Here is a 230686-nt window from a genome sequence, read left to right as displayed (position 1 = left end):
CGAACTTGACGCCCTGCACGTTGATGCCCTGGCTCTGGTCGCCGTCAATGGCGGAGTTGGCCAGCAGGTTGATCGCAAACTTGGCGTGTTGGCCGACCTTGATTTTGCTCGCGTCCTCCAGGATGGGCTTGACCGCTTTCAGCACCGCGTCGCGATCCAGTTGCTGCTGCACCCCCATATAGGAATGGGTCAGTGGGATGTAGCAGGCTTCGTGGGTCTTGATCGCAAACGACAGACCGACGATCTGCGCGCGCTGGGCGTCGGTGCCGTTGCTCTGCACCACGAAGGCGAACAACTGCGCGGCGTTGAGCTTCTTCAGCCAGTCGTCGAATTGGGTTTGCTCAAGAATGAGCTCGTACGTGGCTTCGATGATCGGCGCCGGCTCGGCAGCGGGGACGACTTCCGCGCCTTCCTGGCGGGCATCACGCTGCAGATCGGTGATCCAGCTTTTGAATTCCAGCTCGGTGTACAGCGCCATCAGCGCTTCACGATCAGGCTCGCCGCAGTGCAGAGCGTCGAGCTCGATGTCCAGCGGCACGTCGATCTTGATGGTCGCCAGCTCGTAGGAAAGGAAGGCCATCTCCTTGTGTTCTTCGAGCTTGGCCGGCAGGGATTTGGCGCCCCGAAGCGGCAGCGCTGCCACTTTGTCGAGGTTCGCGTAAAGCTCTTTCAGGCCGCCGTTGATGCCCACCAGCAGGCCTGCTGCGGTTTTCTCACCGACACCGGGCACGCCGGGGATGTTGTCGACCTTGTCGCCCATCAGCGCCAGGTAATCGATGATGTGTTCCGGGCCGACGCCGAACTTCTCTTTCACGCCGGCAACATCCAGCACGCTGCCGGTCATGGTATTGACCAGCGTGATGTGGCCGTCAACCAGCTGCGCCATGTCCTTGTCACCGGTGGAGATCACCACCGGACGATCGGCGGCCGCGCTGCTGCGCGCCAATGTGCCGATCACGTCATCGGCCTCCACGCCTTCGACGCACAACAGCGGGTAGCCGAGGCCTCGCACGCAGTTGTGCAAGAAGTCGATCTGCACGCGCATGTCGTCCGGCATGCTGGGGCGGTTGGCTTTGTATTCGCCGTAGAGCGCGTCGCGAAACGTCCCGCCCTTGGCGTCGAACACCACGGCAAACGGGCTTTCAGGATATTGCCTGCGCAGGCTTTTGAGCATGTTCAGCACGCCCTTGACCGCACCGGTGGGCAGGCCTTTGGAGGTCATGAGCGGCGGCAGCGCATGGAACGCGCGGTAAAGATAAGAAGAACCGTCCACCAGGACGAGGGGCGCAAGACTCATGTGCAAGATCAACCTTTTCGGCGGGGTCGGCGCTAGAATGCGCGGACCGTTGACGACAAAGGCACAAGGTTATCATGCGCGCGCTGAATCGCCTGTTACTGCTCGGCGGGTTGCTGGCCTGTTCGTGGCTGGCGGTCGCGGCGGATGACGAAGCGCCATCGGCAGAGCCTGATGTGACCATCCGTCAGGACAGCGACGGCTTCATCAAGGAGTATCGTGCGAACGGATTCGTGTACGCCGTGAAGATCACGCCCAAACACGGCAAGCCTTATTATATGGTGCGCGCCGACGGCACAAGTGGTCAATTCATACGTTCGGATCAACCGGACATGCTGATACCCCAATGGGTACTATTCAGCTGGTAACGCCCTACATTCACTCTCTTGCTGGCAGTCTTCTATGTCCGTTTTTACTCCCCTGGCTCGGCCCGAGCTGGAAGCTTTTCTCGCCCCGTACGGGCTTGGCGCCCTGCGTGATTTTCAGGGCATTGCCGCTGGAAGTGAAAACACCAATTTCTTCATCAGCCTGGAGCAGGGCGAATTCGTGCTGACCCTGGTCGAGCGCGGCCCGGTTCAGGAAATGCCGTTTTTCATCGAGCTGCTGGACGTCCTCCACGATGCCAACCTGCCCGTGCCCTACGCACTGCGCACCACCGACGGCCAGGCCCTGCGCGAGCTGAAAGGCAAACCGGCGCTGCTGCAACCGCGTCTGTCCGGCAAGCACCCGGCCGAACCCAACACCCAGCACTGCGTGCAAATTGGCGAGTTCATGGCGCACATGCACATGGCCACACGCAGCGCGACTATCGAGCGTAAAACCGACCGTGGTCTGGACTGGATGCTGGAGGAGGGCGGTAATTTCATCTCTCACCTGGACGAGGCGCAGGGCGCGCTGCTGACCAAAGCCGTCGAGGAAATTCAGCGTCGCAAGGCGGCCATCATGGCGCTGCCGCGGGCCAATCTGCACGCCGACCTGTTCCGCGACAACACGCTGTTCGAAGGCACCCACCTGACGGGCGTGATCGATTTCTACAATGCCTGTTCCGGGCCGATGCTGTACGACGTGGCGATTGCGGTGAATGACTGGTGCTCGTTTGAGAACGGCACCATTGATGCGCCGCGCGCCCGGGCGTTTCTGGGTGCGTATGCCGCGCTGAGGCCGTTTACAGCCGCCGAAGCCGAGCTGTGGTCGACGATGCTGCGTGTGGGTTGCGTGCGCTTCTGGCTGTCACGCCTCATTGCCGCCGAAACCTTCGCCGGCCAGGACGTGCTGATCCATGATCCGGACGAATTCCGCAAACGCCTGGACCAGCGGCAGGAAACCCATATCCCGTTGGCGTTTGCGTTGTAGACATCAGAAAGCTTCGTGAGCAAGCTCACTCCCACAGGGACCGCGTTCAACTGTAGGAGTGAGCTTGCTCACGAAGGCGTCGGCCCAGCACTTACAAACCTTCCAGACACCCCGCCAGATCATCCGCCAGCTTGCTCAGCAATTGCTCGTAACCCTGGGCAGTGGCGGGTGTGTAGCCGCCCAATCCGTCCAGCTCGGCCAGTTTGACCGGCAGACCCGCACTCAACGTGTCGGCCAGACGCGGGCGAAGGGGCGGTTCGCTGAACACGCAGGTCTTGCCGAATTCGGTCAACCGCGCGCGCATGGCAGCGACATGCTGAGCACCCGGCTGAACCTCGCTGCTGACGGCAAAGACGCCCGCATGCTTCAACCCATACGCTTCTTCGAAATAATCAAACGCCTCGTGGAACACGAAATACTGCTTGCCCGAAATATCAGCGACCCGCTGTTTGATTTTGGCGTCCAGCGCGTCAAGGCGTGCGCTGAAGGCTTTGACGTTGCTCTCGTAACGCGCCGCATTGGCCGGATCGGCCTGGCTCAAGTCGACGGCCATCTTCGCCGCAATCACCCGCGCATTGACTGACGACAGCCACAAGTGCGCATCGACGCTGCCCGGGCGATGATCGTGGTCATGCTCGTCTTCGTCATCATCGTGATGCTCGGCGCTGGCGGTGAAATGACGCAGGTGCATGCCCGGCAACGACTCGACCGGGACCGAGGCTTTGCTGCGCCCGGACAGCACGCGAGGCAGGAACGTCTCCATGTCCGGGCCAATCCAGTAGAGCAAATTAGCTTCCTGCACGCGCCGTACGTCGGACGGGCGCAGCGCATAGTTATGAGGGGATGCGCCCGGCGGAAGCAGGACTTCCGGCACCGCGATTCCGTCCTGCACAGCCGCGGCGATCAGTTGCAGCGGCTTGATGCTGGTCAGGACGCGGACGTTTGCTTCAGCAGCAGTGATGGTTGAAAAACCGGTAATAAATACGACAAAAAGTAAAAAAAGTCGGGACACGATAACCACTCATGGGGGCAGGAACGGGTAACATAATAACGTCTCTCTCAAAGGCCGTCGCCGCTCATGTCTAAAACACCCCTGGCCAGTCGCCCCCACGATCACTCCCACTGCGTGCACAGTGCGCTCACTGAAGCCGACACGCTGTGCGCGGGCAAAGGCCTGCGCCTGACGGCCCTGCGTCGTCGCGTGCTGGAGCTGGTCTGGCAGAGCCACAAGCCGCTGGGCGCCTATGACATCCTCGCCGTGCTCAGCGAAGAAGATGGCCGCCGCGCCGCGCCGCCTACCGTGTACCGCGCGCTGGACTTCCTGCTGGAAAACGGTCTGGTTCACCGCATCGCGTCGCTGAACGCCTTCGCCGGTTGCAACCACCCCACCCACGCGCATCAGGGCCAGTTCCTTATCTGCCGCGAGTGCCACGCCGCCATCGAGTTGCAGCACGCCACCATCAGCGCCGCCATCGTCGACGCTGCCAACGAGGTGGGCTTTGACGTTGAAGCCCAGACCGTCGAAGTCGTTGGCGTGTGTGCCGGATGCAAGGCCGCCTGATGAGCGATGCACTGATCCGCCTGAAGGACGTCAGCGTGACCCGCGCCGGCCAGAGCGTGCTGGAAAACATTCAGCTGAGCGTCAGCTCGGGCGAAATCGTCACCCTGATCGGCCCCAACGGGGCGGGCAAGACCACGCTGGTGCGCGCCGTGCTCGGGCTGCTCAAGGCTGACTCGGGGGAGATCTGGCGCAAGACGAAACTGCGCGTCGGTTACATGCCGCAAAAGCTGCACATTGATGCCACGCTGCCGTTGTCGGTCCTGCGCTTCCTGCGGCTGGTGCCCGGCGTTGATCGCGACACCGCTCGGGCAGCGCTGGTCGAGGTCGGCGCCGAGAAAGTCATCGACAGCCCGCTGCAAGGGATCTCCGGTGGCGAGATGCAGCGCGTGCTGCTGGCGCGAGCGCTATTGCGCAAACCGGAGCTGCTGGTGCTCGACGAGCCGGTGCAGGGCGTGGATGTCGCCGGACAGGCCGAGCTGTACGCGCTGATCACTCAGCTGCGCAATCGGCACCAATGCGGTGTGCTGATGGTTTCCCATGACCTGCACCTTGTGATGAGCACCACCGATCAAGTGGTCTGCCTCAATCGCCACGTGTGCTGCTCCGGTCACCCCGAGCAGGTCAGTAACGATCCGGCTTTCGTTGAGCTGTTCGGCCTGAACGCGCCGAGCCTGGCGATCTATCACCACCATCACGATCATGCGCACGACCTGCATGGCGAAGTCTGCCAACCCGCTCAAGTCCACGATCACGTTCATACCCACACTCACGACCACGGGGACAGCTGCAAGCATGGCTGATTTTCTTCTTTACGCCTTGCTCGCAGGCCTCGCGTTAGCGGTAGTGGCAGGCCCTTTGGGGTCCTTCGTGGTCTGGCGGCGCATGGCTTATTTCGGCGACACGCTGTCCCATGCCGCGCTGCTTGGCGTGGCGCTGGGCTTTCTGCTGGACATCAGTCCGACGATCGCCGTCACCGTGGGTTGCCTGCTATTGGCGGTTTTGCTGGTGACCCTGCAGCAGCGTCAACCGCTGGCCTCCGACACGCTGCTGGGCATTCTGGCGCCAAGCACCTTGTCCCTCGGGCTGGTGGTGTTGAGCTTCATGCGTGACGTGCGCATTGACCTGATGGGCTATCTGTTCGGCGACCTGCTCGCCATCAGCCCGAACGATCTGGCGTGGATTCTGGCGGGCAGCGCGTTGGTGCTGGTGTTGATCTGTGCGCTGTGGCGACCGCTGCTGGCCATCACCGTGCATGAAGAACTCGCGACGGTTGAAGGTCTGCCAGTGGCGACACTGCGCATGACCTTGATGCTGCTGATTGCCGTGGTCATCGCGGTGGCCATGAAGATCGTCGGCGTGTTGCTGATTACCTCGCTGTTGATCATTCCCGCCGCTGCGGCACAACGTCACGCCCGCTCGCCGGAGCAAATGGCCCTGGGGGCAAGCATCATCGGCGTCATTGCGGTGTGCGCGGGTCTGGCGTTGTCATGGTTCAAGGACACCCCGGCAGGCCCGTCCATCGTGGTCTCGGCGGCGGCGCTGTTTCTGCTCAGCTTCCTTTTGCCCAAGCGGTAGAACCTTGGGTGGCGGGTAGAGTCATACTCCGCAATAATCCAACGGCGGCAATGTGCAATGACTCCTTGCGCGCCCACCGATAGTGATCAGTTATTTTCGGGGCAAGTCACTTATGTGTAGACTTGCTCGTTTTTTGCGCAAATAGAGAATCGCAGGAATGAAGCCGTTCGCATCCCGTTATCTGCTGCTTGCTGCATTTTCCGCTCTGTTGAGCGCTTGCCAGAGCAAGCCCGTCGAGCAGCCCGCGCCTGTGGCTGCGCCCGATGCCTATCAGCAGCTGGAACAGAATATCGCCAGCAGCGAGTTGGCGACTGCCGAAGATCAACTGGCCGCGCTGCAAAGCAAATCCCCGGACGATCCCCGACTCGAGCAGTACCAGCGTCAGTTGGCCGAGGCGTACCTGAGCCGTAGCCAGATCGTGCTGCAAAAGGGCGACATGAACGCTGCCGCCACCGCGCTCAGCCGCGCCCGTGCCTTGATGCCAAAAGCCCCGGCGCTGACCAGCGGCGTCAACGGTGCCATCGCCCACGCCCGTAAAGCCGAGCTGGAGAAGGCGGAAGCTGATCTGCGGGCTGCCGAAGCCAAGCGCAAGGCGAAAGTAATCGACCCGAGCGCCGAGAGCACGACCATCGAGCTGAAGCTCAGTGACATGAAACAGCTGCGCCGTCAGTTGAGTGACATCGCTGAGGACGTGACAGCCTTCAACTGCGACGTCACCGTGCAGGTGCCGCGCACCGACGACTACCCTTGGCTGGCGACGTTGCTGACAAAGCGTGTCACGAAGATCAACCCGGATTTCGAGTTGCAGATGCAGCGCGAAATCGAGCGGACCGAGCCTGCTAAGATTGTGCTGAAACCCGCTCAGCTCTGATTGTTTTTTGATCAAAAGAAAAGGCGTTGCCCTCGCGGGCAACGCCTTTTTTGTTGCAGCTAGTCCTGCAGATTACGCAGGAATTGCCTTCGCTTTTGGCTCACGAGCCCAGACGCGGTGCTGCTGGATCGCATCGAAAAACGCCTTGAACGAGGCGCTGTCCGAAACGGCCAGCAAGCCGGCATCGGCTTCCAGACGCAGCAGGTCGATCAGTTTCTGTGCATCACCCGCGTAAGCAATGGCTTTGAGGTGCTTGTACGCCTCAAGCACGTAATGCAGTGCCACGCCGTCGCCGCTCAGGGCTTTGATCGAAGCGTCGCCGCCCGGGATGAACACGGCATCGAACGCAACCGATGGCAAACCTTCCATCGAAGCGTCAACGGCCAGGGACGCGCCGCCTGCGGTCTTGACCGGCGCGGAGGTAGGACCCAGCACCTTGGCATGTGCGCCTTCGGCTTCCACCGCCGCTTTCATCGCCGCTACCGCTTTGTCGTCGACGCCATTGGCGACCAGGATGGCAACTTTGCGCGAAGCGATGTCGGCAGGCAGCAGGTTCGCCTGGCTCAGCAGCGGCGACTTGTCGACGCTCAGCTTGCCGTTGCTTTGCGCTTGAACGGTCGCTGCTTTAGGCGCCGGCAAGCCAAGGTTTTCAGCCACACGTTTAGCCAGGGTGAGGTCGATATTCGCGAGAATCTCGTTCACCTGACGTGCGCGGATGTGCTCACGCTCAACCTTGCCCAGCTCGAAGCTGTACGCCGCGATGATGTGCTCTTTCTCGTGCTCGCTCATGCTGTTGAAGAACAACGTGGCCTGGGAGAAGTGATCGCCAAACGAAGTGCTGCGCTCACGCACTTTTTCTGCCGAGACGCGCTCGTGATAAGTCTCGAAGCCACCATCCTGCGGACCCGCAGGGGTTTCTTTCGGCCAGCCGCCGTCGATCGAGTTAGGCTCGTAGGAAGCACGGCCCTTGTCGATGGTGGTGCGGTGTTGCGCATCACGCTGATTGTTGTGGTTCGGCGAGACCGGACGGTTGATCGGGATCTCGTGGAAGTTCGGCCCACCCAGTCGGCTGATCTGCGTATCGGTGTAGGAAAACAGACGACCCTGCAGCAGTGGATCGTTGGAGAAGTCGATACCCGGCACGACGTGGCCTGGGCAGAACGCAACCTGCTCGGTTTCGGCGAAGTAGTTGTCCGGGTTGCGGTTAAGCACCATTTTGCCCAGCGGCGTTACCGGCACCAACTCTTCCGGGATGATCTTGGTCGGGTCCAGAAGGTCGAAGTCGAACTTGTGCTCATCTTCCTCGGCGACAATCTGTACGCCCAGTTCCCATTCCGGGTAGTCGCCCATCTCGATGGACTCCCACAGGTCGCGGCGATGGAAGTCGGTGTCCTTGCCGGCAAGCTTCTGCGCTTCGTCCCACACCAGGGAGCAGGTGCCGTACTTGGGCTTCCAGTGGAATTTGACGAACGAGGACTTACCTTCGGTGTTGATCATGCGGAAGGTGTGGATGCCGAAACCCTGCATCGAGCGCAGGCTTTTCGGGATCGCACGGTCCGACATGGTCCACAGCACCATGTGCGCGGATTCCGGCACCAGGGAAACGAAGTCCCAGAAGGTGTCGTGGGCCGAGCCGCCGGTAGGGATTTCGTTGTGAGGCTCTGGCTTCACGGCATGTACGAAATCGGGAAACTTGATGGCGTCCTGGATGAAGAACACCGGCATGTTGTTGCCGACCAGGTCGTAGTTGCCTTCGCCGGTGTAAAACTTGACCGCGAAACCGCGTACGTCACGGACGGTGTCGCCGGAGCCACGTGGGCCTTGAACCGTGGAAAAGCGTACGAACACCGGAGTTTTCTTGCCCGGGTCACGCAGGAATTCGGCCTTGGACAGCGCCGAATGATTCTCGTAGGTCTGGAAGTAACCGTGGGCCGCCGTACCGCGCGCGTGGACGATGCGCTCCGGAATGCGTTCATGGTCGAAGTGGGTGATCTTCTCGCGCATGATGAAGTCTTCGAGCAGCGAAGGGCCGCGCGATCCGACTTTCAGCGTGTTCTGGTTGTCGGAGATCTTAACGCCCTGATTGGTGCGCAAAGCCTCGCCGGTAGCGTCGGAGCGGAACGTTTCAAGACTTTCGATCTTGGCGTTGGTGTTGCCACGGTCCAGCGTGTCAGTGCCAGCCAGTTCACTGTTGCCGTTGGGGCTAACAGGCGGATTGGTGTTCTTACTCATCAGGCAAAACTCCTCAGTTCGGACGGCTCCTTTTTTAGCCTCCAACGACGTGGAGGCAGCAGAAGCTCGTAGGCGGAAATGCCTGACATGCAGCCAGGCAATATTCAGGCGCTAAGTAAATGACTGACGATGAAATCAGCCGTTCCGTTTGTTTTTCCGATTCTTCGATTTCCATCGCCAGACTGACAGGCGGCCATCCATATGACCATTCGGCAGGTGCAGTGCGAAATAAATGCTAAGAAGGCTGGGCCCAACCCGGATTTCACAGGCTAAAATGCGCGCCCGGTTTACCCAGCCGAAGCCGAAATGGCATCGCTCAGCAGCGTGATGAAGGCCCGAGTCTCCACGCTGATTTTTCAACGCGCCCCACAAGGTTCGCTCCGTGATCGAGTTCCAAAACGTCCACAAAACCTATCGGGTCGCCGACAGGGAAATTCCCGCGCTGCACCCCACCAGCCTGCGCATCGAAAACGGCCAGGTCTTTGGCCTGATCGGCCACTCCGGCGCCGGCAAAAGCACGATGCTGCGCCTGATCAACCGCCTTGAAGCCCCTAGCGGCGGCAAGATTCTGGTCGATGACGTCGATGTCACCGCACTGGACGCCGACGGTCTGCGCGGCTTCCGCCGCCAGGTCGGCATGATCTTCCAGCACTTCAATCTGCTGTCGTCCAAGACGGTGGCCGATAACGTCGCCATGCCGCTGACGCTGGCCGGGGACATGTCCCGCGCGCAGATCGATCAGCGCGTGGCCGAATTGCTCGCCCGCGTGGGTCTTTCCGATCACGCCAAAAAATACCCGGCGCAGTTATCTGGCGGTCAGAAGCAGCGGGTCGGCATCGCCCGCGCGCTGGCGACCAAGCCAAAGATTCTGCTGTGCGACGAGGCCACCAGCGCCCTCGACCCACAAACCACGGCATCGGTGTTGCAGCTGCTGGCCGAGATCAATCGCGAACTGCAGCTGACCATCGTGCTCATCACCCACGAAATGGACGTGATCCGTCGCGTCTGCGATCAGGTAGCGGTCATGGATGCGGGCGTGATCGTCGAACAGGGCGCTGTGGCCGATGTATTTCTGCATCCCAAGCACCCGACCACTCGCCGCTTTGTGCAGGAAGAAGAAGAAGTCGACGAAAACCAGCTGAACAGCGATTTCGCCCATGTTCAGGGCCGTATCGTGCGCCTGACGTTTCAGGGCGACGCGACCTACGCGCCATTGCTGGGAACGGTCGCGCGGGAAACCGGCGTGGACTACAGCATTCTGGCCGGCCGTATCGACCGCATCAAAGACACGCCTTACGGGCAACTGACGCTGGCCATCACCGGTGGTGACATGGACGCCGCGTTCGCCCGCTTCACCGCAGCCGACGTTCACATGGAGGTCCTGCGCTGATGGACACTTTTCTCAACCTGTTTTCCAACGTCGACTGGTACGAAATCTGGCTGGCGACCGGCGACACCCTGATCATGCTTGGTGTCTCGCTTGCCTTCACCGTATTGCTGGGCTTGCCGCTCGGCGTGCTGATGTTCCTGACCTCGCCACGTCAGTTGCTTGAGAACAAGCCGGTCTACACCACCGTCGGCTTGATCGTGAACATGCTGCGAGCGCTGCCGTTCATCATCCTGCTGATCGTGATGATGCCCCTGACGGAAATCATCACCGGCACCTCTCTGGGCATTCTCGGCACGCTGCCGCCATTGATCGCAGGCGCTACGCCGTTCTTCGCGCGCTTGGTGGAAACCGCCCTGCGGGAAGTGGATCGCGGCATCATCGAGGCTACTCAGGCGATGGGCGCCACGACTCGACAGATCGTGATCAAGGCGCTGTTGCCTGAAGCACGCCCCGGCATCCTCGCGGCGATCACCGTGACTGCGATTGCGCTGGTGTCGTTCACGGCCATGGCCGGTGCGGTCGGCGCCGGTGGTCTGGGCGATCTGGCGATTCGCTACGGCTATCAACGCTTCCAGAACGATGTGATGTTTGTGACGGTCGTATTGCTGCTGGTGCTGGTGCAGATCCTGCAAACCGTTGGCGACAGACTGGTCGCGCACTTTTCACACCGTTAACCGAATTCGCCGGTCACTGACCGGCAGGTGCACGCCGCTGCGCGTGCATTTCAGGAGTAGTAGAAATGAAGAAGCTGTTGGCCGTATTCGCTGCTGTGGCGGCCCTGTCCGCCCATGCTGATGAGACCTTGACCGTCGCGGCCTCCGCCGTGCCACACGCCGAGATTCTCGAGTTCGTGAAGCCGATGCTGGCGAAGGAAGGCGTGACGCTGAACGTGAAGGTGTTCAACGATTACATTCAGCCGAACGTGCAGGTCGACCAGAACCGCATGGACGCCAACTTCTTCCAGCACCAGCCATATCTGGATGAGTTCAACAAGGGCAAGGGCACCCATCTGGTGAGCGTGGCCAAGGTTCACATCGAGCCGTTTGGCGCGTACTCGGACAAGCTCAAGAGCCTGGCCGAGCTGCCGGATGGCGCCAATGTCGCCATCCCGAATGACGCCACCAACGAGGGCCGCGCGCTGTTGCTGCTGGTCAAGGCCGGTCTGATTACCCTGAAGGATCCGACCAGCATCACCGCAAAGCCGAGCGACGTGCAGCAGAATCCGAAGAATTTGAAATTCCGCGAGCTCGAAGCCGCGACCCTGCCACGGGTACTGACGCAGGTGGACCTGGCGCTGATCAACACCAACTACGCCCTGACCGCCAAGCTTGATCCGACCAAGGATGCGCTGATCATCGAAGGGTCGGAGTCGCCATACGCGAACATCCTGGTGACCCGCGAAGACAACAAGGATGCCCCGGCCATCCAGAAACTGGTCGCCGCGCTGCACAGCCCGGAAACCAAGGCATTCATCGTTGATAAGTACAAAGGCGCCGTGGTTCCGGCGTTCTGATCGCCACACACCAATGATCTCGGCGCAACGCCGAGATCATCAGTCCTTACTTTCTCTCAACCAGCCCCGGCAACTGCGCCACCAGCTTCTGGCTGTTCAGCGGCGCGCGGATGAAGCCGCGCTGGGTGCCGTCGGGGCCCAGGAGGGCGAGGTTGCCGCTGTGGTCTACCGTATAGCCCGGCTTGCTGGTGTCCGCCGGGATGTACGGGATGCTCACGGCATTCGCCAGCTTCTGCAGCGTATCCACGGGCGCCCGCAGGCCGATGAACTGCTTGTCGAAATAACTCAGGTATTGCTTGAGCTGTTGCGGGGTGTCGCGATCGGGATCGACGCTGACCAGCACGATGCGCAGTTTGTCGACGGCCTCACTGGGCAGCTCGCTTTTGATCTGACGCAACTGGGCGAGGGTGGTCGGACAGATGTCCGGGCAGAAGGTGTAACCGAAGAACAGCACCGTCCATTTGCCCTTCAATTGGCTCAGTGAAAGGGGCTGGTCGTCCTGATCGGTGAGCGAGAGATCCGGCACAGTGCGGCTTTGCGGGAGAAGGATAATGCCTGCGTCGACGAGCGCGGTCTGGTCGCCCTGATCGGGACCGGACAGCACACGGTAGACGGTCAGGCCAAGCACCAGCGCCACGATGGCCACCAGGATGAAAACGGTTTTCTGGGTTCGGGTCATGACTTCAGCACAATGAGTGATCCACGGTCGCGCGATTATGCACATAACCATGAAACTGTTATGACAATTACGTCTTAGCGCCATTTGTGGGCAAGCTAAGGTATGGAATTCCCTATAATGACCGTCTGGTTTCACTGCCTATGGAGCATCCATGAACACCGCCGCATTGCGCGAGCAGATCACCCGAGCTCAGGAACACGAAAACCAATCCGGTCAGCTAGCGCGCCAGTTGGAGTCGCAACTTCCTCATCTGCATCCCTCCATTCACCTGCCTGACGTAGACGCGCGAGGCGTGCTGACGCGTTTCGTCATTGCCTACATCGGTCAGGTGCCGGACTTGCTTGACGCCGCCCATGACGTGGCGTTGCAGGCCGGCATTGAAAGCCAGATCAAGCCGGTCCTGAAAATCGCCGAGCAATTCTTCAGCGCGCCTCCCGCCATCATGGCGGGCCACGAAGGGCTGGACGGTCTGCTGGACGAAGCCTATCTGGCCCACCGGCTGGTGGAAGAAGTGAATGATCTGTACATCAAGCATTTCGGCCAGCCGCTGATCCCGATGAACACCACGGTGGCCAGCGTCATCGCCCACCAACTGATCGGCGAATCGTTTGCCAATCAGCTGGACGAAGTGGTGCATCACGCCATCGACGAAATGCTCAATGACGACAGCTTCTCGCTGGAATCGGTGGAAGCCTACCGCGAGCGCCTCGCCAGCCCGGACACCGATGCGGCGTGGAAACGCTGGCCCAGCCTGTCACGTCAGTTGGGCGTAGGGCTGGAACTGGAGCGCGGGAAAGACTGACCCCGCACCCCCCTTTACCCGCCTCAGTGCAACGCTGCCCCTCCGATCGACGTGCGGATCCGCCCTTCCACGCGACGTTTGAGCAGCCGTTGCTCCAGCAGCAAACGCGAGCCCTGCGCGGCATTGGCACGGCCCCATTCCTCCAGCAGCTCCAGGCAGGAATGGTCGATATACCTCAGGTTGCCCAGCGGCACATGCAGCGTAGTGCCAGGCGGCACGGTTTCCAGAGTCTGCGTCAGCGCCGGCACCTTGAGGAACGTGGCAGAACCATTGAGGCGCAGCTCCATCTCGCCCTCGGCCGGCAGGTCGACCAGATTGATCTTCAGGCGCGATGCGCTCAGCGCCAGCTTCACCAGGGTCAGGCCAAAGCCGATCAACACGCCCGTCAGCAAGTCGGTCAGGACAATCGCACTGGCGGTCGCGCCATAGATGAACATTGGCATGCGGCCATAACGCCCCAGCCCCTTGAGCGCCTGAATATTTACCAGCTTCACGCCGGTGTAGACCAGCACGCCGGCCAGGCTGGCCACAGGAATGCTCTGCAACACGCTGGACAGCAACAGTACGAACGCCAGCAGCCACAGACCGTGGAACATCGCCGACAGCCGCGTCTTCGCACCCGCCTGCACGTTGGCCGAACTGCGCACGATCACGCCCGTCATCGGCAGCGCGCCGACCAGACCGCACAACATGTTACCTACGCCTTGGGCGCTGAGCTCTTTGTCGAAGTCCGAACGCTGGCCGTCGTGCATGCGATCCACCGCCGCTGCTGACAATAGGGTTTCAGCGCTGGCAATGAAGGCCACGGCAATGGCCGCGATCAGGATGGCAGGGTCCGCCAGGTTCAGCAGGTCTGCAGGGCGCAGCCAGTCGATGGCCTCGGCAAGGTTCGCCGGGACCTCGACGCGCTTAACCTGCAAGCTCATCACCAGACTCACCACCGTTGCGATACCGACGCCAAGCAACGCGCCTGGCACGAACCGCAGTGCATGGGGCCGACGCTTTTCCCACAGCCACATGACGGCGATGGTGCCCAGCCCGAGAAGACCGGCCTGCATGGCACTGCCCATCCCCATCGCACCGATAACGGTCTGCGGGAACGCCACCAGATTGTCCAGCCCGGAAGGCTTGGGCCCGCTGTCGAACATGACGTGGACCTGGGAAAGCACGATCAGTACGCCGATGCCCGCCAGCATGCCGTACACCACCGCCGGCGCCGTGACGCGAAACCAGCAGCCGAGCTTCAAGCGACCGGCCAGCAACTGCAGCGCACCGGCGAGCAGCAAAATCGGCCCGAGCATGGCCATGCCGTGTTCACGGACCAGCTCGAACACCAGCACCGCCAGACCTGCCGCCGGGCCGCTGACCTGAAGCGGCGAACCTGCCAGCCAGCCCACCACCAGACCGCCGATGATGCCGGTGATCAAACCCTTGGACGGCGGCATGCCGGACGCAATGGCGATCCCCATGCACAGCGGCAGGGCCACCAGAAAAACCACCACGGAAGCCAGCAGCTCCCGTGGTAACAACGCTTTCAGATCAGTAGTAGCCATGACGACTCTCCGGAATTCAGACGTGACAACGCCCGGCGGCACGCGCTGAACGCGGCCGCTACGAGCTTGTATGAGGGTGGAAGCGTCAGGGCCGACGCCGCTGCACTCAGGCGCAGCGGGTCAGCCAGCGATCAATATCGACCGCGAGGGATCGACGCCATCGGCACCGGATGGTCGCCATCCAACGGCAGGAAGCAGTCCTGCTCGGCATCGTAGGCGCGGATTTCGCTGGTCTCGATGTCGTAGACCCAGCCATGGATGAACAACTGACCGCTGGCCAGTTTGGACGCCACGGAAGGGTGCGTACGCAGGTGTTGCAGCTGCGCAATGACGTTTTCTTCGGTGAGCACGTGCATGGTTTCGTGCTCGCCGGTGCAGTTGCAGTTGTCCTGCACAACGGTCTTGGCGACCTCGGCATGGCGCAGCCAGGCTTTGACCGTCGGCATCTTTTCCAGGGTGTCGGGGTTGAGAACGGCGCGCATCGCCCCGCAATCGGAGTGGCCGCAAACGATGATGTGCTGGACGCCAAGGGCCAGGACGGCATATTCAATAGCCGTTGAAACGCCGCCATTCATAGGCCCATAAGGCGGAACGACGTTGCCCACGTTACGGGTGACGAACAGGTCGCCCGGCGAGCTTTGCGTGATGAGTTCCGGGACGATGCGCGAGTCGGCGCAGGTGATGAACATGGCCCGGGGATGTTGGGCGGTGGCGAGTTTCTTGAACAGTTCTTCCTGCTGAGGGAAGACGTCATGGCGGAAATGCTTGAAGCCATCAACAATTTGCTTCAGCGCCATTTCGGCGGTTTCCACCTGAGGCGTTACGCCTGTCGTCGCAGCCTTGGGCTGCTTATCCTGGTCACTCATGTTTCATCCTCTCTGACGGATTTAAGTGGATTTTCCGGCGAATCCTGTGGATGACCCACTTTTTTCTGGTCTTCTTGCGTTAATTTTCCTACAAGACCAATCGGTCACTTCCGACTCACCTTAACGACGCAAACTTAATTGAAACTGAATGCGTGGCTCTAGATCGGGGCTCTTGCGTTAGAAAATCTAAAGCGCAAGCGTCTGTCGTGGCGCAACACCCTTAAGACGTCGCTCAAGTCACAACAGCGACATCTGACCGCCAGGCGGGCAAAACGCGGTGCAGTCCAGCTGAAAACTTTCCCGCCGGTTCAAGCCGTGCTTCTTGATCGCGAGGCTGTAACGCTGGGCCAGCAGTTCAGCGAATACCCCCTCACCGCGCATTCGCGAGCCAAAGCGGCTGTCGTACACCTCCCCGCCGCGGCTCTGCCGTACCAGACTCATTACATGCTCGGCCCTCTGCGGATAATGCGCCTGGAGCCACTCTTCGAACAACGGGGCGACCTCCAGCGGCAGACGCAGCATCACGTAGCTCGCACTCAACGCGCCGGCGGCCTTGGCCTCGGCCATCAGCTTCTCCAGCTCCATGTCATTGATCATTGGAATCATCGGCGCCAGCAAAACGCCCACCGGCACACCGGCATCACGCAGAACCTTGATCGCCCGCAGCCTGGCCTTGGGCGCGGCAGCCCTGGGTTCAAGGATGCGCTTGAGCTCATCGTCCAGCGTCGTCAGGCTGATGAACACCGACACCAGCCGCAGCTTCGCCAGCTCGGCCAGCAGGTCCAGATCTCGAAGAATGAGCGAGCCTTTGGTGATGATCGTCACCGGATGGCGATAGCGCAGCAGCACCTCAAGCGTCGCCCGGCTCAGTTTGTATTCGCGCTCGATGGGCTGATAGGGATCGGTGTTTGCCCCAAGGGTGATCGGCGCGACACTGTAGCCGGGCTTGGACAGTTGCTGTTCCAGAAGAGCGGCGGCGTTGGTTTTGGCGATTAATTTGGTCTCGAAGTCCAGCCCCGGCGACATGTCCCAATAGGCGTGGCTCGGCCGGGCGTAACAATAAATGCAGCCGTGCTCGCATCCCCGGTACGGATTGATCGAGCGGTCGAAGGGAATGTCGGGCGACGAGTTGCGCGCGATGATGCTCTTGGCGGTTTCCAGCGTGACGGTGGTGCCCTGGGTCAGCGGCACTTCCTGATACCAGCCGTCGTCTTCGGCCACGGATCGGCTGGGCGCAAAGCGGTTATGCGGATTGGTCGCGGTGCCGCGCCCGCGTGGGGGGAAATGAATGGACATGACGGCTCCTTGATAACTGGTTATGCATACAGTATCGCGAAACACTAACGTCCTTCACGCGCGGCCCCGGAAAAACACCCCGGCGCCGATCAATGGCTTTCACCAACTTTTGACACGCGCCTCACAGCGCCTTGACCCTGCGCAGCGAAAACTTGGCCATCGATAAATGGCTGGTTTCCACGGTACGTCTTCCATGCGCCTTCGCCCGCTCGCTGCTCAACTCCTCCTGCTGCTGGTCGTGTCATCTGCCTCTCTCGCTCAAGCCGAGGATGTTTCACCGGCGCAATCGTCACGCCCGGCGCAGTGGGCGCAACTCGTCGACCCGCACTACAACCTCTACCAGATCACGCCGACGCTTTACCGCAGTCGCCAGCCGGACGCCGCAGCACAGCCGCTGCTGAAGCGGCTTGGCGTGCACACGGTGATCAATTTCCTCAAGGAAAGTGACAGCAAATGGCTGTCTGACGCCTCCGTTGTGCAAGTGCAGATTCCGTTGCAGGTGGTGCACATTGACGATGCCGATGTTATCGAGAGTCTGCGCGCCATCCAGGCGGCCCAGCAAAACGGACCGGTGCTGATCCACTGCAAGCACGGCCTGGACCGGACCGGTCTGGTGGCGGCGATGTACCGCATCGTCGCTCAGGGCTGGAGCAAACAGGCGGCGCTGGATGAGATGGAGCATGGCGGTTACGGCGACGAAGACAGCCTCAAGCGCGGGATTGCCTACATCAACAACGTCGATGTGGCGGCGCTGAAGTCGGCGATGGACACGGGTGCATGCAGCACCAGCATGTTCGCCCGATGCTCGGTCAAGGGCTGGTTCGAGAAAACCGATGGGGTGGGAGTGCAGACGATCCTGTGGCGGTTGTGAAGCCGGACAGTTTCCACATTGTGTGGCTGGCGTTAGCAGGCATTTTGTAGGAACGGCTTTAGCCGGGGAGACGTCGCGCATCACACCGCAAAATTGAGGGTGTTCGCACCGGCCTCTTCCCAGCTAAAGCCGGTCCACTGAAATGCAGCGATATCAGCTTGGATCAACCGGCTTCTTCAGCTTCGGATTGGGGAAGAACTGCACGCCCTGCACCTTGGGATCGGCCGGCTTTACCACAGGCTTGTTCACCCGCGTGCCAAGTTCTGTCGGGATCGATTGCCCCTGCGCATTGAGGGTGTCGGAATAACCACAGTGCACGCACTCACGGTGCGGCACGTCGTCTTCGTTCCACATCATCAACTTGTCAGGCTCGCTGCACGCCGGGCAAACCGCCCCGGCGATGAAGCGCTTCTTGGTAATCACCCGTGGTGTCTGGGTCATGCTGCCGCTTCCTCACTCAAGCCCGAATGGCGCAAGAGTGCGTCAATCGAAGGCTCGCGTCCGCGGAAGTCGACGAACAGCACCATCGGCGCCTGTGACCCGCCCCGCGCCAGAATGGCTTCACGGAACGCCCGGCCGGTCTGCTCGTTGAACACGCCTTCTTCCTCGAACTTCGAGAATGCATCGGCAGACAGCACTTCGGCCCATTTGTAGCTGTAGTAGCCCGCCGCGTAACCGCCGGCAAAGATGTGGGCAAAGCTGTTCGGGAAGCGGTTGTACGCAGGCGGACGCATCACCGACACCTCGTCACGCACGCCTTCCAGCACTTGCAGCGTGGTGCGGCCGTCGCCGTGGGTGGCGTGCAGTTCGAAGTCGAACAGCGAGAATTCCAGCTGGCGGACCATCATCAGGCCGGACTGGAAGTTTTTCGCCGCGAGCATTTTCTCCAACAGGTCCTGAGGCAGCGGCTCACCGGTCTCGTAATGGCCGGAGATCAGCGCGAGGCCTTCCGGCTCCCAGCACCAGTTTTCCATGAACTGGCTCGGCAGCTCGACCGCATCCCACGCTACGCCATTGATGCCCGACGCGCCCGCGTGTTCGACGCGGGTCAGCAGGTGATGCAGGCCATGACCAAATTCGTGGAACAGGGTGGTGACTTCATCGTGGGTGAGCAGCGCCGGCTTGCCGCTGACCGCCGGGGTGAAGTTACAGACCAGATTGGCCACCGGGCTTTGCAACGTGCCTTCAGCGGTGCGACGACGATCGCGGGCGCCGTCCATCCACGCACCGCCACGCTTGTTGGCGCGGGCGTAGAGATCAAAGAAGAAGCGCCCGACGTGCTGGCCGTTTTCCTTGATTTCGAACAGGCGGACGTCCGGGTGCCAAGTGTCGAAGCCCTTCTGCTCGGCGATTTCGATGCCGTACAGTTTTTGTACGATCGCGAACAGGCCGGTCAGCACTTTGTCGACCGGGAAGTAGGCGCGCAGGGCTTCCTGGGAAACGCTGTAGCGCTGTTCGCGCAGCTTCTCGCCGTAGAAACCGCTGTCCCAGCTTTGCAGGTCCGGGCAGCCTTGTTCGGCAGCATAGGCTTTCAGCTGCTGCAGATCCTGAACAGCAAACGGCTTGCTGCGCTTGGCCAGATCACGCAGGAAGCTGAGGACCTGATCGCTGGACTCGGCCATTTTGGTGGCCAGGCTCAGCTCGGAGAAGCTGGCGAAACCCAGCAGCTTGGCCAGTTCCTGACGCAGATCGAGAATCTGCTCCATGATCGGGCCGTTGTCGTTTTTGCCAGCGTTCGGGCCCTGGTCAGACGCGCGGGTGCAGTACGCGGCGTAGACTTCTTCGCGCAGCGCGCGGTCTTCGGCGTAAGTCATGACGGCGTAGTAGCTCGGGAACTCGAGCGTGATCAGGTAGCCTTCGAGATCTTTCGCCTGGGCAGCGGCGGCCATTTGCGCCTTGGCCGAATCGGTCAGGCCGGTGAGGGCAGCTTCGTCAGTGACGTGCTTGCTCCAGGCTTGGGTCGCGTCGAGCAGTTGGTTAGAGAACTGGCTGCCCAGCTCGGACAGCTTGCTCTGCACCTCGGCATAGCGTTTTTGCTGTTCTGGCGGCAGGTCGATGCCCGACAGGCGGAAATCACGCAGCGATTGTTCAAGAATGGTCTTCTGGGCGACGTCGAAATTGGCCGCTTCCGGGCTGTTGGCCAAGGCTTCGAAGGCCTGGAACAGTTCGCGGTTCTGACCCATCTCGGTCGAATAGGCGCTCAGTGCCGGCAGGCAAGACTCATAGGCCTCGCGCAGTTCCGGGCTGTTGCACACGGCGTTCAGGTGGCTGACCGGGCTCCAGGCGGCGCCCAGGCGATCATTGAGTTCGTCCATCGCCAGCACAAGGCCAGCCCATGTAGGCTGCGAACCTTGCTTGGCGAGGATGTCGGCAATCGCGGCGCGGTTGTCGGCGAGAATCTGTTCGATGGCAGGTTTTACATGCTCGGCGCGAATCGCCGAGAAAGGTGGCAGGTCGTAGGATTGCAACAGAGGGTTGTTCGCGCTCACGGTTTGGCACCTTGGCTAAAAGAAACACCCACGCATCTTAATTACAATCGGCGTCGGCCGCAGCTATCGGCGCCAGAGAAGGAGCCTATCGTGGCCATTCGCACGTTCCAGCAGCACACCCCAACCCTTGGCGAGCGGGCGTTTGTCGACCATTCGGCGGTTGTGATCGGCGATGTCAAAATCGGCGTCGACAGTTCGGTCTGGCCGCTGACCGTCATCCGTGGCGACATGCACCGCATCCGCATCGGCGCGCGCACCAGCGTGCAGGACGGCAGCGTGCTGCACATCACCCACGCCGGGCCGTTCAACCCGGACGGTTTTCCGCTGTTGATCGGCGACGAAGTGACCATCGGCCATAAAGTCATGCTGCACGGCTGCACCGTCGGCAATCGCATCCTGATCGGCATGGGCACCACGATCATGGACGGTGCGGTGGTGGAGGACGAGGTGATCATTGGCGCGGGCAGTCTGGTCCCGCCCGGCAAACGCCTTGAGAGCGGGTTCCTCTACGTCGGGCGTCCAGTGAAACAGATGCGTCCGCTGACCGAGAAAGAGGTCGCCTTCTTCCCCTACAGCGCGACCAATTACGTAAAGCTGAAAGACCAGCATCTGGCCGAAGGCTTCGACAAACCCTGCTGAGAGCACCCATGCATTACCAAAATATTCTGTTCGACCTGGACGGCACCCTGACCGATCCGCGCGAAGGCATCACCCGGTCCATCCAGTTTGCCTTGAGCAAGCTGGGCATCGACGAACCCGACATCACCCGGCTTGAGCACTTCATTGGCCCGCCGCTGTTGCAGCAATTCATGCGCGCCTACGACTTCGACGAAGCGAAGGCCTGGGAGGCCGTGGGCTTTTACCGCGAGCGCTTCAAGGTGACGGGCCTTTACGAGAATCTGGTGTTTGATGGCGTGTTCGAATTGCTGGACATGCTCTCGGATCAGGGCCGGACGCTGTTCATCGCGACGTCAAAACCCTGGGTGTTCGCCCATGAAATAGCCCGGCATTTCGATTTCGCGCGCCATTTCAAGCTGATCTACGGCAGCGAGCTGGACGGTACCCGCACTGACAAGGTTGAGCTGATTCGGCATTTGCTGGATGAAGAGCAGCTCGACCCGAAACAGACGCTGATGATCGGCGACCGCAAACACGATTTGATTGGCGGCAAGCGCAACGGGTTGGATGTGGTAGCGGTGGGTTACGGGTTTGGCAGTCGCGAAGAGCTGGAGGCCGAGGCGCCGACCTATCATTTTGATTCGGTGAGCGCGCTGCATAAGGCGTTTCTCAAAAGCTGAGAGCACTCAATCAGGCAAGCGATGATCGTTCCCACGCAGAACGGGGGAACGATCATGCCGCTTAGGCTTTTTGGGCCAGCCGCTGCAGCGCCGCCTTGCGTTCATCCTTGGGCAGTCCGCCCAGCTTTTCCACCGCCGAATAGAATGCGGGCCAATCGCCGTTCACCTGCCTGAACAACGCTTCAAACGCCGGTACCCACTGATCGTACAGACCAATGGGCAGCAGGCGTGCGTTGTTCATCGGTGCATACACCCAGCCGTCAAAGCGCTTGTCGCCGCCCCACTGACTGTCGCGCAGCTGCCGATACTCGCTACGCAGACGCTCGAACTCAGCGGCCTTGCGTTCGCGCATCACCTGCGGACTCAGCGGCTCGGCGTACAGCGCCTTCAGCCGATCCCGGGTGTCGAGCGCCAACTGTGTGAGTTGATCGCGTCGCCGCGCTTCCGAAGACCCGCCGTCCGCAGGCAAACCCCGCGCCGCGCGCCACTGACGTGTGCCTTCCTGCTCCACGAAACTGGCGTAGGACTCGTTGAACTCGCTGTCGTCCTTCACGTAAAACCGCTGGTGCGCCAACTCATGAAAGATCAGCGTGGCCAGACGCTCATCGCCCCAGTTCATCATCGAGCTGATAATCGGATCATCGAACCAGCCGAGCGTTGAGTACGCTTCCACGCCGCTGACATACACGTCTTTACCCTCCAGCTTCTGAACAGCCGCATCCCCCCGCGCGGCGCCCTGGGTGTAGTAGCCGCGGTAGGCCACGCACCCGGCGATGGGGAAGCAATGGGTGACAGGATCAAGGGAAAATTCGCCGGTCGCGAATACGTTCCAGACGACATACGGGCGATGGATATCGGCGTAAAGGCGGTAGCTGCGGTTATCCGGCAGATGCAGATGCTCGGTCGCAAAGGCACGGGCCTGCTGAGATGTGCGCAGATGATCGCGCAGCGTAGGGTCGCGATTGGGGTCAGCGATGACGTCGGCAACCGGTTCGCGCGCTCGCAACAGGGCCATTTGGCCGCTGGCCAGTTGCGAGTAATAGGAAAGACTGGAGCAGCCGCCGAGGAGTAAAGTCGCCAGCACCGGCAGGCCGCGATGCAGCCAGGCCTTTTTTGATCGAATCATGCAGCAGCCTTAACGTCGATATTCATGAAGTGCAAACATCAGCGTTATGCCGGACAGCCTGCCTCTGACGCAACCATCATCGCCACTTGTCCTGCTGCGGAGTTCATCATGCGCTTGCCTCTGTCCCTCGTTGCCCTGAGTCTTCTGGCCGGATGCGCGGGGCCGCTGCCTGCGGTTGATCCCCAGCAGGCGTGGGTCGATCTGCATACCTTTACCGGCAAGACCCTGATGGCGGACAAGCTGGACGGCGTGCGCACCTACGACGGACGCTTCTTTCAGGTGACGCCCGGCAAGCACAAGCTCGAAGTACGTTACGACTATGACTACGCGCCCGGCGCCATGGGCCTGTCGATGGACATCTACAACGAGCGAACCTGCTACGTAACGATCAACTACGACCGCTTCGAAGCCGGCCACCGCTATCGTCTCGACGTGCGCAATATTACCAACAGCATCGACGCACAGTTGCGGGACGAGCAACGCAACGTGCTCGCGGAGGAGGGGGACATTTTCTGTATTCCGTGACGCGTTATCTCGGCCTCGCCACCCACACAAGATGGCTTACACACAGCCTACGAACTACTTCAGCTCACGCCCGGACTAGCGACCGTTATTCTGGTAGATGATTTTTTTCGTGTCGTTTTCGCAAGTACCGACGACCATGCTCTGGTCGGTGACATCTTTATTGGCCACGATCTCCAACGTGTATGAGCTGACGCTCTGAGCCTGGATCTTCGTTTCGATTTCGGCTTTAAGCTCTTCACACGGCTTGGGCGCAGCGAAGGCACTGGTGGTCAGAGCACCAAGAATCAGGATTGCGGCGATACGTTTCATATTCGACTCCTTCGGCACCGTGCGATACGCATCGGCCTAGCATGTGACCGTGGGGGCGCACGCCGGTTCTGGCGCGTCCATAACGAAGATGGCCCGCAATTGCGGGCCATCGAGTGCAACAGTAACGCGAATCAGCTCACCAGCGTGGCATCGAGCGTGATCTTGGCGTTGAGCACTTTCGAAACCGGGCAGCCTTCCTTCGCATCGTTGGTCAGTTTCTCGAACTGCTCCTGAGTTGCGCCAGGGATTTTGGCTTTCAGTGTCAGGTGCACGGCAGTGATCGCGAAGCCGCCATCAACTTGATCCAGGGTGACGTCAGCGGTGGTGTCGATGCTGTCAGCTTTCAGATTCGCATTGCCAAGGATCATCGACAGTGCCATCGAGAAGCAGCCAGCGTGGGCTGCGCCGATCAGTTCTTCCGGGTTGGTGCCCTTGCCGCCTTCGAAGCGGGCCTTGAAGCCGTACGGCGCTTCGCGCAGGACGCCGGTTTCAGTAGAGATGCTGCCGATACCCGACTTCAGGTCACCTTCCCAGTGGGCGGATGCTTTCTTGACGATGCTCATGGTGTCTCCTCATGAAAAGTGCGATTTCGCCCGCACGCGGACCAAAGTTCTGAGGAGTGTAGGCGGGACTTAGTTCAACGCTTATGCCCCATGTGCTTTTTTGCGGACGGGCGCAACGTTAAATCCGACCAAATTAGTAGGAAATTTCGCCTTACCCATTGCAACTCTGAAATCCGCCCTTATCCTATGGCTTAACGCAAATATTTAGTCTTAATGCCGGTTTGCTCGCGTGATGTCCCCGACGGATGCGCCGATTCAAGCCTCAAGAGGATCAACAACGGCCTATGAAACGATTAGCTGATGTGAAGATTTCGACGCTCGATCTGGTGCCCGTCCGCGAAGACAAAGGCCCGGCGGAATCGCTGCGTAATGCGCTGGACCTGGCGCAACACGTCGAGAAATGGGGCTACAACCGTTTCTGGGTGGCCGAGCACCACAACATGGACGGCATCGCCAGTTCGGCAACTTCTGTTCTGCTGGCCTATCTGGCCGGCGGCACGTCGACCATTCGGGTCGGGTCGGGCGGGATCATGCTGCCCAACCACGCGCCGCTGGTAATCGCCGAGCAGTTCGGCACGCTGGAAAGCTTGTTTCCGGGGCGGATCGACCTCGGTCTTGGCCGCGCGCCGGGTTCCGATCAGATGACGGCCCGCGCCCTGCGTCGCGAGCGCTCAGGCAGTGCCGATGATTTCCCGGATGACGTGACCGAACTGGTCAACTACCTCGGGCCGCGTCAGCCCCATCAGCGCGTTCTCGCTGTGCCCGGCACCAATACCAATGTGCCGATCTGGTTGCTGGGTTCGAGCCTGTTCAGTGCTCAACTGGCCGGTGAGCGGGGGCTGCCCTATGCATTCGCGTCGCACTTCGCGCCACGCTTCATGCACGAAGCGATTCGGGTCTACCGCAGTCACTTCAAACCTTCGGACGTCCTCGACAAGCCCTACGTGATGCTCGGCGTCCCGTTGGCCGCCGCAGAGACAGACGAGCGAGCTGAATACCTGGTGACGTCGGTGTACCAACGCATCCTGAGCCTGATGCGTGGGCAGAGTCTGATGCAGAAGCCGCCCGTCGAGAGCATGAATGGTTTGTGGCTGCCCCATGAACGTGATGCGGTGATGGATTTCCTGGGGCTGGCGGTCGTCGGCGGTCCGGAGAAGATTCGTGCGAAGCTGGATGTGCTGCTTGAGCAGACCGACGCAGATGAGCTGATCTTCACCTGTGACATGTACGAACATGCCGATCGCCTACGCTCTTACGAGATCTTGGCGCAAGCGGCGAGGGGCTGAGTCACGGCCTTTCGCTGAAACCTGTCCTGCCATAAACAAAAAAACCGACGCCATATGCGCCGGTTTTTTTGTATCAGCGGGCCGAGATCAGCCGCGCTTGTAAACGATTTCCTTGTTGCCGCCTTCGCAGGTGCCAACAACCTTACCGTCCGCCGAGCTGCCTTTTTCTACAGCTTCCAGCGTGTAGGAGGCGACGCCCTTGGCTTTGATCTTCGCGTCGATGTCGGATTTCACGTCATCGCACGATTTACCAGCGGCCATCGTAGTGCCCGCAATGCTCAACAAGCCTATGGCCAACAGAACTTTTTTCATCGGTACATCCCCTCGTCAGGCGCATTTTCGGATCAACAAGGCCGCTCCAATCGGGGCGGCCTGACTACATGAACCAGCGTCATGAACCTTGGAAAAAGTCACGACTGCGCGGTATGTATAGCGAAGGTTGTGGCACTCGGCCACTCTAAAAGTTCAGCGACTCAGCTGTTGTCGATGCGGAAGCCAACCTTGATGGTCACCTGGAAGTGACCGACTTTGCCGTCTTCGATGTGGCCGCGGGTTTCCAGCACTTCGAACCATTCCATGAGCTTCACGGACTTGGCAGCCTGGGCAATAGCGTTCTGGATCGCGTCGTCGGTGCTCACGGTCGATGACCCGACCAGCTCCAGCATTTTGTAGGTGTGATGATCAGACATGGCAGTTCTCCTGAAAGGTGTTGCGCGGTGGCAGCGCCGCAGTGATTGTGTTCACTATCTCTGTGCCGAAATGCGGCCTAAAAGTTCAGAAGAAACGGCACTTCGCATTACGCACTGCACTTTCTCGAAACCCTGTAGTCGGAAACAACACACGCCACTCATCACAGCAGGAGAGTCAAATCATGGCATTCACGTCATCCCGTAAAGCGTCGTTGCAAAGCATGGAAGCCGAGATCGAGAGTCTGCTCAAGTCGCTGGAAGGCTTGAAGTCCGACGCTTCCGACGAGTCGCGCAAGACTCTGAAAAACCTGAAAGCCAACGCTGAAAGCGCGCTGAGCCATTCGCGCAGCCTGTTGAGCGATGTCTACGAAGACGTCAAAGTCAAAACTCGCGAAACCAGCGTTGCGACCCGTGACTACGCCCAAGAGCACCCTTGGACTACCGCAGGCGTCGCCGTTGGCGCAATCGGCCTGCTGGCAGCTTACCTGCTGTGCAAGCGCGGCTGATCAAGCCTGCCCTGATCGCTCGAGTTCCTGCTTGAGCCATCGAGCCAGGTGCTGAGCGCGCCCATCCGCGGCGCGCTTTGGTACCCATAACGCCAGCTGCGCCGGGGTTTCACTGAAACCCCATGGCGCGGCCAGGCGTCCGGCTTTCAAGTCGTCAGCCACCAACGGCTCCGGCGCGATCGCCACGCCAAGCCCTGCAACAGCCGCCTCCAGTAAATAATACAAATGCTCGAAATCCTGTCCGTAGCTCAGCGCGTTGGGCTCGATGCCGTTTTGCGTCGCCCATGCCGGCCAGGCTTGCAGCCGCGATATGGTCTGCAGCAATGGCTCGCCCAACAGCGCATGGACCGGGGCGTGTCGCAGCTCGTCGAACCGCGCGAATCGTGGACTCATCACCGGCCCAATGCGCTCGCTGGCAAGCTCGAAGACCTGCATGTCCGTAGGCCATGGCGGTTCGGCGAATATCAGCAGTGCATCCAGCCCGGGACGTCGCGGGTCAAGATCGCCTTCTCCTGCGGAGAGGTGCAGGCGCAGGTCGGGGAGGTCAGCATTCAGGCGCCCCAGCCTTGGAATGAACCAGCGTGCCAATAGGCTTCCAGAGCAGCCCAATACGAACGGCGCATTCGCGCTGCCCTGGCTAAGCTCAGCACAGACACCGCGCAGACGATCAAATGCTTCGGCACTCGCATCCCGCAACCGAATGCCTGCATCTGTGAGTTTCAGGCCACGTCCATCTTTGCTGAACAGGCTCACACCCAAGTGTTCCTCCAGCACTTTCAGCTGGCGACTCACGGCACCATGGGTCACGTGCAATTGCTCAGCAGCCTGACTGACACTGTTCAGCCGGGCGGTGGCTTCAAAAGCACGCAATGCGTTGAGGGGCGGAAGGTCTCGGCTCATGGGATGTGTGAGTTTTCCTGACAGGTTGCCCCGATCTTATCGGTTTTCATCGTCGCTGGCGCTGGTTAGAGTGTGATCACTGCCTGACGGCTAACTCTATTCGTATCTCCGGAGGTCCACATGACCCAGACCCAAACTGCATACCGCCAAGGCCCGGACGACCGTGGCATGTTCGGTGCCTTCGGCGGCCGTTATGTCGCTGAAACCTTGATGCCGCTGATCCTTGATCTGAACCGCGAGTACGAAATCGCGAAGAATGATCCTTCGTTCCTGAAAGATCTGGAGTACTTCCAGCGCGATTACGTGGGTCGTCCAAACCCGCTGTATTTCGCCGAGCGCCTGACCGAGCATTGTGGCGGCGCCAAGATTTACCTGAAGCGCGAAGAGCTCAACCATACCGGCGCGCACAAAATCAATAACTGTATCGGCCAGATCCTGCTGGCGCGGCGCATGGGCAAAAAGCGCATCATCGCCGAGACCGGCGCCGGCATGCACGGCGTTGCCACCGCTACCGTGGCGGCACGCTTTGGCCTGGAGTGCGTCATCTACATGGGCACCACTGACATCGAGCGTCAGCAAGCCAACGTGTTCCGCATGAAGCTGTTGGGCGCCACGATCATTCCGGTGGTCGCTGGTACTGGCACGCTGAAGGACGCCATGAACGAGGCACTGCGTGACTGGGTTACCAACGTCGACAGCACCTTCTACCTGATCGGCACCGTCGCAGGTCCGCACCCTTACCCTGCAATGGTTCGTGACTTCCAGTCCGTGATCGGCAAGGAAACCCGCGTTCAGATGCAAGAGCACGAAGGCCGTCTGCCGGACAGTCTGGTGGCGTGCATCGGCGGTGGCTCGAACGCAATGGGACTGTTTCATCCGTTTCTGGATGACACGAGTGTGCGCATCATCGGTGTCGAAGCGGCCGGCCACGGCATCGAGACCGGCAAGCACGCCGCCAGCCTGAACGGCGGCGTTCCGGGCGTACTGCACGGCAACCGCACCTTCCTGTTGCAGGACAACGACGGTCAGATTATCGACGCCCACTCGATTTCAGCCGGCCTCGACTACCCAGGCATTGGCCCTGAGCACGCTTGGTTGCATGACATCGGTCGCGTCGAATACACCTCGGTCACCGACGATGAAGCACTGGCTGCGTTCCACCAGTGCTGCCGCCTCGAAGGCATCATCCCGGCGCTGGAAACCGCCCACGCCCTGGCTGAAGTGTTCAAACGCGCTCCAAACCTGCCGAAGGATCACCTGATGGTGGTCAACCTGTCCGGTCGTGGCGACAAGGACATGCAAACCGTAATGCACCACCTGGATCTGTCCCAGCAGGAGAAACACTGATGAGCCGCCTGCAAACGCGTTTTGCTGAACTGAAAGAACAAAACCGCGCAGCCCTGGTGACGTTCATCACGGCAGGCGACCCCGGCTACGACACCTCGCTGGCGATCCTCAAGGGATTGCCGAAGGCAGGTGCCGATGTAATCGAGCTGGGTATGCCGTTCACTGACCCGATGGCCGACGGCCCGGCAATTCAGCTGGCCAACATTCGCGCGCTTAACGCCAAGCAAAACTTGGCGAAGACGCTGCAGATGGTTCGCGAATTCCGTGAAGAAGACAGCGTCACGCCGCTGGTGCTGATGGGTTACTACAATCCCATCCACAACTACGGCATCGAGCGCTTCATCTCCGAAGCTCATTCGTCGGGCGTCGACGGACTGATCGTGGTGGACCTGCCGCCGGAGCACAACGCCGAGTTGTGCGACCCAGCGCAGGACGCAGGTCTGGACTTCATCCGCCTGACCACGCCGACCACTGATGACGTTCGTTTACCGACCGTGCTCAACGGCAGCTCCGGTTTCGTTTACTACGTGTCGGTGGCGGGCGTGACAGGCGCGGGCTCTGCAACGATTGATCACGTTAAGGACGCAGTGCAACGCCTTCGCCGCCATACCGATCTGCCAATCAGTGTCGGCTTCGGTATTCGCACAGCTGAACAAGCGGCCGCCATTGCGCGCGTGGCCGACGGTGTCGTCGTCGGTTCGGCACTGATCGATCAGATCGCCAACGCGTCTTCGCCGGAACATGCGGTCAGCGGCGTGCTGGGTTTGTGCGCGCAGTTGTCCCAAGGCGTGCGTAAAGCCCGCGTAGCCGAAGGTAAAGTTTCTGATACAGAGGAATCTCGGTCTCTGGCAGCACACTAAGCCGTACAGCGAAGGGGTTCAGGACCACGTCCTGAACCCCTTTTTGCTGCCCGTATTTGCTCAGGAGCGCGCTACATGAAAGTCTCGAATCGTTTGATCGCCGGGTTGGGCGTGTTGATGCTCAGCGCCAGCGCGCTGGTTCAGGCTGCACCACCGGATCAACGCGGGGGCGATGACAACGGCCCGGGCCAGCATCAGGATCACGGCCAACCCAATGGTCCGCAAGGCGGTCCGCAGGGCGATCGCGGCAACGGCAACGACCATCGCAACGAACCGCGTGCGGATAACCGTGGCAATAACCAGCGTGGCGGCCGTCCTCCTGCCGACTTCGGCGATGTGCGCCGGACCATCACCGAGCACCGGGAAGTCATCGGTCGCGGTCAGCCGCTGCCCCCTGGCGTCCACATCGTCAAAGGCCACCCGCTGCCACGCGGTTACGGCCGTCGACTGGACCAACGCTCGCTGCAATATCTGCCTCAATACGATGGCTACGAATGGCGCCGCCTGGGCCCGGACGTTGTGTTGATCGCCATTGGCAGCGGGATTGTTTATGAAATTCTGGATGGCGTGCTCAATTAAGGGCGTTTAGAAATGGCGTCCACTCGCGTGGTGTGGGACGGACGCTAATCCTGTAGGAGCGCGCTTGCCCGCGAAAGGGGCCTTCCAGCCGCTAATAACTAGCGGCTCTACCGACTATTCGCCAGCAAGCTCGCTCCCGCAATTATGGCTCGGCAGCTATAACTGCGGGAGCGTCATGACAAGCGCGCTTCAAGTCATTGCCAGCAGTTTGGCTGAGTCATTCCAGCCAGAAACTTGGCCCACGTCCCCCTCCACTGGTCTGTCCATACCCACTACCAGGGTGTCCCTTGTAAGTTGTCGGCGGGGGAAGCCGGGGCTTCTTACGAGGTTTACGTACCGGGTGGACGGGTACTCTCGGAGGCGCAGGTATTGGAGGTGGTGGCGTTGTAGCGGCATTCGGCACTGGTAATGGAGTTGCTGCGGGTGCGGGTGTCCAAGTAGGTATAATCGTACCCGCTGGCACGGGCCCCAGGACGGTGTTGGTTATATCTTTAAAAAGATTATCGACTCGATCAACGATCATTCCAGTGGCACTGCTCCCAACTCCCGCAAATGTTGATGGTGTGTCTACTCGCGAACGCCAGCTATTAGTAACAGCTTTCACATCCGCGTTACCAATCACTGAAGCAGTTGCCATAAAAGTCTCTGTCTTTATGAAGATCAGAACTTCTGCGACAGGATCACCTGCGGATTCAAGAATTTCAGTCCAATATCGCTCCCTCATTTCATCATTTCCCATGACGTTGAAAACTGAATTCAGCGTCCAAGCGTCCGGGACAAACCCGAGACTTGGGAAAACATTGTTGTGCACATCCCATGCCTCACGATGATTTATATCTCTGTTGACTACGCCTTGACTGTTGTACTGGGCGTAAAGCTTATCCAGGTAACCCTGAGCCATGCGATCATAAACCCAGCGGATTGTATGATCTGAAAATGGGCGGCCGTCGCGCTGCGCTGTAAGCTTCAGGAAGTTCACTGCCGCGGAGCCTGACAGCGAATTGGCATCCATGATCCCTCCAGCGAGTACTGCGTACTTATACCCGTATGATTGCAGGACATCATACATAGCACCCGGCGAGTCATATACCCGCAAGGTGTTCAACATATCAAGATCGCTTTTACTTAGATGTTCAGGCATCATTATTCCAGATTTTCAAAAAGGTGATGGTTATATAAACCAAAAGGCACTGTAGTACCCAAAGAAGATGAGTAATATGTAAGCAATCAAAACAAACCTGCAGACATTAAGAAAGAGAATAATGATTCTCCTGCTTACCCGTTCTGCCAGCCATCGCCAAGTCGTCACCAAATACACTCTTATATTTAACAGTGCCACTGTTAGTAAATTACGCATAGTGGAGTTCCGACAAAAATACCGACTTAGACAAAAGAACATGGATTCGCTTCGATTCTTCTACACAAGCTGCATAAGTGAATTAACCGTAAGCCGGTGGCCAAGTAAACTGCAATACATCTGATAAAGTTGTAGGAATCTTCTGGACTGCTAAGGTCCTAACGAGACAGCACAACATTTGATTGATTGGGCATACATCAATCGTTGGCGCATTTTTGATAGCTTACTTAAACCGCAATCGACGGCAGCGACTTGCCCTTCAAAAGATCTCCACTCAACGCCTGTTCACTTCTTAACCAGTCCACGAACCGCTGCACGATCTGCACGCGCCGTTTGCGTTGCGGCAGGACGATGTAATACCCGTATCCGGAGACGGCGCTTGCTTCGATAGGGCGGCATAGCAAACCCTGCTCCAGCAAATCATCCACCAGATGTCGCCAGCCGATGGCCACGCCCTGGCCGCCGATCGCCGCCTGAATCAGCAGCGTGTAGTTATCGAATCTCAGCTGCCCCGGCGCGGGTGCCTGAGGGATATTCAGGGCACGGAACACGCCACTCCAGTCGAACCAGTTGTTGCCGCCTTCGCCGCGCAAGTGCAGCAGCGCGAAGTCTTTCAGCGCCTTGGTGGGCAAGGGCAGGTCGCGCCCCTTCAGCAATCGCGGGCTGCAGACCGGGAACACTTCCTCGCTGAATAACCAGTGGCTTTCGCCCTGCTTGAATCGCCCGTCGCCGAACAACACGGCCACATCGATATCCGCGCGCAGCATGCTGTGACTGCGCTCGCTGGTGACCAGGCTGACGTCGACGTCGGGGTTGTCCTTGTGGAAGCGGTGCAGCCGCGGCATCAGCCAGTAGGCAGCGAAAGCGAAGTCGGTCGCCACCTGCAAAACCTCGTGCTGATGCTGCTCGGTGATTGCGCTGAGGCCCGCGTCCATCGACTCCAGCCCGGTCTGTACGTGATTGAAGAGAATCTGCCCGGCGTCCGTCAGCTCAATGCCGCGATAGATGCGATCAAACAGCCGCGTCCCCAGTTGCTCTTCCAGTCGCTTGATTTGCTGGCTGATGGCCGGCTGAGTAGTGCCGAGCTCGATAGCCGCAGCGGTAAAACTGCGCAACCGTGCGGCGGCCTCAAAGCCGCGTAGCAAATCCAGTGACATGGCACCAAGGGCTTCAAACATAAGCTGTACTTATCCTAAGCATTGCCGCACATGGGCTTTACCGCAGACGGCATGGGCACCATCCTTGGTCAAAGCACTTTCGCATAAATAATGACTATGGGACGCCGCGAAAACATGAAGCGCAAGAACATTCTTTTCATCATGGCCGATCAGATGGCCGCGCCCATGTTGCCGATGTACGCCTCTTCCCCCATCAAGATGCCCCACTTGAGTCGCCTCGCAGCTGAAGGCGTGGTGTTCGACGCCGCCTACTGCAACAGTCCGCTGTGCGCGCCGTCGCGTTTCACTCTGGTCAGCGGTCAGTTGCCGAGCAAGATCGGCGCTTACGATAATGCTGCTGATTTCCCCGCTGATGTGCCGACCTACGCCCACTACCTGCGTCGTCTTGGCTATCGCACGGCGCTGTCCGGCAAGATGCATTTCTGTGGCCCTGACCAATTGCACGGCTACGAAGAGCGCCTGACCAGCGACATCTATCCGGCCGATTACGGTTGGGCCGTGAACTGGGACGAGCCGGATGTGCGCCCGACCTGGTACCACAATATGTCTTCGGTGCTGCAGGCCGGTCCTTGCGTACGCACCAATCAGCTCGATTTCGACGAAGAAGTGGTGTTCAAGGCGCAGCAGTATCTGTTCGACCATGTGCGCGAAGACGGCGATCAGCCGTTTTGCCTGACGGTGTCGATGACCCATCCCCATGACCCTTACACCATCCCCAAGTCCTACTGGAATCTGTACAACGACGAAGACATCCCGATGCCCCACGCGCCGTTGGCCCAGTCCGAACTAGACCCGCATTCTCAACGCCTGCTGAAAGTCTATGACCTGTGGGACAAGCCCCTGCCCGAGCAAAAGATTCGCGATGCGCGCCGCGCCTATTTCGGCGCATGCAGCTACATTGATGACAACGTCGGCAAACTGCTGAAAACCCTGGAAGAAACAGGCTTGGCTGACGACACGATCATTGTGTTCTCGGGCGACCATGGCGACATGTTGGGTGAGCGCGGGCTCTGGTACAAAATGCACTGGTTCGAGATGTCGGCGCGGGTCCCGCTGCTGGTGTACGCTCCGGGGCAATTCAAGGCCGGCCGTGTGCAGGCCGCAGTGTCCACCGCTGACCTGTTGCCGACTTTTGTGGCATTGGCTGAGGGTCAACTGGACGCCGGTTTGCCGCTCGATGGCCGTTCACTGTTGCCGCACTTGGAAGGTGAGGGCGGTCACGACGAGGTGTTTGGCGAGTACATGGCCGAGGGCACCAACAGTCCGCTGATGATGATTCGTCGCGGCGCGTACAAATTCATTTATTCGGAACGGGACCCATGTCTGCTGTATGACGTGCGCAACGATCCGAAGGAGCAGGAAGAGCTGAGTCGATCCGAGGCTCATCGCGACCTGTTCGCTGCGTTCCTGGCCGAAGCACAGGCCAAGTGGGACATTCCGGCGATACACCACCAGGTGCTCGCCAGTCAGCGGCGCCGGCGCTTCGTCGCCGAGTCGCTGGCCATCGGCAAGCTGAAGAGTTGGGATCACCAGCCGCTGGTCGACGCCAGTCAGCAGTACATGCGCAACCATATTGATCTGGACGATCTGGAGCGCAAGGCCCGTTATCCGCAACCTTGAACCCTGCCAACACCTAGAAAATCAAAAAGGGGCACACCATGAATAAGCTGTTCACCACGCTGGCGGTTGGGGTCTTGGGATTGAGCAGCGTCGTGGCCTATGCCGCCGACGCGAGCTGCAGCACTGTGCGGATGGCCGATCCAGGCTGGAGCGATATCGCTGCGACCAACGCCACCGCAGGCTTTTTGCTCGACGGCATGGGCTACAAAACCAAGATCGACACCCTGGCGGTGCCCATCGCCTATGGCGGTCTGAAGGACGGGCAGCTCGACGTCTTTCTGGGCAACTGGATGCCGGCGCAGCAGGGCTTCTACGACAAATTCATCGCCACCGGTGACGTGACGCAATACGCGAAGAACCTGGAAGGCACCGAGTTCACCCTCGCGGTTCCCGATTACGTCTATGACGCGGGCGTTCACGACTTCGCCGACCTGAACAAATTTGCCGACAAGTTCCACAAGAAGATCTACGGCATCGGCTCGGGCGCTCCGGCCAACGCGTCGATTCAGGAAATCATCAAGAAGAACGAGTTCGAGCTGGGTGACTGGAAGTTGGTTGAGTCTAGCGAGCAGGCGATGCTGGCCGAAGTGCAGCGCAACGTGAAGAAGAAGGAATTCGTGGTGTTCCTCGGGTGGACGCCACACCCGATGAACGTGCAGATCAAAGGCATGCACTACCTGAAAGGCGGCGAGAAATACTTCGGTGATACCGGCAGCGTTTACACCGTGACGCGCAAAGGTTACGCCGACGCCTGCCCGAATGTGGCCAAGCTGCTTTCCAACCTGGTGTTCACCCAGGACATGGAAAACTCGATCATGCAGACCGTGGTGGACAAGAAGGTCAGCAACACCGAGGCGGTGAAAGCGTGGCTGAAAGCCAATCCGGCGGTGCTGGACAAATGGCTCGACGGCGTGAAAACCGTTGACGACAAAGACGCGCTGCCAGCGGTTAAGGCCAAGTTGTAAGCGCCGACAAGAAGCATCGCGAGCAAGCTCACTCCTACAGGACCAACATCAGTCTGTGGGAGCGCGCTTGCAGCGTGACAGTGCGGCGTCTGGACGACCAGGTATCCACCACAAAATAAGTGTCAGCCTGGAACGTGAGCGTTATCCGTTCTGCACCATCAACCGTCGCAGTTCCGCCAGAACCGGCGCTGACTCCGGTCGCACGCCGCGCCACAGGCAAAACGCCTCGGCGGCCTGCTCGACCAACATCCCCAAACCATCCACTGCCTGTCCGGCGCTGTGCTCCGTGGCCCAGCGGCAAAAGGCGGTCGGCTCCTTGGCGTACATCATGTCGTAGCAAATGGTCACGCCCGGCTGAATCAGACTGGGCGCAATGGGCGGTACTTCGCCCGACAGGCTCGCCGACGTGGCGTTGATGATGATGTCCACCGGCTCTTCCAGCCAGTCATAGCCGGCGGGCAGCACCGGGCCAATGTCGGCAAACTCCTCGGCCAATCGCTCGGCCTTTTCCACTGTGCGATTGGCGACCACCAGCACGTAGGGATCTTCCGCCAGCAAGGGTTCCAGCGCGCCACGCACCGCGCCGCCAGCTCCGAGCACAAGGATGCGTTTGTCCTTGAGCGTTACGCCATGATTGACCGTCAGGTCCCGAACCAGACCGGCTCCGTCCGTGTTGTCACCCAGCAGGCTGCCATCCGCCTGCAGCGCCAGCGTGTTGACCGCCCCGGCACGACGGCCGCGCTCGGTCAGCTGATCAGCTATCCGGTACGCTTCTTCCTTGAACGGGACGGTGACGTTGGCGCCACGGCCGGTCTGGAAGAATGCTTTGGCGAACGCGGTGAAGCCGTTCAGCGGGGCCAGTGAGGTCTGGTAGTCGAGCGCCTGACCGGTTTGCTCGGCGAACAGGCGATGGATCAGCGGCGACTTGCTGTGGGCGATGGGGTTACCGAAGACAACGTACTGATCAGTCATCACTGTGCCGCCTCAGCCAGCCAGTCGCGATCCTGCAGAAAATACTCCGTCAGGCGTGCTTCCTCGCTGCCCGGCTCGGCTTTCCAGTCATAGCCCCAGCGCACTTGTGGCGGCAGCGACATGAGGATCGATTCGGTCCGGCCACCCGATTGCAGCCCGAACAAGGTGCCACGGTCGTACACCAGATTGAATTCAACGTAACGCCCACGGCGGAACTCCTGAAACTCCCGTTGCTGCGGCGTGTACGGAGTGTCTCTACGGCGCTGAACGATGGGCAGATACGCCTCGACGAACGCATCACCGATGGCGCGAATGAAGGCGAAGCTGGTGTCGAAATCCCACTCGTTGAGGTCATCGAAAAACAGGCCGCCCACGCCGCGCGGTTCATTGCGGTGCTTGATATGGAAGTAGCGATCGCACCACGCCTTGTAACGGGGATAGACGTCAGCGCCGAACGGCGCGCAGGCCTGCTCGGCGACGCGGTGCCAATGAACGCAGTCTTCCTCGACGCCGTAATAGGGCGTCAGGTCAAAGCCGCCTCCGAACCACCACACTGGTTCTTCGCCTTCTTTCTCTGCGATGAAGAAACGCACATTGGCGTGGGCAGTCGGCACATGAGGATTGTGCGGGTGCATCACCAGCGACACGCCGAGTGCTTCGAAACCACGTCCTGCCAGCTCCGGTCGATGGGCGCTGGCCGATGGGGGGAGGCCGGCGCCGAAGACGTGGGAAAAATTGACCCCGCCCTTTTCGAGGATATGGCCATTCTCGATCACGCGGGTCCGTCCGCCACCCCCGGCAGGCCGCTCCCAGGCGTCCTCGACGAAACGGGCGCTGCCATCTTCGGTTTCCAGCGCGGCGCAAATGCGGTCCTGAAGATCGAGCAAGTAGGCTTTGACGGCATCGGTGCGAAAGGACATGGCGGTACCTGCATAAACTGAAACGTGCGTCGGGAGCGGGATTCGACCGGTCTTGGCGTTGGTAGCACGCCTCGCTCAGCAAACCCCGTCGGCGAAATTCGGCCCGTAGCATATCACCGGCATGGCGGCTGCCGCAGTTGACGAAGCGCCAACGAAGGAGTCCGATAGAGCCCTTTCGCATCGACAGTCATCCTCTGCAAGTCCGATCCATGACGGAGAAAGCAAATGGCAAAACGTATCCAGTTCAAGGCGTATGGCGGTCCCGAAGTGCTCGAGTACGTAGACTTCGAACCCCCGGCACCAGGGCCGAAAGACGTGCTTGTGCGTAACAAGGCGATTGGCGTCAATTTCATCGAGACCTACTTTCGCAGCGGCCTGTACCCGGCGCCTTCGTTCCCGTCGGGGTTGGGCAACGAAGGCGCGGGACTGGTTGAGGCGGTCGGCAGCGAAGTCACCCACGTCAAAGTCGGCGACCGGGTGGTGTACGGCACCGGTCCATTGGGTGCCTACGGGGACGTTCACTTAACGCCGGCCGCGAACATCGCCAAACTGCCTGACGGTATCAGCTTCGAGCAGGGCGCCGCCGTCATGCTCAAGGGCCTGACCGTGCAATACCTGTTTCGTCAGACCTACGAAATCCGCCCTGAAGAAACCATCCTGTTCCATGCCGCTGCCGGCGGCGTGGGGTCGATCGCCTGCCAGTGGGCCAGTGCCTTGGGCGTCAAGCTCATCGGCACGGTGAGCTCGGCAGAGAAGGCCGCGCACGCCAAAGCGCTCGGCGCTTGGGAAGTGATTGATTACAGCAAGGAAGACGTGGTCCAGCGTGTACTGGAATTGACCGACGGCAAGAAGGTCCCGGTGGTCTATGACGGCGTGGGCAAAGATACGTGGGAAACGTCGCTGAATTGCCTGGAATTGCGAGGCCTGCTGGTCAGCTTCGGCAATGCGTCAGGCGCAGTAACCGGGGTGAACCTCGGAGTCCTCGCTCAGAAAGGCTCGCTGTACGTCACCCGGCCGACGTTGGGCTCCTACGCGAACACCCCGGAAGCCTTGCAGGCGATGGCGGATGAGGTGTTTGAAATGGTCGCCAGCGGCAAGGTGAAGGTCGACGACATCCAGAAGTTTCCCCTCAAGGATGCCGCGAAGGCCCATACCGAACTGGCAGGGCGCAGAACGGTTGGGTCGATCATTCTGGTGCCTTGATCTCACCCTGCGAAACGGTGGAAGGGCATTAACCTGCCCTTACCACCTCAGCGGTGACCAGATCCCGTATCACACTCGGGTTGCGACGCCCGCCAAGGCTGCCGCTCAGCACCATGTCCAGTTGCTCGTGGAAATACTGCTCAACGCGCAGTCGTGAGCGGGCTGCGGGGCGGCCGGTCGGGTTGGCGGAGGTCGACACCAGTGGACCGGTCAAGGCGCACAGCTCGCGTACGGTCGGGTGATCGCTGACCCGGAGGGCGACGGTGTCGTGCTTTCCGGTGATCCAGTCCGGCAACAGGCCTTGATGTGGCACCAGCCAGGTGTTCGGTCCTGGCCAGGTGCTGGCCATGCGGTCGATCCACAGCTCAGGGAAGTCCTCGAAGAGGAAATCGAACTGACGGATGTTGTCTGCGATCAGGATCAAGCCCTTATCAACAGGCCGCGCCTTGATTGCCAGCAGGCGATACACCGCCTCTGCATCCCAGGGGTCACAACCCAACCCCCACACCGCTTCGGTTGGATAGGCAATCACCGCCCCGGCCCGAATTTCTCGTGCGGCTTGCTGCACTCGCCAACTGCTGACCATCGTCCGTTCTCCCAAATTACGCAGGCGGGCAGTTTAACCTCAGCGTGCCCGGGCAAACCATCGCCCGGCTTCACAGGCCACGCTGCTGTCGAGTTCAAGCTCGGTCAGCGCCGCCAGGACCTTTGGCAACGGCCAACCGCTGTTGTGGGCCAGCGCCTCGCCGGTTTGCGGCGCTGCGTGCAAGAGGGCGAGCAGCGGATGAAGCGGGGGCGACGGTTTATCAACGACGTCCGAACTCGGCGCGACGTTTTTCCAGCCCTGCAGCGCTTCAAGAATATGGTCGATGGTTTCCACCAGCACTGCCCCCTCACGGATCAGCTGGTGACAACCCCTCGCGCCCGGATGATGGATCGAGCCGGGGATGGCATAGACCTCACGGCCCTGCTCGGCGGCAAGCCGTGCCGTGATCAACGATCCGCTGGCAACGCTGGCCTCGACCACCAACACGCCCAGGGACAAACCGCTGATGATTCGATTGCGCCGGGGAAAGTTGCTGGCGTGGGGGCCTGCGTCCAGCGGCAGCTCGGAAATCACTGCGCCGCCCTCGGCCACCATACGCGCCGCAAGTTGACGATGCCGCTGTGGATAAAGTTTTTCGATGCCGGTGCCCAGCACGCCAATTGTCCCGCCTTTTACGTCCAGAGCACCTTGATGCGCGGCGCCGTCGATACCCAGCGCCAGCCCGCTGGTGATGACAAAACCGGCACCGGCCAGGCTTCGCGCGAACGCCGCTGCGGTGTCGAGTCCAGGCTTGGAAGCGCGTCGACTGCCCACCATTCCCAACTGCGGACGATCAAGCAATGCACGGTTTCCGGCGATGAAGAGCAGGGGCGGTGGATCCGGGATTTCTGCCAACAGCGCAGGGTAGTCAGGGTCGTCCCACATCAGCAAATGCTGGCCCGGACGCTCTAACCAGGCCAGTGCAGCACTGGCACCGTCGCGCACTTCGGCACTGCGACGGGCCTCGGCACTGGCCGCCGGCAGCCGCAGAGATCGCCATGCCGAAGCCGGCGCACTCAACGCGGCAGAGGCGCTGCCGAACGCATCGATGAGGGTGTGAAAACGTTTTGGACCGACTTCCGGCAGCCGATGCAGACGCAAACGGGCTTCCAGCTCAGCCGGCGACTGCTCGGCCTTTTCGAACAACGGCATGTCATCTTCCTTGATCCGAGACCCACCTTAATCAGTGGATCAAGCTGTGGATAAGTCTGTTAACAACAATTTGATAAGTGAAGCATGCCGGTGGAGAAAAGTGATTTGCAGCTGATACATAGCATTACGGATTGCGGACTTTGTCCTGAACCGCCAGAGATCGGGTTGCGTGCAGCACCATGCCGTAGCTCAGTCGCTCGTACGTGCGGAAGACCATCAGCAGCCCTGAGCGCTCGTCGGGAATTTTGACCTGATCACCGTTGACCCGGTCACGCACCGTCTCGCCGGTCTTGTAGATGGCCAGCACGTTGCCTTCGGCCAAGCCATCCAGTCGGCCACGGTCGATGGTCACCACGTCGAACTCGCCGATCTGGGTCACGCCCCGGGGCACATCGATGATAGTGCCGCTGATCGGTTGCTGGGGCTCATTAGGGACAAAGGTGGAATTGATTCCGCGTTCTTCACTGACGAAGAGCCGATCGCCGAGGCGTACTTCCTGGGTCGAGCGCTGCAGTTGCAACGTCGCCACGTCACCTTCGCTGGCAACGATTTGGCCGCTGCCGATGTCATCGGCATTGATGCCCAGCACCACGCCGCTCACCGGATCGACGTAGGTCTTGCCCTTGCGATAGATGCCGTACGACACATGGCTCGGCTCGAACTGGCCGCGGGCATAGATGCGATCACCCGCACCACTCAGCACCCGCTCGCCGGGGCCGGCCACGACATGAGGCGCGACTTCAAACTGGCTGGCGTTGTCGATGATTCGGTTGTTCAGCAGAAACGCATTGATCGCGCCCAGCGGGATGGTGGGAATCGCCTCGGCAATCGGCGTACTGCGCACACGCGGGGAGAGTTTGATGGTGCCGCGAGACTCACCGCGATTGACGACGATGCGTGGCTGACCATCGACGTAAATCAGGTTGAGCGTGTCGCCGGGGTAGATCAGATCAGGGTCGTGAACCTGCGGATTGGCGCGCCAGAGTTGGGGCCACTTCCACGGCTGGTTAAGAAATTTTCCGGAAATGTCCCAAAGTGTGTCACCGGCGACGACGGTGTAACTCTGTGGATGGCCATCCCTGAGCTGTACTTGCGCCTGGACAAGGCCTGTCGCGGCCAACAGCAGCAGGGCGAGTAGTGATTTCCTCATGCGGTGAATCCCTTTATCATGTTGGCTTCGCGTGAAACGCTGAGTCTTGCGAGACTTCCGGTTTTACTAGGGCTGCAGCTTGTGACGTCCCAAGCCTAGCAGCCGATTTTGACTTTACCCTACAGTGCATCCCTTACGTATATGGCCATTCTAAACATCCTCGAATTTCCCGATTCGCGCCTGCGCACCATCGCCAAGCCGGTGGCTGAAGTGGACGACGGCATTCGCCAGTTGGTCGACGACATGTTTGAAACCATGTACGAAGCGCCTGGCATCGGTCTGGCCGCGACGCAGGTTAACGTACACAAGCGCGTGGTGGTGATGGATCTCTCCGAAGATCGCAGCGAGCCGCGGGTGTTCATCAACCCCGAGATCGAGCCGCTCACCGACGAGATGGACCAGTACCAGGAAGGCTGCCTGTCTGTTCCAGGTTTCTACGAAAACGTGGATCGCCCGCAACGGGTCAAGGTCAAGGCGCTGGACCGTGACGGCCAGCCCTACGAGTTCATCGCCGAAGGCCTGCTCGCCGTGTGCATCCAGCACGAATGCGATCACCTGAACGGCAAGCTGTTCGTTGATTACCTGTCCAATCTCAAGCGCGACCGGATCAAGAAGAAGCTGGAAAAACTCCACAAGCAAAACGCCTGATCCCGCCATCCTCCTTTCTACCGTAGGAGCCCGTTTGCCCGCGATAGCGACCTGTCCTCTGCCGCATTTGTCGGCTGACACCACGCCATCGCGGGCAAGCGCGTTTCTACCGTCATACTCAAGAGAAGCCCATGACTGAGCCACTGCGCATCGTGTTCGCCGGCACCCCGGAATTCGCCGCCGAGCATTTGAAAGCCCTGCTCGACAGTCCCCACGACGTCATTGCGGTGTACACCCAGCCAGATCGCCCGGCCGGTCGTGGTCAGAAGCTGATGCCGAGCCCGGTCAAGCAGCTTGCCCTTCAGCACACTATTCCTGTCATGCAGCCGCCCACCTTGCGCGCACCCGAAGCCCAGGCCGAGCTGGCCGCGTTGCAACCGGACCTGCTGGTCGTGGTCGCCTATGGCCTGATCCTTCCGCAGGCCGTACTGGATATTCCGCGTCTGGGCTGCATCAACAGCCACGCCTCGTTGCTCCCACGCTGGCGCGGTGCTGCGCCGATCCAGCGCGCGGTGCAGGCCGGCGATGCCGAGAGCGGCGTGACGGTCATGCGTATGGAAGCGGGGCTGGACACCGGCCCGATGCTGCTCAAGGTGACGACCCCGATCACGGCCGACGACACCGGCGGTACGCTGCACGATCGTCTCGCTGAGCTCGGCCCGCCTGCGGTGATTCATGCCATTGCCGGCCTGGCAGACGGTACGCTTGTGGGCGAAGTACAGGACGACAGCCTCGCCACCTATGCGCACAAACTGAACAAAGATGAAGCACGTATCGACTGGACCCGCCCGGCCGTTGAGCTGGAGCGACTGGTACGCGCCTTCAACCCATGGCCGATCTGCCACACCACGCTCAACGGCGAAGCGCTGAAGGTTCTGGCCGCGCAGATCGCCGACGGGGAGGGCACGCCCGGCAGCATCATCGACGCAAGCAAAGACGGCCTGCTGGTCGCGTGCGGTGACGGCGCGCTGCGTCTGAAGCGTGTGCAACTCCCCGGCGGCAAACCGCTGGGCTTCGCTGACCTGTTCAACAGCCGCCGCGAGAAGTTCGCCGTCGGCACTGTCCTCGGCCAAGCGGTGGATGCTCAATGAACCCGCGTCTGGCCGCAGCCAAGGCCCTGGCTGCCGTACTGAGTGGCAAGGCATCGCTGAACAGCTCCTTGCCCACGCAACTGGACAAGGTTGAAGACCGCGACCGCGGCCTGACCCAGGATCTGGCATTTGGCACCGCGCGTTGGGAGCCAAGGCTCTCCGCGCTGGCGGCCAAGCTGCTGCAGAAACCCTTCAAAACCGCTGATAACGACGTGCAGGCTTTATTGCTGGTGGGCCTGTATCAGCTGTTCTATTCGCGGATTCCTGCCCACGCCGCTATCGGCGAAACCGTGGGCTGCGCCGACAAACTGAAAAAACCGTGGGCAAAAGCGTTGCTCAACGCCGTGCTGCGTCGAGCCCAACGGGAAGGTGAGGCACTGCTGACAGAACTGGAACACGATCCGGTGGTGCGCACTGCTCATCCACGCTGGCTGCAAAAAGCGTTGAAAGCCGCCTGGCCTGAGCATTGGGAAGCGATTTGTGCGGCAAACAACGCCCACCCGCCGATGATTTTACGGGTCAACCGCCGGCACAAAACCCGCGAGCAGTACCTTCAGCTGTTACTGGACGCAGGCATCGCAGCGGCGCCGAGCACGTTCAGCCAGGACGGCATCGTGCTTACCGAACCGGGCGATGTTCGCTCGCTGCCGGGTTTCGCCGAGGGCTGGATCAGCGTTCAGGATGAGGCAGCGCAACTGGCCGCCGACTTGTTGGAGCTGGCGCCGGGTCAACGTGTGCTGGACGCCTGTTGCGCACCGGGTGGCAAGACCTGCCATCTGCTGGAAGTCCAACCGGGCCTGGCAGGCGTCGTTGCGGTGGACCTTGAAGCCAAACGCATGGTGCGGGTCAAAGAGAACCTGGATCGCCTGGGCCTGAGTGCCGAACTCATCGCCGCCGACGCCCGCGCCACGGATCTATGGTGGGACGGCAAACCGTTCCAGCGCATTCTACTGGACGCGCCTTGCTCGGCGACTGGCGTGATTCGCCGCCACCCCGACATCAAGCTGACCCGTCAGGCCGATGACATTCCTGCCCTTGCTACGCTGCAGGGCGAACTGCTCGACGCGCTGTGGCCGACGCTGCAGGTCGGCGGGATCTTGCTGTACGCCACATGCTCGACCCTGCCGACTGAAAACACCGAAGTCATTGATGCATTCCTGGCGCGTACGTCGGGGGCTCGGGAGCTGGACATTGCCGGTCAGCAAGGCAATCCGCCTCCCGGTCTAAAGCAGCCCCACGGCCGTCAGTTGCTGGCCCAGGAAGGCGGGCATGACGGGTTTTACTACGCCAAACTGATCAAGATTGCGGCGGCGTGAAGACAAGTACCCGGTGTGACGGAATCATCATTTCAAGGAGAGACTGATTGAAGATCATCATTCTCGGCGCAGGGCAGGTCGGCGGTACGCTGGCCGAGCACCTGGCCAGCGAAGCCAACGACATCACCGTCGTGGACACCGATCAGGATCGTCTGCGAGCGTTGGGTGATCGCCTCGATATCCGCACCGTTCACGGTCGCGGCTCATTTCCAACCGTGCTGCGTCAGGCCGGCGCCGACGACGCCGACATGCTGGTGGCCGTGACCAGCAGCGACGAGACCAACATGGTCGCCTGCCAGGTCGCGTACACGCTGTTCCAGACCCCGACCAAGATTGCCCGGGTTCGCGAGTCGGCGTACCTGACCCGCTCAGGCCTGTTCGCCAACGGCGCCATTCCCGTGGACGTGCTTATCAGCCCTGAGCAAGTGGTCACCCATTACATCAAGCGGCTCATCGAATACCCCAGCGCGCTGCAAGTCATCGACTTCGCCGGCGGCAAGGTGCAGATGGTGGCGGTCAAGGCGTACTACGGCGGCCCTCTGGTGGGGCAGCAACTGCGTCAACTGCGCACGCACATGCCCAATGTCGAGACTCGCGTCGCGGCTATTTTCCGTCGTGACCGTCCGATCATTCCTCAGGGCGATACGGTTATCGAGGCTGACGACGAGGTCTTTTTCATCGCTGCCAAAGCGGATATTCGCGCCGTTATGGGCGAGATGCGTCGTCTGGATGTGAGCTACAAGCGCATCGTGATTGCTGGCGGCGGGCAGATCGGCGAGCGGCTGGCGGAGGCCATCGAGAACCGCTATCAGGTCAAGATCATCGAGATGAATCCCGCCCGATGCCGTCACCTGTCAGACACGCTCAACAACACGGTGATCCTGCAAGGCAGCTCTTCGGATCGCGACCTTCTTGTGGAAGAGAACATCGACAATGCCGACCTGTTTCTGGCGCTGACCAACGACGACGAGGCGAACATTATGTCGTCGTTACTGGCCAAACGTCTCGGCGCGAAGAAGGTGATGACGATCATCAACAACCCGGCCTATGTCGACCTGGTGCAAGGGGGAGAGATTGATGTCGCGGTCAGCCCTCAGCTCGCCACCATTGGTACGCTGCTGGCGCACGTGCGGCGCGGCGATATCGTCAGCGTGCATTCATTGCGTCGGGGCGCGGCGGAAGCCATCGAAATCGTCGCCCATGGCGATGCCAAATCCAGCAAGGTGATTGGCAAAGCCATCATGCACATCAACCTGCCGCCCGGCACGACCATTGGCGCCATCACCCGTGCCGATCAGGTGATCATTGCCCATGACAGCACGGTGATCGAATCGGGCGATCACGTGGTCATGTTCCTTGTGGATAAAAAGTACATCCGCGACGTGGAGCGGCTGTTTCAGGTGGGTTTGAGCTTTTTTTAAAAGCTCAATACCAGCGCTTCTCACCCTCGGGGCGTTTCTTGAAGCGCTTCATGGTCCACATGTATTGGCTTGGATAGGCCCGCACGTACTTCTCAACCACCTTGCTCATGGCAGCTGCCGACGTAGCGGTATCGGTGCTGTACATGTCGTCCGGCGCGGCTTCGAGTACGACTTTGTAACCAGAGCCATCCTCCAGACGCATCGCGTGAAGAAACACGCCCACCGCTTTGCCGCCCGCCAGCATGTTCGGGACGAACTTGCTGGTCAGCGCCATCGTCCCGCAGAAGGGTACGAAGATGCCTGCTGACTCAGCGGGTTCCGGGTCCGCCGGAATGCCGACCGAGCCACCTTTGCGCACTTCCTTGATGACGCTGAGAATGCCTTCCTTGGTGGACGCTGCGACGCGGTTCCCCAACTGTACGCGCTGCTTGCGCAGCAGATCGTCCACGGCCTTGAGCTTGGGTGGCCGGTAGAAAATGATCGGTTTGCACTGGCTGCAGTAGAAGTGGTTGAGCACTTCCCAGTTGCCGAGATGGCTGGTGATACCGACGACGCCCTTGCCCGACGCCAAAGCGTCTTTCAACACCTGAAGCCCTTCGACTTCGCGAACCAGATTGATCGACTTCTGCGCCGGCCAGATCCACGCGCAGGCGCTTTCGGTCAGGGTCTTGCCGATGTCCATCAGACTGCGGCCGACCAGTGCTTCGAGTTCTTCAGGGCTAAGTTCAGGGAAGCACTTGGACAGGTTGATGCGCGCGACGTCGCGAGACCGGTTAGGCAACTTCCACATCAGCCAGCCAATGCAGGTGCCGACCCATTGCACTGCGCGCCACGGCAACAGGGCAAACAGGCGCAGTGCCCCAACCATCAAGGCGCCTTTGAACTTATCCACAGATCACTCCCGAATACATGAGGCGGCCATTGTAACCATTCATGGGAGCCGATTATCCACATCACCCACCAGCTCGGCGTATCGATCGCAATCAACCGTATGGTCCATCACCATGCCGGTGGCCTGCATGTAGGCATAACAGATGGTCGGGCCAACGAAGGTGAAGCCGGCTTTCTTCAGCGCTTTGCTCATCGCTTCGGCCTCAGGCGTAATGGCCGGAACCTCGCTGCGGTCCTTGAAGTGATTGACCTTCGGCTCGCCTCCGACAAAAGACCAGACAAACGCGACCGGATCCTCGAGCCGTAACCAGGCGAGAGCGTTCTTGCGCGCGGCGTTGAGCTTGAGACGGTTGCGCACAATGCCGGGCTCCAGCATCAGGGCTTCGATTTCCGCATCGGTCATTGCGGCGATGCGCTGGACGTCGAAGCCGAACATCACTTCGCGGTAGCGCTCGCGCTTTTTCAGGATGGTGATCCACGACAGTCCGGCCTGGAACCCTTCGAGCAACAGGAACTCGAACAGCATCTGCGCATCGCGCAACGGCACACCCCACTCTTGATCGTGGTAGTCCATGTAAAGCGGATCTTCGTTGCACCAAAAGCAGCGTGGCATAGGGCTCCCAAGGGTGGAGGCGCGGCCGAATCGGGTATACTCCCGCTCTTTAAATCGCAGCCCCCCAGTACAGGTGAATTTCGTGAGCCAGCCTACGCCAGCCGTGCGTACCTTCCAAGACTTGATCCTCGCCCTCCAGCAATACTGGGCTGAGCAAGGTTGTGTGGTACTTCAGCCCTACGATATGGAAGTGGGCGCCGGCACTTTCCACACCGCTACGTTTCTGCGCGCCATCGGCCCGGAAACCTGGAACGCCGCCTACGTACAACCGAGCCGTCGTCCTACCGATGGCCGTTATGGCGAGAACCCGAATCGCCTGCAGCACTACTATCAATTCCAGGTCGTCCTCAAGCCCAACCCGGACAATTTCCAGGAGCTCTACCTCGGCTCCCTGAAGCACGTGGGCCTCGACCCGCTCGTGCACGACGTCCGCTTTGTCGAAGACAACTGGGAATCCCCAACCCTCGGCGCCTGGGGCCTGGGCTGGGAGATTTGGCTGAACGGCATGGAAGTGTCGCAATTCACCTATTTCCAACAAGTCGGCGGCATCGAGTGCTACCCGGTCACCGGCGAAATCACCTACGGCCTCGAGCGTCTGGCGATGTACCTGCAAGGCGTCGAGTCGGTCTACGACCTGGTCTGGACTGACGGCCCTTTCGGCAAAGTCACCTATGGCGATGTGTTCCATCAAAACGAAGTGGAGCAATCGACCTATAACTTCGAGCACGCCAACGTCGACAAGCTGTTCGAGCTGTTCGATTTCTATGAAAGCGAAGCCGTGCGCCTGATCGAAGTCGAGCTGCCATTGCCGAGCTACGAAATGGTCCTCAAGGCCTCTCACACCTTTAACTTGCTGGATGCCCGTCGCGCGATTTCCGTGACGGCGCGTCAGCAGTACATTCTGCGCGTCCGCACCCTGGCTCGCTCCGTGGCCCAGGCGTACCTGATGGCCCGGGCCAAGCTCGGCTTCCCGATGGCCGCGCCCGATATCCGCGATGAAGTGTTGGCCAAGCTGGAGGCTGCGCAATGAGTGCTCAAGATTTTCTGGTTGAACTGGGCACTGAAGAACTGCCACCCAAAGCATTGAATACCCTGGCCGATGCGTTTATGGCCGGTATTGAAAAAGGCCTGCAGGCTGCGGGTCTGACCTACAGCGCCAAGCAGGTTTATGCCGCGCCACGTCGTCTGGCGGTGCTGATTACTCAGCTCGCCACCGAGCAGCCGGATCGCAGCGTCAATCTGGACGGCCCGCCACGCCAGGCCGCGTTTGATGCCGAGGGCAATCCGACCCAGGCTGCCTTGGGCTTCGCCAAGAAGTGCGGCGTCGACCTGAGTGAGATCGACCAGAGCGGCCCGAAGCTGCGTTACAGCCAGAGCATTCCTGGCAAGCCAACATTAAGCCTGCTGCCCACCATCGTTGAAGATTCGCTCAACGACCTGCCGATTCCGAAGCGCATGCGCTGGGGTGCGCGCAAGGAAGAGTTCGTACGTCCGACCCAGTGGCTGGTGATGCTGTTTGGCGATCAAGTCGTCGATTGCACCCTTCTTGCCCAGACGTCCGGCCGTGAATCCCGTGGCCATCGCTTCCATCATCCGGAGAGCGTGCGCATTACCTCGCCGGCCAACTACGCCAGCGACTTGCGCGCGGCCTACGTGCTCGCGGACTTCAACGAGCGTCGTCAGCTGATCAGCAAGCGCGTTGAAGAACTTGCCACGCAACACGAAGGCACCGCCATCGTGCCGCCGGCATTGCTTGATGAAGTGACTGCGCTGGTCGAGTGGCCCGTGCCGCTGGTGTGCTCGTTCGAGGAGCGTTTCCTTGAAGTGCCGCAGGAAGCCCTCATCACCACGATGCAGGACAACCAGAAGTACTTCTGCCTGCTGGATGCCGAAGGCAAGCTGCTGCCGCGCTTCATTACTGTCGCGAACATCGACAGCAAGGACCCTTCCCAGATCGTCCACGGTAACGAGAAAGTCGTTCGCCCGCGTCTGACCGACGCTGAGTTCTTCTTTAAGCAGGACAAGAAGCAAAAGCTGGAGACATTCAACCAGCGCCTGCAGAACGTGGTGTTCCAGGCGCAACTGGGCACGGTATTCGACAAAGCCGAACGTGTTTCCAAGCTGGCCGCTTTCATCGCGCCCCGCATTGGCGGCGATGCTCAGCGCGCCGCGCGTGCAGGCTTGCTCTCCAAGTGCGACCTGGCGACCGAAATGGTTGGCGAGTTTCCCGAGATGCAAGGCGTTGCAGGCTACTACTACGCCTTGGCCGACGGCGAACCCGAAGACGTCGCGCTGGCGTTGAACGAACAGTACATGCCACGTGGCGCTGGTGCTGAATTGCCGGGCACGCTGACTGGCGCCGCTGTTGCCATTGCCGACAAGCTCGACACACTCGTGGGCATCTTCGGCATCGGCATGCTGCCGACCGGTAGCAAAGACCCGTACGCTTTGCGCCGGGCCGCACTGGGCATCCTGCGCATCCTGATCGATAAGAAACTGGATCTGGATCTGGTCAAAACCGTGCAGTTCGCCGTCGCTCAGTTCGGTGTGAAGATCAAGCCTGCTGGTCTGCCAGAGCAGGTTCTCGAATTCATCTTCGATCGTCTGCGCGCGCGCTATGAAGACGAAGGCGTCGACGTTTCTGTCTACCTGTCGGTGCGCGCTTTGCAGCCCGCTTCGGCGCTGGACTTCGATCAACGTGTTCAGGCTGTTCAGGCCTTCCGCAAGTTGCCTGAGGCTGCAGCATTGGCCGCCGTGAACAAGCGGGTTTCCAATCTGCTGAGCAAGGCAGATGGCAACATCGCCCAGACCGTCGAGCCGAAGTATTTCGATAACGCCAACGAGTTCTCGCTGTACTCGGCGATTCAGCAGGCAGATCAGGCCGTCGCGCCGATGTCCGCCAGCCGTCAGTACAACGAAGCGCTGACGCGTCTTGCGGCACTTCGCGAGCCTGTGGATGCGTTTTTCGAGGCGGTCATGGTCAACGCGGAAGACGCCAGCGTGCGGGCTAACCGTTATGCCTTGCTCGCACGTCTGCGCAATCTGTTCCTCGGCGTTGCCGACATCTCCTTGTTGGGCTGACAGCGGAGCGCATGCCAGTGAAGTTGCTGATTCTCGATCGGGACGGGGTGATCAACCAGGACTCCGACGCCTACATCAAGTCGGTGGACGAGTGGGTTCCGATTCCCGGCTCCATCGAGGCCATTGCGCAACTAAGTAGAGCCGGCTGGACGGTGGCAGTGGCCACCAACCAGTCCGGCATTGCTCGCGGTTACTACGATCTCGCCACCCTTGATGCCATGCACGCACGCTTGCGTGAACTCGTGGCGGAGGAGGGTGGTGAGATCGGACTGATTGTTTATTGCCCCCACGGCCCGGACGCCGGCTGCGATTGCCGCAAGCCAAAACCGGGCATGCTGAAGACCATTGCCCGCCATTACGCCGTCGATTTACGCGGCGTGTGGTTTGTGGGCGACAGCAAGGGTGACCTGGAGGCGGCGGTGGCCGTCGACTCACAACCTGTTCTGGTCATGACCGGTAAAGGTCAGAAGACGCGAAGCGGTGCATTGCCCGCAGGCACGTTGGTTTTCGATGATCTGGCGGCGGTTGCCGCAGAACTAATCCACAACAGCGCCCCGTTGAACGGCTAACGGCTATTCAACGGCTCGCTCAATTCGGGCAATTGCCCCGTAACGGTAAAAGCAGCTATGTCGATTGTGCAGGCCATCAGGATTTTCTTCTTTTACCTGCTGCTGGGCACTACCGCCCTGCTGTGGTGTTCGCTGAGTTTCTTTATTGCACCTTTCCTGCCGTTCCGTCTTCGTTATCGCTTCATCAATGTGTACTGGTGCCGCTGCGCCTTGTGGCTGACTCGCGTGTTCCTCAACATCAAGGTCAGTGTTACCGGCCAGGAAAACATTCCCGAGACGCCGTGCGTGATCGTCTCCAATCACCAGAGCACGTGGGAAACGTTTTTTCTCTCGGCCCACTTTCAACCGTTGAGCCAAGTGCTCAAGCGGGAGTTGTTGTACGTGCCTTTCTTCGGCTGGGCGATGGCGATGCTGCGTCCCATCGCCATTGATCGCAATAACCCCAAAGCGGCGCTGAAGGTCGTGGCGAAGAAAGGCGATGAGTTGCTCAAAGATCGCGTCTGGGTGCTGATCTTCCCTGAAGGCACACGCGTGCCGTACGGCCAGATCGGAAAGTTCTCGCGCAGCGGGTCGGCATTGGCGGTTAACGCGGACTTGCCCGTCCTGCCCATCTCCCACAATGCCGGCCGCTATTGGCCTAAAGAGGGCTGGGGTAAAAAGCCGGGGACCATCGAAGTCGTGATTGGCAAACCGATGTACGCAGAGGGCACTGGCCCTCGCGCAATCGCTGCGCTGAACGATCGCGTCTCGTCATGGAACGAGCAAACCCAGCGTGATTTGGGATCGCCCGCAATGCCTGCGCCTGCGCCAGAGAAATCACCGGCGTGAATTGTGGATAACCTGTGCACGAATAAGTAGAAATTCGAGAAATTAACTGCTAACTCATTAATTTTAATACTTATTTCTTCGAGCGCTTAAAACGCCGATACGTGCATAAGTTTTTTCTCATCGTCTGCCGATGACCTGAAAAGACCGGTCTTGAGCCTGTGCGGCCGAGACCGATCTGTGAATCAAGCCGCTCTGGCCGGCGCTGGTATCCGCAGATTGCAGAGCGCCCCTAGACCCACCAGCACAATCCCTCCACACGCCGCTGCGACAAATCCCATGGCAGGGGAAACACTGTCGATCGCGAATCCCACAATCGGCGCGGACAATGTTTGGCCTATTCGATACGCCGAATCGTGCAACCCCATCACTTCACCTCTCACGCTGGAAGGCGCCAGCTTGGCGACGGCTTCAGAACCTGCGGCCAGCGTCGGTGTGCACAGCAGATTGGTGGGCAGCAGCGCGAGCATCAGCCACCACCAGACGTCATCAAAGAAAACCACGGGCAGCAGCAGGAGACTCATTGCCAAGGCGAGTTTCATCTGCGACCACGACCTGTGGACATTCCCATGAACGTATCCACCCACAATGGACGCAATCGACATGGCGGCGATGACGTATCCGGTGAAAGCAAGTTGATCGCTGGCGCGCAGCACAGCGATCAGTGCCAGCTCGGTGCCGTAGAGCACGAACAACGCACCCGCACTGACAAACATCACGGCCAGCAGACGGCCGCTCATCCATGTGCGGAGTTTGGGTCGGACGCGATCAGGATTTGCGGCGACTTCGTCAACGTTGCGCGTCGGCCAGTTCAACACATAGAGCACGACATAGGAGAGCGCCCGCCAGAGGCCGATGCCCGCCAGCGTGGCCGTCGCCGAATACGTGGTGATGAGCAAAATGCCGCTCGCCGGCCCAATGACGAATGAGAGTTCCATAAGCATCATGTTGAGAGAATACGCAGGCCGGCGCTGATCCTCCGGCACCAGACTGGCGATGAACTGCCTGGCGAGCGAGCCCGTTGGCACGGTAAAGAGACCGGCAACAAAAGCCAGAAAGACATAGAGCCAGTAACTCACCATCGGTAGCAACACCCAGGCGAGGGTCGACAGCGTCCCGCACACGGCCACTACCGGGCGCAGGCCATGACGGTCAATCATCCGGCCGAGAAGGGGAGAGCCCACCGCAAACCCGAGGGCGGTCGCTGTCCCCACCACGCCCGCATCAAAATAACTACCGCCCATTTCGTTGAGTACATGCAAGCTCAGCGTGAGCCCCATGATGGTCAGCGGCAAACCCGCAACGAACATGAACAATGTCGCGGGCAGCACTCGTGGGATGGCCAGCACTCTCTGGTATTTGCGAATCGACATATAACTGAGGCTCCTTGGTCTTACATCTGTCCTGATGCAACGGGTCATTCGACGGGTTCTTTAAGTTTTTGCCGCTGTCATGGCCCAATCGAGGCGCAGTGACACAGTCCTGCCCAATAAAAACTATCGTTCGAGTTTCAGGGCCAAATTATTGGCTGACAGGGCATGCAGGTAATCCGCGTCCCGATTAGGGATGCCAATTAGACGCGCTCCACGCCCAGTGTATCGTTCAGGCTCAACACCATTTCCAACCCTCGCGATATCGCGCGTCTTCGACAGCGTGAGCGTCACAGCGGTGAATGGATCGAACCGACATGACCCTGATCGCGCGCGGAGGCAGTATGAATACGTTGGGTGACCTGGCGTTCAGACGAAACAACAACTTCAATCTGATCAGAATGCTTGCCGCCACTGCGGTATTGATCTCCCACAGTTACCCTCTCGCACTCGGCCATGATGCGGTCGAGCCGCTCTCGGACTGGATTGGCCTTTCCCTCGGGGAACTGGCAGTAATCACATTCTTCTGCGTCTCCGGCTTTTTTATCTCGCTTAGCCGTGATCGCGCCGGCAGTACAGTGGATTTCTTCACTGCTCGGTTTTTGCGCATCTACCCTGGTCTGACACTCGTGCTGCTGCTCAGCGCGTTTCTGATCGGGCCGTTGTTTACGACACTGAGTGCGTCGGAATATTTCCGCTCAGGTGATACATACGGTTATCTGACCCACAATTTGACGCTCTTCAGCATGAAATTCCAGCTCCCGGGCGTGTTCGAGAACACCCCTTGGCCCGGCATCAATGGGTCGCTGTGGACGCTCTTCTATGAGGTCGCTCTCTACATTCTGGTCGGCACGCTTGGCGCATTAGCCTTTTTCAGCGAAGGGCGAAAGTTCACCGGCTTTCTACTGTGTTACGCGGCGCTGTACGTCGCCTTCAAATGCTTGATGTTGAGCAGCGCTCTGCTCAATGACTTCCACCGTGCCGAGTTTTTCTTCAGGTGGAGTTTACCGTTTGTGCTGGGAATGTCCTTCTATCGATATCGTCATCACATCGCGCATCGATTCATCGGCTTCCTGCCTTTTGCCGTATTAGCCGCCTGCACATGGCGCACGCCGTATTTCTTCGAGTGCTTTACCGTGGCGTGGACGTATCTGATTTTCTACCTCGGGTTTGCAACCCACCCCGTGGTCGACCGTTACAACCAGCTGGGTGATTACTCATACGGCGTTTATATCTATGCCTTCCCGATTCAGGAAATCCTCGCCCACCTGCTCAAAGGTATCGGCCCCGCCAGCATGATGTTTCTCGCGTTCCCGCTTGCGTTAGTGGCAGCGGTCTTCTCCTGGCATTTCATTGAGAAGCCAGCTATGGCCTGGCGCCGTGGGCTGACTACGGTTCTGGGTAGTGGAATGGACACCTTGAAAACCCGCTGGGCGAGGACCGCGAAGCGCACTGCATAACGACCTGCGTACCGAAAGCGCCGAGTAACGCATCCAGTATCGATTCAACAGGGAGTTGGGGATGAAGAGGTTTCAAGTGCTGGACGGCTTTAGGGGCATCTGCGCACTCAGCGTTGCGGTCTATCACATCCACATTCCACAGAGCTTCGGCGAGTGGGCGTTCTTCAGGAATGCTCATTACCTGGTGAGCTTTTTCTTTGTCCTGAGCGGATTCGTCATGGTCCACACCTACGGACAGCGGCTCGCAACGACGGACCAGTTCAGGCAGTTCTTTATCACCCGCACCTTCCGACTGTACCCCCTGCACGTCTTTGTGCTCGTGCTCGCCATCGCATTGGAGGTGGTGAAGCTGGCCGCAGAGCATGCTGGCATAGCGTTCAATCAGCCGAGCTTCACCGGACAGCGCGCGCCCCGGGAAATCATCCCCAACCTGCTTCTGTTGCAATCGTGGTGGCCGGGATTCAATCCGCAGTCATTCAACTTTCCGGCGTGGAGCATCAGTGTCGAGTACTACATCTACATGATCTTCGCGGGGATACTCTTGTGTACGCCACGCCTTGCCACGCTGATATTTCTGATGATTTCGTTGGTAGCTGTGGTCTGTTTGTCCTTGGAACTTGCCTCTCTGATGGAGCCCGCATTGCAGGGACTGTCCTGTTTCTTTGCAGGGGTGATGACCTATCATCTCTATCAGGTTATCCACACCAAGAGCATTTCGCGCTGGCTGCACACTGCCCTGGAAGTAGTCGGGATTTGGCTCACAGTGAGTGTGCTGCTGAGTAACATCGATCACAAACAGATCGGTCTGATGCTGGTGTTCTGCGCGGTCATGTTGATTTTCTCCTTCGAGGGAGGGGTGATCTCGACCTTGCTGAAAGCTCGCCCGTTCGAGAAGCTGGGCGTGCTGTCCTACTCGATCTACATGACCCATGCGATGGTACTGTTCGCCTTCACCCTGGGCATGCTTCTGTTAGGGAAAGTCACCGGCTACACCTTTGTCACTTACGCTGCTGCGGCGCCAGGCCCGATGCTTTCATTCAATAACGCAATGGCTGATAACTTCCTGCTGCTTGGCCTGTCAATCATCATCGTGGGCATATCTGCGGTCAGCTACCGCCTCATTGAACAGCGCGGTATCGAATGGGGCAAACGCTTGAGCAGGAGAGGGCGGACCACCTCGCCGATTAGTCCAAGGAAGACCGTTAGCCAAACCTCTAGACAAAAAAAGCCCCAATCGATTCGCATCGTTGGGGCTGTTTTGATAGCGGGTGAACCTTAGAAATCCAGGTTCGATACCGCCAGTGCGTTGGCTTCAATGAAGTCGCGGCGTGGTTCTACTGCATCACCCATCAGGGTGTTGAAGATCTGATCAGCGCCGATGGCGTCTTCGATCGTCACCTTAAGCATACGTCGCACGCTCGGATCCATCGTGGTTTCCCACAACTGATCAGGGTTCATCTCACCAAGACCCTTATAGCGCTGGATGGTGTGACGCTTGGTGCTCTCTGCCATTAGCCAGGCCAGCGCTTCCTTGAACTCGGTGACCGCTTTCTTGCGCTCGCCACGTTGCACGTAAGCGCCTTCTTCCAGCAGCGTGCTGATCTGCGCACCCAGCGCAGTGACTGTTTTGTAGTCATTGCTACCAAAGAAATCGCGGTTGAACGTCACGTAGTTGGACAGACCATGGGAGATCAGCTCGACCTCTGGCAGCCACACGTTACGCTCGCGGTCTTCGCGCAAGCTGGCTTTGTAGACCAGGCCGGATTTCTCACCCACACGCAGACGTTCATCAAACTTCGCCAGCCACTCTTGCATGGCTGCGTGATCCGACAGCTGCTCCATTGGTACAGCCGGCAGGTAGACGAAGTGCTCGGTCAGCTCTTGCGGGTACAGGCGGGACAGACGTTTCAAGGTCTTCATGACCATACGGAAATCGTGAACCAGTTTCTCCAGTGCTGCGCCGGAGATGCCAGGTGCCGATTCGTTCAGGTGCAGGCTCGCATCTTCCAGGGCCGACTGGGTCATGTACTCTTCCATGGCCTCGTCGTCTTTGATGTACTGCTCTTGCTTGCCTTTCTTCACCTTGTACAGCGGCGGCTGGGCAATGTAGATGTAGCCACGCTCAACCAGTTCCGGCAATTGACGGAAGAAGAAGGTCAGCAACAGAGTACGGATGTGCGAACCGTCGACGTCGGCATCGGTCATGATGATGATGTTGTGGTAGCGCAGCTTCTCGATGTTGTATTCGTCACGGCCGATACCGCAGCCCAGTGCCGTGATCAACGTGCCCACTTCCTGGGACGAGATCATCTTGTCGAAGCGCGCCTTTTCCACGTTCAGGATCTTGCCCTTGAGTGGCAGGATGGCCTGAGTCTTACGGTTCCGTCCCTGCTTGGCGGAGCCGCCAGCAGAGTCACCTTCCACGAGGTACAGTTCGGAAAGGGCAGGGTCCTTTTCCTGGCAGTCAGCCAGTTTGCCGGGCAGGCCGGCAATATCCAGCGCACCTTTGCGGCGAGTCATCTCACGGGCTTTACGCGCAGCTTCACGAGCACGTGCCGCGTCGATCATCTTGCCGACGACGGCTTTCGCTTCGTTCGGGTTCTCGAGCAGGAAATCAGAGAAGTATTTGCCCATCTCCTGTTCAACCGCGGTCTTCACTTCCGAAGACACCAGCTTGTCTTTCGTCTGCGAGCTGAACTTTGGATCAGGGACTTTGACGGAGATGATCGCCGTCAGGCCTTCACGCGCGTCGTCGCCGGTGGTGGCGACTTTGTGCTTCTTCGCCAGACCTTCCTGCTCGATGTAGTTGTTCAGGTTACGCGTCAGGGCAGAACGGAAACCCACGAGATGAGTACCACCGTCGCGCTGCGGAATGTTGTTGGTGAAGCACAACAGGTTTTCGTTGAAGCTGTCATTCCACTGCAGAGCAATCTCAACGCCGATGCCATCCTCACGCTGGATGTTGAAGTGAAAGACCTGGTTCACAGGCGTCTTGTTGGTGTTCAGGTATTCAACGAATGCCCGCAGACCACCTTCATATTTGAACAATTCTTCCTTGCCGCTACGCTCGTCTTTAAGAACGATACCCACGCCGGAGTTCAGGAAAGACAGCTCACGAATCCGCTTGGCCAAAATGTCCCAGCTGAAGTGAATGTTTTTGAAGGTTTCAGAGGAAGGCTTGAAGTGGATCTCTGTTCCAGTGGTGTCACTTTCGCCAACGATTTGCATCGGCTCTTGTGGAACACCGTGTACGTACGTCTGTTCCCAGACTTTTCCACTACGGCGAACGGTGAGATTCAAAACCTCGGACAGCGCGTTGACGACTGAAACGCCCACACCGTGCAGACCGCCGGATACCTTGTAGGAGTTATCGTCAAACTTACCGCCTGCGTGCAACACAGTCATGATGACTTCGGCAGCGGACACGCCTTCTTCTTTGTGCACATCAACAGGAATGCCACGACCGTTGTCGCGAACAGTGATCGACTCATCCGGGTGAATGATGATGCTTATGTCGTCACAGTGACCGGCCAACGCCTCGTCGATCGAGTTGTCCACAACCTCGAACACCATATGGTGCAGGCCGCTGCCGTCGTCTGTGTCGCCGATATACATACCAGGACGTTTGCGTACGGCATCGAGCCCTTTCAGCACTTTGATACTGGTCGAGTCGTACGTTTGGTTTTCGCTCATGCCTTCACTCCCGGTGGTCGTGGGTCTGGGTGATATTGCCGTGTTCCACGTGGAACAAAGCAACTGGCGTTTCCGTATGCCAGCCTTCCCTCAACAATTCATGATCTACGCAGGTGATGAATACCTGGCAGCGTAATTCTTCCAACAGGCGACATAGCGCACTGCGGTGATTCTCATCGAGCTCTGATGGCAGATCGTCGACGAGGTAAATACATTGGCCACGACGGGCCGTACTGACTAAATGTCCCTGAGCAATGCGGAGGGCGCAGACCACGAGTTTCTGTTGCCCGCGAGAAAGAATGTCCGCCGCGTTGTGACCGCCGAGTCGCAGCCGTAAATCTGCGCGTTGAGGCCCTGCCTGGGTGTGACCCATCTGCTGATCACGGTAGAGGGACGACGCGAGTACGTCACTCAGGTTTTTTTCCTTGTCCCATCCTCGATAGTAACTAAGCGTCAGCCCATCGATCTGAACAAGCTCACTCAGGGTTTGCTCGAACACCGGCTTCAGCGCCTTGATATAGGCGCGCCGAAACTCGTCAATTTCATCGCTCGCAACGCACAGCTCACGGTCCCATGCGGCCTGTGAAGCGGCGTCAAGTGTACCATGGCGAAGCCACGAGTTCCGCTGCCTGAGGGCCTTCTGAAGCCGCTGCCAAGTCGACATAAAACGAGGTTCCACGTGGAACACTCCCCAATCCAGAAACTGACGCCGGATCTTGGGAGCACCTTCAAGCAACCGGAAGCTGTCGGGATTGATCAGCTGCAGTGGCAACGTCTCGGCGAGTTGCGCGGCACTTTTCGCATTCTGACCATCGATGCGAATCTGAAAATCCCCCTGACGGTCACGTGAGACGCCAAGACTACTGTGGCCACCTTCAGCGAGTTCAACCTGGCCAAAGACCGTGCATGCAGGTTGTTCGTATTGAATGACCGGTTGCAGCCGAACGCTGCGGAAGGAGCGCGCCAAACCGAGTAGATAGATGGCTTCCAGGACACTGGTTTTCCCACTGCCGTTAGCGCCGTACAAGATGTTAATGCGGGGAGAAGGGGAGAAGGTCACCGGGTGCAGATTGCGCACCCCGGTGACCGAGACGCGGCTAAGAGACATTAATCAACTGCTGTTACAGACGCATCGGCATAACGACATAGGCCGAGTCGTCATTGCCGGACTCCTGCACCAAGGCGCTGCTGTTCGAATCCGAAAGAATCAGACGGACTTGCTCTGTGGTCATGACACCCAATACGTCGAGCAGATAGCTAACGTTGAATCCGATCTCAAGTGAGCTGCCGTTGTAGTCGACGCTGATTTCTTCCTCGGCTTCTTCCTGCTCCGGGTTGTTCGCTTGAATCTTCAGCTGACCGTTCGCCAACTGAAGGCGGATACCCCGATACTTCTCGTTAGAGAGAATCGCGGTCCGGCTGAACGCCTCGCGCAGCGCCTGACGATCGCCTACGACCAGCTTGTCGCCGCCCTTGGGCAAGACTCGCTCATAGTCAGGGAATTTACCGTCAACCAGTTTCGATGTGAACGTGAACTCACCGGTGGTCGCACGAATATGATGCTGACCCAGCACGATACTGACCAGACCATCTTGCTCGGTCAGCAGTCGTGCCAGTTCAAGGATGCCCTTACGCGGGACGATCACCTGGTGACGGTCAGCCTGCTCGATCTCTGCAGCCATGGAACACATCGCCAGACGGTGACCATCAGTTGCGACCGCGCGGAGAATGCCAGACTGGACCTCAAGCAGCATGCCGTTTAGATAGTAGCGTACGTCCTGCTGAGCCATGGCAAAGCTGGTGCGCTCGATCAACCGGCGCAGTTTGCTTTGAACAAGGCTGAACGTAAGCGAACCCGGGCCTTCCTCGACGGTTGGGAAGTCGTTGGCAGGCAGGGTGGACAGCGTGAAGCGACTACGGCCTGCTTTAACGATCAGCTTCTGCTCATCGAGCTTGATGTCGATAAGGGCGTCATTGGGAATGCTTTTGCAGATGTCCATCAGCTTGCGCGCAGGAACGGTGATTTCCCCCGGCTCTGCAGGCTCTTCCAGTTGGACGCGGCCGACCAGCTCGACTTCCAGGTCAGTACCCGTCAAAGACAACTGCTGGCCCTCTACGACCAGGAGCACGTTTGACAGAACCGGCAAGGTCTGACGGCGTTCGACAACGCCCGCGACCAGTTGCAGGGGTTTCAACAGGGCTTCGCGTTGAATGGTGAAATGCATGGTCTAGTCCCTTGCCTCGATAAGCTGCGTTGGCATCACGTTGTCAAAGTCCGCAGCAGGTTCTTGTAGTCCTCGCGGATGTCCGCATCGGATTCTTTCAATTCGTTGATCTTCCGGCACGCATGCAACACGGTTGTGTGGTCGCGGCCGCCAAACACATCGCCGATTTCGGGAAGGCTGTGGTTGGTCAGTTCCTTGGACAATGCCATTGCCACTTGTCGCGGTCGCGCGACAGATCTGGAACGGCGTTTGGACAGCAGGTCGGAGATCTTGATCTTGTAGTACTCAGCAACAGTCCGCTGAATGTTATCCACACTCACCAGCTTGTCCTGCAACGCGAGCAAGTCCTTCAACGACTCCCGGATGAGCTCGATCGTGATGTCCCGGCCCATGAAGTGTGAGTGAGCGATGACACGCTTCAGCGCACCCTCGAGCTCACGCACATTGGATCGGATGCGCTGCGCGATGAAGAACGCGGCGTCATGAGGGAGGTCGACCTTCGCCTGATCCGCCTTCTTCATCAAAATCGCCACCCGTGTTTCCAGCTCAGGCGGCTCGACCGCGACCGTCAGGCCCCAACCGAAACGAGACTTCAGGCGCTCTTCCAGGCCTTCGATCTCTTTAGGGTAGCGGTCACTCGTTAGAATAACCTGCTGACCCCCTTCGAGAAGGGCGTTAAAGGTGTGGAAAAATTCTTCCTGGGAACGCTCTTTGCGGGCAAAGAATTGAATGTCATCGATCAGCAGTGCATCGACTGAGCGATAAAAGCGTTTGAACTCATTGATTGCATTGAGCTGCAACGCCTTGACCATATCCGCGACAAAACGCTCGGAGTGCAGATACACAACCTTGGCATTCGGGTTTTTCTTGAGCAGGTGGTTACCCACAGCGTGCATCAAGTGAGTTTTACCCAAGCCCACGCCGCCATAAAGGAAGAGAGGGTTATAGCCATGCTTGGGATTGTCCGCTACCTGCCAGGCGGCCGCCCGGGCCAGTTGGTTGGATTTACCTTCGACAAAGTTTTCGAACGTGAATGTCCTGTTCAGATAGCTGGTGTGCTTCAGCGCGCCTTCAACCTGAACATTACGCTGCTCGGCGCGAGCAGGGGCTTGCTGGGAACTGGCGCCAGCCATTGGATCGAAGCTCGCCCGGGAGGGCTCGTCTTCGACATTCAAAGAGGTCTGAATCATCGGAGCAGGCGTCACGACGGACTGCGGTGCCCGTGAGGCCACCGGCGCTTCGCCGGTGGTTACCAGCTGAGCGGCCTGAGATGCGGCGGCGGCTGCAGCGAGCGGTGCATTCGGGGCCGCACGGGGCGCCGAGCTACGCTTGCTGCCTATTAATAAGGAAAGCGCCGGTGTGACTCCCTGACCGTGCTCGCCCAGCAGCTCGAGCAATCGACCTAGGTACTTCTCATTTACCCAGTCCAGCACAAATCGGTTGGGCGCATACACGCGCAGTTCGTCACCTTCGGCTTCAACCTGTAACGGACGGATCCAGGTGTTAAATTGCTGGGCAGGCAGCTCATCGCGCAAAAGCTCAACGCATTGCTGCCAAAGTTCCACTGACACAAATATCCCCTAGATTCTGAAGCCGGCGCGGCAAAAACAAGCGGCCATTGTAACCACCCGTAGCGGACTTATCCACATGAAGGTAGGGCACCAAGGCATCAAACCCGACAAAAATCCCTGAAAAAAACGATCGCCGGTGGATAGTTAAGATCTGTGGATAACCCCGCTTCAGCTCGTTGCATAACCCCCGCCTGAAACCTGTGGATAAAGCACCTGTGCATAACTACACATTCTATGCACAGGTTGTAGCCAGCTGCCGCACAACCGCAGCACCGCTTGTGGACAGACTTTCTTCGCTCTGTACATCAAGCGCTACGTGGCCTGCAGAACCTTATCCACAGAAATTCTCGCCCTAAGCTTTTATAAGCTTTACAAAGAAGCTTTAAATACCTTCCTTCTTTATTTCTATATTTACGTTTCAAGAATGCCTCGTCCGATCACTCGCTGTCGATGGAATGCACTCAGCAAGTAAATGCAAGAAACGTTGGTTGGAAATTGACCTGCGTGCCCGCTTTCTCTAGAATCCCCGGTCTCTTAAAACGGGGGCCATTCCGGCCCGTTGTGGACGAACCAGGTAACACGCCATGAAACGTACTTTCCAACCCAGCACTATCAAGCGCGCTCGCACCCACGGTTTCCGTGCTCGTATGGCCACCAAAAACGGTCGCGCAGTTCTGTCGCGTCGTCGCGCCAAAGGCCGTAAGCGTCTGGCGGTTTGATTAATCGGCACAGGTGGTGAGTCAGGACTTCAGTCGGGAAAAGCGTTTGCTGACACCCCGGCATTTCAAGGCAGTCTTTGACTCCCCCACCGGCAAGGTTCCGGGGAAAAATCTCCTGCTCCTTGTGCGCAACAACGACCTTGATCATCCCCGTCTCGGGCTGGTGATCGGGAAGAAGAGCGTGAAGCTCTCCGTCGAGCGCAACCGTTTGAAACGCCTGATGCGTGAGTCGTTTCGCCTTCACCAGGACAACCTGGTCGGATGGGATATCGTCGTCGTCGCACGCAAAGGCTTGGGTGACATTGAAAACCCCGAATTGATTCAGCATTTCGGCAAGCTCTGGAAACGTCTGGCGCGCAGCCGGCCCGATCCCGAACTTAAAACCGAAACTGCGGGGGTAGACAGTCCTGATGCGTAAACTGGCGCTCGTTCCGATCCAGTTTTACCGCTATGCCATCAGTCCTCTGATGGCCAGTCACTGTCGTTTCTACCCCAGTTGCTCCTGCTACGCGTACGAGGCCATTGAAAATTATGGTCTGGTGCGCGGTGGCTGGCTGACCTTACGTCGCTTAGGTCGGTGTCATCCGTGGAATCCCGGTGGTTATGACCCGGTTCCACCTGCTCCCACCTCCCGTTCCTCTTCGATGGCCGAGTAATCATGGATATTAAACGCACGATCCTGATCGTCGCCCTGGCAATCGTGACCTATGTCGGTGTCCTGAAATGGAACCAGGACTACGGTCAGGCTGCCTTGCCGACTCAGAATGTTGCTGCCAACACCAATACATCCGCTATTCCTGATGCTCCGCAAGGTTCAGCGACTGCCAATGCAGACGTTCCTAGCGCGACCGGCGAAGTGGCTGCGCCGGCGGAAATGCCGGTGGCTACCAGCAAAGATTTGATCCAGGTGAAGACAGACGTCCTCAATCTGGAGATTGATCCGGTAGGCGGCGACGTGGTGCAGCTTCGTTTGCCACTTTATCCACGCCGTCAGGATCACCCCGAGATTCCTTTCCAGCTGTTCGATAACGGCGGCGAGCGGATTTTCCTGGCTCAGAGCGGTCTGACTGGCGCGAACGGTCCTGATGCCCGAGCCACGGGTCGTCCTGTTTATTCGGCTACGCAGAAAAGTTTTCAGCTGGCTGACGGTCAGAACGACCTCGTCGTCGACCTGAAATTCAGCGACGGCGGCGTTAACTACATCAAGCGTTTCACGTTCAAACGCGGCCTGTATGACCTGACCGTTTCTTACGTGATTGACAACCAGAGCGCTCAGGCGTGGAACGGTAACCTGTTCGCACAACTGAAACGCGATGCGAGCGCTGATCCATCCTCGACGACTGCCACCGGTACCGCAACCTATCTGGGTGCTGCCATGTGGACACCTTCGGAACCCTACAAAAAGGTTTCCATGAAGGACATCGACAAAGGGTCGGTTAAGGATACTGTTCAGGGTGGCTGGGTTGCCTGGTTGCAGCACTACTTCGTGACCGCCTGGATTCCGAACAAGACTGACAGCAACACCGTCACCACCCGTAAGGACAGTGCCGGCAATTACATCATCGGTTTCACAGGCCCGGCATTGACGGTCGCACCTGGCGCGAAAGCCGAGACGACTGCAACGCTTTACGCCGGTCCGAAGAGTCAGGCAGTCCTGAAGGAGTTGTCCCCAGGTCTGGAATTGACAGTGGATTACGGGATTCTGTGGTTCATTGCCCAGCCTATTTTCTGGCTGCTGCAACATATCCACAGCATCGTGGGTAACTGGGGCTGGTCGATCATCTTCCTGACCATGCTGATCAAGGGGCTTTTCTTCCCTCTGTCGGCGGCCAGTTACAAATCCATGGCACGCATGCGCGCTGTCGCTCCGCGCTTGGCCGCGCTGAAAGAACAACATGGCGACGATCGTCAGAAGCTTTCTCAGTCGATGATGGAGCTGTACAAGAAAGAGAAGATCAACCCGTTGGGTGGATGCTTGCCGATCCTTGTACAGATGCCGGTGTTCCTGTCGCTGTACTGGGTACTGCTTGAAAGCGTCGAAATGCGCCAGGCACCTTGGCTGCTGTGGATAACCGACCTGTCGATCAAGGACCCGTTCTTTATCCTGCCGATCATCATGGGCGCTACCATGTTCATCCAGCAGCGTTTGAACCCGACACCTCCGGATCCTATGCAGGCCAAGGTCATGAAGCTGATGCCAATCATCTTCACGTTCTTCTTCCTGTGGTTCCCGGCCGGTCTGGTGCTGTACTGGGTAGTGAACAACACCTTGTCCATCACTCAACAGTGGTACATCACCCGCAGCATCGAAGCGAAAGCCAAGAAAGCTGAAGCCTGATCTACCCTGTTAACAAGTTATTCAAAACGCCCCCTCGTGGGGCGTTTTGCTATCCGTCGGTTGCCCAGGAGTCGGCCCATGAACGTACGTTTTGAAACCATTGCGGCCATTGCAACGGCTCCCGGACGAGGAGGCGTCGGTATCGTCCGTATTTCCGGTCCCCAGGCCGGCAAGTGTGCAGAGGCGATTCTCGGCAAACTGCCACAACCTCGGTACGCGCATTACGGCGCCTTCAAGGGAGAAAACGGCGCAGTTATCGACGAAGGCATTGGTCTCTACTTTTCCGGCCCTAACTCATTCACCGGAGAAGATGTGCTCGAGCTTCAAGGGCATGGCGGGCCCGTGGTTCTGGACATGTTGCTGCAACGTTGCGTGCAGTTGGGGTGCCGTCTGGCACGGCCAGGGGAATTCAGTGAGCGCGCATTTCTCAACGACAAGCTCGACCTTGCCCAAGCCGAGGCCATCGCTGACCTTATCGAAGCGAGTTCTGCACAGGCCGCACGTAACGCGTTGAAATCGCTGCAGGGGGCATTTTCCCAGCGAGTGCATGAGCTCACGGAGAAACTGATTAGCCTGCGCATTTATGTCGAAGCAGCAATCGACTTCCCTGAGGAAGAGATCGACTTTCTCGCCGACGGTCATGTTCTGGCCATGCTGGAAAACGTTCGCAGTCAGTTATCCACAGTGCTGCGCGAAGCCAACCAGGGCGCTTTGCTCAGAGATGGCATGAATGTAGTCATTGCGGGTAGACCCAATGCTGGCAAATCCAGTCTGCTGAACGCACTTGCAGGCAAAGAGGCGGCGATTGTGACTGAGATCGCGGGCACAACCCGTGATGTCCTGCGCGAACATATCCACATTGATGGCATGCCTCTCCACGTCGTGGACACGGCCGGGTTGCGCGACACCGACGATCAGGTGGAGAAGATAGGCGTACAACGCGCACTTCAGGCGATAGGTCAGGCAGACCGCATCTTGCTGGTGGTGGATGCGACAGCGCCAGAGGCGGTCGATCCCTTCGCGTTGTGGCCGGAGTTTCTTGATCAACGACCTGATCCTGCCCATGTCACCTTGATTCGTAACAAGGTCGACCTGAGTGATGAGCCGGTGGAACTGGTGACCAGCATCGATGGCCACGTGACCATCAGTCTCAGCGCCAAGGCTGGTGGTGATGGCGTGGAGCTTCTGCGCGAGCATCTAAAGGCGTGCATGGGGTATCAGCAAACCGCTGAAGGAAGCTTCAGTGCAAGACGTCGCCACCTCGAGGCGCTGCACAAGGCAAGCGCCTCTCTTGAGCATGGTCGCTCGCAGCTGACCCTGGCGGGCGCCGGTGAGTTGCTAGCCGAAGATTTGCGCCAGGCGCAGCAGTCCTTGGGCGAAATTACCGGCGCATTCAGCTCGGACGATTTGCTGGGACGAATTTTCTCCAGCTTCTGCATCGGCAAATAACGCCTCGCTCTATCCCCAGGCAGGTCAATCTCTCCGGATCTGCCCCATCTCGATTCATTCTTCTGACTTTTCCAGGCTCCCAATCAATGGCGGGAGGGCGCAATTGCGCCTCAAGTTCCACTCTTCAGCACCTGTTGGCACCGATAAGCCCTGTGCATAACCGCGGCTAAGCTCGGTTGATAAGCAGGCATCTGAGCTGAGGATAATTCGCCCTGTGGACAACCATCGGTTTAATCCACAGGCTCCGGCAGGTTATCCAAGGGGCTCTTTGGCACATGGGCACAGGCTTTTGATTCCCTGTACATCAGGCAATATAAAGCTTTCAGAGCTTTATCCACAGAAATGTGGCTCAGTAGAAATAAACATAAAAACAAAGATCTTATAAATTTCTTTCTTTTTAATTTCTATAACCACCACTCATCCACAGCTGGTTAGATTTTGCGCAACGGGTTTCTTAAGGGGGGGTAAGTCCCTATACTTGCCGCCATTCCTATTCCCCCCAAATAACAGGCACGAGGTGCGTGGTGGATTTCCCTTCCCGTTTTCAAGTGATCGTCATCGGCGGCGGTCATGCCGGTACCGAGGCAGCACTGGCGTCCGCACGTATGGGTGCTACCACCCTGCTGCTTACGCACAACGTGGAAACCCTCGGCCAAATGAGTTGCAACCCGGCCATTGGTGGCATCGGTAAAAGTCATCTGGTCAAAGAGATCGATGCACTGGGCGGTGCGATGGCAACGGCCACTGACAAAAGCGGCATCCAGTTTCGTGTGCTCAACAGCCGTAAAGGCCCAGCAGTCCGGGCGACCCGTGCCCAGGCGGACCGCGTGCTGTACAAGGCAGCGGTCAGAGAAATAATCGAAAACCAGCCCAACCTGTGGATATTCCAGCAGGCATGCGACGACCTGATCGTCGAGCACGACCAGGTGCGCGGCGTCGTTACTCAGATGGGCCTGCGTTTTCTGGCCGACTCTGTGGTTCTCACCACCGGTACCTTTCTGGGCGGACTTATCCACATCGGTCTGCAGAACTATTCGGGCGGCCGCGCCGGTGATCCGCCGTCCATTGCGCTTGCACGCAGGCTGCGTGAACTACCGCTGAGAGTGGGCCGCCTGAAAACGGGCACACCTCCGCGCATCGATGGCCGATCTGTGGATTTCTCGGTGATGACTGAACAACCGGGGGATACGCCAATTCCCGTGATGTCGTTCATGGGTTCCAAGGCTCAGCACCCGAGCCAGGTCAGCTGCTGGATTACCCACACCAACGCTCGGACCCACGAAATCATCGCGGCCAATCTTGATCGGTCGCCGATGTACTCCGCTGCCGGGGAAATCGAAGGGGTCGGGCCGCGTTATTGCCCGTCGATTGAAGACAAGATCCATCGTTTTGCCGACAAGGAAAGCCATCAGGTGTTTATCGAACCGGAAGGTTTGACGACCCATGAGCTTTATCCAAACGGTATATCGACCTCGCTGCCGTTTGACGTCCAACTGCAGATCGTTCGGTCTATCCGCGGAATGGAAAACGCCCACATCGTGCGGCCTGGCTATGCCATCGAGTACGACTACTTCGATCCGCGCGACCTGAAGTACAGCCTGGAAACCAAGGTTATCGGTGGGTTGTTTTTCGCAGGACAGATCAACGGCACAACCGGTTACGAAGAGGCCGGTGCCCAAGGTTTACTCGCGGGCGCCAACGCAGCGCTTCGGGCTCAAGGCAGGGACAGCTGGTGTCCGCGTCGCGATGAGGCTTACATCGGCGTGTTGGTGGATGACCTGATTACGCTGGGCACCCAGGAGCCGTACCGGATGTTCACCTCGCGTGCCGAGTACCGCTTGATTTTGCGGGAAGACAATGCGGACTTGCGTTTGACCGAACAAGGTCGGGCGCTCGGCTTGGTCGACGATGCCCGCTGGGCGGCGTTCTGTGCCAAGCGTGAAGGCATCGAGTTGGAAGAACAGCGTCTGAAATCCACCTGGATTCGTCCGGGTACCGAGCAGGGCGACGCAGTCTCGGCTCACTTCGGTACCCCGTTGACCCATGAATACAATCTGCTGAATCTGTTGAGCCGTCCCGAAGTGGACTACGCCAGTCTGGTTGCGCTGACCGGTAACGGCTCGCCTGACCCGCAGGTCGCTGAACAAGTCGAAATCAAGACCAAGTACGCCGGTTACATCGACCGTCAGCAAGACGAGATTGCTCGTCTGCGGGCCAGCGAAAACACCCGGCTACCAGCTGATATCGATTACACAGGGATCTCCGGTCTGTCCAAGGAAATCCAGAGCAAGCTGGGGATAACTCGTCCGGAAACGCTGGGCCAGGCCTCGCGGATTCCCGGCGTCACGCCAGCGGCGATTTCTCTGCTGATGATTCATTTGAAAAAACGCGGCGCGGGCCGTCATTTGGAGCAAAGCGCTTGAGTTCGATGGTTACCCCGCAGCATGCAGAAGAACTGACCCTTGGCGCTCGAGAGCTTGGTGTCGAGCTGAGCGAAAGCCAGCACCGCCAGTTGCTGGCGTACCTGGCTTTGCTGATCAAGTGGAACAAGGCCTACAACCTGACTGCCGTTCGTGATCCGGATGAGATGGTGTCTCGCCATCTGCTGGACAGCTTGAGCGTGGTGCGTTTCATCGAAGGTGAGCGTCAGCTGGATGTCGGCAGCGGCGGCGGGATGCCCGGCATTCCGCTGGCCATCCTGTTTCCGGAGATGAAAGTCATGGTGCTGGACAGCAACGGCAAGAAGACCCGGTTTCTGACGCAGGTCAAACTCGAGCTGGCGCTAGCCAACCTGGAAGTTATCCACAGCCGTGCCGAAGCATTCCAGCCCGCGCTGCCGTTCAACGGCATCATCTCCCGCGCCTTCAGCAGTCTGGAAGACTTTACCCAGTGGACTCGGCACATGGGCGACGGCGAAACACGCTGGTTGGCAATGAAGGGTCTGCATCCAGTGGATGAACTGGTAGCATTGCCCGCAGATTTTCATCTGGAAAGCGCACAAGCCTTGGCCGTACCCGGTTGCCAAGGTCAACGGCATCTGCTGATACTGCGCCGCACGGCATGACAGGGAACACACGCAAGAATGGCTAAGGTATTCGCGATAGCGAACCAAAAAGGGGGTGTGGGTAAAACCACAACCTGCATCAACCTCGCGGCTTCGCTGGTGGCAACCAAGCGTCGGGTGCTGTTGATCGATCTCGATCCGCAAGGCAATGCCACCATGGGCAGTGGTGTGGATAAGCACGGGCTTGAGCATTCGGTTTACGACTTGCTGATCGGCGAGTGCGACCTGAATCAGGCCATGCACTTTTCTGAGCACGGCGGTTATCAGCTGCTACCGGCAAACCGCGATCTGACCGCTGCCGAGGTGGTCCTGCTGGAAATGCAGATGAAGGAATCGCGTCTGCGAGCAGCACTGGCACCCATCCGCGAGAACTACGATTACATTCTCATCGACTGCCCTCCATCTTTGTCGATGCTGACGCTCAACGCGCTGGTCGCGGCCGACGGCGTGATTATCCCCATGCAGTGCGAATACTTTGCGCTCGAAGGTTTGAGCGACCTTGTGGATAACATCAAGCGCATCGGTGAACTGCTCAATCCTCAACTCAAGATCGAAGGCTTGCTGCGGACCATGTATGACCCTCGGCTTAGCCTGATCAACGATGTTTCGGCGCAGCTCAAAGAACATTTCGGCGAGCAGCTGTACGACACCGTTATTCCGCGCAATATTCGTCTGGCCGAGGCGCCTAGCTTCGGTATGCCGGCATTGGCGTACGACAAGACTTCTCGCGGCGCGCTGGCTTACCTGGCGCTTGCGGGCGAAATGGTCCGTCGCCAACGTCGCGGCAGTCGCACCGCGGCTCAGCCCACTTAAGGAAATTCCATGGCCGTCAAGAAACGTGGACTCGGACGTGGGCTGGACGCACTGCTGAGCAGCCCCACCGTCACCGCACTGGAAGAACAGGCGGTGAAGGCGAGTGAGCGCGAGCTTCAACACATCCCGCTGGACCTTATTCAACGAGGCAAATACCAGCCGCGTCGTGATATGGATCCCCAGGCGCTGGAAGAACTGGCTAACTCGATCAAGGCGCAAGGGGTTATGCAGCCGATCGTGGTCCGCCCGATTGCCGACAACCGCTTCGAGATCATCGCGGGTGAACGCCGCTGGCGCGCCAGCCAGCAGGCAGGGATCGAGTCGATTCCTGCCATGGTGCGTGATGTGCCCGATGAAGCGGCCATCGCGATGGCGTTGATTGAGAACATCCAGCGCGAAGACCTGAATCCGATCGAGGAGGCGATTGCCCTGCAGCGTCTGCAGCAGGAATTTCAGCTGACCCAGCAGCAAGTTGCCGAGGCGGTGGGCAAGTCGCGAGTCAGCGTCGCCAATTTGCTGCGACTGATCGCATTGCCGGAAGTGATCAAGACCATGCTCTCCCATGGAGATCTTGAAATGGGCCACGCCCGTGCGTTGTTGGGACTGCCCGAAGATCAGCAGGTTGAAGGGGCGCGACATGTTGTCGCACGCGGGTTAACCGTGCGCCAGACTGAAGCACTGGTTCGCCAGTGGCTGAGCGGCAAACAGGAGGCTGCGGAACCTGTGAAGGCCGATCCTGATATCACTCGCCTGGAGCAGCGCCTGGCCGAGCGGCTGGGCTCTGCGGTGCAAATCCGCCATGGACAGAAGGGCAAAGGTCAGTTGGTCATCCGTTATAACTCGCTGGATGAGCTGCAGGGTGTGCTCGCTCACATTCGCTGAAACAAATCATGCGTAGCGCGTAGTCGGAAATCACTACCTGGCAGTTGAATAGGGGCTGAACCGCCCCTATACTCTGCGCGCATTTTGTCGGCACAATTTATGCCAAGTTGTTGATTTTGGCGGCCGGCTCACGAGGAGCCTATGTGATGGAGACACGCACGCCAAACCGCCTGCCATTCCATCGCCTGGCTGTTTTCCCGATCTTGCTGGCTCAGTTGATCGTCCTCTTGGGGGCAGCGCTGGCGCTTTGGCAGTGGAACGGCGTCGTAGCCGGGTATTCGGGGCTTTGCGGTGGCCTGATAGCCTGGCTGCCGAATGTGTATTTTGCTCATAAAGCATTCCGGTACTCCGGGGCCAGGGCAGCGCAGGCCATCGTTCGGTCGTTCTACGCCGGCGAGGCAGGCAAGTTGATTTTTACGGCAGTGCTCTTTGCACTGACGTTTGCAGGAGTAAAGCCGCTGGCTCCACTGGCGGTTTTTGGCGTTTTCATACTGACCCAACTGGTCAGTTGGTTTGCGCCCCTGCTACTGAGAACAAGACTTTCGAGACCTTAGGGCGTTTGAGGCAACCATGGCAGAGCAAACAGCTTCGGGCTATATCCAGCACCACTTGCAGAACTTGACCTTTGGTCATTTGCCTGACGGCAGTTGGGGCTTCGCGCATTCCGCAGCGGAAGCAAAAGAAATGGGCTTTTGGGCTTTCCACGTCGATACCCTCGGCTGGTCGGTCGCACTGGGTCTGATCTTCGTCCTCATCTTCCGCATGGCCGCAAAAAAGGCGACTTCCGGTCAACCGGGCGCGTTGCAGAACTTCGTTGAAGTGCTCGTAGAGTTCGTCGACGGCAGCGTCCGGGACAGCTTCCATGGCCGTAGCGCCGTGATCGCTCCTCTGGCATTGACCATCTTCGCCTGGGTATTCCTCATGAACGCCGTCGACTTGATTCCCGTCGATTGGATCCCGCAACTGGCGATCATGATCTCCGGTGATCACCACATTCCTTTCCGCGCCGTATCGACTACCGATCCGAACGCGACGCTGGGTATGGCACTGTCCGTGTTTGCCCTGATCATTTTCTACAGCATCAAAATCAAGGGTATCGGCGGCTTCATCGGCGAATTGACCCTGCACCCGTTCGGCAGCAAGAACGTTTTCGTTCAAGCGCTGTTGATTCCGGTGAACTTCCTGCTTGAATTCGTGACTCTGGTGGCCAAGCCGATCTCTCTGGCACTGCGGCTGTTCGGCAATATGTACGCGGGTGAACTGGTGTTCATTCTGATCGCGGTCATGTTCGGCAGCGGCCTGCTGTGGCTCAGCGGTCTGGGCGTGGTCCTGCAATGGGCGTGGGCTGTGTTCCACATCCTGATCATCACCCTGCAAGCGTTCATCTTCATGATGCTGACCATCGTCTACCTGTCGATGGCTCACGAAGATAACCATTGAGACCCGCCTGGCGAGTCTGATGATCCCCTCGCTTAGGTGAGGGGGTGCCCGCGAGGGCTTGATGTAAGAAACGATTTTGCTTTACCGCTTTAATCTAAGAAAACCTAACCAATACGACGTAAAAGTCGGGAGGAAAGATGGAAACTGTAGTTGGTCTAACTGCTATCGCTGTTGCACTGCTGATCGGCCTGGGCGCACTGGGTACTGCAATCGGTTTCGGCCTGCTGGGCGGTAAGTTTCTGGAAGGCGCTGCGCGTCAACCGGAAATGGTTCCAATGCTGCAAGTTAAAATGTTCATCGTGGCTGGTCTGCTCGACGCCGTGACCATGATCGGTGTTGGTATCGCTCTGTTCTTCACTTTTGCGAACCCCTTCGTTGGTCAACTCGCTGGCTGATCACTCGAATTTTCGAGTTGATTGGTGTGATGGACAACGAACGAGCGAGGTGTTGGCGTGAACATTAATGCAACCCTGATTGGCCAGTCCGTTGCGTTCTTCATTTTTGTGCTGTTCTGCATGAAGTTCGTGTGGCCTCCGGTCATCGCGGCTTTGCACGAACGTCAGAAGAAGATTGCGGATGGACTGGACGCTGCTACACGAGCAGCTCGCGACCTGGAGCTGGCCCAAGACAAAGTGGGTCAGCAACTGCGCGAAGCTAAGGCTCAGGCAGCTGAGATCATTGAGCAAGCCAAGAAACGCGGTACCCAGATTGTCGACGAAGCCCGTGAACAGGCTCGCGTTGAAGCTGACCGCATCAAGGCTCAGGCTCAGGCCGAGATCGAACAGGAACTGAACGGCGTCAAAGACGCGCTGCGCGCCCAATTGGGTAGCCTGGCAGTCAACGGCGCAGAGAAGATCCTGGGTGCCACAATCGATCAAAACGCGCACGCGGAGCTGGTAAACAAACTGGCTGCTGAAATTTAAGCGAGGGCGATCATGGCAGAACTGACCACGTTGGCCCGACCTTACGCTAAGGCAGCCTTCGAGCATGCACAGGCGCACCAGCAACTGGCCAATTGGTCAGCCATGCTCGGCCTGGCTGCTGCAGTGTCGCAAGACGACACAATGCAGCGCATGCTCAAGGCCCCGCGACTGACGAGCGCAGACAAGGCCGCCACTTTTATTGAAGTGTGCGGCGACAAGTTCGATGCCAAGGCACAGAATTTCATTCACGTCGTTGCTGAAAACGACCGTCTCCAGCTTCTGCCGGAGATCTCCGAACTGTTCGAGCTTTACAAGGCCGAGCAGGAAAAATCGGTAGATGTGGATGTGACCAGTGCTTTTGCATTGAACCAAGAACAGCAAGACAAACTCGCCAAGGTTCTCAGTGCACGGCTCGGCCGGGAAGTGCGCCTGCACGCTGCGGAGGATGCCGCCCTGATAGGTGGTGTCATCATCCGCGCCGGCGACCTGGTTATCGATGGCTCAGTTCGCGGCAAACTCGCGCAACTAGCCGAAGCATTGAAATCTTGAGTTTGAAGGGGCAGCAGAGCAATGCAGCAACTCAATCCTTCCGAAATAAGTGAAATCATCAAGGGCCGCATCGAGAACCTCGATGTTGCCTCCCAAGCCCGAAACGAAGGCACAGTCGTCAGCGTGTCTGACGGTATCGTGCGGATTCACGGTCTCGCCGACGCTATGTACGGTGAAATGATCGAGTTCCCGGGCGGCGTTTACGGTATGGCACTGAACCTGGAGCAAGACTCCGTGGGTGCTGTCGTACTGGGCGCTTACACCTCTCTGGCTGAAGGCATGAGTGCCAAGTGCACCGGCCGCATCCTCGAAGTTCCGGTTGGTAAGGAACTCCTGGGTCGCGTAGTCGACGCACTGGGTAACCCTGTCGACGGCAAAGGTCCGCTGAACAACACCGAGACCGACGCGGTCGAGAAAGTTGCTCCAGGCGTGATCTGGCGTAAGTCGGTAGACCAGCCTGTACAGACTGGCTACAAGGCTGTCGACGCGATGATCCCTGTCGGCCGTGGCCAGCGCGAGCTAATCATCGGTGACCGTCAGATCGGTAAAACCGCTCTGGCGATCGACGCGATCATCAACCAGAAAAACAGCGGTATTTTCTGCGTCTACGTTGCAATCGGTCAGAAGCAATCGACCATCGCCAACGTTGTTCGCAAACTGGAAGAAAACGGCGCTCTGGCCAACACGATCATCGTGGCGGCCAGTGCTTCGGAATCGCCTGCGCTGCAATTCCTGGCTCCGTATGCCGGTTGCACCATGGGCGAATACTTCCGCGACCGCGGTGAAGACGCACTGATCGTCTATGACGATCTGTCCAAGCAAGCTGTGGCTTATCGCCAGATTTCCCTGCTGCTGCGTCGTCCACCAGGCCGTGAAGCCTACCCAGGCGACGTGTTCTATCTCCACTCCCGTCTGCTGGAGCGTGCATCCCGCGTTTCGGAAGAGTACGTAGAGAAGTTCACCAATGGCGCAGTGACCGGCAAAACCGGCTCCCTGACCGCATTGCCGATCATCGAAACCCAGGCTGGCGACGTTTCCGCGTTCGTTCCGACCAACGTGATCTCCATCACTGACGGTCAGATCTTCCTGGAATCGGCCATGTTCAACTCCGGCATTCGCCCGGCAGTGAACGCCGGTGTTTCGGTATCCCGTGTGGGTGGTGCCGCTCAGACCAAGATCATCAAGAAGCTCTCCGGTGGTATCCGTACCGCTCTGGCTCAGTACCGTGAACTGGCAGCATTTGCCCAGTTCGCCTCTGACCTGGACGAAGCGACCCGTAAGCAACTTGAACATGGTCAGCGCGTTACCGAGCTGATGAAGCAGAAGCAATATGCGCCAATGTCGATCGCTGACATGTCGCTGTCGCTGTATGCCGCTGAGCGTGGGTTCCTGACTGACGTCGAAATCGCCAAGGTTGGCAGCTTTGAACAAGCGCTGATTGCTTACTTCAACCGAGATCACGCCGATTTGATGGCGAAGATCAACGTGAAGGGTGACTTCAATGACGAAATCGATTCTGGCCTGAAAGCCGGCATCGAGAAGTTCAAGGCCACCCAAACCTGGTAAGCCGCAGCGGGAGTCGCGAGGCTCCCGCTTGCTAACCTGATAGGTGTTACATGGCAGGCGCAAAAGAGATTCGCAGCAAGATTGCGAGCATCAAAAGCACGCAAAAGATCACCAGCGCCATGGAAAAAGTGGCGGTCAGTAAAATGCGCAAGGCTCAAATGCGCATGGCTGCTAGCCGTCCTTACGCGGAGCGCATCCGCCAGGTGATTGGTCATCTCGCCAACGCTAACCCGGAATACCGTCATCCCTTCATGATCGAACGCGAAGTAAAGCGCGTCGGTTACGTCGTGGTAAGCAGTGACCGTGGTCTGTGTGGTGGCTTGAATACCAACCTGTTCAAGGCTTTGGTCAAGGACATGGCGAAGAACCGTGAAAACGGCGTAGAGATCGATCTGTGCGTGGTCGGCAGCAAAGGTGCGGCGTTTTTCCGCAACTTCGGCGGTAACGTCGTCGCTGCGATCAGCCACTTGGGCGAAGAGCCGTCGATCAACGATTTGATCGGCAGCGTCAAGGTGATGCTGGATGCCTACCTGGAGGGCCGTATTGATCGCCTGTCCGTGGTGTCCAACAAATTCATCAACACCATGACTCAGCAACCAACGGTCGAGCAGTTGATTCCGTTGGTCGCGACCCAGGATCAAGAACTCAAGCACCACTGGGATTACCTGTACGAACCCGACGCCAAAGAGCTGCTGGACGGCTTGATGGTCCGTTATGTGGAGTCGCAGGTCTATCAGGCGGTGGTCGAGAACAACGCGGCTGAACAGGCTGCGCGGATGATCGCGATGAAGAACGCCACTGACAACGCCGGTGACCTGATCAGCGATTTGCAGCTGATCTACAACAAGGCGCGTCAGGCAGCGATCACCCAAGAGATCTCGGAAATCGTCGGCGGCGCTGCCGCGGTTTAACGGTTCAAATATTCAGAGGATCCAGCTAATGAGTAGCGGACGTATCGTTCAAATCATCGGCGCCGTGATCGACGTGGAATTTCCACGCGACAGCGTACCGAGCATCTACAACGCGCTGAAAGTACAAGGCGCGGAAACTACTCTGGAAGTTCAGCAACAGCTGGGCGACGGCGTAGTTCGTACCATTGCGATGGGTTCCACCGAAGGCTTGAAGCGCGGTCTGGACGTTATCGACAGCGGCGCAGCCATCTCCGTACCGGTCGGTAAAGCGACGCTGGGCCGGATCATGGACGTACTGGGTAACCCGATCGACGAAGCGGGCCCGATCGAAACCGAAGAGCGCTGGGGCATTCACCGTCCTGCACCTTCGTTCGCTGATCAGGCTGGCGGCAACGACCTCCTGGAAACCGGCATCAAGGTCATCGACCTGGTTTGCCCGTTTGCCAAGGGCGGTAAAGTCGGTCTGTTCGGTGGTGCCGGTGTCGGCAAGACCGTAAACATGATGGAGCTGATCCGTAACATCGCCATCGAGCACAGCGGTTATTCCGTGTTCGCCGGTGTGGGCGAGCGTACCCGTGAGGGTAACGACTTCTACCACGAGATGAAGGACTCCAACGTTCTGGACAAAGTAGCGCTGGTCTACGGTCAGATGAACGAGCCGCCGGGTAACCGTCTGCGCGTCGCTTTGACTGGCCTGACCATGGCTGAGAAGTTCCGTGACGAAGGTAACGACGTTCTGTTGTTCGTCGACAACATTTACCGTTACACACTGGCCGGTACTGAAGTATCCGCACTGCTGGGCCGTATGCCTTCTGCAGTAGGTTACCAGCCGACGCTGGCTGAAGAGATGGGCGTGCTGCAAGAGCGCATCACTTCGACCAAGGAAGGCTCGATCACGTCGATCCAGGCGGTATACGTACCGGCGGACGACTTGACCGACCCATCGCCAGCCACAACGTTTGCTCACCTGGACGCCACCGTCGTTCTGTCCCGTGACATCGCTTCTCTGGGTATCTACCCGGCGGTCGATCCACTGGACTCGACTTCGCGCCAGCTGGACCCGAACGTGATCGGTCAGGACCACTACGACACCGCTCGCGGCGTTCAGTATGTTCTGCAGCGTTACAAAGAGCTGAAAGACATCATCGCGATCCTGGGTATGGACGAGCTGTCGGAAACCGACAAGCAGTTGGTATCCCGCGCTCGTAAGATTCAGCGCTTCCTGTCGCAGCCGTTCTTCGTGGCTGAAGTCTTCACCGGTGCTTCGGGTAAATACGTTTCCCTGAAAGACACCATTGCTGGCTTCAAAGGCATCCTCGCCGGTGACTACGACCATCTGCCTGAACAGGCGTTCTACATGGTCGGCGGCATCGAAGAAGCGATCGAGAAAGCCAAGAAACTGTAATCCAGGCGCCCGGCAACGGGCGCTAATCAGGTTGAGGCATGCAAATGGCTATGACAGTCCATTGCGATATCGTCAGCGCGGAAGGAGAGATTTTCTCCGGTCTGGTCGAGATGGTGATTGCACACGGTAACCTGGGTGATATCGGTATTGCTCCAGGTCACGCACCGTTGATCACCGATCTGAAGCCAGGTCCGATCCGCCTGATCAAGCAGGGTGGCGAAGCCGAGGTGTTTTACATCTCCGGTGGTTTCCTTGAGGTTCAACCGAACATGGTCAAAGTGCTTGCCGATACCGTGCAACGCGCTGCTGATCTGGACGAAGCCTCAGCTCAGGAAGCCGTCAAGGCTGCCGAGCGTGCTCTGAATGAAAAAGGCGCAGATTTCGATTACGGAGCTGCTGCTGCACGTCTGGCGGAGGCCGCAGCTCAGCTGCGCACCGTCCAGCAAATTCGCAAGAAGTTCGGCGGCTAACCCCGGCGACCCGTTGCGCGATTGAGTAAAAGGGTAGCCTCGGCTACCCTTTTTCTTTTTTCGGCTTTCTCGCCTGAATCATCAGCCCGGCTAATGTGGCCTGCTCGTCTGGAATCCCTTCATGTCTCTCGATATCGTCATTCTCGCCGCGGGTCAGGGCACTCGCATGCGTTCCGCTCTGCCCAAGGTCTTGCATCCTGTAGCCGGTAAATCGATGCTCGGCCATGTTATTCACAGCGCACGCCAGCTTTCGCCCCAGGGCATTCACGTGGTCATAGGCCATGGAGCAGAGCGGGTCCGAGAGCAATTGGCGAGCGATGATCTGAATTTCGTGCTCCAAGACAAACAATTGGGCACTGGCCACGCCGTTGCTCAGGCGTTGCCAGCGCTGACGGCCGAGACGGTACTCATTCTTTATGGTGACGTCCCGCTCATACAAGTAGAGACCCTGAACCGCCTCCTCGCGCTGGTAAATGATCAGCAATTGGGTCTGCTGACGGTCACGCTGGAAGACTCGACCGGTTATGGCCGCATCGTCCGTGACGTGCAGCATCGCGTCAGCGCTATCGTCGAGCACAAGGATGCAACTGAAGAGCAGAAGGCTATCAAGGAAGGTAACACCGGAATCCTCGCGGTACCGGGCAAGTGCCTTGCCGACTGGCTGGGCCGCCTCTCCAATAAAAACGCCCAGGGTGAGTATTACCTGACTGACGTTATTGCCATGGCCGTCAATGATGGCCTCGTGGTCGCGACTGCTCAGCCCGACGACGCCATGGAAGTGCAGGGCGCCAATGACCGTAAACAGCTTGCCGAGCTCGAGCGTCATTACCAGCAGCGCGAAGCCCGCCGACTCATGGCGTTGGGCGTCACACTGCGCGACCCGGCGCGTTTCGACGTTCGTGGCGACGTTACTGTTGGCCGCGACGTGATGATCGACGTGAACGTCATCCTTGAGGGGCGAGTCGTCATCGAAGACGACGTCTCCATCGGGCCGAACTGCGTGATCAAGGACAGCACCTTGCGCAAGGGCGCAATCATCAAGGCGAACAGTCACCTTGAAGGGGCGATCGTTGGCGAAGGCGCGGATGCAGGACCTTTTGCTCGTTTGCGCCCGGGCAGCGTGCTCGACGCCCGTGCCCATGTGGGTAACTTCGTCGAATTGAAGAATGCTCATCTGGGCGAGGGCGCCAAGGCAGGCCATCTGACCTATTTGGGTGACGCAGTGATCGGCGCGCGCAGCAACATTGGCGCTGGCACCATCACCTGTAACTACGATGGCGCGAACAAGCATAAGACGGTGATGGGCGAAGACGTGTTCATCGGCTCGAACAACTCGCTGGTCGCCCCTGTGCATATCGCGTCAGGCGCTAGCACTGCCGCTGGCTCTACCATCAATCAGGATGTGCCGGCCGAACAACTTGCGGTTGCCCGTGCGCGCCAACGCAACATCGAAGGCTGGAAACGACCCGTGAAAATCAAGAAAGACTAAGTTATCCACAGGTCACATCGGCTGCTTGCCAGGCAGGCAGCTGATCCCGAGTCGCTAAACAACAACCCCTCTACAAAATCTCTTAACCATCCTCCCCAAAAATCCAACTCCCCCTTGACGAATATCTTTCGATGAGCTTTCATTGCGTTCGTTAACTTTCGAAACGAAACTTAAGCTAATCATGTCGAAACGTAATACGCCTCAACGCCGCCACAACATTCTTGCTCTGCTCAACGAGCAGGGGGAGGTAAGCGTGGACGAGTTGGCCAAACGCTTCGAAACCTCCGAGGTGACGGTCCGTAAGGATCTGGCTGCGCTCGAAAGCAATGGGTTGCTGCTTCGTCGTTATGGCGGCGCCATCCCCATGCCCCAAGAATTGATTGGCGAACCCGGCCAGCCGGTTTCCAGGTTCAAACAAGCCATTGCCCGCGCTGCTGTTGCCCGCATTCGGGAACACGCACGGATCATCATCGACAGCGGCAGTACCACGGCTGCAATGATTCCGGAGCTGGGTTTGCAGCCGGGTCTCGTTGTGATGACCAATTCCCTGCATGTCGCCAACGCGCTGGGTGAACTGGAGCACGAACCGGTCCTGCTGATGACCGGCGGCACATGGGACCCGCATTCAGAGTCGTTTCAGGGCCAGGTGGCGGAGCAGGTGCTGCGTTCCTACGACTTTGATCAGCTGTTCATCGGCGCCGACGGCATTGATCTGACCCGCGGTACAACCACATTCAACGAGCTTCTAGGGCTCAGCCGGGTGATGGCCGAAGTTGCCCGGGAAGTGATCGTGATGGTCGAGGCCGATAAGGTCGGTCGCAAGATTCCCAATCTGGAGCTGCCCTGGAGCAGCGTCCATACCCTCATTACCGATGACCGCCTGCCTCAAGAGGCACGCGAACAAATTCAGGCTCGCGGCGTAACCTTGATTTGCGCTGCTGTTTCCTAGGAGAAGAACCATGTGTGGAATTGTCGGCGCTGTTGCTGAACGGAATGTTACTGCCATCCTGCTGGAGGGCCTCAAGCGCCTGGAATACCGGGGCTACGACAGCGCTGGCGTGGCGTTATTCAACAACGCTGGCGTGCTTGAGCGTCGTCGTCGAGTCGGCAAGGTCAACGAACTGGAGCGGGCACTCGCCGGCGAACCGGTCACAGGCCGCCTCGGCATTGCCCACACCCGCTGGGCTACGCATGGTGCACCGTTGGAGCGCAACGCTCACCCACATTTCTCCAACGAGCAACTGGCGGTGGTGCACAACGGCATCATCGAAAACCATGAGCCGCTTCGCGAGCGCTTGAAGGGTCTGGGTTATGTGTTCACGTCTGACACGGACACCGAGGTCATTGTCCACCTGCTGCACCATAAACTGCAGGACACGCCCGATCTGGCTGCGGCTCTGAAGGCGACGGTCAAGGAACTGCACGGCGCCTATGGCCTTGCGGTCATCAGCGCACAACAACCGGATCGCCTGATTGCCGCTCGCAGTGGCAGCCCGCTGGTTGTGGGTCTGGGCCTTGGGGAAAACTTCCTCGCTTCCGATCAACTGGCGTTGCGTCAGGTGACGGACCGCTTCATGTACCTGGAAGAGGGTGACATCGTCGAGATCCGTCGCGACAGCGTGCAGATCTGGGACGCTTCCGGCTTGCCCGTCGAGCGTGAGATCGTTCAGTACCACGAGGGCGCAGAGGCGGCGGACAAAGGCGAGTACCGCCACTTCATGCTCAAGGAAATCCACGAGCAGCCAAAAGTCGTGCAGCGCACCCTGGAAGGCCGCCTCGGTCAGCAGCAGGTTCTGGTGCAGGCATTCGGACCGCAAGCGGCGGAGCTGTTCGCCAAAGTACGCAACGTGCAAATCGTCGCCTGCGGCACCAGCTATCACGCCGGCATGGTCGCGCGTTACTGGCTCGAAGGCCTGGCCGGCATTCCCTGCCAAGTCGAGGTGGCCAGCGAATTCCGCTACCGCAAGGTCGTGGTTCAGCCGGACACGCTGTTCGTTTCGATCTCCCAGTCCGGCGAGACGGCCGACACCCTGGCCGCGCTGCGCAATGCCAAGGAACTGGGTTTCCTCGCCAGCCTGGCGATCTGCAACGTAGGCATCAGTTCGCTGGTGCGTGAATCCGATCTGACCCTGCTCACTCAGGCTGGCCCCGAAATCGGCGTCGCGTCGACCAAGGCGTTCACCACGCAGCTGGTCGCGCTGATGCTGTTGACGCTGTCACTGGGTCAGGTCAAGGGCACGCTGGGCGCTGGCGTGGAAGCAGAACTGGTTGAAGAGCTGCGCCGCCTGCCGACCCGCCTGGGTGAAGCGCTGGCGATGGATACGACGGTGGAGAAAATTGCCGAACTGTTCGCCGAGAAGAATCACACCCTGTTCCTGGGCCGTGGCGCGCAATTCCCGGTGGCGATGGAAGGGGCGTTGAAGCTCAAGGAGATCTCCTACATCCACGCCGAAGCCTACCCGGCCGGCGAACTGAAACACGGCCCGTTGGCACTGGTGGACAGCGACATGCCTGTCGTCACCGTGGCACCTAACAACGAGCTGCTGGAGAAACTGAAATCCAACCTGCAGGAAGTGCGTGCACGGGGCGGCGAGCTGATCGTCTTCGCGGACGAACAGGCCGGGCTGATCAACGGAGAGGGCACCCATGTGGTTTCCATGCCACATATCCTCGATGCACTGACGCCGATCCTTTACACGATTCCGCTGCAACTGCTTTCGTATTACGTGGCAGTGCTGAAGGGGACGGACGTGGATCAGCCGCGTAACTTGGCGAAGTCCGTGACGGTGGAATAAGTCATCCACTGCATACTGTTATTGATGGTTTGCGACAACATAGTTTGTCAGGGAACAACATAGTTTGTCTCGCGACAGTATAGTTTGTCACAGCGGCCAAGCCCCTGATTTTACAAAGATTCTTTTACAAGATCCGCCGTTTGTCCGGATTTGCAGTTACGTTACGTTGAGGGAGTAGGCTTGGGGATTGGGGCAACTCCTCGGGATGAGCTCAAAAGTTTCCTAAGCATATTTTTTTGGGGTGAAGGTATGCGATGCGGCGGGGGCTCAGGAGGTTCAGTTGCGCGGTCGCAGATTTGCCACAGAAGCTGACATCACTCGGCACTTTTCCAATGGCTTTGGAAGTGGTGCGGGGAACAGCTACAAGCCTTGGTTGCGTGTGCAGGACGTGCCTTCTCTTGGCCACTCTCGGAAGGTCCATGGGGCGAAAGTCGATCGCATTCATCACCTTCTCTCAAACCTGGAGCACGCTGCATTTTTGGTCTCCGAATTTTCGGAAGAGGTCGTGGACATTCGGGAGCAGTTTCCTCTTCTCCCGCGTGGAAACGCCCAGGCAATCGCCAGCACTATGGGTATACGCTACCCGCTGTATCCCAAAACCTCATTGCCGGTAGTGATGACGACAGACTTGCTGTTGACTGTGCGGGTGTCTAATGGAAGCCATAAACAAATAGCGTGGTCGGTTAAATACAAAAAAGACTTAGAAAATCTCAGGACTATTGAAAAGTTACAGATCGAAAAAGAGTTCTGGAATTCACAAGGCGTAGAATGGTCAATCATAACTCAGGAGCAGTTCACAACCGACCTGATCAATAATTTAGTAGTTCTCAGAAAATTTTCGGATATTCCTAATGCGTTACTTCAGTCTGATTTGATTGATGAGTTTTTATATTACTTAGAACAGTGTAGTGGTCACGGCTGGAGAACTGATGCAGCGCTCAGAAAAATTGCATCTAAACTCTATCTTCCTTATGGTGATGCAAAAACGCTCTACCATCATTTGATTTGGTCAAAACGAATTAAAGTTGATTTGGCCATTGCACCTATACAAACAGGGCTACGACTACCCCCATTCGAAATAGTCGATACGGTTAAGGTGCAAACCCTCAACACTGGAGAGGCAATATGAACATTCAGGTTAATGAGGTTTTCGAGCCTGTAACTGAAGATGCCATCGTCAGTGCTTCCTCTCGAGTATTGTGGATAAGCCAGAGGGAGGGCTTGATTGCCTTAATTGATATCTCATCAAATGTGGTTAAGCTTCCATCTGTCCTTGATTTGGCCGAATTTATGCGCTCCGCCCGATCCGGAGACATAAAACTGGCAAAAGTCAAAACCCCTCAATATATTCTTGTTCTAGAGGAAGCGCTCAGCTCAGAGCAGAAAGTAGGTCGAGATAAAAAATGGGAAATTATTGCACCTATAGTCTGTCATGAGATACCCGGCTACGTATTTTTCGCGGAAGAACTTGATGCTTTGGTATCTTCACGAGCTTTAGAGTTAGGCGTATACAAAAGAAAAATCTACCGACTGCTTCACAGATACTGGGTCAATGGCCAGATTAGAAATGCTCTTTTAAATGATTACACAAGGGTAGGGAAATCCTCTAGAATTTTTGTAGAGGGGAAGAGGCCGGGTCGAAAAGCAACCTACCAAGGTGAGCTGGTTACGCAATATAAGTTATTAGAGCCTGTTGATTTTAAATGCATAGAGGCGGGCTATGCACTATTCGTAGACGACGAAACTGCCTCTCGGCGTGCCGCCTACGACAAAATGCTGTCTATGTTTTATAAAGTCAAAGATCTTTCTAAACAGCCAGAGTCGGTAGGACAGCTCCTACCTACGTCTGAAATGCCATCGTATCGACAGTTTGCTCATCATGGAAGACGTTTCTTTGATGAGACCACCACAGCTAGAGGGCGGATGGGAGATCGAAAATGGCAGAAGGATGGTCGTGGCTTAGAAGGAACTGTTAGGGATAACTTGCGAGGCCCATGTCATCAGTTTGAAATCGACTCAACGGTTGCTGATATTTACTTGGTCAACAGCTACTCGCGGCATATGCTCATTGGGCGTCCGATAATTTACATTGTGATAGACAGCTACTCTGGCATGATTGTAGGTTTATACGTGGGGTTAGAAGGGCCGAGTTGGAACGGCGCTCGCCAAGCGCTTTTCAATGCCTTTACTCCGAAGCGGAAATTTTGCGCGCTGAATGGTGTCAACATCAGCGATGATGACTGGCCATGCCACCATATGCCTTATGAGATGTTTGCCGACCGCGCTGAAATGCTCGGTGAGGGCGCGGAAGGGCTCGCATCTGGTCTGGGAATTGATATAGGTATTGCCCCTCCGTTCAGACCAGACTGGAAGTCCATGGTGGAAAGTAGGTTCAACATTTTGAATAGCCTTTCCGGTATACGATGGATGCCAGGCGGGGTAGCGTCGCGTAACAAAGAACGCGGAGAACGTGATTATCGTTTGGATGCCACGCTGAACATGCGAGAATTCACCAAGATAATTATAAAGTGCGTGCTTCACTACAATAAATTTCATCGACAGCCCGCTCGGCTTTCCAAACCGATGGTCGACGATCAGGTTGAGCCAACTCCATTCGCTATTTGGAAGTGGGCCATTGAGAATGACTTCATGCGGGACAACAACCAAAGCGAAGAGCTTGTTTATTTAAATTTGCTACCAAGAGAAACCGGATCAGTCAGAAAGAACGGTATTTTGTTCCGGGGTATGCACTATGTGAGCGAGTATCTGACGCAAAATAATTGGACTGCTATCGCCAGAAACCAAGGTAGCTGGCCAATCGAGTGTTGGCATCTTCATGAGTCTGCAAACCATATCTGGATACGGGATGCCAATAAGCAATTTGTGAGATGCGATTTGCGAAAGTCGGATCAAAAATATGCTGACTATCGATCCGATGAGGTCTACGACATGCTTGAGGCATACCGCCAGGTGCCGCCTTCGCATACGAGAGCAGAGATTGAAAGCAGGGTTGCGCTGCTGGATGACTTTGAAGGGACTTTCGATACTGCTGCTTTGGAGAAAAAGCAGACCCCTTCACCTAAATCCAAGTCACGGGCCACGGGAAATATTCGCGAGCAACGATCAGAAGAACTGGCTCGTGAACGCGCCTCGGCTCAGATCCCCGACGGCGTTCTCCCAACAAAAGCTGCGATGCAAGAGCCCGCGAAAACCGATCATTCCCAGCATTTTGCCGGAGCGCGTGGTGCTGTGATCATCGATATGCTGAAGCGAATTCGGCCAGGTAACAAACCATGACGAGCACTCCTACCTTTGCCAGCTACACGAAGCAGGTCATCTCTGACTACGCAGGCAATCCTCTCATTGAGGCGCTGCCTCCTATTTTGTCATGGGAAGCGGCCGCGGGCCTGATTGCTAACCTGCCTGGAGATGCTACGCCTGAGGAGCTTGTACTTGAGCCGTGGGTTCGGATTCATTGTGTAGATCGACTACGTTCGATCGTGCAGCCTATGTCGATACACCTGGAGCTGGAGTCCGTTTTTTCGATGCTTATTCGGAGGGGCTACGTCGGCCGCAACCCTCATTCCCCCGAGACGGTCAGACACCTCCATTCGCTCTCCGGAGCTTCGCGGTTCTATGAGGGGTTCAGGTCTACCGCAGAGACGTTTAGCTTGGTTGGATTAAGCGGCATCGGTAAATCTACGGCGCTTTGGGCCATTCTCAGCCTGTACCCTCAAACCATTCGACATGAGCGCTTCGAAGGTCGCGCGTTCGTCCAGACGCAGATTACGTGGCTCAAGCTCGACTGCCCCAGAGATGGATCCCTGGCAGGCTTCTGTCAGGAGTTTTTCATTGCAGTGGGCAAAGCGTTGGGTGATGAGGGATACCACAGACGATTTCGTGCCAGAAATATCACCGACTCGCTGCAACAGATGGCGCAGGTGGCGAGTACCTTCTTCATCGGTGCCTTGCTAATCGACGAAATTCAAAACCTTCATGCAGCCAAAACAGGCGGCAAGGACAGCGTTCTCAATTTCTTCCTTCACCTGGTCAACAATATTGGTATCCCCGTTGTATTCATCGGTACCAATTCGATGGTGAGCCTGTTCTCCGGAGTTATGCGCAACGCTCGCCGCTGTTGTGGCAACGGGATTATCGAGTTTAAGAGGTTCGAGAAGGATGGCGATGAATGGCGGATGCTTGTCGAAAACCTCTGGAGCTACCAGTGGTGTCAGCAGCAAGGTGAGCTAACGGATGATATCTTTGATGCGATTTACGAGCACACCCAAGGTGTTACTGACATTCTGGTTAAGCTGTTGATCCTTACACAGCGTTATGTCATCCAAAGTGGGCTGGAGCGCGTCACGGCGGCAGCAATACGAATCGTGAGCGATTCCAAAATGCAGATTCTCAAGCCCGCACTTGATGCACTGCGCAGCGGCTCCCCTAATAGGATGGCTCAGTTTGATGACCTGCTTCCGGTAGATGAGCAGATCGCGGGTATGATGGACTTCGACTTCAGTCCAAACCCTGGCCGCCTGAAGGTTCTGCGCTCGGCCGGACGGCACGTCGCTGATGTACCCTCCGCGGGTGGGGCTGAACGGGCAAAGGTTGCGCCTTCAGTTGTGGCCGTGCCCTCGCAGCAGTCTATGGCCAAGCGGTTGGTTAATACCGAGAACCGGGTGGAGGCACTACGTGAAGCAGGATGGATAAACAACGATATTTTCGACTTTTCACCCCTTTACCGTTGTAGGGATTAGCTGACAAAGAGGTCGAGATGGAACATCGGTTTCATTTCTTTCCTGACCCTTTTCCTGACGAGACGCTGCATAGCGTTCTGTCTAGATATGTTCGTCTCTCAGGTTTTTGTGGGGCAGCCAAGGTGGTCGCATTGCCGCCATGGAAGGGGACCTTTTCGGATAATGTGCCTTTCCCTTGCCGACTCAATGAGCTCGAACAAGCACTGCCGCATGGGACTGGGCTAACAGTGGCGCGCATGGTCGAGGAGCATACGCTGCTGCCGTATTACCAGCCGTTCCTCTCTGAAATCCAGCTTCACCAAGCACGTTATCAAATGGAGTTTGGCACCGGCGCTGGTCTGAAGTTGAGCATGGGGTTGATTGCCAGCAGGCTGGAACATGCGTCATGTGCCCGGTTCTGTACCCATTGCATCGCTCATGACCGAGCCCATTTGGGAGCGGCTTATTGGCATCGAGTTCATCAGTTACCGGGCGTCTATATGTGTCCCTTTCACGAGGTGCCGCTCAGGGTTGTCGAGCATCGGGTTTTCAGCCAATTCAGAAGACGGCTGATGCTTCCCGACGATGACCCTGTCGGTTCGTGTGCCTATTCGCTCGAAATACCCTCGTTGAAACGTTCAACGTTGCTCCACCTCGCCAGATGCTCAAATAGGTTGCTTCAGGCTTTGGCCCCGCCTCTTGACCCGATCAATATTCGCAGTTCAATGCTGAGGGCTGCGGCTAACTCTGGTATTACCAGTCCGGGTCATCGGCTGCGGTTAAGTCAGTTGGCCAGGGTCATTGAGACCTATTTTGGCATGCTGCCCGACTCCGGGGAGTTCCAAATCCTTGCAGAGCATTCTCAGGGTTCTGCTCCTACTTGGGTGACTAAGCTCCTCAGAAAGCCCAGACATTCCCATCACCCGCTGAAGTACATCGTTCTCACGAACGCTCTCGGTCTTGATATCCGCGATTTACTAATCGATGGCCTAAGACCATCAGCTGGCTCAAGTCAGGCGGAGTTGATTGGCAGCCGATCACCGACGCCGGTGACCGGCGTTTGCGGTGATCTACCCTTCCATGTGCACCCTGCCGTGGGAAGACTCTCCGGATTGCGGCGGCTGGTTTGGAAGGATGCCCAGAAAGGTATGAGTGCGGGCGAAATTGCTGGTAAGCGCGGTGTTTCGCTTGCCACCATCTATCGAACGATCCGTGGGACTCCCTGTGGGCGAGAATGCTGGAAAGAGACCAAGTTTAACAGAGCGCTAGAGCTTCGTCGGAAGCGCTTTAGCCACCAATATAAGGACCGTTTCGCTCATGAGTGCGCTGACTATGCGTGGCTGTACAGAAATGACCACGACTGGCTGTCAGGACACTGCGATTCGAGCGGCTCGCGAAGATTGGGCCGCAAGCCAAGCTCTGTATTCGTTGACCTCGATCCATCCTTGGCTGCTGAGATCCACAGCTGTGCGAACAGACTCTTCTCTTCCCCCAGTAAGCCGGTGTGGGTGAACCGATCAAGGCTAGGTCGGGAGTTGGGCTCTCTGGCGAGGTTTGAAAAGCAATTGGGTAAGTTACCGATGTGCGCTGTGGCGCTGAATCAGGTTTGTGAGAGTCTTCAGCAATTTCACTGTCGTCGCCTCGCTTGGGCGAGGCAACAACTGCTGCTGGATGGTCTCCGGGTCACTAAATCTAGGCTTTACAGGCTGGCAAGCATCCGAATGGGATAGCTTTAATGCACTGACCGGCCGCTCTGAAACAGAACTGACCTGACAATCAGTTTTCGAGTACGTCCTGCAGTTTCCTCGATTTTAAGGGAACATAGGAACGCCCTCCGACTACCTTACGTGGACCTGGTGGTCCCTCCCACTGACGAGTTACCCCCGTCCTCTTGAGTAACTCGTCCGGATTGATCTGCGTTTTAATCACCTTCTCCACATCCCACTCGAAGTGACTGATTACTGCAGCCCATACAGTACTTGAGATAGACGATACTAGTACGCGACCCGTGTGGTTGGGAGGAAGCTTATATTTCGACATTTCTGATAACGCAAGTAATACTCGGCGTAACTGGAAGTGCCAATACGACTCCAGATTAACTTCTAGCTGATTCGATGCAAGAGGAAACTGCTGCTTGCGCGTTGTAGGACAAACAGGCAGCCACCCCGGTGACAATCGTCGCATGTTGGTAATGTTCACCCGTAGTTGGCCAGGGCGAATGAGAAATAAATCGACCACACCGTTAGAAATCGAGTTCGCATACTCCTCATCACGACGATGTGGTTTAAGGGAAATGACTGCCTTCGGTACCATTCCGTTGATGAGGGCGTCGTTCAACCAAACCTTATCATTTGCGACCAACCATAACGTCGCTTGATAAGCATTTGCCCACAAGTAGTCCAGAGTGACGGACGAGCGAGTCTTAAGGATTATGGTAACTTTCTGGCGATGCAGCTTGCGCTTACCAACTGATGATATATTCTTTTCCTGCTCGGACCGAGGCTTTCTCTTGGCGCTTTGAAAGATCAACGCCTCATGTGCGAGGCGCTCTTCAAAGTTATCCACCGTTTTGAACAGATGAAATGCCAAGATCAGGTGCCGAGTGATAGGCATATCCAGCATGCCGCCAATGGCGGTCATTCTGATCCATTGGTGATATTTTCCTTGACCATATGCATGATCAATTCTGGCCAACAGCTCTTCACCAAAATGACTTTTTACTCCAATCAGCAACTTCTTTTTAGATTGCAGCTTTCCAGCGGTGTATCCGAGCTCTTTGTTTTTGCGGGAATAACTGCTGGCTAATATTTCAGTTTTAATCGCTGGCAGATTCCGTTCTAGAAGGGTTTTCGAGAAAAATGCAAAGTCTTGTTCGATTTTTGAGCCTTGCAAAGATAGATTCGATAGCAGTGGATTCCATCCACATACGCACTCTGCTGCCAAGTTGGGAAGCAGTTTATTTCTCCTGTAAAAAGGATGCGAGCATTTTGGGCAAGCCTGAAGCAGTGTCTCTCCGTGACGCCAGCATACGGTGATACCAGGGATATGGTGTGCTCGGTGCCAGTAAGAGTGGCCTTGTTCTATTAAATCTGCGCGTACGCAAGCAAGGCAAAATTTTGCCATGCGATGATTGCTGACTTCTCGGCGGGGGATCCGGCAGGTCGCCGAAGCCATAACCCCGTCCCTGCTTTCGGCTAAACCCAAAAAAGGTTTGTAAACGGGCAGTATGGTGTTTGACGCCAACAGCTCTTCCATGTTGGCGTCCTTATCGCCGGGTAGTCTAGATGCGATGTCATCGATTCTCTTGGGGATGATGTTTAGGGAGAATGGCGCGGTGCCGAAAATGTCTCTGAAGGTTTCGTTCTCGGTTCTGTTTCCAGAAAGTATATGATACCTAGCTATTCGAGAAGGCAATGTCTCGTCAGGGAGAGAAGATGGAAAAAAAAGGATAGTAGAAGACATTTTTTCGCTCTAACTCGTATTTTTTTTCGTGCAGGGCCGCATACTTATCTGGCGAACGCACTCTTATGTTAATGTAACGATAACGTCGAATCGAGATGATTAAAGTCGGCATCCTAGTCCTATTTATTATAAAAAAAAAGATTTAAGACCAAAAAAAGTTAGTTTGCATCTTAAAGTGATATTATACCAAACAACTTTCGCGTTCCGCCGCAGGCTCAGATGGCTGCGATACACTGCCGCTGTACGTGATATATTACGGATCGTTCTCAGCTGCTATTCGTACCATCTAAGCTAACCTACCTCGTCGGCCAAGATTTCACCGTATAAGTGCCGAGGTGTGACGCTGGTGTCGGACTCTACAGGAGCGGAAGATGATCCTTTTTTTGGATTTTGATGGGGTTCTTCACCCTGACGCGGTTTTCTTAACTCGTAAAGGCCCGAAATTGCGCGACGAGGGTGAACTGTTCATGTGGGCAAGCCTTCTTGAGACGGTGCTCCAAGAATTTCCCAACGTTCAGATCGTGCTGAGTACCAGTTGGGTTCGGAATATCGGGTTTTCTCGCGCGATAAAGCGGTTGCCCCTTTTTATTCAGCAACGTGTCGTAGGGGCTACTTGGCACAGCTCGATGGCAACTGGATGGGCGGACGCGGATTGGTGGGACCAATCCTCTCGGTACGGCCAGATCATCCGCTACGTAGCCCGTTCAGCGGTCAGTGATTGGATTGCGATTGACGATGATTTAGAAGGATGGGCTGATGCTGATCGTCATCGATTGGTTGCCGTTGATCCCACCCTTGGGCTATCTGAGAACCGCGCTATTAATGAGCTTCGGAGCAAGCTTGGCCCCCGAGGGCGAGTGACACATTGATCTGCCCATGAGACCCATCGGTATTACCGTGACCATTTTTTGCCGCTTGGCCCATAACCCGATAGACCGCCTTACTCTGAATGAGCCCTAAGCTTAGCTGGGGCATTCTTTGCTTCCTCGAGCGGTTTGAATTGAAGTGCTTCTGTAGACGCCTTCAGGCTCTAAGCACGGCCTGCAAACTCGTGCAACTGTCCGCTTTTGGCAGAAAGCTGCCACTCCCCGGCGCGGACAAGTGGCTGCAGTTTGTAATCGTGGGGCTATGAACCACTTCTCCTAAGCCGGGATGAGGTATTGAGCGCAGCGTCTGGCGGGGAAATGCCCGTCGCGGAAACCTTCGCGTTCTCTCTGAGCCATACGGTACGGACGTCTTCACTAGCTTCAGAATCTCTGAACCGAGGCGGTGATTGGCGAGATCGGCGCAAAGCAATTGCGGCCTCCGGAGCCGCTGTATCCGATTCTCCTATTCGATGCTCCTCGCGCCTTGGGAAATCCAGCCGCCAACGATGACTGCATAGAGGGCCATGCCGCTTGAATCGGGCGTGTGTGAGGCCTCCGCTGTTCAACGCACGCCTGGTCAGGCGCTTGTGCATTCAGCAGGCTCACGCGGCTGAAGTTGCATCGTAGTGCGCGTCCAAGATCCTGCTTGCCAAATCTCCGTCGCTGGCTATATTTGTAAAACGTTTTAGTAAAACGTTTTACAAACTGTAGAATTGTTTCGACAAAAACAACAACAAGAGAAAAATCGCCATGTCACTGACCCGACGCCGTTTCGTACAGTCCGCTGCCCTCAGTGCCGCCGCGCTGACCCTGCCTTCATTTGCTCGTGCCGCTACCCCAGTATTGCGCCTGTCGTCGACCATGACTTCAGACGATAACTCAGCTCACTATTTGTTCTATCAACGCCTCGTGGAAAATCTCAAAGAGTCGGTGGGCGATCGCATTCGCATCGATTTTTTCCCCAACGGCCAGCTCGGCAAGGAGGCTGACGTTGTGCAGCAAGTGCGCCTGGGGTCGATCGACATGATGGTCACCGGCAGTTCGATTTGGGCCACGGCCTTGCCTGAATTGGCGCTGCTGGACCTGGGTTTCCTGTTCGACAGTTACGAGCATGTCGCTCGCTCTGTGGACAGCGGCGTCGGCGAGACCTACAACAAGTTGCTGCAAGAGCGCACCGGTTGCACGGTGGTAGGCTGGGGTTCGCATTTCAGTGCCCGCAGCGTGTACACCAAGCCACCGATCAAGGACCTGGAGAGCATCAAAAACGTCAAATTGCGGGTGCTGCCAACCCAGGCCTTCATCGAAACCTTCAAGCTGATGGGCGCCATTCCGACGCCGATCGCCTTCAACGAGGTCTACACCGCGGTGCAGACCGGGGTGGTCGAAGGCTTCGAGCATGACGCCGCCAGTGTGCTGGCCAACAAACTCGATGAAGTGGTGCGCAACAGCTGGCAGACCAACCATCTGTTCAGCCCATGCATTGCGGTGATAGGCAAGCGCGGGCTGGCGAAAATCCCGGCAGACCTCCAGCCGGCTTTCGTCCAGGCCGCACAGGAAGCTAGCGTCTACCAGCGCAAAGCGGCGGCGGTCAAGGGCGCAGAAGCCATCACAGCGCTAGGCAAGGGTGGCATGACTTTTTTCCCCATGGCCGATGGCGAACGCGACAACATTCGCAAAGTCATGCGTGAGAAGTTGTGGGTGCCGTTCACCCAGACCAATCCGTCGATGGCGCCGGTACTGGCGGCCATTGATGCCGCCCGCGGGTAACCCGCCGCCGTGCATTGTCCTTGACCTATAACAACAAGAGACACTCATCATGAACTCATCCACCAGCGCCCTCGCTGTCGCGGATAAGACACTGCAGAATCATCCCGAACAGGCCGCAGGCCAGCTGATCCCGGTCAAGGACTGGGGTTTTAATGCTCAGCTGGGCAGCGGTCGCTTGCTGGCAATGCTCTGCACGTTCATCGAAAGATTGTGCGCGGTGGTGCTGGCGGTGGACGTGCTGGTGGTGTTCGTTTCTGTAATTCTGCGCTACTTCGCGCATCACCCGGTGGACTGGGCCGAGGAGGTCGCACGGGGCCTGATGGTGATGCTGGTATTCCTCGGCGGCGCCACCGTGCTGGCGCGCAAACAACATGTACACGTGGACTTCTTTCGCGCGTTGTTGCCTGCAGCCTGGCAACAGGCGGCACATCAGATCGGTGGTTGGCTGGTGGCGGGCACCGCAGCGGGACTGGCGTTTTCTTCCTGGTTGCTCCTCGAAGATTCGGTCAACGTCGCCACGCCCATGGGCTTGCCGCAATGGCTCAACGTGCTGCCGGTGTTCCTCGGCGCGTTGCTGATGACGGTAGTGGGCATCGCCAATGCGCTGAATGGCGCGACGCGCATGACCTGGCTGACGCTGATCGGCTGCCTGGTCGCCGGCGGGGGAATTTATGCCTGGAATAGCCAGTTCGAAGCCTATGCGCTGCAACCCTGGAGTCTGCTGCTGGGCGGGTTCATCTGCGGGTTGTTGGTGGGCGTGCCCATCGCCTTCGTCCTGGCGCTGTGCGCGCTGTTGTACTTCATGGGCGATTCGACGTTGCCGATGGTCATCTACTCGCAACAGGTCATGGCCGGGATGGACCATTTCGTGTTGCTGGCGATTCCGTTCTTTGTTTTGGCGGGCCTGGTGATGGAGGTCAACGGGATGTCCACGCGCCTGATCGAATTGCTGGTGCGGGTGTTCGGTCGGGTCAGAGGCTCGATGAATCTGATCGCGATCCTGGCCACGGCGTTTTTCTCCGGTGTCTCGGGCTCCAAACTGGCAGACATCGCCGCCGTCGGCGGGATTGTCGTGCCGGCGGTCAGGCGCACCAAACAAGACCCGGCCGAGACAGCAGCGGTGCTGGCGGCCTCAGGCGTGATGGCCGAAACCATTCCTCCCTGCATCAATATGATCATCATGGGTTTCGTCGCCAATATCTCGATTGGCGGGCTGTTCCTCGCCGGGATTGTACCGGCGGTGGTACTGGCCATGGGGCTGGCGACAATGGCGGTGATCTTCGGGCGCAAGGTCGACCCAGATCTGGCCTTCCCCAAACGCACGCCGTTGCTGCGCCTGTTGGGCGGGGCGCTGGTGGCGTTGACCATGGTGGCGATGATCGGCAAGGGCGTGACCTCAGGGGTGGCCACCTCCACCGAAGTGTCGGCGTTTGCCGTGGTCTACGCCTTGCTGGTCGGCGGCATCACCTTTCGCGAACTGACGCCCAGGGGCGTCGCCAAGCTCTTCGTGCGCTCGGCCTCCATGGCCGCAGGGATTCTGTTCATCATCGCTGCGGCGTCCAGTGTGGCGTTTACCCTGACAATCCTGCAGATTCCGTCGATCATTTCCGATTTCATGCTGGCTTTGGCGCACAACTATGGCCCAGTGGCGTTTTTGATCACCTCGGTGCTGATCATGATTGTGTTCGGCGCGGTCCTGGAAGGCGCTCCGGCACTGATTATCTTCGGGCCACTGCTTGTGCCCATTGCCGTGCAGGTGGGGGTTAATCCTCTGCACTTTGGCACGGTGGCCGTCATCGCCATGGGTTTGGGGTTGTTTTCGCCGCCGTTCGGTCTGGGGCTGTTCGCCACCTGCGCGATGACTGGCACGCGGGTCGAAGACGTCTCGCGCCGGATGCTCAAGTACCTCTGTTTGCTGGTGGTCATGCTGATTCTGATTGTTTTGGTGCCATCGATTTCTCTGTGGCTGCCACGTACTTTTAATATGGGTTAACGCAACATGGCAACGATTCATGATGTAGCTGCTTTGGCGGGTGTTTCGGTCAGCTCGGTGTCCAACGTGCTCAATCAACGCGCAGACAAGCTCGGCGCCGACACGTTCGCCCGTGTCGAGGCGGCGATTCTCAAGCTCAATTACCGGCCCAATCGCGTGGCCCGCCAGCTCAAGACCGGCCACACGCCGATGCTCGGGCTGCTGGTGCCCTCTACCGCCAACCCGATGTACGGGCAGATCGCGCTGAAGATCGAGGCGGCCGCCCAAGCACAGTTTTCTTATAGGTTGCTGCTCGGCAACACCCATCGGGACAAACAGCAGGAAGCCGGCATGTTCGACGATCTGCTGTCGTTCGGCGTGCGCTCGGTGATTGTGGTTTCTTCGCGCGATGACGAGCGCCACCTGGAGGCGGCGGTCCAAAGCGGCCTCACCGTGGTTAGCTACGACCGTCAGACCACCGTGGGGGCTGATTCGCAAGTCGATCACATTTCACCGGACAACTTTCAGGCGGGTTACGTCGCTGCCGCTCATTTGATCGAACACGGCCATCGACGCCTGGCGTTTCTGGTGCCCAGCGGCAAGACGGTCAGCCGTAGCGCCAAGATCCAAGGCTTTTTCGAGCGAGCCCAGCAGGCCGGCCCGCAGGTCAGTGCCGAGGTGATCGAGGGCATTGTCGCCTACACCTTCGGTGACTCCGAACTGGCAGATCTGGGGTTTGCAATGGCTGGCAAGCTGGCCGACATGAAGCCCCGGCCGACCGGGGTCGTGACAGTTAACGACATGCTCGCCATGGGCCTGATGTCCGGTCTGCATCAGGCCGGACTGCGGGTCCCCGAGGATATTTCGCTGGTCGGCATGGACGGTTTGTCCATCGCCGCCTTCACCAACCCCGGCCTGACATCGGTTGCCATGCCGCTGACCGAGATGGCCGAGGTGATGGTCCGCCGCGCGGTGGAGCGCTCCCGGGACCGGCAACAGCCGGCCCTCAATCTGGTGTTTCAACCAACGCTGATTTCCCGCCATTCCGTGGCCCCACCTGGCGCTGACAAGAGAGCGTGAGCATGACCGATATTTTCCTGACTCACGCGCCTGAGGTGCGTGATAACTATTACCCCGAGCGCCCGCTCAAGCAGTTGCAGGCGCTGGGCAATGTGCGTCTGAACGATGCCCCTGGTCTGCTCTCGCTTGATCAATTGGTGGCGCGCGCCGAAGGCTGCCAGATTATCGTTGCCAGCCGTGAGGCCGCCGCCCCGGCGGAGCTGTTCGAGCGCCTGCCGCAGTTGGCAGCGATCTGTCGGGTGGCGGTGGACATACGCAACATCGATGTCGAGGCGGCTAACCGTCACGGCGTGCTGGTGACCCGCGCCACGCCGGGTTTCGACACCTCGGTCAGCGAGTGGGTGATCGGCGTGATGATCGATCTGGCTCGCGGTATCAGCCGTGCTGCCGCCGACTATTGGCAGGGCAAGACGCCACGCATCCTCATGGGCCGCGAGCTGCGCGGTGCGACGCTGGGGATTATCGGCTATGGGTTCATTGGCCAGCGTCTGGCCGACATCGCCCGGCTGCTGCAGATGCGCGTGCTGGTCAACGATCCGCTAGTGGAAATCAACGAGCCAGCCATCGAACAGGTGTCGTTCGAGGAGGTGGTCAGTGCCTCCGATTACGTGGTGTGTCTGGCGCCGGCCTTGGAGCAAACCCACAACCTGTTCGGCCACAGGGCTTTTGCTGGGATGCGCCGGGACACGTTTTTCATCAATGCCTCCCGTGGCGAACTGGTGGATGAGCAGGCGTTGCTGCAGGCCCTGGACCAGGGACTGATCGCCGGTTGCGCGCTAGACGTCGGCCGGGCCGCGGACCAGATGCCCAGCCCGGCGCTGGCGGCGCACCCGAAGGTCATCGCCAGCCCGCACATCGGCGGGCTGACGCCCCAGGCCAGTGAGCATCAGGCGCTGGACACCGTATGCCAGGTTCAGGCACTGCTCGAAGGACGGGTGCCCCAAGGCGCTGTGAACCTGAGCCAGGCCGCGCGCGCCCGAGACGTCTTCGGCCTTCAACAACAATAAACCGGAGTATCCCCGACGATGACCCAGCCTACAAATGCCACCGACTGCCATGTGCATGTCTATGAGCCTTTGCGTTTTCCTCTGGCGCAGCAGATAGCACCTGCCAGCTGGAGCGACTATCAGCAGGTCCAGCAAGACCTTGGTTTACAGCGAGCAGTGCTGGTGCAGGCCAATGGTTACGGCTTCGATAACGCGTGTCTCCTAGAAGCCCTGGCGCAAGCCGGCAAGGCGGCTCGGGGCATCGCCGTGGTCCACCCGGACGCGCCCTGGAGTGAAATACTGCGTTTGCATGAGCAGGGCGTGCGCGGCGTGCGTTTCATGCTGGTCCCCGGTGGTGGCGGAGCGTTGGGCTGGGATTCACTGGAGACAGTTTCCTCGCGCATTGCCGACTTGGGGTGGGTCATCAATCTGCAGCTCGATGGTCGAGAAATGGCGGAGTACGAAGCGCGTTTAAAGGCAATGCCAAGCAAGTTGAGCATCGACCACACCGGCAAGTTTCTCGAGCCGGTGCCAGTCAATCACGCTGGGTTCAAGACACTGCTGCGGTTGCTCGATGGCGGCAATACCTGGGTCAAGGTTTCGGCGCCTTATGAAACCTCGAAGGTCGGCGCGCCGCACTATGACGACGTCAGCGTGCTGGCCAGGACGCTTGTCGAGGCGAACCCGCAGCGCTGCCTGTGGGCAAGTAACTGGCCGCATCCGGGGCGCAACCCGCAACCGGAGAATGGCGCGATGCTAGAGCTGCTTTCCTACTGGGCCCCGGAGACTGAGGTACGCCGACAGATTCTGGTGGACAACCCGGCCGAACTCTATGGCTTTGGGGACTGACAGCGAGGATGCGATGGCCGATCTTTCGCTCTGCTGGCTATCGGGGCTGTGACGTGTGGGGGCATAAGCTGCCGCCCCTGTCTATGTCCACCAACCCGTGCTGAAGTGTCGGATATGGCCAGCGCTGTGCTCGACAACTCCGACGCGGTGATGCTCTCCGCTGGAAGTGCCGCAGGCGCATACCCTATCGAAGCCGTTTGAGCCATGGTGCGAGCCTGCCTGGGTGCGGAAAAGTACCCGACCAATCAAAATTCTAAGCCGCCGCCTGTACACCCGCTTCGAGCGTTGCGACGAAGCATTGCCTTGGCGGCTAGGTATACGGCAAACCATTTCTAAAGCGTCAGGGCGATCATCGCGCTCACCGAAAGTGGCTACACCCCGCTAATCACGTCGCGTCTGCGTTCGCATGTACCGATCTCCGCGCTGACTCTGCACCGCGCTACCCAGGTCCGTACCTCAATGTTCCGCAACGTCTACCCGATCGCTTTCGACCCGGACTCACTGCCCGCCGACAAGATCAGCCAAGCGGCATTCAAGGAGCTACTGCAGCGCGGTCTAGTGCAACAGGCCGATTGCTACATGTCATTAAGGGCTGCAAACGACCCAGGCTGTGCGAAAACGCGCTAAATAACTCGAAAAGTGAGAGTGGCGAGGGTTGACTATGGAGTCAGCAGTCGGAAGCGCGAATTACCTAAGTCAGCTCCGTAGACGTTCGTAATGCCGTTTAGGCCGCGTCAGCGGCCCAAAAAGGCTTCTAACTGGTGGGCCAGGCGGCTGGGTTCAAGCCCTGATCGCCTCAAGCAGTCCTGCGATGCCGAAGATGCTCATCATTCGTTTGAGGTTGTAGGCGAGCACATGAAGGCTCATCTCAGTGCTCACCCTCGGCAGGGTTTTGGTCAGGAAATGGGTACTTCCCATCCAGAACTTGAGCGTTCCAAAAGGATGTTCAATGGTCTGTCGACGAACCCTCATCATTTCTGGATTGGTTTCTAGCCTAACTTGCATCGCATCGACTACAGCCTCATGTTCCAGCGTTTCACACGGCGCTTCTTACCCGTCGTACATTGCTTTTGCATTGAGCAAGACTGGCAACCCGAGTACCAGTAACAGTGCAGTAGCATTCCGTCTTCCACCGTTGAGTGGCGCCTTGTCAGTAACTGTCCCGCAGGGCACCTATACTCGTCTGACGCAGCGATGTAGATGAAGTCCTGCTTGCCAAATCGGCCTTCCGCTTTGCTGCCAGATGTCAGGGGTTTCGGTACGAAGGTAGTGATGCTTGCTCGCTCGCAAGCAAGGATTTCCAGACCTTTGTAATAGCCTCGGTCGACCACCACCGTAAGCGATTCAGCCTCGATTTCTCCACGCGCTTGGTTCGCCATATTGCTCAGTTGCGCCCGGTCATTGCCAACGTTGGTCACCTCATGGGCAATGATCAGATGGTGCTTTTCGTCGACGGCTGTTTGTACGTTATAGCCAACCGTTCCGGTGCCTCGGCCGCTCGGGCCATCGAGCGGGCGTCAGGATCGGTGAGGGAGATTTGTTTGTCTGGGCTTGCGTGAAGCTGCGCCTCGATTTCCTTGAGTTTTTGCATCTGTTTTTTCAGCATTTCTATCTTTTCTTTCAGCCGCTCTGCTTTGGCCTCGGCCACTTCGGGCGTTGCCCGATCCGCCGAATCCATCGCCGCTAGATATCGATCAATACTCTGTTCGATCTGCTGCATGTGTGCCTTCACTTTGCCCTGGGTGAAGTTGCGGTCGCGACTATTGACGGCTTTGAATTTGCTGCCGTCGATGGCGATGATCGATTGGGAAAAGAGATTGAGGTTGCGACAAAGAACTACGAATTGTCGGCAGACGCTGCGAATGGCTTTGCCGTTGTCTTTGCGAAAGTCGGCAATGGTTTTGAAGTCCGGAGCCAAACGCCCGGTTAGCCACATTAACTCGACGTTGCGCTCGGACTCACGCTCAAGCCGGCGGCTGGACTGAATCCGATTGAGGTAGCCAGAGATATAGATCTTCAGCAACACCGCTGGATGGTAGGCCGGACGACCAGTTGCGGCAGGCTCCGCACCCTCAAAACCAAGTGCGACCAGGTCGAGTTCATCGACGAAAACGTCGACCACTTGGACTGAATTTTCTTCGGTTACGTAGTCGTCCAGGCTCTCCGGCAGCAGCGTCACCTGCGTCCGAGTCTCGCCCTCAATGAATCGCTTCATGATCGCCCCGATACGATCTAGACGATCAGAAGGTTAGACAATCATTGGCGTTTTCACACAGCCTGGACCCGAAGCTGCCGTTCATCGCGAGCTGCAACCGGGTGGAAGGTACTTGTTGCGCAGGGCTGCAATCTACTGAGCATTGCAGCCATCCACGGTCGAAACAAGGTATGGGCGTTAGCCCTTCTTAAACACGTATCATTGCGGTCGCCGGTCTAGGTGCAGCTCTAGAGAGCCCTGCCAAACTTGCTATCCGTCACTATCTGTCGCTATACATCGCTATACATCGCTATACATCGCTATACATCGCTAGCGGGTCGTTATCTCTCTGGCCATTTCGGCCGCAAGCCTAAAGCCCCCCGACCGTTGATGGCCGACTGCCGACTGCCCCTGACGCGAAGGACTGCTATGCGGCGAGAGCCACCGGTCGTGATAGACGACACGAGCAACGCAGAGGCCGCTATTAAAGCTGGCTGGCAAGGCCACACACAGCGATTCGGGCGTGTTACGGATAGACTGTGCATTCTAGACGTTCGGTGAGCGCCATTAGGAGGTCGTGATGAAGATTACCGGTAGAGTCGAGATTGAAGCCGTGACAGATGTTGTATGCGACGTCTGCCAACTCACCACAAGGGTGCAGAAAGGCGGTCTTCAGTTCGCCACTCTCCAAGCGCTCTGGGGGTACGGAACGAAGCACGATGGCGAGCGCTACGAGGTACACCTTTGTGAGGGCTGCTTCTTTCAGGCGATTGCCAACCTAAAGCAAGAGCGGCGGACCCAGAGCCTATTTGACGACAATGGTGGGCTTGTGGAAAAAGATTTTGGTTTAGTGGCAAAGGATGATTTCTTCGGCGACGCCGTCCGAAGCTAAGAGTTTTGCAGGGCATGACTGGATAATCAGCGCACGGCCTGAAGGTTCGGAGCCCGTGCTCGCTCCCGCGTCTTGTGGCCGACTATTGCCAGACGCGTAGGGCCGCAAAGGATCGACAGGCGCCTACGGCGACCGACGCCAGTCGACCTAGAACAGTAGTAACGGGCAGATACTGCTGCACAGGCGTATTGCGTGACTACCACGCCTCCAAGGTGATCAGTCTTCGCGCGGTCCGAGATAGCCGCCTGTTAACTGCACACGATCACAGCTGAACATGTGCGCGTAAGGGCTTTCACTGCAACGACCCACCAAAGGCACCTTTTGCTCGGGTTTGCCTGGCAATAGCAGAACTCTACCGCTACATAATGGGCAGTCTCCACTAAAGTGTACAAAGCGCGATAGCCGGCTATGATTGCTGATGATGTATTTTTTAAGCTGGTAAGAGGCGACCGATGCCTGATCCGGCGTAGCTATTGCGCGACTCTATGTTTATCCCTGATCTTAGACCTCACCCCCCAAGCGTTGATAGCGTCGCTCAAAGGCTTCGGCACCCCCTTCCATTACCTGGCAAACCTCCTGTCGCATATCTTGCTCCTGTAGCGAACCGGTTTGCTTCACATGGCACTGGTTGTTGAAGTCCAGCACATGGATCAGCTCAGCGTCGCCATTGACTACGATGTTAGGGTTGTGAGTTACGATTATTAGCTGCCGGCGCTGTTTGTTAGATCGGATCTGCTGAACAACCAGTCCATAGATCAGGTGGTTGTCTAGGTCATCCTCTGGCTGGTCGAGCACCAAGGGCTCACCCCCATGTGCTAGCAAAAATGCCAGCATGGCGGCTGCGCGCTGCCCCGCAGAGGCCTGACTGATGGATTGGAAATCACGGCCATTACCTTTGCGACTGTATTCCACCTTTAGACCGTCCTCAGGGAACCAGCACAGCAGGTGGTCCATGTATTCGGGTCGTTTCTCGGCTTCAGCTTTCAGAAACTTGTTGAACCAGCCGCCAAACTCAGGCTTGCCACGGCACGCTTGGGTTAGTCGGGACTTCAAAGCTTTCATCGATTCTTCGAAACTGGACGTATCCCCGAGTAGCTCGACTGCAACCACTAGGTCCGCAATGAGTCCTTTTGCAGAAGAGCCCGGCTGTTCCTGATACAGGTCATCCGCATATTTGCCGTCTGGCACGCCCAAGGCTTCACGCAACGATCGTTCAATCGCATGTGTATCTTGGCTGTAGGGAATGAGCTCGATCCTCACGTACGGATTGTCGTGGAGAATGGCCTGCAGGAATTCCCTGCGTCGGTCGCTGACTGTCCGGCGTACTACCTGTACTTGCTCTAGCTGTGACATCGCGGTGCTGCGCAATTCAGCATGTTGCGATTTCACTGCGGTCAAGTTTCTCAGCTCAGTATCCAGCCGCTGTGCCTCTTGAACCAAGCGGCCGTACTCGCTTGGGTCATTGACTCCCTGCTGCAGAAGGCTCTCTTTCAGCTGATGGTAGGCTTCTGTAGCAGTAGTGATTCGAGTAAACCAGGCCGATGAATCGAGTTCATCCTTAAGCGTTTTTCCAAGCGTTGCCAATTTGGCAGCGGATGCTTCGACCTCCTGCCTTGCCTGATCGATACCGGCATTCAACGCATCAAAGAAAGCCAGCGCCGGAGCGTCATCATTGGCCTCAAATAGCCCTAACTGCAGGTCCTCCGGCTGTAAAGTGGCAGCAACGTTTTCCATATTAATGGCGAGCTCGGCCGCCGTGTTAAGTTGACGTTCAAGCTCACGATGTTGCTGGCTCGTGCGCTGGTAGTTTTTTAATACGACCGTATGGTCCGCACCTTCGAAGCGCTCAAGTTTTCTCTTAATGTCCTGCAGTGCGAGCGTCAAGGAATCGAGCCCTGATAATCTTCCTTCCATCTCGCGCATGCGAGCTCGGGACGCCAGAAAAGCGCTTACTGCTTCCTCATGTGCAGACCGCTGTAAACGCGTGTCAGCGGCATCATCGATTACCTTGAGTAACGCCTGCTGACTGTCGCCGGCCAAGGCGGCAATCTGGCCCTGACTAAAAAGCCTTACCGGAAAGCGCTGATCATTGATGACCTGACTGTCCGAGAGCATGAAGTCGGTAGAGAAGATGTCCCATTCTTCCACAGCGTTTTCAGTGTCATCCTTTCGCCAGTTAAGTCGATATGGCCAACCATCTCGAAGAACTTTTACACGAACTGCTGTGTCGTCGAGTAGGCCGCCATTGTCATTCTTGGTCTTCGCGACAGCGTTAAACTTGCTAAAAGTTTGTCCAGCCTCGGATAATTGCGACAGTTCCTTCTCTCTCCGATATGCCAAACGAAGGGCGTGCACGATGGTGGATTTTCCTGTTCCTCGACCACCTATCACTGCATTGAAGTATGGGTTGAGAGGTAGAGAGACCCCTGCTTTACCTCGGCCCATGTAACGTGCATTTCGGATTTCAATGGACTCAATGAAGTGCTCGGGGGTCTTGAATGGTGCAAACCCACTGCACTGATCACTTCGGCGGACGGAAACGTCCTGTCCATCCAGCAGCGCCAATCTGAGTCCTTCCATGGTGGGTTTAGCCATTTTCACCCAGGTGAAGCGCGAGCCCGGGACCGCTGAACCTTTGAAACTGTGGCAATCGCTTCCGACTACGCTGGCAAAGCGTAGTTTCAGCTCATCGAGCATTTTGGGAGGCGTGCTGCTTCCTGAAGTCCACTCAATCGCTAAGATGCCTGGCTCTTGAAGAACTTGCTTGACGGTGTTCGTATCCAGTAAACATTTGCGGGTACCCGTTTCAACCTGCAGCAGGCCCTTTTCGCCTTCCGCATGAGCAGGAATCGCTAGACCACCTTCGGCGATGACATGCTCAATCACCCTCGCAGCGCCCTCACGTGTCACACCGTCACTGTCGCCACGCGTACCTGCATAATGCACTTTAGCTAGCAAATCACTGATGGTTTGGCTGGAAGCGGATGGGTCAAAAATGGCCAGTAGATGGAAGCCGCCCTGAACAGATATCTCCACACCAGGGAATAAATGTAATTCGCGGAAGCCCTCGGGCGGGCTACCGGCATCTGCCAGACTCTTCATGTCTGTGTAAGAGATTTTGAGGCTGTCTACCCACTCACCGCTGTTGTGATCAGTGACCGCCACACAGTCAATTTCGGCGGCCATGTATTTAAGCAGCCATTTTTCTGGGGTCAGCTCATTAGGGGTGCCAATCGCAGCTTGCCAGGCAGTCGTATCCTTGGATGCCGGGGTATGCGTATGAAAATCGAATTTCCACCAGCGGGCGCCGGCGTATGGCCAAAGCTGACTCATGTTCTCTCCTTGTTGGCCATCCTTAACGGCTTACTACCGGTAGTGCTCGTGTCCAGTTACAGATAGCACTTTGCCGCAATCGTATCGCTCAATCGTCCGATCCGGCTACATGATTCAGCTCGTTGTCGAGAATACGATCTGACAATTGAGCAGCTAAGGGACATTGCGTGGTTGCTGGGAAAGAACTGGATGTGTAGGCAGGGTATTCCCCTTCACCGCCCGGTCTACCGATAGGCCAAGGAGAACACGAAGAAGCTCTTTGGATCGGTACGCCTGAGCTACCCGCAAACAAGGGTATGCTTTCGAGCGTTTCAATTCGGTTCTCCCAGCAGTAACTTCAGCTCTGCGAGATGCGCGCTGAGGAATCTAATTTTGGACGTCGAACGAAGTGTTGAGGAATGGAACGGTCGATGGTTGATCGTTACTGGACGTGTTGTATGCACTGGCTGCATGGAAAGCCAAGCACTGGAAGACTGCCAAGCCCCCTTCCTACACGCCGATACCTGTCCAGCCAGCGACGTGGAAGGCCATCATCCTTGGGTAGCGTTGCACCACATTTCTCGACAATGCGCGGGGGTAAGCTGCCGCTTACCCCTCGATCCCTTCTGTTAGTATTTCACCATTTAGGTGGGTGAGTCCGCTGGGCTGTTCTCTCGCCGATCATGGATTTTGGTGGTGCTGATGTTGGCATGACCCAGCCAAGCCTCGACCTTGGCGATATCGGCCCCATGCTCCCAAGCATTGGAGGCTGCGGTTGCTCTGGGTCCGAGGACGCCTGTGCCGTCGACCTCAATCCCGGCCTTCTTCGCATAGGTTTGGGCTGTGCCCTGCTGGATTCTGCTAATCATGCTTTCGATTTCGCGGGTGCTCTTACCAGAGCGCTGAGCTAGAGCCCGAACTTCTTCGGCAACCGCTGCAAAGTCTCGACCTGTGTCGCCTGCGCGCGCAGACGCGATGGCAGCGTTGAGAGCCAGCAGGTTGGTCTGCTCGGCGCCCGAGCGGATATCCATGGGACTCTCACGCACGTATCGTCAGCTCTTCATCTAGGCAGCAGGAAGAGCACGGAATATGGAGAACGAAGTCGCGATTGAGAACTGGAACGTTCGATGCATGATCGTTGCTGGAAGGGTCCTGTGTACTGACTGCATGGAAAGCCAAGCACTGGAGCACTGCGAAAGGCCGTTTCCGCATGCCGACACCTGGTGCCGGAGAACATGGAGTTCGAGATCCCGCAGATCATCGGCCCAGAAGTCTGGCAGACCCTGGATCGCTCCAGCCGGGTGACCTTTGGTAAGCAGGTCAAATAACTGCGAATGGCGGAGCCATCCGGCTCACATAACTGCGGGCGAGCTTGCATAACATTTACGCTGCTGGCGACTCCACCGACTAGCCACAATTTGGATACGTTGCGGCGCAGCTGGGATCCGGGCGGCAATCATATGACGGGCGGTAAAGCGGCGCTCGACCTTAACGCTATGCCAGCAGTGGTCTTTACTGACCGGCAGGTCGCGGCATTCGGCTAGAGCGAGGGGCAAGCGCACCAAGCTGGTATCGAGACGGACAGTCACATCCTCAGCCTGGGGATGTGCCGCGCGCGCTCGTGAACTTCGACACACACGGCTTTATTAAACTCGTGGTTGACGCCACCACCGGGCAACTGATCGCCGTACAAGCTGCGGCTCCGGAAGCTGACAAGTTAATTCAAACGGCCGGGCTGGCAATTCGCCGCCGTATGACTGTGCGAGAATTAACTAACCAGTTGTTCCCTAGCCTGACGATGGTAGAGGGCTTCTGCGCATCAAGCGATCAGCTGTTGCAACGTCTTCGCCATCTGGCGCGGATTTCTGATCCGCTATTTCAGGTCAGCAATCTGCGCTTGCGCAAGGCGTTTGACATAGGAACTTGCCGCTACCGGTCATTCCACAGGCTGAGCAGTTCACCGATTTCCATTATCGAGAAGCCGAGGTCCCGTGCACGCCGGATGAAGCGCAGACGGATGTACGTCGCTCAAGGCGTATGCCCGATAGCCAGACTCTCTGCGCGCCGCACACGAAATCAACTCGTAGTAGCGAATCATTTTGCCGAGACACCAGACTCTTGCAATGCTTCACCAATATTCATGTCAACTCCTCCATCTCATTCGTCTTTCAATGCTGGTTGAAAGCCGCGCAGTCGCAACGCGTTGGCAAGCACGAAAACGCTGGACAATGCCATCGCGCCGGCGGCGAATACCGGCGACAGCAACACGCCATACGCGGGATACAGCATGCCTGCCGCCACCGGGATCAGGGCCGTGTTATAGGCAAAGGCCCAGAACAGATTTTGGCGGATGTTGCCGATGGTCGCTTTCGACAGGGCGATAGCATTGGGGACGCCCTGAAGACTGCCCGACATGAGCACCACGTCCGCTGCTTCCACCGCGACATCGGTACCCGTGCCGATCGCTAGGCCGACGTCAGCCTCGGCCAGCGCAGGTGCGTCGTTGATGCCGTCGCCTACAAACGCGACGCAACCGTGTTCGGCCCTGAGCCGCTGGATCGCCTCCACTTTACCCGCGGGTAGGACTTCAGCAACAACCTCGTCAATTCCGAGACGTGACGCGATCGCCTTGGCGGTACGTTCGTTATCGCCGGTAATCATCGCGACTTTCAAACCCAGGCGGTGCAAGGCAGCGATGGCAGCGGGCGTGTGCACCTTGATAGGGTCGGCCACGGCAATAACGGCGGCTAGGCGCCCATCGATTGCAGCATACAGCGGAGATTTTCCTTCCTCGCCAAGCTTCTGCGCCGTCTGCGCGAAGCCTGCTACATTCAGGCCAAGCGAGCGCATGTACCGATCAGCCCCCACTTCCACGCGCACGTCGTTCACCAAGGCGCGCACGCCCATTCCGGTAACGGATTCGAACTCAGTAAACGCCGGGAGGATTAGGCCCTCTTTCTCAGCAGCCTCGACGATTGCACGCGCGATCGGATGTTCGGAGCGCGACTCTACCGCTGCAATGCTTGCCAGTACCTGAGCACGCTCGAAAGTGGGGTCAACTTCCAAGTCAGTCAGGGCCGGCCGTCCTTCAGTCAGCGTGCCGGTTTTATCCAGCGCCACCACTTTCGCGTCCTTCAGGAGTTGCAATGCTTCGCCCTTACGAAAAAGCACGCCTAGCTCCGCCCCGCGTCCAGTACCGACCATGATCGAGGTTGGCGTCGCCAGCCCCATCGCGCACGGGCAGGCGATAATGAGTACCGCCACGGCGTTCACCAGGGCGAAGCTCAGCGCCGGTGACGGACCGAAAGCGAGCCAGATCAGGAAGGTGGCCAGGGCCGCCCCCATGACTGCCGGCACGAACCACATCGTTACCTTGTCGACCACCGCCTGGATCGGCAACTTGGAGCCCTGTGCCTGTTCCACCAGGCGAATGATTTGTGCGAGCACCGTTTGCCCACCCACGGCTGTGGCCCGCAGGGTAAAGGCGCCCTTCTGGTTGACGGTGCCACCTACCACGGCACTTCCATTTGATTTTTTTACCGGGACAGGTTCGCCGGTAATCATGGATTCGTCGACGTAACTGTCGCCCTCCATCACCTCGCCGTCGACCGGAATAAGCTCGCCCGGACGTACCTCAACCACATCGCCGGCGACGACGTCGCCAATCGGAATGTCGGTTGCACGGCCGCCGCGTTCCACGTGGGCCATTTTTGCCTGCAGGCCGACCAGTCGTTGGATTGCCTGCGATGTGCGCCCCTTTGCCTGGGCCTCCAGAAACCGTCCCAGCAGGATCAGTGCCACGATCACGGCCGCCGCTTCGTAATAGACGTTCACGGTGCCGGCCGGCAGCAGGCCGGGCATGAAGGTGGCGACCACCGAATACGCATACGCGGCCAACGTACCGACAGCCACGAGCGAATTCATGTCCGGCGCAAGCCGCAGCAGTGCGGGAAACCCTTTGGTATAGAAACGGCGTCCTGGGACGAGCAACACCAAGGTTGTCAGCACGAACTGCAGATACCAGCTCGGCCCTTGACCGATGTTCTCCATGACCCAATGGTGCATGGGAGGAATCAGGTGCGAGCCCATCTCGAGAATGAAGACCGGCAGCGCGAGCGCTGTGGCGAGCAGCAGGTCGCGCTTGAGCGCCGATCGTTCCGCATCCTTCCTTGCTTCGGCCTCGTCATCGCCGGAGCGAACATTAGCGTCAAGGCTGCGGGCTTCATAGCCGGCCTTCTCGATTGCTGCCAGCAGCGCATCAAGCGCCGCCACGCCGCGTACCGTCGCACGCTCGGTCGCCAGGTTCACCGTAGCCTGGCTCACGCCCGGCACGGCCTGAAGCGCACGCTCGACTCGCCCGACGCACGATGCGCATGTCATGCCTTCGACAGACAGTTCGATTGTCTGCGCAGGAACAACGTATCCTGCTTTCTCGATTGCCTGGACCAAGGCAGCACGGTCGACCGGGCCGCTTCCGCTCGCCCGTACTTCCGCCCGTTCCGTCGCGAGGTTAACCACGACGCTGCCGACACCTTGGACGTTTCCAAGCGCCGCCTCTACGCGTCCGACACAGGAAACACAGGTCATTCCTTCGATCGGCAGACTGATGGGTGCTGCGCTGGTACCAGACATTGCTTTGTTTGAAATGCTCATGTTTGGTCCTTTACATTGCCTTCAACATACTGGCACCGTAAACCTTTTCATCGTGGGAAAGTCAAGGACTTAGGTCAAACTCGCGACGCAGTCTTACGGACGCACGCAGAGGTGGAGGCTGAGCCGTATGGGTGCAAACTGACAATGTGTCCGAGGTTGTCAAGGACAGTGCAAAAACCGGGTTTTAAATTACGTACGGGTGAGGCTGATCTGACTTTCCTGGCAAGCGCGTCTTGCGCTTCACAATCCCTTCGATAGCGGGGCCGCTATTTTTTAACGAGCGCGGGTGGCATGACGCTTTGCAAAGGCGTAGGCAGTCGCTGCAATCCCCAATGCACCAGCGTACGTTGCCATATGGAACCCATCAGCCAATAGGGCCATCGATCCGGTAACGTAGCCAGCGCCTATCAGCGACCATCATCAAGACAGTAGGAGTGACAACCCATGGGCGCCCTTGGCCTGCAAGTACTCAACTGGTTTTCTGAATTAATGTATGGCCGGCGGCTGCCATAATCGCTGCAAAAGCCTCAGGCGTTTGGATAGAGGTGGCCTAGCCCTTGAAGCGCTACAATGTGCAGCGGATAAAACCAATAACTCCAAGCCGTAACCGGCCATAATTTGGTGGTTGTTTTCCGACGGAGAAGCCAAAGCCCGATCAGCGGCGCAGCTAAAGCTACGAGTAAAGCCATGATTGAAGAAACTTCCATATTCATGGCGCGAGTCCAAGCAGTCCCCCGCGTATTGACGACCACGCATAAAACGGCCGGTAAGAGCCAAAACAAGCCGGCCTTCTTCTGAATCGCGATTAGTGTAGCTGCAGGGATAAGGCATCCCCAGAATCCATACATCAAGGGCGTATGTAGCAGAATGGCTGCAGCCAAGCCTACGATAGCCAAGAAACCGCTGGATAGGCATCGGTGATGAACCCCCCAAGCTATTACCAATCCCAACGTGAGGGTAGGCATTACGTTGAAAGTCTGAGCGATTTCGAAATAGCGGTAGGGCACCTCCGAGATAGCGGAAAAGGCCAGCATGAGTCCTAAATAACGCCCATTAGCCTTTGTCGCGAATTCGCCCTTCGTAGAGCGGGCGACGTTTGCACCAATAACGAGACAGAAGAGCGGAAACGAAAGGCGCCCAGGGATGAAAAGGTCGGTGAGATTTGGCAGGACCATACGTAAGTGATCGATCACCATGGTAACCAATGCAAGCCATTTGACCAAATCAAGGCCGCCTTCGCGCTGGCTTGTGGGAAGCTTTTTGCTAAAGTGCTGCTCCGCCATATAGTTCCTTCCACGGACCAATGAGCGCCTCTCGTGCCATGTCCAGCGGCATGCGCTATATCCGGAACGGGCCGCGTACTCTCATCCCCTTGAGGTCTGTAGCCGCACTTCGCTTATCGTGACTGCCGGACAATGAATTAGGAAGTTTCTAAGTCGAGACCCACAGCTAAGCAACGTATTTTGAGGAGCGGCGCCGTCTGGCGCCGCTATAGCGTACCAGTATGTTGACCTTGCCGGCCAAGACTAGTGTTTGCTGAGCCAGGCTTTCAGTTTCGCGACGTCTGCGGTTTGGTCTTTGATGGTTTTCTCTGCCATCTGTTTGATCGTTGGATCGTCTGTATTCTTTAACACGATTTGGGACATATCGATAGCGCCTTGATGATGCTCGACCATCATCCTGGCCCAGCTTTCCGATGGGTCAGAAGTCATGCCTTTCATCATCCCTTGGTTCATCTTTTGCATTGCCTTTTCATATTCGTCCGATGCTGCTCCGCTCATGGCGGACGAAGCGGCCTTGTTCTGGCTATTTTTCTCAGTGTAAGCCGAGTGAGCGTCGTTGTTAGCTGCGAACGACAACGGCACAAGGCCCGCAAAAAGAACGGTTCCAAGCGAAGTGCAAGCGAGAAATTTCTTGATCATTGGTCTACCTCAGAGCTTTTTGGCTGTCAGTACAGGACCGTGACTAAAGACCTGTTCACTTACCTTAGTCAAAGAAAATCAGAGCAGGTGCCATTCGAGGCGGGTTTTTTTAACGTGGCCGCCCAATGCTTGCGCACCAAGCACTGCGTAAGTCGGCTCACATCACGAGTAACTACCCATTGTGCAGCTTCGGTATCACAGGTCGGAAGCGATGGCTTTATAATCTCGAAAGACTTGGTCGCCGGCACCAGCGGTCAAATGTCTCCAACGCTGTGGCGTTAATGCGTTCCAAGGAGCCTGTTGAAGCTTTCATAAATGTAATTTTGGCGTCATCTGTTCGTAAGCTTCCAGTCATCAACATCTGCGCTTGCCGGTGGCTCTTAAACAATAATAAAACAGGTCGATATGTCTTTTAAAGCAATCTGCCGATTCGTACGGAGCGCATATGACTCACCTCAAAAAAATATCTCTCGCCATCCTTTCGACCCTCGCTGGTGTTGCGCCTATCGTTGGCTCCGCGGAGGAGCAGAAGGAGGGGTTCGTCGAGGGCAGCACTCTAAATGTGTTGAGCCGAACTTTCTATATGAATCGAGACAGCCGCAAAGGGCAGTCTAGCCCTACTGGGAACGGTTACTCCGAGGCTTCTGCGCAGGGGTTCATTGGCAAATTTGAATCAGGCTTCACCCAGGGTACATTCGGTGTCGGGGTCGACGCGTTTGCCCTTATGGGTTTGAAGCTCGACACCGGGAGAGGAAGAAACGGTTTGCAGAGTTCCTTCAACGTTCTGCCTGTGTACAACGACGGTAAGGCAGACGACGAGTACACCAAGGTGGGTGGCTCACTTAAAGCACGAGCATTTGATACCGTTGTTAACGTTGGTGACGTATTCCCTGTTACGCCTGTGGTTTCGTATGGTGACTCCCGCGTGCTGCCCGAGAGCTTCCGCGGCGTGACTGCCATCAACAAAAGCATTTCCGGCTTGACCCTTCAGGGCGGTAGGCTCCACTCCATGAGCCAGCCCCAGTCCACGTCCATGCGCGATAATTTCGAGACCTTCTATGCTGGTCCAGTCAATTCGCCCTGGGTTGCATATTTTGGCGGCGACTACGATGCAACTGACCGTTTAACGCTCAGCCTTTACGGAAGCAAGTTGAAAGATGCCTGGGACCAGAAATACGCCTCTGCTTTATACGTGTACCCACTTTCTGACCAGATGGCCTTAACGGGCAGTGTGAACTATTACAACGCAACGGATGATGGGAAGAAACTTCTTGGCAAGTTCGATAATGATATCTGGAGCATTAAGGTGGGCCTGAAATACGGTTCTCATACCTTGTCAATTTCGCATCAGAGAAACCAAGGGGATGACGATTTTGACTACCTCAGACAATCCGACTCGATTTACGTTGCCAACTCCATTCAATACAGCGATTTCAATTCGCCTAAAGAGCGTTCATGGATGGCGACATACAGCTTGGACATGAGCAACTTCGGCGTGCCAGGCCTTTCGTTCATGACTCGCTATGGCAAGGGAACGGACGCTGATTACTCTAGTGCCAACAGCACCTACATGCGTCGAGATTCCGATGGAAATCCGCTAAAAGATCAGAAACGCTGGGAGCGAGACATCGAAGCCAAATACGTCGTTCAAGCCGGTAGCTTGAAGGACATGTCATTCCGGGTTCGGCAGGCTACAACTAGAGCCACAGCATTTGAGTCCGACCTGGACGAAATCAGACTGATTGTAGAGTACCCTCTCAGTGTGCTTTGACAAACAGAGGCTACCTCTACGTTTAGCAGCTGAAATGGCAAAATCGCGCCAGTTGTTAGGCTCACACGGTTAGGATTGTGCATTATTTAATGATGCAGATAAATAGCCTTGGATAGGCCTGCATGGTTTAACAGGTTGTGCATATCATGTACTTAGGCCGAAAGGTATATCCTGTCGGTACGACATTCACCTTTAGAAGCTCCCATGCTCCTTTGGTCAAGGTGAATCTTTAAGCGCCTGTTAAGGCGCTTTTTTTTGTCTGCCAGATTCGGCGTAAACGACAAAAACCTAGGTTTGCAGTTTTCCGCCCGCCGCACCGCTTGCAGGCCTCAACTAACTTAAAAAATAGTTCAGGCTAACCGTAGGCAATTCCACTCGCGTCAATGGTGAGCACTTCTCATGGGGCTGATGAATGCGCTGAGATTAGAAGCGCCACCAGTGGCCAGGAACCGTTGCTGTCCCGACCGGATGTTTGCCGACTAGTCGCCGTTTCCGTCTTGCTTAGCGTAGGTCTTACAGCAAATCGTTGACAGAGCGAAGACGGACGTTTGCCTGGGGTAATTTCCAGATCCCTTTATCCCCCCGCATATCACCAAAATGCAGGATGAGCCAGACGGCTTAGCTTTCAGATTTGTAATTTTCGGCTAAGGCTGCTGAAAGCCTGACTCACTTAATATTCTCATCAAGCACAACGCTTCACCTCCTGCCAATCAGGCAGAGGTATCACAAGGAAAAAAGCATGAAGATCTCCAAAATTCTCGTTCTGACCTGCAGCTTGGCAATCTCTTCTTTCGCGCTTGCAGAAAGCGGCGGCGACCGCACGTTTGACCGGATGATGAAAGCGCGTGAGGTCGCGGTCCAGGCTTATAACGAGTCGGCGGCAGCGGCTCCAAACCGCGATGTGGCGCAGCAAGAGTCTAAGGCCTCGAAGCCGCACGGCTGATATCCCAACCTTACCGAATTGTAATCATGCTGTTGGCTGGCTTGTGGCATCTTTCATCCAACACGCTCGTGGCTGCTAATCTGAATCTTGATATGCGCATCTCACGTGCTAGCTATACATCCGACTGATGGGAACAAATCGGTATGCAATCCAAGACTTCTCGGCGCACCTTCGTAAAAGGTCTCGCAGCTGGCGGTATCCTCGGCGGCCTCGGGCTATGGCGCACCCCTGTATGGGCGGTTACCAGCCCAGGCCAGCCCAGCGCTCTGTCGGGTACTGAGTTCGATCTATTTATAGGCGAAACCCCGGTGAACATCACAGGTAAAGCCCGTACGGCTATGGCTATCAATGGTGGGATTCCTGGGCCGCTGTTGCGCTGGCGGGAAGGCGACACAGTCACGTTGCGTGTTAAGAACCGGTTAAAGGAAACGACGTCCATTCACTGGCACGGAATAATTCTTCCAGCAAACATGGATGGCGTGCCGGGGCTCAGCTTCCACGGCATCGAAGCTGACGGGATGTACGTCTACAAGTTCAAGGTCAAGCAGAACGGCACCTACTGGTATCACAGCCACTCCGGGTTTCAAGAGCAGGTCGGCGTATATGGGCCGTTGGTTATCGATGCCAAGGAGCCGGAGCCTTTCAAGTACGACCGCGACTATGTGGTGATGCTGACCGACTGGACCGACGAAGACCCTGGCGCTTTGATGAGCAAGCTCAAGAAGCAGTCCGATTACTACAATTATCACAAACGGACGGTTGCAGATTTCATTCACGACGTCAGCGAAAAAGGGTGGTCGTCGACCGTCGCTGATCGAAAGATGTGGGCCGAAATGAAGATGAACCCCACTGACATCGCAGATGTGAGTGGAGCGACCTACACGTACTTGATGAATGGCCAAGCGCCAAACATGAACTGGACGGGCATCTTCCGGCCAGGCGAGAAGATCCGCCTTCGCTTCATCAACGGTTCGGCGATGACGTACTTTGACGTCCGCATCCCAGGGTTGAAGATGACGGTAGTGGCGTCTGATGGACAATACGTCAAGCCTGTCAGCGTGGATGAATTCAGGATCGCAACAGCCGAAACCTATGATGTGATTGTCGAGCCCACCCAAGAGGCGTACACGCTTTTCGCCCAGTCAATGGACCGAACAGGGTATGCATGTGGAACGCTGGCTGCCCGTGCCGGTTTGACCGCCCCAGTACCGCCGTTAGATCCGCGTCCCCTAGTGACCATGGCCGACATGGGCATGGCGGGGATGGATCATGGTGGGATGGCAGGTATGGGAGACATGGGCGGCATGGACCAGGGCGGTATGAAAGGCATGTCTGGTATGGATGGTGGTGACATGAAGGGCATGGACAGCATGGCTGGCATGGACCACAGCAAGATGCAGGGCATGGACCAAGGCGGCATGCAAGGCATGTCTGGTATGGACGGTGGGGACATGAAAGGCATGGACATGGCTGGCATGGACCATAGTCAGATGTCCATGGGCGGCATGTCTGGGATGGCGGGGATGGGCGCTATGCAGTCCCATCCAGAAACCGAAAAAGACAATCCGCTGGTCGATATGCAGGCGATGTCGACCTCGCCGAAGCTTGACGACCCCGGCATGGGCCTTCGCGACAACGGGCGCAAGGTTTTAACTTACTCGGATCTAAGAAGTACCTTTGAAGATCCCGACGGCCGCGATCCCGGTCGCACGATTGAGCTCCATCTGACAGGTCATATGGATAAGTTCGCTTGGTCGTTCAATGGCGTGAAGTTTTCCGACGCAGAGCCGATACGTTTGAAATACGGCGAAAGGGTCCGTGTTGTATTGGTCAACGATACGATGATGACTCACCCGATTCACCTGCATGGTATGTGGAGCGACCTTGAGGACGAGAACGGCAATTTCATGGTCCGTAAGCACACGATCGACATGCCCCCAGGCTCCAAGCGTAGCTATCGAGTGACCGCCGATGCGCTTGGGCGTTGGGCTTACCACTGCCATCTACTTTTCCACATGGAAATGGGGATGTTCCGTGAAGTACGTGTGGAGGAGTAAGAAATGACCATGAGAACCAATTTGCGCATCACCTACGTACACGTAGCGGTCGTAGCTGCCGGGTTAACCTTGGGCCCAAGTCAATGGGTAGCGGCAGCCGACAGCGCCAAAGCCTCGGACCACGGGCAGATGCAGGGTATGGATCAGAGCCAAATGCAGAGCATGGACCATAACCAGATGCAAGGCATGGACCACAGCCAGATGCAAGGCATGGACCACAGCCAGATGCAAGGCATGGACCACAACCAGATGCAAGGCATGGATCACAGCCAGATGCAGGGCATGGACCATAACCAGATGCAAGGCATGGACCACAGCCAGATGCAGGGCATGGACCACAGCCAAATGACCGGGATGGCCCCCAATACCCAGCAGGCGCCGACTCAGAGCCGCACGCCAATTCCTGTTCTGACGGATGCTGATAGAGCCGCTGTCTACAACGCTCCCGGCGGCCATGAAGTACATGACAGTGGCTACAACTCGTTCATGCTCATTGACCAGCTGGAATGGCAGAACGCAGATGAAGGCAGCGTCCTTAACTGGGACGCCAAAGGTTGGATCGGCGGCGATGTGGACCGTCTGTGGTTGCGCACAGAGGGTGAACGGACCAATGGCAAAACCGAACAGGCAGAGGCGCAAGCATTATGGGGTCACGCTATCAGCCCCTGGTGGGACCTGGTAGGTGGGGTGCGTCAGGATTTCAAACCTGGTGATCCGCAAACGTGGGCTGCGTTTGGCCTTCAGGGCTTGGCGCTCTATAACTTCGAAACAGAAGCCACGGTTTTCCTTGGCGAGGGCGGCCAAACCGCAGCGAGATTAGAAGGTGATTACGACATTCTGCTGACGAATAAGCTCATTCTTCAGCCCACCGCCGAGATCAATTTTTACGGAAAAAATGATCCTCAGCGCGGTATTGGATCTGGCCTATCCGAAACCGAATTAGGCCTTAGATTACGTTATGAAATACGGCGAGAATTCGCACCCTACATCGGGGTGACATGGAACCGATCATATGGCAACTCTGCCGATTACGCCCGAGAGGAAGGCGAGGACCGCAGCGAAGCACGCCTAGTTCTTGGTGTCCGTATGTGGTTCTAAACGCATCTTAAAAGTGACACAACAAACCAAACCTCAAACCTACAGCTTTGCGCTGTGAGGAGCCTTGCATGTCTATTTTCAAAACTACTGCTGTTGCTGTTGCGCTGTCTGGCGGCCTGCTGATGAGCGCCTTGGCCCAAGCTCACCCTAAGCTCGTGTCGTCCACGCCCGCCGAAGGTGAAGCGGGTGCGGCTCCAGGTAAGATCGAACTGCATTTCTCCGAGAACCTCGTGACTCAGTTCTCTGGCGCCAAGCTGATCATGACTGACATGCCTGGCATGCCAAACTCCCCCATGGCTGTAAAGGCCAATGTCGCTGGCGGTAGCGACCCTAAAACCATGGTCGTCACACCAGCTTCACCTTTGACCGCAGGCTCATACAAGGTGGAGTGGCGCGCTGTGTCATCTGACACGCATCCAATAACCGGAAATGTTACGTTCAAAGTGAAGTAAGCCATGAGCGACTCTGTCAACGTTGTACTGCGTTTTGCCCTTTATACGGACCTGATGTTGCTGTTTGGCTTGGCGGTATTTGGGCTCTACAGCCTACGCGGACGAGAGCGGATATCGGGGGCAGTGTTGAATTTTGAGTCGCTGCTGGTTGCGACCGCTGCAATGGGAATGGTGCTTTCCGTCGTCGGGATGATTGTTCTTGCGCAAAACATGAGCGGCGCTGCTGACTGGGCGGAGCTCCAACCTCACATTGGGATGATGCTGACTGAAACCGAAGTTGGTTTTACCTGGATCATCCGAATGTTCGCTCTAGCTCTGGCGCTGCTTGCGGCGACCCTGAACAAGCGCTGGCCGTCGTCAAGCCTCTGGATTGCTGCAACAGGTGCGGGGCTTGCGCTTGCTTCGCTTGCCTGGAATGGCCATGGGGCAATGGACGAGGGAACCCGCAGGTTCTGGCACTTTGCCGCTGACATCCTGCACCTGCTAGCGGCGGGAGGCTGGATCGGGGCCCTGGCTGCGTTCGGACTGTTGTTGAGGCTTAAAAAACTTGAGGCGAAGCACCTGGTCGAGGTCCTTTCACGTGCGTTAACGGGTTTTGAGTCGGTAGGCGCTCTTATCGTTGGGGTCATTGTCGCAACGGGCGTGGTTAATTACCTGTTCATTGTAGGGCCCAGCCTGGATGGCGTTACCGACAGTACCTACGGTATTTTGCTTTTCGCAAAACTCGCGCTGTTCGGTGGAATGGTGGTACTCGCAGCACTCAACCGGTTCCACCTAAGCCCATTGCTGGAGCAATCATTACAGGCGGGCGACTACACATCAGCGGTAAATGCTCTGAGGCGCAGCATGGTCCTGGAGTTCTCCGCTTCGGTGGCAATTCTGTTGCTGGTAGCTTGGTTAGGTACATTAAGTCCAGCAATGGACATGGCTGCCTGATAGCTACCGGCCCTGGTCATCCTCAAGGCCCTTTTCTTCCCGAAAAGGGCCTTCCGCATTTTAGGCATAGTTCGCTGTCATCAGACTTACTGAAATGTAACTTTGAGCTCACATTAACGACAGCTTTCTGTCGTTATAGTCTCCATACAAACATATGCACATGGAGATTTGTAAAATGAACAACCTTGCCTCCCTTTCACTTGCGTTGTGCTTTGCCTTCGTGACTTCTTTTGCATCCGCTGATGGTCGAAACGACCCAGTCTATGGCGAAATGATCAGAGCCAACGAAAAGTCTATGGAAAAATACGCCCAATCTAAAGGAAAGGGTCAACCTGAGGTGATTCATTATCAATATGGCTTCAAGGCAGATATTGCTAAAGTATTAGGTACGACTTCAGCCAAGGGAAGCCGTCTCGCTTTTGGCAACTGCGGCGTGATGCCGGCACAAATGAATTACGAGGATAGTAATGGCAATATCAAAATTCTTGAATACGTTATGCTGCCCAACAACTGCACTAATGCACACTGATGTTTAGCCGTCGGGTTCGGTAGTTGAGCTTAACGTTCTATTAATTGCGCTGCTAACGATGTTGGAAACCAAACTCGCACTGATACGGTTACATCCCTTAGAACTCTTTCAGAATTTTAAAGGTAACGGCATAACAAGCGGTGCGTGAACTTGACAAGCGCTCAGTGAATCGCCCCGGTAAGCGTCACGTCGGCTAGAACGTTATAGATCAGATCCGCCATCTACTCCGGCCCGTTGGGCAACCGGGGCAGCTGAATCAGGAGTTGATCCAAGGATGCTGGGCAAAATTGCCATGATTCTTGCCGCCCTTATGTGCGCGAACGGCTCCGGCCGTCGCTTGTACACTGGGCGTTGCCGCAGAGCACGCAACCCACGCGATCGTCTTGGGGAATCGCCCAGCGCGCTGGCCCAGCCTTTCCTGGACAAGGTGGCCTTCGCCACGGAAGGGATGATGACCTCGTCATCTTCGCGCGGCCGGTTCTCGTATGCAAAAAAATTACCTTACGCTTAACCGGCTGCCACTATAGTGATAGTTGGTTGCCAACTCCGCTAAGAAACCCCGCGCCCTTATCAAGTCCGATATAGCATCAGTTACCTGAAGCCTGCTCAGCTGCCTTTGAATGACGTCCGACCGCTCAACGCCAGCTTGGCCTCGACCGTGAGTCTTCAAGCTGCGCACGATTGATCAGGCTGCAGTTGTACAGCGAGACGATAAAGCTTGAGCGGGAGCGTGTTTGGTTCGGCCGCAGCCTCGGTGCCGCTCGTTCTGATCAGCGCGAACATCAGACGGGCACGGCCGATGGCATTGTCACTGGACATGGTCACCAGCCGGGGTCCTCACAGTGCACTTCTGTTGACGCTTTTAAGCATGACCCCTCCTGCTCCATACCGCTGGGGCGAAGCGATAACAGTTGCGTCCCGCGCGCTTGGCCACGTACATGGCCGCGTCAGCACTTGCTAACAATTGCTCCGGTGTGGTCAACGCGTAGGCCGGGCAGACCGTGACCCCCACGCTCGTGCCGATCTTTACCGTATGCCCACGCAGGTGAAAAGGCTGCGCGAGGGTTGCGCACATAGCAGCAGCGATTCGTTCGCAAGTGTCCTGAGCCTTGGCGCCTGACGCAATCACGACAAACTCATCGCCCGCCAAGCGGCACACAGTATCGTGCTGACGCACTTTTTGACGAAGCCGTTCGGATACCTGGCATAAGAGTTCATCGCCAAGGTCGTGACCATACTCATCGTTGACCCTTTTGAAGCCATCGAGATCGAGGAAAAAAACCGAAAAATCAGCCAGGCCTCGCTCTGCTGAGTCGACGGCCTCGCTGAGTTTTTCCCTCAGGGCCGCGCGGTTAGGCAAACCGGTCAAGTGATCGAGCAAGGCCCTGTCTGGGAGCGATTTCTCTTTCCGCTTTTGTTCAGTGACGTCCAGAGACATGACGAAGAATCCAACGATGGCTCCGTCACGCACGTCGGGTATGTAGGTGGCGCGCCAAATCCGGCCGTCAAGATCGTCGTAGCGAATGTCGTCCCGAGTGCTGCGATCGCCCGCTAGGGCACGGTCGAAATACGGCAAAAGTTCCTCGTAAACCGCAGGCTTCAGGACAGTCTGGACAGACTTTCCTCGCAGCGACAACGGATCGACATTGAAAATCTCCTTGTATCTGGCGTTATTAAAAACATAGCGCAACTCCGAATCCACCTGCGCGATCAACATAGGCACGTTGTCAGCGATGGATCGAAGGGTTTCCTGACTTCTCACAAGGTCAACGGTTCGCTCAACTACGCGCTGCTCTAGTTCGTGCTGATGATTCAGTATCAACTCCTCGCTGTGCTTACGCGTGGTGATATCCAGGATCACCGCGATAAGATGCAGGGGCGCACCCGCGGCCTCTCGCAGGATCGCGACGCTCAAGTCGACCCAAACAAGTGATCCATCCTTGCGCACATAACGCTTTTCCAACGAGTAGTTCTTGCGACAGCCGTTGATGAGATCCGCAACCAAGGCCAGATCCTGCTGGATATCGTCCGCGTGAGTGATTTCCTGAAACGTCTTGCTCAGAAGCTCGTCTGACGAATAACCCGTTATCTCGCAAAATTTAGGATTAACGACTGAAAATCGCCCGTCCAGATCGACGATGGCCTTCCCTGTCGGAGTTTCTTGAAAAACTGTAGCGAACCTTGTTTCACTCAATGACCGAGCGCGACGCTCATCATCATAGATTGTCCGGGCCTGGCCGGACATGCTGCGATGAAACAATTCTCGCTCGACCGCCCGGGCCAGATCTTTCATAGCTGTGAGGGTGCTTTGAGTAATCAACCTTGGGCGATGGTCAATCGCGCACAGGGTGCCTACTACATAGCCTTCGCTGGAGCGAAGAGGGATGCCGGCGTAAAATCGAATAAAGGGCGCTCCGACAACAAGAGGGTTGTCGTGAAACCTGACATCTGTGGCCGCGTCCTCGACGACCAGAGAGCCCTCTGCATGCAGGGCATGGGCACAGAACGCAATATCCCGCGAGGTTTCGCAAGTATCCAGTCCCACCTTGGACTTGAACCATTGCTTGTCGGCCTCAACCAGCGATATCAACGCGGTGGGCACCTGCAACAACTCGGCCAGGACTCGGGTGAACCGGTCGAATGTCTCCTCGGTAGCTGTATCCAGAACATCCAGGCTGCGGAGAAACTCCAGCCGCGCCTCCTCGTTAACCGGGTAAGGGGCAATCAGCATTGCGATATGATCCTTTTGGTGACCCCGTCCGGACGCGCGTTCCAAGACTTTCGGTCGCTTGCCTGAGAATTTGTAGTCCCGACTCTCCGGCGAGCGCTGCACCGTTGACCGACCCAAGCTTCGGTTTTTAGTTTGCAAGTGAACGCTGAATGACTCGAGCATGGGAGATGCTGCACCAGCCGTATAGGTCTGCTGCACCACTTTGCAACAGGCTGCTTTCGGCCCGTCAAGGGTACGATGCGTCTGGTCAAGTCAGCGCAAATGCCATACCAAGCCGAATTGAAGAAGTGGTCAAGTCCGCCCGAGCACAGTGCCATATCATCTCAGGGCCCATGCACCCCCAAAATGTGCGGGCATTCTCGCCTTCATTGCTCGAAGCGAACAATGTCTGGTCGTGGTCTACTGGCTCATTGATTGGCGGTCCGAATACAGCCCGACTGGCCCCATGCAGTTGGAGATACATCAATTCGACTGCTGCTCACTTGTTCGCTGGATAGCTCGCCACGACCACCTGTGCTCCTGCCTTGCTCAGACCGACAACGTCGTAAGCCTGTGACGTTTGGCCATTTTCCATTCCTGGCGAGCCCATAGGCATTCCGGGGACTGCAATGCCCACCAGGTCCTGACGACCGCGCAGGTCCTTGATCTGTGCGGCAGGCACATGGCCTTCGATGAACTTTCCATCAATCACCGCGGTGTGGCAGGAGGCCAGTCCTTGCGGCACACCGAGGCTCTGCTTAACGGCACTCATGTTGCTTTCAACATGATCGTTGATCTTGAAGCCATTGGCTTCAAGATGTTTGATCCAAGCCTTGCAGCAGCTGCAATTGGCGTCGCGGTGCACGTCGAGTGTCAACGTATCCGCGGCATTTGCCGCGCCTGCAAAAAAAAGTGCTGCAACAAGCGTTAGCCGTAGGTTGGCCATGACATTCCTTATATGGAGCCGGCGTTTGCCGCTCAGTTTTCGATAATTTTAACGACAGCAGCAGCCGCGGCCTGTCTGAGCGCTGGGAGTGGAATCACGGACCGCGACAGCCAACTCAGCGGGGTATCCAGCTTCATTCAGGGCATTTACCAGGCTTTGTTCGTCAGGAGATCCGCTGACCGATACCTGCCCGGTTTTCAGCTCGACTGTTACATCTACGACTCCTGCCACAGTCACCAGCGCAGCTTTGACATGCTTAACGCATGCGCCGCAGCTCATGCCTTGTACCGTTAATTCGGTTGTACCCATGACGAAACCCTCAGTCGTGGTCAGAACTCTCCTGACCAGTAACCCATCTTTGACCTTGACAGCGTGTCAAGGTCAAGCCCCGTCAGCAAGCAGTAGCTTAAGCGTTATGCCTGGTCGCTCTCGATTACAATTTTGTAAGCTTGTGCGATCGAAACTGGGATATTGCGTCACGTTGTGTTTCGATAGTGCTCGTTGACACCGATGCTGTAACTCACCGAGATCCGATTGACCTACATGTCCCGCTTCGCACTGGCTGTGTTCATGATTTTTACCCTCATTCTTCCGGCATTCGCAAGCGTGGGCGCAGTCATGCCTGCCGAACCGTGCCCGATGCAGACAATGATGGATGGTGCACAGCACGCCCTGGCGGACGAGCCCTGCGCAGACATGGGTGACTCGGCGTCCATTGATCATAAGTCCGTTTGCAAACCCGGACAGGACTGTAAAAGCAGCGCTATGGTGCAGATCAATCCTGCCCAAAATCTTGCACCGATACGCCCCCTTCCGCAGTTGACCTACTTCGCTCTCACGGTACAGCGGGTCCTCGCTGATTTCTGGCGCCCGCCCCGTTTAGCCTGATGCCTATGTCCGAATCGTATCCTCTGGAGGGTACGTAATCGTTGCCGCTATCTTTTCAGCGGCGGCGCTGACCTTTGCATTGGAGGCTGTTCATGCCTGCTCTTCTACCTGCACATCGACGGCACGCAAGCATGTTGGCGATGCTTCTGCTTTGCCTATATTCGCTGCGGACCCCTGCCGCGGACCTGACGTTTGAACGCGCGCAACAGCTGGCTGAGTTGACCGCTCCAGAAAACCTCGCGGGGCTGGCTCAGGTGCAGTCAGCACAAGAATCAGTCGTGCCCGCTGGAGCGTTACCTGACCCCAAGCTAATTCTGGGCGTCGATAATCTGCCTATCGAGGGCCAGGACCGATACTCACTTGACCGTGACTCCATGACGATGCGCCGTGTTGGGCTGATGCAGGAATTTCCCAACAGCGACAAGCGCGATGCCCGACGCCGCTTCGCCCAGGCAGCCGTAGGCCGTACACAAGCGGAGCAGCGTGCGACGGTGCTTGAGACCAAGCGCCAGGCGGCCTTGGGCTGGCTTGATGTTTTCTATGCCCAACAGACGGTTGATCTGTTTGATGAGATGCAGAAGCAGATTGGCGTTCAGCTTTCAACCCTGCCCGCTCAGGTGGCGGGGGGTAGCTCAAGGGCAGCGGACCTCATACAAGTTCGCCAAGAAATGCTTGCGCTGGAGGACCGCCGGGACGAACTGGCCCGTGATGTTGCCATAGCTCGCGCCAAGCTACGGCGGTATATAGGTCCCGACGCTGATCTTCAACTCTCAGGAACTGCGCCGGCTTTTGATCTGAATACTCATCCCGCTCACCGCAGCCTGTCGGCTCATCCAGATCTGCAAGCTGCTAGCGCTCGGGTCACTGAAGCGAACGCTGAGCTCGACGAGGCCATTGCTGCAAAGAAGCCAGACTGGGGAGTCGAGTTTGTCTATGGCAATCGCGATAACCGCTTCGGCGACATGGTAAGCCTGCAGTTCACCTTCGACCTTCCAATCTTCGTTGGGTCTCGACAAGGGCCTCGTATCCACGCCAAGCAGCAAAATGTTGCTCAGATGGAGGCACAACAGGAAGTAATCCTGCGCAACCATGAGGCCGAGCTTGAAAGCGGATTAGCCGAGGTCAGCCAGGTCCGTAAAGCGCTGGAGCGAAACGAAGCAACCTACATACCTCTGGCCAGTAAGCGGGTTGCGCTGGAGACGGCCAGCTATAAAGCCGGCACCGGTCAGCTGAGTGCGGTTATCGAAGCTCGCAGGGCATTGATTGAGGCACGGCTGCGGCGGGTCGAGCAGCAAAGGAAGCTGCATGAGCTGAGTTCCAACCTCTACTTTGCGTACGTGGAGGCTTTGAAATGAGGCCTTCCAGCATCGTGTTACCCATGGTCGGAGCTGGGCTGCTGATGGCGGGAGTCACCGCCGGCTATCTGATGGGCAAGCCCAGCGATCCGGCGCCAGGCAGCACGCCTTCAGTGTCAATGCCAGACACTGCGAAGGTCATCTACTGGTATGACCCAATGAAACCTGACCAGCATTTTGATAAGCCTGGGCGTTCGCCTTTCATGGATATGGAGCTTGTCCCGAAATATGCCGGCGGTGCTGAAGATAGCCGAACACTCGCGGTCCCTTCGCAAGTCGTACAGAACCTAGGTATTCGCACAGCGAAGGTAACGCTTGGGATCATTGATTCAGCCACGGACGCGGTAGCATCCGTTGCTTATAACCAGCGGGAGATAGCGACACTCCAGGCTCGCTCGAGTGGCTACGTGGAAAAGGTTTACGGCCGCGCCGCCGGGGATGTTCTTCCAGCAGGCGCTCCTTTGGCTGACCTCCTCATTCCGGAATGGTCCGCCGCCCAGCTTGAATTCATTGCGGTGAAACAGACCGGCGATCATGAGTTGATTCAAGCCTCTCGCGAGCGCTTACGTCTTTTGGGCATGCCTCAATCAGTGATCAATCAGGTGCAACGCTCAGAAAAACCTGTTGCGGTGCATACAATCGTCACCCCAATGGCTGGCGAGCTTCAGTCATTGGGGTTGCAGGTCGGCATGTCTGTTTCCAAAGGGCAGGACCTTGCGAAGATTAACGGGCTCTCCACCGTTTGGCTCGACGCTGCGATCCCCGAGGCGGCCCTCGGTAATGTTCAGCTGGGGTCCAAGGTGATTGCGACGCTCGCAGCGTTTCCAGGGCAGACCTTAGCGGGCAAAGTCATTGGCATTCTGCCTTCCGCAGACAACATCACCAGGACCGTGACCGTACGCAGTGAGCTGGCCAATGCCGATGGCCGACTTCGACCCGGGATGTTCGCCTCCGTCCGATTGGGGGCGTCTGGTCAGGAACAAACTTTGTTGATTCCATCCGAGTCCGTCATCCGCACCGGCAAACGGACGCTGGTCATGCTCGCGGAATCAGAGGGGCGTTATAGACCACAAGAGATTGGCATCGGCCTGGAGGCCGACGGTAAGACGCAAGTACTGTCAGGCTTGTCCGAAGGGCAGGCGGTTGTAAGCTCTGGCCAGTTCTTGCTGGATTCCGAGGCCAGCTTGCAGGGGCTACTGACTCGCGCCGAACCAAGCGAATCCGAGCCGCGTGAACGACGCGAACTACATATGTCCGTAGGAGAAATCATCGATCTCGATAAGGACAGCGTGACCCTGAAGCACGGGCCATTTCCTACCTTGGGGATGCCGGGCATGACGATGTCCTTTCCTTTAGCCAAGCCGGAGCTACTGGACGGTTTGCGGGTTGGCGACCACGTCGATATCGCTGTCTCGAAAACCGACGCGGGACTGTTGGTTGAACGGTTGACCCGCAAGGAGCACGGAAATGATTGAGCGCCTCATTCGCTGGTCCATCGGCAACCGCGTTCTGGTGCTATTGGTCACCTTGTTCCTTGGGGTCGGGGGAATTTGGTCCCTGCGCAGTACGCCGATGGATGCCTTGCCGGACCTTTCAGATACCCAAGTCATCATCCGTACCAGTTATCCAGGGCAAGCTCCCCAGATTATTGAAAGTCAGGTCACTTATCCTTTAACGACGACCATGCTTTCGGTTCCGGGCGCCAAGACCGTTCGGGGCTACTCGTTCTTTGGAGACTCCTTCGTCTATGTGCTCTTCGAAGACGGCACTGACCCCTACTGGGCGCGATCACGCGTGCTGGAATACCTTAATCAAGCCCAGGACCGTATGCCCAAAGGCGTCGTAAGCACGCTAGGCCCAGATGCAACAGGCGTAGGGTGGATCTATCAATACGCATTGGTTGACCGTACCGGCACGCATGATCTTTCCCAACTGCGCTCCATTCAGGACTGGTTTTTAAAGTACGAGCTCAAGACGCTACCCAATGTGGCCGAAGTCGCAACGCTGGGCGGCATGGTCAAGCAATACCAGGTTGTGATGGACCCTCAGAAGCTGGTCGCTTACCGCGTCACTCAACAAGACGTCGAGCAGGCCCTTCGCAGGGCCAACCAGGAGACCGGCGGTGCAGTGCTTGAAATGGGCGAGCGCGAGTACATGGTTAGAGCGTCGGGTTATCTTCAAAGCCTCAATGACTTCAAAAGCGTACCTCTGCGAACGTCGGCCGCAGGTGTTCCGGTTTTACTTGGGCAAGTGGCAACCGTTCAGCTAGGTCCTGAAATGCGCCGCGGCGTCGCTGAGCTGGACGGTGAAGGGGAAGTTGTCGGAGGTGTAGTTATCCTGCGCTCCGGCAAAAATGCGCGCGAAGCTCTGCAAGCGGTGAAGAATAAGCTCGAAACCCTCAAGGCGAGCCTGCCGCCTGGCGTGGAGTTGGTCACGACCTATGACCGCTCGCAGCTGATCGATCGCGCTATTAACAACCTGAGCTACAAACTGCTGGAAGAATTTGGCGTTGTCGCACTGGTCTGCTTGCTCTTCCTCTGGCACCTGCGCTCCTCTCTGGTCGCCATCATCACGTTACCGATGGGCATCCTGGTTGCGTTTATTGTGATGCGGTATCAGGGCATCAACGCGAACATCATGTCCTTGGGTGGGATTGCCATTGCGATCGGGGCAATGGTTGACGCGGCAGTGGTCATGATCGAGAACGCGCACAAGCATATCGAGCTCTGGAGGCACAACCACCCTGACGAGAAACTTCAAGGAGAGGCGCATTGGGCTGTCATTGCCGGCGCTGCGGCTGAAATCGGGCCCGCCTTGTTCTTCAGCCTGTTGATCATCACCTTGTCGTTTTTGCCGGTCTTCACGTTACAGGCTCAGGAAGGACGTCTTTTTGGCCCGCTTGCGTTTACCAAGACCTATGCGATGGCTGCTGCGGCAGGGCTCTCGATAACTCTGGTTCCGGTGCTGATGGGCTATTGGATCCGCGGTCGGATTCCCACAGAACAGCAAAACCCCTTGAATAGATGGCTGATAGCGGCGTACCGCCCTGTCCTCAACGCTGTATTGGCCTGGCCTAGACTGACGTTGTCGCTCGCGCTGCTCGTCTTTCTGTCCAGCCTCTGGCCTCTAAGCCAATTGGGCGGTGAGTTCTTGCCCCAAATGGATGAAGGCGATGTCTTGTACATGCCGTCCGCGTTGCCCGGCCTTTCGGCAAGCAAAGCTACGCAACTTCTTCAGCAGACCGACCGCCTGATACGCACGGTTCCGGAAGTCTCACGCGTTTTTGGCAAGGCGGGGCGGGCCGAAACGGCCACCGACCCTGCGCCGTTAGAGATGTTCGAGACGACGGTGCAGTTCAAACCGAAGGATCAATGGCGGCCAGGCATGACAATGGACAAGCTGATCGAAGAATTGGACAGCGCCGTCAAAGTCCCTGGACTTTCGAATATCTGGGTTCCACCCATTCGCAATCGGATCGACATGCTGGCGACCGGAATCAAAAGCCCGATTGGTGTGAAAGTCGCCGGCACGTCGCTGGCCGAAATCGATCGCGTGGCTCGGCAAATCGAAGGCGTCGCCAAAGAGGTACCTGGCGTCAGCTCTGCATTGGCAGAGCGGCTTACCGGCGGACGCTACGTGGATATCAAGATAAATCGGCTGGCCGCTGCCCGCTATGGCATGAACATAGAGGACGTTCAGGACGTTGTGTCAGGGGCCATCGGTGGCAGCAACATCGGCGAGACCGTGGAGGGTCTAGCACGTTATCCCATCAATTTGCGGTATGGCCGGGAATGGCGTGACACACCGAACGCCTTGCGTGAATTACCCATCCTGACTTCGGCGGGGCAGCAGATCACATTGGGCATGGTCGCGGATATCAGCCTGAGCGACGGGCCTCCGATGTTGCGCAGTGAAAATGGTCGATTGTCCGGTTGGGTGTATGTCGACGTACGAGGCAGGGATTTGGCTTCCACGGTCAGAGAGCTTCAGCAGCGCGTTAGCGAGGCCGTGAAGCCAAGCGAGGGGATGACCATTTCTTATTCGGGGCAGTTCGAATTTCTGGAGCGAGCCAACGAACGACTGACGTGGGTTGTTCCGGCAACATTGCTGATTATCTTCGTCCTGCTGTATCTCACGTTCAACCGGGTGAGCGAGGCGCTACTGATCATGGCGACTCTACCTTTCGCCCTCTCGGGAGGGGTCTGGTTGTTGTATTGGTTCGGCTTTAACCTATCCGTCGCGACAGGGGTAGGCTTCATCGCCTTGGCGGGGGTCTCGGCCGAGTTTGGCGTGATCATGATGATCTACTTGAAAAATGCCTGGCAGGTTCGACTCCATGCGGGTCGTGATGACAGCACCGCCTTGCTCGAATCCATTCGCGAGGGTGCTGTGTTGCGGGTAAGACCCAAGGCAATGACCGTTGCGGTGATCATCGCGGGCTTATTACCCATTCTCTGGGCGAGCGGGACCGGCTCGGAGGTGATGAAGCGCATTGCGACGCCGATGGTCGGCGGCATGATAACGGCGCCACTGCTATCGATGCTGGTTTTACCCGCAGCCTACTGGCTGATGAAGCGAAACCCGTCACGTCGTTAGTCCAGATTGCGCCGAGGTCAGCTTGGCGCTCCGAGATGCTTCCTAACTGATGAAGCCCAGCAAGCTGCCACCCAGGCAGTACCCAATGATCCCAACAATGGAGCTCTTCTGGTACCAGTGCCGAAGCGAACGACCAAAACCGACGCCTTTGCGAAGTCCAAGCTGACGGCTGAGCGAAACGCCCAGCCGTTTGGACATACGCTTGTCAAGCTTTAGGCAACGGAGGTTCTGCTTGGTCAGCCTTATAGTGAGAACCGCCAGAACCGACGCGCAGGTTTCGCTGGGCTAACGCGGCCCGCTTTCAGACAGAATCAAGGCGAGCCTACTCGAGGGAAGCTGGCCACGAAAACAAGAACAGGACTCATCCTCAGCAGCAAGCGCCGTTCAACATTACCATTATGTAAGGTTGCGATATTTCTCTTGGAAGCCGATGCAATGGTGCGTATCGTCTAGGCAGTGCAGTGGCACATGATCGAATTAATTTTCTGAGCTCTGGGGTTTTCCCTAGGGCTTGTTGCGTTAAATCGTAGCGTAACTGAAGGATATTAAAATGAGTATTAGTTTTGAAAAGTCGTTGGGCTCTGCGGAGAGAGCTTTAACTTATCGCAGTCGAAGAGCTGAAGTGCTAAGTAATAATATCGTTAATGCCGATACCCCAAACTTCAAGGCCAGAGACTTGGACTTTTCTGCTGTGCTCGCCAGCCAGACCAAACAAGGTCTTGGCAATCCGCTGTCTTTGCGCACGACCAGTCAAAAGCATATCTCAACAAACACATCGACGAGTGAATCGTACGGTGATGACTTATTGTACAGCACCCCAACCCAACCTTCCCTTGATCAAAATACAGTTGACCAACAGATTGAGATTGCAAAATACACGGAAAACCAGATTCATTTCGATGCCGCCTTCACGAGGCTGAATGGAGCGTTCAAAGGTCTACTCAAAGTGCTGCGAGGGGACTAACTCCTTACGCGGCCTCTGTAGCGGAGACTGCTTCGGCAGCAGCTCTGCAGTTACGTCATCTTGACAGGCGCGAGCCATTAAAGCCTAACATCCCTTTCAGTGTTTGATCGCTATAATCTGCCCTAGGCAACGGCCGCCCAAAACAATGAGAGACATATCTAAGGCGCGGCTTATCGCTGCTATAGCCCCGGCAGCCCCGGCATTGACGCTAGCTAACCCGGACACTTCTGAGCCTTAACGCATTAAAAACTACAGATGCAGAGCTGACGCTCATTGCTAGCGCAGCGATTATCGGCGACAGAAGGTGCCCTGTCAGCGGATAGAGCAGACCTGCAGCGAGGGGAATACCCATTGAATTGTAAAGCAGAGCGAAGCCAAGATTCTGCCGCATGTTTCTTACCGTCGCGACCGAAAGAGCCCGAGCCCGTACAATCCCCATCAGGTCACCTTTCACCAGCGTTAGCTGTGCGCTATTCATTGCGATGTCAGTCCCTGTTCCCATCGCGATTCCCACATTCGCTCGAGCGAGAGCCGGTGCGTCGTTAATTCCGTCGCCAGCCATGGCAACCTTTCGGCCATCTTTTTGAAGTTCGGCAACCAGGCGCTCTTTGTCCTGAGGTTTTACTTCACCATGAACCTCTTCGATACCGAGCTCCTTCGCAACCGCTCGCGCGGTGGTAAGTCCGTCTCCAGTAGCCATTATGATCTTTACGTTATCGGCGGTGAGCTTGATGACCGCTTCTTTGGACGTAGATTTAAGAGGGTCTGATACGGCTAACAGTCCTGCTAATAGCTCATTAACCGCGAGATACATGATGCTGATGCCTTGAGTGCGCAATGACTCCGAATGCTCTTGGAACACCTTGATGTCAATGCCAGCTGATTTCATCAATGCACTGTTACCCAATTGGATTCTCTTGCCATTTACAAAGCCACTCACTCCAACGCCAGAGCCCGAGTCGAAAGATTCAGGCTTGGTGAGCGGAATGGCTTCAGCTCGGGCGTGATCGACAATGGCACGAGCCAAAGGATGCTCACTGCCTTGATCAAGGCTAGCTGCCCATTGAAGAACATCGTGGGGGGCGAAGTCAGGTGTGGCCTCGACACTGTGAAAGACTGGGCGCCCCTCCGTTAGCGTTCCCGTTTTATCAACGATCAGCGTATCGATCTTACAAAGGTTCTCGATGGCGCTGGCATCCCTGAATAACACCCCTAGGCTGGCGGCCTTTCCAGTCGAAACCATGATGGACATTGGTGTTGCAAGTCCCAGCGCACAGGGACACGCGATAATCAGTACAGCCACAGCGTTGATCAGACCAAAAACCCAGCTAGGCTCTGGGCCGAAGATACCCCAGCCTATGAACGTCATGACGGCGATAGAGATAACGCCCATTACAAAGTAACCGGCAATGGAATCAGCCATCCGCTGCATCGGTGCTTTAGAGCGCTGTGCCCGAGCGACCATTTGCACGATCTGAGACAACATGGTTTCGGCCCCGACCTTTTGGGCCTGCATGACCATACTTCCATGTGTGTTTAGCGTGGCGCCTATCAAGCTATCTCCAGCACGTTTCATTACGGGGACTGGTTCGCCTGTAAGCATGGACTCGTCTACTGCACTTTCTCCTTCTAATACGGAGCCATCGACCGGCACCTTCTCACCTGGCCTGACCCTCAAACGGTCTCCTAAATGAACGTGGGCAAGCGGAACATCTTCCTCTAGCCCACCAGCATTGATCCTGCGAGCGGTCTTGGGGGATAGACCAAGCAAGGATTTGATGGCGGCGGACGTTTGCGACCGCGCCTTAAGCTCAAGAACCTGCCCAAGCAAGGTGAGGGATATGATCACGGCTGCTGCTTCGAAGTAGACGCCGATTCGTCCATCTTGCATAAAATTGCTGGGAAAAACTTGCGGGAACAGCGTTGCCGCGACGCTATAGAGGTAGGCTGCGGCGGTGCCTAACCCGATCAGAGTCCACATGTTCGGACTGCGATTTGAAACAGACGTCATGGCTCTGATAAAAAAAGGCCAACCGGCCCATAAGGTTACGGGCGTCGCAAGGCCTAACTCGACCCAGTTTTGGACTGAGCCATGAAAGAGCTGTAACGAGTGCGCTGTCATCGTGAGCAGCGTGACTATGAGGGTCAAGGGAAGCGACCACCAAAAGCGGCGATTAAAATCCCGGAACTCAAGATTTTCGTCCTCACCGAGCGTAGGCATCACCGGCTCTAGTGTCATGCCACATTTAGGACAATTGCCGGGTCCTGATTGCCTTACCTCTGGATGCATGGGACAGGTGAAGTCACTTCCCGCCTTTACGGGAGGCCCTGAAGGACTCGTGGGCTCTGCGCCCCGATGATCGCGGGCGTATCGTTCAGGGTCTGCCTGGAACTTTACCCGGCAGTTGTCACTGCAAAAAAAATAGCGATGACCGTGGTAATGCTCGACGAATGCACTCGAGGGCGTAACCGACATACCGCAGACTGGATCACGTCGGCCGGCCTCAGGGAGCGGAGCTGCATGGTCGTGCTCAGGCTCAGGGTTGTGGTGGGAAGCAGTGTCCATTAGCTATCCTTGTTTCGCAGCGCTCGTACAGGAGACATGCACTTGGTGCTTTGTAGTAGCGCCTGCAGATTTTCCTGGATTCTATAGCCACCGGAGCCGGCTAACAGCAGCAGTCCTTGATAGAACTGACCTGTCGGTGCAGTCAGCGTTCCGATGCTAGCTCGCTATTCCGGATATGCAATCACAAGCAGACAACACGGATCAGAACGGGGATGCCGTATCGCTAGCTCGGGCCTTCGCTTTTTTGCCCCGTTGCCTGAAAAGCTGGCCAGGCGCACAGATGAACTCACCGTTCCAGATATTGGCTGGTGGCCTATGCGAGAGACCGCGAGGGAAACAGGTCGTATCTAGGGAGCGCATTAAAGAACGGCGCCATAACGGCGCCGACAGACCAAGGAGCAAGGGCCCTAGAGTGGAGGTCACGATTAGCACTAGCCGACTCCCTTTACGCCAAACGATCCGGGCGAAGGCTAAAGCTGTGAAGACTATAGACGCATCTTCCTTTCTGAAGCCTGTTCGCTGCATTACATTTCTGTAAGCTTGCGCCATCTCTGGGTCTTTTGGATCACACTGAAGCTGTAGACCTACAAGGAGGACCTAGCATGAGAATTTTGGTAGCGGAAGATGAACCAAAAACTGGAACCTACCTCCAGCAAGGACTCGTGGAAGCAGGCTTCAGCGTCGACCGCGTAGTCACGGGTACAGATGCCCTGCACCAAGCTTTCGGTGACAACTACGATTTGCTGATTCTAGACGTCATGATGCCGGGCTTAGACGGCTGGGAAGTCATCAGGATGGTCAGGGCCGCGGGCAAGGCAGTTCCTGTCCTTTTTCTAACAGCCCGTGATGGTGTTGACGATCGGGTGAAGGGACTAGAGCTGGGGGCTGACGATTACCTAGTGAAACCCTTTGCATTTTCGGAACTATTGGCCAGGGTCAGAAGCTTGCTTCGTCGTGGAAACAGCTCTCCTCAACAAAACACCATAAAGATCAGTGACCTTGAGATTGATCTTCTCAAACGTCGGGCGACACGCTCAGGTAAACGCATCGATTTAACCGCGAAAGAGTTTTCTCTTCTGGAGCTTCTGATGCGGCGGCAGGGTGAGGTATTGCCTAAATCATTGATCGCGTCCCAAGTTTGGGACATGAATTTTGACAGCGATACCAACGTGATTGAAGTGGCCATTCGCAGACTACGAGCAAAAGTCGATGATGGTTTCGACCCAAAGCTTATTCATACCTCTCGCGGCATGGGCTACATGCTTGATGCTCCGGATACAGAATGAAGCGCGCCTCGCTAACGCTGCGCCTTAGTCTGATGTTTGTGTGCGCCGTGGTCGCGGTTCTGATCGTCGCTGGGGTTAGCGTCAACGAGCTCACTCGGCATCATTTCAAGGAGCTGGATCGCCAAACGCTAATGGAAAAGCTTGAAGCAACGACACAAATCCTTGACGGCAAGTCAGGATCAATAGATGGAGCTGACGTTGAGCTTCAGCTACGCGCGCTACTTGGTGCACATCCGGAGCTGTCCGCCATTATCATGGGCAAGGATGGTGTGGTGTTGTTCTCGGCTCCTAATGCAATTAGGCCACCGGGGATAGAGCCTGACTCCGAGCACAACATCTCGGAATGGTCGGAAGCTGGCCGCATGTATCGTGGCATGAAAGCTACGGTTCGAACCGTACATCAGGCTCAAGCGGTGACCGTCTGGCTGATCCTTGATGTCACCAGCCATATGCATTTTTTCGAAACCCTGCAGTGGTGGTTTGTACTCGGTTTGGTAGTCAGCACTATCGTAAGCGCAGCGTTGGGATGGCTGGTAGCGCGCAATGGGCTACGCCCGGTTGAACAAGTAACACGCGCGGCTGCCGCAATGTCGGCTCGGTCGCTGAAGGAGCGCATCCCCCTTGAGCCAGTGCCCAAAGAGCTGTTACAGCTGGTCTCCTCGTTCAATGCCATGCTGGCCCGGTTGGACGAGTCCTTCGTCCGGCTCTCTAATTTCTCTGCCGACATTGCGCACGAACTGCGAACCCCAATCAGCAATCTGCGGACCCATACGGAAGTCATCCTTACCAAAAAGCGGGCGCCAGAGGCCTATGAGGAAAACCTGTATTCAAATCTTGAGGACCTCAACCGGCTCTCCAACATCATCGACGGCATGCTTTTTTTGGCCAAGTCGGACAACGGGTTGCTTCTGCCCGCTCAGCAGAAAGTCGACCTAAGAGACGTGGTTGAGAAGCTTTTTGAGTACTACCAGTTGCTTGCCGATGAAAAGCAGATACAGCTCCAGGTATCAGGAAGCGGCTTGATTTCAGGCGATCCAGTGATGTTGGACAGGATCATCTCTAACCTCTTATCAAATGCGCTGCGCTATACACCTATCGGTAGCACTATCGTTGTTCAGATTAAACCTGACGGCAGCTTTATTGCTCTAGAGGTGACAAACCCAGGCGAAGAGATACCGGAGCAGCATCGGAGCCGTATCTTTGACCGATTTTACCGTGTGGACCCGGCCCGACGAGAAGGTGGTGCCAACAATGCAGGCCTTGGCTTGGCAATTGTCCGCTCTCTGGTTGAGGCTCACGGCGGAAATATTAAATGCGTGTCGGACCAGGGAGAGACGACGTTTCGGATTGAGCTGCCGGCCCTGCGTGCGTAACCGTTACCCAGCCTCCTAGGAATTTGGAACGCACGGTGGCAGGACAACCCTGTCGGGTGGTGGTGGCTCTGGCCTTAATTGGAGCGGCTTCGAAGTCAGGAAGGTCCACGCTCTCGTTGAAAACCAAAGCTCCCCCCACGGCGGAGCGCATCGGCGGCTCTGGTCCGCCGAACGCTCTTTTTCGTTTCGGGCCGAGCTAATATGGGAAGAAGATTGGTTCGCTTCACGTTAAGCGGCCATTCCTTCGCACTCATGAGCACACTGATTGCAAGCGCTGGCACACGCTTGGCAGTGGTCGTGAGAATGTCTGGAACATTCAGCAGCGCAATCTCGGCACGCTTGGGCACATAGCTTACAAAGCTCAGCTGCGAACGGACTATTTCGTGCCATGAAAACAGCTGCCAGGCGACAAAGGTCTGCACAATCAAGGTCAAGCTTGATGCATTGCGCCATCATTTTAACGTTATCTTCGCCCAAGCAGGCGGAAGCGCAGGTATCGCAAGCAGCGGCGCAGGATAGACAAGCTGCGATGCAGCTATCGAAGGACTGATTCATCAGGCATCTCCTAGTGGACAGGTCGATTGAGACTTGACGGAGGAAAAATCCCGTCAAATCATCTCGACCTGCTCATCCAAGAGGCGGTTTCTTTATTTTTATGACATTTCTGTAAGGTTGCGTTCTAGCGCGCAAACACCCCGTACAGGTGAACGAGCGTTCCAGCTCCATCAGGCCAGCATCGTGGTCGATACCGCTGGCAGGTGATGAGCATGTTTCTTATGTCGCCATCCCACCGTGGATGGGTGATAAGAAGGGTGAATCTAACGCAAGTTGGAGTTGATACGAAACGAGGCTATCAGGTTCTTTTAAAAAATAACCTATTTTATCACCAGCCATTGGAGCTTCCGATGTTCCCTAAAGGTGTGTGACCGACCTCCCCAGAGTAGGTGCTTGGTTGATGGCAAAGCATCTGAAGCGCTGCTTTCAAACCATGCCTCTGGAAAAAAGCATTATGGGATTACCCAAAGTCGACGGTATGTGATCGGGAGTACTTACCCTGCTGTGATGAAGGGATGGTAGGTTTAAGAAATAGGAATTATCGACAGATAACAAAGAAGTGAAGTGTGGAACGTCCAATGGAATGTCATAGATGGCGTACATCGATCTACGGGCTGCAATGCATGGCATCTTAGACTATACACGAGCATAACCCTTGACTGACTACCCCTGCGATGAAGGGGCTTCGCTTGGCTTACATTTGCCCCGCCCCCCGCAGACGAGGAGGATGGAAGCCGTAGATAAATATGGCGGATCATGTTCACTGAGGTTTCCTTTATGCCTATTACGACTGCTATTTTTGACGCCTTCGGCACATTGCTACAGATTACGGCAGGCACCCGCCCTTACCGCAAAATATTACAGCTTGGCATTGAGCAAGGCCGGCGACCTGGAGCCAATGACGCGGAGGTCCTGATGTCCGCACCAATGGACCTTAGGGAAGCTGCCGATTTTTTCGGCATCCGGGTCGAGCCCATCTTAATGGACCAGCTGGAGGCCGGTCTTCATGACGAGTTGGCTAGGATTGAGGCCTACCCTGATGGCCTAGCTGCGGTAGCAGCTCTACAGGCCGCAGGGATAAAGGTAGTTGTATGTTCAAATCTTGCGAAACCTTATGCGGCTGCGATCAAGAGGCTTTATCCGACGCTTGATGGTTACGCTTACAGCTTTGCGATCGGGGCTATCAAGCCTTCAAAGGAAATCTATAAACGCGCTACGCAGCTCGTGCGCGCATCACCTCACGAAGCGTGGATGGTGGGAGACTCGAAGCGATGTGATTGTGATGGTCCTACCGCATTCGGTATTCGTGGCTTCTACCTAGATAGGCAAGGAAGCGGGGGATATAGGACGCTACGCACTTTCGCGGACGAACTCTTGCGGAGCCGTGAGTAACTTTCGCCAAGCCACAATAGATGGCATCCGTCCCACAACGCCCCAGTTCATTACAGCCCGGGCACGGCACGGATCGGAATTTCCGGGATGACTCCACCATTGCCTCCGCGATCCGGTCGAGCGTGCCTACCAGAGAAGGGTTCAATTCGCTCGCGCCAGCGTTGATTTACGGGAATCAGGTCCTAGGTGAACGTTCGCCAAGTCCATTGGCGTGACAAACTATGTTGTTCCATCTAGCACGACTATTCGTAAAGGGGGCTCGCCGGTGACAAACTATGTTGAATACGGAGCACACTAGCTTTGGCGTTTCGGCCAACGATTACAGGAGCGATCGGACAAACTATGTTGTTGGAGAACAATTGAGCTTCAGAGCAGTCGCAGGTTGTTACCGTGTAGGCAAAGGAGGGCCTACACGCTGGATTAAATGCTTGATCTGTACCAGCCATCAGTATGATGGCCATGTTGCTCAAGGTTTCCCTCGCCGCGTCGATAGCTTCTCAAGTCAATGCGAGCGCCCCTCATGTTCAATACCCGGTTGAAAAATAGAATCCAGCAATTGGAAAAACAGCTGGGAGCCCTGGAGCAGGTTAAGGCAACTCTGGATCTCGAAACCGTGTCCGTCACTCTGGATGCGGGAGGCGTCATCCTGGAGGTGAATGCTCAGTTCGAGAAAGAGTTGGGATTCACCCAGGCTGAATTGTCCGGGCGTACCCTGCGTGAGTTCAGTCCCTCTGAACTGCAGGGCGACGTCCATCAGCGGCGCGCATTGGATGCAATCGCCGAAGGCAAGCATTACAGCGGTACCTTGCGCCTGTGCAGCCACGACGGTCGACACGTCTGGCTACGAGCAATGGTTATACCTTTCGCGGGTGAGAGTGGGCGTGTCGAACGGATCGTTATGTATTCCAGCGTGCTCACACGAACCATTGAAGCCTCAAGGGAGAACGAAGCGCTGGTGGGAGCGTTGATGCGCTCCACTGCCGTTATCGAGTTCTCCCTGGACGGAGTCGTGCTGACAGCCAATCAGAATTTTCTGAGCGCTATGGGCTATACGCTTCCCCAAATCCTGGGCAAGCACCACCGAATCTTTTGCATGCCATCCGACGCTCAGTCGGAAGAATATGATCGGTTTTGGCAGACCCTTAGACAGGCATCCTATGTCGCGGGAAGGTTTTGCCGAGTGGATAAACATGGCAACGAGGTATGGCTGGAGGCTTCCTACAATCCAATCGTGGATGCCAATGGCAAGCTGTACAAGATTGCCAAAATAGCCACCGTTATCACCGACCAGGTCACCCGTGAGCGCGCTGTATCCGAAGCAGCCGGCATGGCCCACGGCACTTCGGTTCGAACCAACGCCAGCGCGGAGCAAGGTCGCGAAGTCATCCAGAACACCGTGACGACCCTCAATACGCTTTCGGCGTTGATGGAAGATGCTGCCCATGGCATCGAAGCCCTTGATGCCCAAAGCCAGGCAATCGGCACCATTGTCAAAACCATCGGCAGCATCGCGGACCAGACCAATCTGTTGGCCTTGAACGCAGCGATCGAAGCCGCACGTGCCGGGGAACAGGGCCGCGGTTTTGCTGTGGTCGCCGACGAGGTCAGAAACCTGGCCCTTCGAACCACTAAGGCGACGGCGGAGATCTTCGAGGTCGTGAAAAACAATCAGGTTCTGGCGTCCAGCGCTGTGACCATGATCGGAAAAAGCAGGCAGCAGGCCGGGGCGGCGCTGGATTTCGCCAGTGAGGCGGACGAGGTGATCAAGGACATTCAGCAAGGTGCCAACAGTGTTGTGGTCGCCGTTGAGCAGTTCTCGGGTCAAGCCGGGCAATAATGATTGCTGCAATGCTTCACGTCTGCACTTCTCAGTGACCCCAAGGTAAAGCGCGATCCAGGTGATCCTTATGCTCGATGCTCTCAAGCAGTCCATAAACGATCTGCATAAGATCGACCGCCCCAGGCTTGAGGATGAGTGTGACTCGCTATTCAGCCGGATCGAGCAGGCACGAACAGAAGGCTGTGACTGGCGAACAGGCCACACAGCTGTTCTATGATGTCCGGAACGAACGTTCAAGGTGCTTTCGCAGCGCAAGTCAGCGGCGGATCGCAGATTCATAAGCCGACGGACAGTCGTGCGAGTCGTGGGCACCCACACATAAAACTCACCACAGTAAGCTTTAGGCAGCCTAAAACGCATTTAAGTGCGTATTAATTGACCTTCACGTCGCGCTAATACTCACCTGGGTTTACCTTAAGTCAGTTAAGGTAAACCCAGGTGAGTGTTATGACTGACTTCTTCCCCGTCACGTGCGCCGACAGCCTTGCTAGAATCGCGCTGCTGGTAAAGGCCCGACGCTTATCAGCAGGCTTGCGCCAAGCTGATCTCACAAGCTCGATCGGCATCTCCGCGCACACGCTACGCAAGATCGAAAACGGCTCGGAACGGGTCGACTTGCGATCATTCATGCTGGTGCTATGGCGCCTGGGCTTGAGCGACCAGGTTTTCGCGCCATTGGACGGGATTGAAAAAACGTCTGAAATCACTCGCTATGGCGGCGACGAAGATGCGAAGGACGGCCTCGCAGCGCGACGGGTGCGGTTGGCGAAACCCAAGTCGGAGGACTTTTGATGTCTCGCGCCTATATCTATATGGAAGACCCCAAGACCAAAGACGTGGTGACGCTCGGCAGATTGACGCTCAAAGGCGCGGTGGGTGAGTTTTTTTATGCGCCTGATCACGTGAAACGGGGTGGATGGGTGCCAGATCCCATCAACTATACCCACGCTCAAAGGTCTGGCGAAATTCATTGAAGCCTGTGAAGGGGTTTACGACAGGCAGCTGGATGCCGAATCGCTCGTAACGCTAAACATAAGGCAGCAGCGTTCGTCCCTCGGTGGAGCCAGGCCCAAGCGAACGCTGCAAGACAAAGGCATGTTGATCCTGGCCAAGCCCCGTGACCGGTTTGATGAGTATGATTTCCCCTCCATCGAATTTGCCTGCATGACCTTCGCCGCTTCCAAGGGCATGCACGTCGCAAACACCGGGTTGTACGCTGGGCAACCCTCTACCTTGTTGGTCGAACGCTTTGACCGTACTTCTATTGCGGACGGCGCCCATCGCATTCCAATGCTGAGCGCACTCACTTTGCTCGATTCAGACTGGAACGAACCGCACCACCGCGACTGGCGGTATGCATCGGTGGCAGACGAGATGCGACGCAGAGGAGTCCCGGACGAGGACCTGCAAGAGCTGTTCAAACGCAGGTGCTACAACGCATTGGCCGCTCGAATTGGGAAGATGAGCTCAAAGCTCATTACGGCAAATGGCTAAGGGGCACAGATCTGCACATGGCATGCGACGCCGTCAGCTCAACACGTATGACCCAGTGAAACCCACCCGCCGAGCCTCGTGAATCAAGCCACCTGGCTCGCGCTTTCAATCTCCCGGGCATGCCCCTTCGCTGTCTTGCCCGCCTGCTGCACAGCCCATTTCATGAACTCAGCAATCGCCCATTCTTCCCGCCGCTCTTTCGCGCAATAGACGAAATAGTCGAACTTGAGCTCCGCCGTGGCATTGGTCACCTGCACCAGCCGTTTGCTTTGCAGGGCCTCGGACGCGAACACGCTGTTGACCAGTGCGATCCCTTGACCCGCACAGGCCGCACTGATCAACAGGGACTCGTCGCCATAGCTGGAACCCTGAATCATCTTGCGATTGCTCATGCCGAAGGCGTTCATCCAGACCTTCCAGTAGTTGCGCTCGGTGTCCTGCAACAGCGGGAAGGTCAGGCAATCCTGCGGGCTCTCGATATTGCGCTGGGTGCTGAGCAGATGCGGGCTGCACACGGGGATCAAGTAGGACGACCACAAGTGCGTGGCGTGGTTTTCACAACTGGCGGCCATCTCGCGCTGGATGCAGATATCCACATGGCCGTGCTTTAGCTCCGAAAGACCGTTACAAATCTGAATCGAGATTTCGACGTTGGGGCAACGCTCCTTGAAACCACCCAGTGCCGGGATCAGCCACGAACTTGCGATGGTGGACGTCGTGCTGATCACCAGGCGCGTCTGACGTGGCGCCTTGAGTGCAGCGCGCGACCAGGCTTTTTCGATGACGTCAAAGGTGCCGGCGAGCTCGTCGAACAGGCTGCGTCCGGAAGGGGTAAGCTGGATGCCCTTGGCGTCTCGCTCGAACAGCCGCCTGCCGATCTGGTCTTCCAGCCCTTTGATCTGCTGGCTGATGGCGGCCGGTGAGACACACAGCTGGTCCGCTGCACGTTTCATGCTCCCGGCCTTGCACACCTCAACGAACGTGCGGAGGGCTATCAATGGGATCGCTCTGCTCATCCTGCATACCTCGCCATGAGAGTGCTGCCAGTGCGCCAGGTGACGGAAAAGCGTGTTGGAGCTGCCATCGGATGAATCCCCAAAGCGTTCTTATCACCCGAGCTTGGATATTTCAGGCGCAGCCGGGCCCTGCCGGGTATTTACCCGGCGCCGAAAACAGTTGTGGATAACGTTGCTGTCAGGTTGTGGCGGCGCGGTCTTGAGGAACAGGTGCCGGCTTCGGCTTGCTTTGGCTCAACACGAACCAGACCGCCAGGCAGATGAGACCGCCGCCGTAAAGGTGTCCGGCGGAGACCTTTTCACCGAGGAACATCACGCCCCAAAGGACGCCAAATGGCGGAATCAGGAAAGTGACGGTCAGCGAGCGGACCGGGCCGATATCGGCGATCAGGCGGAAGTACAAAATGTAAGCGCAGGCCGTGCACACGAAACCGACGGCTGCCAGGGACAGCCACACGGTTGAGTCGCCCCAGGTGGCCGGCGGGTTGACGGTCGCGGAGACGGCGAAGAAGGGCAGCAGAAACAGCGTCGCGCCAATCTGGCTGCCGAACGCCACGAGTTTCGCGTCCAGGCCTCCCCGGTCGCCGATCCACTGACGGGTCAGGAATCCTGCGGCGCCGTAGCAACTGGTCGCGACCAGGCAAGCAATTGCGCCCATGACCACCGACGTGGTGAAAGTCACCGGGCCTGTCGTGGTCAGCAACGTTATCCCCAGCAAACCGAGAAATACGCCAACCGCTTTTTTGGGTGTCAGCGAATCATTGAAAAACACTGAGCCTATCAACACGCCCATCAATGGTGTCGTCGCATTCAAGATGGCGGAATAACCTGCGGGTAATAGCAAGGCCGCCATGCTGTACATCAAAAACGGAATGCCGGAATTGATGATGCCCAGGATCAAGGTGGATTTGAACTTGCCGTTGAACTCATGCCGGGTTCTTAAAATGGCCAGAATCACCATTAAGCCAATGGCGCCGAGCAACACGCGGAAGAAGGCGGTAGGCAACGCGCCCAATACGGGGGCAGCGACGCGCATGAACAGAAAACTGGCTCCCCAGATGGCAGCCAGAACAATCAGTCGAACATAGTCGGAGACTTTCATTGCGCTTCCTTTCTTGATCCGTATCGCCGATCCGCTGACCGAAAAGTTGTTGATTGACGCTCGTCGAGTCAGGGTGTGATGATTTGAGCAGTGTCTGGGGTGGTGCTCAAGCGAGCTTTTCTTAAGCACATTAGATTTTCTTAATCGAGGTCAGGCATGAAATTCCCGCCCCTGCACGCGCTGTTGTGTTTTGAAGCGACGGGGCGCCACGCCAGCATGAAAGGCGCGGCAGGTGAGCTGTTCGTAACCCCTGCGGCCATTAGCCAACAGATCGTCAAGCTCGAAAAAGCCGTGGGCGTCACGCTGTTCATCCGCAACACCAAGCGCCTGGAGCTGACTGCCGAGGGCAAGATCTACCTGCGGGCCATTCGTCCCGCGCTCGGGCAGATATCCGACGCCACCCAGCGTCTGATGAGCGACAACGGCCCCAATACAATCACTGTCAGCTGCACCAGCGGCTTTGCGATGCAATGGCTGCTGCCCCGCCTGCCTGATTTCCAGGCCATCTGCCCCGGCATCGAGGTGCTGATCAGCACCACCAACCGGCTGGTTGATTTGCTCGGCGACGGCGTCGACTTCGCCGTGCGCCACGGCCTCGGGCGTTACCCCGGTCTGGAAGTGGAGATGCTGATCAACGACCGACTGCAGCCTGTCTGCAGCCCCTCTCTGCTGCCGGATTCCCGGTATCTTTCCTCGCCCATTGACTTGAAAAGCTACAACCTCTTGCACGACGAACACCGCGAGGACTGGGCGTTGTGGCTCCGTGCAGTGGGTATTGAAGACGGCGAGGCCGCTGTTCACAAAGGATCGGTGTTCGTGGATTCCAACGGCGTCATCGAGGCAGCGCTGGCGGGGATGGGCATTGCGCTGGTGCGCCGTTCGCTGATTCGGGAAGAGCTGGCGTCTGGTCGTTTGGTCGTGCCGTTTCGCGCGACGATCGACACGCCCATCGCCTACTACCTGGTGTATGACGAGACGGCCATTCTTCCCAAATCCAGCAAACTATTTCGGGACTGGCTGCTGTCCCAGGCCAACGCCAGTCAGCGTGAATTCACCACGCGATAGTTCGCGCTCACGTATACCTGCCCCCCGCGTTGGCTAGTTATCAAGGCAGTTAAGTCCTGCTTCAGTGTCCACGGGTGATACACCCACGCCTTTAAAACCAGGCAACTCGCTGATTATCAAAACAATTAAGCCAAGGCCCGTTAAGTCAAACTTAACCGCTGATTGCGGATTTCTAGTTTGCCCCGTCGCGCGCTTTTCTTCAGTTTGTCCCTTAACTGGCACGTGCCCGTCAGCTCAGTCTGGCGCCGATAAAACAGCGAGCAGGATGCTCTGGCTGAAGGAAACCCTCATGACTGATTTCGATATTTTTCGCCCGATGGCGTGGGACAAACTGGTTCATGAATATGACCTGGATGGCGCGAGGTTACTGCCGTGGAACGGCTATCCGACGCCCATTGGTGGTGGCTGGTGCGTCGTGCGCCCGCACACCAAATCCTTGTCGCATACGCAGATAGACCAGGAATTCTTTATCGGCATCAAAGGCACCGCCCAGTTGATTGTGGGGGATCAGACGTACCCGTTCACCATGGGTGACATCGCCGCCATTCCCAAACACACCGATCACTATGTGTTCAACGACACCGACGAAGACTTCCACTTCTACGTCGTGTGGTGGGACCGTGACTCCGCCAACCGCTTCCTCGATGAAGATGCCCAGCAGGCAATGGCTGCCGATGAGTTCGCCCTGCACAAAGCGACCATTCATGACGTGTCCGATCAGAGGGCGTCGTGATGGGCAAGTTACTCGTCACGATCACGCCGCCGACGCCAAATGGTGATTTGCATATTGGTCATATGGCGGGGCCTTTTCTCGCGGCAGATATCTACACCCGTGCCCAACGTCAACGCGGCCACGATTGCACCCTCGTTTCATACTCCGATGACTATCAGTCCTACATGTTGCGTCGAGGTATCGAACTGGACCGTGCGCCTCAAGCGCTGGCGCTGGAAAACACTGACAAAATCAACGACACGCTGAAGAAGATGGGCATCCAGGTGGACTTCTGGATGCGCCCGGATCGCAACAGTTACTTCAAGAACGCCGTCGAGGAGATGTACGAGTACGCGGTGAAGGCGGGGGCCATTTACAAAAAGGTCAGCCAGGAACCGTACTGCGAACACTGTGACAAGTGGGGTTACGAAGCATTTGGCCGGGGTAACTGCGATCACTGTGGCTCGGACTCGGATGCCAGCCAGTGCGAAGAGTGCGCGCACACGCCCAATGCCTCGAAGATGAGCAACTTCCGCTGCAAGTTATGTGCGACGCCCATGATCTGGCGTCCCATTGAGCGTGAATTTCTGGCGCTGTCGAATTTTCGCAACCACCTCAAAAGCTCGTTCGAACATGCGCCGCTGCGGCCTTTCATCCGCCGTTTCCTGGAGGAGGAATTCGAAATCGGTCCGGTGGACTGGGGCATCACCCGGCCCCACGACGGCGGGCTGGATCTCAAGCCGGATGGCAGCCGGCGCATACATACCTGGGTCATGGGCCTGTCCGGTTACCTGGCGGCCTTTCGCGAATACCTGAACGAACACAAGCTTGCGCCGTGGGAGTACGACGAATACTGCCGCTCCGGCAAAGGTCGGCTGGTGCACTTTCTGGGTTATGACTGCGCCTTCAGCCACATGATGGTTTACCCCTCGCTGCTGCAGACCATGCACGGCTATCGCATGCGCCAGACCTTCTACACCAACCAGTTCCTGACCTTGAACGGCAAGAACCTTTCCACCAGCCGCAACTATGCGATCTGGGCGCGAGACCTGGTGGCAGACGCCTGTACCGATAGCGCGCGCTTCTATCTGGCGCTGATCGCGCCGGAGCAGGACACCGATGACTTCGATGTCGAGAAGTTCTCCGCCTGGCGTGAGCAAACCTTCAACGAGGTGCTGGTCAAGCTGGCCGCCCAGGCCGAGCGCGAGCGGGTGGACGGCGACAGCCTGAAAGTCAGTGCGGCGGACGCGGCGGCCCTCAAGATTTTGGTAGCGCGCTGGTTCGAAGTGACGTCGGTGGATCACTTCAGCATGAAGGGGCTCGCGGTGCTGCTGTCGGACATCATCAACGCCGCCCGTGATCGTCAGACCCTCGGCAAGCGGATTCTGCCGTACATGGCGCTGATCGGTGCCATCGGCGCGCCGGTGTTCCCGGACCTGGCGAGACAGATCCTGCGCTATTGCCGCTTCACTGAAAACGAAGTCCTGCAGCAGCTGGTGTATGTCAGTGCGGTCGAGTACGAAATCTGACCGAGAGGCGCGCGACGACGATGAAAACTTCATTTGATGTGATCGTGATCGGAGCCGGCATCATGGGCGCTTCGATTGCAGCGGCGCTGGTCGAAAGCGGCCTCGACGTCGCGCTGATGGAGAAAGGCATCGCTGGCGCCCAGGGCGCTACGCGGGACACCGGCGGCATTGTTCGCGGTCTGGAGCTGGACGCCGCGCTGCGTCCGTTGACCCGGCGCGTATCACTTCACGGCAATTCCGGCATCGTCCACGCCCTCTACGAGAGCGCACTGAATCGCAGTGGCGTCGCTTACATCGCCAGCGCCGAGGTGTGTGGGCAATACCTGGAAGCGGTGGACAGCGAAGGGTCCGAGAGCATTGAGTTGCACGCTTGCGTCGACGCTTTGGATAACGGGCGTTTCTCGCCATTTTGTGTCGGCGAATGCCTGCTTATCGAACGCAGTGGCGGCACGGTGGATGCCCGCGTCACGGTGTCGAATCTGTGCCGCTACGTCAGTGAAAAAGCGACGTACCTCGATCACCTGGCTGTCGACCGCTGCGTCGAACTGGACGGCTATGTTCAGGTTCATGCTGGCAAGCTGTGCCTGGAAGCGACGTGGGTCGTCGATGCCTGTGGCGCCAGTGGCCCGTTGCCCCGGCCGCACAATGCCGTGCACGCGCGGACGATTCCATTCACGCGCTTCGGCTGCGATCAGGCCCCGAGCATGCCGATCATTGCTCACCATCTGAATACCTACCTGCTGCCGCTGGGACGCAATCTCGTGCAAGTGGGCGGCCAGCGGCGCCAGCGTGCAGAACATGCGGACCAACTGAACATGTCGCCGCTGGATAACGAGCTGGACGTCATGGACCGCGTCTCTCGTCTGGGCTACGACCGGCACCACAGTTTGCCGGTGGTCACACAGGTCGGCTGGGACGCGTACACCGAAGACGGCCGCCCGCTGATCGGCCGTTCCAGCGCCAACAGCCATGTGTTTCTCGCCACTGGGTTTTGCGGCATCGGTTTCAAAATGGCACCCAATGTTGCCGAGCTGCTGGCGTTCGAGCTGAGCGGATTGATGTCCGGCGTGTCGATGGATGCGGCTTATAGATCGGTCATGGAAGCGTTCCGCCCTTCGCGGTTTGCCGAGGTCGCCTTGTCATGATGCGCCTGGGTATCTGCGCGGCACTCGACGTCGGCACCACACTGCACGCGCGTGGTTTCTTGCGCGGCGTGTACCTGTCCAGCCATCTGTTTCCCCACGTGCGCCGCGCGCGACATTTCTACTTTGATGACGGCGCGAGCGCAGCGGGCGGCCGTGCGGCGGCGAGGCATTTCATCGACGCGAAAGTGGATGCTGTGATTGGTCACTTCGCTTCGGACTCCGCTGCAGCAGCAGTGGAAAGTTATGCACAGGCGGGGATTCCGCTGATCTTGCCCGCGTCTACCTGCGCAGCCTTGACCCGCGCTGGAGAAACCACGTTCCGCATTTGTGCGTCTGACCGACTCCTTGCCACACGGTTGATCGAGTTTGCCGAATCTGAAGGCCTGCGCCGGCTCGCTTTGTTCACTGACCCGAGCCTGCACGGGCGCCAGCAGATGCAGGAGCTGCATGCAGCCGCGCAGTTATCCACCGTCGAGCTGGTAGACGATGTGAATAACGCCGACGCTCTGGTGTTTTGCGGACGTTTGAGAGCCAGCCGCCAATTCCTTGTGGATAACCGCGCTGCTGGCTGTGAATTGCCGATCTTCTTCACCGACGACGCCGCATCTCCTGCGCTGGTGGAAGGGATGGCGCAAACCGGCACGGTGTATGTCATCAGCTTCCCCATCGCGGGAGATCTGGCTGAGGCGCAGTCGTTCGATGCGACTTATCAACAGATCTACGCCGAACAGGCGCCGGTTTACGCCGTCGAGACGCTTGCGGCATTTGCTCTGGTCGACCGAGCCGCCGCTGATCAGCGCGGACTGCTTGATGCGCTGCGCTTCGATCAATTTGCCACCCCTGCCGGCCCTGTCAGTTTCAGCGACGGGGAGAACGATCACGCCCGGGTTTCGCTGTGGGTCTACACCGACGAGCACGTCCATGAGCGGCGTCTGCTGTGTTGAAGGGGCCTGCCCAAAAGCTCGCCACATCTTTTGCAACTTTCAGGAAGAATGACCATGACTCAGTATGAAATCGAAGGTGTGCGTGAAACGCTTGACGTCGTTTCGATCGGGTTCGGCCCGGCCGGTATCGCACTGGCCTGTGCGCTGGAAGACGAGGCGGAAGACAGCGGCCGCAAGCCTTTGCAGCGCGTGCGGTTCTTCGAAAAAGGGCGTGATTCGACCTGGCATGGCGCGTTTCTGCTGGCGGGCACCGACATCAACCACCATGTCTTTCGAGACCTGGTGACGCCGCGCAATCCGCGCAGTCGGTTCTCCTTCGCCATGTACCTGAAGGAGAAGGGTCGTCTGCACACGTTCGGCCTGCTTGGGCGTCCGGCCAGCCGGGTGGAATGGTCCGACTACATCGCCTGGGTCGCTGCGCAACTCAAGGATTACGTGGCCTACGACGAAGGCGTGCTCGACGTATTACCGGTGGCGGAAAAGGGCATCCTGAAGGGTGTTGATGTCGTCACGGCCAAGGGCACTTATCGCACCAAACGGCTTGTGCTTTCCCACGGCAGCCTGCCCCGGATACCGGAGGCGTTCAGCCCGCATCTCGGCGGCCGTGTCTTCCACACATCCCAGTATCTGAAAAACATCCACCTCGGTGGCGGTCCTATCGCGCAGCGCTGGCTGGTGCTGGGCTCGGGTCAAAGCGCGGGGGAGGCGGTCACCCACCTGCTCGGTGCAGCGCCCACCACGCAAGTGCATTCGGTGCACCGCGGCGTGGGTTTCAAGGTGGGACAACTGGGGCAGTTCCCCAATATGGCGTTCCTACCGGAGCACATCGACTATTTCCACGACCTTGAGCCCGGCAGACGCAATCGGGTATTTGAAGAGATCCGGTCGACCAATTACGCAGGCATCGACGTCGACGAGAGTCAGGCGCTTTACTCCTTCCTGTACGAAGGCGAGGTCACCGGGCACCGACGTCTGAACCTGCATGCCTGGTCCGAAGTGGCCTCGGTGGAACAAGTGGGCGATGCCTATTCGGTGGTGCTGCGTGACAGCAATACCGGCATTGAAACCGTGCTTTACGTTGACGGCATTGTCTTGGGCACAGGCTACGAGCAGCTTGCAGTGCCACCTCTGCTGACCCTGCTGCAACCCTGGCTGGTCCGCGACGAGGACGGCACCCTTGCGGTCGACCGGCATTACCGCGTCGCCCTGCAGCACAGCGAGGGTATGCAGATTTTGGCGAACGGCACGTCGGAAAAGACCCATGGCATCAGCGACGCTCAGTCGTTTTCCATGGTCGCCCTACGTGCGCAGCACCTGACCGATGCGTTGCTGGCGACCCAGCCCCGGCAGCGCGCGCCGGTGGTGACCATGCCGAGCTACACCCGGCCCGCACACGTCGAGGCACGGCCATGAATTTCATCTCCCACATCGTCGGCGATTCGAACTTCGTCAGGGTAAAAGGCCTGGGTTTTGAAAACCTGCACCTGAAGCTTGAGTCCTGCAACCCCGCGGGCTCGATCAAGATGAAGACCGCCATAGGCTTGATCGATTCCTACGCCGAACGCCGACTTATCCACAAGGACACCGTGCTGATCGAGTCCTCGTCCGGGAACCTCGGCGTGGCGTTGGCGATGATCTGCGCCGAGCGCGGTTACAAGTTCTGCTGCGTCGTCGACCCCAACACCAACCTGCACAACATCAAGATGATGGAAGCCTTTGGCGCACAGATCGTCATCGTCACCGAGCGCGATGACAACGACGGATATTTGGGCACGCGCATTCGTTACATCCGCGATGCCGTGGCCCGTGATCCCCGTCATCTGTGGCTCAACCAGTACAGCAACCCGGCCAACGCGCGCACCCATGAACACACCACGGCGCGCTCGATCCACATCGCCTTCCCGGCGCTGGACTACCTGGTCGTCGGCGCCGGCACCACGGGCACCTTGATGGGCTGCGTGCAGTACTTCCGCAAGCATTCGCCGCGCACCAAGATCATCGCGGTGGACAGTGCGGGTTCGGTGACTTTCGGTCAGGCACCCGGCCCGCGTTTCATTCCTGGACTTGGCTCCAGCCAGATGCCGCCGATATTCCGCGCCCATCACTTGCACAAGCAGCAAGTGGTGGATGAGCGCGCCACGGTGGCCATGTGTCGCTGGCTGGCGAAATCCAATGGCGTCCTGGCCGGCGGCTCCACCGGGACCGTGGTGGCCGGGTTGGCCTCGCCCTCGCTGGGGATTCCCAAAGACGCCGTTGTCGTGGCGATCTCCCCGGACGCCGGCGAGCGTTACCTGGAAACCATCTACAACGATGAGTGGGTCATGCAGAAGTTCGGCCGCGCCGAGCTGACTGCGCTCAGCTCGCAACCGATCACCCGGTATCTGAAGCAGTATGTCCACACGTTCGAGGGAGAAGCGCTGAATGTCTGACTTTCACGTGATCCCCGGCGCAGTCATCAAAGACATCCTCGACAGCCACGCCCACGACATGGTGTGGCGCATCGAGCAGGTGTATCTGCAGCACCATGACGGCCAGACGCTCAACCCGGACAGCTACTTTCTGCGTTTCCCTCAACAGCCCGCCAACCGGATCATCGCCCTGCCTGCGGCGCTGGACGGAGAGGACGCCGTGGCGGGAATCAAGTGGATCTCCAGCTTTCCCGGCAATGTTGCGCAGCAGAAGCCGAGAGCGTCAGCCGTGGTCACCCTCAACGACCGCGAAACCGGCTATCCCTATGCCTGCCTGGAAGGCGCGCAGATCAGCGCGGTGCGAACGGCCGCCTCGGCGGTGTCAGGCGCTTACTGGCTCAATGGTCAGTCACGTAAGGCTGCGTCGGTGGGATTTATCGGCGCAGGGGTGATTGCCCGCAACATCGCGCGAATGCTCAGCGTCGAAGGGTGGGGCATTGGTCACGCCGTTGTGCATGATTTCGATGCGGCATCGGCGGACGCTCTGACTGGCTTTATTGAAAATGCCGACTTATGCACAGCCCGGATTGGGTCATTGGAGCAAGCGCTGGCGGCAGATCTGGTGATCTTCGCCACCACAGCGGGCGAGCCATACGTCAAACCACCGATGGCGTTTCGCGCTGGGCAGGTCGTGCTGAACATCTCGTTGCGGGACATCGCGCCGCAGTTGCTGCTGGAGGCCAACAACCTGTGCGACGACATCGAGCACTGCATGAAGGCCAACACATCGCCCCATCTGGCCGAGCAATTGACCGGCAGCCGAGCTTTCGTGAACGGCACGCTGGCCGGCCTCATCCGTGGCGAGGTCGAGCTTGATCCTGCGAAGCCCTCGATCTTCTCGCCATTCGGCCTGGGCGTGTTGGACCTGGCCCTAAGCAAATTCATCGTCGACACCGCACTGGCAGAATCCCGTGGAATCGCCATTGACTCGTTCTTCGGAGAAACCCTGAGATGGAACTGAGCGCAGCGCTGGCCGGCGAAAAGTTATCCCCAACCTTGGAGAAACCCGTCGTCAGGATCGGCATCGTCGGTTGTGGCTCACGCGGGCTGACAGTGCTGGAGCGTATCTGCGCGCTGGCGATTAACACGGCTCGGCGCGTCGAGGTAAACGTATTTGAGCCTCAGTCCCCGGGGCCAGGCCTACATGCCGTCGACCAGCCTGAATACCTGATGCTCAACACCGTTGCCTCGCAGATTTCGATGTTTCCGGACACGGCCGCCCTCAATGGGCATACGGGACGACAAGGGCCGAATTTTTACGAATGGTGTCTGCGTCATAAACCTGAAGAACGCAGCGTACAGCCCAATGAGTTCCTGCCGCGCCGCTGGCTAGGAGAGTATCTGGCGTGGACTTACGAGGAAGTCGTTCGCAGTCTGCCGGGGAACGTGCGCGTCGTTCATCATCCGCACGCTGTGGATAACATTGAGCACACCGACATGGGCCAGTTTGTTCTGTCCACAGCCGAGGTCGAGTGTTCTGTGGATTGGCTGGCAATCACAGTGGGCCATGCGCGGCGTTTGCATGAAGATGATAAGGAACTGCCCGGAGTGTTCGTAAAAGACGCACACCTTGATTCGCGCGGTTTCAAGTTATCCACAGAAGCGGTTGGCATCGAGGGATTAGGCCTGACCGCCATGGACGTCGTTGCCGATCTGACGGTCGGGCGCGGAGGCCAATTCAGCAAACGGGCGGAAGGCTTACGCTATAAGCCCAGTGGACGAGAGCCGCGTATCTATATGTTCTCGCGCAGTGGTCTGCCGTACCGCACACGGCCGGACATTGTGCCCCATCGAACCTCGAATGCGGCGCTGATTTTTACATTGTCGACTGTCGCTAATCTGCGAGCGGAAAACCCTGCCGGATTGGATTTCGAGCAGCAGGTCCTGCCGTTGATAAAGGCTGAAATGCTCGCGGAATACTTCGGGATGATCGCCTCCCAAAAAGGCGAATCGGCAGTGAGGATCAAAGCGGAAGTTGCGCGCGCGTATCACTCAGGCCGGCTTGAAGCCGTGTCGGCAGAAATGGCATCCCGTTTTGATGCGCCTCCGCTGGACGAGGCTGTGTATAACCCACGAGTGTCGACCATTGAGTCTGCGGATTATCCCCAGGCCATGCGCGCTTTTATCGAGCGCGATATCGGGCAGAGCTGTTCAGGACTTGATGCAAGCCCCATCAAAGCCGCGATCGAAGTGTGGAGAAGTTGCCGTGAGCAGCTGCGTCGGGTTGTGGATAACCGAGGACTTACAGCTGCTTCAAGCCGTGTGTTCTTCGGAGAGTACGCGCCCCACGTCAATCGAATGGTGGCCGGGCCGCAGAAGGAACGTCATCAGGAGCTGCTTGCCTTGGCCGACGCGGGAATTGTCCACTGGGTGCGAGATTCTCAAGTTATCCACAGTGCAGACGGAGCAGGGCCCAAGGTGGTTCTCGCGGACAATCCGTCGGTGCCCTTGCATTGTATTATTAGGGCCCACGTTAGCGCCGCCTGTGACAAATCGTCGCTGCCAAAGATCATTCTCTCGTTAAAGAGCATCGGAGTTATCCACAGCCTGACCGAAGATGGAGAGGGCGTGCTGGTCGACAGTGAAGGCAAAGCACAACCGAATCTGTGGATAACCGGCCCTCTTGTCGAAGGCTCCACTTATTACAACCACTACGTCCCGTCTTCGGGCAGCTATTCCCGTGCCTTCGTCGACGCCGACCGAATCGCCCGCGAGATGTTGGGGTTGAATGTTGAGGTCAGGGCCATAGTTTGAGCGTTCTGCCCATAGGACCGGCTTAAGCCGGGATGGTCACTTCGCCCCCTGAATCCCCGGCAAATACTTGCGTCGAATGCGCTCCAGCTCCCCCGTCTTGTTCAGGCTGTCAATCGCACTGTTGATCTGCGGCAACCACGACGCATATTGCGGCTGAAGCTTGAACACCAGCGGCGCTTCGCTGAGTCGTGCGCCCTGGGCGAACTGGCCGGGATCGAGGTCATTGCTTGAAATCAGCTCATCAAAGATGTCGTCGACCATGGCGATGGCGTCGACGCGTTTGCTCTGGAGCAGCTTGATCAGCGCTTCGTCCTTCGAGGTTTCCAGTCGGGTCAGGCGGCGCTGCTCGATGGCCGGGTCGAGTGCCCGGTAGTTGTAGCCCCGAACCATGCCGATGGTCAGGTGTTCCAGTTGGGCGATGGTCTGGCTGCGGGCAGGGTGGTCGGCCAGAAAGTACAGGTGCTCTCTAACCGTGGAATAGGGCTTGGAGAACACGTATCGACGTTGCTCCTCGGGGCTGTTCCAGATCAGTGCGTCGGCGTAATTGATATCGATCTCGCCCTTGCGCAGCATCGACTGCAGGCGATTGACCGGGTAGCTGACGAAGGTAACGTCCAGGTTGGCCAGCTTCGTCACGCGTCGCGCGATGTCGATGGAGATCCCCGCCAGATGGCCGTCCTTGTCCTCGTAGGCATACGGCTTCCACTGAGCTCCGCCCGCGACGTACGGCTCAGCCACGGCTGGCAGCATGAGCAGCCCGAGCAGACTGCCAACGATGAATCTTCCCCGAAGCCCCATACGTTCCTCCGGCAGCGTGTCTGCCCCAAGCCGTAAGGTAGCAGTAAGACATGTCCAGAAAATGTCGTATTGCCACTATCTGAATCTACCGCACATAAAAAAACCCGCGCTGACAGGTCAGGCGGGTTGGAACAGGTGCGGTCTTAAGGCGTCGCGGCTCAGGAGTCAGGGCTTAGGCGAATGATTTTCGGAAACTCCGTCAGCGTCAGCCGGGCCGAGCAGCGCTGGGCGTCGCACACCCACTGCTGCGGGGAGTCGGTCATGCCCTTGTCCGGTGTCTGCGTGTCGAGGATGCGCACCGGCTTGTTTTTCATGGCGGGGGCGCTGATGGTGACTTCGTGCTCGCGACCGCTGACCCACGCCACCAAAATGCGCTCGCGGCCATTGCTGAATGCCAATTGGAAGACGCCGTCGGACTGCAGGCTGTTTGCCGGCTCGTAGGTGAACTGAGGCAGATAAGGGCTGATGGCCTTCAGTACGGAATAAGCCGGTTTCGCACGGAGATCGGCCTCAAGCAGGCCAAAGTTGTGCTCCTGCTCGTTGCGGTTGGTGCCATCGTTGATCAGGTCATACCACCACATGCCTTTGACATTCGGCACGGTGCGGATGAGGAAGTACGCGCGCGCCAGGTACGCAGACTGGCGCTCGGCGCTGACGCCGCAGTTGCCATTGTGGCTAGGCCAGCTCATCTCGGTCAGATACAGCGGCACCGGCCTCCCAACCTTGGTGCTGATTCGACGGTCCAAGTCACGCATCCAGCCGATCCAGCTTTCCGGCGTGTTGCGGTAGCTGCCTTCGCAGTGCACGTATGGGTGCAGGGAGATGCCATCGGCGTACTTCATCACCCCTGCAGCCAGGATACGGTCGACGAAGCCACTCTTGATGCCCATGGTCGTTACGGCGCCAGCGAGTACCAGCGCCTGGGGATTGTTCTTGCGAACGATCGGTGCCGCGTCACGGACCAGCGTGACGTAGTCATTGCTGAGGCGCGGATCGGTCGGGCCGTCAAGGTCCCACTCGTTCCAGACCTCATAGAACCTGGCCGGACTGCCTAACTGGCGGGTGAGGTAGTCCACGTATTTCAGGTACGGAATCTTGACCGCAGGTATGCGCGGCTTTGCGCCCCCTTGATATGAGCTGCCGTAGCCGAGAATGACCATCGGTGTGAGATTCAGTCCCTTGGCAGTGCTCAGCCATGCGCGCCAAGGCGCAATGATCTGCATCTGGCCGCGCACAGGTTCGGCCGTAGACCAGAAGGCGTCATCGCGAATGGACGTGACGCCCGCCACGCTTGCCATCTGAAGGCTGCGCAGCGGTTGTCCGGTGTTATTCATTGAATGGGTAGCGACGCCGATGATAAACGGCTCGGCCACGGCGACGTTGGCCGCGCACAGGGCGGCCATCAGTGCCAGGCCGCTCAGGCCGATGCTGCGAAAGCTCATGGGATTGCCTCGGTCAACTCAGGCCCGGGAGGCCGTTCCACGTGGGCAACTCATGGGGCTTTGGGGCCCGCAGTCTGCCCCGCGATTTCATGGCCAGTGCATGGCCGATTGCCATGCCCAGAAACATGTTCGCGAGGGTAACTTCCAGCGTATCGGTCGTCCAGCTGACAATGCAGATACAAAAACTCGTCACCAGCAACGCCTTGCCATAACGGCTGATACTGTCGGCCAGGATGAAAAACAACGGGATGTGCAGGGCGTAGAGAAACAGTCCGACCAGGCCAAATGTCGCCCACAGGTACACCACGGTGCTGTCGGACACCATGAAGATGTCGGCGCCGACAACGGGGAAAGCGGCGACGGCACTGCCAACCAGCCCGAAGCCCACACCCGTGAGCGTTCGGTTCTCCTCCATCAGCGTCCGAATGACGTTGGGCCAGGTGTTGATCAGCCGGTCGTAGATGGACGCCAGCGAACTGGTGGCCGAGATCTTGTTGGCATCGAAGTCGGTCATCATCGCCACGAAGGGCAGTGACATGCCGAGTACGACCGCAACAACGATGGTCGCCCGTACTGTCCAGCGAAACTGCAACATCAGCAGCAGACCCGTTCCGCCGATGAACGCCAATGCTGGCGCCTTGCTGGTGGTCAATATCACCCCGGCCAGACCGATCACGCAGACCACCAGCCCCAGCAACTTCGAGCGCAGGGTCGCCATCAGGTACAGACTGAGAATCGAGATGATGATGGCCAGTGAGCTGGAGATTCGCGCAAATCCGGCCGGGCGGTCCATGTCTTCGGAGGTCCATGCGGTGTTGGCGCTCAGCTCGGTGCCGCCGACGGTGTAGCTGTAGCCCTTCCACGGCAGACTGACGTACCGGTCGAGGGCAATTCCGCCCAGCGAAGCCAGCAGGCAGAAGGCAATCGCCCACATGAACAGGCGCTTGTGGCGAATGATCTGGTCACCGCAGGCGATCCCGAAGAGCAGCGGGCTGATCCCGTACAGCGCAAATGCGAAATTCCCGGCCTGGGCGCCATTCAACGCTGCCCATCCCGCCGACAGGAGCAACACCAGCAGGCTTAACCAGACGCCCGGCCCGGCTTTGAAGCTGCGCAGTTCCAATGCGAAGAACAGCAGGCAGGCGACCTTCGGGGCGTAGAGCAATACGGAGATCCCTGCCTGATCCAGATAGAAACGCAAAGCCCCGTTGAAGGTCTCGACCAGCATCAGGCTGATCGCAACCAGCGCGATCGCCGTGGATTTATCGAATGAAAGCAAAGAAGGTTTTTCAACGTAGACGGGGGAAGTCGACATCATGTGCAGCCCCTCGGGAGCATTTGTACGTGTGATAAGCGTCAGCGTGCGAGCAAGCCGCCAGGCGAAAAAAAGCTACCGCCCGGCCAGGCAGCAATAACCGTCGATGGCGTGCAGTGGCGATGATTTGGGTGATCGCAGCGGGGGAGGAGGAGGGCGTTTCGGTCCCCTCGCGAGCGGTGCGACAGGGATATATCAGCCGCAGATTGGAGGGCTGTCAATCAATTAGTCAAATTTACGGACATATTTAATGATGGCTAAATATCTGTATTCGTAACTTATTGATTTATATAGCGGATAGAAAATTGACGCTGTTAAAAGGAGAAGAAATCCTAGCCTGTTGGCCACTATCTATGACTCATTTTCGTTACAGGTACGGCGTATCCACCGCTGGATATCCAGCGGCTGATACGCCGTTTCGCGAGCAAGCTTGAATCCCGTTACGTCCTTAGTCGATCAAACTCAGGTGTAGCGGCGCTTGTCCGGTGCGGGCGGGAAGTACTGGTATAGCCAGGTCTCGCTCAACGTGCGATCACCGGTTTTGATGAACATGCGCATCTCCACGGGCTCTACGGAGTCGCTGGTCGGGTACCAATCGAATGTCACGCGGAACCCCTTGATGTCCGGCAGCACCAGCACATTGAAATCCTGGACTTTGCCGTGTGACACAGTGACCACCGGCTCGATGCCCGAACCTTCCGGCAACCGGTCCAGCCCGCCGCCGTTGAAGTCCACGGCAAAACGCCGCGCCCAGACTTCCGGGTAATGCTCGCCCGGAGCCCAGCCTTCGATGAAACCGCCCATGCCTGAACGCGTCGCGTGCACTTGAGCCAGCGGTGTGCTGACCGGGGGCAGGGGGCTCCAGTAGAGCTTGTAGCCGTAGTTCATCGACATGCCGGCCTTGACTGGCACTTTCGGGTTCCAGAACGCGACGATGTTATCCAGGGTTTCGCCCGTGGTCGGCAGTTCCAGCAGATCAATCGAGCCCTCGCCCCATGCCGTTGTTGGCTCGACCCACAGGCTCGGCCTGCGGTGGTACCAGTCCACGGTGTCCTGATAGGTCTTGAAGTCGTGGTCGGTCTGCACCAGACCGAAGCCTTTCGGGTCTTTGTCGGCGAAGGCATTGAACTGGATCTTGGCCGGATTATTGAGCGGGCGGCAGATCCATTCGCCATTGCCGCGCCACATCGCCAGCCGGTCGGAGTCGTGGATTTCCGGGTGGAGCGTGTCGCACATTCGGCGTTCGTGGGTGCCGCAGCTGAACATGCTGGTCATGGTCGCAATGCCCAACTGCTCGATGTCGGCCCGTGCATTGATGTGCGCGTCGATGTCCATCACCACGCGGTCAGCCTGGCAATCGATGTCGAAGCGATACGCGCCCGTCGCACTGGGGGAGTCCAGCAGCGCGTAGACCACGAAGCGTGTGGCATCTTTGGTCGGCTTCTCGAACCAGAACTGTGTGAAGTCAGGGAATTCTTCAGGACTGTGGGCGTAGGTGTCGATCGCCAGACCCCGTGCGGAGAGGCCGTATTGCTTGTTGCTGTCGATGGCGCGGAAGTAGCTGGCGCCCAGGAACGACAGGATGTCGTTGATGGCAATCTCGGGGGCTTTGAACAATTTGAAACCAGCAAAGCCCAGGTCGCCCTTGAGCTGACTCTGGTCGATCCGACTGGCTTCGTAGTTGAACAGTTCGGGACGGAAATGCACTTCACGCGCCTGCTGGGTGGCCGGGTCGACGCTGTACATGCGCACCGGGGTCTTGAAGCCCGCGCCGACGTGGAAGAAATGCACGTCCAGTTGGCCTTTCACGTCATTCCACAGTGAATGGCCGGCGTCGTACTTGATCGCGTTGAATTGTTGGGGCGTCATGTTCGCCAAGGTTGGCGGCAGGTTCTGCTTGGTGCTGACGTAAGGCTTGCCGGCCATCTGCTTGGCGTTGTCCTGCAAGGTCTTGAAGTCAAAGTGTTCGATGTCGCCATCGGCCGCCGCAGCCAGCGCGCGTGCCGCATAAAGACCTGAGGCGGGTAGCGCGCTATAGGCTGCCAGCGCCATGGACGCTTTCAAGAGATTCCTGCGATTCATATGGTGAAGCCTCTGAAGATGCTGTGCCTTCCTGCACAAAAAAGTGCGCTTTCCCAATCCTTGCCGAACGCAAATTACCAACAAACAGATAACAATCTCGGCATCTTGTTCGCGCAAAGGGAAAAAAATCGTTTCAGGGCATCACCGATTTCGCTTCAACGTGTTGCTTGATCGGCCGATTTTGGCGGCGCATTTCAGGCCTGCGTGGTATGTCCACCGACAGCCATTGCCGCCTGACGCAGCGCCTCGGATCGTGTCGGATGGGGATGACAGGTCAGGGCGATGTCCTCGGCTGACGCGGCGAACTCCATCGCCACGCAATACTCCGCGATCATCTCGCTCACGCTTTGGGCCGACGAGGTGTACACCGAGAATCTCATCGGTTCGCTCATCCGCCAGCACTTTCGCGAAGCCCTCCGTTTCGTGATTGACCTTGGCGCGGCTGTTGGCGCTGAACGGGAATTTGCCCACCTTGTAAGCGCGACCTTCCGCTTTCAATTGCTCTTCCGTTTTACCGACGCTGGCCAGCTCGGGCTGGGTGTAGATGACGTTGGGGATCAGGTTGTAATTCAACTCGCCTTTCTTGCCGACGATCCGCTCGACACACACGCCGGCTTCGTCCTCCGCCTTATGCGCAAGCATCGGGCCTGACGTCACGTCGCCAATTACCCAGATGCCCTCCACCGCCGTGCGATGCCCCGTGTTGGGCAGGACGCCGCGCTTGTCCACTTCCAGTCCGACGGTTTCCAGGCCCAGCCCTTTCGTCACCGGGCGACGGCCGATGGACACCAGCACGTAATCCGCTCCGATCTGCTCGGTTTCACCACCGGCGGCGGGTTCGACTGTCAGGGTGACGCCGGTGTCCGCGGCGACGGCAGAGGTGACCTTCGAGCCGAGTTTGAACGCCATGCCCTGACGCGACAGCGAGCGGTGCAGCGTCTTGCCGGCCTCCAGGTCAGTGCCATGGGCCACATGGTCGAGAAATTCGACCACCGTCACCTTTGCCCCCAACCGGCGCCAGACCGAGCCCAGCTCAAGACCGATGACCCCCGCGCCGATCACCACCAGATGCTTCGGCACCTCGCTCAGCGACAGCGCCCCGGTGGAGTCGAGAATACGTTTGTTGTCGATGGTCACGCCGGGCAGGGGCGTTGGCTCGGAACCAGTGGCGATGATGATGTCTTTGGCCGTTAGCTCGGTCTCGGCACCTTCAGCGTCGGTGACGATGACCTTGCCGGGCCCTGCGAGACGGCCCCAGCCCTTGATCCAGTCGGCCTTGTATTTGCGAAACAGAAACTCGATGCCTTTGGTCAGGCCGGTCACGCTTTCGGCCTTTTGCGCCATCATCTGGGGCAGGTTCAGCGTCGGCGTGACCTCGATGCCGAGCTTCTTGAATTCCTCGCCCGTCGCCGCCTCATACAGCTCCGAGGCGTGAAGCAACGATTTGGAAGGAATGCAGCCTACGTTGAGACATGTCCCGCCTAATGTTCCACGGCCTTCGATGCACGCCACTTTCAAGCCTTTCTGGCCCGCATGGATCGCCGCGTTGTAGCCGCCGGGGCCGCCACCGATGATGACAACGTCGTAGTGACTCATGAACGTACTCCTTGAGGAATCCAGCAATGGAGGGAAGCGTAGCCGCGTCCGGACAAATGTCGCGCGTCACTTGGCGGCTTAAATGATGGATGTAATATTTCTCCCGGAAGCGCTTCAAAGTCAAGTGAGCGAGTTTGGTCACTGCCTCGCGGGAAGTGTGCAGGACCAGCTTTAGCCGGGTAGGCGCCTTCCCGTCTGTGCAGTGACTAAACTCGATACGACGGCAGGCGATATCTACCTGTCTGCTGCCTGTCTGACCCCGCATCTCGCGTTACGCAAACGAATAATCAGACGAAAATTTCACGACTTCTGTTATATCGTAACGCCCTGTGTCAGCCTCACTTGTGCCGCGTAATTGCAACGCCGGTGGGTGGGCGGGAAGGGTGATGAATGGCAGCGTTAAACGGGCTTTGGAGTTGCAATGCGGGTTGATCTGGATGATGAGGGCGTTGCACCGGCGAGCCTGCCGCGATTTCAGCAGGCGGCTGTTCAATCGAGACGTCTTTCACGGCTGACGTACCTGACAGGGGCGATGGGCGTCATCGGCCTGGTGGTGTCGCTGTTCGTCGACCTCTTCTCCCCCAACTCGCTGTGGACGGCGGTGCTGACGAACAGCGCCGCCAGCCTGCTTATGCTGGCGGCGGCGTTGCAGTCGGCCCACGTGGTCAGCCAGTGGCGCGTCGGCGTCATCTCACCGCCTGAGTCGATTCGAACAGACGAAGAAGCGCTGCTTCACAGCGAAGAGCAGGGCTGGTACGACCGCGTGCTCGGCCGTATCAGCGGTGCCGGCACCTCAATGGTCGGCCAGGTCGGATTGCCAGTGTTCTGGCTGGCAGGCTGGGCGTTGCTGTCGCTGATCAGCATTGGCCTGATCTGGAACCTTGCGCTGTCGGGCAGCAATGTCGGCCTCGTCGGTAACGTGGTCGGCGGTTTGCTCCTGTTGATCGGTTTTGCGCTGCTGGTGCTGGAGCGGCAATTCAGCAACGAGTCCGCGGCCAGTTGGCCTGAAGCCGAGCAGTTGGCGCAGATGACCAAGGTCGCCATCGGTACGCTACTGGTCACGGCGTTCTGCCTGTTTTTCTCCTCCGTTGACCGCGTATGGCCCGCCCGGCTCGCAGTGTTGATCGGACTCTTGCCAGGGCTGGTTGCTGTCGAGTTGCTCACCCGCGCGTTGCTGTCCGTTTTTAGCCCGCGCAATGAACGCCTTGAGCCGCGCTTGATCGCCACCAGCTTTGTCGCCGGTCTGCTGCGCTGGCCGCCGCGCCCGCTGCTGGCGTTGCAAAACGAGTTGCACAACCGCTTCGGCATCGACCTGCGGCAGATCTGGGCGTTTACCTACATGCGCCGCGCCTTTCTGCCGGTGCTGTTGGTCATCGTCGGCCTCGGCTGGTTGCTGAGCGGTGTTCACGAAATCCCCATGCAGGGCCGCGGCATTTACGAGCGCTTCGGCAAGCCGGTTGAAGTCCTGGAGCCGGGTCTGCATGCCGGTTTGCCTTGGCCTTTCGGAACGGTGCTGGCGGTGGAAAATGGCGTGGTCCACGAGCTGGCGACCAGCGTCTCAGAGGGAGCCGGTGCCGAGCAGACCCTTGACCCTGCCGAAGGTCCGCCACCCGCCATCGCCAACCGTCTGTGGGACGCCACGCACATCAACGACAAGTCGCAAGTGATCGCCAGTGGCTCGGGAGACAAGCAAAGCTTTCAGATCGTCAACATGGACGTGCGCTTTGTGTATCGCATTGGTTTAACGGACGAAGCCGCACTGGCCGCGACCTATAACAGCGCCGACATTCCCAGCCTGATTCGCAGCACCGCCAGCCGCGTGCTGGTGCACGACTTTGCTTCCCGCACCCTCGACGAATTGCTGGGTGAGCAGCGCAACGATCTGGCGGCCGACATCGGCGACGCCGTGCAGCGCGACCTGAAAAAACTCGACAGCGGCGTGGAAATTCTCGCGACCGTGGTCGAGTCGATTCATCCGCCAGCCGGGGCGGCCAACGCCTATCACGCTGTCCAGGCCGCGCAGATCAGCGCTCAGGCGTTGATTGCCCGGGAACGTGGCGCGGCGGCCGATCAGGCCAATGTGGCGCAGCTGCACGCCAGCATGGCTCACGATCAGGCGGCGGCGACCTCGCGGGAAGTCATGGCCACGGCGCAAGGGGCGGATTTGCGCTTCAGCGCTGAACAGCAGGGCTACGCCAAGGCGGGCCAGGCATTCCTGCTCGAGCAGTACCTCAGTCAGCTGACCCAGGGGCTGACCCACGCCAAGTTGCTGGTGCTGGATCATCGGCTCGGCGGCACCAGCGCGCCGACCATTGATTTGCGATCTTTTACCCTCCCGGTCGACCCCGCAGCGTCGACTCAATCAGCTGACCAGCCCTCGGCTGAATAAGGAGTCTTCCCTTGAGCCTGTTTCATTCCCACGATCATCACGACCATTCTGGCCACGACCACAGCGGTCACGGTCATGGCGGCCATCATCACGGTCATCACCATGGCGAAGCCTCCGGCCCGGCCGTATTTCCGTGGCGTCGTGCTGCGTTGGCGGCAGTGCTGATTGCCTTCGCGGTCGCGGCGGCGAGTCTGGTGCAGGTGCGCTCCGGCGAGGCAACGGTCATCACGCGCTTCGGCAATCCGGCGCGAGTGCTGCTCGATCCCGGCCTGAGCTGGCGCTGGCCGGCGCCATTCGAAGCGGCGATCCCCGTCGACCTGCGTTTGCGCACGACCTCAAGTGGCTTGCAGGACGTCGGTACCCGTGATGGTCTGCGCATCATCGTTCAGGCGTACGTGGCCTGGCAGGTGCAGGGCGATCCGGACAACGTGAAGCGCTTCATGCGCGCCGTGCAAAACCAGCCGGACGAAGCAGCCCGACAGATCCGCACCTTCGTCGGCTCGGCACTGGAGACCACCGCCGCCAGCTTCGATCTGTCGAGCCTGATCAACACCGACGCCAATCAGGTGCGCATCGCCGATTTCGAAAACCAGCTGCGTCAGCAGATCGACAAGCAACTGCTGACCACTTACGGCGTTCGCGTCCTGCAAGTGGGGGTTGAGCGTCTGACGCTGCCGTCGGTGACACTCAACGCGACGGTCGACCGGATGCGCGCCGAGCGTGAGACGATCGCCACCGAGCGCACCGCCATCGGCAAGCGCGAGGCGGCGCAGATCCGCTCCGCTGCGGAACGCGACGCGCGGATTGTCGAGGCCGATGCAACCGTGAAAGCTGCCGACATCGAGGCGCAATCCCGCGTCGAAGCGGCGCAGATTTACGGCCGTGCCTACGCCGGTTCGCCCCAGCTGTACAACTTGCTGCGCTCGCTGGACACCCTCGGCACCGTGGTGGGGCCGAGCACAAAATTGATTCTGCGCACCGATGCCGCACCGTTCCGGGTGCTTGTCGATGGCCCGCCGACCCTGGATGGCAAGGCTGGAACGCAGCCATGACCGAGCACGATGCTGCGCACATCGAGCGGCCGGTGGTGAACAGCCCTTGGCTGCAGGCCAGTCGCCTGGCGTTTATGGGGCTGTACGTCGTGACACTGATGGCGGCGCTCGGTTGGGCTGTGTCCAATGTGCGGGAAATCGATCCACAGAACCGTGCGGTGGTGTTTCGCTTTGGCGAGTTGGACCGTGTGCAGAACGCCGGCTTGCTGCTGGCCTGGCCGCAACCGTTCGAGCAGGTGGTGCTGCTGCCTTCCGCTGATCGCGTGATCGAGCGGCACGTCGAAACGCTGTTGCGCTCACCCACTGCGTTGGCGGCCGACAAGATCACCAGCTTCGCGACGCCGATGAGCGACGCGCTGGCAGGGTCAGGCTATCTGCTCACGGGCGACGCCGGCGTCGTACAACTCGACGTGACGGCGTACTACAAAGTGACGGACCCGCGGGAGTTCGTGCTGCAAGGCGAGCACGTGCTACCGGCGCTGGATCGTCTGGTCAATCGCAGCGCCGTCAGCCTCACCGCAGCGCGGGACTTGGACACCATTCTGGTGGCGCGTCCCGAACTGGTGGGCTCCGACAGCCAGTCTGCCGAGCGTCGCGAACGCCTGCGTGGAGACCTGGTGCAGGGCATCAATACGCGGCTCGGCGAGCTGACGGCCACCGGCGTCGGTTTGGGCGTCGAGGTGGTACGGGTCGACGTGCAGTCCAGTTTGCCGGCGGCAGCGGTGAATGCGTTCAACGCGGTGCTGACTGCGAGTCAGCAAGCCGATCAGGCCGTGGCGAACGCGCGGACGGATGCGGAAAAACTCAACCAGACCGCCAATCAGCAGGCTGACCGTACCCTGCAGGTCGCCCATGCCCAGGCGTCCGAACGGCTGGCCAAGGCGCAGACCGACACCGCCGCGGTGACCGGCCTGGCGATGTCGATCCAGAACAAGAGCGATCCCGGATTGCTGCTGCGTATCTACCGCGAGCGGGTGCCTGCCATCCTGAAACAGGCGGGTTCAGTGACCACGGTCGATCCACGCGACGATTCCCGCCTGATCATCCAGGGAGCTGACAAATGAGTGGCGAAGCCGTGCATAACCATTCCCACGATCCTTCTCACACGCATGCCGCGCCAGTCGCGGCCGGCAGCATGCTCACCAGCCGCGAACAGCGCAGCGCAGCCCGTCAGTTGACGCTGGCGATGCTTGCCCTGGGCTTGCTTGCATTGGGGCTGGTCTGGCGATTCTTCTCGCCCGAGCAAGTCGGCGTCAGCCAATTGCTGCTGGGCGCCGCCTCGCTGTTGGTGGCCATCCCGGTGGTCAGCGCCGGCTGGCACAGCCTGCGTTATCCCAGCCTGCACGGCATTACCGATCAACTGATTGCCCTGGCCATGCTCGGCGCCTGGGCGACGGGCGATCTGATGACCGCCGCGTTGCTGCCCATCATCATGATCTTCGGCCACGTGCTGGAGGAGCGCAGCGTGATTGGCTCCCAGGAAGCCATTCAGGCATTGGGCCGTCTGACCCGCAGCCACGCCCGGCTGATCGATAAGGACGGCGTGATCCGCGAAGTCGACAACGGGACGCTGGTGGCAGGTGATCGCGTCGAAGTGCGCGCTGGCGATCGTGTACCGGCTGACGGCTTGGTGATCTCGGGGCAGGCCAGCCTCGACACGGCGCCCATTACCGGCGAGTCCGTCCCGCTTGAAGCGCGCGCAGGTATGGAAGTCTTTGGCGGCGCGATCAATCTCGACGGTCTGCTGCGTATCGAAGTGACGCGTATCGGCAACGAGTCGACCCTGGGCAAAGTCATCGCGCTGATGCAAAGCGCCGAACGCTCCAAACCGCCCATCACCCGACTGCTGGAAAAGTACGCCGGCAGCTACATGGTGCTGGTGCTGCTGATTGCGGCCGTGACCTGGTTCATCACTAATAACGCCCAGGCCATGCTGGCCGTGTTGGTGGCTGCGTGTCCCTGCGCGTTGGTGCTGTCGGCGCCGGCGACCGCCATCGCCGGTATTGCAGTCGCCGCGCGCCACGGCATTCTGATCCGCAGTTCGGCCTTTCTTGAAGAGCTGGCTGACCTCACTTCGCTGGTCGTCGACAAGACCGGCACACTGACTTATGGGAGTTTGCGCCTGCAGTCGGTTCAGGCCGAGGAGGGCGCAGGTGACGACGTTATTGCGCTGGCGGCAAGCCTGGGTTCGGCAAGCAGCCATCCGGTCAGTCGCGCGCTGGCGACGTTGGTCGACAAGGATCATCTGCTCCCCCTGGACGACATTCGTGAGCGCCAGGGGCTGGGCGTCGTTGCACAGACCGCCCGGGGTGAAGCGGCGTTAGGGCGGCCTGAGCTCTTCGCGCAGTTGGGCATCGCGACCTCGCCGGTTCCCGACCACGATGGCCCGATTGCCGGGCTCGCGGTAAACGGGCACTTTCTGGCCTGGCTGCTGCTGGCGGACAGCCTCAAGCCCGAGGCTCGTCAGGCGTTGAGTGAGCTGCGCGAGCTGGGCCTGGGCCGGCAGTTGCTGCTGACCGGTGATCGCCAGAGTGTCGCCGACAGCCTGGGCCACGAGGTCGGCATCAGTGATATCCACGCCCAGGCGTTGCCCGAGGACAAGCTCAATCGGGTCATGAGCGAAATCAAAAAAGGCTTTCGCCCGATGGTCGTCGGCGATGGCATCAACGACTCCCTGGCGCTAAAGGCCGGCGTTGTCGGCGTCGCGATGGGGGCGGGCGGGGCGGACATCGCGTTGGCCTCCGCCGACATCGTGTTGATCGGCAGTGACCTGCGCCGCCTGGGCACCTGTGTGCGGCTGAGCCGCCTGTGCCGCCACACTCTGCAGGTGAACGTGATCATCGGACTCGGCTGGACGCTGGCCATTGTCGCCATGGCGGCTTTCGGCGTGCTGGGCGCGGCAGGCGCCATGATCGCTGCGGTCTTGCATAACCTCAGCACGCTGCTGGTACTGGGCAATGCCGGGCGGCTGCTGCGTTTTCACGAGCCCATCGCGAAGTTTCACAATCCCTCCTGAGCCAGATTCCCCGGCGCTTGTACCGAAAGCGCCGGGTTAGAGGCTCTCACTAAGTATTAAAATTCGCTTGAGCTTTGAAGAACTCTGTTACAAATTAACTCCAGTCTCGTTTCGGGGTGCTCCATTTACAGGCGTCACACTGGCTCGAATTCTGGGGCACAGCGTCGTACCCGTTGTAGGTTCGTCGTCGTTCAAACCAGCCAATCGCCTGACGGCTCCTGATCTGGAGCCGGTTATGGACTACCCTTTTCCATGTAGCTGGATCAGGGGGATTTCATATGCTCGCGCAACTTCCACCGGCGTTACAGAACCTTCATCTGCCGCTGCGTCTCAAGCTTTGGGACGGCAACGAGCTTGATTTGGGCAGTGACCCCTGCGTCACGATCGTGGTCAAGGACCCGTCCCTCGTTTCTGATTTCACCCACCCTAGTCTTGGCCTTCTTGGCAGCGCGTTCGTTGAGGGCCGGCTTGAGCTGGAAGGTTCGATCAGCGAAGTAGTCCGGGTGTGCGACGAGCTGACCAAGGCGCTGGTCGACGAGGACGACGACAACCTCCCTGTGCGCACCGAGCACGACAAGGCCACCGATGCTGCGTCGATCTCCTACCACTACGACCTCTCCAATGACTTCTATCGCCTGTGGCTGGACCGGGAGATGGTCTACTCCTGCGCGTATTTCAAGACCGGCAACGAGACGCTCGATCAGGCCCAACAGGACAAGTTTCACCACCTGTGCCGCAAGCTGCGCCTTAAACCCGGGGAATACCTGCTCGATGTCGGCTGTGGCTGGGGAGGGCTTTCCCGCTTCGCCGCGAGTGAATACGGCGTCAAGGTGTTCGGCATCACGTTAAGCCGCGAGCAATTGGCGCTGGCCCGGGAGCGGGTGCGCGCAGACGGTCTGCAGGACCGTGTCGAACTGCAGCTGCTCGATTACCGGGATCTGCCCAAAGACGGCCGCTTCGACAAGGTCGTCAGCGTCGGCATGTTCGAGCATGTCGGCCACGCCAATCTCGAGCTTTACGCAAAATGCCTGTTCGACGCAGTGAAGGAGGGCGGTCTGGTGATGAACCACGGCATCACCGCCAAGCACACCGACGGGCGTCCTGTCGGGCGCGGCGCGGGTGACTTTATTGATCGCTATGTGTTTCCCAACGGTGAGCTGCCGCACCTGTCGATGATCACCGGGTTCATCAGCGAGGCGGGTCTGGAAGTGGTCGATGTGGAAAGTCTGCGCCTGCATTACGCCAAGACCCTTGAGCACTGGAGTGCCCGTCTGGAAGAGAAACTCGACGTCGCCGCTGCGATGGTGCCTGAGCAGGCGCTGAGAATCTTTCGGTTGTATCTGGCCGGCTGTGCCTATGCGTTTTCCAAGGGCTGGATCAACCTGCACCAGATATTGGCGGTGAAGCCGTATGCAGACGGCAGCCATCACTTGCCGCTGACCAGGGACGATATCTACGCGTAATTGCTTAAACGGGTGGGAGCGAGCTCGCTCGCGAAGACGTCGGTACATCCACCGAATCATCGGCGGTTGAAATGCCGTCTTCGTGTGCAAGCCACTCCCACATTTGGCGTACTGCTCAATCACCTCTACAGAATCGGCGAAATCAGCCTAGCAACCCGCATTCCCAGCTGCTGCAAGTGATGTGTCTCTTTGCTCTCTTCGCTGGAGATCTCGTGGGAGAGGGCGAAGTCGTCGATCAGCATGTTTTCCACCTCCCGAGCGAAGTCTTCATCCACGGTCAGCAGCATGAGTTCGAAGTTGAGCCGGAACGAACGATTGTCCAGGTTGGCGCTGCCGATCGCCGAGATCGCGTTATCCACCAGCACCACCTTCTGGTGCAGGAAGCCGGGCTTGTAGCGAAAGATACGCACGCCTGCGCGCACGGCTTCAAACGCAAACAGGCTGGAGGCGGCGTACACCGTGTAGTGGTCGGGACGCGACGGCAGCAGTAGGCGCACATCAACGCCGCGCAATACGGCCAGTCTCAGCGCAGCGGAAACCGCCTCGTCTGGAATGAAATACGGCGTTGTGATCCACACCCGTTCGGTCGCCGCGTGAATGGCTTCGACGAAGAACAACGAGCAGGTTTCCTGGGCATCGGCCGGGCCACTGGCGAGTAACTGACACAGCACACCGTCTTCCGGGTAACTGTCGGGCAGGATCAGCGGCGGTATCTCCCGGGTCGCCCAGAACCAGTCCTCGGCGAACGATTCCTGCAGACACGCCACGACAGGTCCGACGACGCTCACATGGGTATCGCGCCATGGCGCCAGCGGCGGCTTGAGGCCGAGGTACTCATCGCCCACGTTGTGGCCGCCAACGAAGCCTTTGATGCCATCCACCACGACAATCTTGCGGTGGTTACGGAAGTTGATCTGGAAGCGTGTCAGCCAGCCGCCACGTGTGGCAAAGGCCTTGATCTGCACGCCGCCATCGCGGAGCTTCTCGATATAACGCGCCGGTAGCGCATGGCTGCCAATGCGGTCGTAAAGCACATGAATCGCCACGCCTTCAGCGGCCTTCTCCAGCAACAACCCTTGCAGGCGGCGACCCAGATCGTCGTCGTGGATGATGAAAAACTGTACGAACACCACTTGCCGGGCGCTTTTGATGGCCTTGAAGATCGCGTCGAATGTTTCATCGCCGTTGATCAACAGCTTCACTTCGTTGTTCGCCAGGCACGGCATGCGTCCCAGCTTCGGCATCGCGCGCAGGGAGCGATAGGCGTCCGAGCGCCGCGCCGCCACCGCCTCTTCAATCCATGGCTTCCAGTTGAAGTCGGCAATCGCCACGCGCATTTCGGTGTTCGCCTGACGCCGCGCCTTGATGTAGGCGTCAAATGTACTCCTGCCGAAGACCAGATACGGAATCAGTGCGACATAAGGGATGAAGATGAGAGGCATCGCCCAAGCGATTGAGCCCTGAGCCGTACGCACCGTGAGTAAGGCGTGGATAGCTGCGACAATGCCCAGCAAGTGAGTGAAACCGAGCAAATAGCCAAAGAAATACGGGCTGTGGTAATCCATGCGCAACCTTGTGCCATAAGCTTATTGGTGTCTAACAGACCACAAGGCGCCGGGATTGTCGCTATTTTATTGAGACTGCAACTGGCTGCCCGATCTACCGTCTAAACGTCATCGTTCAGTGGCCTGCGTGCAGGCCGCACCAAGATGCCCAAGAGTCATTAAAGGAAACCCGATTCATGAAAAAGCGCGTACTGGCGTTGATGGTTTGTATGACTGCGCCCTTCGCCCAGGCGCAGGTTCTGCAGCCCGGACTGTGGGAACTGAGCTCCAGCAACATGCAGGTGGATGGTCAACAGATGCCGGACCTGCAAGTGATGCTGTCGCAATTGCAAATGATGGCGCCGCAGCAGCGGGCAGCCATGGAACAAATGCTGGAAAAACAAGGCGTTACTCTGGGCGGGAAGGGCGTACGTATTTGTCTGACCCAAGAGCAGGTCAAGAATGAGCAGATTCCGCTGACAGATCCGAAGTCCGGCTGCACCCAGCAGATCACCGAACGCACTGGCGCCACCTGGAAATTCAAATTCAGTTGTCCTCGCGCTCAAGGCACTGGAACTGCACAGTTCCTCAGTGACCGCGAGTTCAACACCCACGTTATTGGCTCGTTCAACGCCACAGGCCAGCAGCAGAACGGCAGCATGGACACGCGCGCTGTATGGCTCGGTCAGCAATGCGGCACTGTAAAACCAAGGACCTGATTCTCTCTGCTTACTAAGCGCCCTGACTTTTCAGGGCGTTTTTGTCTGTACTGACAGAGGGTCGTGTTCCACGTGGAACATCTTGTTGTTTCACATGAGCTTTTTCGCCTTAGGTGTTGAGAAGCCTCACTAAAATCCCGCCGATCTTATAAAAAGCTTCATCTTCGTCCGATATTACGGCTGTTATATTGTAACCATCGCCCTCTATCTCTGAGCCGGGATGCTCTTCGCCTTCGGAACGTGCCATGCACCGACGTCAAATGCTGCTTAACATGCTTTTGGCCAGCGCCGCCTTTGCGCTGCCATTCTCAGTCAATGCGACGCAGATCCGAAACGCCCGCCTGTGGCGTACTGACAGCAAGCTGCGGCTCGTGTTTGATCTCAGTGGCCCGGTTCAATACAAGACCTTCACGCTCAGCGCGCCTGAACGGATCATCATCGATGTCAGCGGCGCGCGGCTTGAAGGCAACTTCAGTCAGCTGGCGCTCGAAAACACGCCGATCAAATCCATCCGCTCCGGCCACTTCGGTCAGAGTGATACGCGCATCGTCCTTGACCTCGCATCGCCTGTGCAGCTCAACAGTTTCCTGCTGGGTCCCGAAGGTGCCCAAGGCAACCGGCTGGTGCTGGATCTGGGCCATGACGTGCTTTCCCGTCCTCCGGTGCAGTTGGCCGCCGCTGCGCCATTGGCGAAAGAGCCACCCGTGCAGACAGCAGGGAGAGATCGATCCAAGCGCGACATCATGGTGGTCGTCGACGCCGGGCACGGTGGCAAGGACCCGGGCGCCGTTGGCTCGAAGGGTGAGCGCGAGAAAGACGTCGTGCTGTCCATCGCGCAGTTGCTCGCCAAACGCTTGAAGCGCGAAAAGGGCTTTGATGTGCGCCTGGTCCGCAATGACGACTTCTTCGTTCCGCTGCGCAAGCGCGTCGACGTCGCACGCAAATACAACGCTGACATGTTCATCTCGGTCCATGCCGACGCAGCCCCTCGGTTGACGGCTTCCGGCGCGTCGGTGTTTGCCTTGTCGGAGAACGGCGCGACATCTGCCACGGCGCGCTTCATGGCCCAGCGTGAAAACGGCGCCGACCTGATCGGCGCGACCAGCCTGTTGAACCTGAAAGACAAGGACCCGATGCTGGCCGGCGTGATTCTCGACATGTCGATGAACGCCACGATCGCCGCGAGTCTGGATTTGGGTCACACCGTACTGGGTAGCCTGGAAGGGATCACGACGCTGCACCAGAAGCGCGTGGAGCAGGCCGGTTTTGCGGTGCTGAAGTCACCCGATGTACCGTCGATTCTGGTCGAGACCGGCTTTATCTCCAACAGCCGCGACAGTCAGCGCCTTGTCACCGCGCGCCACCAACAGGCCGTGGCCGATGGTTTGTTTGACGGCATGAAGCGCTACTTCGAGCGCAATCCGCCGGCAGGCTCGTACGTGGCCTGGCGGCAAGAGCAAAAGGCGAATGAGGCGGTCGTCTGACGGACTCAGTCGTGAGGATGTGCAAGTTCGCTCTCATCCAACGTGACACTACTGCAAATGCACCTGCCTAAACGCCCATTGTGGGAGCGAGCTTGCTCGCGAAGAGGTCGGAACATCCGCTGCATGTATAGCGCCTGGAACACCGTCTTCGTGAGCAAGCTCACTTCCACATGGACAGTGTTTGCCAGGGAGCCAGCACGGCGTATGGACGACGAAATCTTCCCTGATGCCTGCAGGGGTCAGCTTACCGACAACCCATCACCCGGTCGCAGGTGATCTTGGAACGGCTTCCATTTGAGCTCGACACCCGACTGATCGTCGTCCAGCCCACTTTCTGGATGTAACCCACCCACGTCTCGCCGTCCGATGCGAGCCCGGTAAAAAACGTCAGCGAACCGTATCGGCTGTTGGTCTGCGCCCAGCGGCGATTGCCCACGCTTTCAACGCCGCGCACAAACATCGTGTTCCCTGCGACCGCCACGCTGTACGTGTTGTGGCCGGCATCGATGCAGGCCAACAGCGTCGCGCTGCGTGTGCATAGCGCCTTGTCCAGCCTGGGCGAGGGCGGCATGGCGATCGCCTGCGTGCTCAACGCAAGTAAGCACCCTGACAAAAGCCAAAACAACCGAGTCATGAAGCGGCCTCAAAAAAGATTAGCGTGTGCGTATCGTTATACTATAACGTAAAAAGCGATATCATCCGTACTCTGGTGAAACCTTCATGAACCGCCTTCCCGTTACCGTTCTCTCCGGCTTCCTTGGCGCTGGTAAAAGCACGCTGCTGAACCACATCCTGCGCAATCGCGACAATCTGCGCGTCGCCGTGATCGTCAACGACATGAGCGAGATCAACATCGACGGCAGCGAAGTTCAGCGGGACGTCAGCCTCAATCGGGCGGAAGAAAAACTGGTGGAGATGAGCAACGGCTGCATTTGCTGCACCCTGCGCGAAGACTTGCTGGAAGAGGTCAGCCGGCTGGCCCATGAAGGCCGGTTCGACTATCTGCTGATCGAATCCACGGGCATTTCCGAGCCGCTTCCCGTAGCGGAGACCTTTACCTTTCGCGATGAGCTGGGCCGGAGCCTGGCCGATGTCGCCCGCCTCGATACCATGGTGACGGTTGTCGATGGCCTTAATTTTCTGCAGGACTTCAACGCTGCAGAGAGTCTGGCCTCGCGCGGAGAGACCCTGGGCGAGGAGGACGAGCGCGCGATCACTGATCTGCTGATTGAGCAGGTCGAGTTCGCCGACGTGATCCTGATCAGCAAGATCGACCTGATCAGCTCAACCGACCGGCGAGAGCTGATGGCAATTTTGCGGCGGCTCAACAGCCAGGCAGAGATTCTGCCGATGGTCATGGGCGCCGTTCCCCTCAGCAAGATTCTGGACGCGAACCGTTTCGACTTCGAACGTGCGGCTCAGGCACCGGGCTGGCTCAAGGAGTTGCGCGGCGAGCACACGCCAGAGACCGAAGAATATGGCATCGCGTCCACGGCTTATCGGGCGCGTCGGCCGTTTCATCCACAGCGATTTTTCGACTTCCTGAATGCGCCGTGGGAAAACGGCCGACTGCTGCGCTCGAAGGGCTTTTTCTGGCTCGCCAGCAAGCACGAGGACGCCGGCAGTTGGTCCCAGGCCGGCGGCTTGATGCGTCACGGTTTCGCCGGTCGTTGGTGGCGCTTCGTGCCCAAGGCGCAGTGGCCGCAGGACGACGAAAGCACGCAGGTGATCATGCGCAGCTGGGAAGCCGAGACCGGCGATTGCCGTCAGGAACTGGTGTTCATCGGTCAGAACATCGACTTTGCCCGGCTGGCGGCAGAGCTTGATCAATGCCTGCTGACCGATGCCGAGATGGCGGGCGGCGTTGCGGACTGGCGCTCGATGCTTGATCCATTTGGCGACTGGTATGGCGACGCGGCGTAGCACCCGTCTGACTCACTGCGTTTTCCAGATGCCCTTGCTCTGCTGCTCGCAAAAGGGTTTGAGAAACGCAGCGTCGCTGGCAACGCCGTAATAGTGAATGTTCTGACGATAAGGCATATTGGCCACCTGCGCGTTGCTGCACTGCCCAAATGACCCGGCAGGACACTGCTCTGAGTACGTGACCTCGGTTTTCTGATCCTTGAGCTGAGGTTTGCAGAATCCGTCGTGGAACAGGTCTGGCGGGATGTTCAGATTTTCCTGACAGACTTTGACGTCCACTCGCTCGCCTTGGCTGTGCACCACGCACGACTCAGCCCGGACCTGCGCCGACGTCATTGCCATCAGCGCCCACGCCAGCCCCATAGGCAGCCAGATTGCTCGCATCAATTACCTCCGTCAGCGCTCATTCAGGAGCGATCTCAAAATGGCCGAAATGCTGCAAAACATCCCCACCCATGTCATTGCTGGCCCGTTAGGTGCCGGCAAGACGAGCCTGATCAGGCACCTCCTCAAACAGAAACCAGAGGGCGAGCGCTGGGCTGTGCTGATCAATGAGTTCGGCCAGATCGGCCTGGATGCTGCGCTGCTGACGACCGGCGATGATGGTATCGCACTTGGCGAAGTGGCTGGTGGCTGCCTGTGCTGCGTCAATGGAGCGCCTTTTCAGATTGGCCTCGGCCGGCTCCTGCGCAAGGCCAGGCCGGATCGCTTGCTTATCGAGCCCTCCGGGCTGGGGCATCCGGTCCAGTTGATCAAGCAATTACACGAGGCGCCTTGGGTCGGGGTGCTGTCCGTCCAGCCCAGTGTCATGGTGCTCGACGCCCAGGCACTTGCCCAGGGAAAAGAGCTGCCTGACACCCAGCGAGAAGCCCTGGCGCAGGCGGGCCTGCTGGTGCTGAACAAGTCAGAAGGGCTGGACGCGTCGACCCGAAAGGCAATCATCGACGCACTGCCTGCGAGCAGGCTCCGCTGGACCGACCACGGCATATTGTCTCTGGGTTCGTTGCCGGGCATGGACGTCAACGCTCACGCTGGCTCGGCCAATCCGGCCATCCCCCGGTCATTGCCGCAACTCCCCGCAACTTGGGCGGATCCAAAGAAGCCGTTATGCCTGAGTCAGCAACAGGCGGAAGGCTGGAGCATCGGCTGGCGCTGGCACCCTGAGCGAGTGTTTGATGCGGCGAAAGTCCAGTCCTGGCTGCAAACCTTGAACTGGCGGCGTGCCAAGCTGGTTATCCACAGCGAAAAGGGGTGGATCTCAGGCAATGCGGTGAACGGGAGTGTGCTGGAATGGGCGTCGAGTGAGTGGCGCAAGGACTCTCGCCTCGAGCTGATCTTCGATGGTCCTCAGGACGAGGCCGCTTTGCAGACAGCGCTGGCGGCCTGTCTGCTCTGAAACGAGTTATCCACAGAGGATCACTGCTTCCACTTGTTATGCTCCTGACGCCATTGGCTCAGCTGAATGATCTCGGCGGTCGGTTTCGGGTCTTTGATCTCGAACGGGTAGGGCGCCAGCTCGATCTGCGCCGCGTGGGCACCGAACATGGTGATCGTGCCGGGATGCCGGTGCTCACCGGTGACCGTGAACTCGAAGTTATACACCCGCGCCAGTCGCTTGCGACCCTCATTGTCGCGCTTGAACGCGAGTCGCTTCAGCGCCACGTTGCCGTCGAGCAACTCAAGATCAAGTTTGGCGCAGTGCTGTTTGACGCGTTCGAGCGCCCGTTCACGCAGGCCATGGGCGTGCCACAGCCAGGCGCCGGCAGTCGCCAGCAGCATGAGGACGAAAATGTTGCCCAGGGTCAGCATGGAAAAGGAACTCCAACAGAAGGCTTGCAGCTTAACTGCGTCGGGTGACAGACAGCCATAGCCCTAAAGTTTAATTTCGCTTCACTTCGTCCGGCATCGCCACTACTGTGCCTTCCCGGTCTCAGGAACCTGTCATGAAACGTACGCCCCATCTACTCGCCATCCAGTCGCATGTCGTGTTTGGTCACGCCGGCAACAGCGCAGCCGTGTTCCCTATGCAGCGTATCGGCATCAATGTCTGGCCGCTTAATACCGTTCAGTTCTCCAACCACACTCAGTATGGCCACTGGGCGGGGGAAGTCTTGGCGCCGCAGCAGATTCCGGCGTTGGTCGAGGGGATTGCGGCGATAGGCGAGCTGGGCAATTGCGATGCGGTGCTGTCGGGTTATCTGGGGAGCGCAGCGCAGGGACGCGCGATTCTGAGCGCCGTTGCGCAGATCAAACGCGCCAATCCACGCGCGCTGTATTTGTGTGATCCGGTGATGGGGCACCCGGAGAAGGGCTGCATCGTGCCGCAGGAAGTGAGCGATTTCCTGCTGGACGAAGCCGCTGCAGTCGCCGACTTCCTTTGCCCGAATCAGCTGGAGCTGGACAGCTTCTCCGGCCGCAAACCCGATTCGTTGCGCGACTGCGTGGCCATGGCGCGAGCGCTGCTGGCCCGAGGCCCCAAGGCGGTTGTCGTCAAGCACCTGGCATACCCGGGCAAACCCGCGGACGGCTTTGAGATGCTGCTGGTGACCGAGCACGAAACCTGGCACCTGTGTCGGCCGCTTCTGGCCTTTCCCCGGCAGCCGGTGGGCGTGGGCGACCTGACGTCCGGGCTGTTCCTGTCTCGGATTCTGCTCGGTGACGACCTGCGCAGCGCCTTCGAATTCGCGGCGTCAGCGGTGCATGAAGTGCTGCTGGAGACCCAGGCCTGCGGCAGCTACGAGCTGGAGCTGGTGCGCGCGCAGGACCGAATCGCTCACCCGCGGGTCAAGTTCGAAGCGGTCCGGCTGTAAGCCAAACCGGTGCTGGCTTAAACCGGCTCATCCTTGATTTCACGATAACGCTTCTCCAGTTCCTGACGGATCTGGCGGCGTTGTTGTGCCTGCACGTAACGGCGCTTGTCTTCGCTGTTGGCCGGTGTCAGCGGCGGTACGCTGGCAGGTTTGCGCTGGTCATCCACCGCCACCATGGTGAAGAAGCAGCTGTTGGTGTGACGAACCGAGCGCTCGCGGATGTTTTCGGTCACTACCTTGATGCCCACTTCCATGGACGTATTGCCGGTGTAGTTGACTGACGCCAGGAACGTGACCAGCTCGCCGACGTGAATCGGCTCACGGAAAATCACCTGATCCACCGACAGCGTCACCACATAGCGCCCTGCGTAACGGCTGGCGCACGCGTAAGCCACTTCGTCGAGATACTTCAGCAGCGTCCCGCCGTGCACGTTGCCGGAGAAGTTGGCCATGTCCGGGGTCATCAATACAGTCATCGACAGCTGGGCGTTTCCGGGTTCCATAGCGTTGCTCACGGTCTAAAAGGGTCAGAAGGCACCTTGCTCGGGTGCTCGAATGCAGATTGGCGACAAAACCATCGATACCGGGACGCCAACGACCGCTCCGCCGTCACGCCCTGTACCCATCTGTTTCCATATATTGCACTGGCTTCTCGTGCTTTTGTGCGGTGTTAACCTGCGGAAGCCCTTGGATGGGGTAAATCCTGCGTCTCAGTCAGAATATTCAGGCTTCGTTGGCGAGTTTTCGTACAGCAGTCGTCTCTCTTTCAGACGGATACGCGTATTTCATCGATTGCCAGCAGGAGCAGCGCCCATGCATGCCATCAGTTTCATTCAGGACCTGGCAGTGATCATGCTAGTGGCTGGCGTTGTAACGGTGGTGTTTCATCGGCTCAAGCAACCGGTGGTGCTGGGCTACATCGTGGCCGGCTTCATCATCGGTCCGCACACCCCGCCGTTTGGCCTCATTCACGACGAGGACACCATCAAGACCCTCGCCGAACTCGGCGTGATCTTTTTGATGTTTTGCCTCGGCCTGGAATTCAGCCTGCGCAAGCTGTTCAAGGTCGGTGCGACGGCGTTCATCGCCGCGTTTCTCGAAATCATGCTGATGACCTGGATCGGCTACGAAATCGGCCAGTTCTTCGCCTGGAACACCATGGACTCGCTGTTCCTCGGTGCCATTCTGGCGATCTCGTCCACCACCATCATCGTCAAGGCGCTCAATGACCTGAAGGTGAAAAACCAGCGCTTCGCCCAGCTGATCTTCGGCGTGCTCATCGTTGAAGACATCCTCGGCATTGGCATCATCGCGCTGTTATCGGGGATCGCCGTGAGCGGCACGGTCAGTTCCGGAGAGGTGTTTTCAACGGTCGGCAAGCTGTCGCTGTTCATGATCGTGGCGTTGGTTATCGGCATTCTGGTCGTGCCGCGAGTGCTGGCCTATGTCGCGAAATTCGAGAGCAACGAGATGCTGCTGATCACTGTGCTCGGCCTGTGCTTCGGCTTTTGCCTGCTGGTAGTCAAACTCGAATACAGCATGGTGCTGGGGGCGTTTCTCATCGGCGCGATCATGGCCGAATCCAGGCAACTGGCGAAGATCGAGCACCTGGTCGAGCCCATCCGAGACATGTTCAGCGCGATCTTTTTCGTCGCGATCGGCTTGATGATCGATCCGAACATTTTGCTCGACTACGCCTGGCCCATCGCCGTGATCACCGTCGCTGTGGTGCTGGGCAAGATGATTTCCTGCGGGCTTGGCGCTTTCATCGCCGGCAACGACGGCAAGACCTCGCTGCGGGTGGGGATGGGGCTGTCACAGATTGGCGAATTCTCCTTCATCATCGCAGCGCTGGGGATGACGCTGCAGGTCACCAGCGATTTTCTCTACCCGGTCGCGGTGGCGGTCTCCGCGATCACGACGCTCTTGACCCCTTACCTCATTCGCGCAGCAGACCCTCTGTCCCACACGCTGGGCGCCATTGTTCCTGCACGCATGGCGCGTGTGTTTGGAATGTACGGGGAGTGGCTGCGCAGCATTCAGCCACAGGGGCAGGGCGCAGTGCTGGCAGCGATGATCCGGAAGATTCTGCTGCAAGTCGGAATCAATCTGGCGCTGGTCATCGCCATCTTCTTTACCGGTGCATTCTTTGCGGAGCGGATTGGCGTGTATTTCAGCGACTGGGTCAGCGATGTCGGGCAGCAAAAAGCCTGGATCTGGGGTGCGTCGTTGCTGCTTTCACTGCCGTTTCTGATCGCGGCTTATCGCAAGCTCAAAGCGCTGTCGATGCTGCTGGCAGAGATGAGCGTGAAGCCGGAAATGGCGGGCAGGCACACAGCGCGCGTCCGTCGGGTGATTGCCGAAGTGATCCCGCTGCTGTCTTTGCTGGTGATTTTTCTGCTCATCGCATTGCTGTCATCCAGCATGCTGCCGACGCGCGAATGGCTAATGCTGATTGTCATTGTGGCGGCTGTGGTGGCTGCCGTGTTGTGGCGCTGGTTCATTCGGGTGCATACGCGCATGCAGATCGCGTTGCTTGAAACCCTGGGCAATCATCCTGAGCCCTGAGTTGTAAATCAGCGTTGAGGTGCGTGCCTCAACGCTGATTCAGGGGAGCGGTTGTGCTTCTCAGCTTTCCAGCCAGACGTCCCGCGCCCAGTGCCAGACGGATTCCCAGCTTTCTTCGGTGACGAGTTCTTCTTCGCCAGACCACAGCACCACAGTGCCGTCTTCTTCAACGCAGTAGTAATCCTCGCCGTCCTGGCAGATCGGGATCAGCTCGCGGGGTACGCCGATATCCCAGGCGGTCGCTGCCACTTCCGGCAAATACGTATGGGAGACCGGGTCAGTGACGGTGACAGGCTCAAGACTGCCGTAGACCACGTCGCTGACGGTCAGCAAGAACTCCTTGAAGACGAAGGGGATATTGATGAACAGCTGCTCTTCAACCTCGACCAACTGATCTTCATCAGGCAGCTCAAGCGGGACAGGGACCGGTTCATTGGCTTCACGGAGTTGTTCGATGACTTCTTCCACGACGTGGATCCTCTAACGATTTGCGCGGGTTATACAGTAGCTCAAAGGCATCGCCAAATTAACTTGGCTTCTATAAAAAGCAGAACCCCGGAACAAGTCCGGGGTTCAGTTGCAGCAGCTCAGCGGTATTAGCCGTTCTGGCGGATACCTGCCACCAGCCAAGGCTGGTTGTCGCCCTGAGCGCGTTCCATGTTCCAGCTCTCGCTGAACACTTCGCCCTGATCGAAGCGCGACGTTTTCGACACACCGCTAAACGTCAGCGTGGCGATGGTCTTGTCGGCGCGATCATCCAGACCGTCAAGTTGCACGGTGAGGTTGTCGATGAAGGTGGACTGGAAACCGTCGCCCAGATCGGCACGTTCTTTTTTCAGGAACTGCAGCATTTGCGGGGTCACGAACTCGGAGATCTTGTCCATCTCGTTCGCGTCCCAGTGCTGTTGCAGCGACTGGAAGTGGCTGCGGGCCGCTTCAATAAAGCGTTCTTCGTTGAACCAGGCTGGCGCGTTGATCACCGGACGGGCTGCCGCTGCTGGAGCGGAACCGCCGAAGATCGAATTCTGTGCCGGTTGTGGTTGCTCGAAGGTTTCACGCTGATAAGGAGCACCAGCGGGAGCCATCTGTGGCTGCTGCTTGCGTCGACGCGCCGCGATGAAGCGGAAGATCACGAAGGCGATGATCGCCATGATCAGGATGTCGAAGAACTGCATCCCTTCGAAGCCACCGCCCATGAACATGGAGGCCAGAAGACCACCAGCGGCGAGACCGGCCAATGGGCCCAGCCATTTGGAAGCACCGCCCGCAGCAGGCGCAGGACGGCCGGTGGCGTTAGGTGCAGCGGCAGGAGCGGAAGGAGCTGTTTGACGCGCCTGGTGACTTGGCGCCGAGCCCATGCTCTTGCCACCACCGAAACGCGCAGCATTGACGTCGAGGCTCATGGTGAGCCCTATCATCAGTGCCAAAGCGATGCTAAGAAAACGTTGCATAAGGGAATTCCCGTTTGTGGATTGCACGCGCGCCATGTTGCACAGGACAAATGGGGATGACCAGCGGCCATATGTTTCCGGCTTTTGCGTGAATCTCACCTGCCTGTCCTATTTGGGTTGTAGGCAGGTGAAGAAAGTTCTGTAGGAAAGATGGGGGGTGGATGTGGGAATGCAAGGGGTGCATCAACGCATCCTCAGTTACCGATCACACCGGCTCGAGCTTCGCGTACCCCAGCATCAGCCACTTGCTGCCTTCCGAGAAATTCACTTGGACCCGTGCCTGAGCGCCTGAACCCTCGAAGTTGAGGATCACGCCTTCTCCAAACACCGCGTGCTGCACGTGCTGACCCAGGGAGAACTGGCTCTGCGGAATGGCTTCGCCGTCGAACAGACGACTCGGTGCCATGGTTTTGGAGCCGCCGAACGGACGGGTCACGCTGTTGGACAGCCGCACTTCCTGAATCAGATTAGGCGGGACCTCCCGTACGAAGCGCGAGACCTTGTTGTAGGTTTCGCTTCCGTACAGGCGGCGGGTTTCTGCGTAGGTCATCACCAGATGCTGCATGGCGCGGGTGATGCCCACGTATGCCAGACGGCGCTCTTCTTCCAGACGGCCCGGCTCTTCCAGGCTCATCTTGTGCGGAAACAGGCCTTCTTCCATGCCCACCAGGAACACGTACGGGAACTCCAGACCCTTGGCGCTGTGCAGCGTCATGAGCTGAATGCTGTCTTCGTGCTCATCCGCCTGGGTGTCGCCTGCTTCCAGGGAGGCATGGCCGAGGAATGCCGCCAGGGGCGTCAGGTCTTCCTCCTCGTCGCTGTTCTCGAAGGCGCGCGCGGCGCTGACCAGTTCCTCAAGGTTTTCCACCCGGGCCTGGCCTTTCTCGCCTTTCTCTTCCTTGTGGTACGTGATCAGGCCGGACTGCTCGATGACCGTTTGGGTCATCAGGTGCAGCGGCATGTCCGCGGCCTTGGCGGCGAGGTTTTCGATCAGTTCGATGAACGCGCCTAACGCGCTAGCCGCACGACCGGCCAAGCCTTTGTTGGCGACCAGCAGGCGCATGGCCTCCCACATCGACACGTCGGCATGGCGCGCATGCTCGCGAATCGCTTCGACGGTTTTCTCGCCAATGCCGCGCGGCGGGACGTTGATGACCCGCTCCAGCGCCGAATCGTTACCGCGCCCGTCCAGCAGGCGCATATACGCCATGGCGTTCTTGATTTCGGCGCGCTCGAAGAATCGCTGGCCGCCGTAGATACGGTACGGGATGCGCTCGCGCAGCAAGGCCTCTTCGAGGACCCGCGATTGGGCGTTTGAACGGTACAGAATGGCGATGTCGCTGCGCGCGAGGCCGGTCTTGATCGCGCTCTCAATGGTCTCGACCACGTAGCGCGCTTCGTCGTGTTCGTTGAACGCGGCATACAGATTGATCAGCTCGCCATCGCCGACGTCCGTCCACAGTTCTTTGCCCAGACGCCCGGTGTTGTTGACGATCAAGCCGTTGGCGGCCTTGAGGATGCTCGCGGTGGAGCGGTAATTCTGCTCCAGGCGGATGGTCTCGGTATCAGGGAAGTCTTCGGAATACTGATGAATATTCTCGATCTTCGCGCCGCGCCAGCCATAAATGGACTGATCGTCGTCGCCGACCACCATCAGGCTGTCGCCACCCTGGGCGAGCAGACGCAACCAGGCGTATTGAACGGCGTTGGTGTCCTGGAATTCGTCTACCAGCACGTGACGGAAACGACGCTGATAGTGCGCAAGCAGGCTCGGGTTGTCGCGCCACAGGTCCAGCGCGCGAAGCAGCAACTCGGAGAAGTCGATGACGCCGGCGCGCTGACACGCCGCCTCGTATGCCTCGTAGACCGACTTCATGGTCGTCAGAAACAGATCGCCCGAGGCCTGAATGTGCTTGGGGCGCAGCCCTTCGTCCTTCTGGCCATTGATGAACCACTGCGCTTGCCGTGCCGGCCACCGCTGCTCATCCAGATTCAGCTCGCGCATGACGCGCTTGACCAGTCGCTGCTGGTCATCGCTGTCGAGGATCTGGAAGCTCTGGTTAAGACCCGCTTCCTGCCAGTGCGCCCGCAGCAGGCGGTGCGCCAGGCCGTGGAAAGTGCCCACCCACATGCCGGCCGGGTTGATACCCATCAGCTGCTCGATGCGATGGCGCATCTCGGCGGCGGCCTTGTTGGTGAACGTCACCGACAGAATCGAGTGCGGCGAGGCGTTCTCGACCTGGATCAACCAGGCGATACGGTGCACCAGCACACGGGTTTTGCCGGAACCAGCGCCGGCCAGGACCAACTGACGACCCACGGAGGCAGCTACGGCCTGGCGTTGGGCATCGTTGAGGGAGTTAAGCAGAAGGGAGAGGTCATCGCGCATCGGGGCATTCTAGGGTGCCGTGAGGGCATGGGCAAACCCTAACGCTGGCCGGTCGTGATGTTGCCGGTCCCATTTTTGCCGTCTGTAGATTTTAATTGATGACTGTTTGGTCTCGACGATCCCTTGTGTATCCTCCGCGAACGTTCAAGGCCCCCAATTATAAGAAACGCCATGACCTTCAGTTCCGAAGCCCCGGCAGACTCCGTGGCGACACGTCGTGTCATCTGCAAGCAGTTCGCGACCCAGCTTGCCGCCGAGCGCACCCGCCTTCTTTATCAGGGATCGCTGCTGCCGACCCTGTTCATGTTCATCAATGGTTTGCTCTGCGCGTGGCTGCTCTGGAGCCCCGAGCGTTACGTGCTGGTGGGCGTCTGGCTGGGCTGGCTGTCAGCGCTGGTGTGTCTGCGCGTGCTGCAAGTCGCAGCGTTCAGGTCAGCATCACTCGATCGTCGATCGCAGCCGATCTGGAACCGCATGTTTCTGGCCGGCGCCTGCGTCAGCGGGTTCACCCTCTCCAGCGCCGCGCTGGTGTTGATGCCGGCGCAAAGCCTGGCCCAGCAGGCCTGGGTGTTCGGCCTGATTGGCGCGGCCACGCTGTCTGCCAGTGTGGCCTATGCGGTAAGCATTCCGGCGTTTCTCACGTTCACGCTGCCGTGTCTGCTGCCGCCCATTCTCTATCTGTTCTGGACCGGCGACCCCCAATGCCACGGTTGGGGCTGGCTCGGACTGATTCTCCTGCTGGCGCTTATCGTGGTGGCTGCGCAGGTCAACCGTTTGATCGAGCGGGGTCTTATCCGGCGATTTCAGAACGTGGCGCTCATCGAGCACCTTCAACAGGCCCAGGCCGAAAGCGACGAGCTCAACCGCGAACTGACCCGCCAGTACGAAGAACGTACGCGTTATCTGACCCATTACGATGAGCTGACCGGCCTCGCCAATCGCGCGCTGTTCAATGAGCGGCTGCGTGACGCCAATCAGCGTGCGCGTCATGGCGGGCGCACGCTGGCTTTGCTGCACATCAACCTTGATCGCTTCAAATTGCTCAACGACAGCCTGGGTCACGATACCGCTGACCAGTTGCTTCGCCTTGTCGCGCGCAGGCTCAACGCCCATGTGACCGATGCCGATACCGTCGCGCGTTTGTCGGCGGACGAGTTTGCCGTGCTGTTCGACAGCCACGGCAACCTGACCACACTGGCGCGGATCACGACGCGCCTGCTGGCAAAACTGCGCTCGCCGATATCGGTTTGCGGCCATGAGTTGGTGGTCAGCGCCTCCATCGGCATCGCGTTGCTGCCGGGTTCTGCACGGGACATCGCCGCGTTGGTCAGCCAGGCAAATATGGCCATGCAACACGCCAAACACCTGGGCGGCGACAATTTTCAGTTCTTTACCGAAAGCCTTGAGGCGGGCACGCCGGGTCGGTTGCAGCTGGAAATCCAGCTGCGTCGCGCGATTGCAGAAGGGCAGCTGGAGGTTTTCTATCAGCCGAAGCTGGAGCTGGAAAGTGGTCGCCTGAATTCGGCGGAAGCGCTGGTGCGCTGGCGTCACCCCGAGCGCGGTCTGATTTCACCCGGCGAGTTTATCGGGTTGGCAGAGGAGACCGGCCTGATCGCCAACATCGGCGAGTTCGTACTGCGCAAAGCCTGTCATCAGGCCTGCGAATGGCAGCGGGAGGGGCTCGCTCCTATCAGGGTGTCAGTCAATCTCTCTGTGCATCAGATGCGTCAGGGCAAGCTGGTCAGCCTCGTTCGGCAAGTGCTCGAAGAGACCGGGCTCAAGCCCGAATACCTGGAGCTTGAGCTCACCGAGAGTCAACTGCTGGAAAGCGTCGAGCACATCATCACTACGTTTCAACAACTGCGCGCACTCGGCGTAAAACTGGCCATCGACGACTTCGGCACCGGCTACTCATCGTTGAGCTACCTGAAACGTTTTCCGGTGCACTGCGTGAAGATCGATCAGGCCTTTATTCGTGGTCTGAATGAATGCGCAGAAGACGCTGCGATTACCCGAGCGATCATCGCGATGGCCCACAGTCTTGACCTCAGGGTGGTGGCCGAAGGCGTGGAAGATTGCGAACAGTTGGAGTTTCTCAGGTCTCACGGTTGCGACGAGGTGCAAGGCTACTTGATCAGTCGGCCAGTGGAGGCCAGCGTGATGGGCGGCATCCTGCGCAGTCGGTTGACCGAAGCCTGGAGTCCTGTGCGAAAAGCCCTATACTACAAAGCGACCTGAGCTTCAACAACGATCGGTTGACCACGGCGAGATCGTTTAACTGTGCGGTTTGCAGGTCATGTAGTATAACTACAAGAAAGCTACAGCCCGGCCCATCCTTCACTTGAGTCCTGTCCTTTGAATCTGTTGCAGCACATCGCCCAGTCACGCCATCTCTTGCGCAAGTCGGAGCTGAAAGTAGCCGATCACGTGCTGCTCGATCCGGCGGCCGTGATGCACAGCTCCATGGCCGATCTGGCGCATGCGGTCGGTATCAGCGAGCCGACCATCGTGCGTTTCTGTCGCGCCATTGGCTGCACCGGCTTTCAGGACCTGAAACTCAAGCTGGCGCAAAGCCTTGCCGCTGGCGCGAGCTTCGGGCAGTTCGCCATCCACGAAGACGACTCCGTCGCCGATTACAGCCTGAAGATTTTCGACACCACGCTGCACACGCTGATAGAAGTGCGCGAAAAGCTCGACCCCCATGCCTTGCAGGCGGCGGTGACGGTCATGGCGGCGGCGCATCGTGTCGAGTTCTACGGTTTCGGTGCATCGGGTGCGGTGGCGGCTGACGCCCAGCACAAGTTCTTCCGTCTGTTACTGACGGCAGCGTCTTACTCCGATCCCCACATGCAGGCGATGTCGGCTGTGACGCTCAAGCCTACGGACGTCGCGGTGTGTATTTCCCAGTCAGGTCGCTCAAAGGACCTGCTGATCACCGCCAATCTGGTGCGCGAAAGCGGCGCCAACCTGATCACCCTGTGTCCGAGTCAGACGCCACTGGCCGAGCTGTCCACGGTCAATCTCGCCATCGACGTGCACGAAGACACCGAAATCTATACGCCGCTGACCTCGCGTATTGCGCACCTGGTGGTCATTGATGTCCTGGCGATGGGCGTTGCAATGGCGCGCGGTCCAAGCCTGGTCAATCACCTGAAGAGCGTGAAGCGCAGCTTGCGCAGCCTGCGGTTGTCGCCGAAGTCGATCAAGTCGTCTGAAGATTGATCTGAACTCGCGTCGCGCCGAAACCTTCACCAACCTGTAACGCTTCCGACGTCTGATCGTCACCGCGTCCCGCCACTCTGTACTCCCGCACACGAATGGGAGACAGGATATGCCTCGGCACTACGATGACTCGCAGCAGCACAGCACCTCCACAAAGACTCGCCGTCAGCAGGAAGACCAGCGCCGCATGGCGTTCCGGCGTGCAATCGAAAGCCATTCCGAAGAACGCCGCCTGAATCAGGAGCTCTCAAGCTACCTGGACAGCGCCAGCGCCCATTTCTGGCAGAGCGCTAGCGCTTCGGAAGGTGGCCATCAAAGCGCGCGACCAGCTCGCTGATCTGAGTACGCTCTGTTCGGATGAATGAAAGGAACGCATGAGCCACCGGCGACAGACGTTTGTCCCGCGCCTGTACGACGCACCAGCTTCGGTACAGCGGTAATTCGGCCACTGGCAGCTCGATCAGCATGCCAGTGGCGAGTTCCAGGCTTAGCGCATGGCGCGTCAGCAGCGCGACGCCCAGCCCCGCAACCACGCATTCGCGCTGCGCTTCGGCCGAGGACACTTCCAGCGTGTGCTCGAAATGAATGCGCTTCTCCTTGAAATATTCTTCGCATGCCTTGCGCGTCCCCGAACCCTGTTCGCGAATCACCAGCGTTGCTGCCTCAAGATCCTTCAGCGTCGGATTGGGCAATAGCGTCAACGGATGGTCCGGCTGCGCCACGGCAACGGTCGGGTTATTCAGGAAGGGCAAAAACTCCAGGCCCATGTCCTGTGGGACCATCGACATGACGACCAGATCATCACGGTTATCCGACAGCCGCCGAATCACCTGCGCCCGATTGACGACCGTGAGGTTAAGCATGACTTCCGGGTATTTGCGCTTGAAGGCGGCGAACAGGTGGGGCACGAAATACTTGGCGCTGGATTCGATCGCCAGTTTGAGCTGCCCCTGCAGGGAGCCCTGCATGTCGGAGAGTTGCATGTCGAGGTTCTCCAGCCGACCGAAGATGTCACGACTGGCAAGCTGCAGCGCTTCGGCGGCTTCCGTGAGATAGAGTTTTTTACCCACGTATTCGAACAGCGGCTGGCCGACCAGCTCTTCCAGCTGACGCATCTGCAGGCTCACCGCCGGCTGGGTCAGCGACATTTCCTCAGCTGCGCGACTGTACGAGCGCAAATCACAAACCTCATTGAAGATCCGCAATTGACGCAATGTCATACGCATCAATGACTTACGCATTTCTACAGCCCTAGCCGTTTAGTTGATATCGGGAACTATAAGGTTTTGCTTATGGTTCACCCAATATTTACTCATTTTTGTTAATTGCTGATTCGTCATAGGGTGGCTTCACCTGCGAGCAACATGCAGTAACGGAATGTCGCGCGGTATTGGCCAGCCATCTGGTCCGTCTGCTAATCGGTCGAGGAAATACCAGTGATAAAAAAAATCCTGATCGCCAACCGTGGGGAAATCGCTGTTCGGATAGTGCGCGCTTGCGCCGAAATGGGCATCCGCTCGGTGGCGATCTATTCCGACGCGGACCGGCACGCGCTCCACGTGAAGCGTGCCGACGAAGCCTATGGCATCGGCTCGGATCCCCTCGAAGGCTATTTGAACCCGCGCAAGCTGGTGAACCTTGCCGTGGAAACTGGCTGCGACGCGTTGCACCCAGGCTACGGGTTTCTGTCGGAAAACGCAGAGCTGGCGGATATCTGCGCCGAACGAGGGATCAAGTTCATCGGCCCGTCCGCTGAAGTGATCCGCCGCATGGGCGACAAGACCGAAGCCCGCCGCAGCATGATCAAGGCCGGCGTGCCGGTGACGCCCGGCACGGAAGGCAACGTGGCCGACATCGCCGAAGCACTGGTTGAAGGCGATCGCATCGGTTACCCCGTCATGCTCAAAGCCACCTCGGGCGGCGGCGGGCGCGGCATTCGTCGCTGCAACAGCCGGGAAGAGCTGGAGCAGGCGTTTCCTCGAGTCATTTCCGAGGCCACCAAGGCATTCGGCAAGGCTGAGGTCTTTCTCGAAAAGTGCATCGTCAATCCCAAGCACATCGAAGCGCAGATCCTTGGCGACAGCTTCGGCAACGTCGTGCACCTGTTCGAGCGTGATTGCTCGATCCAGCGCCGCAACCAGAAGCTCATCGAAATCGCCCCAAGCCCGCAACTGACGCCGGAGCAGCGCGCCTACATCGGCGACCTGTCCGTGCGCGCCGCCAAGGCCGTGGGCTACGAGAACGCCGGCACCGTGGAGTTCCTGCTGGCCGAGGGCGAGGTGTACTTCATGGAGATGAACACCCGCGTACAGGTCGAGCACACGATCACCGAGGAAATCACCGGGATCGACATCGTCCGCGAGCAGATCCGCATCGCCTCGGGACTGCCGCTGTCGGTGAAGCAGGAAGACATCATCCATCGTGGTTTCGCGTTGCAGTTCCGCATCAACGCGGAAGACCCGAAGAACAACTTCCTGCCGAGCTTCGGCAAGATCACCCGTTACTACGCGCCCGGCGGCCCCGGCGTGCGCACCGATACGGCGATTTACACCGGCTACACCATTCCGCCGTATTACGACTCCATGTGCCTGAAGCTGATCGTCTGGGCGCTGACCTGGGAGGAGGCGATGGACCGCGGCCTGCGTGCGCTGGATGACATGCGTCTGCAAGGGGTGAAGACCACGGCCGCGTATTACCAGGAAATCCTGCGTAACCCGGAATTCCGCAGCGGCCAGTTCAATACCAGCTTCGTGGAGAGCCATCCCGAGCTCACCAATTACTCGATCAAGCGCAAACCCGAAGAGCTGGCCCTGGCCATCGCCGCCGCCATCGCTGCCCACGCGGGCTTATAAAAAGCCAGCTGCAAGCGCTAAGCCGCAAGCTGCAAGTTGAAGCCGATCCGCTGCGACTTGCCGCTTGTAGCTTGCCGCTTGAAGCTAAAAGGAGATCCGAACATGTCCAAGAAAATCTTCGTCACCGACACCATTTTGCGCGACGCCCACCAGTCTCTTTTGGCGACCCGCATGCGCACCGAGGACATGCTGCCGATCTGCGGCAAGCTCGACAAAGTCGGCTACTGGTCGCTGGAAGTGTGGGGCGGCGCGACCTTCGACGCCTGTGTGCGCTTTCTGAAGGAAGACCCGTGGGAGCGTTTGCGCCAGTTGCGCGCGGCGCTGCCCAACACGCGTCTGCAAATGCTGCTTCGCGGTCAGAACCTGCTGGGGTATCGCCACTACAGCGATGACGTGGTCAGGGCATTCGTCGCCAAGGCGGCGGACAACGGTATCGACGTGTTCCGCATCTTCGATGCCATGAACGACGTGCGCAATCTGCGGGTGGCGGTTGAAGCGGTGAAGGCTTCCGGAAAACATGCCCAAGGAACCATCGCGTACACCACCAGCCCGGTGCACACCATTGGCGCGTTTGTGGCGCAGGCCAAAGAGATGGAAGCGATGGGTTGTGATTCCGTCGCGATCAAGGACATGGCCGGTCTGCTGACTCCCTATGCCACGGGCGAGTTGGTCAAGGCGCTGAAGGCCGAGCAATCGCTGCCGGTGTTCATCCACTCCCACGACACGGCCGGCCTGGCCGCGATGTGCCAGTTGAAGGCCATCGAAAACGGTGCTGACCACATCGACACCGCGATCTCCAGTTTCGCCTGGGGTACCAGCCATCCGGGTACCGAGTCGATGGTCGCGGCCCTTAAAGGCAGCGAATTCGACACCGGCCTGGACCTGGAACTGCTGCAGGAAATCGGCCTGTATTTCTATGCGGTGCGCAAGAAGTATCACCAGTTCGAAAGCGAATTCACGGCGGTCGATACCCGCGTGCAGGTCAATCAAGTGCCGGGCGGCATGATCTCCAACCTCGCCAACCAGCTCAAAGAACAGGGTGCGTTGAACCGCATGGGCGAAGTGCTGGCCGAGATTCCGCGAGTGCGCAAAGACTTGGGCTACCCGCCGCTGGTGACGCCGACTTCACAGATCGTCGGCACCCAGGCGTTCTTCAACGTACTGGCCGGCGAGCGCTACAAAACCATCACCAACGAAGTGAAGCTTTACCTCACGGGCGGCTACGGCAAGGCGCCGGGGCAGGTGGACGAGACGCTGCGTCGTCAGGCCATCGGCAACGAAGAGCTGATCGACGTACGTCCGGCCGACCTGCTCAAGCCGGAGATGACCAAGCTGCGCGGCGAGATCGGCGCGCTGGCCACCAGCGAAGAAGACGTGCTGACCTACGCCATGTTCCCGGACATCGGGCGTAAGTTTCTCGAAGAACGTGCGGCGGGCACGCTGGCACCAGAGCCCCTGCTGCCGATTCCAGAGCCGGGCGCAGTGGCGAAGGCGGGCGGCGAGGGCGTCCCGACCGAATTCGTCATCGACGTTCACGGTGAAAGCTACCGCGTTGATATCACCGGTGTGGGCGTCAAGGCCGAGGGCAAGCGTCACTTCTATCTGTCCATCGACGGCATGCCGGAAGAAGTGGTGTTCGAGCCGCTCAATGAGTTTGTCGGCGGCGGCATCGGCAAGCGTGCTCAGGCCAGCAAACCGGGCCATGTCAGCACTTCGATGCCGGGCAATATCGTCGACGTGCTGGTGAAAGAGGGCGACAGCGTCCGCGCCGGTCAGGCAGTGCTGATCACCGAAGCGATGAAGATGGAGACCGAAGTTCAGGCGGCAGTCGCCGGCAAGGTCGTGGCCATCCATGTCGCGAAAGGCGATCGGGTTAACCCGGGCGAGATTCTGGTCGAGATCGAGGGCTGATAACCCACTGCATAGATAACAGCCTGCCGCGCACAGATGCGGCAGGCTGAACGGTTACCTCTGGGGGAGCTCTCGTGGCTCCTCTTTTTTTTGCTTCAGCCAAGCGTCTCCGGCTGTGGGACTCGACGCTCTCAGCGGTGGCGCAGTTGCTCCAGCGTCCTGATTTGCTCACCGTCCTGGAAGTTATCCACAGCCAGCCATGCTTCGAACGCCTGTTGTATTGCGGGCCATTTGCTGTCGATGATCGAGTACCAGGCCGTATCCCGATTCTGACCTTTGAACACGGAATGCTGACGGAAAGTGCCCTCGAAGCTGAATCCGAAGCGCTCCGCCGCACGCTTGGAACGGGCGTTGTTGGCGTTACATTTCCATTCCAGACGACGATTGCCCAGCGCGAAGGATTCCCTCGCCAGTAGGTAAACCGCTTCCGTTGCCTTGGGGGTGCGTTGCATTGAGGCGCCGAAGGTCACATGGCCAATTTCGATGCGGCCCGCGCTCGGGAAAATCGACATCAAGCCCAGAAAACCGTTGATGGCGCCGGTCTGTTGATCGATGACGGTGTAGAACCAAGGATCGGTCGAGCCTTCCAGTCCTGCGAGATAGTCATCGAATGCGCCGCGCTCTGGAAACGGGCCCACGAACAGGTAATCCCATAATTTGCGGTCTGCGGCCGGGCCTTCCAGTGCATCCCACAGCCCATCGCCATGGCGGGCGGCGTTCAATTTTTCCAGACGAATAAAGCGTCCTTGCAGTGTGCGGGTATTCGGCAGCTTGGCCGGTTGCCAGTTTTCAAGATCCGACATGTCGAGAGTCCCTGTCTTACAACGGTTTGCGAAATTGAATATAGCCCGGGCGCTCAGCGATGCGCTCGTAGAGCTGAATGGCGGTTGCGTTGGTCTCGTGGGTGAGCCAGTGGACTTTGTCGGCGCCGTCCCGTTTGGCGGTCGCGTAGACATATTCGATCAGCTGGCGGCCAATGCCCGTGCCGCGCTGTTCCGGCACCACCAGCAAGTCCTGCAAGTAGCAGGCATTGCTGATGCTCCAGTTGGAGCGGTGATAAATGAAATGCACCATGCCCACCGCCTTGCCGTCCTGCCAGGCGAGGGCGGCATTGGTGGGCTCGCTGCTGTCCAGAAACCGCTGCCAGGTGCTCTGTGAAACCGCATCGGCCAGCGTGCTTTTATAGAAGGTCAGATAGGCCTGCCACAACGGTAGCCAGGCGTCGTGATCTTCGGCGGTGACGGGACGGATGTGGAGGTCAGACACGCGGTGCTCCCTGGCTCATCAACTGAGCGATTTTCTGATCGGATGGGTCCTGGCTGAGTGCCAGGCCTTTGCTCACGCCGGCGATGTCTGCGGCGCTGCGGTTCTGGTTGAGCTTGCGTTTGCCTTCCAGCCGCTCGATAGGGATCGCGAAGCCGACGATGCCGTTGAGCATTTTTTCGATGTAATCGGCGGGTGCGTCGCTGACAGCCCAGGGCTCGGCGCGGCCGGCTTCGTGCTTGTCGGTCAGGCCGGTGACAATCCGCAACAGCCGCTCGGGATCGGTGAACACATCGGCACGGCCGTAGGCGTGCACCGCCAGGTAATTCCAGGTGGGCACCACTTTGCCGTGCTCGGCCTTGGCTGCGTAGAAGAACGGGCTGATGTAGGCGTCCGCCCCCTGGAAAATCAGCAGCGCTTCGGCGCCCGTTTCGAGGGCTTTCCATTGCGGATTGGCCTTGGCCAGATGCCCGTACAGAGTGCCTTGCGGACCCTGAGTCGGTTCGAGCAACAAGGGAATATGACTCGCCTGCAATCCGGTCTCGTCAAAAGTGACGAGTGTCGCCAGGCGCGTGGCCTCTATCTGCTCGTGGAGGCTGGCGAGGTCTTCGTCTTTGAAATAGCTGGGCGTGTACATGAGATTTTCCTTGGCGGCTGAGCCAATCCTAGGCAGCCTAATGGTTCGTTGTAAGAGCCATTAATGGTCTATCTCATAGGGCCAATCCCATGCACGCACCCACGCCCGCGCTGACGTTCGATTTCGCCGGCATTGAGCTGAACCGCCGCCATGGTCTTAGCCGCCAGCTCTATCAGACGCTGCGCGAGCGCATCCTCAACGGTCGCTTGTCCGGTGGCACGCGCTTGCCGGCGAGCCGGGATCTGGCGTTGTCCCTTGGCATCTCCCGCAACAGCGTGATGCGCGCTTATGACCAGCTTTACGCCGAAGGCTTTACCGAAAGCCGCGTCGGGGACGGCACTTACGTCGCACTGTTGAGAGAGAAACCGCCGGCTGCAAAAAAACTATCCACACACCTGTCCACAGGGTTATCACCATGCTTATCAACAGGTTTATCCACAAAACCCCTGATAATGGCGGCCGAATCGTCCAACAATGTTATCCACAGCACAGCAATGCATACGCTGGATCAGCATCATTTGCGGCCTCCCAAAAGCGGCCTGCCCAGGGCGTTTCGCACGGGTGTTCCGGCGTTTGATCTGTTCCCTTTCGACACGTGGGGCAAGCTCCACGCGGCTTTCTGGCGTAAGCCGGGCCTCCAGCATCTTGGCTACGGCGACCCGGCTGGCGAATGGCGGCTGCGGGAGCTGATCGCTGCCTATTTGAGGACTTCCCGCGACTTGCGCTGCGCACCTGAGCAAATTGTGATCACCAATGGCGCGCAGCAGGGGATTACCCTTTGTGCACAGCTGCTGCTGGAGCAGGGCGACGTGGTGGCGATCGAAAATCCGGGGTACCGCGCGGCCGGTCATGCCTTCGGGGTAGCTGGCGCCAGGTTGCAGGGCATGGCGGTTGACGACGAGGGCATGCGCAGTCCGGCTCTGGATGACTCAGGCTGCAAGTTGGCGTACGTGACGCCCTCACACCAATACCCGCTGGGCGTGACGATGAGTCTGGCTCGGCGGCTTGAACTGCTCGCGTGGGCCGAGCGCAATCAAAGCTGGATCGTCGAAGACGACTACGACGGCGAATACCGCTACAGCGGCGCCCCGCTGGCGCCGTTGGCAGCGCTGGATCGCAGCGGTCGCGTGCTGTACGTCGGGACATTCGGCAAGGTCGCATTTCCGGCGCTGCGCCTGGGTTATCTGGTGTTGCCGCGTAACCTGGTTGAGCCGTTCAGCCGGCGCCGGGCCGTGGACATGCGTCATTCCGAGGTGGGCACGCAGATGGTCATGGCCGAGTTCATCGCAGCGGGTCACTTTCAGCGGCACATCCGCCGCATGCGCCGAGCTGCCTTGAGCCGACGCGACGCATTGCTGGCCGGCTGGCCCCAGGAGCTTGCGGGTTGCAGCCCGATGATCAAGCCCGTTGCAGGGCTGCATGTGACCGTCGCAGTGGATACGTTAGAGCGTGAAACGGAACTGGTCGCCAAGGCAGAAAATGTCGGCGTCGAGGTCGCGCCGTTGAGTGAGTATTGGCTGCCGGGGTCAGAGACGCCGGTGGATGATCGGGCCGGTCTGGTACTCGGCTTTGCAGCGGTGCCTGAGGCCGATATCGCCTCGGCGCTGGGGCGATTACGAAGTGCATGGCGGGTTTGATCTTGGTGAACCCGTTGGCGGCCTGGCGCGTCATCCAGCAGGCACCGGCGTATACTCGCGCCCATCGCAATCCTTCTTCGAGATACGCCCATGAGTCTTCCTCTCTCCGCGGCGCCGCAGCGCAAGCTCGGCGCGCCGCTGATCGCCTTCCTCTTCTTGGTGATCGGCGCTCTGTTTCTGCAATCCGCCGTTGGCGGCAGGCAAGTGCTGTTGCTGATCGTTGGCGCGGCGCTGGGCCTCACGCTCTATCACGCCGCCTTCGGCTTCACATCGGCCTGGCGGGTATTCATCAACGAGCGGCGCGGCGCCGGCTTGCGCGCGCAGATGGTGATGCTGGCCGTCGCGGTGGTGCTGTTCTTCCCCGCGCTGGGTGCCGGTACGCTGTTCGGCACGCCGGTCACCGGCCTTGTGGCCCCGGCGGGCGTGTCGGTTGTCTTCGGCGCCTTCATCTTTGGCATCGGCATGCAAATGGGCGGCGGCTGTGCGTCCGGCACGTTGTTCACCGTCGGCGGCGGCAATGCGCGGATGCTCGTGACCTTGCTGTTCTTCATCATTGGCTCGCTGATCGCCACGCATCACGTCGACTGGTGGTTCTCGTTGCCGTCGTTCCCCGCCACTTCCATCGTTAAAACCTTCGGCGTGGTCCCTGCGTTGCTGATGAGCCTGGCGCTGTTTGCGATCATTGCCCTTGTCACCGTCAAGCTGGAAAAGCGTCGGCACGGACAGCTGGAAGCGGCCGTCACCAGCGAGCATGTTGGCGTGCGCCGTTTCTTTCGCGGGCCGTGGCCGCTGGTGTGGGGCGCGGTCGGCTTGGCGCTGCTCAACTACGCCACGCTGGCATTGGCGGGTCGCCCCTGGGGGATCACTTCGGCCTTCGCGCTGTGGAGTGCGAAAGTCGCCGGTGGTCTGGGGGTGGACGTGGGCAGTTGGCCGTTCTGGCAGATGCCAGCGAATGCCAAGGCGCTGACCGCGCCGGTGTGGGAGGACATCACCACCGTCATGGACATCGGCATCATGTTGGGTGCGGCAGTGGCGGCAGGCCTTGCAGGACGATTCGCACCGAGTCTGAAAATCCCGACGCGCTCGTTGATCGCTGCAGTGATTGGCGGGCTGTTGCTGGGTTACGGTTCGCGCCTGGCGTACGGCTGCAACATTGGCGCGTACTTCAGCGGGATCGCCTCAGGCAGCCTGCACGGCTGGCTCTGGCTGGTCGCTGCCTTTGCGGGCAACGCAGTGGGTGTGCGGATTCGGCCTATATTCTTTGAGGGCGAGCGTCGGCCTGCTGTTTTGACAGGGTGCTGATCGAGTGATTTGAAGGAGGGAGGACGCTTGCCCGCGAGGTGCGGGCAAGCGCTCTTACACAGGATTAACCGGCGATTTGCTCCTTCGCCAGCTTGGCGATGTTTTCCGCCGTGAATCCATACTTGGCCTGCAGCTTCTCGATCGGGGCCGACGCACCGAAGGTGTTCATCACAACCTTCGCGCCGGTCTGGCCGACATACCGATCCCAGCCCACCGGCCCCGCCTGTTCCACCACCACCCTGGCTTTCACATCCGGCGGCAGCACGCCGTCGCGATAGGCCTTGTCCTGATCCTCGAACAATTCCCAGCTCGGCATCGACACCACTCGCGCCGCAACCCCTTCGGCTTTGAGCGTCTCGAACGCTTCGACGGTCATACCGACCTCGCTGCCAGTGGCGATCAAGATCACGTCCACTTTGCCTTCTACCGCATCGGCCAGCACGTACGCGCCTTTAGTCAGGCCCTCGGCGGCGGCGTATTTCGAGCGATCAAGGGTCGGCAACGGCTGACGCGAGAGCACCAGGCAGGACGGTCTGCTGGTTTGCGCCAGCGCTATTTTCCAGGCTTCGGCCGTTTCGTTGGCATCGCCCGGACGAATCGTCAGCACACCGGGTGTTGCCCGCAGCTGAGTCAGTTGCTCGATGGGCTGGTGTGTCGGGCCGTCTTCGCCGACGCCGATGGAGTCATGGGTAAAGACGAAAATAACCGGCAATTCCATGATCGACGCCAGACGAATCGGCGGCTTCATGTAATCGCTGAAGACCAGAAACGTCGAGGTGTACGGGCGGATATAGGACAGGGCCAAGCCGTTCGCGATTGAGCCCATGGCATGTTCGCGGATACCGAAGTGCAGGTTTCGACCGCTGTAATTGCCCGCCTCAAAGCTACCGGCTCCGTCGAACGTCAGATTGGTTTTGGTCGACGGCGAAAGGTCTGCGGAGCCACCGATCAGCCAAGGAATCTGCTCGGCGAAGGCGTTCAGCACTTTGCCACCGGACGCGCGGGAGGCAATGCCTTTGGCGTCGGCTTCAAAATTCATCTGCTTGTCTTGCCAGCCTTCGGGCATCTCACCGGCACGCATGCGCTTGAGCTGATCGGCGAGGTCGGGCTGGTCCTTTTCAAACTGGTTGAAGGTCTCAAGCCAGGCGTCGTAATCGCCGCCGCTACGTTCCAGCAGCGCATCCCGCAGGTAATGGCGAGCGTCTTCCGGCACCAGGAAGCTGCTGTTTTCATCCCAGCCGTAGGCTTTTTTGGTCAGCTTAATTTCGTCATCGCCCAGCGGTTCGCCGTGGGCGGCAGACGTATTGTGTTTGTTGGGCGAGCCAAAGCCGATGACGCTATCGACCACGATCAGGGTTGGTGCATCGCTGGTTTGCTGAAAGGTCTGCAGCGCTTTTGCCAGCGCACTGGCGTCATTGGCGTCTTTGACGTGCAGGGTTTTCCAGCCGTAGCCCTCGAAACGCTTCTGCACATCGTCGCTGTAAGCCAGCTCGGTATGACCTTCGATGCTGATGGTGTTGTTGTCGTAAATCCAGCACAGGTTAGACAGCTTCAAATGACCGGCAAGTGAGGCGGCTTCTGCGGTTACGCCTTCCATCATGTCGCCGTCGCCGCAGAGCACGTAAACGTTGTAATCGAACAGCGTCGCGCCCGGCGTGTTGAAGTGTTCGCCCAGCCAGCGCTCGCCCATCGCCATCCCGACGCTATTCGCGCAACCCTGACCCAGCGGGCCAGTGGTGGTCTCCACGCCGGTGGTCATGCGGTATTCGGGGTGGCCCGGGGTTTTGGAGTCCATCTGGCGAAACTGCTTGATGTCCTCAAGGCTCACCGCAGGTTTGCCCGATGGCTTGCCGTGCTCGTCGATCTCGATCACACCGGCCAGGTGCAGCAGTGAATAAAGCAGCATTGAAGCGTGACCGACCGATAGCACGAAGCGGTCGCGGTTTGGCCAGTCAGGGTGTTCCGGGTGGTAGCGCAGGAAATCTTTCCACAGCGTGTAGCCCACAGGGGCAAGCGCCATCGGCGTGCCGGGGTGCCCGGAATTGGCTTTTTGCACCGCATCCATGGCCAGGGTGCGAATGGTGTTGATGGTCAGTTGGTCGCGGTCGGTGTGCGGCGTAAACGTGCGCACTGCGCCTGATCGTTCGGTGGAGTGAGAGTTGGCAGACGAGCTCATTAACGTTCTCCTCGTGACGGGTAGCGGAAGCATCCAGATAGGTGTTGAGCCCTCGGAGGCTGTGATCGTTCCATGAACAATCTGTCAGTCGAGCCGGTGGAGAAGCGATTCAGCTTTCCGCTCGTATTTGGTTACATATAGCCTGTGGGCGTAACGAACGAAGTTGTTCTCACGTATTCGAAGCCTTGGGTCGAGCCTTTGCCGACCGGTTTAAGCGCACTGCGGAGGTGGCTTTTGCAGGAATTGATCGTCAAGAAGTACCGGGCCATGATCCGGACGTTTACCTACATCGGCTGGTCTTTGTTCTGGCTGCTGATTTGGGACGTCGTCGTCACCGTCGACTTCATGCTGTTTCTGGATCGCAAGATCACCCTCCCATCGATGCCCCTGACCTTGTTGGGTTCTGCGCTGGTCGTGCTGACCAGTTTTCGCAATACCAGTGCGTATAACCGCTGGTGGGAGGCGCGCACGTTATGGGGTGCGCTGGTGAATAACTCCCGCAGCTTCGCCCGGCAGGTGTTGACGTTCATTGATGACGAGGACGGCCTGAACCCGGTCAAGGCCACGCTGTTGCGTCGGCACGTCGCTTATGTCGAATGTCTGTCGGCCCATTTGAAGGGCAGTGATTGTGGCGAGCAGGTCACTGCGATGATTTCCCGGGAAGAATTCGAGCGCCGCACGCGCACCAACAACTTTCCCAACGCCATCCTCAATGAGTCTGCGGCGATCATTGCTCAGGAATACAAAGCCGGCCGCCTGGACAGCATTCGTCTGGAACGGCTCGAAGCGACGCTGGTGGAAATCTCCAACAACCAGGGCGGCATGGAGCGCATCGCCAATACCCCGTTGCCTTACCCGTACGTGACGTTCCCGCGTCTGTTCATCACCCTGTTCTGCATCATCGTGCCGATTGGTCTGGTCGAAACGCTGGGCTGGTTCACGCCGCTGGCGTCCACCGTGGTCGGCTTCATGCTGCTGGCAATCGAGAAAATCGGCACCGACTTGCAAAGCCCGTTCAAAGCCTCCGAGCACGAGATCCAGATGAAAGCGCTGTGCGAAAACATCTCCGGCAATCTGAATTCAATGCTGCAGGATGCGATGGATAAGCGGCCGGTTGAGGTGGCTTATTCGTGATGAGGTCATGCCCTTGCTCTGAGAGGGCATGAACGACGCTAGGCGCATCTGGACTGAGAGGATGCTCTATCCGCGAGCTATCCAGCGGTCGAGAGGCCGCTTTTGCATCAAGAATGAAGCCACCGCAAATGCACCTGTTGATACACGAGTTGTGGGAGCGACCGGGGTGGCGTTCCACCTTGCTCGCGAAGAGGTGGGAAGGTGCGCTGAATCTTCAGCGGCTGAAATGCCGTCTTCGTGAGCAAGCTCACTCCCACAGGATTGGGTTTGCTGCGCGAGCAAAGTGTCTGGACGCCGGGTAATTTGCGGCCCGTTGCGGGTTACCGCCCTGCGATATGTCTTTGCTCATCGCAGACAAAGGCCTGCAGACGATTATCTGAGCGGCGCTACTCGCTCAACGCAACTCGCCACACATGTCCAGCTCAACAAGCTGCCGCACTTCATCCCCACTCAGCCCAGCCCCCAGCAGCGCATGCAGCTTGCCAAACGCGGCTTCGCGGGTCATGCCGCCGCCGGACAGCACGCCGACGCCCCGCAGCCGGCTGCCGGCCTCATACACATCCAGTTCGACGCCGCCTTCGTGGCATTGAGTAATCGCCACGACCACGATGCCTTTCTGGTGAGCACGCTGAAGGCTGGCAAGGAAGTCAGCGTTATCGCTGGGACCGGTGCCGTTGCCGAAGCATTCCAGCACAAGACCCTGGATACCGCTGTCGATCAAACCGTCTAGCTGAGCAGCGCCGATGCCGGGAAACAGCGGCAGCACCGCAACGTTCGCCAGTTGCTTGGGCTGGCGATAGTCCAGCGCCGCCGGCAACGCCGATGCCGCCTCACCACCGCGAGCGCGATTGAGCGCCGCAAAAGGGTTGCGGCCGAAGCTGCGAATCTTCGCGCAACGAGTAGGTTCCAGCAGCTCCCCGTGGAAGTACAGATGCACTCCCGCGGCGAGCCCTTGACCCAAAGCCTGCAAGGCGCCGTTGACGTTTTCCCAGGCATCGCTGTCCGGCACGCCCGCTGGCAACATGGACCCGGTGAACACCACAGGGGCATTCAGGCCCAACAGTTGAAAGCTCATGGCTGCTGCGCTGTAAGCCAGGGTATCGGTACCGTGCAGGATCAGCACGGCGTCGCACCCTTGCGCTTCAATTGCATCGACCACCGCCTCACGCAAGCGCTGCCAGTAGGCAGGCGTCATGTTGGCGCTGTCGATCAGGGGGGACATTTCGCGGAACGACCACTGGGGCACCACCATTTCGGGCAGTGCAGCCAGTTGCTCAGCCATGCGTGCCTCAAAGCCGGAGGCAGGTGCCAGCCCGTTTTCGCTGGCCTGCATGCCGATGGTTCCACCGGTATACAGGACCATTACCTGGCGGGCTGATGCGTGGTTGTCGCGATTCATGCCTGTCTCCCTTGATTGACGTTCAAATGATCAACGCGCGTCCGTGACGGGTTTGCCGCCGATCGCTGCCGCGTGCGCTGCAGGCTGCGCAGCATCGGGCTTTGGCCAGGCTTTCAGATCCAAGTCCAGATCGGGGAACTGGCTGGAGTCGAAAACCGGCGTTTTGATGCCGGCTTTACGCTGGGCATCGTAGTCTTTCAGCACCCGAAGCGCGATTTTGAACAGCATCGCCAGCGCGATCAGGTTGACGAAGGCCAGCAGCGTCATGGTGATGTCGGCGAAGGCGAACACCGTGCCCAGATCCTCGACCGCACCCCAAAGAATCAACGCCAGAACCAACACGCGGTAGCCGAAGATGGCCTTGCGGTTCTCGCCCAGCAGGAAGCGCAGGCTGTTTTCGCCCAGGTAGTAGTTGTAGAGAATCGAGGTGAACACGAACAGCGCCAGCGCCACACTGATGAACAGCTTGCCCCAGTCACCGACGACGGCGGCGAGGGAGTTCTGCGTCAGGGCAATGCCATCACCTTCGAAGCCGGGGGTATAGAAACCCGACAGCAGGATCAGCAGCGCGGTGCAGGTGCAGATGACGAAGGTGTCGAGGAACACGCTGAACGCCTGAACCACACCTTGTGCCACCGGGTGCTCGACCTGAGCCACCGCTGCCACGTTGGGTGCGCTGCCAAGGCCAGCTTCGTTGGCGAAGACGCCACGTTTGACGCCCATGACAATGGCACTGCCGATCAGGCCACCGAACACTTCATCCATGCCGAACGCGCTTTTGACGATGGTCATCAGCATGTGCGGAACGTGTTCGAACTGCACGCCAATGACATACAGCGTGACGGCGATGTAGACCAGCGTCTTGATCGGCACCAGCAGGTCGGCGACCTTGGCGATGCGCTTGATCCCGCCGACGAACACCAGGCCCAGCAGAATCGCCAGACCGACGCCGGCGTAGCTTGGCGAGATCTTGAAGGCGTCGTTGAGCGAGTGGGTCACGGCGTGGGATTGCAGGCCGTTGAAGGCGAACCCGAAGGTCACCAGCAACAGCACCGCCATGATCATGCCCAGCCAGCGTTTGCCCAGGCCGTGCTGAATGTAATACGACGGGCCGCCGCGGTATTGGCCTTCGGCGTCGCAGCGTTTGTACAGCTGGCCGAGGGAGCATTCGAAAAAGCTGCTCGCCATGCCGACAAGGGCAGTGACCCACATCCAGAACACCGCGCCGGGTCCGCCGAGGGTGACCGCGATGCCGACGCCTGCGATGTTACCGGCGCCGACGCGGCCGGCAAGGCTCAGCATCAGGGCCTGGAACGAACTCAATTGGCCCGCGCTGCTGCGCAAACTGTCGCGGAACACCGCGAACATGTGAAAGAAGTGACGGAACTGAACGAAACGCGAGCGAATCGTGAAATATCCACCGAGCCCAACAATGAGCACGATCAGTACTTTTCCCGAGAGGAAGTCGTTGATGACTTCAAGCATTGGTGTTTCCTCGCTTTCTTAGAGGGTGCGCACTATACCGGCGCGCGTTATTGGAGTCTTTATCCGGTTTGTTTCATGCCCAAATGACGCCGGGCAAAAAAAAGGGCCTGGAAGCGTGTGCTCCCGGCCCTCAAAAGGGTGAGGGGTGTCTAGACCCTCAGCCTGGTGATCGTGTTGCAAGTGTCGCAAGGGGCCGGACGGATCAAGCCTTCAAGGGCACGAGTCGCGGCGCAATCATGTTCTCGGGGCGCAGGATGTCCGCCAGCATGACGTCATCGAGCAGGCCCTCTTCGCGCACCAGCTCCAGCACGCCACGGCCTGTTTCCAAGGCGACGCGGGCGATACGAGTGGCGTTTTCGTAACCGATGTACGGGTTCAGCGCAGTGACGAGGCCGATCGAGTGCTCGACCAGTTCACGGCAGCGCACTTCGTTGGCGGTGATGCCGACGATGCAGTGCTCGCGCAGCATGTCCATGGCGCGCTGCAGCAGGCGAATCGAGTCGAAGATCTTGTAGGCGATCAACGGCTCCATCACGTTCAGCTGCAACTGGCCGCCTTCGGCCGCGATGGTCAGCGCCAGGTCGTTGCCCATGATTTCGAAGGCGCACATGTTCACCGCCTCCGGAATCACCGGATTGACCTTGCCCGGCATGATCGAGCTGCCTGGCTGACGCGCAGGAAGATTGATTTCGTTGATGCCGGTGCGCGGACCGCTGGAGAGCAGGCGCAGGTCGTTGCAGATCTTCGACAGCTTGACTGCAGTGCGCTTGAGCATGCCGGAGAACAGCACGAAAGCCCCCATGTCGGAGGTGGCTTCAATCAGGTCGGCGGCCGGCACCAGCGGCTGGCCGCTGATGGTCGCCAGACGCTGAACGGCCAGGTGCTGATAACCAGGGTCAGCGTTGATGCCGGTACCGATGGCAGTGCCGCCCAGATTGACTTCGGTCAGCAGCTCAGGCGCCAGACTGCGCAGGCGATTGAGGTCTTCAGTCAGCGTGGTGGCGAAGGCGCGGAATTCCTGACCCAGGGTCATTGGCACCGCGTCTTGCAATTGGGTACGGCCCATTTTCAACACGTGGTTGAACTCGTGACCTTTGGCCGCGAACGCCTGGATCAGGCTGTCGAGGCTGGCGAGCAGTGCGTCGTGGCCCAACAGCAAACCCAGGCGAATCGCCGTCGGGTAGGCGTCGTTGGTGGACTGCGCCATGTTCACGTCGTTGTTCGGGTGCAGGTATTTGTATTCGCCCTTGGCATGGCCCATCGCTTCGAGCGCGATGTTGGCGATGACTTCATTGGCGTTCATGTTGGTGGAGGTGCCGGCGCCGCCTTGAATCATGTCGACGACGAACTGATCATGGAAATCACCGCGGATCAGTCGTGCGCAGGCTTCGCTGATGCCCGCATGCTTCTCGTTGCTCAAATGGCCCAGCTGATGGTTTGCATCCGCCGCTGCCTGCTTGACCATCGCCAGCGCTACGACCAGCTTGGGGTAGTGCGAAAGCGGAACGCCAGAGAGGCGGAAGTTATGCACTGCGCGCAGGGTCTGGATGCCGTAATACGCTTCAGCGGGTACTTCGAGAACGCCAAGCAAGTCTTTTTCGATGCGAAATGATGCAGCGGAGGACATGATAGAGAAAGTCTCAAGATGGGCACGGACTAAGCCGGAACGCCCTTGATACTAGGCCTGTGGGCTATTCTGGACCAATGCTGTAAAACGCTGCCCTATGCACAATCGGCATAATGTCGTTGTGACGCGGGGATTGTGACGAGCGTGTGAATCAGTGTATGAGGCTCCCGTTCGTACCCGCGAATGCGCAACTTATAGGGCTGGAGAAACGATGAACCTGGAAAGCAAATGGCTGGAAGACTTCAGCGCGCTGGCCGCGACCCGCAGTTTTTCCCAGGCGGCGGAGCGTCGGTTCGTCACGCAACCGGCCTTCAGCCGGCGCATTCGCAGCCTTGAAGCGGCCCTTGGCCTGACGCTGGTGAATCGCTCGCGCACGCCAATCGAGCTGACGGCGGCGGGGCAGTTATTCCTTGTCACCGCGAGGACAGTGGTCGACCAGCTCGGCGAGGTGCTGCGTCATTTGCACCATCTGGAAAGCGGGCAGGGCGAGGTCATGCAGATCGCCGCCGCGCACTCGCTGGCGCTGAGCTTCTTCCCGCGCTGGATCGCGCAGCTGCGCAACGAAGGGCTGAACATCGCCACGCGCTTGGTCGCTACTAACGTCGGCGACGCGGTGCATGCGCTGCGTGAAGGCGGCTGCGATCTGATGCTGGCGTTCTATGACCCCGACGCCGCACTGCAGATGGACGCCGAGATATTCCCGTCGCTGCACCTGGGCGTGACCGAAATGCTGCCAGTCTGCTCAACCGATGAAGAGGGGCGTCCGCTGTTCGACCTGGAAGGGGAACAGAGCGTGCCGCTGCTGGCGTACAGCGCGGGTGCGTTCTTGGGTCGCTCGGTGAACCTGCTGTTGCGCCAGCGCAGCGTGCGCTTCACGACGATTTACGAAACGGCGATGGCCGACAGCCTCAAGGGCATGGCGCTCCAGGGGCTGGGTATCGCGTGGGTGCCGCGCCTGAGCGTGACGGCGGAGCTCGAACGGGGAGAGCTGGTGATCTGCGGCGGCACTCAGTGGCACGTCCCGCTGGAGATTCGGCTGTACCGCTGCGCGCTGGTTCGCAAGGCCAATGTGCGGCTGTTGTGGCGCAAGCTGGAAGCCGGGGGCAGCTCGCCCGCCGCCTGACCTTGGAGTCAGTAAATCCGGGCTTCCGTGGGCCGGTTTGGTTGGCTGACAGGAGGTCGCCGGCAGTCTGTCAAACGAGACTCTTTGCGGTATACTCCGCGGCCTTCGGCCGGTTCGACTGGTCATAATTTGTACGACAAGCCACGCCGGTTTTCCCGCGTGGCTTGTTGTTTTTAGCCGCGCCTGCGGGCGCCCGATGAGAGGCACGACGATGAGCGCACTGGTTGGCGTGATCATGGGCTCCAAGTCCGATTGGTCCACCCTTAGCCACACCGCCGACATGCTTGAAAAGCTCGGCATTCCGTACGAAGTCAAAGTGGTTTCGGCGCACCGCACGCCCGATCTGCTGTTCAAGTACGCCGAAGAAGCCGAAGGCCGTGGCATCGAGGTGATCATCGCCGGTGCCGGTGGGGCCGCTCACCTGCCTGGCATGTGCGCTGCCAAGACTCATCTGCCCGTTCTGGGTGTGCCGGTTCAGTCTTCCATGCTGTCGGGCGTTGATTCATTGCTCTCCATCGTTCAGATGCCTGCCGGCATTCCGGTCGCGACCCTGGCCATTGGCAAAGCGGGCGCGATCAACGCCGCGCTGTTGTCGGCCAGTATCCTGGGCGCCAAGCACCTACACTTCCACGCAGTGCTGAAGACATTCCGCGCTGAGCAGACAGACAGCGTTCTGGACAATCCAGACCCACGCGAGGCCTGAGGTTTTCATGAAGATCGGCGTAATCGGTGGCGGCCAGTTGGGTCGCATGTTGGCACTGGCGGGAACCCCGCTGGGCATGAACTTCGCCTTCCTTGACCCCGCACCGGACGCCTGCGCCGCTGCGCTTGGCGAGCATTTGCTCGCCGATTACGGCGATCAGGAACACCTGCGCCAGCTGGCGAATGATGTTGATCTGGTCACCTTCGAATTCGAAAGCGTGCCGGCAGAGACCGTCGCCTTCCTCTCGCAGTTCGTGCCGGTTTACCCGAGTGCCGAAGCGCTGCGCATCGCCCGCGATCGCTGGTTCGAAAAGAGCATGTTCAAGGACCTCGGCATCCCGACGCCGGCGTTCGCTGACATCCAGTCCCAGGCGGATCTGGACGCTGCGGTGGCCAGCATTGGTCTGCCGGCCGTGTTGAAAACCCGCACGCTGGGTTACGACGGCAAGGGCCAGAAAGTCCTGCGCACGCCCGAAGACGTAGTCGACACCTTCGCCGAGCTGGGCAACGTGCCATGCCTGCTTGAAGGCTTCGTGCCGTTCACGGGCGAAGTCTCGCTGATCGCCGTACGCGCCCGTGATGGCGAGACCCGCTTCTATCCGCTGGTCCACAACACCCACGACAGCGGCATTCTGCGCCTGTCCGTCGCCAGTACCGATCACCCGCTGCAGGCGCTGGCTGAAGATTACGCCGGGCGCGTGCTGAAGCAGCTCGATTATGTGGGCGTGCTGGCCTTTGAATTCTTCGAAGTCAATGGCGGCTTGAAAGCCAACGAAATCGCCCCGCGCGTGCACAACTCCGGCCACTGGACCACCGAAGGCGCCGAGTGCAGCCAGTTCGAGAACCATCTACGCGCCGTTGCCGGGCTGCCGCTGGGTTCGACGGCCAAGGTCGGCGAAAGCGCGATGCTCAACTTCATCGGTGAAGTGCCTGCAGTGGAGCAGGTCATTGCCGTCGAAGATTGCCACCTGCATCACTACGGCAAAGCCTTTAAAGCCGGGCGCAAGGTCGGCCACGCCACCGTGCGCAGCAAAGACCGCGCGACGCTGGATCGTCAGGTGAAGCAGGTCGAGGCTCTGATCAAAAACTGATCACCGCGGTGGCCAGTCTTGACCGCCTCCGCAGGAGTGAGCTCGCTCGCGATAGCATTTGTCCGCGACATCATTGCTGTCTGGCCCAGCGTGATCGCGAGCAAGCTCGCTCCTACAGTGTCCTTCATATCCTGTTGAACCATTTCGCCGGGCCACACCTCTCATAGCGTGTTGCCAATAGCCTGCTAGGCTTTGGCATATTCATTCAAACAGAGGGACATGGCATGGGAATCATCGGAACCATCTTCATCGGCTTGATCGTAGGTCTGCTGGCGCGCTTTCTGAAGCCAGGCGACGACAGCATGGGCTGGATCATGACCATCCTGCTCGGTATCTGCGGCTCGCTGGCCGCCACTTATGGTGGTCAGGCGCTGGGTATCTACCGCGCAGGCGAGGGTGCAGGTTTCCTCGGTGCGCTTGTCGGCGCGATCATCCTGCTGGTGATCTACGGCATGATTAAAAAGCGTTAAGCACGCCTGGCCCTCTGCGCTATTGCGGCGCAGAGGGCTAGAATGCCCGGCACTCAACTCCTCCCGCCGAGCATCTCCAATGCGTCATCTCCTCTTCGTTTCACTGCTGCTGGTCTGCGGACTGGTACGCGCCGCTGAATTACCCGAAACCGACTGGCTTGAACTGATGCCGAAGTCGGATCAGAAAGCCCTCGAAGCCATGCCCGAAATCGACCACAACTCGCCGGAAGGCCAGGGCACGTTCGACAGTAAAGGCGGTTTGAAGCAGAGCAAGGGCTTGCCTGCCGTCATGTATTCCACCAAAACCGTCGCGTCGATGAACGACAAAACCATCCGCCTGGGTGGCTATCCGGTTCCGCTGGAGACTGATGCGAAGGGCCACAGCACGCTGTTCTTCCTCGTCCCGTACCCGGGCGCCTGCATCCACGTGCCGCCACCGCCGCCGAATCAGCTGGTGCTGGTGCGTTATCCGAAAGGCCTGAAGATCTCGGACATCTACACACCGTTGTGGGTCATCGGCACGTTGAAGGTGGAGAAGGTCAGCAATGATCTCGCCGACGCCGCCTATGCGCTGGACGCATCGAAAGTGCGTGTGGTGGTTGAGGCGGATTTGTAGGATCTGGCTAAGCAGCATCCCACTGACACAGCGCGGGTGCCTGGTAGGACTGGCTTTAGCCGGGAAGGGGCCGGGTGTCACACCACAAAATTGATGGTGCTCAAACCGGCCCCTTCCCGGCTAAAGCCGGTCCTACGAAATAGCGCAGTGTTGTCAGGCCTCTGCCAACGGCTCGGCCCAGATGCTGACGCTCAGCGCATGCATATCACCAGGCTTGAGCGTCACGACGTCGGTCAGGACGTTGGCCGTCTCAACGCACACCATGCCCTTCCAGCCGTCAGGCTGCATGTCGTCGAAGGTTTTGGTCTTGGCGATCCACGGGTTCCAGACGATGGCCGATTGCGAACCCGTCGTCTGAATCTGAATCCGGCGTTTCCACTGCGGGTCGACCACTGAAATCAGGTCAGGCGTGTCCTGATAAATACGGTCCGTCTCGCCAGTGAACGTGATGTCACCCACCTGTACGTTCTGGGTATCCCAGCTTTCCAGTGTGTTCAGGTACTCGACGCCATCCAGCCCTTCGATACTGATCCGGCTCACATCGCTCACCGCGAAATAACTGTGCAGCGCCTGACTCATCGTGACGTCTTCGGCGCCAGCGTTGAAGCTCACCAGACTGACATTCAGCGCGGCATCCAGGCGGATGTTCAGCTTCAGGCCAACGGTGTGCGGCCACCCCGACAAATGTCCCTCGGCCTGGGGCTGGATGAATTCGACGATCAATGCGTCGCCGTCCTCACCGACGCCCATCAACTCCCAGTCGATCGCCCGAACTTCGCCGTGGGCCTTCGCCGGCTCGTCGCTCTCGCGCATGGCCTGCACGCTGGACGGGTTTTTCTGGAAATTGCCAAACCACGGCCAGCAGATAGGCATGCCGCCGCGAATAGGCTTGCCCGATTTGAACAACGCGCCCGGGTTGGACCAGATCAGCGGCTCATCGCCGTCCACCTGGTAACTGATGATGTGCGCGCCTTGCTGGGCGATCACCAGTTCGGCCTGACCGTGGCGGATGCGCCAGCAATTAAGCTCACCGAGCTGGAAGGATTCGACGTTTGACGTAGGCATGGGGGTTCTCACTCGAAGGACAGTGACTGAATCAGACTGCGCCAAGCTTGATGAGTTTGTTGCGCAAAGCCAAGGGCGGGCACATCGGCGCCCACCCGGGCTTGATGATCAGCGTCGAGCCGGCACCGAACGGGTACGGCCGCTGCCGTCGATGGCGACAAAAACGAACACCGCCTCGGTCACCTTGCGCCATTCGCTGGACAGGGGATCATCGCTCCACACCTCGACCATCATCTGAATCGAGCTGCGGCCGATTTCCAGGGTCTGGGTGTAGAACGACAACTGCGCGCCCACCGCGACGGGCACCAGAAACGCCATGCGGTCTATGGCAACAGTCGCCACACGGCCACCGGCCACCTTGCTCGCCATGGCAGTGCCGGCGAGGTCCATCTGGGCAACCAGCCAGCCGCCGAAAATGTCGCCAAAGCCGTTGGTTTCGCGGGGCAGGGCGGTAATCTGCAGGGCAAGATCGCCCTGCGGTATCGGATCTTCTTGTTCGAGCTCAATCATTACTGGGTTCCTCTGACCCTGCAGACCCTGTGAAAACTACTGCGCTCGACAATACTGCGTTAAAAGCAGGCGGAAAATGCTCATTTAGGAGCCTCTAGACTCCGCTTTTCCGCCTGCTTTTGCCTTGTCTTGCCTTCGCTCGCGACGTTTTCACAGCGTCTGCTGACTCTAGGTAGTCTTCATTTCGGTTAAAGGGAAACTCTGCGAAAACGACTTGGGCAAATGGCTTCGCACAACTTCCCTGAAAGGACCGGCTGAGTCGTGGCCGGCGAGTATATCGGGCGCGCGGTCATGAAACGACCGCCGCTTTTTCATGATGCCTTCGCGTCATTGCAATCCATGTGCATTTGTACGCAATTTGCTATCGTGCCGGACCGACTTGGCGCACTACGCCATTTTTGGCACGCAATTTTGATGCCCGATTAACTTTTCGAGTCGAGAAATCGCGTGTGAAGCCGTTACCCACGGTTGAGTCACCGTTGATTTTTCGCCCAAAGAGAGCCTCAAAAGAGAAGCCACTGTCATGTCCTCTGTGCCTTTAAGCGCCACCCAGCCTTCGCGCCCGTTGAACCGTAACGATTACAAAACCCTTTCACTGTCTGCCTTGGGCGGAGCGTTGGAGTTCTACGACTTCATCATTTTCGTGTTCTTCGCAGCAGTGGTAGGCAAGCTGTTTTTCCCCGTAGACATGCCCGAATGGCTGCGTTTGATGCAAACGTTTGGCATTTTTGCCGCCGGTTATCTGGCTCGGCCCCTGGGCGGCATCGTCATGGCGCATTTTGGTGATCTGCTGGGCCGCAAGAAAATGTTCACCCTCAGCATTTTCCTGATGGCCGTGCCGACGCTGATCATGGGCTTGCTGCCCACTTACGCGCAGATCGGCATCTGGGCCCCCATGTTGCTGCTGCTGATGCGCGTCATTCAGGGCGCCGCAATCGGTGGCGAAGTGCCTGGCGCGTGGGTATTCGTTTCCGAACACGTTCCCGCCCGTAACGTCGGTTACGCCTGCGGTACCCTCACGTCCGGCCTGACGGCCGGGATTTTGCTCGGCTCGCTGGTCGCCACCTGGATCAACAGCGTGTACTCGCCCGTTGAGGTATCGGACTACGCCTGGCGGATTCCTTTCCTGCTCGGTGGCGTCTTCGGTCTGATGTCGGTTTACCTGCGCCGCTGGCTGCACGAAACCCCGGTGTTCGCCGAGCTTCAATTGCGCAAGCAACTGGCTGAAGAAGTGCCGCTCAAAGCGGTATTGCGCGATCATCGCGGCGCCGTCGTGCTGTCGATGTTGCTGACTTGGCTGCTCTCCGCCGGCGTGGTGGTGGTCATTCTGATGACGCCGACCCTGCTGCAGAAGGCCTACGGGTTCGCACCTGCCGACACCCTCAAAGCCAACAGCCTCGCCATTGTCTTGCTGAGTCTGGGATGTATCGGGGCTGGCGCGCTGGCGGATCGAGTCGGCGCGGGCCTTGTGTTCCTGTTCGGCTCGCTCGGTCTGCTGGTGAGTTCGTGGACCTTCTACCATATGATCGGCACGCACCCGGATCTGCTGTATCCGCTGTACGCGATCACCGGTTTGTTCGTCGGCACTATTGGCGCAGTGCCCTTCGTGATGGTCAAGGCCTTTCCGCCTGTGATCCGCTTCACCGGGCTGTCGTTTTCCTACAACTTGGCGTACGCCATCTTTGGTGGCTTAACGCCCATGGTCGTCAGCCTGATGTTCGCGGCCAACCCGATGGGCCCGGCTTGGTACGTGGCGATTCTTTGCGCCATGGGCATGGGGATCGGTGTTTACCTGATCAAGAGAAAGCCGGTCGAGTCCTGATCGAGCCACCGGCAAATCCTCCTGCTGAAGCCAAGGCCGCCAGTCGTAATGACTGGCGGCCTTTCATTTAATTGTCATATTACGGTCATAGAGTAGTCACATGGCCATCATCGATGGCGGCACTCTTCACCTCGCCAGGAGCAAGGCATGACCTTCAAACGTTTGATGACGGCGCTGACGTTCGTCGCGGCTGGCGCGGCTATCGGCAGTGCTTCTGCCGCCGTCGACCCTGCAATCAAGCCCTACGTCAAAACCAGCGGTGTCTCCGGGAATCTGTCCAGCGTGGGCTCCGACACCCTCGCCAATCTGATGACGATGTGGGCCGAGGCCTACAAGAAAGAATACCCAAGCGTAAACATTCAGATTCAGGCCGCCGGCTCCTCAACAGCTCCGCCTGCACTGACCGAGGGCACCGCAACACTGGGGCCCATGAGCCGCAAGATGAAGGACGGCGAACTGTCGGCCTTCGAGCAGAAGCACGGCTACAAGCCGACGGCGATTCCCGTGGCGGTGGATGCGCTGGCAGTGTTTGTCCACAAGGACAACCCGATCAAGGGCCTGACGCTGCAGCAGGTCGACGCGATTTTCTCCGCGACCCGGCTGTGCGGCGCCAGGACCGACGCAAAAACCTGGGGCGATGTGGGCGTGACAGGAGATCTGGCCGGCAAGGCCATCCAGCTGTTCGGGCGCAATTCGGTGTCCGGCACCTACGGTTATTTCAAGGAAGAGGCGCTGTGCAAGGGCGACTTCAAACCCAACGTCAACGAACAACCCGGCTCTGCTTCGGTGGTCAGCTCCATCAGCAATTCGCTGAACGGCATTGGCTACTCGGGAATTGGTTATAAAACATCCAGCGTGCGCACCGTACCCCTCGCGAAAAAAGAGGGCGGTGAGTTTGTCGAAGACAACGAGGTCAACGCGCTGAATGGCACTTACCCGCTGGCGCGCTTCCTTTATGTGTACGTCAACAAGGCGCCGAACAAGCCGTTGAATCCGCTCGAAGCCGAGTTCGTCAGATTGATCCTGTCAAAACAAGGTCAGGAAGTTGTCATGAAAGACGGGTACATTCCGTTACCAGCCAAGGTCGTCAGCAAAGCCTTGGCTGATCTGGGGCTACAAGAACGGTAGCGAGCGCGCTGCCCAGACAACCCTGATGCGGGGTGACAGGTTCGTCCCGCCACAAATGACAAAGGCCTTATGGAACGAGGCTCGCAGAACACTGAACAGTCCGTTGCCCCGATTCAGGAGCGGCGGGCTTTTTTGCGTCACCTCGCTGTCATGTATTTGTCATACAGAGTGGCTACGGTGTGCGCATGAATGATTTGGCCAATTCATCAATGACCGAAAAACCCCGTCCCGAGCGCATTGATTTCAATGCGCCCGAGCTGCAACGCAAGCGCAGGATCCGTGCGCTCAAAGACCGCCTGACGCGTTGGTACGTGTTAGTGGGCGGTCTTGCCGTGTTGGCCGCCATCACCCTGATCTTCTTCTACCTGGCTTACGTCGTCGCGCCGCTGTTTCAGGGGGCGAAACTGACGCGCAGCGATGCTCAAACACCCGCCTGGCTGCAAGATGCCGGCAAGCCGATGGTGCTGGTCATCGAAGAGCAGAATCAGGTCGCCATGCGCGTGTCCGACAAGGGCGAAGCGCTGTTTTTTCACCTCAAGGATGGCGACGAGATTTCCCGCGTGGCCTTGCCGATCCCCGCTGGTGCAAAGGTGACGTCGGTGGCCCAGGATCAGCCCGGCAAGCCTTTGATTGCGGTCGGCCTGTCCAACGGACAGGTGCTGGTGTTCAAGCACGCTTACCCGATCAGCTATCCCGACAACAAGAAAACCATCACCCCCACGATTACCTATCCCTACGGCGAGACGCCGCTGGTGCTGGACGAAGGCGGGCGGGCGCTTGAGCACGTCAATCTGAATGCCAGCGACACGACCCTGATTCTGGCCGGTGCAACCGGTACCCAGCTGCACGTGTTGTCGCTGACCCAATCCGAAAACCTGATGACCGGCGAAACCGATCGCGAGCAAAGCCGCATCGACTTGCCGCAACTGTCGGCGGCGGTCAAAGCCATCTACGTCGACCCACGCCAGCAGTGGCTGTACGTGATCAACGGTCGCGCGCTGGTGGATGTGTTCGACCTGCGCGATCGCACGTTGAACGGCCGCTACAAACTGCTCGAAGACGCCAACGCCGAAACCACCGCCAGCACGCAATTGGTGGGCGGCATCTCGCTGGTGATCGGCAGCTCCAGAGGCAATATCGCGCAGTGGTTCATGGCGCGGGACGTCGATGGCGAGATGCGTCTGCAGCACATTCGTGACTTCAAAATGAGCGGCGCGCCGATTTCCCAGATCACCGCCGAGCAGCGCCGCAAAGGGTTCATTGCCATGGACACCTCCGGCAAGCTCGGCGTTTTCCACAGCACCGCCCACCGCACGCTGTTGATCGCCCCGATAGCCAGCGGCCCCGCTGTCATGGGGCTTTCGCCGAGGGCGGACCGCATCATCGTTGAAGACAGCGGCAAGCTGCTGCCCTTGAGCCTGAATAATCCGCACCCGGAAATTTCCTGGAGCGCGTTGTGGGACAAGGTCTGGTACGAGAACTACGACGAACCTAAATATGTCTGGCAATCCACCGCATCCAGCAGCGACTTCGAGCCCAAGCTCAGCCTCGCGCCTCTCACCTACGGCACGCTCAAAGCCGCCTTCTACGCCATGCTGCTGGCCGCACCGATCGCCGTCGCTGCGGCGATCTACACCGCTTACTTCATGGCGCCGCGCATGCGTCGCAAGGTCAAGCCGGTCATCGAGCTGATGGAAGCGATGCCGACGGTGATTCTCGGCTTCTTCGCCGGTCTGTTCCTGGCGCCGTATCTGGAAGGGCACTTGCCGGGCATCTTCAGCCTGCTGATCTTCACCCCCATTGGCATCTTGCTGGCCGGGTTTGGCTGGACCCGCTTGCCTGACTCGATTCGCCTGCGGGTACCCGACGGCTGGGAAAGCGCGATTCTGATTCCGGTCATTCTGCTGATTGGCTGGGTCTCACTGAGCATGAGCCCGCACCTGGAGAACTGGTTCTTCGGCGGCGACATGCGCGCGTGGATCACCAACGATATGGGCATCACCTACGACCAGCGCAACGCAATGGTGGTCGGAATCGCGATGGGTTTTGCGGTCATCCCCAACATTTACTCGATTGCCGAGGACGCTGTGTTCAGCGTGCCGCGTGGCCTGACCCTCGGCTCACTTGCCCTCGGCGCCACGCCGTGGCAGACACTGGTTCGCGTGGTGATTCTCACGGCCAGCCCGGGGATTTTTTCTGCGCTGATGATCGGCATGGGCCGCGCTGTGGGCGAGACCATGATCGTGCTCATGGCCACCGGTAACACGCCGATCATGGACATGAACCTGTTCGAAGGCATGCGCACCCTGGCGGCCAACGTGGCGGTGGAGATGCCCGAGTCGGAAGTGGGCGGCAGTCATTATCGCGTGCTGTTCCTCGCCGCCCTGGTGCTGCTGATGTTCACATTTGTCATGAATACCTTGGCAGAGCTGATTCGTCAGCGCCTGCGCAAGCAGTATTCGTCTCTCTAGGGCAGGTTGAAACCGATGAAGCAGACCTCCCTCAAGCGGTGGTTCAACAGTGGCGGCCCCGGCGTCTGGTTGAGCGCGGGTGCGGTGTCCATCGCGGTGATCATGACCATCGGCCTGCTGGCGGTGATCGCCGTGCGCGGGCTGGGGCATTTCTGGCCCGCCGATGTCATTTCTGCCCGGTACGACGTTCCCGGGCAGGAAAGCCACGTGCTGGTAGGCGAGCTTGTTCAATCTGAACAAGTGCCGCGCGCCAGGCTCAAGGCCGCCGGGTTGCCGGTTCCTGATCAGGGGCCCGAGTTCATGACCCGCGATCTGTTCAAGGTCGGCAACCGGGATATCAGCCCCAGCGATTTCAACTGGGTCATTGGCGAGTGGCTCAAGGACCCGCGCAAGCCAGCGGAATTGATGACCCTGGAGCGCCGCGAGTGGGGCAACTTCTACGGCTATCTGGTCAACGTCAAAGAAGACGGCAAAGTTGTCGCCGAGGGTGAAGCGGCATGGCCGCAACTGCAGGCGCGTATCGAGCGGGTGCAGGGCATTTCCGATCAACTGGACGACCTGGAGAAGGGCGAGATTGGTGCGATCAACCACGGTATCGAGCGGCTGCGGCTGCAGGCGCGCAAGCTTGAGCTCAACGGCGAACTCGATGCCGCCGCACAGGCCGACATGGCCAGTGAGCGCGCTGAATACGACGCGCGCTATAAGGACGTCGAATCGCGGCTGGGCGCGTTGCACGCCGAATACAATCGCGACAGCCTGACGGCCCGTGACGCCAACGGCAAGGAAATCGAGATCAGCATCGGCAAGGTGGTTCACGCGTATCAACCCAACGCCATGGGCACGATGACCAAGCTGGGGTTCTACTTTCAGAAGCTTTGGGAGTTCCTCAGCGACGACCCGCGCGAGGCCAATACGGAGGGCGGGATTTTCCCGGCGATCTTCGGCACCGTGATGATGACGCTGATCATGGCCGTCATCGTGACGCCCTTTGGCGTGCTCGCAGCTGTGTATCTGCGTGAGTACGCGCGCCAGGGCGTGATGACGCGCTTGATCCGCATCGCCGTGAACAACCTTGCGGGCGTCCCGGCCATCGTCTACGGCGTGTTCGGGCTGGGCTTTTTCGTTTATGTGCTGGGCGGTTCTCTGGATCAGCTGTTCTTCCCCGAAGCCCTGCCGGCGCCGACGTTCGGCACACCGGGCTTGCTGTGGGCGTCGTTGACTCTGGCGCTGCTCGCCGTGCCGGTGGTGATCGTCGCCACCGAAGAAGGCCTGGCGCGTATCCCGTTGACGCTGCGCGAGGGCTCGCTGGCTTTGGGCGCGACCAAGGCCGAAACGCTTTGGAAGATCGTTTTGCCGATGGCCAGCCCGGCCATGATGACCGGCCTGATTCTGGCCGTGGCGCGAGCGGCCGGTGAAGTGGCGCCGCTGATGCTGGTGGGTGTGGTCAAGATGGCGCCGTCGCTGCCGCTGGACGGCAATTACCCGTACCTGCACCTCGACCAGAAGATCATGCACCTGGGTTTTCATATCTACGATGTGGGTTTTCAAAGCCCCAACGTCGAGGCCGCGCGCCCGCTGGTGTACGCCACGGCGCTGCTGCTGGTGCTGGTGATCGCGCTGCTGAACCTGTCGGCGGTGACGATTCGCAACCGCCTGCGCGACAAGTACAAGGCGTTTGAAGACTGAGTTGGCTTCAAGCGGCACGCTGAAAAGCCGCATACCGTATCAGCACCACATTTGCAGCTTGCGGCTAGAGGCTTGCAGCTACGAACGGAGAGAGACCATGCAACACGAACCCCACGCCCACGGCATCAACATGTCGGCCCTGGGTCGCAAACGCCAGGTGCTGGATCTGGCGAACGAAGCCGTTGCGCTGGAAGTGCCGGGGCTGGATCTCTTCTATGGCGAGAAGCAGGCGCTGTTCGACATCCGCATGAACATCCCGAAACAGCGCGTCACCTCGTTCATCGGGCCATCCGGGTGCGGCAAGTCTACCTTGCTGCGCACCTTCAACCGCATGAACGATCTGGTGGACGGCTGTCGCGTACAGGGCGAGATCAAGCTCTATGGCCACGACATCTACACCAAGGGCGAAGACGTCGCCGAGTTGCGTCGCCGGGTCGGCATGGTGTTCCAGAAGCCCAACCCGTTTCCGAAGACCGTTTACGAGAACGTCGTTTACGGGCTGCGTATTCAGGGCGTGAACAAAAAGCGCGTGCTCGATGAGGCCGTCGAGTGGGCCTTGCGTGGCGCCGCACTGTGGGACGAAGTCAAGGACCGCCTGCATGAGTCGGCGCTCGGACTTTCCGGTGGTCAGCAGCAACGTCTGGTGATCGCCCGCACCATCGCCGTCGAACCCGAAGTGCTGCTGCTCGATGAGCCGTGCTCCGCGCTCGACCCGATTTCGACCCTGAAAGTCGAAGAGTTGATCTACGAACTGAAATCCAAATACACCATTGTGATCGTTACCCACAACATGCAGCAGGCGGCGCGCGTGTCGGATTACACCGCGTTTCTGCACATGGGCAAGGTGGTCGAATACGGGGACACCGATACGTTGTTCACCAATCCGACCAAAAAGCAGACTGAAGACTACATAACCGGTCGTTACGGCTAGCACGTGTTTCGTCAGCCTTGAACCACCGCGCAATCAATCGGACGGACACTCATGATCAAAGACAGCCATACACATCACATCTCCCAGCAGTTCAACGCTGAACTGGAAGAAGTTCGCAGCCACCTGCTGGAAATGGGTGGTCTGGTCGAGAAGCAGGTCAACGATGCGGTCACCGCGTTGATCGAAGCCGACTCGGGCCTGGCCCAGCGGGTGCGCGAGGTGGACGACCGCATCAACCAGATGGAGCGCAACATCGATGAAGAGTGCCTGCGCATTCTGGCCCGTCGTCAGCCTGCCGCGTCCGACCTGCGTCTGATCATCAGCATCTCCAAGTCGGTCATCGACCTTGAGCGCATTGGCGATGAGTCCACCAAGATCGCTCGCCGTGCGATTCAGCTGTGCGAAGAGGGTGAGTCGCCGCGTGGTTACGTCGAAGTGCGCCACATCAGCGATCAAGTCAGCAAGATGGTGCGCGATGCACTGGACTCGTTCGCCCGCTTCGACGCCGATCTGGCGTTGTCGGTTGCGCAGTACGACAAGAACATCGACCGCGAGTACAAGACCGCATTGCGTGAGCTGGTCACCTACATGATGGAAGATCCGCGCTCGATATCCCGCGTGTTGAATGTGATCTGGGTCCTGCGTTCCCTGGAGCGTATCGGTGATCATGCGCGCAACATCTCCGAACTGGTGATCTACCTGGTGCGCGGTACCGATGTCCGCCACCTGGGCCTCAAGCGCATGCAGGAAGAAGTGAAAGGCCTGACCGCCGAAAGGATTAATGTTCTGGACACGCCTGACGATAAATAAGATTGCCTGAGAAAAAACGCCTGGCGACCGCCGGGCGTTTTTGTTTCTCCGGTCTGCCCATATTTTTCAAGTCACCCGCGAATAAAAGTCCCGGTGTCGTCAAACAGTTTGGCAGCTGGCCACCCGCCAGCGAATGCTCGCCATTTACGGTGAACACGCCATCAGGAGCGTCGATGAGTAAAGTCAGTGTATTGGTGGTGGATGACGCACCGTTCATCCGTGATCTGGTCAAGAAAGGCCTGCGCAATGCCTTCCCGGGAATCGCTCTGGAAGACGCAGTCAATGGTCGCAAGGCGCAAGTCCTGCTCAGCCGCGAAGTGTTTGATCTGGTGCTCTGTGATTGGGAAATGCCCGAAATGTCCGGGCTCGAATTGCTGACTTGGTGCCGCCAGCAGGACAACCTGAAGACCATGCCTTTCATCATGGTCACCAGCCGTGGCGACAAGGAAAACGTGATCCAGGCGATCCAGGCCGGCGTCTCCGACTTCATCGGCAAGCCGTTCACCAACGAGCAACTGCTGACCAAGGTCAAGAAAGCGCTGCACAAGGTCGGCAAGCTCGACGCGTTGATGTCCAGTGGCCCGGCCCGCGCCAATGCGGCGTTTGCCAATGACTCGCTTGGCGCACTGACAGGTAACCGCCCTGAAACCGTCAGCGCTTCACCCACTGCGTCGGCAGCACCTCAAGCCGCTCAGCCTATGGTCCAGCCGACAGCTAAAGCTGCTCCTGCCGCTGCACCCACCGGTCGTGGTCAGGGTCAGTTGCGTCTTCCGAGCGGGAACCAGCCCTGCGTGATCAAGGCGCTGACGCTCAAGGAAGCCTCCCTTCTGGTCCGCCGTGGCGAGGTCCTTCCGCAGATCCTCGAAAGCGCCGTGCTCGATCTGGAGCAGGGTGAGAACGCCGAGGTGGCGCGTCTCAATGGTTATCTGCACGCGATTGCCGCGTTCGAGCAGAAGCCGGACAGCGAGTGGCTGCAGGTCACCTTCCGCTTCGTCGACAAGGACACCCAGAAGCTTGATTACCTGTCGCGCCTGATTGCCCGTGGCACCGCGCAGAAGCACTTCGTGCCGGGCGCCTGATCCGCTGCGCATTCACCTGGGGGAGCGACCGGGATGGCGCTCCACCTTGCTCGCGATGAGACCGGTACATCCGCTAAATTTGGTGCGGTCGGGCGTCCATCTTCGCGAGCAAGCTCACTCCCACGCTATCCAGCATAGAAATTGCAATTCCGATCGCGCCCCGTCCTGACGCGATTTCCTTGACGCTTCGTCTATTACCGATTGATTCGGATGAGTCCAATTGCGTCGGCATCGCTGTTAGGCTGGGCGCCAATCGTCCACTTACCAGGTCTATCCCGATGTTAGAGCGCGTGCTGGTTGTCTGTGCCTTACTGCTGGCCACGCAGACCGCCGGGGCCGTCACGATCTATCGGTTCACCGATGCCAATGGCGTCGTGTCGTTTACCGACCAGCCTGTGCGTGGCGCGGAGGTGATGAAGCTTCGCGAGCGCATGGTCGAGCGCATCGACTCCCAGGTGCGCCTGAGCGTGAAGAAAGCCAATGGCAGCGATAGCCTGTATGTGCGAAACGATCTTTACGCGCCCGTGGAAGTCGAGCTGCGTCTGGCCGGGGTGAAGAACGTGGTGGGCGTGTCGGACCAAGTCATTCGCCGCACAATTCCAGCGCGCAGCAACGAACGCCTTATCGCCCTCAGCCCGCAAGTCGCCAGCAAGGCCATGGCCTACAAGCCCAGTCTGCGATCCATCGTCGGCGACCCGCAGCGCGGCGTGTCAGCGAACGGATTTGCCTATCGCTATCCATTGCCGTGGGTGGGCGGGCCGTTTCGCATCAGTCAGGGTGCCAATGGGTCTTACAGCCATGTAGGCGCCAAGAGCCGCTACGCGATCGACATCGCCATGCCCGAAGGCACGCAGATCATCGCTGCGCGGGGCGGTACTGTGATCAAGACCGAGAATGCCCAGTCGGGCCGAGGCGCAAATCCATCAGGCAACTTCGTGCGCATCCTGCACGACGACGGCACGATGGGCGTTTATCTGCATCTGCAGCAGGGATCGGTGAGCGTCAAGGAAGGCCAGCATGTGGCAGTGGGCGCGCCGCTCGGACGGTCCGGCAACACCGGCAACAGCACCGGCCCGCATTTGCACTTCGTGGTGCAGCGCAATGTCGGGCTGGCGCTGGAGTCGATCCCGTACGAATTCTCGCAACCGGTACAGAGCCTGCCTAACTTCGCGATTGGCGGGAATTGATGATCTGCTGGCGGGCAGGTCAATCCAGCTTCAACACCTTCGCCAGCACGATTTTCGGGCCTTTCATCTTCTTGATGATGATGCGCAGGCCTTCGACTTCCATGACTTCCTCTTCCTCAGGCACGCGCTTGAGGCTGTCGTAGATCAGGCCTGCGAGGGTCTCGGCTTCAACGTGGTCCAGATCGATGCCCAGCAGGCGCTCGACCTTGAACAGCGGCGTATCCCCCCGTACCAGCAGCTTGCCCGGCTGATAGGCCAGAATCCCGCGCTCGGCCTTGCGGTGTTCGTCCTGAATGTCGCCCACCAGCACTTCCAGAACGTCCTCCATCGTCAGGTAACCGATGATCTTGCCGTCGGCTTCCTCGACCAGCGCAAAGTGCGCGCCGCCCTGACGGAACTGCTCGAGCAGGCGCGACAACGGCATGTGCTTGGACACGCGCTCCAGCGGCCGCGTGAGCTCGGCGAGGTTGAACGACTCGGGGATGTGGTCCAGCGCCGCCAGTTCCAGCAGCAGGTCCTTGATGTGCAGCAGGCCCACAAACTCGTTGCGGTCCGAGTCGTACACCGGGTACCGGCTGAACTTGTGACGACGGAACATCGCGAGGATTTCTTTGAGCGGGGCGTTGAATTCCAGCGAGACCATGTCTTCGCGGGAATTGGCCCAGTCCACCACTTCCAGCTCGCCCATTTCCACGGCGGAGGCCAGCACGCGCATGCCCTGGTCGCTTGGGTCCTGACCGCGGCTTGAGTGCAGGATCAGCTTGAGCTCTTCACGGCTGTAATGGTGCTCGTGGTGGGGGCCGGGCTCGCCCTGGCCGGCGATGCGCAGAATGCCGTTGGCACTGGCGTTGAGCAGGTAAATGGCCGGGTACATCGCCCAGTAGAAGAGGTAGAGCGGCACCGCCGTCCACAGCGACAACAACTCGGGTTTGCGAATGGCCCAGGATTTCGGGGCCAGCTCACCCACCACGATGTGCAGGTACGAAATCATGAAAAAGGCGCTGAAGAACGATACGCCTTTGACGACCTCGGGCGATTCCACGCCGACCGTCTCGAGCAACGGCGCCAGCAGGTGCGCGAATGCCGGCTCGCCGACCCAGCCCAGACCCAGCGACGCCAGCGTAATACCCAGCTGGCAGGCCGACAGATAAGCATCGAGCTGACTGTGAACGGTGCGCAGAATGCGTCCACGCCAGCCGTTTTTCTCGGCAATGGACTCGACACGGGTGGAGCGCAGTTTGACCATGGCGAACTCGGCCGCAACGAAGAATCCGTTGAGCAGAACCAACACCATTGCGAAAAGAATCATGCCGAAATCGGCGAAGAGTGAAGCCAGGCTGATACCAGGGGAAGGGTCCATGATGGGGTTTTGCAGGTTCCGTTTTGAAGTGTGGAATGAAACAAGCCCTCACAATTGGAGGGCACAAGGGACGCAATTTAACGGCTATCTACAGGCTTGCCTAGGCTTTGGTCATCTGGGCCGGGGCAAAGTTGCAGATAAACACACTGCCCTTGCCGGGGACGCTGTTGATTTCCAGTGCCGCGCGGTGGCGCAGCAGCACGTGCTTGACGATCGCCAGGCCCAGGCCTGTTCCGCCGGTGTTTGACGCGCGGCTGGAGTCGACGCGGTAGAAGCGCTCGGTCAGGCGCGGGATATGTTTGCTGTCGATGCCGATGCCGGAGTCCTGCACGCTCAGGTGCGCGCCACGCCCGTCACTCCACCAGCGGATGCGGATCTTGCCCTCTGCGGGCGTGTATTTGACCGCGTTGAAGATCAGGTTGGAGAACGCGCTGCGCAGCTCCGCCTCGCTGCCCTTGAGGCTGACGTCGCTTTCCAGCTCCAGGGTGATCTGCTGGTTCTTGCTCCCCGACAGCGCTTGGGCATCATTGGTGATGCTCTGCAGCAGCGACGACACGGCGACGGGCTGATTGTCGGACGGGTAATCGGTGGCTTCCAGCTTGGCCAGCAGCAGGAGATCGTTAAGCAACGTCTGCATGCGTCCGCCTTGCTGATGCATTTGCTGCAACGCACGGACCCAACGCGGATTCACTTCTTCGACGTTATCCAGCAGCGTCTCCAGGTACCCGCAGATAACCGTCAAAGGCGTGCGCAGTTCGTGAGACACGTTGGCGACGAAGTCTTTGCGCATCTGCTCCAGCTGATGCATGCGCGTCACGTCGCGCACCAGCATTAAATGCTCGTTGTTGCCGTAGCGGGTGATCAGCATCTGAATGCGCAGGCGGTCATTGACCGGCGAAGGAATCTCCAGCGGCTCGGCATAGTTGGCGTGCGCGAAGTACTCCTTGAAGCGCGGGTGGCGCACCAGGTTGGTCACCGGCTGACCGCTGTCCTGGGGCGTCTTCAGGCCCAGCAAGGTTTCTGCCGCGCGGTTCCACCATTCCAGGTTGCCGTCGCTGTCGAGCATGATCACGGCATCTTTCAGTGCGGCGGTGGATTCCTGGACACGGTCGATAACCGCTTGCAGGCGGCCACGCACGCGCTGATCGCGACGCTGTAAATGGTAAATGCTGTCGAAGACTTCACCCCACAAGCCATAGCCATCGGGCGGCGGCTCGTCAGGTTTGTGATGGCGAAGCCAGTCATGCAGGCGCAGCAGCTGTTTGAGGGTCCAGGCCAGATAAAGCCCCAGACCGATTGCCAGACACCCGCCGTAATGCCCGCTGATCAAACCGGCCAGCAGCGAGGCTGTGGCCAACATCAGCAAGTGGCGGATCAGGGTGCCATGCCAGTTGTGATTCAATTAACGCGTCCTTGTCTTCAGCGGTCTGAATCGCTGCCAAACGCTTTTTCAGCTTTTGGTGGAGAAACGGTAACCAGTACCGCGGACGGTTTGTACCAGATTTTCGTAAGCCTCGCCGAGGGCTTTGCGCAGACGCCGGATGTGGACATCCACGGTGCGCTCTTCCACGTAGACATTTCCGCCCCAGACCTGATCGAGCAGCTGCCCGCGGGTGTAGGCGCGTTCCTGATGGGTCATGAAGAATTGCAGCAGGCGGTATTCGGTCGGGCCCATCTCGGCAGGTGTGCCGTCTATGGTCACGCGGTGGCTGATCGGGTCCAGCAGCAGACCGCCCACTTCGATCGGGGATTCGCCATCGTTCGGGGCAGCCCGGCGCAGCACGGCCTTGAGGCGGGCGACCAGTTCGCGGGGAGAGAAGGGTTTGGTGATGTAGTCGTCGGCGCCGACTTCGAGGCCCTGAATCTTGTTGTCCTCTTCGCCTTTGGCCGTGAGCATGATGATCGGGATGTCACCGGTCAGCTCGTCACGTTTCAGGCGGCGTGCCAGCTCGATGCCGGATGTGCCCGGCAGCATCCAGTCCAGCAGGATGAGGTCCGGCTTGCGGTCGACGATAACGGCGTGGGCCTGTTGCGAGTTCTCAGCCTCAATGCAGTCATAGCCGGCCATTTCCAGTGCGACGGCAATCATTTCGCGAATGGGCGCCTCGTCGTCGACGATCAGAATGCTCCTGCCAACCATGCCTCGAACCTCATGTCATTTAACTGTCTTGGGGCGCATTAGATAACGGAATTATTGCAGTCGTGTGACAGGTTAGTTCGAGCTAGGCGTATTCGCCGGTCTAGCGCTAAGCTGGCGACTTGTCCTACAAGAAATGTCCATCCAGCGACAAACAAGAAGAGGATTCATCCATGGCTAAAATTTCTTCTGCTCTGATGCGCCTTTTGGCGGCGGCAGCGTTAGCATCTTCCGGCATGGCATTCGGTGCCGCGCCGGCGATGACCAGTGACGGCATGCTCACCGACCACAAAGGCATGACGCTCTATACCTTTGATAAGGACACCTCCGCGGGCAAGTCCGTCTGCAATGATCAATGCGCAACCAACTGGCCGCCGCTGACTGCCACAGCAAGCGACAAGCCTGAGGGCGACTGGACCATTATCAAGCGCGATGACGGCGCCTCTCAGTGGGTTTACAAGGGCAAGCCGCTGTACTTTTTCAAAAGCGATAAGGCTGCTGGCGACAAAACCGGCGACGGCAAGGGCGACGTCTGGCACATCGCCAAGCCATGATCTAAGCCTTCGCGCGCTGCGTCGGCCCGAATCGGTCAGCGCAGCGCGTAGTCCAGAACGATACCGATAAAAATCGCCAGCCCCGCCCAGTGGTTGTGCAGAAAAGCCTTGAAGCAGGCTTGCGGGTCTTTGTCCCGCGTCGACCAGAACTCCCAACCAAAGCATCCCGCCGCGACCAGCAGGCCGATGAAGAAGTACAGGCCCAGCTCAAAGCGTGTACCCGCCAGCATCAGGCAGAACAGCGCCAGGCATTGCAGCGTCAGGATGATCACCCGATCCGCGTCGCCGAACAGCACGGCCGTGGATTTTACGCCGATCTTCAAGTCGTCCTCGCGATCCGTCATCGCGTAATACGTGTCATATCCCACCGTCCACAGCAGATTGGCGATGTACAGCAGCCACGCGGCAGCGGGCAGCTCGCCGGTCTCCGCGGTAAACGCCATCGGCATTCCCCACGAAAACGCAGCGCCCAATACCACTTGCGGGTAGTAGGTGTAGCGCTTCATGAAGGGGTAGCACGCCGCGAGGGCAAGACCGCCGAACGACAGCCAGATCGTCGTCGCGTTAGTGAACAACACCAGCACAAAGCTCAGCCCCACCAACACGGCGAACAGAATCAGTGCTTCCTTTGACGTCACCCTGCCACTCACCAACGGCCGTTGCTCGGTGCGTTTGACGTGGCCGTCCACCTTGCGGTCGGCGAAGTCGTTGATCACGCAGCCCGCCGCGCGCATCAGGAACACGCCAATCACGAAAATCAGCAGCGTGCTCAGAGACGGCGAGCCTTTGCCTGCGATCCAGACGGCCCATAGCGTTGGCCACAGTAATAGATAAATGCCGATGGGCTTGTCGATGCGCGTGAGCTGGATGAAGTCCCAGGCGCGCGGGTGCAGACGGTTCAGGGATTTGAGCAACGACAGGTACATCAGCGGCCCTCTTGGGCATGCAGTGGAAGGTCGGCCTCGATGGCGCGCCATGCGGTGGGCAGAAACACTTCCGCCACCAGAATGCTCAAGATCCCCCGGCTGAAACAGGAGCGGCGTCCCCACAAGCCCGGCTGTGCGTCAGTCTCGGGCAGCCATTGCGCAGGATAGTGGCAGACCTGCAGCGGACCGCGGGCGAAGGCTTTATCGCTGAACAGCAGTTCGCCCAGCGATCGGGTGCCGAGTTCGTCCATGTGCAGGCCGTCATGCTCTAGCGCGCTGCGGGCGGCGACACTGCGGGCAAACACCCATCGTTCATCACGGCCCAGCAGATAGACTTCACGCACCCAGCCTTCGCTGCCCTCAGGCAAGTGCAGCGCGGCGCATTCATCTTCTCGCAGGCGTTGCCAGCCTTCGAATTGCGGCTGCACGCAGAAATGATTGTCAGAGAGCCGGGTCAGGCGTCGGGTCAGGGAATCTTCGTGGAACAGCCACTCAAGAACGACGGGTGAGGGGGCTTCGATCAACTGATCGCACAAAAGCCATTCGGGCGCTGGAAATGCAGGGGTTTGCTGGATCACGGGAGACAAACACAGGCGGCAATCGAGGCGGCGAGCTTAGCATGATTGCGATTTTTGACCGACGACCGGAGCCCCCCCATTTGTGCGCTGAAGCACTTGACGCATTCCCGGCTAAAGCCAGTCCTACAGGCATATGCGGTGTTAGTGGGACCGGCTTCAGCCGGGAAGAGGCCGGTTTGGGCGCTATCAATCTTGCGGCATGACGCTCGACGCCATCGCAGCTAGAGCCAATCCTCCGAAAAGCGCGCGAGTCGTGCATCAATGAAACTTGCGTCATTGCGCTGTGATCAGTAAAAGGCCTGACCCATTCGATAAACTTCGCGACGACAGCGAAGCATCTGGGACGTCTAGCCTGAAACCAAGAGAACCGACCAATGAAAAAGTGGCAATGCATAGTCTGTGGCCTGATCTACAACGAAGCCGACGGTTGGCCGGATGACGGCATCGCGCCGGGCACGCTCTGGCAGGATGTGCCGGAAGACTGGCTGTGCCCTGACTGCGGAGTCGGCAAAATGGATTTTGAGATGATCGAAATCGGCTGATCCGCCGACTTCCACGACCCCTCTGGAGAAATGAATGAACGCACCTGTCGTGATCATCGGTACCGGGCTGGCGGGCTATAACCTCGCCCGCGAATTTCGCAAGCTGGATGGCGAGACGCCGCTGTTGCTGATCACCGCCGATGACGGCCGTTCGTACTCCAAACCCATGCTGTCCACCGGCTTTGGCAAAAACAAGGAAGCCGACGGCTTGAGCATGGCCGAGCCAGGCGCCATGGCCGAGCAGCTCAAGGCCGAGGTGCGCACGCACACCCGCGTCAGCGGCATCGATCCGGGTCACAAGCGTTTGTGGATCGGCGAGGAAGCGGTCCCGTACCGCGATCTGATTCTGGCGTGGGGCGCGGAAACTGTGCGCGTGCCGGTGGCCGGTGATGCCGCCGATGCCATATTCCCGATCAATGATCTGGAGGATTACGCGCGTTTCCGTGCTGCAGCCGCCGGCAAGAAGCGAGTGCTGATTCTGGGCGCAGGCCTGATCGGCTGCGAGTTCGCCAACGATCTGATCCTGGGCGGCTACGAAATCGACCTGGTTGCGCCGTGCGAGCAGGTGATGCCGACGTTGCTGCACCCTGCGGCTGCCGCAGCGGTACAGGCCGGGCTGGAAAGCCTGGGCGCGCGTTTTCATCTCGGCCCCTTGCTGACACGGCTTGATCGTGCCGACGATGGGCTCGAGGCGCACCTGTCGGATGGCGAGGTGCTTCACTGCGATCTGGTGGTATCGGCGATCGGCCTGCGCCCCCGCACTGATCTCGCCGCAGCGGCCGGCCTGGAGATCGGGCGTGGCGTTGTGGTCGATCGGCATTTGCAGACCTCCCACGCCAATATCTATGCACTGGGCGACTGCGCTGAAGTTGATGGCCTGAATCTGCTTTACGTCATGCCGCTGATGAACTGCGCCCGGGCATTGGCGCAAACCCTCGCCGGCACGCTCACACCCGTCAAATATGGCCCGATGCCGGTCACGGTGAAAACGCCGGTTTGCCCGCTGGTAGTGTCGCCGCCGCCCAAGGGCTCGGAAGGTGTCTGGACCGTGGAAGGTGAGGGCGCCGACATCAAGGCACTGTGCCTGGACAGCGACGGCAACCTGCTGGGTTACGCGCTGACAGGCGCGGCGGTGATGGACAAGCTCGCCCTGAACAAGGCTTTGCCCCCGCTGCTGGCATGATTAACAGTCGTTCTGTCGGATAAGCCATCTTTTAGTTGAAACAAACGTGGCCCACGTACTGGCGCGGGTCCCGGCGGCGTGCCATTCTCATTCCGGTCTGCCGCAACGTAGAGCTGTTGCGGCACCTGCTCGCTGTCCGCAAGGGCTGCACGGGACATAAAAACAAAAAACCGTAAAAGAGGCTTCATATGCGTAAACCAGAACTCGCAGCGGCTATTGCCGAGAAAGCAGATCTCACCAAAGAACAAGCCAATCGCGTCCTCAACGCGGTGCTCGACGAAATCACCAACGCGCTGCACAAAAAGGACAGCGTCACGCTGGTTGGCTTCGGCACTTTCTTGCAACGTCATCGTGGCGCCCGCACCGGCAAGAACCCTCAGACCGGTGAGCCCGTCAAGATCAAGGCCAGCAACACGGTGGCATTCAAGCCGGGCAAGTTTCTCAAAGACAGCGTCAATCCGGACTCGGCGAAGCCAGCGAAACCAGCCAAGCCGGCTGCAGCCGCCAAAGATGCGAAGCCAGCCAAGGCCGCAGCGGCCAAGGCACCCGCGGCAAAGAAAAAGTAATTCGCTGAGCGCTCTGCGGAGGGCGAGCAGCATGGAAATGGGCATACCGATCAGTCGGCGTGCCCATTTTTTTATGGCCGGTGAATCGACCGGCGCCGACCCGCGCGTCCCGTCTAGCCCGCCACTTTGCGACTGACCGGTTCTTCCTGCTCGCCGGACAATCAAGCTCGCTACACTGCGGCTGGTCACCCTGACCACCGCTGATCCCATGAGGCCCGCGCATGAAGTTTCGTTTTCTACTCTGGATGTTGGGCCTGTTGATGGCCCGCGCCAGTCGCAATAATCCCGCGTTTCAGCAGCAACTCGCGGGGAAGGATCTGGCTTTCCAGTTGCAGACGGCTGACGGCAAGATCGCCCGGCACTTCATCGTGCGCGATCAGCGCGTCAAGAGCCGCGCCGGCACCTTTGCGGCGCCTGCGTTCGTGATCTCTTTCAAAGACGCCGATTACGGCTTCGCCACAATGCAGGCCCGGAACAAGCAGCTCGCATTCATGCAGGGCATTCAGGACAAGGACATCCTGGTCACCGGCAACGCGGGACTGGTGATGTGGTTCCAGGGGCTGACGAAGTATTTGAAGCCTAGGAAGAAGAAATAGTTGAATGCTCAGGCCTCTTCGTGAGCAAGCTCACTCCCACGAGTACAGCGGCGTGCCTGAGATGTTGAATCGACCCCGAGCCCATGGGAGCGAGATTGCTCGCGAAGACTGAGGCTGAGTCACCACAGAAAATAGCTGAATGCTCCAGCCTCTTCGTGAGCAAGCTCACTCCCACGAGTGCAGCGGCGTACCTGAGATGTTGAGCCAGCCCAGATCCTGTGGGAGCGAGCTTGCTCGCGAAGACTGATGCTGAGTCACCACAGACAATAGCTGAATGCCCCGGCCTCTTCGTGAGCAAGCTCACTCCCACAAGTTCAGTGGTGTACCTGAGATGTTGAGTCAGCCCAGATCCTGTGGGAGCGAGCTTGCTCGCGAAGACTGATGCTGAGTCACCACAGACAATAGCTGAATGCTCCAGCCTCTTCGTGAGCAAGCTCACTCCCACGAGTGCAGCGGCGTGCCTGAGATGTTGAGTCAGCCCAGATCCTGTGGGAGCGAGCTTGCTCGCGAAGACTGATGCTGAGTTACCACAGAAAATAGCTGAATGCCCCAGCCTCTTCACACCCTGAGGTCATCCGTCAATCTGCAGCCAGCTCAGCCAAGCGCTCTGACAAAGGCGATCCGTGCCTGCTCAAGGCTTTCAAATAGATCTGCTCCTCATACA

General features: G+C 58.5%; 195 protein-coding genes and 8 pseudogenes (1 of these 203 cut by a window edge). 131 read left to right on the top strand and 72 right to left on the bottom strand.

The window, feature by feature from the left end:
- Nucleotides 1–1297 carry the 5' end (the start) of a DNA polymerase I gene (gene polA / locus ACYASU_RS24835; RefSeq protein ID WP_463584386.1) on the bottom strand. It extends 1469 nt beyond the left edge of the window, so the window shows 1297 of its 2766 coding nt (coding positions 1–1297); the start codon lies at nt 1295–1297; its stop codon lies beyond the left edge, outside the window.
- Between the two features lie 74 nt (nt 1298–1371).
- On the opposite strand from polA, the gene ACYASU_RS24830 reads away from it, so the two are divergent.
- Entirely contained in the window at nt 1372–1662 is a 291-nt protein-coding gene (locus ACYASU_RS24830; RefSeq protein WP_463584385.1) for a DUF2782 domain-containing protein, read from the top strand.
- 34 nt (nt 1663–1696) lie between these two features.
- Nucleotides 1697–2647: a homoserine kinase gene (locus ACYASU_RS24825; RefSeq protein ID WP_463584384.1), complete on the top strand. Its 951-nt coding sequence runs from the start codon at nt 1697–1699 to the stop codon at nt 2645–2647.
- A gap of 91 nt (nt 2648–2738) precedes the next feature.
- Here ACYASU_RS24825 and ACYASU_RS24820 read toward each other — a convergent pair whose 3' ends face one another.
- Nucleotides 2739–3659, bottom strand: a complete 921-nt coding sequence (locus ACYASU_RS24820; RefSeq protein WP_463584383.1) for a zinc ABC transporter substrate-binding protein — start codon at nt 3657–3659, stop codon at nt 2739–2741.
- 66 nt (nt 3660–3725) lie between these two features.
- Between ACYASU_RS24820 and ACYASU_RS24815 the strand changes: the two genes are divergently transcribed.
- The 4 genes from ACYASU_RS24815 (at nt 3726) to ACYASU_RS24800 (ending at nt 6654) form a co-directional block, all read left to right on the top strand.
- A complete protein-coding gene (locus ACYASU_RS24815) occupies nt 3726–4208 on the top strand; it encodes a Fur family transcriptional regulator (protein ID WP_122534313.1) in 483 nt (160 codons plus the stop codon).
- Nucleotides 4208–5008 (top strand): zinc ABC transporter ATP-binding protein ZnuC, encoded by an 801-nt coding sequence (gene znuC / locus ACYASU_RS24810; protein WP_463584382.1) that lies wholly within the window; start codon nt 4208–4210, stop codon nt 5006–5008. Before ACYASU_RS24815 ends, znuC begins: the two co-directional genes overlap by 1 nt.
- Nucleotides 5001–5783, top strand: coding sequence for a zinc ABC transporter permease subunit ZnuB (gene znuB, locus ACYASU_RS24805; RefSeq protein ID WP_172610143.1), 783 nt, complete (start codon nt 5001–5003; stop codon nt 5781–5783). Before znuC ends, znuB begins: the two co-directional genes overlap by 8 nt.
- A 157-nt stretch (nt 5784–5940) precedes the next feature.
- Nucleotides 5941–6654, top strand: coding sequence for a PA5502 family lipoprotein (locus ACYASU_RS24800; protein WP_463584381.1), 714 nt, complete (start codon nt 5941–5943; stop codon nt 6652–6654).
- A 72-nt stretch (nt 6655–6726) separates the two neighbouring features.
- Here ACYASU_RS24800 and katE read toward each other — a convergent pair whose 3' ends face one another.
- Nucleotides 6727–8886, bottom strand: a complete 2160-nt coding sequence (gene katE, locus ACYASU_RS24795; protein ID WP_463584380.1) for a catalase HPII — start codon at nt 8884–8886, stop codon at nt 6727–6729.
- A 382-nt stretch (nt 8887–9268) separates the two neighbouring features.
- Between katE and ACYASU_RS24790 the strand changes: the two genes are divergently transcribed.
- From ACYASU_RS24790 to ACYASU_RS24780, 3 genes are all read left to right on the top strand, one after another.
- Nucleotides 9269–10276 carry a methionine ABC transporter ATP-binding protein gene (locus ACYASU_RS24790; RefSeq protein WP_463584379.1) on the top strand — a complete coding sequence of 336 codons (1008 nt, stop codon included), beginning with the start codon at nt 9269–9271 and terminating at the stop codon, nt 10274–10276.
- Nucleotides 10276–10950: a methionine ABC transporter permease gene (locus ACYASU_RS24785; protein WP_065987960.1), complete on the top strand. Its 675-nt coding sequence runs from the start codon at nt 10276–10278 to the stop codon at nt 10948–10950. The genes ACYASU_RS24790 and ACYASU_RS24785 overlap by 1 nt, the downstream gene beginning before the upstream one ends.
- A gap of 65 nt (nt 10951–11015) precedes the next feature.
- Nucleotides 11016–11789 carry a MetQ/NlpA family ABC transporter substrate-binding protein gene (locus tag ACYASU_RS24780; protein WP_346627326.1) on the top strand — a complete coding sequence of 258 codons (774 nt, stop codon included), beginning with the start codon at nt 11016–11018 and terminating at the stop codon, nt 11787–11789.
- Between the two features lie 46 nt (nt 11790–11835).
- On the opposite strand, the gene ACYASU_RS24775 is transcribed toward ACYASU_RS24780, so the two are convergent.
- Nucleotides 11836–12468 (bottom strand): SCO family protein, encoded by a 633-nt coding sequence (locus ACYASU_RS24775; RefSeq protein WP_463584378.1) that lies wholly within the window; start codon nt 12466–12468, stop codon nt 11836–11838.
- Nucleotides 12469–12619: 151 nt separating this feature from the next.
- On the opposite strand from ACYASU_RS24775, the gene ACYASU_RS24770 reads away from it, so the two are divergent.
- Nucleotides 12620–13270: a hypothetical protein gene (locus ACYASU_RS24770; RefSeq protein ID WP_192174431.1), complete on the top strand. Its 651-nt coding sequence runs from the start codon at nt 12620–12622 to the stop codon at nt 13268–13270.
- 23 nt (nt 13271–13293) lie between these two features.
- Here the strand turns inward: ACYASU_RS24770 and ACYASU_RS24765 are convergent, their stop codons facing one another.
- The 3 genes from ACYASU_RS24765 to ACYASU_RS24755 form a co-directional block, all read right to left on the bottom strand.
- Nucleotides 13294–14823, bottom strand: a complete 1530-nt coding sequence (locus ACYASU_RS24765) for a SulP family inorganic anion transporter (protein WP_192174430.1) — start codon at nt 14821–14823, stop codon at nt 13294–13296.
- 131 nt (nt 14824–14954) lie between these two features.
- Complete coding sequence (locus ACYASU_RS24760) at nt 14955–15620, bottom strand: carbonic anhydrase (RefSeq protein WP_407073260.1); 666 nt, start codon at nt 15618–15620, stop codon at nt 14955–14957.
- 306 nt (nt 15621–15926) lie between these two features.
- Nucleotides 15927–16985 carry a PA0069 family radical SAM protein gene (locus ACYASU_RS24755; protein ID WP_463584377.1) on the bottom strand — a complete coding sequence of 353 codons (1059 nt, stop codon included), beginning with the start codon at nt 16983–16985 and terminating at the stop codon, nt 15927–15929.
- A gap of 193 nt (nt 16986–17178) precedes the next feature.
- Here ACYASU_RS24755 and ACYASU_RS24750 point away from each other — a divergent pair, with 193 nt between their 5' ends.
- On the top strand, nt 17179–17856 hold the full coding sequence (locus ACYASU_RS24750) for a dual specificity protein phosphatase family protein (protein ID WP_346627329.1): 678 nt from the start codon (nt 17179–17181) through the stop codon (nt 17854–17856).
- 153 nt (nt 17857–18009) lie between these two features.
- On the opposite strand, the gene ACYASU_RS24745 is transcribed toward ACYASU_RS24750, so the two are convergent.
- Together ACYASU_RS24745 and prlC are read right to left on the bottom strand one after the other, a co-directional pair.
- Nucleotides 18010–18297: a YheV family putative zinc ribbon protein gene (locus ACYASU_RS24745; protein ID WP_463584376.1), complete on the bottom strand. Its 288-nt coding sequence runs from the start codon at nt 18295–18297 to the stop codon at nt 18010–18012.
- Complete coding sequence (gene prlC / locus ACYASU_RS24740; protein WP_463584375.1) at nt 18294–20345, bottom strand: oligopeptidase A; 2052 nt, start codon at nt 20343–20345, stop codon at nt 18294–18296. The genes ACYASU_RS24745 and prlC overlap by 4 nt, the downstream gene beginning before the upstream one ends.
- 90 nt (nt 20346–20435) lie before the next feature.
- Here prlC and ACYASU_RS24735 point away from each other — a divergent pair, with 90 nt between their 5' ends.
- Both ACYASU_RS24735 and ACYASU_RS24730 read left to right on the top strand, forming a co-directional pair.
- A complete protein-coding gene (locus ACYASU_RS24735; protein WP_463584374.1) occupies nt 20436–20984 on the top strand; it encodes a gamma carbonic anhydrase family protein in 549 nt (182 codons plus the stop codon).
- Between the two features lie 8 nt (nt 20985–20992).
- Nucleotides 20993–21643, top strand: coding sequence for an HAD family hydrolase (locus tag ACYASU_RS24730; protein ID WP_192174423.1), 651 nt, complete (start codon nt 20993–20995; stop codon nt 21641–21643).
- A gap of 61 nt (nt 21644–21704) precedes the next feature.
- Here the strand turns inward: ACYASU_RS24730 and ACYASU_RS24725 are convergent, their stop codons facing one another.
- Nucleotides 21705–22769: an aminopeptidase gene (locus ACYASU_RS24725; RefSeq protein ID WP_463584373.1), complete on the bottom strand. Its 1065-nt coding sequence runs from the start codon at nt 22767–22769 to the stop codon at nt 21705–21707.
- Nucleotides 22770–22877: 108 nt separating this feature from the next.
- Between ACYASU_RS24725 and ACYASU_RS24720 the strand changes: the two genes are divergently transcribed.
- Nucleotides 22878–23294 (top strand): PA0061/PA0062 family lipoprotein, encoded by a 417-nt coding sequence (locus tag ACYASU_RS24720; protein WP_346631430.1) that lies wholly within the window; start codon nt 22878–22880, stop codon nt 23292–23294.
- Nucleotides 23295–23369: 75 nt separating this feature from the next.
- Here the strand turns inward: ACYASU_RS24720 and ACYASU_RS24715 are convergent, their stop codons facing one another.
- On the bottom strand, nt 23370–23603 hold the full coding sequence (locus ACYASU_RS24715) for a DUF1161 domain-containing protein (RefSeq protein WP_192174420.1): 234 nt from the start codon (nt 23601–23603) through the stop codon (nt 23370–23372).
- 131 nt (nt 23604–23734) lie between these two features.
- On the bottom strand, nt 23735–24166 hold the full coding sequence (locus tag ACYASU_RS24710; protein WP_037017022.1) for an OsmC family protein: 432 nt from the start codon (nt 24164–24166) through the stop codon (nt 23735–23737).
- A gap of 284 nt (nt 24167–24450) precedes the next feature.
- Here ACYASU_RS24710 and ACYASU_RS24705 point away from each other — a divergent pair, with 284 nt between their 5' ends.
- Entirely contained in the window at nt 24451–25452 is a 1002-nt protein-coding gene (locus ACYASU_RS24705) for an LLM class flavin-dependent oxidoreductase (protein ID WP_192174419.1), read from the top strand.
- An 87-nt stretch (nt 25453–25539) separates the two neighbouring features.
- Here ACYASU_RS24705 and ACYASU_RS24700 read toward each other — a convergent pair whose 3' ends face one another.
- Both ACYASU_RS24700 and ACYASU_RS24695 read right to left on the bottom strand, forming a co-directional pair.
- Nucleotides 25540–25764 (bottom strand): DUF1161 domain-containing protein, encoded by a 225-nt coding sequence (locus ACYASU_RS24700; protein WP_463584372.1) that lies wholly within the window; start codon nt 25762–25764, stop codon nt 25540–25542.
- Nucleotides 25765–25925: 161 nt separating this feature from the next.
- A complete protein-coding gene (locus ACYASU_RS24695) occupies nt 25926–26141 on the bottom strand; it encodes a dodecin (RefSeq protein WP_065987998.1) in 216 nt (71 codons plus the stop codon).
- 182 nt (nt 26142–26323) lie between these two features.
- Between ACYASU_RS24695 and ACYASU_RS24690 the strand changes: the two genes are divergently transcribed.
- Nucleotides 26324–26647 (top strand): ElaB/YgaM/YqjD family protein, encoded by a 324-nt coding sequence (locus ACYASU_RS24690; protein ID WP_037017008.1) that lies wholly within the window; start codon nt 26324–26326, stop codon nt 26645–26647.
- Here the strand turns inward: ACYASU_RS24690 and ACYASU_RS24685 are convergent, their stop codons facing one another.
- Complete coding sequence (locus ACYASU_RS24685) at nt 26648–27547, bottom strand: LysR family transcriptional regulator (RefSeq protein ID WP_463584371.1); 900 nt, start codon at nt 27545–27547, stop codon at nt 26648–26650.
- Nucleotides 27548–27667: 120 nt separating this feature from the next.
- Between ACYASU_RS24685 and trpB the strand changes: the two genes are divergently transcribed.
- The 3 genes from trpB (at nt 27668) to ACYASU_RS24670 (ending at nt 30333) form a co-directional block, all read left to right on the top strand.
- On the top strand, nt 27668–28894 hold the full coding sequence (gene trpB / locus ACYASU_RS24680) for a tryptophan synthase subunit beta (protein WP_423572099.1): 1227 nt from the start codon (nt 27668–27670) through the stop codon (nt 28892–28894).
- Entirely contained in the window at nt 28894–29754 is an 861-nt protein-coding gene (gene trpA, locus ACYASU_RS24675; RefSeq protein ID WP_282365463.1) for a tryptophan synthase subunit alpha, read from the top strand. The genes trpB and trpA overlap by 1 nt, the downstream gene beginning before the upstream one ends.
- Nucleotides 29755–29829: 75 nt before the next feature.
- On the top strand, nt 29830–30333 hold the full coding sequence (locus tag ACYASU_RS24670; RefSeq protein WP_463584370.1) for an anti-virulence regulator CigR family protein: 504 nt from the start codon (nt 29830–29832) through the stop codon (nt 30331–30333).
- Nucleotides 30334–30550: 217 nt separating this feature from the next.
- Here ACYASU_RS24670 and ACYASU_RS24665 read toward each other — a convergent pair whose 3' ends face one another.
- Nucleotides 30551–31474, bottom strand: coding sequence for a hypothetical protein (locus ACYASU_RS24665; RefSeq protein WP_463584369.1), 924 nt, complete (start codon nt 31472–31474; stop codon nt 30551–30553).
- Nucleotides 31475–31917: 443 nt separating this feature from the next.
- The gene (locus ACYASU_RS24660; RefSeq protein WP_463584368.1) at nt 31918–32868 is read right to left on the bottom strand and encodes a choline sulfate utilization transcriptional regulator; all 951 of its coding nucleotides are present in this window, start codon (nt 32866–32868) and stop codon (nt 31918–31920) included.
- Between the two features lie 114 nt (nt 32869–32982).
- On the opposite strand from ACYASU_RS24660, the gene betC reads away from it, so the two are divergent.
- Both betC and choX read left to right on the top strand, forming a co-directional pair.
- Complete coding sequence (betC, locus tag ACYASU_RS24655) at nt 32983–34488, top strand: choline-sulfatase (RefSeq protein ID WP_463584367.1); 1506 nt, start codon at nt 32983–32985, stop codon at nt 34486–34488.
- A gap of 38 nt (nt 34489–34526) precedes the next feature.
- A complete protein-coding gene (gene choX, locus ACYASU_RS24650; protein ID WP_192174411.1) occupies nt 34527–35453 on the top strand; it encodes a choline ABC transporter substrate-binding protein in 927 nt (308 codons plus the stop codon).
- A gap of 141 nt (nt 35454–35594) precedes the next feature.
- On the opposite strand, the gene aroE is transcribed toward choX, so the two are convergent.
- Together aroE and hemF are read right to left on the bottom strand one after the other, a co-directional pair.
- Nucleotides 35595–36425 (bottom strand): shikimate dehydrogenase, encoded by an 831-nt coding sequence (gene aroE / locus ACYASU_RS24645; protein ID WP_463584366.1) that lies wholly within the window; start codon nt 36423–36425, stop codon nt 35595–35597.
- Nucleotides 36425–37345 carry an oxygen-dependent coproporphyrinogen oxidase gene (gene hemF, locus ACYASU_RS24640; RefSeq protein WP_346627338.1) on the bottom strand — a complete coding sequence of 307 codons (921 nt, stop codon included), beginning with the start codon at nt 37343–37345 and terminating at the stop codon, nt 36425–36427. The genes aroE and hemF overlap by 1 nt, the downstream gene beginning before the upstream one ends.
- Before the next feature lie 225 nt (nt 37346–37570).
- Between hemF and ACYASU_RS24635 the strand changes: the two genes are divergently transcribed.
- Entirely contained in the window at nt 37571–38548 is a 978-nt protein-coding gene (locus tag ACYASU_RS24635; RefSeq protein ID WP_463584365.1) for an NADPH:quinone reductase, read from the top strand.
- A gap of 28 nt (nt 38549–38576) precedes the next feature.
- Here ACYASU_RS24635 and tsaC read toward each other — a convergent pair whose 3' ends face one another.
- The 3 genes from tsaC to ACYASU_RS24620 all read right to left on the bottom strand — a co-directional run bounded on the left by tsaC (nt 38577) and on the right by ACYASU_RS24620 (nt 41436).
- Nucleotides 38577–39134, bottom strand: coding sequence for an L-threonylcarbamoyladenylate synthase type 1 TsaC (tsaC, locus tag ACYASU_RS24630; protein WP_133774050.1), 558 nt, complete (start codon nt 39132–39134; stop codon nt 38577–38579).
- Between the two features lie 39 nt (nt 39135–39173).
- A complete protein-coding gene (gene dprA, locus ACYASU_RS24625; protein ID WP_463584364.1) occupies nt 39174–40286 on the bottom strand; it encodes a DNA-processing protein DprA in 1113 nt (370 codons plus the stop codon).
- A 124-nt stretch (nt 40287–40410) separates the two neighbouring features.
- A complete protein-coding gene (locus ACYASU_RS24620; protein WP_463584363.1) occupies nt 40411–41436 on the bottom strand; it encodes a LysM peptidoglycan-binding domain-containing protein in 1026 nt (341 codons plus the stop codon).
- Nucleotides 41437–41577: 141 nt separating this feature from the next.
- Between ACYASU_RS24620 and def the strand changes: the two genes are divergently transcribed.
- The 4 genes from def (at nt 41578) to trkA (ending at nt 45912) form a co-directional block, all read left to right on the top strand.
- Nucleotides 41578–42084 (top strand): peptide deformylase, encoded by a 507-nt coding sequence (def, locus tag ACYASU_RS24615; RefSeq protein ID WP_205485646.1) that lies wholly within the window; start codon nt 41578–41580, stop codon nt 42082–42084.
- 131 nt (nt 42085–42215) lie between these two features.
- The gene (fmt, locus tag ACYASU_RS24610; protein ID WP_463584362.1) at nt 42216–43175 is read left to right on the top strand and encodes a methionyl-tRNA formyltransferase; all 960 of its coding nucleotides are present in this window, start codon (nt 42216–42218) and stop codon (nt 43173–43175) included.
- Nucleotides 43172–44491 (top strand): 16S rRNA (cytosine(967)-C(5))-methyltransferase RsmB, encoded by a 1320-nt coding sequence (rsmB, locus tag ACYASU_RS24605; RefSeq protein ID WP_463584361.1) that lies wholly within the window; start codon nt 43172–43174, stop codon nt 44489–44491. The genes fmt and rsmB overlap by 4 nt, the downstream gene beginning before the upstream one ends.
- 47 nt (nt 44492–44538) lie before the next feature.
- Nucleotides 44539–45912 carry a Trk system potassium transporter TrkA gene (gene trkA / locus ACYASU_RS24600; protein WP_172610176.1) on the top strand — a complete coding sequence of 458 codons (1374 nt, stop codon included), beginning with the start codon at nt 44539–44541 and terminating at the stop codon, nt 45910–45912.
- Nucleotides 45913–45916: 4 nt separating this feature from the next.
- On the opposite strand, the gene ACYASU_RS24595 is transcribed toward trkA, so the two are convergent.
- Entirely contained in the window at nt 45917–46804 is an 888-nt protein-coding gene (locus ACYASU_RS24595) for a lysophospholipid acyltransferase (protein ID WP_122534273.1), read from the bottom strand.
- Between the two features lie 39 nt (nt 46805–46843).
- On the bottom strand, nt 46844–47416 hold the full coding sequence (locus ACYASU_RS24590) for a DNA-3-methyladenine glycosylase I (protein ID WP_192174401.1): 573 nt from the start codon (nt 47414–47416) through the stop codon (nt 46844–46846).
- Nucleotides 47417–47498: 82 nt separating this feature from the next.
- Here ACYASU_RS24590 and glyQ point away from each other — a divergent pair, with 82 nt between their 5' ends.
- Genes glyQ through ACYASU_RS24570 form a run of 4 tightly spaced genes read left to right on the top strand, consistent with a single transcriptional unit; the run spans nt 47499 to nt 51894 of the window.
- On the top strand, nt 47499–48446 hold the full coding sequence (gene glyQ, locus ACYASU_RS24585) for a glycine--tRNA ligase subunit alpha (RefSeq protein WP_065988033.1): 948 nt from the start codon (nt 47499–47501) through the stop codon (nt 48444–48446).
- Nucleotides 48443–50497: a glycine--tRNA ligase subunit beta gene (glyS, locus tag ACYASU_RS24580; RefSeq protein WP_463584360.1), complete on the top strand. Its 2055-nt coding sequence runs from the start codon at nt 48443–48445 to the stop codon at nt 50495–50497. Before glyQ ends, glyS begins: the two co-directional genes overlap by 4 nt.
- An 11-nt stretch (nt 50498–50508) precedes the next feature.
- The gene (gene gmhB / locus ACYASU_RS24575; protein ID WP_463584359.1) at nt 50509–51066 is read left to right on the top strand and encodes a D-glycero-beta-D-manno-heptose 1,7-bisphosphate 7-phosphatase; all 558 of its coding nucleotides are present in this window, start codon (nt 50509–50511) and stop codon (nt 51064–51066) included.
- Between the two features lie 57 nt (nt 51067–51123).
- On the top strand, nt 51124–51894 hold the full coding sequence (locus ACYASU_RS24570; RefSeq protein ID WP_463584358.1) for a lysophospholipid acyltransferase family protein: 771 nt from the start codon (nt 51124–51126) through the stop codon (nt 51892–51894).
- A 182-nt stretch (nt 51895–52076) separates the two neighbouring features.
- On the opposite strand, the gene ACYASU_RS24565 is transcribed toward ACYASU_RS24570, so the two are convergent.
- Nucleotides 52077–53264, bottom strand: a complete 1188-nt coding sequence (locus tag ACYASU_RS24565; RefSeq protein ID WP_463584357.1) for an MFS transporter — start codon at nt 53262–53264, stop codon at nt 52077–52079.
- Between the two features lie 314 nt (nt 53265–53578).
- Here ACYASU_RS24565 and ACYASU_RS24560 point away from each other — a divergent pair, with 314 nt between their 5' ends.
- Both ACYASU_RS24560 and ACYASU_RS24555 read left to right on the top strand, forming a co-directional pair.
- Complete coding sequence (locus ACYASU_RS24560; RefSeq protein ID WP_463584356.1) at nt 53579–54721, top strand: acyltransferase family protein; 1143 nt, start codon at nt 53579–53581, stop codon at nt 54719–54721.
- A gap of 61 nt (nt 54722–54782) precedes the next feature.
- Nucleotides 54783–56000: an acyltransferase family protein gene (locus ACYASU_RS24555; RefSeq protein ID WP_463584355.1), complete on the top strand. Its 1218-nt coding sequence runs from the start codon at nt 54783–54785 to the stop codon at nt 55998–56000.
- Here the strand turns inward: ACYASU_RS24555 and gyrB are convergent.
- From gyrB to dnaA, 4 genes are read right to left on the bottom strand one after another with little or no spacing between them, the layout of a single operon-like run.
- Complete coding sequence (gyrB, locus tag ACYASU_RS24550) at nt 55997–58414, bottom strand: DNA topoisomerase (ATP-hydrolyzing) subunit B (RefSeq protein ID WP_282365446.1); 2418 nt, start codon at nt 58412–58414, stop codon at nt 55997–55999. The two genes, ACYASU_RS24555 and gyrB, sit on opposite strands and share 4 nt — an antisense overlap.
- Before the next feature lie 4 nt (nt 58415–58418).
- Complete coding sequence (gene recF, locus ACYASU_RS24545; RefSeq protein WP_463584354.1) at nt 58419–59522, bottom strand: DNA replication/repair protein RecF; 1104 nt, start codon at nt 59520–59522, stop codon at nt 58419–58421.
- 13 nt (nt 59523–59535) lie between these two features.
- Complete coding sequence (dnaN, locus tag ACYASU_RS24540) at nt 59536–60639, bottom strand: DNA polymerase III subunit beta (protein WP_065988045.1); 1104 nt, start codon at nt 60637–60639, stop codon at nt 59536–59538.
- A 35-nt stretch (nt 60640–60674) separates the two neighbouring features.
- Entirely contained in the window at nt 60675–62210 is a 1536-nt protein-coding gene (gene dnaA, locus ACYASU_RS24535) for a chromosomal replication initiator protein DnaA (RefSeq protein WP_463584353.1), read from the bottom strand.
- A 584-nt stretch (nt 62211–62794) separates the two neighbouring features.
- On the opposite strand from dnaA, the gene rpmH reads away from it, so the two are divergent.
- The 25 genes from rpmH to ACYASU_RS24410 all read left to right on the top strand — a co-directional run bounded on the left by rpmH (nt 62795) and on the right by ACYASU_RS24410 (nt 89492).
- Complete coding sequence (gene rpmH / locus ACYASU_RS24530) at nt 62795–62929, top strand: 50S ribosomal protein L34 (RefSeq protein WP_002551315.1); 135 nt, start codon at nt 62795–62797, stop codon at nt 62927–62929.
- A 16-nt stretch (nt 62930–62945) separates the two neighbouring features.
- The gene (gene rnpA, locus ACYASU_RS24525; protein WP_122534378.1) at nt 62946–63347 is read left to right on the top strand and encodes a ribonuclease P protein component; all 402 of its coding nucleotides are present in this window, start codon (nt 62946–62948) and stop codon (nt 63345–63347) included.
- Nucleotides 63340–63585: a membrane protein insertion efficiency factor YidD gene (gene yidD / locus ACYASU_RS24520; RefSeq protein WP_074886126.1), complete on the top strand. Its 246-nt coding sequence runs from the start codon at nt 63340–63342 to the stop codon at nt 63583–63585. Before rnpA ends, yidD begins: the two co-directional genes overlap by 8 nt.
- A gap of 2 nt (nt 63586–63587) precedes the next feature.
- Nucleotides 63588–65267 (top strand): membrane protein insertase YidC, encoded by a 1680-nt coding sequence (gene yidC / locus ACYASU_RS24515; protein WP_463584352.1) that lies wholly within the window; start codon nt 63588–63590, stop codon nt 65265–65267.
- Nucleotides 65268–65345: 78 nt separating this feature from the next.
- Entirely contained in the window at nt 65346–66716 is a 1371-nt protein-coding gene (gene mnmE, locus ACYASU_RS24510; protein ID WP_463584351.1) for a tRNA uridine-5-carboxymethylaminomethyl(34) synthesis GTPase MnmE, read from the top strand.
- Between the two features lie 524 nt (nt 66717–67240).
- On the top strand, nt 67241–69139 hold the full coding sequence (mnmG, locus tag ACYASU_RS24505; protein ID WP_463584350.1) for a tRNA uridine-5-carboxymethylaminomethyl(34) synthesis enzyme MnmG: 1899 nt from the start codon (nt 67241–67243) through the stop codon (nt 69137–69139).
- A 5-nt stretch (nt 69140–69144) separates the two neighbouring features.
- A complete protein-coding gene (gene rsmG / locus ACYASU_RS24500; protein WP_463584407.1) occupies nt 69145–69780 on the top strand; it encodes a 16S rRNA (guanine(527)-N(7))-methyltransferase RsmG in 636 nt (211 codons plus the stop codon).
- An 18-nt stretch (nt 69781–69798) separates the two neighbouring features.
- Nucleotides 69799–70593, top strand: a complete 795-nt coding sequence (locus tag ACYASU_RS24495) for a ParA family protein (protein WP_192174386.1) — start codon at nt 69799–69801, stop codon at nt 70591–70593.
- Between the two features lie 9 nt (nt 70594–70602).
- A complete protein-coding gene (locus tag ACYASU_RS24490; RefSeq protein ID WP_282365441.1) occupies nt 70603–71475 on the top strand; it encodes a ParB/RepB/Spo0J family partition protein in 873 nt (290 codons plus the stop codon).
- 146 nt (nt 71476–71621) lie between these two features.
- A complete protein-coding gene (locus tag ACYASU_RS24485; RefSeq protein ID WP_463584349.1) occupies nt 71622–72029 on the top strand; it encodes a F0F1 ATP synthase subunit I in 408 nt (135 codons plus the stop codon).
- Nucleotides 72030–72045: 16 nt separating this feature from the next.
- A complete protein-coding gene (atpB, locus tag ACYASU_RS24480) occupies nt 72046–72915 on the top strand; it encodes a F0F1 ATP synthase subunit A (RefSeq protein ID WP_463584348.1) in 870 nt (289 codons plus the stop codon).
- A gap of 137 nt (nt 72916–73052) precedes the next feature.
- Nucleotides 73053–73310, top strand: coding sequence for a F0F1 ATP synthase subunit C (gene atpE / locus ACYASU_RS24475; protein ID WP_002555987.1), 258 nt, complete (start codon nt 73053–73055; stop codon nt 73308–73310).
- A gap of 57 nt (nt 73311–73367) precedes the next feature.
- Entirely contained in the window at nt 73368–73838 is a 471-nt protein-coding gene (locus ACYASU_RS24470; protein ID WP_065988056.1) for a F0F1 ATP synthase subunit B, read from the top strand.
- Nucleotides 73839–73850: 12 nt separating this feature from the next.
- A complete protein-coding gene (locus ACYASU_RS24465; protein ID WP_037016920.1) occupies nt 73851–74387 on the top strand; it encodes a F0F1 ATP synthase subunit delta in 537 nt (178 codons plus the stop codon).
- A 21-nt stretch (nt 74388–74408) separates the two neighbouring features.
- Entirely contained in the window at nt 74409–75953 is a 1545-nt protein-coding gene (atpA, locus tag ACYASU_RS24460) for a F0F1 ATP synthase subunit alpha (protein WP_065988057.1), read from the top strand.
- Nucleotides 75954–76003: 50 nt separating this feature from the next.
- A complete protein-coding gene (gene atpG / locus ACYASU_RS24455) occupies nt 76004–76864 on the top strand; it encodes a F0F1 ATP synthase subunit gamma (protein ID WP_037016916.1) in 861 nt (286 codons plus the stop codon).
- 28 nt (nt 76865–76892) lie between these two features.
- The gene (gene atpD, locus ACYASU_RS24450; protein WP_037016914.1) at nt 76893–78269 is read left to right on the top strand and encodes a F0F1 ATP synthase subunit beta; all 1377 of its coding nucleotides are present in this window, start codon (nt 76893–76895) and stop codon (nt 78267–78269) included.
- 44 nt (nt 78270–78313) lie between these two features.
- Nucleotides 78314–78739 (top strand): F0F1 ATP synthase subunit epsilon, encoded by a 426-nt coding sequence (locus tag ACYASU_RS24445; RefSeq protein WP_133774003.1) that lies wholly within the window; start codon nt 78314–78316, stop codon nt 78737–78739.
- A 121-nt stretch (nt 78740–78860) separates the two neighbouring features.
- Nucleotides 78861–80228, top strand: coding sequence for a bifunctional UDP-N-acetylglucosamine diphosphorylase/glucosamine-1-phosphate N-acetyltransferase GlmU (gene glmU, locus ACYASU_RS24440; RefSeq protein WP_463584347.1), 1368 nt, complete (start codon nt 78861–78863; stop codon nt 80226–80228).
- A gap of 178 nt (nt 80229–80406) precedes the next feature.
- Nucleotides 80407–81177: a DeoR/GlpR family DNA-binding transcription regulator gene (locus tag ACYASU_RS24435; RefSeq protein ID WP_206079319.1), complete on the top strand. Its 771-nt coding sequence runs from the start codon at nt 80407–80409 to the stop codon at nt 81175–81177.
- A gap of 10 nt (nt 81178–81187) precedes the next feature.
- Nucleotides 81188–83023: a glutamine--fructose-6-phosphate transaminase (isomerizing) gene (gene glmS, locus ACYASU_RS24430; protein WP_463584346.1), complete on the top strand. Its 1836-nt coding sequence runs from the start codon at nt 81188–81190 to the stop codon at nt 83021–83023.
- A gap of 280 nt (nt 83024–83303) precedes the next feature.
- Nucleotides 83304–84152 (top strand): TnsA endonuclease N-terminal domain-containing protein, encoded by an 849-nt coding sequence (locus ACYASU_RS24425; RefSeq protein WP_463584345.1) that lies wholly within the window; start codon nt 83304–83306, stop codon nt 84150–84152.
- Complete coding sequence (locus tag ACYASU_RS24420) at nt 84149–86320, top strand: transposase (RefSeq protein ID WP_103359882.1); 2172 nt, start codon at nt 84149–84151, stop codon at nt 86318–86320. Before ACYASU_RS24425 ends, ACYASU_RS24420 begins: the two co-directional genes overlap by 4 nt.
- Nucleotides 86317–87783: an ATP-binding protein gene (locus ACYASU_RS24415; RefSeq protein ID WP_103359881.1), complete on the top strand. Its 1467-nt coding sequence runs from the start codon at nt 86317–86319 to the stop codon at nt 87781–87783. Before ACYASU_RS24420 ends, ACYASU_RS24415 begins: the two co-directional genes overlap by 4 nt.
- Before the next feature lie 17 nt (nt 87784–87800).
- Nucleotides 87801–89492, top strand: coding sequence for a TnsD family Tn7-like transposition protein (locus tag ACYASU_RS24410; protein ID WP_103359880.1), 1692 nt, complete (start codon nt 87801–87803; stop codon nt 89490–89492).
- Between the two features lie 46 nt (nt 89493–89538).
- Here ACYASU_RS24410 and ACYASU_RS24405 read toward each other — a convergent pair whose 3' ends face one another.
- A complete protein-coding gene (locus ACYASU_RS24405) occupies nt 89539–91224 on the bottom strand; it encodes a TniQ family protein (RefSeq protein WP_103359879.1) in 1686 nt (561 codons plus the stop codon).
- Nucleotides 91225–91595: 371 nt separating this feature from the next.
- Between ACYASU_RS24405 and ACYASU_RS24400 the strand changes: the two genes are divergently transcribed.
- The 7 genes and pseudogenes from ACYASU_RS24400 to ACYASU_RS24370 all read left to right on the top strand — a co-directional run.
- Nucleotides 91596–92093 (top strand): HAD domain-containing protein, encoded by a 498-nt coding sequence (locus tag ACYASU_RS24400; protein WP_103359878.1) that lies wholly within the window; start codon nt 91596–91598, stop codon nt 92091–92093.
- A gap of 747 nt (nt 92094–92840) precedes the next feature.
- On the top strand, nt 92841–93857 hold the full coding sequence (locus ACYASU_RS24395; RefSeq protein ID WP_103359877.1) for a TRAP transporter substrate-binding protein: 1017 nt from the start codon (nt 92841–92843) through the stop codon (nt 93855–93857).
- A 49-nt stretch (nt 93858–93906) separates the two neighbouring features.
- Complete coding sequence (locus ACYASU_RS24390) at nt 93907–95850, top strand: TRAP transporter large permease (RefSeq protein WP_103359876.1); 1944 nt, start codon at nt 93907–93909, stop codon at nt 95848–95850.
- 6 nt (nt 95851–95856) lie between these two features.
- On the top strand, nt 95857–96909 hold the full coding sequence (locus ACYASU_RS24385) for a LacI family DNA-binding transcriptional regulator (protein WP_103359875.1): 1053 nt from the start codon (nt 95857–95859) through the stop codon (nt 96907–96909).
- A gap of 2 nt (nt 96910–96911) precedes the next feature.
- Entirely contained in the window at nt 96912–97916 is a 1005-nt protein-coding gene (locus tag ACYASU_RS24380; RefSeq protein WP_103359874.1) for an NAD(P)-dependent oxidoreductase, read from the top strand.
- Between the two features lie 18 nt (nt 97917–97934).
- Nucleotides 97935–98744, top strand: a complete 810-nt coding sequence (locus ACYASU_RS24375) for an amidohydrolase family protein (protein ID WP_103359873.1) — start codon at nt 97935–97937, stop codon at nt 98742–98744.
- 90 nt (nt 98745–98834) lie between these two features.
- Nucleotides 98835–99317 (top strand): annotated as a pseudogene (locus tag ACYASU_RS24370) (pyruvate kinase); the annotation flags it as partial.
- Nucleotides 99318–99524: 207 nt separating this feature from the next.
- Here ACYASU_RS24370 and ACYASU_RS24365 read toward each other — a convergent pair.
- Nucleotides 99525–100959, bottom strand: a pseudogene (locus tag ACYASU_RS24365) (IS1182 family transposase).
- 559 nt (nt 100960–101518) lie between these two features.
- Between ACYASU_RS24365 and ACYASU_RS24360 the strand changes: the two are divergent.
- The gene (locus ACYASU_RS24360; protein ID WP_103359872.1) at nt 101519–101830 is read left to right on the top strand and encodes a hypothetical protein; all 312 of its coding nucleotides are present in this window, start codon (nt 101519–101521) and stop codon (nt 101828–101830) included.
- Between the two features lie 501 nt (nt 101831–102331).
- On the opposite strand, the gene ACYASU_RS24355 is transcribed toward ACYASU_RS24360, so the two are convergent.
- Nucleotides 102332–105163: a TrlF family AAA-like ATPase gene (locus ACYASU_RS24355; RefSeq protein WP_103359871.1), complete on the bottom strand. Its 2832-nt coding sequence runs from the start codon at nt 105161–105163 to the stop codon at nt 102332–102334.
- A gap of 623 nt (nt 105164–105786) precedes the next feature.
- Nucleotides 105787–106167, bottom strand: a pseudogene (locus tag ACYASU_RS24350) (methyl-accepting chemotaxis protein); the annotation flags it as partial.
- 335 nt (nt 106168–106502) lie between these two features.
- Here ACYASU_RS24350 and ACYASU_RS24345 point away from each other — a divergent pair.
- A pseudogene (locus ACYASU_RS24345) lies at nt 106503–107000 on the top strand (mercury(II) reductase); the annotation flags it as partial.
- Between the two features lie 299 nt (nt 107001–107299).
- Here the strand turns inward: ACYASU_RS24345 and ACYASU_RS24340 are convergent.
- From ACYASU_RS24340 to ACYASU_RS24325, 4 genes and pseudogenes are all read right to left on the bottom strand, one after another.
- Nucleotides 107300–109795: a heavy metal translocating P-type ATPase gene (locus tag ACYASU_RS24340; RefSeq protein WP_463584344.1), complete on the bottom strand. Its 2496-nt coding sequence runs from the start codon at nt 109793–109795 to the stop codon at nt 107300–107302.
- A 276-nt stretch (nt 109796–110071) separates the two neighbouring features.
- Nucleotides 110072–110240 (bottom strand): annotated as a pseudogene (locus ACYASU_RS24335) (cation efflux transmembrane domain-containing protein); the annotation flags it as partial.
- An 82-nt stretch (nt 110241–110322) separates the two neighbouring features.
- Nucleotides 110323–111078, bottom strand: a complete 756-nt coding sequence (locus ACYASU_RS24330) for a TraX family protein (protein WP_103359868.1) — start codon at nt 111076–111078, stop codon at nt 110323–110325.
- Nucleotides 111079–111321: 243 nt separating this feature from the next.
- Nucleotides 111322–111717, bottom strand: coding sequence for a DUF305 domain-containing protein (locus tag ACYASU_RS24325; RefSeq protein ID WP_065990746.1), 396 nt, complete (start codon nt 111715–111717; stop codon nt 111322–111324).
- 445 nt (nt 111718–112162) lie between these two features.
- Here ACYASU_RS24325 and ACYASU_RS24320 point away from each other — a divergent pair, with 445 nt between their 5' ends.
- The 7 genes from ACYASU_RS24320 (at nt 112163) to ACYASU_RS24290 (ending at nt 119503) form a co-directional block, all read left to right on the top strand.
- Complete coding sequence (locus ACYASU_RS24320; RefSeq protein ID WP_065990744.1) at nt 112163–113488, top strand: OprD family porin; 1326 nt, start codon at nt 112163–112165, stop codon at nt 113486–113488.
- Nucleotides 113489–114227: 739 nt separating this feature from the next.
- On the top strand, nt 114228–114431 hold the full coding sequence (locus ACYASU_RS24315; RefSeq protein ID WP_065990741.1) for a co-regulatory protein PtrA N-terminal domain-containing protein: 204 nt from the start codon (nt 114228–114230) through the stop codon (nt 114429–114431).
- 143 nt (nt 114432–114574) lie between these two features.
- Nucleotides 114575–116488, top strand: a complete 1914-nt coding sequence (locus ACYASU_RS24310) for a copper resistance system multicopper oxidase (protein WP_103359867.1) — start codon at nt 114575–114577, stop codon at nt 116486–116488.
- A 3-nt stretch (nt 116489–116491) separates the two neighbouring features.
- On the top strand, nt 116492–117586 hold the full coding sequence (locus ACYASU_RS24305) for a copper resistance protein B (protein WP_236469351.1): 1095 nt from the start codon (nt 116492–116494) through the stop codon (nt 117584–117586).
- A 68-nt stretch (nt 117587–117654) separates the two neighbouring features.
- Nucleotides 117655–118038: a copper homeostasis periplasmic binding protein CopC gene (copC, locus tag ACYASU_RS24300; RefSeq protein ID WP_074294860.1), complete on the top strand. Its 384-nt coding sequence runs from the start codon at nt 117655–117657 to the stop codon at nt 118036–118038.
- A gap of 3 nt (nt 118039–118041) precedes the next feature.
- Nucleotides 118042–118974, top strand: coding sequence for a copper homeostasis membrane protein CopD (gene copD, locus ACYASU_RS24295; RefSeq protein ID WP_103359866.1), 933 nt, complete (start codon nt 118042–118044; stop codon nt 118972–118974).
- 175 nt (nt 118975–119149) lie between these two features.
- Nucleotides 119150–119503 (top strand): DUF2790 domain-containing protein, encoded by a 354-nt coding sequence (locus ACYASU_RS24290; protein ID WP_074294864.1) that lies wholly within the window; start codon nt 119150–119152, stop codon nt 119501–119503.
- 862 nt (nt 119504–120365) lie between these two features.
- Here ACYASU_RS24290 and ACYASU_RS24285 read toward each other — a convergent pair.
- From ACYASU_RS24285 to ACYASU_RS24275, 3 genes are all read right to left on the bottom strand, one after another.
- On the bottom strand, nt 120366–122234 hold the full coding sequence (locus ACYASU_RS24285) for a sensor domain-containing diguanylate cyclase (protein ID WP_236469352.1): 1869 nt from the start codon (nt 122232–122234) through the stop codon (nt 120366–120368).
- 478 nt (nt 122235–122712) lie between these two features.
- Nucleotides 122713–123159 (bottom strand): DUF411 domain-containing protein, encoded by a 447-nt coding sequence (locus ACYASU_RS24280; protein WP_074294871.1) that lies wholly within the window; start codon nt 123157–123159, stop codon nt 122713–122715.
- Between the two features lie 48 nt (nt 123160–123207).
- Nucleotides 123208–123468, bottom strand: a complete 261-nt coding sequence (locus ACYASU_RS24275; RefSeq protein WP_103359863.1) for a heavy-metal-associated domain-containing protein — start codon at nt 123466–123468, stop codon at nt 123208–123210.
- A 710-nt stretch (nt 123469–124178) separates the two neighbouring features.
- Between ACYASU_RS24275 and ACYASU_RS24270 the strand changes: the two genes are divergently transcribed.
- The 4 genes from ACYASU_RS24270 (at nt 124179) to flgB (ending at nt 130962) form a co-directional block, all read left to right on the top strand.
- Nucleotides 124179–125402, top strand: coding sequence for a TolC family protein (locus ACYASU_RS24270; RefSeq protein WP_236469353.1), 1224 nt, complete (start codon nt 124179–124181; stop codon nt 125400–125402).
- Nucleotides 125399–126877 (top strand): efflux RND transporter periplasmic adaptor subunit, encoded by a 1479-nt coding sequence (locus tag ACYASU_RS24265; protein ID WP_236469354.1) that lies wholly within the window; start codon nt 125399–125401, stop codon nt 126875–126877. Before ACYASU_RS24270 ends, ACYASU_RS24265 begins: the two co-directional genes overlap by 4 nt.
- On the top strand, nt 126870–129998 hold the full coding sequence (locus tag ACYASU_RS24260; protein WP_103359860.1) for an efflux RND transporter permease subunit: 3129 nt from the start codon (nt 126870–126872) through the stop codon (nt 129996–129998). Before ACYASU_RS24265 ends, ACYASU_RS24260 begins: the two co-directional genes overlap by 8 nt.
- 550 nt (nt 129999–130548) lie before the next feature.
- Entirely contained in the window at nt 130549–130962 is a 414-nt protein-coding gene (gene flgB / locus ACYASU_RS24255; RefSeq protein ID WP_065990716.1) for a flagellar basal body rod protein FlgB, read from the top strand.
- A gap of 208 nt (nt 130963–131170) precedes the next feature.
- Here the strand turns inward: flgB and ACYASU_RS24250 are convergent, their stop codons facing one another.
- The gene (locus tag ACYASU_RS24250) at nt 131171–133528 is read right to left on the bottom strand and encodes a heavy metal translocating P-type ATPase (protein ID WP_103359859.1); all 2358 of its coding nucleotides are present in this window, start codon (nt 133526–133528) and stop codon (nt 131171–131173) included.
- 602 nt (nt 133529–134130) lie between these two features.
- On the opposite strand from ACYASU_RS24250, the gene ACYASU_RS24245 reads away from it, so the two are divergent.
- On the top strand, nt 134131–134814 hold the full coding sequence (locus ACYASU_RS24245; protein WP_065990713.1) for a heavy metal response regulator transcription factor: 684 nt from the start codon (nt 134131–134133) through the stop codon (nt 134812–134814).
- Nucleotides 134811–136187, top strand: a complete 1377-nt coding sequence (locus ACYASU_RS24240) for a heavy metal sensor histidine kinase (protein ID WP_103359858.1) — start codon at nt 134811–134813, stop codon at nt 136185–136187. The genes ACYASU_RS24245 and ACYASU_RS24240 overlap by 4 nt, the downstream gene beginning before the upstream one ends.
- A gap of 228 nt (nt 136188–136415) precedes the next feature.
- On the opposite strand, the gene ACYASU_RS24235 is transcribed toward ACYASU_RS24240, so the two are convergent.
- Nucleotides 136416–136742 (bottom strand): four-helix bundle copper-binding protein, encoded by a 327-nt coding sequence (locus ACYASU_RS24235; protein ID WP_374935943.1) that lies wholly within the window; start codon nt 136740–136742, stop codon nt 136416–136418.
- Between the two features lie 756 nt (nt 136743–137498).
- On the opposite strand from ACYASU_RS24235, the gene ACYASU_RS24230 reads away from it, so the two are divergent.
- The 6 genes and pseudogenes from ACYASU_RS24230 (at nt 137499) to ACYASU_RS24205 (ending at nt 141468) form a co-directional block, all read left to right on the top strand.
- Nucleotides 137499–138134 carry an HAD family hydrolase gene (locus ACYASU_RS24230; RefSeq protein WP_236469186.1) on the top strand — a complete coding sequence of 212 codons (636 nt, stop codon included), beginning with the start codon at nt 137499–137501 and terminating at the stop codon, nt 138132–138134.
- A gap of 505 nt (nt 138135–138639) precedes the next feature.
- Nucleotides 138640–139431 (top strand): annotated as a pseudogene (locus ACYASU_RS24225) (PAS domain-containing protein); the annotation flags it as partial.
- A 30-nt stretch (nt 139432–139461) separates the two neighbouring features.
- The gene (locus ACYASU_RS24220) at nt 139462–139971 is read left to right on the top strand and encodes a methyl-accepting chemotaxis protein (protein ID WP_463584406.1); all 510 of its coding nucleotides are present in this window, start codon (nt 139462–139464) and stop codon (nt 139969–139971) included.
- 450 nt (nt 139972–140421) lie between these two features.
- Nucleotides 140422–140766, top strand: a complete 345-nt coding sequence (locus ACYASU_RS24215; protein ID WP_463584343.1) for a helix-turn-helix domain-containing protein — start codon at nt 140422–140424, stop codon at nt 140764–140766.
- Nucleotides 140766–140948: a hypothetical protein gene (locus ACYASU_RS24210; RefSeq protein WP_463584342.1), complete on the top strand. Its 183-nt coding sequence runs from the start codon at nt 140766–140768 to the stop codon at nt 140946–140948. The genes ACYASU_RS24215 and ACYASU_RS24210 overlap by 1 nt, the downstream gene beginning before the upstream one ends.
- 121 nt (nt 140949–141069) lie before the next feature.
- Nucleotides 141070–141468, top strand: coding sequence for a HipA domain-containing protein (locus ACYASU_RS24205; protein WP_463584341.1), 399 nt, complete (start codon nt 141070–141072; stop codon nt 141466–141468).
- 83 nt (nt 141469–141551) lie between these two features.
- On the opposite strand, the gene ACYASU_RS24200 is transcribed toward ACYASU_RS24205, so the two are convergent.
- Together ACYASU_RS24200 and ACYASU_RS24195 are read right to left on the bottom strand one after the other, a co-directional pair.
- Nucleotides 141552–142484, bottom strand: a complete 933-nt coding sequence (locus ACYASU_RS24200; RefSeq protein ID WP_282365435.1) for a LysR substrate-binding domain-containing protein — start codon at nt 142482–142484, stop codon at nt 141552–141554.
- Nucleotides 142485–142662: 178 nt separating this feature from the next.
- Nucleotides 142663–143586 carry a DMT family transporter gene (locus ACYASU_RS24195; RefSeq protein WP_192174564.1) on the bottom strand — a complete coding sequence of 308 codons (924 nt, stop codon included), beginning with the start codon at nt 143584–143586 and terminating at the stop codon, nt 142663–142665.
- Nucleotides 143587–143742: 156 nt separating this feature from the next.
- Here ACYASU_RS24195 and gcvA point away from each other — a divergent pair, with 156 nt between their 5' ends.
- The 9 genes from gcvA (at nt 143743) to ACYASU_RS24150 (ending at nt 154203) form a co-directional block, all read left to right on the top strand.
- Nucleotides 143743–144651, top strand: a complete 909-nt coding sequence (gcvA, locus tag ACYASU_RS24190; RefSeq protein WP_463584340.1) for a transcriptional regulator GcvA — start codon at nt 143743–143745, stop codon at nt 144649–144651.
- Nucleotides 144652–144940: 289 nt separating this feature from the next.
- Entirely contained in the window at nt 144941–145384 is a 444-nt protein-coding gene (locus tag ACYASU_RS24185; RefSeq protein WP_463584339.1) for a cupin domain-containing protein, read from the top strand.
- Nucleotides 145384–146892 carry a methionine--tRNA ligase gene (locus tag ACYASU_RS24180; protein ID WP_282365434.1) on the top strand — a complete coding sequence of 503 codons (1509 nt, stop codon included), beginning with the start codon at nt 145384–145386 and terminating at the stop codon, nt 146890–146892. The genes ACYASU_RS24185 and ACYASU_RS24180 overlap by 1 nt, the downstream gene beginning before the upstream one ends.
- Before the next feature lie 20 nt (nt 146893–146912).
- Nucleotides 146913–148037: an NAD(P)/FAD-dependent oxidoreductase gene (locus ACYASU_RS24175; RefSeq protein WP_346631321.1), complete on the top strand. Its 1125-nt coding sequence runs from the start codon at nt 146913–146915 to the stop codon at nt 148035–148037.
- Complete coding sequence (locus ACYASU_RS24170; protein WP_463584338.1) at nt 148034–148981, top strand: ABC transporter substrate-binding protein; 948 nt, start codon at nt 148034–148036, stop codon at nt 148979–148981. Before ACYASU_RS24175 ends, ACYASU_RS24170 begins: the two co-directional genes overlap by 4 nt.
- Before the next feature lie 54 nt (nt 148982–149035).
- The gene (locus ACYASU_RS24165) at nt 149036–150394 is read left to right on the top strand and encodes a SidA/IucD/PvdA family monooxygenase (RefSeq protein ID WP_463584337.1); all 1359 of its coding nucleotides are present in this window, start codon (nt 149036–149038) and stop codon (nt 150392–150394) included.
- Complete coding sequence (gene sbnA, locus ACYASU_RS24160) at nt 150391–151410, top strand: 2,3-diaminopropionate biosynthesis protein SbnA (RefSeq protein ID WP_336620209.1); 1020 nt, start codon at nt 150391–150393, stop codon at nt 151408–151410. Before ACYASU_RS24165 ends, sbnA begins: the two co-directional genes overlap by 4 nt.
- Complete coding sequence (sbnB, locus tag ACYASU_RS24155) at nt 151403–152410, top strand: 2,3-diaminopropionate biosynthesis protein SbnB (RefSeq protein WP_463584336.1); 1008 nt, start codon at nt 151403–151405, stop codon at nt 152408–152410. Before sbnA ends, sbnB begins: the two co-directional genes overlap by 8 nt.
- The gene (locus ACYASU_RS24150) at nt 152401–154203 is read left to right on the top strand and encodes an FAD/NAD(P)-binding protein (protein ID WP_463584335.1); all 1803 of its coding nucleotides are present in this window, start codon (nt 152401–152403) and stop codon (nt 154201–154203) included. Before sbnB ends, ACYASU_RS24150 begins: the two co-directional genes overlap by 10 nt.
- Before the next feature lie 36 nt (nt 154204–154239).
- Here ACYASU_RS24150 and ACYASU_RS24145 read toward each other — a convergent pair whose 3' ends face one another.
- The 5 genes and pseudogenes from ACYASU_RS24145 to lpdA all read right to left on the bottom strand — a co-directional run bounded on the left by ACYASU_RS24145 (nt 154240) and on the right by lpdA (nt 161436).
- Complete coding sequence (locus ACYASU_RS24145; protein WP_463584334.1) at nt 154240–155001, bottom strand: substrate-binding periplasmic protein; 762 nt, start codon at nt 154999–155001, stop codon at nt 154240–154242.
- A gap of 158 nt (nt 155002–155159) precedes the next feature.
- Complete coding sequence (locus ACYASU_RS24140; protein ID WP_463584333.1) at nt 155160–156443, bottom strand: hypothetical protein; 1284 nt, start codon at nt 156441–156443, stop codon at nt 155160–155162.
- Nucleotides 156444–156456: 13 nt separating this feature from the next.
- A complete protein-coding gene (locus ACYASU_RS24135) occupies nt 156457–157761 on the bottom strand; it encodes an O-antigen ligase family protein (protein ID WP_463584332.1) in 1305 nt (434 codons plus the stop codon).
- Nucleotides 157762–158220: 459 nt separating this feature from the next.
- Nucleotides 158221–159840, bottom strand: a complete 1620-nt coding sequence (locus ACYASU_RS24130) for a glucan biosynthesis protein D (RefSeq protein ID WP_282365426.1) — start codon at nt 159838–159840, stop codon at nt 158221–158223.
- 194 nt (nt 159841–160034) lie between these two features.
- Nucleotides 160035–161436 (bottom strand): annotated as a pseudogene (gene lpdA, locus ACYASU_RS24125) (dihydrolipoyl dehydrogenase).
- 421 nt (nt 161437–161857) lie between these two features.
- Here lpdA and hflK point away from each other — a divergent pair.
- From hflK to cfaB, 5 genes are all read left to right on the top strand, one after another.
- A complete protein-coding gene (gene hflK / locus ACYASU_RS24120) occupies nt 161858–163825 on the top strand; it encodes a protease modulator HflK (RefSeq protein ID WP_463584331.1) in 1968 nt (655 codons plus the stop codon).
- Between the two features lie 11 nt (nt 163826–163836).
- Nucleotides 163837–164877 carry a protease modulator HflC gene (gene hflC / locus ACYASU_RS24115; RefSeq protein WP_192174514.1) on the top strand — a complete coding sequence of 347 codons (1041 nt, stop codon included), beginning with the start codon at nt 163837–163839 and terminating at the stop codon, nt 164875–164877.
- Nucleotides 164874–165941 carry an SPFH domain-containing protein gene (locus tag ACYASU_RS24110; protein WP_463584330.1) on the top strand — a complete coding sequence of 356 codons (1068 nt, stop codon included), beginning with the start codon at nt 164874–164876 and terminating at the stop codon, nt 165939–165941. Before hflC ends, ACYASU_RS24110 begins: the two co-directional genes overlap by 4 nt.
- Complete coding sequence (locus tag ACYASU_RS24105; RefSeq protein ID WP_463584329.1) at nt 165938–167893, top strand: cation-translocating P-type ATPase; 1956 nt, start codon at nt 165938–165940, stop codon at nt 167891–167893. Before ACYASU_RS24110 ends, ACYASU_RS24105 begins: the two co-directional genes overlap by 4 nt.
- Before the next feature lie 278 nt (nt 167894–168171).
- A complete protein-coding gene (gene cfaB / locus ACYASU_RS24100) occupies nt 168172–169356 on the top strand; it encodes a C17 cyclopropane fatty acid synthase CfaB (protein WP_463584328.1) in 1185 nt (394 codons plus the stop codon).
- A 125-nt stretch (nt 169357–169481) separates the two neighbouring features.
- On the opposite strand, the gene cls is transcribed toward cfaB, so the two are convergent.
- A complete protein-coding gene (gene cls, locus ACYASU_RS24095; protein ID WP_463584327.1) occupies nt 169482–170921 on the bottom strand; it encodes a cardiolipin synthase in 1440 nt (479 codons plus the stop codon).
- Between the two features lie 176 nt (nt 170922–171097).
- Between cls and ACYASU_RS24090 the strand changes: the two genes are divergently transcribed.
- Both ACYASU_RS24090 and ACYASU_RS24085 read left to right on the top strand, forming a co-directional pair.
- Complete coding sequence (locus ACYASU_RS24090) at nt 171098–171619, top strand: DUF3617 domain-containing protein (RefSeq protein WP_192174519.1); 522 nt, start codon at nt 171098–171100, stop codon at nt 171617–171619.
- A gap of 245 nt (nt 171620–171864) precedes the next feature.
- Nucleotides 171865–173103 (top strand): N-acetylmuramoyl-L-alanine amidase, encoded by a 1239-nt coding sequence (locus ACYASU_RS24085; protein ID WP_463584326.1) that lies wholly within the window; start codon nt 171865–171867, stop codon nt 173101–173103.
- 244 nt (nt 173104–173347) lie between these two features.
- Here ACYASU_RS24085 and ACYASU_RS24080 read toward each other — a convergent pair whose 3' ends face one another.
- Nucleotides 173348–173737: a glutamine synthetase gene (locus tag ACYASU_RS24080; protein ID WP_407073262.1), complete on the bottom strand. Its 390-nt coding sequence runs from the start codon at nt 173735–173737 to the stop codon at nt 173348–173350.
- Nucleotides 173738–173823: 86 nt separating this feature from the next.
- Between ACYASU_RS24080 and zigA the strand changes: the two genes are divergently transcribed.
- Nucleotides 173824–175026: a zinc metallochaperone GTPase ZigA gene (gene zigA / locus ACYASU_RS24075; protein ID WP_463584325.1), complete on the top strand. Its 1203-nt coding sequence runs from the start codon at nt 173824–173826 to the stop codon at nt 175024–175026.
- Between the two features lie 12 nt (nt 175027–175038).
- Here the strand turns inward: zigA and ACYASU_RS24070 are convergent, their stop codons facing one another.
- Complete coding sequence (locus ACYASU_RS24070) at nt 175039–175410, bottom strand: NADH:ubiquinone oxidoreductase (protein WP_463584324.1); 372 nt, start codon at nt 175408–175410, stop codon at nt 175039–175041.
- 49 nt (nt 175411–175459) lie between these two features.
- Between ACYASU_RS24070 and ACYASU_RS24065 the strand changes: the two genes are divergently transcribed.
- The gene (locus tag ACYASU_RS24065) at nt 175460–176422 is read left to right on the top strand and encodes a CobW family GTP-binding protein (RefSeq protein ID WP_463584405.1); all 963 of its coding nucleotides are present in this window, start codon (nt 175460–175462) and stop codon (nt 176420–176422) included.
- A gap of 20 nt (nt 176423–176442) precedes the next feature.
- On the opposite strand, the gene ACYASU_RS24060 is transcribed toward ACYASU_RS24065, so the two are convergent.
- Entirely contained in the window at nt 176443–176835 is a 393-nt protein-coding gene (locus ACYASU_RS24060) for a DUF3301 domain-containing protein (protein WP_074886003.1), read from the bottom strand.
- Nucleotides 176836–176969: 134 nt separating this feature from the next.
- Here ACYASU_RS24060 and pdxY point away from each other — a divergent pair, with 134 nt between their 5' ends.
- Nucleotides 176970–177836, top strand: coding sequence for a pyridoxal kinase PdxY (gene pdxY, locus ACYASU_RS24055; protein ID WP_463584323.1), 867 nt, complete (start codon nt 176970–176972; stop codon nt 177834–177836).
- Between the two features lie 17 nt (nt 177837–177853).
- Here the strand turns inward: pdxY and ACYASU_RS24050 are convergent, their stop codons facing one another.
- A complete protein-coding gene (locus ACYASU_RS24050) occupies nt 177854–178339 on the bottom strand; it encodes an acyl-CoA thioesterase (protein ID WP_122534219.1) in 486 nt (161 codons plus the stop codon).
- A 310-nt stretch (nt 178340–178649) separates the two neighbouring features.
- Between ACYASU_RS24050 and ACYASU_RS24045 the strand changes: the two genes are divergently transcribed.
- Nucleotides 178650–180404: a cation:proton antiporter gene (locus tag ACYASU_RS24045; protein ID WP_463584322.1), complete on the top strand. Its 1755-nt coding sequence runs from the start codon at nt 178650–178652 to the stop codon at nt 180402–180404.
- A 60-nt stretch (nt 180405–180464) separates the two neighbouring features.
- On the opposite strand, the gene ACYASU_RS24040 is transcribed toward ACYASU_RS24045, so the two are convergent.
- The 3 genes from ACYASU_RS24040 to uvrD form a co-directional block, all read right to left on the bottom strand.
- Nucleotides 180465–180872 (bottom strand): SMI1/KNR4 family protein, encoded by a 408-nt coding sequence (locus tag ACYASU_RS24040; protein ID WP_192174524.1) that lies wholly within the window; start codon nt 180870–180872, stop codon nt 180465–180467.
- Between the two features lie 128 nt (nt 180873–181000).
- On the bottom strand, nt 181001–181855 hold the full coding sequence (locus ACYASU_RS24035; protein ID WP_463584321.1) for a Tim44 domain-containing protein: 855 nt from the start codon (nt 181853–181855) through the stop codon (nt 181001–181003).
- 205 nt (nt 181856–182060) lie between these two features.
- Nucleotides 182061–184244: a DNA helicase II gene (gene uvrD / locus ACYASU_RS24030; protein WP_282365412.1), complete on the bottom strand. Its 2184-nt coding sequence runs from the start codon at nt 184242–184244 to the stop codon at nt 182061–182063.
- 171 nt (nt 184245–184415) lie between these two features.
- Between uvrD and ACYASU_RS24025 the strand changes: the two genes are divergently transcribed.
- The 3 genes from ACYASU_RS24025 (at nt 184416) to ACYASU_RS24015 (ending at nt 187803) form a co-directional block, all read left to right on the top strand.
- On the top strand, nt 184416–186482 hold the full coding sequence (locus tag ACYASU_RS24025) for a putative bifunctional diguanylate cyclase/phosphodiesterase (protein ID WP_463584320.1): 2067 nt from the start codon (nt 184416–184418) through the stop codon (nt 186480–186482).
- 117 nt (nt 186483–186599) lie between these two features.
- A complete protein-coding gene (gene hexR / locus ACYASU_RS24020) occupies nt 186600–187466 on the top strand; it encodes a transcriptional regulator HexR (RefSeq protein ID WP_065988147.1) in 867 nt (288 codons plus the stop codon).
- 109 nt (nt 187467–187575) lie between these two features.
- On the top strand, nt 187576–187803 hold the full coding sequence (locus tag ACYASU_RS24015) for a PA3496 family putative envelope integrity protein (protein WP_463584319.1): 228 nt from the start codon (nt 187576–187578) through the stop codon (nt 187801–187803).
- On the opposite strand, the gene ACYASU_RS24010 is transcribed toward ACYASU_RS24015, so the two are convergent.
- Nucleotides 187757–188707, bottom strand: coding sequence for a LysR family transcriptional regulator (locus tag ACYASU_RS24010; RefSeq protein WP_463584318.1), 951 nt, complete (start codon nt 188705–188707; stop codon nt 187757–187759). The two genes, ACYASU_RS24015 and ACYASU_RS24010, sit on opposite strands and share 47 nt — an antisense overlap.
- Nucleotides 188708–188902: 195 nt before the next feature.
- On the opposite strand from ACYASU_RS24010, the gene ACYASU_RS24005 reads away from it, so the two are divergent.
- Together ACYASU_RS24005 and oadA are read left to right on the top strand one after the other, a co-directional pair.
- A complete protein-coding gene (locus ACYASU_RS24005) occupies nt 188903–190318 on the top strand; it encodes an acetyl-CoA carboxylase biotin carboxylase subunit (protein ID WP_369305065.1) in 1416 nt (471 codons plus the stop codon).
- A 102-nt stretch (nt 190319–190420) separates the two neighbouring features.
- On the top strand, nt 190421–192229 hold the full coding sequence (gene oadA / locus ACYASU_RS24000; RefSeq protein ID WP_463584317.1) for a sodium-extruding oxaloacetate decarboxylase subunit alpha: 1809 nt from the start codon (nt 190421–190423) through the stop codon (nt 192227–192229).
- 131 nt (nt 192230–192360) lie between these two features.
- Here oadA and ACYASU_RS23995 read toward each other — a convergent pair whose 3' ends face one another.
- From ACYASU_RS23995 to ACYASU_RS23985, 3 genes are read right to left on the bottom strand one after another with little or no spacing between them, the layout of a single operon-like run.
- A complete protein-coding gene (locus ACYASU_RS23995; RefSeq protein ID WP_463584316.1) occupies nt 192361–193032 on the bottom strand; it encodes a GNAT family N-acetyltransferase in 672 nt (223 codons plus the stop codon).
- A 16-nt stretch (nt 193033–193048) separates the two neighbouring features.
- Nucleotides 193049–193495, bottom strand: a complete 447-nt coding sequence (locus ACYASU_RS23990) for a GNAT family N-acetyltransferase (protein WP_463584315.1) — start codon at nt 193493–193495, stop codon at nt 193049–193051.
- The gene (locus tag ACYASU_RS23985; protein WP_463584314.1) at nt 193488–194129 is read right to left on the bottom strand and encodes an FMN-binding negative transcriptional regulator; all 642 of its coding nucleotides are present in this window, start codon (nt 194127–194129) and stop codon (nt 193488–193490) included. The genes ACYASU_RS23990 and ACYASU_RS23985 overlap by 8 nt, the downstream gene beginning before the upstream one ends.
- Before the next feature lie 89 nt (nt 194130–194218).
- On the opposite strand from ACYASU_RS23985, the gene pdxR reads away from it, so the two are divergent.
- Together pdxR and ACYASU_RS23975 are read left to right on the top strand one after the other, a co-directional pair.
- Nucleotides 194219–195766, top strand: a complete 1548-nt coding sequence (gene pdxR / locus ACYASU_RS23980) for a MocR-like pyridoxine biosynthesis transcription factor PdxR (RefSeq protein ID WP_463584313.1) — start codon at nt 194219–194221, stop codon at nt 195764–195766.
- A gap of 90 nt (nt 195767–195856) precedes the next feature.
- Nucleotides 195857–197068, top strand: a complete 1212-nt coding sequence (locus ACYASU_RS23975; protein ID WP_463584312.1) for a YeeE/YedE family protein — start codon at nt 195857–195859, stop codon at nt 197066–197068.
- Between the two features lie 64 nt (nt 197069–197132).
- Here the strand turns inward: ACYASU_RS23975 and tkt are convergent, their stop codons facing one another.
- On the bottom strand, nt 197133–199244 hold the full coding sequence (gene tkt, locus ACYASU_RS23970) for a transketolase (protein ID WP_463584311.1): 2112 nt from the start codon (nt 199242–199244) through the stop codon (nt 197133–197135).
- 267 nt (nt 199245–199511) lie between these two features.
- Between tkt and ACYASU_RS23965 the strand changes: the two genes are divergently transcribed.
- A complete protein-coding gene (locus ACYASU_RS23965) occupies nt 199512–200378 on the top strand; it encodes a bestrophin family protein (RefSeq protein ID WP_463584310.1) in 867 nt (288 codons plus the stop codon).
- Between the two features lie 394 nt (nt 200379–200772).
- Here ACYASU_RS23965 and ACYASU_RS23960 read toward each other — a convergent pair whose 3' ends face one another.
- The 3 genes from ACYASU_RS23960 to ACYASU_RS23950 form a co-directional block, all read right to left on the bottom strand.
- On the bottom strand, nt 200773–201777 hold the full coding sequence (locus ACYASU_RS23960) for an asparaginase (RefSeq protein WP_463584309.1): 1005 nt from the start codon (nt 201775–201777) through the stop codon (nt 200773–200775).
- Nucleotides 201778–201807: 30 nt separating this feature from the next.
- Entirely contained in the window at nt 201808–203262 is a 1455-nt protein-coding gene (locus ACYASU_RS23955; RefSeq protein WP_192174540.1) for an alanine/glycine:cation symporter family protein, read from the bottom strand.
- A 202-nt stretch (nt 203263–203464) separates the two neighbouring features.
- Nucleotides 203465–204889 (bottom strand): aspartate ammonia-lyase, encoded by a 1425-nt coding sequence (locus tag ACYASU_RS23950; protein ID WP_282365398.1) that lies wholly within the window; start codon nt 204887–204889, stop codon nt 203465–203467.
- A gap of 211 nt (nt 204890–205100) precedes the next feature.
- Here ACYASU_RS23950 and ACYASU_RS23945 point away from each other — a divergent pair, with 211 nt between their 5' ends.
- The 5 genes from ACYASU_RS23945 to ACYASU_RS23925 all read left to right on the top strand — a co-directional run bounded on the left by ACYASU_RS23945 (nt 205101) and on the right by ACYASU_RS23925 (nt 208891).
- Entirely contained in the window at nt 205101–206012 is a 912-nt protein-coding gene (locus ACYASU_RS23945; RefSeq protein WP_192174542.1) for a LysR substrate-binding domain-containing protein, read from the top strand.
- Between the two features lie 211 nt (nt 206013–206223).
- Complete coding sequence (gene purE / locus ACYASU_RS23940; RefSeq protein ID WP_463584308.1) at nt 206224–206715, top strand: 5-(carboxyamino)imidazole ribonucleotide mutase; 492 nt, start codon at nt 206224–206226, stop codon at nt 206713–206715.
- A gap of 7 nt (nt 206716–206722) precedes the next feature.
- A complete protein-coding gene (locus tag ACYASU_RS23935; RefSeq protein WP_463584307.1) occupies nt 206723–207805 on the top strand; it encodes a 5-(carboxyamino)imidazole ribonucleotide synthase in 1083 nt (360 codons plus the stop codon).
- Nucleotides 207806–208029: 224 nt separating this feature from the next.
- Nucleotides 208030–208275: a GlsB/YeaQ/YmgE family stress response membrane protein gene (locus ACYASU_RS23930; protein WP_037016790.1), complete on the top strand. Its 246-nt coding sequence runs from the start codon at nt 208030–208032 to the stop codon at nt 208273–208275.
- Between the two features lie 79 nt (nt 208276–208354).
- On the top strand, nt 208355–208891 hold the full coding sequence (locus ACYASU_RS23925; protein ID WP_122534198.1) for a DUF3299 domain-containing protein: 537 nt from the start codon (nt 208355–208357) through the stop codon (nt 208889–208891).
- Between the two features lie 153 nt (nt 208892–209044).
- Here ACYASU_RS23925 and ACYASU_RS23920 read toward each other — a convergent pair whose 3' ends face one another.
- A complete protein-coding gene (locus tag ACYASU_RS23920) occupies nt 209045–209956 on the bottom strand; it encodes a D-hexose-6-phosphate mutarotase (protein WP_463584306.1) in 912 nt (303 codons plus the stop codon).
- A gap of 108 nt (nt 209957–210064) precedes the next feature.
- On the bottom strand, nt 210065–210466 hold the full coding sequence (locus ACYASU_RS23915; protein ID WP_093466337.1) for an acyl-CoA thioesterase: 402 nt from the start codon (nt 210464–210466) through the stop codon (nt 210065–210067).
- 523 nt (nt 210467–210989) lie between these two features.
- On the opposite strand from ACYASU_RS23915, the gene ACYASU_RS23910 reads away from it, so the two are divergent.
- From ACYASU_RS23910 to ACYASU_RS23875, 8 genes are all read left to right on the top strand, one after another.
- Nucleotides 210990–212288 (top strand): MFS transporter, encoded by a 1299-nt coding sequence (locus ACYASU_RS23910; RefSeq protein ID WP_346631287.1) that lies wholly within the window; start codon nt 210990–210992, stop codon nt 212286–212288.
- A gap of 147 nt (nt 212289–212435) precedes the next feature.
- On the top strand, nt 212436–213416 hold the full coding sequence (locus ACYASU_RS23905) for a phosphate ABC transporter substrate-binding protein PstS family protein (RefSeq protein ID WP_463584305.1): 981 nt from the start codon (nt 212436–212438) through the stop codon (nt 213414–213416).
- A gap of 185 nt (nt 213417–213601) precedes the next feature.
- Entirely contained in the window at nt 213602–215887 is a 2286-nt protein-coding gene (locus ACYASU_RS23900) for an ABC transporter permease subunit (protein WP_463584304.1), read from the top strand.
- A 15-nt stretch (nt 215888–215902) separates the two neighbouring features.
- On the top strand, nt 215903–217573 hold the full coding sequence (gene pstA / locus ACYASU_RS23895) for a phosphate ABC transporter permease PstA (RefSeq protein WP_463584303.1): 1671 nt from the start codon (nt 215903–215905) through the stop codon (nt 217571–217573).
- A 97-nt stretch (nt 217574–217670) separates the two neighbouring features.
- Complete coding sequence (pstB, locus tag ACYASU_RS23890; protein WP_065988194.1) at nt 217671–218504, top strand: phosphate ABC transporter ATP-binding protein PstB; 834 nt, start codon at nt 217671–217673, stop codon at nt 218502–218504.
- A 51-nt stretch (nt 218505–218555) separates the two neighbouring features.
- Nucleotides 218556–219314 (top strand): phosphate signaling complex protein PhoU, encoded by a 759-nt coding sequence (phoU, locus tag ACYASU_RS23885; protein WP_133773894.1) that lies wholly within the window; start codon nt 218556–218558, stop codon nt 219312–219314.
- Nucleotides 219315–219487: 173 nt separating this feature from the next.
- Nucleotides 219488–220393 (top strand): response regulator, encoded by a 906-nt coding sequence (locus tag ACYASU_RS23880; protein ID WP_463584302.1) that lies wholly within the window; start codon nt 219488–219490, stop codon nt 220391–220393.
- Nucleotides 220394–220671: 278 nt separating this feature from the next.
- A complete protein-coding gene (locus tag ACYASU_RS23875) occupies nt 220672–221580 on the top strand; it encodes a peptidoglycan DD-metalloendopeptidase family protein (protein ID WP_192174551.1) in 909 nt (302 codons plus the stop codon).
- 19 nt (nt 221581–221599) lie between these two features.
- Here the strand turns inward: ACYASU_RS23875 and ACYASU_RS23870 are convergent, their stop codons facing one another.
- The 3 genes from ACYASU_RS23870 to phoB all read right to left on the bottom strand — a co-directional run bounded on the left by ACYASU_RS23870 (nt 221600) and on the right by phoB (nt 225080).
- The gene (locus ACYASU_RS23870; RefSeq protein WP_192174552.1) at nt 221600–222940 is read right to left on the bottom strand and encodes a hemolysin family protein; all 1341 of its coding nucleotides are present in this window, start codon (nt 222938–222940) and stop codon (nt 221600–221602) included.
- Between the two features lie 100 nt (nt 222941–223040).
- Entirely contained in the window at nt 223041–224300 is a 1260-nt protein-coding gene (gene phoR, locus ACYASU_RS23865) for a phosphate regulon sensor histidine kinase PhoR (protein WP_463584404.1), read from the bottom strand.
- A gap of 90 nt (nt 224301–224390) precedes the next feature.
- Complete coding sequence (gene phoB, locus ACYASU_RS23860) at nt 224391–225080, bottom strand: phosphate regulon transcriptional regulator PhoB (RefSeq protein WP_037016751.1); 690 nt, start codon at nt 225078–225080, stop codon at nt 224391–224393.
- A 170-nt stretch (nt 225081–225250) separates the two neighbouring features.
- Here phoB and ACYASU_RS23855 point away from each other — a divergent pair, with 170 nt between their 5' ends.
- The gene (locus ACYASU_RS23855; protein WP_463584301.1) at nt 225251–225631 is read left to right on the top strand and encodes a COG4315 family predicted lipoprotein; all 381 of its coding nucleotides are present in this window, start codon (nt 225251–225253) and stop codon (nt 225629–225631) included.
- 35 nt (nt 225632–225666) lie between these two features.
- On the opposite strand, the gene ubiA is transcribed toward ACYASU_RS23855, so the two are convergent.
- A complete protein-coding gene (gene ubiA, locus ACYASU_RS23850) occupies nt 225667–226557 on the bottom strand; it encodes a 4-hydroxybenzoate octaprenyltransferase (protein ID WP_192174554.1) in 891 nt (296 codons plus the stop codon).
- Nucleotides 226557–227135 carry a chorismate--pyruvate lyase family protein gene (locus tag ACYASU_RS23845; protein ID WP_463584300.1) on the bottom strand — a complete coding sequence of 193 codons (579 nt, stop codon included), beginning with the start codon at nt 227133–227135 and terminating at the stop codon, nt 226557–226559. The genes ubiA and ACYASU_RS23845 overlap by 1 nt, the downstream gene beginning before the upstream one ends.
- Nucleotides 227136–227509: 374 nt before the next feature.
- Here ACYASU_RS23845 and ACYASU_RS23840 point away from each other — a divergent pair, with 374 nt between their 5' ends.
- From ACYASU_RS23840 to ACYASU_RS23825, 4 genes and pseudogenes are all read left to right on the top strand, one after another.
- A complete protein-coding gene (locus tag ACYASU_RS23840) occupies nt 227510–227677 on the top strand; it encodes a rubredoxin (RefSeq protein WP_002555879.1) in 168 nt (55 codons plus the stop codon).
- Between the two features lie 34 nt (nt 227678–227711).
- The gene (locus tag ACYASU_RS23835; protein WP_346631281.1) at nt 227712–228860 is read left to right on the top strand and encodes an NAD(P)/FAD-dependent oxidoreductase; all 1149 of its coding nucleotides are present in this window, start codon (nt 227712–227714) and stop codon (nt 228858–228860) included.
- Between the two features lie 188 nt (nt 228861–229048).
- Nucleotides 229049–229318 (top strand): annotated as a pseudogene (locus ACYASU_RS23830) (HU family DNA-binding protein); the annotation flags it as partial.
- A 329-nt stretch (nt 229319–229647) separates the two neighbouring features.
- Nucleotides 229648–230022, top strand: a complete 375-nt coding sequence (locus tag ACYASU_RS23825) for a helicase (RefSeq protein ID WP_192174557.1) — start codon at nt 229648–229650, stop codon at nt 230020–230022.
- Nucleotides 230023–230686: the final 664 nt, after the last annotated feature.

The organism is Pseudomonas sp. HP_12 (genome assembly GCF_055283955.1).
The sequence above is the reverse complement of the archived record's forward strand: the minus strand, read 5'-3'. Positions and strand labels throughout refer to the sequence as shown.

What these genes read in the sequence shown, in the direction of transcription:
- ACYASU_RS24660 (WP_463584368.1), bottom strand. Translation starts at nt 32,868, where the DNA reads ATGTTTGAAGCCCTTGGTGCCATGTCACTGGATTTGCTACGCGGCTTT.
- ACYASU_RS24200 (WP_282365435.1), bottom strand. Translation starts at nt 142,484, where the DNA reads ATGAGCAGAGCGATCCCATTGATAGCCCTCCGCACGTTCGTTGAGGTG.
- ACYASU_RS24560 (WP_463584356.1), top strand. Translation starts at nt 53,579, where the DNA reads ATGACCCTGATCGCGCGCGGAGGCAGTATGAATACGTTGGGTGACCTG.
- def (WP_205485646.1), top strand. Translation starts at nt 41,578, where the DNA reads ATGGCCATTCTAAACATCCTCGAATTTCCCGATTCGCGCCTGCGCACC.
- ACYASU_RS24050 (WP_122534219.1), bottom strand. Translation starts at nt 178,339, where the DNA reads ATGGAACCCGGAAACGCCCAGCTGTCGATGACTGTATTGATGACCCCG.
- ACYASU_RS23835 (WP_346631281.1), top strand. Translation starts at nt 227,712, where the DNA reads ATGAACGCACCTGTCGTGATCATCGGTACCGGGCTGGCGGGCTATAAC.
- ACYASU_RS24670 (WP_463584370.1), top strand. Translation starts at nt 29,830, where the DNA reads ATGAAAGTCTCGAATCGTTTGATCGCCGGGTTGGGCGTGTTGATGCTC.
- ACYASU_RS23975 (WP_463584312.1), top strand. Translation starts at nt 195,857, where the DNA reads ATGAGTCTTCCTCTCTCCGCGGCGCCGCAGCGCAAGCTCGGCGCGCCG.
- tsaC (WP_133774050.1), bottom strand. Translation starts at nt 39,134, where the DNA reads ATGGTCAGCAGTTGGCGAGTGCAGCAAGCCGCACGAGAAATTCGGGCC.
- ACYASU_RS24415 (WP_103359881.1), top strand. Translation starts at nt 86,317, where the DNA reads ATGACGAGCACTCCTACCTTTGCCAGCTACACGAAGCAGGTCATCTCT.
- ACYASU_RS23875 (WP_192174551.1), top strand. Translation starts at nt 220,672, where the DNA reads ATGTTAGAGCGCGTGCTGGTTGTCTGTGCCTTACTGCTGGCCACGCAG.
- ACYASU_RS24305 (WP_236469351.1), top strand. Translation starts at nt 116,492, where the DNA reads ATGACCATGAGAACCAATTTGCGCATCACCTACGTACACGTAGCGGTC.
- phoB (WP_037016751.1), bottom strand. Translation starts at nt 225,080, where the DNA reads ATGGTTGGCAGGAGCATTCTGATCGTCGACGACGAGGCGCCCATTCGC.
- ACYASU_RS24140 (WP_463584333.1), bottom strand. Translation starts at nt 156,443, where the DNA reads ATGAGCTTTCGCAGCATCGGCCTGAGCGGCCTGGCACTGATGGCCGCC.
- trpA (WP_282365463.1), top strand. Translation starts at nt 28,894, where the DNA reads ATGAGCCGCCTGCAAACGCGTTTTGCTGAACTGAAAGAACAAAACCGC.
- ACYASU_RS23930 (WP_037016790.1), top strand. Translation starts at nt 208,030, where the DNA reads ATGGGAATCATCGGAACCATCTTCATCGGCTTGATCGTAGGTCTGCTG.
- ACYASU_RS24145 (WP_463584334.1), bottom strand. Translation starts at nt 155,001, where the DNA reads ATGGGGCTTCGGGGAAGATTCATCGTTGGCAGTCTGCTCGGGCTGCTC.
- ACYASU_RS24565 (WP_463584357.1), bottom strand. Translation starts at nt 53,264, where the DNA reads ATGTCGATTCGCAAATACCAGAGAGTGCTGGCCATCCCACGAGTGCTG.
- ACYASU_RS24340 (WP_463584344.1), bottom strand. Translation starts at nt 109,795, where the DNA reads ATGAGCATTTCAAACAAAGCAATGTCTGGTACCAGCGCAGCACCCATC.
- ACYASU_RS24620 (WP_463584363.1), bottom strand. Translation starts at nt 41,436, where the DNA reads ATGAGGAAATCACTACTCGCCCTGCTGCTGTTGGCCGCGACAGGCCTT.
- ACYASU_RS24035 (WP_463584321.1), bottom strand. Translation starts at nt 181,855, where the DNA reads ATGCAACGTTTTCTTAGCATCGCTTTGGCACTGATGATAGGGCTCACC.
- ACYASU_RS24315 (WP_065990741.1), top strand. Translation starts at nt 114,228, where the DNA reads ATGAAGATCTCCAAAATTCTCGTTCTGACCTGCAGCTTGGCAATCTCT.
- znuC (WP_463584382.1), top strand. Translation starts at nt 4,208, where the DNA reads ATGAGCGATGCACTGATCCGCCTGAAGGACGTCAGCGTGACCCGCGCC.
- ACYASU_RS24420 (WP_103359882.1), top strand. Translation starts at nt 84,149, where the DNA reads ATGAACATTCAGGTTAATGAGGTTTTCGAGCCTGTAACTGAAGATGCC.
- betC (WP_463584367.1), top strand. Translation starts at nt 32,983, where the DNA reads ATGAAGCGCAAGAACATTCTTTTCATCATGGCCGATCAGATGGCCGCG.
- atpG (WP_037016916.1), top strand. Translation starts at nt 76,004, where the DNA reads ATGGCAGGCGCAAAAGAGATTCGCAGCAAGATTGCGAGCATCAAAAGC.
- ACYASU_RS24205 (WP_463584341.1), top strand. Translation starts at nt 141,070, where the DNA reads ATGTTGATCCTGGCCAAGCCCCGTGACCGGTTTGATGAGTATGATTTC.
- copD (WP_103359866.1), top strand. Translation starts at nt 118,042, where the DNA reads ATGAGCGACTCTGTCAACGTTGTACTGCGTTTTGCCCTTTATACGGAC.
- ACYASU_RS24770 (WP_192174431.1), top strand. Translation starts at nt 12,620, where the DNA reads ATGAACACCGCCGCATTGCGCGAGCAGATCACCCGAGCTCAGGAACAC.
- ACYASU_RS24240 (WP_103359858.1), top strand. Translation starts at nt 134,811, where the DNA reads ATGAAGCGCGCCTCGCTAACGCTGCGCCTTAGTCTGATGTTTGTGTGC.
- znuB (WP_172610143.1), top strand. Translation starts at nt 5,001, where the DNA reads ATGGCTGATTTTCTTCTTTACGCCTTGCTCGCAGGCCTCGCGTTAGCG.
- ACYASU_RS24765 (WP_192174430.1), bottom strand. Translation starts at nt 14,823, where the DNA reads ATGGCTACTACTGATCTGAAAGCGTTGTTACCACGGGAGCTGCTGGCT.
- trpB (WP_423572099.1), top strand. Translation starts at nt 27,668, where the DNA reads ATGACCCAGACCCAAACTGCATACCGCCAAGGCCCGGACGACCGTGGC.
- fmt (WP_463584362.1), top strand. Translation starts at nt 42,216, where the DNA reads ATGACTGAGCCACTGCGCATCGTGTTCGCCGGCACCCCGGAATTCGCC.
- ACYASU_RS24815 (WP_122534313.1), top strand. Translation starts at nt 3,726, where the DNA reads ATGTCTAAAACACCCCTGGCCAGTCGCCCCCACGATCACTCCCACTGC.
- oadA (WP_463584317.1), top strand. Translation starts at nt 190,421, where the DNA reads ATGTCCAAGAAAATCTTCGTCACCGACACCATTTTGCGCGACGCCCAC.
- cfaB (WP_463584328.1), top strand. Translation starts at nt 168,172, where the DNA reads ATGCTCGCGCAACTTCCACCGGCGTTACAGAACCTTCATCTGCCGCTG.
- pdxR (WP_463584313.1), top strand. Translation starts at nt 194,219, where the DNA reads ATGCACGCACCCACGCCCGCGCTGACGTTCGATTTCGCCGGCATTGAG.
- ACYASU_RS24710 (WP_037017022.1), bottom strand. Translation starts at nt 24,166, where the DNA reads ATGAGCATCGTCAAGAAAGCATCCGCCCACTGGGAAGGTGACCTGAAG.
- ACYASU_RS24690 (WP_037017008.1), top strand. Translation starts at nt 26,324, where the DNA reads ATGGCATTCACGTCATCCCGTAAAGCGTCGTTGCAAAGCATGGAAGCC.
- ACYASU_RS23960 (WP_463584309.1), bottom strand. Translation starts at nt 201,777, where the DNA reads ATGAATCGCGACAACCACGCATCAGCCCGCCAGGTAATGGTCCTGTAT.
- ACYASU_RS24445 (WP_133774003.1), top strand. Translation starts at nt 78,314, where the DNA reads ATGGCTATGACAGTCCATTGCGATATCGTCAGCGCGGAAGGAGAGATT.
- ACYASU_RS24825 (WP_463584384.1), top strand. Translation starts at nt 1,697, where the DNA reads ATGTCCGTTTTTACTCCCCTGGCTCGGCCCGAGCTGGAAGCTTTTCTC.
- ACYASU_RS24250 (WP_103359859.1), bottom strand. Translation starts at nt 133,528, where the DNA reads ATGGACACTGCTTCCCACCACAACCCTGAGCCTGAGCACGACCATGCA.
- ACYASU_RS24070 (WP_463584324.1), bottom strand. Translation starts at nt 175,410, where the DNA reads ATGCGAGCAATCTGGCTGCCTATGGGGCTGGCGTGGGCGCTGATGGCA.
- ACYASU_RS23950 (WP_282365398.1), bottom strand. Translation starts at nt 204,889, where the DNA reads ATGTCCTCCGCTGCATCATTTCGCATCGAAAAAGACTTGCTTGGCGTT.
- ACYASU_RS24310 (WP_103359867.1), top strand. Translation starts at nt 114,575, where the DNA reads ATGCAATCCAAGACTTCTCGGCGCACCTTCGTAAAAGGTCTCGCAGCT.
- gcvA (WP_463584340.1), top strand. Translation starts at nt 143,743, where the DNA reads ATGAAATTCCCGCCCCTGCACGCGCTGTTGTGTTTTGAAGCGACGGGG.
- ACYASU_RS24360 (WP_103359872.1), top strand. Translation starts at nt 101,519, where the DNA reads ATGAAGATTACCGGTAGAGTCGAGATTGAAGCCGTGACAGATGTTGTA.
- ACYASU_RS24785 (WP_065987960.1), top strand. Translation starts at nt 10,276, where the DNA reads ATGGACACTTTTCTCAACCTGTTTTCCAACGTCGACTGGTACGAAATC.
- ACYASU_RS23905 (WP_463584305.1), top strand. Translation starts at nt 212,436, where the DNA reads ATGACCTTCAAACGTTTGATGACGGCGCTGACGTTCGTCGCGGCTGGC.
- ACYASU_RS24730 (WP_192174423.1), top strand. Translation starts at nt 20,993, where the DNA reads ATGCATTACCAAAATATTCTGTTCGACCTGGACGGCACCCTGACCGAT.
- zigA (WP_463584325.1), top strand. Translation starts at nt 173,824, where the DNA reads ATGAACCGCCTTCCCGTTACCGTTCTCTCCGGCTTCCTTGGCGCTGGT.
- ACYASU_RS24085 (WP_463584326.1), top strand. Translation starts at nt 171,865, where the DNA reads ATGCACCGACGTCAAATGCTGCTTAACATGCTTTTGGCCAGCGCCGCC.
- ACYASU_RS24235 (WP_374935943.1), bottom strand. Translation starts at nt 136,742, where the DNA reads ATGAATCAGTCCTTCGATAGCTGCATCGCAGCTTGTCTATCCTGCGCC.
- phoR (WP_463584404.1), bottom strand. Translation starts at nt 224,300, where the DNA reads ATGTTGGCCACAGCCTCGCTGCTGGCCGGTTTGATCAGCGGGCATTAC.
- rpmH (WP_002551315.1), top strand. Translation starts at nt 62,795, where the DNA reads ATGAAACGTACTTTCCAACCCAGCACTATCAAGCGCGCTCGCACCCAC.
- ACYASU_RS23870 (WP_192174552.1), bottom strand. Translation starts at nt 222,940, where the DNA reads ATGGACCCTTCCCCTGGTATCAGCCTGGCTTCACTCTTCGCCGATTTC.
- ACYASU_RS24495 (WP_192174386.1), top strand. Translation starts at nt 69,799, where the DNA reads ATGGCTAAGGTATTCGCGATAGCGAACCAAAAAGGGGGTGTGGGTAAA.
- ACYASU_RS24175 (WP_346631321.1), top strand. Translation starts at nt 146,913, where the DNA reads ATGAAAACTTCATTTGATGTGATCGTGATCGGAGCCGGCATCATGGGC.
- hflK (WP_463584331.1), top strand. Translation starts at nt 161,858, where the DNA reads ATGCGGGTTGATCTGGATGATGAGGGCGTTGCACCGGCGAGCCTGCCG.
- ACYASU_RS24195 (WP_192174564.1), bottom strand. Translation starts at nt 143,586, where the DNA reads ATGAAAGTCTCCGACTATGTTCGACTGATTGTTCTGGCTGCCATCTGG.
- ACYASU_RS24755 (WP_463584377.1), bottom strand. Translation starts at nt 16,985, where the DNA reads ATGTCCATTCATTTCCCCCCACGCGGGCGCGGCACCGCGACCAATCCG.
- pdxY (WP_463584323.1), top strand. Translation starts at nt 176,970, where the DNA reads ATGAAACGTACGCCCCATCTACTCGCCATCCAGTCGCATGTCGTGTTT.
- ACYASU_RS24665 (WP_463584369.1), bottom strand. Translation starts at nt 31,474, where the DNA reads ATGCCTGAACATCTAAGTAAAAGCGATCTTGATATGTTGAACACCTTG.
- ACYASU_RS24635 (WP_463584365.1), top strand. Translation starts at nt 37,571, where the DNA reads ATGGCAAAACGTATCCAGTTCAAGGCGTATGGCGGTCCCGAAGTGCTC.
- ACYASU_RS24245 (WP_065990713.1), top strand. Translation starts at nt 134,131, where the DNA reads ATGAGAATTTTGGTAGCGGAAGATGAACCAAAAACTGGAACCTACCTC.
- ACYASU_RS24705 (WP_192174419.1), top strand. Translation starts at nt 24,451, where the DNA reads ATGAAACGATTAGCTGATGTGAAGATTTCGACGCTCGATCTGGTGCCC.
- ACYASU_RS24400 (WP_103359878.1), top strand. Translation starts at nt 91,596, where the DNA reads ATGATCCTTTTTTTGGATTTTGATGGGGTTCTTCACCCTGACGCGGTT.
- rsmB (WP_463584361.1), top strand. Translation starts at nt 43,172, where the DNA reads ATGAACCCGCGTCTGGCCGCAGCCAAGGCCCTGGCTGCCGTACTGAGT.
- ACYASU_RS24025 (WP_463584320.1), top strand. Translation starts at nt 184,416, where the DNA reads ATGACCTTCAGTTCCGAAGCCCCGGCAGACTCCGTGGCGACACGTCGT.
- ACYASU_RS24485 (WP_463584349.1), top strand. Translation starts at nt 71,622, where the DNA reads ATGGAGACACGCACGCCAAACCGCCTGCCATTCCATCGCCTGGCTGTT.
- ACYASU_RS23955 (WP_192174540.1), bottom strand. Translation starts at nt 203,262, where the DNA reads ATGCTTGAAGTCATCAACGACTTCCTCTCGGGAAAAGTACTGATCGTG.
- ACYASU_RS24725 (WP_463584373.1), bottom strand. Translation starts at nt 22,769, where the DNA reads ATGATTCGATCAAAAAAGGCCTGGCTGCATCGCGGCCTGCCGGTGCTG.
- ACYASU_RS24685 (WP_463584371.1), bottom strand. Translation starts at nt 27,547, where the DNA reads ATGAGCCGAGACCTTCCGCCCCTCAACGCATTGCGTGCTTTTGAAGCC.
- ACYASU_RS24555 (WP_463584355.1), top strand. Translation starts at nt 54,783, where the DNA reads ATGAAGAGGTTTCAAGTGCTGGACGGCTTTAGGGGCATCTGCGCACTC.
- ACYASU_RS24220 (WP_463584406.1), top strand. Translation starts at nt 139,462, where the DNA reads ATGGCCCACGGCACTTCGGTTCGAACCAACGCCAGCGCGGAGCAAGGT.
- ACYASU_RS24080 (WP_407073262.1), bottom strand. Translation starts at nt 173,737, where the DNA reads ATGACTCGGTTGTTTTGGCTTTTGTCAGGGTGCTTACTTGCGTTGAGC.
- ACYASU_RS24270 (WP_236469353.1), top strand. Translation starts at nt 124,179, where the DNA reads ATGTTGGCGATGCTTCTGCTTTGCCTATATTCGCTGCGGACCCCTGCC.
- ACYASU_RS24410 (WP_103359880.1), top strand. Translation starts at nt 87,801, where the DNA reads ATGGAACATCGGTTTCATTTCTTTCCTGACCCTTTTCCTGACGAGACG.
- ACYASU_RS24320 (WP_065990744.1), top strand. Translation starts at nt 112,163, where the DNA reads ATGACTCACCTCAAAAAAATATCTCTCGCCATCCTTTCGACCCTCGCT.
- dprA (WP_463584364.1), bottom strand. Translation starts at nt 40,286, where the DNA reads ATGCCGTTGTTCGAAAAGGCCGAGCAGTCGCCGGCTGAGCTGGAAGCC.
- ACYASU_RS24385 (WP_103359875.1), top strand. Translation starts at nt 95,857, where the DNA reads ATGGCAACGATTCATGATGTAGCTGCTTTGGCGGGTGTTTCGGTCAGC.
- ACYASU_RS24290 (WP_074294864.1), top strand. Translation starts at nt 119,150, where the DNA reads ATGAACAACCTTGCCTCCCTTTCACTTGCGTTGTGCTTTGCCTTCGTG.
- ACYASU_RS24280 (WP_074294871.1), bottom strand. Translation starts at nt 123,159, where the DNA reads ATGGCCAACCTACGGCTAACGCTTGTTGCAGCACTTTTTTTTGCAGGC.
- ACYASU_RS24375 (WP_103359873.1), top strand. Translation starts at nt 97,935, where the DNA reads ATGACCCAGCCTACAAATGCCACCGACTGCCATGTGCATGTCTATGAG.
- ACYASU_RS23840 (WP_002555879.1), top strand. Translation starts at nt 227,510, where the DNA reads ATGAAAAAGTGGCAATGCATAGTCTGTGGCCTGATCTACAACGAAGCC.
- ACYASU_RS23915 (WP_093466337.1), bottom strand. Translation starts at nt 210,466, where the DNA reads ATGATTGAGCTCGAACAAGAAGATCCGATACCGCAGGGCGATCTTGCC.
- glyS (WP_463584360.1), top strand. Translation starts at nt 48,443, where the DNA reads ATGAGTGCTCAAGATTTTCTGGTTGAACTGGGCACTGAAGAACTGCCA.
- sbnB (WP_463584336.1), top strand. Translation starts at nt 151,403, where the DNA reads ATGTCTGACTTTCACGTGATCCCCGGCGCAGTCATCAAAGACATCCTC.
- ACYASU_RS24695 (WP_065987998.1), bottom strand. Translation starts at nt 26,141, where the DNA reads ATGTCTGATCATCACACCTACAAAATGCTGGAGCTGGTCGGGTCATCG.
- phoU (WP_133773894.1), top strand. Translation starts at nt 218,556, where the DNA reads ATGATCAAAGACAGCCATACACATCACATCTCCCAGCAGTTCAACGCT.
- ACYASU_RS24380 (WP_103359874.1), top strand. Translation starts at nt 96,912, where the DNA reads ATGACCGATATTTTCCTGACTCACGCGCCTGAGGTGCGTGATAACTAT.
- ACYASU_RS24090 (WP_192174519.1), top strand. Translation starts at nt 171,098, where the DNA reads ATGAAAAAGCGCGTACTGGCGTTGATGGTTTGTATGACTGCGCCCTTC.
- ACYASU_RS23900 (WP_463584304.1), top strand. Translation starts at nt 213,602, where the DNA reads ATGAATGATTTGGCCAATTCATCAATGACCGAAAAACCCCGTCCCGAG.
- ACYASU_RS24570 (WP_463584358.1), top strand. Translation starts at nt 51,124, where the DNA reads ATGTCGATTGTGCAGGCCATCAGGATTTTCTTCTTTTACCTGCTGCTG.
- ACYASU_RS24745 (WP_463584376.1), bottom strand. Translation starts at nt 18,297, where the DNA reads ATGACCCAGACACCACGGGTGATTACCAAGAAGCGCTTCATCGCCGGG.
- tkt (WP_463584311.1), bottom strand. Translation starts at nt 199,244, where the DNA reads ATGAGCTCGTCTGCCAACTCTCACTCCACCGAACGATCAGGCGCAGTG.
- ACYASU_RS24775 (WP_463584378.1), bottom strand. Translation starts at nt 12,468, where the DNA reads ATGACCCGAACCCAGAAAACCGTTTTCATCCTGGTGGCCATCGTGGCG.
- ACYASU_RS24165 (WP_463584337.1), top strand. Translation starts at nt 149,036, where the DNA reads ATGACTCAGTATGAAATCGAAGGTGTGCGTGAAACGCTTGACGTCGTT.
- ACYASU_RS24215 (WP_463584343.1), top strand. Translation starts at nt 140,422, where the DNA reads ATGACTGACTTCTTCCCCGTCACGTGCGCCGACAGCCTTGCTAGAATC.
- ACYASU_RS24010 (WP_463584318.1), bottom strand. Translation starts at nt 188,707, where the DNA reads ATGCGTAAGTCATTGATGCGTATGACATTGCGTCAATTGCGGATCTTC.
- ACYASU_RS24830 (WP_463584385.1), top strand. Translation starts at nt 1,372, where the DNA reads ATGCGCGCGCTGAATCGCCTGTTACTGCTCGGCGGGTTGCTGGCCTGT.
- yidC (WP_463584352.1), top strand. Translation starts at nt 63,588, where the DNA reads ATGGATATTAAACGCACGATCCTGATCGTCGCCCTGGCAATCGTGACC.
- purE (WP_463584308.1), top strand. Translation starts at nt 206,224, where the DNA reads ATGAGCGCACTGGTTGGCGTGATCATGGGCTCCAAGTCCGATTGGTCC.
- katE (WP_463584380.1), bottom strand. Translation starts at nt 8,886, where the DNA reads ATGAGTAAGAACACCAATCCGCCTGTTAGCCCCAACGGCAACAGTGAA.
- mnmE (WP_463584351.1), top strand. Translation starts at nt 65,346, where the DNA reads ATGAACGTACGTTTTGAAACCATTGCGGCCATTGCAACGGCTCCCGGA.
- ACYASU_RS24150 (WP_463584335.1), top strand. Translation starts at nt 152,401, where the DNA reads ATGGAACTGAGCGCAGCGCTGGCCGGCGAAAAGTTATCCCCAACCTTG.
- flgB (WP_065990716.1), top strand. Translation starts at nt 130,549, where the DNA reads ATGAGTATTAGTTTTGAAAAGTCGTTGGGCTCTGCGGAGAGAGCTTTA.
- ACYASU_RS24700 (WP_463584372.1), bottom strand. Translation starts at nt 25,764, where the DNA reads ATGAAAAAAGTTCTGTTGGCCATAGGCTTGTTGAGCATTGCGGGCACT.
- ACYASU_RS24800 (WP_463584381.1), top strand. Translation starts at nt 5,941, where the DNA reads ATGAAGCCGTTCGCATCCCGTTATCTGCTGCTTGCTGCATTTTCCGCT.
- ACYASU_RS24015 (WP_463584319.1), top strand. Translation starts at nt 187,576, where the DNA reads ATGCCTCGGCACTACGATGACTCGCAGCAGCACAGCACCTCCACAAAG.
- pstB (WP_065988194.1), top strand. Translation starts at nt 217,671, where the DNA reads ATGCAACACGAACCCCACGCCCACGGCATCAACATGTCGGCCCTGGGT.
- ACYASU_RS24750 (WP_346627329.1), top strand. Translation starts at nt 17,179, where the DNA reads ATGCGCCTTCGCCCGCTCGCTGCTCAACTCCTCCTGCTGCTGGTCGTG.
- ACYASU_RS24760 (WP_407073260.1), bottom strand. Translation starts at nt 15,620, where the DNA reads ATGGCGCTGAAGCAAATTGTTGATGGCTTCAAGCATTTCCGCCATGAC.
- ACYASU_RS23985 (WP_463584314.1), bottom strand. Translation starts at nt 194,129, where the DNA reads ATGTACACGCCCAGCTATTTCAAAGACGAAGACCTCGCCAGCCTCCAC.
- atpE (WP_002555987.1), top strand. Translation starts at nt 73,053, where the DNA reads ATGGAAACTGTAGTTGGTCTAACTGCTATCGCTGTTGCACTGCTGATC.
- ACYASU_RS23995 (WP_463584316.1), bottom strand. Translation starts at nt 193,032, where the DNA reads ATGTCGGATCTTGAAAACTGGCAACCGGCCAAGCTGCCGAATACCCGC.
- ACYASU_RS24265 (WP_236469354.1), top strand. Translation starts at nt 125,399, where the DNA reads ATGAGGCCTTCCAGCATCGTGTTACCCATGGTCGGAGCTGGGCTGCTG.
- ACYASU_RS23825 (WP_192174557.1), top strand. Translation starts at nt 229,648, where the DNA reads ATGAAGTTTCGTTTTCTACTCTGGATGTTGGGCCTGTTGATGGCCCGC.
- ACYASU_RS23925 (WP_122534198.1), top strand. Translation starts at nt 208,355, where the DNA reads ATGCGTCATCTCCTCTTCGTTTCACTGCTGCTGGTCTGCGGACTGGTA.
- ubiA (WP_192174554.1), bottom strand. Translation starts at nt 226,557, where the DNA reads ATGTACCTGTCGTTGCTCAAATCCCTGAACCGTCTGCACCCGCGCGCC.
- ACYASU_RS24285 (WP_236469352.1), bottom strand. Translation starts at nt 122,234, where the DNA reads ATGCTGATTGCCCCTTACCCGGTTAACGAGGAGGCGCGGCTGGAGTTT.
- ACYASU_RS24185 (WP_463584339.1), top strand. Translation starts at nt 144,941, where the DNA reads ATGACTGATTTCGATATTTTTCGCCCGATGGCGTGGGACAAACTGGTT.
- yidD (WP_074886126.1), top strand. Translation starts at nt 63,340, where the DNA reads ATGCGTAAACTGGCGCTCGTTCCGATCCAGTTTTACCGCTATGCCATC.
- recF (WP_463584354.1), bottom strand. Translation starts at nt 59,522, where the DNA reads ATGTCTCTTAGCCGCGTCTCGGTCACCGGGGTGCGCAATCTGCACCCG.
- copC (WP_074294860.1), top strand. Translation starts at nt 117,655, where the DNA reads ATGTCTATTTTCAAAACTACTGCTGTTGCTGTTGCGCTGTCTGGCGGC.
- ACYASU_RS24590 (WP_192174401.1), bottom strand. Translation starts at nt 47,416, where the DNA reads ATGCCACGCTGCTTTTGGTGCAACGAAGATCCGCTTTACATGGACTAC.
- ACYASU_RS24260 (WP_103359860.1), top strand. Translation starts at nt 126,870, where the DNA reads ATGATTGAGCGCCTCATTCGCTGGTCCATCGGCAACCGCGTTCTGGTG.
- ACYASU_RS24170 (WP_463584338.1), top strand. Translation starts at nt 148,034, where the DNA reads ATGATGCGCCTGGGTATCTGCGCGGCACTCGACGTCGGCACCACACTG.
- atpD (WP_037016914.1), top strand. Translation starts at nt 76,893, where the DNA reads ATGAGTAGCGGACGTATCGTTCAAATCATCGGCGCCGTGATCGACGTG.
- ACYASU_RS24065 (WP_463584405.1), top strand. Translation starts at nt 175,460, where the DNA reads ATGCTGCAAAACATCCCCACCCATGTCATTGCTGGCCCGTTAGGTGCC.
- ACYASU_RS24330 (WP_103359868.1), bottom strand. Translation starts at nt 111,078, where the DNA reads ATGGCGGAGCAGCACTTTAGCAAAAAGCTTCCCACAAGCCAGCGCGAA.
- aroE (WP_463584366.1), bottom strand. Translation starts at nt 36,425, where the DNA reads ATGACTGATCAGTACGTTGTCTTCGGTAACCCCATCGCCCACAGCAAG.
- ACYASU_RS24275 (WP_103359863.1), bottom strand. Translation starts at nt 123,468, where the DNA reads ATGGGTACAACCGAATTAACGGTACAAGGCATGAGCTGCGGCGCATGC.
- ACYASU_RS23920 (WP_463584306.1), bottom strand. Translation starts at nt 209,956, where the DNA reads ATGCCTACGTCAAACGTCGAATCCTTCCAGCTCGGTGAGCTTAATTGC.
- ACYASU_RS23910 (WP_346631287.1), top strand. Translation starts at nt 210,990, where the DNA reads ATGTCCTCTGTGCCTTTAAGCGCCACCCAGCCTTCGCGCCCGTTGAAC.
- ACYASU_RS24210 (WP_463584342.1), top strand. Translation starts at nt 140,766, where the DNA reads ATGTCTCGCGCCTATATCTATATGGAAGACCCCAAGACCAAAGACGTG.
- ACYASU_RS24130 (WP_282365426.1), bottom strand. Translation starts at nt 159,840, where the DNA reads ATGAATCGCAGGAATCTCTTGAAAGCGTCCATGGCGCTGGCAGCCTAT.
- gmhB (WP_463584359.1), top strand. Translation starts at nt 50,509, where the DNA reads ATGCCAGTGAAGTTGCTGATTCTCGATCGGGACGGGGTGATCAACCAG.
- uvrD (WP_282365412.1), bottom strand. Translation starts at nt 184,244, where the DNA reads ATGCGCGATGACCTCTCCCTTCTGCTTAACTCCCTCAACGATGCCCAA.
- ACYASU_RS24465 (WP_037016920.1), top strand. Translation starts at nt 73,851, where the DNA reads ATGGCAGAACTGACCACGTTGGCCCGACCTTACGCTAAGGCAGCCTTC.
- ACYASU_RS24355 (WP_103359871.1), bottom strand. Translation starts at nt 105,163, where the DNA reads ATGAGTCAGCTTTGGCCATACGCCGGCGCCCGCTGGTGGAAATTCGAT.
- ACYASU_RS24405 (WP_103359879.1), bottom strand. Translation starts at nt 91,224, where the DNA reads ATGTCTTCTACTATCCTTTTTTTTCCATCTTCTCTCCCTGACGAGACA.
- ACYASU_RS24180 (WP_282365434.1), top strand. Translation starts at nt 145,384, where the DNA reads ATGGGCAAGTTACTCGTCACGATCACGCCGCCGACGCCAAATGGTGAT.
- ACYASU_RS24390 (WP_103359876.1), top strand. Translation starts at nt 93,907, where the DNA reads ATGAACTCATCCACCAGCGCCCTCGCTGTCGCGGATAAGACACTGCAG.
- gyrB (WP_282365446.1), bottom strand. Translation starts at nt 58,414, where the DNA reads ATGAGCGAAAACCAAACGTACGACTCGACCAGTATCAAAGTGCTGAAA.
- ACYASU_RS24715 (WP_192174420.1), bottom strand. Translation starts at nt 23,603, where the DNA reads ATGAAACGTATCGCCGCAATCCTGATTCTTGGTGCTCTGACCACCAGT.
- hemF (WP_346627338.1), bottom strand. Translation starts at nt 37,345, where the DNA reads ATGTCCTTTCGCACCGATGCCGTCAAAGCCTACTTGCTCGATCTTCAG.
- glmU (WP_463584347.1), top strand. Translation starts at nt 78,861, where the DNA reads ATGTCTCTCGATATCGTCATTCTCGCCGCGGGTCAGGGCACTCGCATG.
- ACYASU_RS24395 (WP_103359877.1), top strand. Translation starts at nt 92,841, where the DNA reads ATGTCACTGACCCGACGCCGTTTCGTACAGTCCGCTGCCCTCAGTGCC.
- pstA (WP_463584303.1), top strand. Translation starts at nt 215,903, where the DNA reads ATGAAGCAGACCTCCCTCAAGCGGTGGTTCAACAGTGGCGGCCCCGGC.
- ACYASU_RS24490 (WP_282365441.1), top strand. Translation starts at nt 70,603, where the DNA reads ATGGCCGTCAAGAAACGTGGACTCGGACGTGGGCTGGACGCACTGCTG.
- choX (WP_192174411.1), top strand. Translation starts at nt 34,527, where the DNA reads ATGAATAAGCTGTTCACCACGCTGGCGGTTGGGGTCTTGGGATTGAGC.
- ACYASU_RS24325 (WP_065990746.1), bottom strand. Translation starts at nt 111,717, where the DNA reads ATGATCAAGAAATTTCTCGCTTGCACTTCGCTTGGAACCGTTCTTTTT.
- glmS (WP_463584346.1), top strand. Translation starts at nt 81,188, where the DNA reads ATGTGTGGAATTGTCGGCGCTGTTGCTGAACGGAATGTTACTGCCATC.
- atpB (WP_463584348.1), top strand. Translation starts at nt 72,046, where the DNA reads ATGGCAGAGCAAACAGCTTCGGGCTATATCCAGCACCACTTGCAGAAC.
- ACYASU_RS23855 (WP_463584301.1), top strand. Translation starts at nt 225,251, where the DNA reads ATGGCTAAAATTTCTTCTGCTCTGATGCGCCTTTTGGCGGCGGCAGCG.
- ACYASU_RS23965 (WP_463584310.1), top strand. Translation starts at nt 199,512, where the DNA reads ATGATCCGGACGTTTACCTACATCGGCTGGTCTTTGTTCTGGCTGCTG.
- ACYASU_RS23880 (WP_463584302.1), top strand. Translation starts at nt 219,488, where the DNA reads ATGAGTAAAGTCAGTGTATTGGTGGTGGATGACGCACCGTTCATCCGT.
- ACYASU_RS24060 (WP_074886003.1), bottom strand. Translation starts at nt 176,835, where the DNA reads ATGCTGACCCTGGGCAACATTTTCGTCCTCATGCTGCTGGCGACTGCC.
- ACYASU_RS24720 (WP_346631430.1), top strand. Translation starts at nt 22,878, where the DNA reads ATGCGCTTGCCTCTGTCCCTCGTTGCCCTGAGTCTTCTGGCCGGATGC.
- cls (WP_463584327.1), bottom strand. Translation starts at nt 170,921, where the DNA reads ATGGATTACCACAGCCCGTATTTCTTTGGCTATTTGCTCGGTTTCACT.
- ACYASU_RS24110 (WP_463584330.1), top strand. Translation starts at nt 164,874, where the DNA reads ATGACCGAGCACGATGCTGCGCACATCGAGCGGCCGGTGGTGAACAGC.
- ACYASU_RS24135 (WP_463584332.1), bottom strand. Translation starts at nt 157,761, where the DNA reads ATGATGTCGACTTCCCCCGTCTACGTTGAAAAACCTTCTTTGCTTTCA.
- ACYASU_RS24230 (WP_236469186.1), top strand. Translation starts at nt 137,499, where the DNA reads ATGTTCACTGAGGTTTCCTTTATGCCTATTACGACTGCTATTTTTGAC.
- dnaN (WP_065988045.1), bottom strand. Translation starts at nt 60,639, where the DNA reads ATGCATTTCACCATTCAACGCGAAGCCCTGTTGAAACCCCTGCAACTG.
- rsmG (WP_463584407.1), top strand. Translation starts at nt 69,145, where the DNA reads ATGGTTACCCCGCAGCATGCAGAAGAACTGACCCTTGGCGCTCGAGAG.
- atpA (WP_065988057.1), top strand. Translation starts at nt 74,409, where the DNA reads ATGCAGCAACTCAATCCTTCCGAAATAAGTGAAATCATCAAGGGCCGC.
- ACYASU_RS24105 (WP_463584329.1), top strand. Translation starts at nt 165,938, where the DNA reads ATGAGTGGCGAAGCCGTGCATAACCATTCCCACGATCCTTCTCACACG.
- ACYASU_RS23945 (WP_192174542.1), top strand. Translation starts at nt 205,101, where the DNA reads ATGAACCTGGAAAGCAAATGGCTGGAAGACTTCAGCGCGCTGGCCGCG.
- ACYASU_RS24780 (WP_346627326.1), top strand. Translation starts at nt 11,016, where the DNA reads ATGAAGAAGCTGTTGGCCGTATTCGCTGCTGTGGCGGCCCTGTCCGCC.
- ACYASU_RS23935 (WP_463584307.1), top strand. Translation starts at nt 206,723, where the DNA reads ATGAAGATCGGCGTAATCGGTGGCGGCCAGTTGGGTCGCATGTTGGCA.
- sbnA (WP_336620209.1), top strand. Translation starts at nt 150,391, where the DNA reads ATGAATTTCATCTCCCACATCGTCGGCGATTCGAACTTCGTCAGGGTA.
- ACYASU_RS24045 (WP_463584322.1), top strand. Translation starts at nt 178,650, where the DNA reads ATGCATGCCATCAGTTTCATTCAGGACCTGGCAGTGATCATGCTAGTG.